The organism is Croceicoccus mobilis, from assembly GCF_001661965.1.
Classification (GTDB): domain Bacteria; phylum Pseudomonadota; class Alphaproteobacteria; order Sphingomonadales; family Sphingomonadaceae; genus Croceicoccus; species Croceicoccus mobilis.
This window is the reverse complement of sequence record NZ_LYWZ01000022.1, coordinates 56,250-286,376: the sequence shown is the minus strand read 5'-3', so window position 1 is coordinate 286,376 and position 230,127 is coordinate 56,250. Positions and strand designations below refer to the sequence as shown.

Genomic DNA, 230,127 nt, shown 5'->3' with positions numbered 1-230,127 from the left:
TCACGGCTGCCCGGGATGGCGTCGAGCAGACGATGCAGGTGCAGCGCATCGACGCGCAAACGGCTGGCAAGGCGGCGGAACACGCCGGTGCGGTCGTCCTTGGTCAAATAATCGGCCAGCGTCAGGCAGGCATCGGTCAGATGTTCTTCCGTCCCGCGATAGGGGCGGCTGGCCCAATAGGCGGAATTGAACAGCTCGCCATAGGCGGCGACCGTCTTGATGCTGGCCAGCGCATCGGCGCTGCGCAGCAGGCGCAAAAGCTGCCGCCCACGCTCGCTTTCCGACAGCATTTCCGCGATCTCCTCGCGGTTGGTATCCGCCGCGGTGCCGAACCCGGCGATCACGTTAACCGGATAACCGAGCTGCTGCAGGATCGCATTATGCGGGATCGCGCGGATCTGCCGCAAGCTCATGTTGCGGTCGGCCGACAGGTCCGACTGGCGGCGCGACCGGCGCGAGCCGGTGTCGTTCAACAGGCCAAGCCCGAATGCCGTGATCGCGCGGCTGTATGTCGCCGAAACAAGGTGCATGTTCTGCACCCGGCGGATCGCGCGATAAAAGTCGAGGCTGAGGTCGGTGCGGCGATAGAAAAGATCGGTCGGCACGTCGGGATCGCATTCGCCCGGCGGGTTTTCCGCGATGCGCGCAATGGTGGCGAGCGCCAGTTCGGGCGTGCCGAACCAGAGATAACCGTCACCGCCCTGAAAGCTCACCTCCGGTTCCAGCCGGATGCCGCGCCGCGCGAAACGGCGGCGTGCCCAGGGGGACAGCGGCCATTCCAGACGGTCCTTCATCGAAACCGGATGGGCGCCGCGGCCCATGCTTTCGCCATGGGTGTTGAAGATCAGCGCAGCGACATCGGCGCCATGCTCGGGCGTCAGCTCGTTGGCTTCCATCGCTTCTGCCAACCGGCCCTGCAAACGCTCGATGGCGAGCGAAGCGGGAATCTGGCCGACGAAGCGGCCAGCATCCGAAAACCCGGTCTGGATCGCGATGCGCCCGCGCATCTTCGCATATTTGCGGAATTCTTCTTCCGCCAGCAGCGCGTCGAGGAAGCGGCCGCCATGTTCCAGCGCGGTCTCCGTCTCGAACAGCGGAGAAACGTCGATCTTGTCCTCGATCCCGAAGAGCTTGCCGAAATAAAGTGCGGCCAGCACGGTCTGGGGCTGTTCGCACTCCGCGATCAGCATGCGGATCGGAGCGTCGGCATCCACGTGCCGCAGGATCTGCTGCATGGCGAGGAACTGCCGGATCGCGGTCGAGCTTTCGATGGCAAGCGCGGCGAAATTGGAATCGAGCGGCTGGATTTCCTCGATCGCGGTGCGGATCGCGTTCAGCGCGGCCTGGCTGGCGATGTCGAGCTTTGATTCCGGGTCGAGACGGCGGCGGATCGCGTTCTGCAGCTGAGAGCTGTTCACGCGGAAATGGATCCACCCCATGCCGAGGCCATCGGCGCGCATGGCAGCGGCCGCCGTCAGGAACTCGATGGCGGTGTCGTCGTCCGCGTCCCCGGCCAGCTTTTCAAGTTCTTCAATTACGGGGCCAAGGCTGATCATCTTGTCGGGATGATTCGCGGTCAGCGAATTGGCCGCGCGCGAAAGGGCGGCAGGATCGCCCATGTCCTTGCCGAACAGCGCGGCCATGTCGCCTGCATGCTTGGCCGCATTGACCAGCTTGGCCGAAAGATCGGGGGCGAGCGCGGCCAGCATCGCGGCATAGCTTGTAAGCCGCTCCGCCTTTTCCGACAGGCGATAGCGGATCGAGGTGTTCCAGCCGATATCGGTGCGCCCGTCCATGTCATAGCCGACCCAGGTGGCAAGCCGCGTCGGCGTGGGCTTCAGCGTCTTCCATTCACCCGGCCAGTTTTCCTTGGCGGTCTCATAGATGTGGCGCACGGCCCGATCGCGCGCGGCCTGCGCGCGGCTCATCGCCTCCATCGCGGCGTCGTGTTCGCTGTCGAGCGTGATCTGCGTGCGCTCATGCGGGGCGGTGCAGACATTGTCACCCTTGGCGTCGCCCTCGCTGGCGGCCTTGGCCACCGCCTTCGACTGAGCAGGGGTCAGCAGGAAAGTCGGGTGGGCGGTAAACACGATATGCAGCATCGGGTTGGACCAGCGCGCGCTGTAGGCTGCAAAATCCTCGCCGTCGCGCTTGCCGAACGCGGCAAGATTTTCGCCCGCATCCAGCGGTTCAAGCATCCGGTCGAGCTTCAGCGCCCGTGCCTGCAGCCCTTCGCATTCCAGCGCGGAGACGAGCCCGTCAATGTCCTTGAGGGACTTGCGCCCGCTCTCAAGGTCGCGCGACAGTTCCAGGCCGAGCTGGAACACGGGGTTGTAGATCGGCGTGTCCTGCGTGCGGCCATGCAGTTCCTGCAGACGCTGGTTCAGCTCTTCGATCTGTGGGGTCATGGAGGGGTCTCCCTTTAGGGGATTGGGTTGTTAGCGGGGAAGGGCGGCGGCTTCACGGGCAAGCGCCTCGATCTTAGCCTTGTCGACCGGGCCGCCCGCGGGCATCGCATCGCCGGGTGCAACCCAGCTGCCGCCGACGCACAGGATTGATGGGTGGGCTAGGTAATCGGGCGCGTTCTGGGGAGAAACGCCGCCGGTCGGGCAGAAGCGCGCTTCGTGGAACGGGGCGGCCAGCGCCTTCAGCGCAGGCAGGCCGCCATTGGCCTCTGCCGGGAAGAATTTGAAGTGCGAAAGTCCCAGATCCATGCCGCGCATGATGTCGGCGGCGGTCGCAATTCCGGGAAGGAAACCGATGTCATTTGCGATCGCGGCCTTGCCGAGATTTTCGGTCAATCCGGGCGACACGACGAATTTCGCGCCAGCCTCGATCACGGAATCCAGCTGTTCGGGATTGAGCACGGTGCCTGCGCCGACAATGGCGCCCGGCACCTTGGCCATTTCGCGGATCGCGTCGAGGGCGCAGGGGGTGCGCAGCGTGACTTCAAGGCAGGGAAGGCCGCCGGCAACCAGTGCCTCTGCCAAAGGCAGGGCCTGGTCGATGTCGTTCACCACCAGCACCGGGATGACCGGGGCTGCTTCCATGAATTCGCGGATGTTCGCCATTTCCTATGTTCTCCGTAAAATTCGTTAGAGGCCAGCGAGCGCCAGCATCGCCGAGCCGCCCTTTTCCGCTTCGTCCGCGCCCAGCCGCATCATCGCAAAAAGCTCGCGGCCCACGCCCAGCGCAGGGGCTGGCGGCGTTGCGGGCTGGCGGCCCGAAAGGTCTGCCGTGGTCGAGATAGTGCCGTTGACCGCATCGACGCGCACGATGTCGCCATCCTGCAGGTAAGCGATCGGACCGGGTTCGGCATCGCCATGGGTCAGTGCTTCGGGGGTGAGGTGGATGGCGGCGGGCACCTTGCCCGATGCGCCCGACATGCGGCCATCGGTGACCAGCGCGACCTTGAAGCCGCGGTCCTGCAACACGCCCAAAGGCGGGGTCAGCTTGTGCAATTCGGGCATGCCATTGGCGCGGGGCCCCTGAAAGCGGACGACGACCACGACATCCTTGTCGAGTTCGCCCGCCTTGAAGGCCTCGGCCACTTCGGGCTGGGTGTGGAAGACGCGGCAGGGCGCCTCCACGATCCAGCGTTCCTCGTCCACCGCGCTTGTCTTGATCGTCGCGCGGCCCAGATTGCCGTTCAACAGGCGCAGGCCGCCATCGGGCTTGAACGGCGTGCTGGGCGGGCGCAGCATGGTATCATCGCCGCTCTCTTCAGGCAGCGTGCGCCAGACGAGCTTGTCGTCTTCCAGCGCCGGTTCCTTCGCATAGTCGCGCAGCGACTGGCCGCCGACGGTGGTGATGTCTTCGTGGGCGAGGCCCGCGTCGAGCAATTCGCGAATGACATAGCCCATGCCGCCTGCCGCGTGAAACGCGTTCACGTCGCCCGATCCGTTGGGGTAGACTCGCGCGATCAGCGGTACGACTTGCGATAGTTCGTCGATGTCCTGCCAGTCGATGATGATGCCCGCCGAACGCGCGATGGCGGGCAGGTGGATCACGTGATTGGTCGAACCGCCGGTGGCGAGAAGCCCTGCTATGGCATTCACGATCGCCTTTTCATCGACGCATTTCGCCAGCGGGCGCGTATCTTCGCCGCGCAGGGAGATCTTGGCCAGCTGATGCGTCGCGGAACGGGTCAGCTGGGTGCGCAGCGGCGTGTTGGGCGGCACGAAAGCGGAGCCGGGCATGTGAAGGCCCATCATCTCCATCATCATCTGGTTCGAGTTGGCCGTGCCATAGAATGTGCAGGTGCCCGCCGAGTGATAGGCCGCGCTTTCGCTGGCCAGCAGTTCCTCGCGCCCGACCTTGCCTTCGGCATAGAGCTGGCGGACCTTCTGCTTTTCCTTGTTGGCGATGCCGGTGGGCATCGGGCCCGACGGGATCATGATGCAAGGCAAGTGCCCGAAACGCAGCGCGCCGATCAATAGACCCGGCACGATCTTGTCGCAGATGCCCAGCAGCGCCATGCCGTCATAAGTTTCGTGGGAAAGCGCCACGGCTGTCGCGAGAGCGATGGTGTCGCGGCTGAAGAGCGACAGTTCCATCCCGTCCTGCCCCTGCGTCACGCCATCGCACATGGCGGGCGTGCCGCCTGCGACCTGCGCCGTTGCGCCGACTTCGCGGGCATAGAGCTTCATTGCTTCGGGATAGCGGCCATAGGGCTGATGCGCCGAAAGCATGTCGTTATAGGCGGTGACGATGGCTAGGTTGGGGCTTTCCCCGCTGCCGATCGCGCCCTTGTCATTGCCGCTGGCCGCAAAGGCGTGGGCAAGGTTCGAGCAGGCAAGCTGCGTCCGGTTGGGCTGGCGCTGCGCCTCGCGCTCCATCAGTTCGAGATAGCGGCCGCGGCTGTCGCGGCTCTTTTCGATGATGCGCTGGGTAACGCGGTGGAATTGATCGTTGAGGGCGGCCATGGTTGGGTCCTTGGGTCTTATCTGTGAGCCGGTGAGGGAATCGGCCCGTTTATTTTGCAGTGCAGCGTATCAGGATCGGTTCCGGATGACAGGGCGAAGTGCCCCGTCTGGCGGTCGGTTGCCGATCCCGGTGCCATGCGCCGCTATCCCTCGTGCCAGGTGACGCCATCGCGTTCGGCAAGAGCGATCGATGCGCTCGGCCCCCAGCTTCCGGCGGTATAGGTCTTGGGTTTCAGTTCGTTTTCAGTCCAGTTGGCGCGGATCGCGTCGATCCATTCCCACTGTGCCTCGACCTCGTCGCGGCGCACGAACAGGGTCTGGTCGCCTTCGACCAGATCGAGCAGCAAACGCTCATAGGCGATGCGCCGTTCCGGTCCGGCAAAAGCATCCGGCATGGCAATGTCGAGAGGCGTCGCGCGCAGCCGGATACCTTCGCGGTCAAGCCCGGGGACCTTGCTCATCAGCGAAAGCCGGATGTTCTCGCGCGGCTGGATGCCGATGACGAGCTGGTTGGGCACCGTCTTCGCGCCGCGCCCCTCGAAGATCGAATAGGGGATGCAGCGGAACTGCACCACGATCTCGGTCATGCGCTGGGGCAGGCGTTTGCCGGTCCGCATATAGAAAGGCACGCCCTTCCAGCGCCAGTTGTCGACATGACCCTTGATGGCGACGAAGGTCTCGGTGTCGGAATCCTTGCCCAATTCCTCGTCATAGCCGGGGACCGCTTCGCCATTGATCGCGCCCGCCCGGTACTGGCCGGTCACGGTCTCGCCTGCTTCGGTTTGGCGCAGGGCGCGCAGCACCTTCACCTTTTCGTCGCGGATCGCGGTGGCATCGAAACTCGTCGGCGGCTCCATCGCGACAAGCGCGAGGAGCTGGAGCATATGGTTCTGCACCATGTCGCGCAGCGCGCCCGAACCGTCGTAATAGCCGACCCGCGATTCAAGGCCGACGGTTTCGGCGACCGTGATCTGCACATGGTCGATATGCGCCGCGTTCCACAGCGGCTCGAACATGATGTTCGCAAACCTGAGGGCGAGGAGGTTCTGGACCGTTTCCTTGCCGAGATAGTGGTCGATGCGGAAGATCCGCTCCTCCGGAAAGGCGGAGGCGACCGCGTCATTGATCTCGCAGCTCGATTCCAGATCGGTGCCCAGCGGTTTTTCAAGGCCAATGCGGACATTGCCCGTCGTCAGGCCGTTGGCGGCAAGGCCCTTGATAGTCGGTTCGAACAGGAAGGGCGCGGTCGACAGGAAGATCGAAAGTCCCTCGTTCTCCTCGGTTCCGATCGCGCCGACCTTTTGCGCCAGCGCATCGAAACCTTCCGGCGTCGATGCATCGAGATCCTGATAGGACAGGATTTGCAGGAACGGATCGACCTTGATGTCGCGGCCGGGCGGCAAAAAGCGGCCCAGCGCATCGCGGGCAAAGTTCCTGAATTCCTCGTCGCTATATTCGCTGCGCGCGGTGCAGATGATCTGCATGCCATCAGGCAGCAGCCCTTCGGAATGCAGTGCGCACAGCGATGGCAGCAGCATGCGCTGGGACAGATCGCCGGTCGCCCCGAACAGGAGAAGCTTGTTCGCGGTGAAATTCATGGCGGACAGGCTCCTGAGTCACTATGGTTATTGATAGGTTCTGCCATGCGGATAGGCGCTTGCTCCCTGCTGTCAACTTTCGTTAGCAAGTGCAACCCGGTGTTTAAAAGATGCACCTGGCACGCATTCGAATGCACTCATCCAAAATGCGCCTTAACCTCGCGAAACCGTGATCGACTTTTCCAGCAACTGGGCCATGCCGTAAGAGGTGAGAAAACTGACGTCCGCGGCATCGCGGCCCACCGCGATCTTCACGATCTCTGCCGGATCGGCCATGCCGGTCGCGTCGACCAGATGCCAGCTGCCGGTGCCGTCATCGTCCCCGCCGGGATCGGCCAGGAAAACCTCGGCCACGGCGTGAAAATCCTGCGGTTCGACATCGGGTGCATAACATGACACGAAACGCGCCGGGATCGCCGATGCGCGCGCGAGTGCGACCACGACATGCGCGAAATCGCGGCAAACGCCGCGCCGCTCGACAAAGCTGTCGACCGCGGTGGTGGTCGCATCGGACGTGCCGGGCGCATAGGTGAAATTGCCTGCCACCCAGTCGTGGATCGCTTGCACCCGCGCTCCGCCCGACGTGTTCGCGAACTCGGCCTCGACAAATGGCTGGAAGCGATCGGCAGGGCAGAACCGGCTGTCGAAGAGATAGGACACGGTCTCACCGGGAAGCTGGTGCGGGCGCAGGGCATTGAGCGACGAGATATCGGCAAGATGGCGGTCGATATGGGCGCTGACCTGGTAATCGGCGGTGAAATCGCCCTGGCAGCGCAGCCAGATCCGGTCTCCGATCATGTCCTCGCCCGGCACGCGCGCCATGTGCTCGCTCGCAGAGCAGATCACGCCTTTGCCATACAGCGTCTGTTCGGGGATCACCGCCCCTTCCATCTGCAGCAGGAAATCGGTCGGCTGGTCAAAACGGAAGGCGATATGGGCATTGATATTGATCGGCATGCAGGAACTCTCTTTCCCCTTGGGGTGTCACCTGCCAACGCATGCTGCGCGCCCACGTTTCCCGATTGTCGGAAAAAGATGTCTGTGCCCTATTCCCCCATCAGGTGGAGCACCACTTGCCGCCGGTGAGAGCGGGCGCGATGCTCGGCCAGATAGATGCCCTGCCACGTGCCCAGCACCGGCGTTCCGCCCGCCACCGGTACCGAAAGACTGGCCCCCGTCAGCAATGATTTAAGATGGGCGGGCATGTCGTCGGGCCCTTCGTCGTCATGGAGATAGCCCGCGTTTTCGGGCGCGATCCGGTCGAGCCAGTCGAGGATGTCGGGCTTCACCTCCGGCGCGGCGTTTTCCTGAATCAGCAATGAGGCCGAGGTGTGGCGGCAGAAGAGGGTAAGAAGTCCGGTGTCGATGCCGCTGGACCGGCACTCGCGCACGACCTCGCGCGTGAATTCGACCAGGCTGCGACCCGGCGTTACAATTTCGAGCGTGACTTGATGCTGCTTCATGGGGATCTGGCTTAAAGCGATTTGGTCCCCGTTCAGCAAGTATCCGCAATAAGGCCCCGAACAGCCCCTGATCAGAACATGCTGGCCACCGGCCTTACGGTCTGGCGGCGGGCGGGGCAGTGTTGCGCAAATGTACAAATTTACGACGGAATAGGGATAAAAGACGCTGAAAAGTCATTTTTCGGGTCCCCTCTCTCCGGCATCGCGGTTAAGGCAATTTCCATGGACGGAACGATCTACGACAGCAAAAGCCTGGCAAGGCTGGCGTTCGAGAGTGCTGAGGATCAGCACTCTTCGCCCGCGCCTGCCGGCCGGATGCCGCGTGAAGCGTCGAAGATCGCCGTCATCTGCAATCCGCGCAGCCACGGGGTAAAGACCCGCGGCCTGGAAGTGCCACCGGGCGTGGAGGTCGTGTCGCCCCGCACCCGCGGTGCGCTGGCGCAGGCGCTGGCCGATTTCTCGAAGCGCGGTGTCGAATTGCTGATCGTTGCGGGCGGTGATGGCACCGTGCGCGACGTGCTGACCTGCGGTGCGCGCCTGTGGCGCGGTAATGTGCCCGCGGTCGCCGTGCTGCCCAAGGGCAAGACCAATGCGCTCGCCGTCGATCTTGGCATCGACCGTGAATGGAGCGTGGCCGACGCAATCGCGGCATGGCGCGACAATCGCTTTTGCGCGCGGGAGACGATCGAGATCACGCGCCCGGACGAGGGCGGTGAACCGGTGCGCGGCTTCCTGTTCGGCGCGGGCATCTTTGTCAGCGCGACCGATCTGGCGCAGACCACGCATAAATGGGGCGCGTTCCACAATCTGGCGGTCGGACTTTCGATGCTGGGTTCCATCGCCAATGTCGCCTTCGGCTTCGGCGGTTCGGGCTGGCGCGATGGCAAGCGGATCGCAATTTCCGCGCCCGAAGCCGCGCCCGGAACTGCCGGGATCAAGGTTGAGGGTGAGCGCAACCGCGTCATCATGCTGGTGTCGACCATGCATCGCCTGCCGCTGGGCGTGAAGCCCTTCGGCAAGGAGCGGGGCGGCATGAAGCTGCTGGTCGCCGACGCACCGCCGCGCCGCTTCGTGCGCAATTTCTGGCGCGCCATTCGCGGCGGCAGCAGCGAAAAGCTGGCTCGCGACAATGTCTGGCGGCTCGATACGCCCAAGCTCGATATCAATGTCGAGGACGGCTTCGTTCTTGATGGCGAGACTTTTCCCGGCGGCGAGTATGAGCTGCGCCAGGGCGAACCGATCGCCTTTGTAATACCGTGATCGGCACAAAAGGCGGCCAGGAGCTGGCCGACCGGATCAGCGCCGGGCTTGCCGCCCCGGTTCGCGATGAGATCCGGGCTTTCGCGCAGCGTCTGGGTAGGAGCCACGATGCGCTTGCCGTGCTTTTTTACGGTTCGAATCTGCGCAGCGGGTCGCTTGAGGGCGTTCTCGACTTTTATGTGCTGACCGATGGCCCGCGCGAAAAGGGGCTATGGCCGCGCGTCGCCTATCACGAGATGGAGATCGGCGGCGAAACCCTGCGGGCAAAGGTCGCGGTGATGCGCCTGTCGACTTTTCGCCATGCAGCGCAGGGTCGTCATGCCGACACCACCATATGGGCACGTTTCGTGCAGCCATGCGCGCTTGCATGGGCTATTGATGGTGCGGGCGACAGAATGCGCGAAGCCATTGCCAGCGCCTGCCAGACGGCGGCCCGTTTCGCCGCGGCGCTGGGGCCCGGCAAGGGGACCGAACGTGATTTCTGGGGGGCGCTGTTTCGCGCCACCTATCGCGCCGAATTGCGGGTGGAGAAGCCGGGACGCGAACTGCAGATACTGGATTTCGGTGCCGAACATTTCGACGGGCTGCTGCCCGCCGCGTGGTCCGCTGCGGGGATCGGCTTCGATGCCGATGACGGCATGCTCAGCCCGCAACTCTTGGCAACAGAACGAGCCGCGCTCATCCGGCGCTGGGAAAACCGCCGCCGCATGGGCAAGCCCTTGAATGTCGTGCGTTTGCTGCGCGCCGGAACCACGTTCGAGGGCGGCGCGCGCTACCTTGCCTGGAAGGTTGAGCGGCACAGCGGCATCAAAGTGCCGCTGACCCCGTTCCGCGAGCGTCACCCGCTAATATGCGCGCCCGTGCTGGTCAGCGCCTATTGGCGTGAAAAACGCCGCAGGCAAAAGGGCGCTTAGCCCTCTTTCTTCGGCTTGTCGTATGGCACGAATTCGCCGAGGAAAATGACGCCGCGCATGAAGCCGGTGTTATCGCGCATCTGGACAGTATCGACGCTGCATAGCTGGTTCATGACGGTCTGCGTCACCATGATGTCGCTGCTGTTGAGCGAGCTGGCGCCGCTGTCCGGGCGATTGACGTAAAGCGTCCGTCCGATGCGATAAACGATCGCAGTGTCGTCATAAATGGTGGACGACTGAACTCGGCTCAACTGGATGCAACGGACCGGCTCGCCCGCCACGCGACCTTCCAGCGCCTTGGCCAGCTTTTTCTCGCCCTTGCTCATCTGGGCGGTTGCCTCTGGTGCATCCTCAGCCTTGTCCTGATCCTGCGCTGCCTGCGCGGCGACGGGAGCAAGAGCCATGACGCCGGTCGCAAGCGCGGTAAGCATGATATTGCGCTTCATCTTCGGTCTCCTTTCCTGAGATATAGGATCGGTGCGATGAATTGACACTGACTGAAACGGCAAGACGGGTTTTATCGCGGCGCGAAACGTCACCAGCTGTTGCCAGCGGCGACCGCGGCCTTTTCGTCCGGAGTGGATCGGCGGCCCAGAACGGCATTGCGGTGCGGATAGCGGCCAAAGCGTGCGATCATCCGGTAATGCGATCGGGCAAAGGCCAGAACGTCCGGATTGTCGCTATAATAGCGAAGGCTCCAAAGCTGGTCCGCGATCCCCTCGCTATGCATCAGCGGCATGGCGAGGAACTGGCGCTGCTCATCGCCGAGGCCCCGGTCCCATCCGTTTTTGAGCGCACCCTTGGCAATGGCGCGGGCCAGCGGGTCGCTGGCGAAGGCAAGCGGGCTATCGCGAAAGATATTGCGCGGAACCTGATCGAAAAGCAGCACGGCGGCGCGTGCGGTCAGCGGATCGTTCAGGAATTCGGATGCCGGGCGATGGCGCAGCATGTGCCATTCGCGGGCAAACCGCTGGCGAAGCATGGTGTCGACGGCCGCGCCGCCGCCGAATCGATCGCTGGGGCCGAGAATGTCGAACCAGACATGCAGGATTTCCGCTGCCCACGGGCGCTGCGCCATGGCCATGTCGGGGTTAGCCGGTGCCGCCGACCGTCAGTCCCTCGATCAAAAGGCTGGGCTGGCCTACGCCTGCGGGGACGCTCTGCCCCGCCTTGCCGCAGGTGCCGATGCCTTCGTCGAGTTCCATGTCATTGCCGATGCCGATCACCTGCGTCAGCGCGGTGGGGCCATCGCCGATCAGCGTCGCGCCCTTGATCGGGGCGATGACCTTGCCGCCCTCGACCTTGTAGGCTTCGGTGCAGCTGAAGACGAACTTGCCCGATACGATATCGACCTGTCCGCCGCCAAAACTGGTGGCGTAGATCCCGTCCTTCATGCGCGAGAGCAGTTCCTTCGGATCGTCTTTGCCCGAACGCATGAAGGTGTTGGTCATGCGCGGCATGGGTGCATGGGCGTAGGACTGGCGGCGGCCATTGCCGGTCGGTTCCACGCCCATCAGGCGGGCGTTGAGGCGGTCGTGGATATAGCCTTTCAGGATGCCATCCTCGATCAGCACGTTTTCACGTGTCGGCGTGCCTTCGTCATCGATGGTCAGCGATCCACGGCGCGAAGGCATGGAGCCATCGTCGATGACCGTTACGCCGGGTGCGGCGACGCGCTCGCCGATCTTGCCTGAAAAAGCGCTGGTGCCCTTGCGATTGAAATCGCCTTCGAGGCCGTGCCCCACCGCTTCGTGCAGCAGCACGCCGCACCAGCCGGGGCCGAGCAGGACCGGGCACACGCCAGCCGGGGCGGGAATCGATTCGAGATTGGTGAGCGCCTGCGCCAGCGCCTTGTCGATGGCGCGATTCCAACTCGCCTCGGCCATGAACTCACCATAAAGCGCGCGGCCGCCCATGCCAAAGCTGCCGGTTTCGCGCCGGCCATTCTGTTCGACGACGATCCCGACATTGAGCCGAACAAGCGGGCGCACATCGGTGGCGATAAAGCCGTCGGGGCGCACGATTTCCACCACCGACCAGCTGCCGACGAGCGAGGCGGAAACCTGCTTCACCCGCGGATCGCGAGCGCGGGCTGCGGCGTCGATCTTTTCAAGCAGCGCGACCTTCGCGGCGAAGGTCACGCCATCGAGCGGGCTTTCATCAGTGTAGAGATGGCGATTGGTCGCCTGCGGCGGCGCGGCCAGCGGACGGCTGGTGGCGTCGAGAAGCGACAGCGTCTCGCCAGCCCGGCGGATCGCGTCTGCTGAAATCTCGTTGGCATGGGCGAAGCCGGTGGTCTCACCCGATATGCCGCGCAGGCCAAAGCCCGCCTCGCGCGAATAATCCGCCGTCTTCAGCCGCCCATCGTCAAAGGCGAAGCTTTCCGACGCGGTGAATTGCAGGAACAACTCGCCATCGTCACACGCCGACAGCGTTTCGCGTGCCAAGGCCTGCGCCGTGTCGGGATCAAGCTGTCCGGGGCGATAGAGAAGCGAGCGGGGATCTGCCGGGATAGTCATTCCGGCAATATAGGAAGGCTCTGCCGGTTTGGACAGCGCCTGCGTGGCGATTAGCCCGCTGCGCCTTCCTCTTGCGCGGAGCCGACCGCCGGGTTTACGCCGGTCACGTCATGAGCGGGGCCGCCCTTGAGCACAAAGCGGCGATCACAATAGCCGCACTCGACATAGCCCTTCTCGTCAATCTCAAGCCAGACGCGCGGATGGCCGAGCGCGGAGGGCGCATAGCCGCTTCCGGCGCGGATGTCGGTGGCGCCATCGCATTTGACGCGGGTGGAATCGGTGTAGATCGTTTCAGGCGCAGTGCTCATGGGACAAGTCGGTTACCAGCGGCTGCGGGTGATTTCCAGATGGAAAAACGCGTGAATTCGCACTTGCCGCATGCCGGGTCTTTACGGACTGTCCCTTGTACCCCAAATGGCAGCCCATGAATCCCGCCCAGCAAGCTGCCATCTCGATCCGCAACCTGTCCAAGACCTATGCCCCCACGGGCAAGGGAACGGAGCCCAAGCGCGCGCTCACCGATGTGAGCTTCGACGTGCCGCGCGGCTCGATCTATGGGCTGCTGGGTCCCAATGGCGCGGGCAAGTCGACGCTGATCAATATTCTCGCCGGATTGGTCTCGAAGACCGAGGGCGAGGTTTCGATCTGGGGCTTCGACATCGACAAGGACCGCCGCAACGCGAAAGCGTCGATCGGCATCGTCCCGCAGGAGATCGTGTTCGATCCCTTCTTCTCGCCGATCGAGGTGCTGGACGTGATGGCAGGCTATTACGGCGTGCCCAAGGACAAGCGCCGTAGCGCCGAACTGCTGCAGGCTGTCAGGCTGGAGGACAAGGCGCACGCCTATGCCCGCTCTTTGTCGGGTGGCATGAAGCGCCGCCTGCTGGTCGCCAAGGCCATGGTCCATTCGCCGCCCATTCTCGTGCTCGATGAACCTACCGCAGGCGTCGACGTCGATCTTCGCCGCCAGCTGTGGGAGCTGGTCCTCGACCTCAACAAGAAGGGCGTGACGGTGGTTCTCACCACGCATTATCTCGAAGAGGCCGAGGAGCTGTGCGACCGCATCGCGATCATCAACCATGGCCGCCTGATTACCGACAAGCCGACGCGTGAACTGGTCGGCATGGCGCGCGAAAAGGTCGTCGAGGTCACGATCGACCAGGAAATGAAGGTCGCGCCCAGCCATCCCTCTTTCATCAAGTCGGAACTGACCGGGGATCATTCGGTCGCGATCACCTTTAACAAGGACGATCTGACCGCGGGCGAGGTTTTGGGACTGGTCCAGCAGCAAGGCTGCGCCATCGTCGACGTCACGACGCGCGAACCCGATCTGGAAGATGTATTCGTCCAATTGACCCGCGACGCCACAAACTGACGCGTTTCACCCAAAAGACACGAGCCAGTGCCGTGAAAACACGCTAGACCCATTGCCATGGACGAGGGGCAGCGCCGCGACGGCGAGCGGGACACGCACGAAACGAATGAGGATACGGCTCGCAGTGCGCGGCTGACCTGGGGCCTGCGCGCGCTGGGGGTGGTGCTGGCCGCCTCGGTCTGGCTTGCACTCGATGGCGCAGCCGGGCTGGAGCCGCAGGCGCGCAATGTGGCTGCCGTCGCGGTATTGATGGCGGTGTGGTGGATGACAGAGGCCGTGCCGCTGGCGGTGACCTCGCTCCTGCCGATTGTCCTGCTTCCCATGTTCACCGATCTGACCGTGAAGGAGGCAACCGCCCCTTACGCGCAGCCGATCGTGTTCCTGTTTCTTGGCGGTTTCCTGATCGCGATCGCGATGGAAAAATGGAACCTGCACAAACGCATAGCCCTGCTCACCCTGCTGCGTGTGGGGGTGGAGCCGCGCCGCATCGTGCTGGGCCTGATGCTCGCCACGGGTTTTCTTTCCATGTGGGTGTCGAATACGGCGACCACGCTGATGATGCTGCCGATCGGCCTGTCGGTCGTCGCCCTGCTGACCAGCCGGTCGCAGGACGAGAGTGCCGATACCGCCGAACATCGCCACGGCCATGTCGCGGCCATCGCTGACCCGCAGGTCAAGCGTTTCGCGGTCTGCCTGATGCTGGCGATTGCCTGGTCGTCGAGCATGGGCGGCCTCGGCACGCTGCTGGGCAGCCCGCCCAACGCGATTATCGCAGGCTATGCCGAAAGCGAATTCGGGGTGCGAATCGGGTTCGTGCAATGGATGATGCTGGGCATGCCGACGGCCTTTACCTTTATCTTCGTTGGCTGGTGGCTGATGACGCGCGTGCTCTATCGCGTCGATCTGCCCGGAATTCCCGGTGGCAGGCAGATGCTGCTGGGCGAGATTGAGAAGCTTGGCCCCTTCAGCCAGGGGGAAAAGACGGTCACGGCGGTTTTCCTTGGCGCGGCGTTCCTGTGGGTGATGCCGGGCCTCATGTCGACCATTCCGGGTATCGAGGAGGAACTGGGCTGGTTCTTCACCCTGAACGATGCAGCCATCGCCATCGCCGCAGGGGCAGTAATGTTCATGCTGCCCGGGCGCGGCAGCCGCGAGATGGTGCTGGAATGGAAAGATGCCGAAAGCGGCCTGCCATGGGGCGTGCTGCTGCTGTTTGGCGGCGGCTTGTCGCTGGCGGGCGCCGTCGCTGCCACGGGCCTCGATGGCTGGTTCGGCCAGCAGGTAAATGTATTGGGCGCCCTGCCGTCGCTGCTGCTTGTCGCGGCGGTCGTCGCCATCGTTCTGTTCCTGACAGAGGTGACCAGCAACACCGCGACGGCAGCGACCTTCATCCCGGTTCTGGGCGGGGTCGCGCTGGGCATCGGGGCCGATCCGATGTCGCTATTGGTGCCTGCCGCCTTTGCCGCGACCTGTGCGTTCATGCTGCCGGTCGGCACGCCGCCCAATGCGATTGCCTTTTCAACGGGCGCTGTCACGATCCGCGAAATGGCGCGTGGCGGGTTTGTGCTGAACCTCGTCGGCGTGATCCTGATCGCGCTGTTCTGCTATTTCCTCGGCGGACCGGCGCTGGGCCTCGAGTATTGAACCGTCGGTTCAGGCCGTGAGGTCGGTGTCGCTGGCCTCGATGAACCAGCGCTCTGTCCCCTGGAGCCCGATCGCGGTCAGCCGGCCGCTGCGAAAGGCGCCGGTGTCGATCCCGATGCGATTGGGGCGCTGCGGGCGGGGGCCGCCGATCTCGACATCGTTGCGGATCGTGTGGCCGTGAACCACGCAGACATCGAGCGGTGTCGCATGGCTGAGGAAGGGTTCGCGGATCCAGCGCAGGTCACGTGACACTTGCTGCTCCAGCGGAAGTTCGGGATTGATGCCGGCATGGGCGAACAGATAATCGCCGATCCGGATCATGTCCTCCATCGCCTCGATGAACTCGATATCCTCGATCGGCACGGCCGCGCGGGCAAGATCGGCCAGCTCAGACAGGGACGCGGTCCGATAGTCGTTGATCGCGATTGGATAGCTCAACAACGTCTCCCGGCCGCCTACGCGCAGGAAATGCCGCAGGTTCTGATCCGAATCGAGCGCGCGAAGCATCATCTCCTCGTGATTGCCCATCAGCATGCGCACCCGGCGTTCACCGGCCCAGCGGCGCGCACGTTCGATGACGCCTGCGCTTTGCGGGCCGCGATCGACCAGATCGCCCAGCAGGATGATGGTCGTGTCCGCATCCTCGCGGGTTTCGTCATCGCGTTCGATCAGCTCGATGATTTTCTCGAAAAGGTCGAGCCGGCCATGGATGTCGCCCACGGCATAGACGCGCTCTCCTTCAGGTATGGTGGGTCCCTGAATGGGTTCGCCACGCCGGCGATCGAGAATGTCACGTAGGAAGGTCATGGGTTATCGTTTTCCATCCACCACTCCTAGTTAATAAGCGGTGAATCCAGCGACAAGGCGTATGACCGTGCAATGCACCATTTCTCGCCGTTTTTGGTGTCGAAGAAAGAATTTTCCACTGTATTTGTCTCCGTTGCAAGAAATCCACACCGTGACCCTCTCTTGCCACAGAATCGCAAAAGCAACTTGTGCGCCGCAATATTCCTTTGCAGTGGGAGCCTGCTTGTCGCCGATAAGCACCCAAAGAAAACGAGGCGCAGCGGCGATGGTCAGGAGGGGCGAGGATCCTTGGAACAAATGAGGGAAAACAACATGAAGAACATGCTCCGCGGCCTGCTTGCCGCATCCATTCTCGCCGGTGCAGCCGTCGCGACCCCTGCCTTCGCTCAGGACGAAGGCGAGATCACCGTATCCGCGAACGTCGCGATGGTAACCGACTATCGTTTCCGCGGCGTCAGCTATTCGGGCGGCGATTTCGCGATCCAGGGCGGTGTCGACATCGGCCACTCCAGCGGTTTCTACATCGGCACCTGGGCATCCTCGCTCGAACCGACCTCGACCGGCTATGGCAACACCGAAGTCGACCTTTACGGCGGCTACAGCGGCGCGATCAGCGACACGCTCTCGTTCGACGTCGGCCTGCTCTACTATCTCTACCCGAGCGCTTCGGGCGACACTGACTATTTCGAGCCCTACGCCTCGCTGACCGCAGCGGTTGGCCCGGCTGAAGTCACCGCCGGTGTCGCTTACGCCTGGGAACAGGATTCGACCCTGAACCAGGACAATCTGTACCTGTATGCCGATGTCGGCTTCGGCATCCCCAACACGCCCGTTTCGGTCAGCGGCCACCTTGGCTACACCGATGGCGTTTGGTCGCCTGAAACCTATTCGATCTTCGGCACCAACGACCAGACCGCATTCGACTGGTCGATCGGCGCTTCGATGGCCGTGATGGGCCCGCTGGAAGTTGGTGTTTCCTATGTCGGCGTGGAAGCGCCCTCGAACGAGAACATCGCTTTCGGTCCGGTCATGAACGACACCGTCATCGCGACTCTTTCGGCCAGCTTCTGATCCTGAAGCAGCCTGAAGGCTACCGTTAGAAGGCGGCCCGCGTCCCAGTCCGGACGCGGGCCGTTTTCGTGTAAGTGGCTATCCTATTGGCCCAGCCTATTGGCATCCGCGCGCAGGCTTCCTAGCTTGGCGGCCATGACCAGATATCTCCACACCATGGTCCGGGTGACCGATCCGGACGCTACAATCGATTTCTTCAAGCTGATCGGCGTGGAGGAAACCCGCCGCATCGAAAGCGAGAAGGGGCGCTTCACCCTGATCTACCTCGCCCCCGAAGGGCAGGAGGAAGAAGTCGAGCTTACCTATAACTGGCCACCCGAAGACGGCTCCGCGCCCGAGACCTATGACGGCGGGCGCAATTTCGGCCATCTCGCATTCCGCGTTGATGACATCTACGAAACCTGCCAGCGTATCATGGATGCGGGCCACACCATGCACCGCCCGCCGCGCGATGGACACATGGCCTTTGTAAAGACCCCCGACGGCATCTCGATCGAATTGCTGCAGGACGGGCATCTCGAGCCCAAGGAGCCATGGGCCAGCATGGAAAACATCGGCAGCTGGTAAAGCCGATCCCGCCAAAACGAAAAGCCCCCGCCGGATCGGTTCCGGCGGGGGCTTTTGTTTGTGGCTATTGCCTGCGGTTCAGCTGGTCTGAGGCTGGACCGCCGGGCTTTCGTCCTCGTCGTCCTCCTCTTCCTCGGCACCGGGGCCGGGGGCAAAGCGCAGCAGCACGAAGCCGAGGATGGCCGAGAGGACCGAACCCGACAGCACGCCCAGCTTCGATTCCTCCACCAGCAGCGGATAGCGCGGGAAGGCGAGGGCGGCGATGAACAGGCTCATGGTAAAGCCGATGCCGCACAGGATCGAGACGCCCCACAGCTGCCACCAGCTGGCGCGCGCAGGACGCGGCGCGATGCCAAGCTTGTCGGCAATCGTGATGGCGGTGAAAATGCCGATCTGCTTGCCGAACAGCAGGCCTGCGCCAATGCCCAGCGGCAGCGGAGCGAGCGCGCCTTCAAGGCCGATACCCGCAAGTGCAACGCCGGCATTGGCAAATCCGAACAATGGCACGACCAGATAGGCGTTCCACGGCATCAGCGCATGTTCGAAACGCAGCAGCAGGCTGTCGCCCTTGTTGTCGAGGCGCATCGGGATGGTGAAGGCGGCCAGAACGCCCGCGATCGTGGCATGGACGCCCGAATTCAGCACGCAGAGCCAGAGAGCGAGCGACAGCAGCGCATAGATCCACCAGCTGTCGATACGGAACCGGTTGCACGCGATCATCATGCCAAACACGACGATCGCGGCGATCAGCCAGCCCATCGCAATGCCCGAAGTATAGAACAAGGCGATGATCGCGACCGCGCCGATATCATCGACGATGGCGACCGTCAGCAGGAACAGCCGCAGGCTTGACGGCACGCGATTGCCGAGGAGGCCCATCACGCCCATGGCGAAGGCGATGTCGGTGGCCGCAGGGATGGCCCAGCCAGCATGAAGCTGGTCAGGATTGTCGGCCCCGGAAATCGCCAGCAGGAACACGGCTGCAGGCGCCGCCATGCCCGCAAAGGCGGCGATCACCGGCAAGCGGCGCGCCTGCGGATCGGATAGCGCGCCATCGGCGACCTCGCGCTTGATCTCCAGCCCGACGACGAAGAAGAAGATCACCATCAAGGCGTCGTTGATCCACATGTGCAGATTATCGAGCTTGTAGAGATACAGCGGCTTGAGCACGTTCATCACGCTGTCAGGCAGCGTGTTGTGGAACACGTCGTGATAAGTATGCGCCAACGGTGAATTGGCGACGATCAGCGCCAGCACCGCGATGAAGATCAGCAGGATGCCCGACGCGGATTCGCTGTCGAAAAACGCCTTCAGCGTACGATTGATGACTTCGACCGGACGCTTCATGCGTGGCTGCTCCTGCGCGAGGAGGCCTGAGAAGCGACCATGGGGCCGGGCTGTGCTGCAATTGCGATAGAGGCGTGCATGGGGGTTCTTTTCCCCAATTCGCAATGCAGTTCAACCCGCCTTTCATCGAAGCGGCACTTGCAGCGGCCCTCGCGCAAGGTTAACCGCATTTTCGGAAAGATCCGCGCAACGAGATTGCGCAGACTGCCGATCGGAAAATCGCGCAGGCTTTCAAGGGGGCAGTATTGGTCGCAAGCGTGGGTCTGATCGGACCCGTTCTCAGCTTTCTGGAGGCAGCTCGGCTCGAGCTGCTGCTTTTCGCAGGGTTCTGGTTCGTCATTGGCGCACTGGACGAATTGGCGATCGACCTGTGCTGGCTGTGGCTCAAGCTGACCGGTCGGCTGCGTCGCCGCAAGCTGGCTGCAGCCGCTCCGCGCGAGTTATCGGCCCCCATCGCCCTGTTCGTGCCTGCGTGGAGGGAAGCGCGCGTCATCGCGCCCATGCTGCGCCATGCGCTGGCCGCATGGCCGCACCGGGATCTGCGGATATATGCCGGCTGCTATATAAATGATCCCGATACCCGCGCCGCGATGGAGGATGCGGGGGGCGGCGATCCGCGGCTTTCGATCGTCGTCAACGAAACGCCGGGGCCGACGACCAAGGGCGACTGCCTGAATCGCTGTTTCCGCGCGATGGCGCAGGACGAGGCACGCGAGGGGTTTCGCTTCCGCGCCGTGCTCCTCCATGACGCAGAGGATCTCGTCCACCCGGAAGCGCTGTCGCTGATCGATGCGGAGCTGGCGCATGCCGATTTCGTGCAAATCCCGGTGCGGCCGGAGACCAATGGCGATTCGCATTGGGTCGCAGGCCATTATTGTGACGAATTCACCGATGCCCACGCGCGTGAGATGGTGGTCCGCGCACGGCTTGGCGTCGGCATTCCCGCTGCAGGCGTGGGCTGCGCATTCGACCGCGAGGCAATGGACCGGATCGCCCGGAGACGCGGCGGATCAGGGCCCTTCGACCCGACCGCCCTGACCGAGGATTACGAGCTTGGCATGCTGATCGGGCGCGCAGGTCCCGATGGCAAAGGTGGCAGCTTTGCCCGCGTGCGCGCCGCTGACGGCTCCCTTATCGCGACGCGCGCCTATTTCCCGCATACGCTGGATACCGCTATCCGGCAAAAGGCGCGCTGGGTGCAGGGCATCGCATTCGACGGGTGGGAACAGCTGGGCTGGAGCCGAAGCCCGCTCGAATTCTGGATGCGCCTGCGCGACCGGCGCGGGCCGCTGGTCGCGCTGGTGCTGGCCGCGGCCTATGCGCTGATCGCACTGACATTGGTGCTGCGACTGGCCGAATGGGCAGGACTGCACGCGCCTGCGCGCCTGCCGCCGCTGGTCTATTGGGTGATGATCTTCACCACCGCCTGCTTCGTGTGGCGGGCAGTGGTGCGCTTTGTGCTGGTGGGCCGCGAATATGGCTGGAACGAGGGGCTGGCCGCGGTGCTGCGGATCCCGGTCGCCAATGTCATTGCGATCATTTCGGCCCGCCGCGCGCTGGGGCGCTATATCGGCACGCTGCTGGGCCGGGCGAAGGTGTGGGACAAGACCGAGCATGATCGCCACCCTGCCGACAAGATTGGCGGGAGGGGCAGGTGATCCCCGATTCGACACGGCGCAGGGGGCAGCCGCTGGTCGCATTGACGCTGCTGGTGGGGGGCTGGGTCGCGGCGCGGGCATTGGTTCCGACCGGAAGCTGGCTCGACGTGCCGCTGCCGCCCAATGTCGCCAAGCGGGCAGGTGAGCGTGAATCCGTAGCCGACATTGCCGTACGGGCCTTGCCGCCACCGCTTCGGCAGACGGGTATTTCCCCGACCCCGCCTACCGGCGCGCCAGCCGATCGGTCTGCCGCACCGGCAATGCCGTCCATGCCTCGGCTCGTGCCGACTGCTTTGACGCCGGACGCCCGAACCGTCTCGCCTCCGCCGGCACCGCCCGCGCACCGTGCCGCGACGGCACCTGTCCGGCCCACGGTCGCTACCCGTCCACCGGCTGCCACCGTCCCGTTCGCCGCAGCGCCAGCCGGCGCGGGAAGATGGACCTTCGACAGCTGGGTCCTGTGGCGCGATGACGGGAAAGCGGCCGCGCTCTCGACGCCAAGCTATGGCGCCAGCCAGGCGGGCGCAGTGGCGCGCTATCGTCTCGCGCCGGGCAGTGCGGTCGAGCCGCGCGCCCATCTTCGCGCAACCACCGCCCTGCGCGGGGAGCAGGCGGAAATCGCCGCCGGGATCGGGTTTCGCCCGGTCGCATCGCTGCCGGTTGAAGTGCTGGCCGAAGGCCGCGCCGGACGTTTCGATGGCGATACGCGCATACGCCCTGCCGTGATGGCGGTGCTTGGACCCCCGCCGCAACAGCTGCCCGGAGGCCTGACGGGAGAGGCCTATGCGCAGGCCGGCTATGTCGGCGGGGCCGGCGCCACCGCATTTGCCGACGGGCAGGTTCGCGTGACTCGCAGCTTCGATGTTGGCGACATCAAGGTCCAGGCGGGCGGCGGAAGCTGGGGCGGCGCGCAGGATGGCGCGGCGCGGCTTGATGCAGGGCCGACGATTTCAGCGACCGCGCCGGTGGGCGAGGGCATCTTCATGCGCTTCAGCCTCGACTGGCGGGAAAAGGTCGCGGGCGATGCCGAGCCTGGCTCCGGCCCCGTGGTCACATTGTCCGCGGGCTTTTGAGGCATTCGGGCAACGCCCGGTTCAGGATTGTTTGCGATTATTGCACCGGGCGGGCAGACATCTCGCTGCCCTTGCTGCATAAGCGTAATTTCTTGAACACGCGCTCCGCCGCAGGACCTTTCGAACCGCCGTCATGGACGTTTATCTTCCCATCGCGAACCTGTCGGTCAACGGGCTGATCATCGTGCTGCTTGGCGGTGCGACGGGGTTCCTGTCGGGCATGTTCGGCGTGGGCGGCGGGTTCCTGACGACGCCGCTGCTGATCTTCTACGGCATTCCGCCCACGGTCGCCGCCGCGTCGGCGGCGAGCCAGGTGACGGGCGCCAGCGTTTCGGGCGCGGTCTATCACGCCCGGCGCAAGGGCATCGATTACCAGATGGGCGCGATGATGATCGCGGGCGGCATCGTCGGCACCGGGATCGGCGCGTTCCTGTTCCGCCTGCTGCAGGCCTTGGGCCAGATCGATGTCGCGATTTCGATCCTTTACGTCGTCATCCTGGCGGGCGTGGGCATCAAGATGGCGATCGAGGCGGTGCCCGAACTGCTGGCCGACCGCTTTGAACGGTTGAAACGCGCGCCCAGCAAAAGGCGGCATCACCCGCTCTTCACCAGCCTGCCGGGGCGATATCGGTTCTATCGCTCTGGGCTTTATATATCTCCGCTCGCGCCGATGCTGGTGGGAATGGCGGTGGGCACGCTGACCATGCTGATGGGCATTGGCGGCGGCTTCCTGCTGGTGCCCCTGATGCTTTATGGTCTGGGGATGAGCGCGGCGGTGGTCGTTGGAACCTCGCTGTTCCAGATCCTCTTCACCACCATCGCTACGACCATGATGCATGCGCTGACGACCAATGCGGTGGATATCGTGCTGGCTGCGCTCTTGCTGCTGGGGTCTGTTTCGGGGGCGCAGATCGGAGCGAAATTCGCCTCTGCGGCAAAGCCCGAACTGCTTCGCGTGGTCCTCGCCGTGATCGTGCTGCTGGTCGCCTTGTTCATGGCGGCGGGGCTTACCTATCGCCCGCGGGAAATCTTCACGGTAGCGCCGCTATGATGCGGCTAGTGCGCCTGCTTATGGCCTGCGCGCTGATGGCGGGATTGGCGCCTGCTGCCCATGCCCAGCCGCGCGATCCGATCCTCGTGCCCGAAATCTCTCAGCATGAGGTGATCGTGAGGCAGGGTTTCACCGGTGCGGACCTGCTGCTTTACGGCGCGATCCTGCAGCCCGATGGCCGCGCGCGTCCGGGCACGTCGCCCTATGACATCGTCGTGGTGCTCAAGGGGCCGTCCGAAGCCATCAACCTGCGCGAAAAGCGGCGCATCTGGGGCATGTGGATCAATGCGGATTCGGCGCAGTTCCGATCGGCCCCGTCGTATTACGCGGTCGCCTCCTCGCGCCCGCTTTCCGATATCGTGGATCCGCGCACGGCGGCGATTTATGAGCTAGGCGTCAACTATCTCCAGCTCTCGCCGATCGGTGCGATCCGGCCCGAGGAAGTCTCCCGCTTCGCCGAAGGGCTGGTGGCAAAGCGGGAGGCATCGGGCCTTTATAGCCAGCAGGAGGATGCCGTATCCATCAGCGAGGGCGTGCTTTACCAGGCGCGCATCGCGCTTCCTTCCAGCGTGCTGACCGGAACCTATACGGCGGAAACCTTCGCCATCGCCAATGGCCGCGTGCTGGCATCGGCGACCAGCGAGGTGACGGTTTCGAAAAAGGGCTTCGAACGCGCGGTCGAAGTCGCCTCGCGGCAATGGAGCCTTGCCTATGGGCTGATGGCGGTGGCGCTTTCGGTATTCATGGGCTGGGCCGCCGGACGCCTCTTCGCGCTGGGCTGATCGGGCGCTTACGACAGGGCGGGCATTAGCTCGGCATTAACCCTGACGCTCTACCCTGCCTCACCAGATGCATCGGCCCCCGCTGCGGGCGGCCCAATGGTGAAAAGGCGCGGCCATGAACGATCACACATCCCGTTTTAATGGGAGGCCCCTCTCCGGCGCTCCGGGTTTTGAGAGGCGCTCCCCCTTTGGCCGGCCCGCCGCGGCCGAGGAAACGCCCGCCAGCGATGCTGGCGCGGATGGTTCGCCCGCGCGCCGCAGCGATGATGGCGCACCGCCTTCGCCGATGTCGCGCCTCAATCGCTATCGCAACATGACCCCCGAACCTGACCGGGAAGAGTTGAAGCCCGCCCGCCCGCTTGGCGGCGCACCGCAGGCCGATGCCGCAGGGCGCCCCGTGGCCCCGCCGATGCCGCCGGGCATGGCGCCCGCGCCTTCGCCCTCTGCCGGGATGAGTGCCGAGACCGGTGCGCCGTTCCCGCCGGGAGGTGCCAGTGAGAAGGACACCAAGTACCGCCCGATCGAGCCGCCGCGCCCGCCCATGGAAATGCCTTCCGAGCGCGAGCCTGCGCCGCGCTCCCCCATCGCCCGCGAACCCACGCGCCCGGCGCAAACCCGTGATCAATCGCCTGCGGACGAGGAAACCGCCGAGGCCGACAATGCGCCGAAGGAGCCGGCAGAGCGTAAGCCGAGTCAGGCCGTAACCCCCATTGGCGAGGTTCTCGACATCGCAGGCTCCATGTCGCGCGTCATGCTCAGCCGCGACCGGCTGATGGAATGCCGCACCGACAGCGATCCGACCGTTCAGCTGGCCGGCCTCGTCGGCTCGCAGATCAAGGTGCGGGTGGGTCAGATCTGGCTGCTCGCCAGCGTGCGCACTCAGTCGCTCGATCGCGGTACCGGCCAGATCATCGCCGAGATCGACTTCCTTGGCGAAGGGCAGGAAGAAAAGCTGACGGGCCGCGTCAGGAACTTCACCCGCGGTATCACCAACTACCCGATTCCGGGGGCGGAGGTATACGCCGCGACCAATCCGGACCTTGCGCAGATCTATGCCTCGGACGGGCGCGCCAATATCCAGATCGGCAAGGTGTTCCCAACCAAGGAGATCCGCGCTGGCCTTTATATCGACGCCATGCTGGGCAAGCATTTCGCGCTTCTGGGTTCGACCGGTACGGGTAAATCGACCAGCGCCGCGCTGATCCTGCACCGTATCTGCGAAGCAGCGCCCGAAGGTCACATCGTGATGATCGACCCGCACGGCGAATATAACGCGGCCTTCCGCGGCTATGGCGAATTGTTCGACGTCTCGAACCTTCGCATGCCCTATTGGCTGATGAATTTCGAGGAGCATTGCGAGGTCTTCATCACCTCGGAAGGTTCGGACCGCATGGCCGACATGGACATCCTGTCGCGATGCCTTTTGAAAGCGCGCGGCAAGAACAAGATGTCGGGCGGGATGAGCAAGCTCACCGTGGATTCGCCGATCCCGTATCTGCTGTCCGACCTGACCAATGCCATCCAGGAAGACATGGGCAAGCTCGACAAGGCGACCAATACCGCGCCTTACCTGCGCGTGAAGGGCAAGATCGAGGAGATCAAGGCCGACCCGCGCTACCAGTTCATGTTCTCCGGCATGCTGGTCGCCGACACCATGGCCGATGTGATCGGCCGCATCTTCCGCATGCCGACCAATGGCAAGCCGATCTCGATCATCGACGTGTCGGGCGTGCCTTCGGAAATCACCAGCACGGTGGTCGCCATGCTCAGCCGCATGGTCTTCGACTTCGCGATCTGGAGCCGCGATGAAGAAACGCGCCCGATCCTGCTGGTCTGCGAAGAAGCGCACCGTTACGTGCCGAACGAGCGCAATTCGGATGGCAACTCGGTCGGCAAGATCCTGTCGCGTATCGCCAAGGAAGGCCGTAAATACGGTATCTCCTTGGGCCTTATCACGCAGCGACCGTCCGACCTTGCCGAAGGCGTGCTGTCACAGTGCGGTACGATCCTGTCCATGCGTCTCAACAACGAACGAGATCAGGACTTCGTGAAGGCCGCCATGCCCGAAGGCGCGCGCGGCTTCCTTGCCTCGATCCCGGCGCTTCGCAATCGCGAATGCATCGTCTGCGGCGAGGGTACGGCGATCCCGATGCGCGTGACCTTCGACGATCTGGAAGAACGCAAGCGCCCGGCATCGGAAGATCCACTGTTCAGCGAGCTGTGGTCGAAGTCCGGCGGCGAGGAAGAAGCCGTCGACCGCACCGTCATGCGCTGGCGCGCCCAGAGCCGGTAACAGCCTTTTCGCACGGCATCAGGGTGACACAAGTGACACGTCCTACAGGGCGTGTCACTTGCCTGTATCCCGCGCAAACGCTGGGCCTGTGGGGGTGTGGGTGACACATTGCCCGCAAAGGGGAAATCTTACGGATGAAAGAGCCGCAGGCGAGGGTTGCGCCTTGTCGGCATTGCTGCGGGATAGCGGCGGTGTAGGACAGTTAAATCGGAATGGCTCAGCCAAAATCGTGCCGGAACGGCATCGCGCCGCTGTGGGAAGCCTATTCGATCCGTACCGGCTCCACTCGCACCGGAATCGAATGCGCATGGCGCCATCGGCGAAGGCAATTCAGCCCGATTGCTTCGCAATTGACGGTAATTCACGAATCCCGGCCCTGACAGCGCGATAAATCGCGGAATCCGCAAATAATTTCATGGTATTGTGCCCGCTCGCATGGATGCGGCGCCAAGACGCTTGGGGACTGAAAACGGGAAGATCATGCAGCTATCTGATTGGCTCGCTGTGTTTACCCGTCCGCTTAAAAAGGAAACTGATCGTGAAGCATTGCACAGTTCTTGTCGGGTTCGCCCTTTGCATGATCGCGCCGGCAACAGCGGCTTTTGCTGCGCCATCGAAGTCGAGCGGCGACTTCGAGGAGACCCATGCTTACTGGAGCAACGGCAAACTCCCCGCGACATTTCATCTTTCCATCACCATTAGCGTCGACGGCGACTTGATGACGTACCGCGGAGTCAACAGCACCGATCCTGAGCATCCCCATATTGCCGAATGGTCGGGCAAGCTGGACGGGCAGCTATACCCATTCGATGGTGGCTATTTCGATCACATGAAGCTGCTGGAAGTCAGCCCGAACGAATATCTGATCGAGAAATACCGCGATGGCGCGCTCGTTGTCGGAGAGTTCTGGAACTACCTGCCGGAAGCGGACAAGTGGGTGCGGCATGGCGTGGTCGCCCGCGCGGCGGCCGACGGCTCCTCGAAAGCCTATATCGAAGAATTCTCGCGTGTGAAATGAACGCAAAGCAGGGCGTGTGAGGGTAGCGAGATTACCCTTTTTGAGATTTGACCGCCGGGCGGTAATCATTTTCACCACCGGCCGCCGCCGCACTCCTTGCGAGCCCCGCAACCCGTCCCACTTTCGCGCGTTGCACCAATATGAAAACCGAAATCCGCTCCAACTGGTCGCACGCCATCCTCGTCTGCAAGAAATGCAGCCGGAAGCTCGCGAAGCGTGGGGATGGGTTTGGCGACAGCCAGAAACCGCTCGCGAAGGCATTGAAAAAAGAACTGGGCGCTAAGAAGGGGCGCAAGGCGAAGCTGGGCATCATCGAGGTGCCGTGCCTCGACATCTGCCCGAAAAAAGGCGTGGTGCTGGTCGACAGCCGCACGCCGGGGCAGTGGCGGATCGTCATGCCCGATGCCGATATCGGTGAACTGGCGCGGCAATTGCGCGAGGTCGACGAATAGAAAAGGGGCGGCACCCGCAGATGCCGCCCCTCTCTCGTTTCAGCGTTGAAGCGCGCGATCAGTAACGATCGGCGTTCATCACCTTCGTCCATGCGGCGACGAAGTCGTTCACGAACATCGCTTCCGCATCGGCAGAGGCATAGACCTCGGCCACGGCGCGCAGTTCGGAGTTCGAGCCGAAGATCAGGTCGACAGGCGTCGCCGTCCACTTCGCTGCGCCCGTGGCGCGATCCTTGCCGGCATAAAGCCCGCCGTCAGCCTTTTCCCAGACCGTGTCCATGGTGAGCAGGTTGGTGAAGAACGCATTGTCGAGCGCGCCCGGAGTCTGCGTGAACACGCCATGCTTCGCGCCGCCGGTATTGGCGTCCAGCACGCGCATGCCGCCGACCAGAACGGTCATTTCCGGAACGGTCAGACCCAGCATGTCGGCCTTGTCGACCATGGCCTCGGCCGGGGAAACCTCTGCCGCCGCGGTGTAATAGTTGCGGAAGGCATCGGCCTTGGGTTCGAGATAGGCGAAGGATTCGACATCGGTCTGGTCCTGCGTCGCATCCACGCGGCCCGGGGTGAAGGGCACGGAAATTTCGTGCCCTGCCTTGGCGGCGGCAGCCTCGATCCCGGCATTGCCGGCAAGCACGATCAGGTCGGCCATCGAGATGTCGATGCCCTTCTTCGCCGCGCTGGCCTGCACCTTGGTCAGGGCGCTCAGCACCTTGTCCAGTTCGGCCGGATTGTTGACGGCCCAATCGCTCTGCGGGTCAAGCCGCAGGCGCGCGCCGTTTGCGCCGCCGCGCATGTCGGTATCGCGGAAGGTCGAGGCCGATGCCCATGCCGTGCGCACCAGCGCCGAAGTCGAAAGGCCCGACGACAGGACCGCCTGCTTCAGCGCCGCCTGCTCTTCCGCGGTGACCGCGTCGATCGTGGCCTGCGGCAGCGGGTCCTGCCAGGTGAAGCTGACCTTGGGCGCGTCGGGGCCGAGATAACGGACTTCGGGGCCAAGATCGCGGTGCGTCAGCTTGAACCATGCGCGGGCGAAGGCCTGCGCAAACAGGGTCGGATCGTCCTGCCAGCGTTCGAGCACGGCGCGGAAGCCCGGATCGCGCTTAAGCGCGATGTCGGTGGTGAACATGATCGGCGCGTGGAACTTGCCCTCGATATGCGCGTCGGGGACCATGTTGGCCGCAGCCGGATCGGTCGGGATCCACTGCGTCGCGCCTGCCGGGCTCTTCGTCATCTTCCATTCAAAGCCGAGGAGGTTGTCGATATACTGGGTGGTAAAGCGGGTGGGTGCCGCCGACCATGCGCCTTCAAGGCCGGAAGTCAGCGTGTCCTCGCTATGGCCCTTGCCGCACTTGTTCGCCCAGCCAAGACCCTGCTGTTCAAGGCCCGCGGCGGTCGGTTCGGCGCCAAGGCACTCTTCCGGCTTCTTCGCGCCATGCGCCTTGCCGAAAGTGTGGCCGCCCGCGATGAGGGCCAGCGTTTCTTCGTCATCCATGGCCATGTTGCCAAACGCGGTGCGGATCGCCGCTGCCGAAGAGATAGGGTCATGGTTTCCGCCCGGACCTTCGGGATTCACATAGATCAGGCCCATGGTCGTGGCTGCCAGCGAACGCTTCAGCGAACCATCGGGGTTCGAACGGTTATGGCCCATCATCTCGGCCTCAGGCCCCCAATAGACGACATCGGGCTGCCATGCATCGACGCGGCCACCGGCAAAACCGATGGTCTTGAAGCCCATGTCCTCCAGCGCGACATTGCCGGTGAGGACCATGAGGTCGCCCCACGACAGCTTGCGCCCGTATTTCTGCTTGATCGGCCAGACGAGGCGGCGCGCCTTGTCGAGGCTGACATTGTCGGGCCAGCTGTTGAGCGGGTCGAAACGCTGTTCGCCGCCATCGCTGCCGCCGCGCCCGTCACCGACGCGATAGGTGCCCGCGCTGTGCCATGCCATGCGGATGAAGAAGGGGCCGTAATGGCCATAGTCGGCCGGCCACCACGGCTGCGAGGTGGTGAGCACCTTGCGGATGTCTTCCTTGACCGCGTCCATGTCGAGCGAGGCGAATTCCTCGGCATAGTCATAGTCAGGGCCATAGGGGTTGGCCTTGGTCGCCTCGTGCTGGCGCAGCGCGGTGAGGTCGAGGCGCATCGGCCACCAGTCCTCGTTGGTCATGCCGCCGGGCACGGTGGGAACGGGTGCGTCAGCCTCTTCGGCGATCACCTCGTTCTCGACCTGCGCGAGGGCAGGGGCGCTCACAGCGCTCAGCGCGCTGGCGAAGAGAATTGCGCGAAAGGCGCTTTTCGATATGGATTTCACAGTTTGACTCCCGGTTTTGTTGCGTGGCGTCGCAACTTGACCGGCTTAGTCATGGAATGTGTAATCGGGAAAGCGAGGGATCTTGCTTTCTGTGATCGGCTATATCGATGAAACCTGTGAAGGCGTCAAACGCCGCGCAGATCGCCATAGATATGGATATGCAGCCGGTCGGTAACGCGCAGCCCGTATTTCTGCGCGATCGGTGCCAGCCAGTGCATGCGATGCCGCAGCGTCTGCGAATCGGTCCCCTCGGGCATCAGCTGCACGCGCGCGGCGGGGATGCCATATTCGCGTTTCAGCACCAGTACGTCGTTCACGTCCTCGGGTTTGGCGATCACGAATTTGAAGAAGGCGCGCGGGTCGTTGGCGTAATATTGCAGCCGTTCGGGCACCAGCGCGAGGCTGGCCGGATTGCCGCTGTGCTGCAGTTTGGGCGACACGTTATATTGGTCAATCAGCGTGTCGAGGCTGCGCGGCGCCTCCACCGTGCCATTGGTTTCCACCTCGATATGCAGGCGCGGCTGGACACTGCGCACGAGATTGAGCGTTTTCACCAGCGCGGCGGCCTGCAGCAGCGGCTCGCCCCCTGTCACCACCAGCCGGTCGGGCACGAGCGCGAGGATCGCCTGCGCGGCCTCGCGCTCGTCCATCGCGATCTGGTTCGCCTTCCTCGCATAGCTCTCACCACCGCGATGCGGGCGCTCGTCACCGGTGAAGCGCCAAGTATAGGCGGTGTCGCACCAGTGGCAGGCGAGATTGCAGCGCGACAGGCGCACAAACACGCTGGGCCGCCCGGTCGACGGCCCTTCGCCCTGCAGCGAGGCAAAGATCTCCGGCTCCCCCGGTTCCGTGGTGGCAAGGACGATGGGCAAGCGTTTACCCCAGCCGCGCCAATGCGGCGGTCAGGCGCTCGACCTCTGCCGTGTGATGCGCGTGGTCGGCGCGGGCCTTCTCCACCGCTTCGGGCTTGGCGCGCTCGACGAAATTTGCGTTCGAAAGGCGGCCTTCCAACGATTTCGCTTCCTTCGCCGATGCGGCCAGCGCCTTTTCCAGACGGGCCTTCTCGGCGTCGATGTCGATCAGACCTTCCAGCGGCACCACGAACACGTCCTCGCCCGCCGTCACCTGCATGGCGGCACCCTTGGGCGCTTCGGCGAACTCTACCGAGGACAGGCGCGCCATGCGTTCGATCGCGGCGGGGTTGGCGGCGATGGCGTCCTTTGCCGTCGCGCTCGGCTGGGCGAGGAAGGCATCGAGCTTTGCACCTGGCGCAAGGCCCAGCTCGTTCTTCGCCCCGCGCAGCGCGGTGGTGAGCGCGATCAGCCAGTCGACCTCGGCCTTGGCGGCGGCATCGACCGATGCCTCCGGCGCGGGCCATTTCGCGGTGATCAGCGGATAGTCTGCCCGGTCGCCCAGCTTCGACCACAGCTCTTCGGTGACGAAGGGCATGAAGGGGTGCAGCATGACGAGGATCTGGTCGAGCACCCAGCCGGCGACCAGCTTCGTTTCCTCATCGATCTGACCCTTGATCAGCTCCAGATACCAGTCGCAGAAATTCGCCCAGACGAAGTGATAGACCGTGTTCGCCGCCGCATCGAAACGCAGCGCCGCCATCGCCTCGTCCAGCGCCTTCACCGTCGCGACGGTTTCGCCGATAATCCAGCGGTTTACCGCACTGGTAGCAGCAGGCGCGGCGATCTGCGTCGATGCGGCGATGCCGTTCGTTTCGCAGAAGCGGGCCGCGTTCCAAAGCTTGGTCGCGAAATTGCGGTAACCCTCGACGCGCTTTTCATCCATCTTCACGTCGCGGCCCTGGCTCTCCATGCTCGCCATGAAGAAGCGCAGCGCATCGGCGCCATACTGGTCGATGAGCCCGAGGGGATCGACGACATTGCCCTTGGACTTCGACATTTTCGCGCCATCGGCGGCGCGGACGAGGCCGTGGAGATACAGGCGCGGCCAAGGCACTTCCTTCATGAAATGCAGGCCCTGCATCATCATGCGCGCATCCCAGAAGAAGAGGATGTCGAACCCGCTGACCAGCAGCGAGTTCGGATAATGCTTCTTCAAAAGCTCCGTATCGTCGGGCCAGCCCAGCGTGGCGAAGGGCCACAATGCGGAGGAGAACCACGTGTCGAGAACGTCGCTATCGCGCGTCAGCGTCACGCCTTCGCCAGCGAGCGCCTGCGCCTCCTCCTCGGTCTCGGCCACATAGGGCTTGCCGTTCTCGTCATACCATGCCGGGATCTGGTGACCCCACCACAGCTGGCGCGACACGCACCATGGCTGGATGTTCTCCATCCAGTTGAAGAAGGTCTTTTCCCACGATTTCGGCACGATCTCGATGCGGCCATCCTTGACCGCGGCGATGGGTTCGGCGGCCAAAGTCGCGGCATCGACATACCACTGGTCGGTCAGCCACGGTTCGATCACCACGCCGCCGCGATCGCCATAGGGCGTCTGGATCGTGCGCGGCTCGGCATCGTGTTCGGTTTCGTTGCCTTCCTTGTCCGTGGTGACATGCGGGATCAGGCAGCCCGCCTCCTTCAGGCGCTCCACCACAAGCGCGCGCGCGTCGAAACGGTCGAGGCCGAGGAATTCGTCCGGCACCAGCCCATCGGCGGTCTGCACAACAGCGGCATTGCCGTCGAGCATGTTGAGCATGTCGGCGGCGGCGAAACCGGCGCGCTTGCCCACCTCGAAATCGTTGAAGTCATGGCCCGGAGTGATCTTCACCGCGCCCGAACCCAGTTCCGGATCGGCATGTTCGTCGGTGACGATCCGGATACGGCGGCCGGTGATGGGGAGCACGATTTCCTTCCCGACGACGCTGGCATAGCGCTCATCACTCGGGTGCACGGCGACGGCCATGTCGGCGAGCATCGTTTCGGGCCGCGTGGTCGCGACCTCGATGTAATCCTGCCCGTTCGACAGCGTCACGCCATCGGCCAGCGGGTATTTGAAATGCCAGAAACTGCCCTTGATCTCGCGGTTCTCGACCTCAAGGTCGGAGATCGCGGTCTTGAGCGCAGGGTCCCAGTTCACCAGCCGCTTGTCGCGATAGATCAGGCCCTGGTTGAACAGGTCGACAAAGACCTTGAGCACGGCCTTCGAAAAATGCTCGTCCATCGTGAACTGTTCGCGTGACCAGTCCATCGAGCAGCCAAGGCGGCGCAGCTGGCGAGTGATCGTGCCGCCCGACTCTTCCTTCCATTCCCAGACATTAGCGATGAATTCATCGCGCGTCATGTCGGTGCGCTTCACGCCCTGCGAATTCAGGTTCCGCTCCACCACCATCTGCGTCGCGATGCCGGCATGGTCGGTGCCGACGACCCACAGCGCATCCTTGCCGCGCAGCCGTTCGTAACGGATCACGATATCCTGCAGCGTATTGTCCAGCGCGTGGCCGATGTGGAGCGAACCCGTCACGTTCGGCGGCGGGTTCACGATGGTGAACGGCTCCGCGCCCGGACGCGCGGGGTGGAACAGGCCTTCGTTTTCCCAATGCGCGTACCAGCGCGCCTCCATTTCGGCGGGGTCGAAGGTCTTGGGCAGGGAATTGGTCATGGTGTCGGTGTCGCTCATGTCGGGCGCTTTGCCAGCGGTTACGGGCGCGGGCAAGCACCTGTGAACGCCCTTTGCGCCAGAGCATCGCGAGAAACCCTTACCCAAAGATGAGCGACACGCTTGTGACTGGCCGATTTTTCGACCATGAGGCCAATCATGCGCGAATGGGCGGATTTCGAGACACGCGAGGGCGATGGGGGCACGGTGCTTGCGGTCACGGGACCGCTGACCGTCTCGTCTATCGGTCCTCTGGACTATCGCCTGCGCGAACTCGATTCGCTGGAAGCCATCGATATCTCGGGGGTTTCGGCCATCGACACGGTCGGCGCATGGTCGATCTGGCGCGCCGCGACCGACCTTGATGCAAAGATCACGGGCGCGAGCGAAAAGGCCGAGAGGCTGATCGACGCGGTGAAGGCCGCCGAAAGCAGCGCCTCGATCCATCCCGAAAGGCTGGGCCTGTTCGAACGCGTCGCCGAATCGATGGGCGAAATCGTGGTCGAATGGGGCCGCGGCGTTCTGGGCATCATCTCGTTCCTGGGCGGCACGATCCTTGCCATGGGATCGGTCATCCGCCACCCCCGCCGTTTCCCGCTGGTGCCGATCGTGCGCCAGTTCGAACTGGTCGGCGTGTCGGCGCTGGGCATCATCGGGTTGATGAGCTTCCTGATCGGTATCGTCATCGCGCAGCAGGGCGCGGTGCAATTGGCGCAGTTCGGGGCGGAGATCTATACGATCAACCTGACGGGCCGCCTCGCTTTCCGCGAGCTGGGCGTGCTGATGACCGCGATCATGGTCGCGGGCCGTTCAGGCAGCGCCTTTGCCGCGCAGATCGGCACGATGAAACTGACCGAGGAAGTGGACGCGATGCGCACCATCGGCGTTTCCCCGATGGAACGGCTGGTATTGCCGCGCATTCTGTCGGCGGTCTTCATGATGATCCCGCTGTGCTTCTTCTCTTCGGTCGTCGCGATCATTGGCGGCGCCTTCATCGCCAATTTCGCATTGGACATTCCGTTCTGGACCTTCCTCCAGCGCATCCGCGAAGTCGTGCCCATCACCGATGTGTGGGTCGGCCTCGTCAAGGCGCCGGTCTTCGGCCTGATCGTGGCGTTGTCGGGCTGCTATCAAGGCATGCAGGTTTCCGGAAACGCAGAGGATGTAGGCAAGCGCACGACCATGGCGGTGGTGCAGGCGATCTTCATGGTGATCGTGCTGGATGCGTTTTTCGCGGTGTTCTTTACCGAGGTGGGCTGGGCGTAATGGGCAGCAAGCGCGCAAACAAGCTGATCGCCCGCGCCATAAACGAGGCGCAACCGGTTCCGCCCGAATTCGATGGCGAATATCCCATCGTGGTCGAAGGCATCACCAATGCCTTTGGCGAGCAGACCGTGCACGAGGATCTCTCGCTCAAGGTCAAGCGGGGCGAGATCCTTGGCGTGGTGGGCGGATCGGGCACGGGCAAATCGGTGCTGATGCGATCCATCATCGGGCTGCAGCATCCGCAGTCGGGCCGGATCGAGGTGATGGGACACGACATCACCGATCACGACAGTGACGATGATGCCGACATCCGCTCGCGTTGGGGCGTATTGTTCCAGGGGGGCGCGCTGTTCTCCACGCTCACCGTGGCGGAAAATGTCGAGGTTCCCCTCAAGCAGTTCTATCCTGAGATTTCGGACGAGCTGCGGCACGAGATTTCGCGCTACAAGGTGCGCCTGTCCGGCCTGCCGGAAGAAGCGACGAGCAAATATCCGTCCGAACTGTCGGGCGGCATGAAAAAGCGCGCAGGCCTTGCCCGCGCTCTGGCGCTCGATCCCGAACTGGTGTTTCTGGACGAGCCGACCGCGGGTCTCGACCCGATCGGCGCGGCAGCGTTCGACAATCTGACGCGCGAACTGGCAGACACGCTGGGGCTGACCGTGTTCCTGATCACCCATGATCTCGACACGCTTTACGCGATCTGCGACCGGGTGGCGGTGCTGGCCGATAAAAAGGTGATTGCGGTCGGGACGATCCCCGAACTGCTGGCGCTGGATCACCCGTGGATCCAGGAATATTTCAACGGCCCGCGCGGCCGCTCCGCCGAAGCGACGCATCAAAGCGGCGAACGCGGCAAGCGGCACGACAAGCCGGATGAAGAAATCGACGGCGACCTGACCGGCGGCGTTGGCGCGTATAGCGCCGATGCGGCGCGGGTCTGGGGCGCGGATGGCGATCAGGGCGTTGCCGATGCCAGAGACGGCGATAATGACGGCGAAGACGATGCCATGGACAATGAAGGGCCCCGCGGGGCATAGGGGACAGCTGTAAGCATGGAAACTCGGGCAAACCATATATGGGTCGGGGCTGTCACCCTGTTGCTCCTTGCGCTGGGCGCGGCCTTCGTCATCTGGCTCGCCCGGCTGAACGAGGGAAGCCAGGACCAGTACGACATCTTCTTCAAGCAGTCGGTCAGCGGTCTCGCCCGCGGGTCGGAGGTTGCCTATTCGGGCGTCCCCGTCGGGCAGGTGACGACGATCGAACTCTGGAAGAAGGACCCCGAGTTCGTGCGCGTGCGCATCAAGATCGATGAAGACGTGCCCGTGCTTCAGGGCACCACCGCCAGCATCCAGGGCAGCTTTACCGGCGTTTCGACGATCCAGATGGAGGGCGCCGTGCGCGGCGCTCCGCCGATTACGGAGAAGGGGCCCGAAGGCGTGCCCGTCATCCCGACGAAGAAGAGCGGGCTTGGCGAACTGCTCACCAACGCGCCGCTCTTGATGGAACGGCTGGCGACGCTGACCGAGCGCATGACCATGGTGCTGTCGGACAAGAACCAGGAATCGATCGAGGGCATCCTCGAGAATACCAATCGCATGACGCGCAACCTGGCCGAGGCCAGCCCGCGCATTGACCAGACCATGGCCGAATTGCAGGCGACCTTGCGGCAGGCGAACAACACGCTGGCCGAGTTCGAGAAGGTGGCGGCATCGACCAACAGCCTGATCGACGGCGAGGGGCGTCCGCTGGCCGACCAGCTGCGCGAAACGCTGCAGAGCGCGGAGAACGCGATGAACACGCTGGAGGCGACGATGAACGATGTCCGCCCGGCAGCGCAGCAGTTCTCCGAAACGACCCTGCCCGAGACCGAGGCCGCCATTCGTGACTTGCGTTCCACCACGCGGGCCCTGCGCGGCATTACCGAAAAGCTGAACGACCAGGGCGCAGGCGGATTGATCGGGGGCGAGAAGCTGCCCGATTACCAGCCGTGATCATGGCCATGCTGATGAGCGAGATGACGAGAATGAACCGTTCGTGGAAACTGGCCGCCATCGCGGCCCCGGCACTGGCCCTTACCGCGCTTTCGGGCTGCGTCAGCATCGGTGGCGGCGGGGAACAGCCCGACCAGCTGATCGACTTGACCCCGCGCGCCGTGGCACCGGCGGGCGCGAGCGAAAGCGGGCAGGTGGACGAGGCGGTCTTCGTCTTCGAGCCCGAGGTTCAGAACCGTTTGGACAACAAGCGCGTGCCGGTACAGATCGACGACAGCTCGGTCGCCTATCTACAAGGCGCGACCTATGTCGATCGCCCCGCGCGGCTGTTCCAGCACCTGCTGGCTGAAACGCTGCGGGCCAAGGGCGGCATGCTGGTGGTCGAAGGTGTCGATCCTGGCCTTCCCAATCGCACGCGGCTTTATGGGCAGCTGGTCGACATGGGCTATAACGCACGCTCCTCCAGCGTGATCGTCACCTATGACGCGGTGCAGATAGCGCCCGATGGCACGGTACGTTCGCAGCGTTTCTCCCACACGGTCGACGGGTTGACGCCCGATGTCATCTCCGTCGCACCTGCGCTGAACGAGGCGGCAAATGCCGTCGCGCTCGACGTCGCGAACTGGTTCGATCCGGGCAAATAATCAGCCCCTCGCGGGGCTGCTCGTTCAACCGCGTGCGGCCAGCGCGAAATCGCGCGCCAGCCTGAAGCCGGCCTCTCGCGAGCCACGGCGGGCCAGCGCATCGCCGTCCCAGCCCCATTGCTGCGCCTGCCAGTCCTCTTCCAGATTTGCGGCAGCGAACAATGCCTCCACATCCGCGTCCGGCGACAATGCCGCCAGCCCCGCGATCAGCGAGGCGGCAAGGCTGGCAAGGTTCTGGAGCGCGGCCAGCGTAAAGGCGTCCATCGCCTCAAGCTCGGCGTGCATCGCGGCCATGGTCTCTGGTGGATGGGCGGAAAACACGATGCCCGCCGCGCGTGAAAACCGGCAGCCAAGGCGCGCTTCGGCATCGCATACCAGCGGCTCCCACGCCTCATCCTGCCGTTCGCGCAGCGCATCGCCATCATCGGCGCGATAGCACAGCGTGTCGGTTTCGGCATAAGGCAGGATGCTGGCGATCACGGCTGCCGGGTCCTTGGCCACGCGGTCGATGGCGTAGTCGGTCATGTCGCGCATGGGGAAGGTCTGGGGATCGATCTTGTCCCCTTGCGCATCCCATTCCGCTGCCAGCATGTCCGCCAGCGCGCGGGACGGCACGATCTGCTGCGCGCCGCCTTGCGTCTTGAGCGGCCTGCCATCGAGCATGACCTGCCAGCCGTCCGCATCTTCGCGGACGGTCACTTCGCGGTAGAAACGCTTCACTTATCCTGGTCCTCGAAATTCCGGTGCCCATGCTCGCGGCGCTGGTCGATGCGGCGCGAACTCCACACCCGCGACAGCAGGGTCGGCACCAGCAGCGCATCGGTCAGCCCTGCGACCAGCATGACATAGGCTATCCATCTCGGCACGCCATCGGGCCAAGGAGCGGACCCCTGCAGCACCAGCAGCGCATAGACGACGACCGCAACGCCCGCCATGCGCAGCAGTTGGATGGTGAAGAACCGGCTGGCGGCGGGATCGTTCATGGCTGGTCGCCTTCGATCATCTTGCGCAGATCGTTCATCGTTTCGGCAACGCCGACAGCGCCTGTGGCCAGCAGTTCCTCACCGCCGTGATAGCCCCAGTCGACGCCCAATGCGCGCACGCCGGCAGCGCCTGCCATCATCATGTCGAAACTGGTGTCACCGATCATCACTGCGTCGCCCGCCTGCAAACCCGTATCCCACAGCACGGTATTGATCATCGCGGGATCGGGCTTCGACGGGTGATCGTCAGCGGTCTGCAGGCTGCAGAACAAATGCTTGATCCCATGCGTTTCAAGGCAGTGGCGCAGCCCGCGCTTCGACTTGCCGGTGGCGACAGCCAGTTGCCAGCCGCTTTCATGCAGGTCGATCAGCAATTCGCGCATACCGTCGAACAAGGGCTCATCAATCAGTCCGGCGCGGCGGTGTTCGCGAAAGGCTATACGATAGCGTTCGGCCAGCATTTCCTGTTCGGCAGCGGTGCTGCCGGGCAGCAACATGGCCATCGCCTGCGGCAGTGACAGCCCGACCGCACGGCGGATCAGCGAGCGGGACGGCGCCTCGAGGTCGGAGGCGGCAAATGCCTCTTCCATCGCGATGCACACATTGGCCTGGCCATCGACCAGCGTGCCGTCGCAATCGAAGATGGCAACCCGGCTCATTTCTTCGCGCCCTTTGGCGGACCCTTCCGGAACGAGCCCTTGCCCTTGGTCGGACCTTTCTTCACCGGCCTGGCCGACCGGTCGTTCTTGCCGGGCTTTCCGGGCTTCGTGGTCCCGAATTTCGCGGCCTTCCCGCCCGAGACAACCCGCGTTTTCCGCTCGCCGCGGCGTTCCTTGCGGATCTCCTTGGCATGGCGGCGCGCGGCAATCTTCTTGTCCTCACGCGTGGGCGGCGGGGGGCCTTCCTCGGGCGAGGCGTCGCTCATGGTCTCGTCGAAACCCAGCTGTTCCATGCTGGCGGCGAAATGTTCGGGCAGCGGAGCGGTCACGTCCAGCGGCACGCCATCGGGGTGATCGATGATCAGGCGGCGCGCATGCAGGTGCATCTTGCGGCTGATTGAGCCGGTCAGGAACGCAGCCTGCCCGCCATATTTGCCATCGCCCACGATCGGGTGCCCGATCGCGGCCATGTGGACGCGCAGCTGGTGGGTGCGCCCCGTCAGCGGCTCCAGCTCGACCCACGCGGCCTTGTTGCCGGCGCGGTCGACGACACGGTATTTCGTCTTGGCGGGCTGGCCATCTTCGAGCGGCATCATCTTTTCGCCGCCCGTGCCCGGCTGCTTCGCCAGCGCGAGGTCGATCGTGCCCGCCGAGATGTCGGGAACGCCCGTCACCAGCGCCCAATATATCTTCTTCGCGCTGCGGCCCGAAAACCGCTTGGAGAAGAACGCCGCGCTGCCCGGTGTCGCCGCCGTCAGCAATACGCCGCTCGTATCCTTGTCGAGCCGGTGGACGAGCTTGGGCTTGGGCGTGCGGGTGTCACCCTCGGGCACGAAAGCGTCGAGCAGCTTGTCGACATGGTGCTTCGTGCCGGTACCGCCCTGCGTCGCCAGCCCCGGCGGCTTGTTCAGCACGATGGCGGCGCGGTCGCGGTGGAGGACCATCGCATCGGCTTCGGCCAGCTCTTCCTCTGTCAAGGGCACGCGGCGGCGTTCGGGGCGTGCGGTCGACATTTCCGCTCCACCCGGCGGCACGCGGATTTCCTGCCCCTTGGTGATGCGGTCTTCGGGCTTGGCCCGCTTGCCGTCCAGCCTGATCTGCCCGGTCCGCGCCCAGCGCGAGATCGTGTTGAACCCGATCTGCGGCAGGTGCCGTTTGAACCAGCGGTCGAGCCGCGCGCCATCGTCATCCGCGCCCACGGTGAAGCGGCGGATATTATTGTCACCAGAATTGCTGCGGTCGTCCGCCATCAGATCATCCCCCGGGCAAGTGTAAGCCCGGCTACCAGCCCCGCAAGCCCCAGCGCGAGCGAGGTGAAAACATAAGTCGCGGCCAGAACCGGCTCGCCCCGTTGCCACAGAAGTACGGCTTCCATCGAAAAGGATGAGAAAGTGGTAAATCCGCCCAGCAGGCCAACCCCCAGGATCAGCCGCCAGTGCTCACCCCCGCCGCCATGATGCGTGTCATAAGACGCGAGCCATGCGATCAGGAGACCCATGGCTGCGCTGCCGATGACATTGGCGGCCATCGTCCCCCACGGAAATGCGCCCGATGCCGCAGGCATCAGCTTCGTGACGAGACGTCCGAGCTGATAGCGCAGGACAGCGCCGGTCCCGCCGCCAATGGCGACGAGTGCGGAAGCGAAAAGGGGGGAAGGGGTGGCCATCTGGCCTGTGCGTGTAGCGGCGGGAACGCAAAGGCGAAAGGGGTGTTTACGCGCTCAGGCGCGCTATCGGGCATTGCACTTGTGGATTTGCGGGTGCGCCCCCATCTGTGCTATGTAGGCAACAGATCGCAGGGGCATGAGGACCGCTTGTCGGGCTTTCATGCTTGCTTTCATATCGGCATGCTGTTAGCGGCACCGCCGGTTTTGGCCGGTCCTTCACACAGATTCGCCTTTGGGCGTCGATTCGCGTGTGGGATGCGGCCCTGTTTTGTTTGATCCGTTTCATCCGGCGGTTGGTGCAGGCAATGTCTGCCCGCACCCGTCATGCAAAGAATTTGAGGTAGCAGGCTTTTATGCAGATCATCGTCCGCGATAACAACGTCGACCAGGCTCTCCGCGCGCTCAAGAAGAAGCTGCAGCGTGAGGGCGTCTATCGCGAGATGAAGCTGCGTCGCCACTACGAAAAGCCCAGCGAAAAGCGCGCCCGTGAAAAGGCTGCTGCCGTGCGCCGCGCTCGCAAGCTTGAGCGTAAGCGCATGGAGCGTGACGGCGTCAAGTAAGACGCCTGGCGTTTGGGCTAGGGGCTATAGAGCCTTGAACCTTATCGCTGCATAAGCCAAAGGGGCGCGACGGTCATTCGACCTCGCGCCCTTTTTGCATTTGATCCGGAAAGCGCAATAATATGGCAGAAATCACCCGCGTCCCGCTCCAGCCGATCGGCAAGGGCATTCTTTCCAAGCTGTGGATCGGCGTCGTCATCGCCGTTCTGCTGGCCGCAGGCGCTGCCTATGCCTCGCGCTATCACGGGCTTGAGGTCACGACGCTTTCGGAAGGCACCGGCGGATCGCCTACGCTGGATGACGTGGTCAACGTCAATTACACCGGCAAGCTGCCCGATGGCACCGTGTTCGACCAGGGTGAAGGCGCTGTATTCCCGGTAAAGGGCGTGGTCCCCGGCTTCCGCGATGCGCTGCTCCAGATGAAGAAGGGCGGCCGATACGAGGTCTACATCCCTTCCGATCAGGCCTATGGCGCAGAGGGCGCCGGTAACGGCGCGATCCCGCCCAATGCCGACCTGACGTTCGAGGTCGAGTTGCTCGATTTCCGTTCCGAAGCCGAACTGCGCGCGATCCAGCAGCAGATGCAGGCGATGGGCCTTGGCGGCATGGGTGGCCCTGGCGGTCCCGGTGGCGCACCGCAGGGCGCGCAGTAACGCAAAATTTTTGGCGGGTGCACGCACGCACCCGCTTGGCATCGGGCGCAGGGGCGGCTAATCGCCCCTGCCATGTCTGTCGATAAAGCAACGGTCGAAAAGATCGCCTCACTCGCTCGCATCGCCCTGCGCGATGGAGAGGCCGAGGCGCTCGTTCCTGAACTGAACCAGATCCTTGGCTGGGTCGAGCAATTGGGCGAGGTCGATGTCACCGGCGTCGAGCCGATGACCGCTGTCATCCCCAATACGCTGCGCCTGCGCGACGATGTCGTCGATGCCGACCCGCTGACCGGCGGCGGCAAGCGCGACGAAGTGCTGGCCAATGCCCCCGCCGCCGAACATGGCTTCTTCGGCGTGCCCAAGGTGATCGAATAATGACCAATCTGACTGAACTGGGCGTCGCGGCGATCCGCGACGGTGTCGCCGCTGGCGACTTCACCGCTGTCGAGGTGGCAGAGGCGTTCAACGCCAATGTCGCGGCGGCCTCTGCCCTTAACGCCTTTATCGTGGCGACGCCGGAAGCGGCGGTCGACGCGGCCAAGGCGGTGGATGCGAAGCGCGCAGCCGGACAGCCTTTGGGCAAGATGGGCGGCGTGCCGATCGGCATGAAGGACCTGTTCGCCACCACTGGCGTGCAGACGACGGCTGCCAGCCACATGCTGGAAGGCTTCAAGCCGCAGTACGAATCGACCGTCTCCCAGAAATTGTGGGATGCGGGCGCGGGCATGTTGGGCAAGCTCAACCTCGACCAGTTCGCGATGGGTTCGTCGAACGAGACCAGCTTTTTCGGCAATGTCATCAGCCCGTGGCGGCGCAAGGATGGCGGCAATGCGGCTCTCGCCCCCGGCGGTTCGTCGGGCGGCTCGTCCGCCGCGATCTCCGCGCGCCTGTGCCCGGCGGCGACCGGCACTGACACTGGCGGCTCCATCCGCCAGCCTGCGGCCTTCACCGGCATCACCGGCATCAAGCCGACCTATGGCCGCTGCTCGCGCTGGGGCGTGGTGGCGTTTGCCTCGTCGCTGGATCAGGCGGGCCCGATGGCGCGCGATACGCGTGACTGCGCCATCATGCTTGAGGCGATGGCGGGTTTCGATCCGAAGGATTCGACTTCGCTGGACATGCCGGTCCCCGAATGGGAAGCGGGCCTCAATCCCGACATGAAGGGCAAGAAGATCGGCATCCCGCGCGAATATCGCATGGACGGGATGGACGAGGATGTCGCGAAAAGCTGGGACGACGGCATCGCGTGGATGAAGGCGGCGGGCGCCGAGATCGTCGATATCTCGCTGCCCCACACCAAATATGCGCTGCCCGCCTATTACATCATCGCCCCGGCAGAGGCATCGTCCAACCTCGCGCGCTATGACGGCGTGCGTTACGGCCTGCGCGACCTGCCTGAAGGCGCTGGCCTGCAGGACATGTACGCCGCCACCCGCGCCGAGGGTTTCGGGGCCGAGGTCAAGCGCCGCATCATGATCGGCACCTATGTGCTGTCGGCCGGATTCTATGACGCTTATTACAATCAGGCGCAGAAAATCCGCACGCTGATCGCGCAGGATTTCGCCAAGGCTTTCGAGCAGTGCGACGTGATCCTTGCGCCGACCTGCCCCACTGCGGCCTTCGCGCTGGGTGAGAAGATGAGCGATCCGCTGGCGATGTATCTGAACGATGTTTTCGCCGTGCCCGCTTCGCTGGCGGGCCTGCCCGCGATGAGCGTTCCGGCTGGCGTGAACCGTGAAGGCCTGCCGCTTGGCCTGCAGATCATCGGCAAGGCTTTCGACGAGCAGGGCGTGCTGAACGCCGGCCTCGCCATCGAAAATGCGGCGGGCTTTACCGCGACGCCGGAGAAATGGTGGTGAATGCCTTTGGCTGGGCGGCACTTGGACTGATTCTGTTCGGAATGGTGATTCCGTTCTGGATGATGAGCTACGTTACGACGAAAATTGCAGTTCGTTGGTCGGTTGACGGTGCGGATGAATCCCGGATCATGCGATACAACGAGGTCATGGACTACCTCCACTCGACATTGAATAGGCCAAAGACCGATAGTCAATGTGGCGCCTCACTTGTCGCCAGCATCCGGGAGCTGAAAAATTTTCCCGAGCATAGGGACCTCAGCGTCATGTATCTCGAAGAGATCAACATTACCGGCACGGGCAAATTTAATGACTTGGCCAAGCTGGAAATCAAGAAAGTCGAATCGCATCTGTTGGGTCAGAATGATGTCTGAGGATTGTCGCTGCCATATGGGGGAGCGTTGGAATTGACCGTCTCGGCCGAATACACGCTCGCCATGGCGGCGCTGAATGCCTCGTTGCAGTCGATCCGCATGATGGCCAGCACCGGCCTCGTCTCGCCATACGATGTCGATGTGTCGCTGGAAGGCGTGGCGCGGACGCTGGAGCATTTGCCCGAAGAGCTGACTGTGAAGATCATGCCGATTTTCGACAAGCAATTCGCCGCGATCAAGCGTGCCGCCGAACTGAATTGGGAAGAAGAATGAGCACCTATCGTATCCAGGGCGCCACGGGCGAATGGGAAGTCGTGATCGGCCTTGAAGTCCATGCGCAGGTCACGTCGAAGGCCAAGCTGTTTTCGGGCGCCGCCACCGCTTTCGGCGCGGAACCCAATACGCAGGTCAGCCTTGTCGATGCCGCGATGCCGGGCATGCTGCCCGTGCCCAATCGCGAGTGCATCCGTCAGGCGGTGCGCACCGGCATGGCGATCGACGCGCAGATCAACAAGTGGAGCCGGTTCGACCGCAAGAACTATTTCTACGCCGATCTGCCGCAGGGCTACCAGATCAGCCAGCTTTACCACCCGCTGGTGGGCGAGGGGCATCTGGATGTCTCGCCCGATGAAAAGAACCCCGAGGCGACCAAGCGCATCGGTGTGGAGCGCATCCATGTCGAGCAGGACGCGGGCAAGCTGATGCACGACCAGCATCCGACCATGTCCTATGTCGACCTCAACCGCAGCGGCGTCGCGCTGATGGAGATCGTGTCGAAGCCCGACATGCGCTCTCCTGCCGAAGCGGGTGCATACGTGCGCAAGCTGCGTTCGATCCTGCGCTATGTCGGTTCGTGCGACGGCAATATGGAAGAAGGCTCGATGCGGGCCGACGTGAACGTGTCCGTCCGCAAGCCGGGCGATGAATTCGGCACGCGGACCGAGACGAAGAACGTGAACTCGGTTCGCTTCGTCATGCAGGTCATCGAGTATGAGGCAAACCGTCAGGTCGACGTGATCGAATCGGGCGGCACCGTGGATCAGGAAACGCGCCTGTTCGATCCCGACACCGGCACCACGCGGACCATGCGGTCAAAGGAAGACGCGCATGATTATCGCTACTTCCCCGATCCCGACCTGCTGCCGCTGGAGCTGGACGATGCGTTCCTGCACGATTGCCGCGAAAGCCTGCCCGAACTGCCGGACGCGAAGCGCCACCGCTATGAGAACGAGCTGGGCCTGTCCGCCTATAACGCGGGCCAGCTGACCGCCGACGTCGATGTCTATCAGCGATACGAGGCGATCTTGGGCGCGACGGCCGATAAGACGGGTAAGCCCGAAAAAGATGTCGCGACGCAGGTGGCGAACTGGGTGCTGTCCGTGGCTCCGGGCGTGAAGAACGCGACCGAAGACGCGGATGAGGCCAATGACACCACTGTCGCCAATGCCGGCATTATCGCGCTGCAGGCGGCGGGCACTGTCGGCGGCGGTCAGGCCAAGGAGATCTACGAGATCGTCCTGAAAACCGGCCGCGAACCGGACGAGATCGCCGAGACCGAGGGCCTGAAGCAGACCAGCGACACCGGCGCGATCGAGGCCGTGATCGACGAAGTGCTGGCGAACAATGCCGACAAGGTCGAGGAATATCGCGGCGGCAAGGACAAGCTCTTCGGCTTCTTCGTCGGCCAGACGATGAAGGCGATGAAGGGCAAGGGCAATCCCGCCATCGTGAACGAGATCCTGAAGACCAAGCTGGGCTAAGGTCGCCGGAAAAACAGAGAAAAGGGGCGCCGGTCAGATCCGACCGGCGCCCCTTTCTTGTTATTGGGGCCGGAAACCCCGGGCGATCATTCGCCCGAGATGTCCTTTTCCTCGACCGGCAGGCCCAGCTGTTCCAGCTGCGGCTTCACCACATTGGCATCGCCCACGACGACCCAGACAAGGCCGTCGCCAAGATCCTGACCGCGTGCCGCATCGTCCAGCGCCTGTGCCGTCATCGCCTGATAGCGCGGGGCCAGCAGTTCGTAGTAATTGTCGGGACGATCCAGCTCCACGATATTGTAAAGCCCGGCCAGCACGTCGCCGCCGGTCTCGAACGTGCCGGGCAGCGAACGAACCTGCCCGTTGATGGTGCGCTCCAGCTCTTCGCCGGTCACGCCGTTCGGCCCCATGAAGTCGGCAATGTCGCTGCGCATGGCGGCGATGGAATCGCCGGTCCGGTCGCTTTGCACCGGGGCGTAGATCATGAAGGCGATCTGGTTTTCCGGACGCACCAGCAAGCTCTGCACGCCATAGGACCAGCCCTTCGTTTCACGCAGGTCCATGTTGAGGCGCGACAGGAAATTGCCGCCCATCACGTCATTGGCCGAAGCCAGATTGACGAGATCGTCGCGGCCCGTCTTGTCGAGCACCTTGCCGGCAATGATCATCGACTGCGGCGAACCGGGACGGTCGATAAGGATTACGCGCGGTTCGGGGCTGGGGATCGCAACGTCGAAATTCTTCTGCGGGGCGGGCATCGCCGGGCGCTTCCAATTGCCGAAGGTTTCGTTCGCCAGTTCGACCACCTGATCGAGCGTGGTGTCCCCTACGACATACAGGCGCGCCGTGTCGGGACGCAGCCAGGTATCGTGGAAGCCCTTGAGATCGGACGCGGTGAGCTGTGCGACGACATCGGCATTTCCGAGGCCGCTGGGGGCGCGGCCATAGGGATGCTTGTCGCCATAGATCGCGGGGTAGAAGAACCGCTGCGCCACGGCGGAGGGCTGCGTCTTTTCCGCCTGGATCGCGTTCAGCTGTTGCGCGCGCACGCGCTCCAGCTCGGTCGTGTCAAAGGCGGGGTTGCGCACGTAATCGGCAAGGAGTTCGAACGAAGCGCCCAGGTTCGGCTTCAGCGCCGAAAGCGTGAAATTCGTCGAATCCCGGCTCGACCCCGAAGAGATCGAGGCACCGAGCCGTTCCTGTGCGATGGCAAGTTCGGTCGCGTCGAGCGTGGTCGTGCCCGCATCCATCAAATCCAGCATCAGCGCCTGCGTGCCAAGCGCCCCTTCGGGGTCTGCCGCGCCGCCCGCGTCAAAGCTGAGGCGCGCGGTAACCGCTGGCACGCCTTCGCGGCGAACGACATAGATTTCCATGCCATTGTCGAGAACGGCACGCTCGATATCGGGGAAGTCCAGCGGCTGCAGCGTGTCGACCGCCGGGATCTGCGATCGATCGGGAACGACTGCCGCTGCAGCGGCCTGCACCGACGCGGTTATGCCGCTGCCAAGCGGGCCTGCCATATTGTCGGGGTTCCAATAGAACGCCGGCTGCGCGCCCGTCTGCTCGCGACCGGTCACGAAACCGCCGCGGTTTTCGCCGCCTTCGGTGCGTTCACCCGGTTCGACGACCAGTTTGAACACTGGGCGGGAGAGCCAGCGCTTGGCCGCCTGCTGCACTTCCCTGGGCGTGATCGTGGCGATCCGATTGAGGCGCTTTTTGTAAAATTCGGGATCGTCGGAATACAGGAGACCCTGCGCCAGCGTCGGCGCCTTGCCGCCAAAGCCGCCAAGGCTGTCGAGGCCCTTGATCTCGCTCGAGACATAATTGGTCGCGGCGCGCTTCAGTTCGTCGGCGGTGGGACCCTTGGCGATCAGCTTCGCAATCTCGGCGTCGAGCGCGGCTTCCAGTTCGCCCTGCTCCACGCCGGGCTTGAGATCGGCATAAACCTCGAACTGGCCCGCCTGCTGGAACAGCTGCGCGCTGGCCGAAACCTTCACAGCCAGCTGCTTGCCGCGCACCAGTTCGTTGTCGAGCCGCGAGGAGGCGAGGCCGCCCAGAACGCTGCCCGCCATTTCCAGCGCGACCGCATCCTTGTCGTTAAGGCCGGGGATCGCCCATGCGCGATAGATGCGCGTAGTGGCGACCTTGTCGGTGATGGTCTTGGAAATCGGCTTGTCGAGCGTGGGGACAGGCGCCGCGACCGGCTGGACGGCGGGACCTGCCGGGATCTCGCCGAACCAGTGCGCGACCTTTTCCTTGGCCGTGGCGACATCGATGTCGCCTGCCAGCACCAGCACGGCGTTGTTGGGGCCGTAGTGATCCTTGAACCAGCCCTGCACGTCAGCCATCGTCGCGCCCGACAAGTCGTCCATCGAGCCGATCGTATCGTGGTGATAGGGGTGGCCCGAGGGGTAGAGCGTTTCCAGCATCTCGTAATCGACGAGGCCGAAGGGCGCATTGTCACCCTGCCGCTTTTCGTTCTGGACGACACCGATCTGGTTATCGAGATTTTCCTGCGTCACCGCGCCAAGCAAATGGCCCATCCGGTCGCTTTCGAGGAAAAGCGCGACATCCAGCGCGCCCGAGGGGACGGTCTCGAAATAATTGGTGCGGTCGAACCAGGTCGTGCCGTTGAGATCGGTCGCGCCGATCTGCTGCAGCGGCTTGAAGAAATCGCCCTGCGCGTTTTCGGAACCGTTGAACATCAGGTGCTCGAACAGGTGGGCAAAGCCGGTCTTGCCCTCGGGCTCGTTCTTGGACCCGACCCTGTACCAGACCGAAACCGCGACCAGCGGGGCCGAGCGATCCTCGTTCACCAGCACGGTCAGACCATTGTCGAGCTTGAACATCGAATAGGGAATGTCGACGCCCTGCACGAGATCGGCAAGCGGCGCGGCCTTCATGTCGGCGGCGGCAGTCGCGGCGACGCTCGTCCCGGCGCTTTTGGCGATGGCCGCGTGGGGCAGGGCGGAAAGCGAGAGTGCGGAGGCTGCCAGCAGCAGCCGGGTGGAAAGATGCATGACAACTCCAGTCCGGATCGGCGCGATTGGGGGAACACGATTGGGGATCGCGCGCGAAATAATTACCGTTGATACCAAGCTGATAGACGAATGCCAGCCATTGCCCGACATTTGTCGAGCTTTGTCATACACTCGTCGATCAGCATGGGGGATGAACGGCTTGAAAAGCGCGCGGGCCGGACCGAAATTCATATTCGCAGCGGCGTGGCGGTAAAAATCGCCGCGTTGCGGGGGAGGAGGCCTTGTGTTGCATTTAAGCAACACTATCTAGGGTCGGAGCAACACAGGTTCAGGTCAGACAGGCGGGTAATTTCCCATGAATCTCGAAAAATTTACCGATCGCGCCAAGGGTTTCCTGCAGGCAGCGCAAACCGTGGCGATCCGCATGAACCATCAGCGGATCACGCCGACCCATATTCTGAAGGCCCTGCTGGAAGACGGCGAGGGCATGGCCGCAGGCCTCATCCAGCGCGCGGGCGGCAATCCCGGCTACGCGCAGGCGGAGGTCGATGTGGCGCTGGGCAAGATCGCGGCGGTTTCGGGCGGCGGGGCGCAAGCGACGCCGGGGCTCGACAATGATGCCGTGCGGGTTCTGGATCAGGCCGAGCAGCTCGCCACGAAATCGGGCGACAGCTATGTCACCGTCGAACGCCTGCTGCTCGCGCTGACGCTGGCCACCACTACCCCTGCGGGCGAGGCGCTGAAGGCGGGCAATGTCACGCCGCAGGCGCTGGAAGCGGCCATCACCGAGCTGCGCGGCGGCCGCAAGGCCGATACCGCGAGCGCGGAGGAAAGCTATGATGCGCTGGAGAAATATGCCCGCGACCTGACCGCCGCAGCGCGTGACGGCAAGCTGGACCCGGTGATCGGGCGCGACGAGGAAATCCGTCGCACCGTGCAGATCCTTGCCCGCCGGACCAAGAACAATCCCGCTCTCATCGGTGAGCCCGGCGTGGGCAAGACCGCCATCGCCGAAGGGCTGGCGCTGCGTATCGCCAATGGCGACGTTCCCGATTCGCTCAAGGATCGGCGCCTGATGGCGCTCGACATGGGCAGCCTGATCGCGGGCGCGAAATATCGCGGCGAGTTCGAGGAGCGGCTGAAGGCCGTGCTTGACGAGGTGAAGGGCGCCGAGGGCGAGATCATCCTGTTCATCGACGAGATGCACACGCTGATCGGCGCGGGCAAGAGCGAAGGCGCGATGGATGCGGGCAATCTCTTGAAGCCCGCGCTGGCACGCGGCGAATTGCATTGCATCGGCGCGACCACGCTTGATGAGTATCAGAAATACGTCGAGAAAGACCCCGCATTGCAGCGGCGTTTCCAGCCCGTCTTCGTGGGTGAGCCGACGGTCGAGGACACGATCTCGATCCTGCGCGGGCTCAAGGAAAAATACGAACTGCACCACGGGGTGCGCATCACCGATGGCGCGATCGTGTCGGCGGCAACGCTGTCGAACCGCTATATCTCTGACCGTTTCCTGCCCGACAAGGCCATCGACCTGATGGACGAGGCGGCCTCGCGCATTCGCATGGAGGTGGAATCGAAGCCCGAGGAGATCGAGAATCTCGACCGCCGGATCATCCAGCTGAAGATCGAGGAATCCGCCCTGTCGAAGGAAACCGACAGTGCGTCCGCCGACCGTCTGGCGACCTTGCGCGAAGAGCTGGCCAATCTTGAGCAGCAGTCGAGCGAGCTGACCACCCGTTGGCAGAACGAACGCGACAAGATCGCGGCCGAAGGCAAGATCAAGGAAGAGCTGGACGCTGCCCGCATCGAGCTGGAGCAGGCGCAGCGCGCAGGCGATCTCGCCAAGGCGGGCGAGCTTTCATACGGCAAGATTCCGGCGCTGGAAAAACAGCTGGCGGAAGCTTCGGCACAGTCTGAAAACGCGCTGCTGCGCGAGGAAGTGACCGAGGACGACATCGCCGGAGTGGTCAGCCGCTGGACCGGTGTGCCGGTCGACCGGATGATGGAGGGCGAGCGTGAAAAACTCCTCAAGATGGAGGAGGCCATCGGCACCCGCGTCATCGGGCAGGAGCAGGCCGTGGTCGCCGTGTCCAAGGCCGTGCGCCGCGCGCGTGCGGGCCTGCAGGACCCGAACCGTCCGCTGGGCAGCTTCCTCTTCCTTGGCCCCACGGGTGTCGGCAAGACCGAACTGACCAAGGCCTTGGCCGAATTCCTGTTTGATGACGACAGTGCGATGGTCCGCATCGACATGTCGGAATTCATGGAGAAGCACGCAGTCGCCCGCCTGATCGGCGCGCCTCCGGGCTATGTCGGTTATGAGGAAGGCGGCGTTCTGACCGAGGCGGTCCGCAGGCGGCCCTATCAGGTCGTGCTGTTCGATGAGGTGGAGAAGGCGCACAGCGACGTGTTCAACGTGCTGTTGCAGGTGCTCGACGATGGCCGCCTGACCGATGGGCAGGGCCGCGTGGTCGACTTCTCGAACACGCTGATCATCCTGACCTCGAACCTTGGCAGCCAGTATCTGGCGAACATGGAGGACGGGCAGAAGGTCGAGGATGTCGAGCCGCAGGTCATGGACGTGGTGCGCGGGCATTTCCGGCCCGAATTCCTCAACCGCCTCGACGAGATCATCCTGTTCCACCGTCTGGGCGCCGAACACATGGCCCCGATCGTCGAGATCCAGGTCAAGCGCGTGCAGAAGCTCTTGAAGGATCGCAAGATCACTCTGGACCTTACCGATGCGGCGAAACGCTGGCTGGGGCGGGTCGGTTACGACCCGGTCTATGGCGCGCGTCCGCTTAAACGCGCGGTGCAGCGTTACCTGCAGGACCCGCTGGCCGACATGCTGCTGGGCGGTGAAATTCCCGACGGTTCGACTGTGACCATCGAGGAAGGCGACGGCGCGCTGAAGATGAGCGTCAGTTAGGACTGCCGGAGTGAGCGTAATCGGGGGCTTGGGTTGCTGCGGATTTGGCCGCTTCTCTTGCGAGCAAGATAAGCGTAGGAGCGCGAAATGATCCCGGGAACCAAGCCCCTTATACTTCAGGCGATCGCAGCGCTTGAACGGCACGAACGCGAACTTGCCGTTTCACTGCTTGAAAAGGATCTGCAAGTCTCACCCGACAATGGTGAGCGTTTCAGGCATCACCACCAGCTTGCCAGTCGTATCGGCGAAATCGAAATCGCACTGGAAGCCGCGCGCCGCTTTGCAGCAACGCGCCCTGTGAATCTGGCTCGTAAACAATTCTATTGGGGTGAACTTGCCGCGCAAGGGCGTACCGAAGAGGCCCGCGCCGATATCGCTCGTTTGCCGGAAAATGCCCGCACAAGCCCCGGTGTGCTTCACTTCCTTGGAACCCTTGCAAGCCAGGAAGGGGATTTCGAGGAAGCTATCGCCTTGTTTCAGCGCGTGACACGGACGGGAATATCTCCTCCAAGTTGGTACGCGCTAGCCATGATCAAGAATTTTCAGCCGGGTGATCCCGACCTTGAGGCAATGAAGGCGGCCTTGCCGCATATCGCCGCCATGCCCGCGCGGTCACAGGCTGCTCTATATTATGCTTTGGCGAAAGCATTTGACGATCTTGGCGATACGGACCAAGCCTTTGCGTGTTATTCGTCAGGGGCCGCCCAGCGTCGGCAGATCGAACCTTACGACCCTGCAGGTGCCGAGCAGGCAACGAGGCAATTGATGAGCGATTTCAGCTCGTCCGGCCTTGAGCGACTTGTCCCTTCTCGCCATGAGGGTTCGCGCGCGATCTTTGTAAATGGTCTGCCCCGTTCGGGGACGACGATGGTCGAGCAGGTATTAATGGCCGGATCACAGGTTAGTGATGGCGGTGAGTTAAACCTGTTTCGCGCGGCTTTGGTCTCCGCGATCGGGGGGAGCGGCCTTGCTGACGGGCTGGCATTTCAGACGCGGAGCGTCGACCCGGCAGGTGCCTGGGCCTCGGTGGCTGCTACATACGAGAAGATGCTGAAAATGCGTTTCGGGCCAACCGGCCGCGTGGTCGACAAGACATTACTGCAATCGCGCATGATGGGCCTCTTGCTCAACGTCTTGCCCGATGCCCGCATTATTTGGATGCGGCGCGATCCTGCTGATTGTGCGCTTTCGTGTTTCCGCACCCTGTTCACGTCCTCAATGCCGTGGAGTTGGCATGCGGCCGATATCGCTCACTACATGAAGCTGGAGGATGAGCTTTACCGGCACTGGACCGCGTTGTTCCCCGATCGCATTCTGACCGTGCCTTATGAAGCGATGGTCGGCGAGCCGGGGAAATGGATCACGCGGATCGCAGACCACGTCGGCATAGCGGATGAGCCAGCCATGCATCACTCTTCGCACAAGGTGCGCAGGCTTGTGCGAACCGCAAGCGTTCAGCAGGTTCGAAGCCCCATTTCGGCTTCCGCAGTGGGGAAGGCTGCACGATACTCCGAATTCCAGCAGCAGTTTTTGCAAGCCTGGCAGGGGTAAGGCCGGGCCGTATATGGCGCTGCGACTTCCGCTCAGGCGGATCGGCAAATCAGAGACGGCACATAAAAAGAAAGGGCCCCTTGCGGGGCCCTTTCCAGTTTTTGCAGTTATGCGACGGTTTAGAAACCGACCTGCAGCTGAACGCGCACGTAACGCGGCGTCTGATAGCCGGTGGTAAGACCGTAGGTGTTACGCGGCTGGTAGTTGCTGAGCGTACCACGTTCTTCGAAGTCAAGCTCGGCCTTCGAGTTGAAGACGTTGAAGACATCGAGGCGCAGCTTGGCGTCGAAATCGGTCGGCAGGCTGACAACAGCCGAAACGTCGAGCTGGGTCAGCCAGTCGCTTTCGAAACGGCTGCCGCGCGGCGTCAGAGTGGTCGTGCCACTCGGGACCGAACCCGAGGTGATGATGTCACCATTGTCGTCGACGTTACAATACCATGCGTAACCGCCATACAGCGTTGCATAGGCATCGACGCTCGACGGGATACGACCGATACAGCCAAACTTACGCGGCGAGCTGACCTTTGCATTCGCACCCAGCAAGAGCCAATCGGTAGCCTGATAGGCGCCGAAGATCTTGAAGTTGTGGGCACGGTGGTTGGGCAGATAGCCGTATGCGCCGTAGGTGAAGCCGGGCTGGTCGAAGTCGGTGGTGATGCCCGAGTCATCCTGTCCGTTGTCGGACTTCACGCCGCCTTCGATGTTACCCTTGGTCTGCGAGTAGGTGTACGAACCGCTCAGCGACCAGACACCGTCGAACTCACGATCGAAGGTGGCGGTAATCGCCTTGTAGGTACGCTTCGCAGCAGGGTAGCCAAGGTCTTCAGCCGAGAACGAAACCGTACGAAGTTCGCTTTCGCCATTGACCGGATCCGAAAGGGTGATCGTCTGCGGATCGCCCGGATTGATCAGGACGTACTGGTGGAAACCGCTCCAGATGTCCGAACCGTTCGAGTTGGTGCAGTCCAGGCCTTCCGAATCGCAATAAGCGTTGACGGCAGCGTCGATTGCAGCGTCTTCGAGCGAACGGTTGAGCGAACGATACGTACCGAACAGACCGAACTTCCAGCGATCGCCGACACGAACTTCACCACCCAGGATGTACTCATCGACCGACTGCGGCTTGAGATCCTGCGATGCTGCTGCACGCGTATCGACAGCAGTGCCATCACTGATGTTTTCGCACTGATCGATACCGGTATCGTAACACGGAGCTGAACCATCGAAGCCAATCAGCGCATCACCCAGGATCGGGCTGCCGTCGGCATTGACGCCATCCAGCTCGTAGTAACGCTCAAGATCGAACTCTGCGCCAGCAAGGCGGATGTTGGTGTTCGACGGGATCGGCAGGTAATAACGACCGAACGAGCCGTACACCTTGGTGCGCTGATCGCCGAAGGCGTCGAGGGTGAAGCCCAGACGCGGACCCCACTGATCACCCGAAGCGTAGAACACGTCGCCGTCAGCGTTCTTGTTCACAAAGCGGTCGTTACGCAGGCCAAGCTGCAGCTGCAGACGGTTGTCGAGCAGCGACCAGTTGTCCTGAATGTAGAACGCCTCATTCTCGGTCTGGAAGATACCGCCGCTGATAAACGTGCGGCCCGAAGCATAGTCGGTTCCTTCAGGCGCATAGTTGTCGTCTGCGCCTGCAGTGAAGTAGTTCCAAACGACATTGCCGGTGTAAAGGACGCGATTGTCCGACGTCAGCTTCTCGTTGTCGTAACCCGCACGGAAGTGGTGCGAGCCGAGGAAATCGACATAGAAGTCGGCGTCGAAGCGGTAGAACTCGCGCTCGTCTTCGGCGATCTCGATGATGGCCGAGGGGTTGCCGATGACGAGCGGGGTGCCCGAACGGTTGTCGACGGAATAAGGCGTGGTCTGATCCTGAGGAACAGTGTTCTCACGCAGCTTGCTCTTACCATATGCGGCCGAGAAGACGAACCAGTCGGTGAAGTTGCCGGTGTAGCGACCGACATAGTTCTCCGAACCGTATTCGAGCAGCTCGGACGACAGGTAATCGCCGATTTCGTCGGTTTCGGGATCATAAGCAAACGACTTGGTCGTCTGCACACCCTCGGTGTTGAAGTAGGTGCCTTCGAAACGATGGCCGTCGAACGGCACGAAGTCGAGCTTGCCGCCGTAGAACGGATCATCGGTCGTCGTTTCGTCGTAACGGTTCGCCGTTGCAATACCGCCACCGGTCTTTACGTCACGGTGGTTGTAGATGCCGTAGAAGAACAGGCGATCCTTCCAGATCGGACCCGAAAGCTGAACGACGGTGTCGATACGCTCGCGGTTGTCGAGGCTGTTGTCGATGTACAGCGAGTCACCGGTCAGCGGGTTACGCGTGTCGGGGCTGTCGCTGCGCAGATCGTCCGGCTCGTAGTTGAACAGGACCGAGCCATGGAATTCGTTCGAGCCCGACTTGGTCGTCGCGTTCACGACACCGCCGGTGGCGCGACCGAATTCTGCCTGATAGCCGCCGTTCTTGACTTCGACAGTCTCATAGAAGTCGAAGGGAACGGTTGCGGAACCCAGACCCTTACGGAAGTCGGTGATGTTCAGGCCGTTCACGTAGTAGGCGTTTTCCGACACCGACGAACCGGAGATAGAAGCCAGGTTGCCGAACGCGCTGTCGCCAGCGGAAACGCCGGGCGAAAGTTCGATGATCGAGGTGAGGTCACGTGCGACCGGAACGCGCTGTGCGAGTTCTGCAACGTCGAGCACGAGGCCTGTGGTCGTGCGTTCGAAATCGATGATCTTCGAGCGACCGGCGGTCACGACGATCTCGCCAGCATAGTTGCTGGGGACCAGCGCGAACTGGTTGGCAGCGCTCGACTGGCTCAGGGCGATCGATTCGCTGTAGGTCTCGTAATCGTTTGCAACGATCGTGACAGTGTAGTCGCCCGGCGGCAGCTGAACGAGACGGAACGTGCCGCTACCATCCGTGGTGGCGGTACGACTAAAGCCCTGATCGTCGGAAACGACGGTGACGGTGGCGCCGGAGACCGGCGTACCATCGACGCTGACGACGCGACCCGAGGCGGTGATGTTCGTATAGTCCTGCGCGTGTGCAGGTGCTGCGGCGATTGCCGCAACGCCAGCGCCGGCGCCGACCAAAGCGAGCGCGTTCAGTGCCGATCCGGCACTCAGCGCACGCTTGCGGAGGTTGGAAAGTTTCATGTGGTGCAGTCCCTTGTGATGCCACCGGCTCGGTTCCCGTCCCGACCCGGTTCATTCCAGCTTCACCCCGCGCATTGGCGGGTCGAAGTGCGGAACGTCTCGACGATAAGCTTTGCGATTGCAAAAGAGACAGTATCAAAGGTAACGTTTTCCCGATGCAGCGTTGCAGTTAAGCAACATTGCTTTCAAGGGGCACTGTGGCCTACGCATCGACGGGAGCCGCGTTGGCGTCGTGACGCAGTCGCTTCGCCATCGGGATCGCGGAGGGCCTGCACCGATGCTCGGCTGGAGGGAGCTGGACATGATGCGGACGGGAATGAGTATGATGATGAATCAAATGGGTTTTCCATCGAGATCGCCTGCCAGCGCATGCGGTCGACCCTTGGCGTTCGCGGCTTTGGGGAGGGCAGCCCATGGCTGAAGTGCTGTCGCGCCTTGCCGATTTCCTGCCATACCGTCTTTCGATTACCTCAAATGCGGTCAGCCAGCGTATCGCCGTGGAGTATCGCGCGCGCTTTGGTCTGAAAGTGCCCGAATGGCGGGTGATGGCGATCCTGGGCGAATCGGGCGCGCTGACGCAGCGCCAGCTCGTTTCGGCCACTTTCATGGACAAGGTCGCCGTCAATCGCGCCTGCAAGGTGCTTGCCGACAAGGGATGGGTGCAGCGCACGCCGAATCTCCATGACGGTCGTTCCCACCTGATCGAGCTGAACGATGAGGGCCGCGATATCTACCGCCAGGTCATTCCTCTTGCGCTGAAGCTGGAGGAGCAGATCCTCGATTGCCTCACGGTTGCCGAGCAAAAGGCGCTGCGCCGCACGCTCGACAAGTTGTTCGCGCAGGTCATGGCGACCGATAGCGGCATGGATGCCGACGACGGCGATGACGAAGATTGAACCGATGCGTGCCGTTGATCGGTAGGTGACCGGCGGATGAAAGAAATGCGGGGGAGGCCGGTTCGGCTTCCCCCGCATCTTTTTGTGCGTCCTGGATAGGACGCTCCCCCCTGTCTTGCGCCCCCGGGGCATTGCCCCCGGGGATGGGCGCGCTGCCGTCAGAGCATCGCGTCCGAGATCGAGCAGGCCGCCGGGCCAAGGATCACGATGAACAGCACCGGCAGGATGAAAAGAATGAGCGGCACGGTCATGATGGCCGGAAGGCGCGCGGCCTTTTCCTCGGCGCGCATCATGCGTTCGTTACGGAATTCGGCCGACAGCACGCGCAGGGCCGAAGCCAGCGGCGTACCATAGCGTTCGGTCTGGACCATGGTCGTGGTCACGCCCTTCATCGCCTCAAGGTTGACGCGATAGGTCAGGTTTTCGAAGGCGAGGCGGCGTTCGGTCAGGAACGACAGCTCGATCGAGGTCAGCGCGAATTCGTCCGACAGTTCGGGATAGGCGCGGCCCAGTTCGCGGGCGACGCGATTGAAAGAGGCGTCGACGGTCAGGCCCGCCTCGGCGCAGATGACCAGCAGGTCGAGTGCGTCGGGCAGCGCCTTGCGGATGGCGTCGGTACGCTTGTTGACGAGGTTCGTCAGATAGACGTTGGGGCCGTAATAGCCGGCAAGCAGGCTGCCCGCGAACACGGCGAAACGCTTGACCGCGCCCCATTCGGGATACGCGTCGGTCCAATAGACCAGCGTCGCCGAAAACAGGCCGAAAACGATCGGCAGCACGAGCCGGGCGAGGACGACCACATAGGCCAGTTCCTTGCGGCGGATACCCGCCTGCATCAGCTTTTGCTCGATTTCCTTGATCTGGCTGTCCTGCAGCATCGAGAAACGCGAAAGCAGGTCGCGGACCTTGTCGGTAAGGTCGGTCTTGCGGCGCAGGGTGCGGCGCTTGACCTGCGCCTCGCTCATCAGGCCGAGCTTCAGCTCCTCGCGGCGGGCGGTGAGCGATTTGACGCGCTTTGCCATCGGGTCCTTGACCGTGAGCGCCGCATAGATGGCGAGCACCGTGGCAAGGGCGGCGATCCCGGCAAGGATCGAGCCGACAAGGATGACGTCAACGCCAAGGAGGGTGGGGCCGGTTGTCTGCATGATATCTCTCGCGTCCCCGTCAGATTTCGAAATTGACCATCTTGAACATTACGAACGCCCCGATGCTCATCCACACGGCGCCGAACAGGCCGGCCACGATCAGGCGGTCGTCAGTGAAGAAGCCGTTCAGATAGGCGGGGTTGAGCATGTAGACGATGGTGAAGACCAGGAAGGGCAGGGCGCCCACGATATAGGCCGACGCCTTGGCTTCCGAGCTCATCGCCTTGATCTTCAGCTTCATCTGCATGCGCTTCCTCAGCACCTCACCCAGGTTGGCGAGCGTTTCGGCGAGATTGCCGCCGGTCTCGCGCTGGATGGCGAGCGAGATGCAGAAGAACTTGAATTCCGGAATGTCGAGACGGTCCGCCGTTTCCTGCAGCGAATCGTCAAGCGTCTTGCCGACCTTCACGCGGTCGACGATCGCCTTGAATTCCTCGCCCACAGGGCCGGGGATCTCGCTCGACACCACGCCCAGCGTTTCGGTGACCGGCAGACCCGAACGCAGGCCGCGCACGAGCAGGTCGATGCCATCGGGGAAGCGGGCGTTGAAGGCCTTCAATCGCTTGGTGATCTGGCGGCTGACCACGAAATGCGGGCCGCCCAGGCCGACGATCGCGCCAGCGGGCAGGGCGAACATGATCGATCCGGTCTTGATCAGCACCGCGACCGCGACGAACAGGAACAGCCCGCCCGAAACATACATGTAGTTCTGCAAGGTCCAGTTGCGGCCTGTGCGATGCAGGCGCAGGGCAAGGGCGGCGATCTTGGAATCGGAGCCTGCGGCGGTGTGCTGGCGCGGTTTGCGCGCGGCGACCGCCTTTTTCAGCTGGGCTTCCACCTTGGATGCCGCGCTTTGCGAGTGGCGATAGCGGATCTGCTGGAGCCGTTTCGCCTGCTGGCGCGAACCGGGCGAGCCATAAAGGGCATAGAAGGCGACGCCGATCACCAGCAACATGCCGATGGCTATGAAAATGATCTGCGCGAACTGCATCGAGAGTTCCCTTCGGTACCCAATTCAAACATGCCCGGTGGCATCCCCCACGCCGGTGGGCGCGGGGGTGTGCAATCAGGCTTTCTGCTTGGCCTTGCCCTTCATCGAGCCGAGGCCGAACTTTTCCATCAGCGAGCCGCTGGCCGCCGCGCCGCCGCCCTGGGCGGCGTCTTCGCCGTTCGATGCCATCACCCGGCGGGCAAGATCGCGGATCGCGGCCGATGCCTTGCTGGAGCGGTTGGCGTCGACGAAGACCTGGCCGACCTTGGCGGCCTGCGTCGCGGTCTTGGCGTCATAAGGCATGATGAAATCGATCTTCCTCTCGATCGAGGCTTCGAAATCGGCCTTGCTGATTTCGCCCGAACCCGGCGTCACCTTGTTGGCGACCACGATCGGGGTCATGTGCGAGGCATTGGTCGCAACCCACGACAGGATGCGGATCGCATCGCGCGCGCTGGCCAGCGTCAGCTCCGTCGTCAGGATGAAGACATCGGCATCGGTCAGCACATGCGGGAAGTTGATCAGCATGTTCCGGGGCAGGTCGATGACCGTCATGTCGAAGGCCTGGCGGAACTCTTCTTCCAGCTGCACGAAGGCGCTGCCGTCGGTCATCAGCGGCGAATGGATTGGCGCTTCGGCCGACAGGACCGAGAGATTGTCGTTCGCCCGCACCATGGCGCGTTCGATGAACAGGCCGTCGATACGCGACGGGTTCTCGATCGCGTCCGAAAGGCCGCGGCCGGGCTCAAGGTCCATCGTCAGCGCGCCGGTGCCGAAGTGCACGTCGAGGTCGAGCAATGCGGTCGGCAGCTTGTTCTCGTTCGAGAAAAGCCATGCGAGCGAGGTCGCGATGGTCGATGCGCCCACACCGCCACGGGTGCCGACGACGGCGGTGATGATGTGGTTGCGCGTAACCGAAGCGTCGGCGTGCTGGCGCGGGGCGTTAAAGACGCTTTGCGCTTGGATCAGCGAATCGCGCAGCATTTCCTCCGAAAGAGGCTTCAGGAGATAGTCCTGGATGCCGCTTGCGGTCAGGTCGCGATAGAGGCGAACATCGTTGATCTGCCCGACCGCGATCACCACCGTGCCCGGTTCGCAGACCTCGGCAAGGGCGTTGATGTCGGACAGCGGATCGCCGCATTCCGAAAGATCGACCAGCAGGATCTGCGGGCTTGCCGAGACCGAGAGGGTCTGCACCGCGTTGCGAAGTCCGCCCATGTTGCACTTTTCGTGCGGCATGTTGAGGTTCGAAACCGCCGTGCGGACCACTTCCATGGTCGCTTCGTCGCTGACAAAGGCAGCGAAGGCGTCACGCTCGCCGGATGCACCGGATGAGAACGGGGAATTCATAATACCTGCTCCTTCGCCTTAGTTGCTGCTACCGCCGCCGCCGCTGCTGGAAGACACCGATTTGAGGTCGCCCTCGCCAGTGGGGGCCTTGTTCCGATAGGTCTCGATCGCCTTGGTCGAGCTCATCACCACCGTCTCGCCCGATCCGGTCTGTCCGGTCAGCAGGTCTTCGGGATTGGCGACCATCGCGGCGAGATTGCCGTTGATGGCGCAGCCATAGCCCTTGCTGGTGGCGTTGTTCGGGTTGAAGTCGGTCTTGTCGCCCCAGTCGGGGCAGCCCGGGACCGACGCGGTCGAGCGGGTCACGACGACGCGGGCGACGCCCGGTCCTGCCTCACCCTCGGTGACGGGGGCGGCATCGGCCAGCAGGATGCCCTGCTTGTCGGCCAGCGAGACGAGATCGTCGCGCGCTGCCGGGCCGATCTTCGAGAAATCGACCGACACCTTGTCGCCATAGGAAAGCTCCATGGCTTCCCACCAGCCCGACAGGCGGCGCTGTTCGGAAATCGGGATGCCGGCAGAGCTGGTCATCACGTCGAACACGTAATTGGTGCGCGACACGACCGGCTGATGCTCGGAATACAGCGTGCGATTGGTCGGAATGCTGCCGCAGCCCGCGAGCGTCGCGGTCGCGCCGAGCAGAAGCGCGGCGGCGGTCTTACGGCCGATGATGGATTTGTTCATCTTGGTCACCTTGGCTCTCCTGTGCGCGGATCAGAACGAGAAGCCGGGCTTGGCTTCGCTGGCGTCCGCGCTGCGGACCGGGGCGGCGGGCGCACTGGGCGCACCGGGTTCGAGCATGCCGACGGTCGGACCCGCGGGCACGGTTTCTGCTGCGGTCGGCATCGGGCGCGAACCGCCCGACACACCATCGCTGAGCTGGTTGCCGAAGAACTGGCCCATCATCGTGGGCGAACGGAAACCGTCGGTCGGAAGCGCGATGTCCTTCGCGTCGACCGGCTTGACGAGATAGGGGGTGACCACGATCACCAGCTCGGTCTCGCCCTTCCTGAAGCTGTTCGAGCGGAAGAGATTGCCCAGGATCGGCAGGTCGCCCACGCCCGGGGTCTTGTCGATCGAGCTGTTCGAATAGTTCGACAGCAGGCCCGCGATCATGAAGCTCTGGCCCGAACCCAGCTCGACCGTCGTTTCGGCGCGGCGGGTGGACAGGGCCGGGATCTCGAAGCCGTTGACCGTAACCGAACCGGCGCTCGAAAGCTCCGAGACCTCGGGGCGGACGCGGATCGAGATGCGGCCATTGGCGAGCACCGTCGGGGTATAGGCGAGGCTGACGCCGTATTTCTTGTATTCGACGGACGTCGTGCCAAGCCCGCCCGCCATCGGGATCGGGAATTCGCCGCCTGCGAGGAATTCCGCCGTTTCGCCCGAAAGCGCGGTCAGGTTAGGCTGCGAAAGCGTGCTGACAAGGCCTTCGGTTTCGCCAAGGTCCAGCGCGCCTGCGAGGTCGAGGCCGAGGAACTTGCCAAAGGCGGCGATGGTGCTGCCCGAACCTGTGGTGGTGACGAGGCTGGAGCCTTCGGCGGCCTCGGTGCCGCCGGTGAAGACACCGCCGCCGACCTGCCACTGCGAAACCGCGTCGGCGCGGCCCTGGCCGATGCCGAACTTGAAGCCGCTCGTGCTGTCATAGGTGTTGAGGTTGACGCCCAGCGCACGGACCAGCGTGCGGCTCACCTCGGCAAAGCGGACCTGAAGGTTCACCTGCAGCGGGGTGGCGAGCTTCAGGCGGCTGATGACCTGCGTTTCATCACCGACGAAAGCCTGGACGAGACGCTCGGCCTCCGCAGCGTCTTCGGGTGCGGCCACGGTGCCGGTCAACAGCACGGTGTTGTTCATCGTCGCCGTCGAAATCTTCGCTTCGGGCATGGCGAGGCCGAGCATCTGGTCGATGCTGTCGATATTGGTGCCCACGCGCACATTGGCCGACCAGATGATCGCACCGGCGGCGTCGCTGGCATAGACGGTGGTCTCACCACCCGACTTGCCGAAGATATAGACCTGGTTGGTCGACTTCACCTGCACGTCGGCGATCGATTCGTCGGCGATGAAGATGTCGGTCATCCGGCCGCCAACGTTCACCAGCTGGCCGCGACCGATCGAGAGCACGACATCGCGGCTCGGGGTCGGGAGGGGCTGGGCGACGGCGGTGGTCGCGGTGCCGATCGCCGGGATCGGCGCAAGGGCGGTAGCGGCAAGGGCGATCCCTGCGAGCATGCGGCGTTTCATCGAATGTCCCCCCATTGAAGCCGTGTCGGCCTTGGACATGAAATTGATCTTGGTCACTTGGCTGTGCTCCCGGCTTTGCTGTTACTTGCCGGCGGGCACGATGACGGTGTTGGAGCCGCGGCTGACACGGACGACCGGGCCGGTCGGGCGCGCTGCTGCCGGGGCGCCGCTGCCGCCACCCGAGCCAGCGCTCTGGGTGCTCTGCATGTAGCGCGACTGGAAGCGCGAGACGTCGCCGCCGGTCTGGAATGTCGTGCGACCTTCCTGCGGGCGGTTCATGGCAAGGCGCATGATTTCCTCTTCCTCTTCGGGCGAAGCGCCGTCGGGAATGGTGATCTCGCCGGTGGCGATGGCGCGGTCGAGCTCGGCGCGGTTGTCCGCGATCGAGCGCAGGGCCAGCGAAAGCGTGCCGATTTCCTGCGCGACCGAGATCTTCTCGGCGATGCGCGGGGTGGCTTCCAGCGTGACGGTGCGGAACTTCTTCACGACGGTCTTGCCATCGTCGCCCTTCTGCGTCTCGGTCGACTGGTCGGTGGCAAGCACGCGCAGGTTGCGCAGCACGGTCTCGGTCGCCTTGAAGCCCTGGTCCGCGCCGCGGCCGCCGCCGATCGACTGCGTGACCATCAGGTCGATGCGGTCACCGGGGAAGACGAAGCCTGCGACACCGGTCTTTTCCGAAACGGTGATAGTGACGGCGCGCATGCCGGGGCCAAGCGCCGCGGCAAGGAAACCGCGGTCGCCGGGCATGACCAGCGCGCCCCGGGTAAGGGGCTGGCCTGCGGTTACAGGGAAGCGTGCGACAGTGCCGAGCAGCTTCTGCATGTCGGCCTCGCCTTCAATGTAATAGGCGTCCTGCACCATTTCGTCGGGCCACTGCTTGAACTGCAGCGCGTCGACGGTGATGATGGTGCCGACAGGCAGGGCGCGCTGGGCGACCAGTACACGCTTGCCCTGGGGCTCGGCCACTGCGGCCTCTGCCTGCGGAGCGGACGAGCCCCCGGCAAACATCGAGCGCGCCATCAGGGCGGTCCCGACTGCGACGACCAGCGCAACCGCCAGCAGGATCAGCTTCTTCTTGTCCATGGCTCCAAAGCCCCTTCGTCAAATCCCTGTCGGGTGAATCGTCACCCTCGTGTTGTGCTGCCAGACTCGCTGGCAATGGTTAAAATCAGGTCAAAATTGCTGGAGCCTCAGGCAAAAATCGGGCCCGAGGCAGAAAATGCGGCATGTGCGGCGTCGCCATAGCGAATGGCGAACATGACAAGCAGGACCAGCGCTGCGGACACGCCATAGGGCGTGGAGCGCGCATCCATCTTGATTCCCTCGCGCCGGGCGCGGCGGACCTTGCGCCATACGATCAGTGTCGCAGCGCCGTTGACGATCATGGTCAGCAGCGTGACCATCATGAAAAGCTGCGGGTCGAGCCAGAGCGCGAGCGCGGTGAAGAGCTTGATGTCGCCGCCGCCCATCTGGCGGACCTTGAACAGGAAAACACCGAAAACGAACCAGCCCATGGCCAGCGCGACCTGGATGGCGACGCCGGGCCACAGGGAGAGACCGCTGACCCACCAGAAAACGGGTGCGCCCAGCGCGATCGCGCCGGTCAGCCGATTCGTGATCTTCCGGTGCCGGAAGTCGGTGATCCCGGCATAAAGCACCGCGATTGCCAAGGCGGCGAGCAGTCCGTAAGTGATCATTTCATAATTCATGTCGGATCGGTCCCTCAAGGTCAGGGGCCGGTCTAGAGATCATGACTTACCAAACAGTAACCACGCCGACGAAGATGGCGTTAGGCAAGTGAAGGCCCGCATTTCCGACACCCGCCGATCCATCCCGACAGGGGCGACCGAATCGGTCTGGCATGCCGCCGATGGCCATCCGATCCGCCGGATCGACTGGCCGGGCATTAACGCGGCTGAAACCGGCGCGCGTGATCGCGGCGCCATCCTGTTCCTGGGTGGGCGGGGCGACCATTACGAGAAATATCTGGAGACGCTCGACCACTGGCACCGGCAAGGCTGGGCAGTGACGTCCATAGACTGGCGCGGGCAGGCCGGGTCGGGGCGGCTGGGTAGCGATTCCATGACAGGCCATGTCGCTGATTTTTCGCATTGGATCAGTGATTTGCGCGATTTCTGGGCCGATTGGAGTGCGCGGCACGATAGCGGTCCGCGTGTGCTGGTCGGGCATTCCATGGGCGGGCACCTGTCGCTTCGCGCCGTGGGCGAAGGAGCGGTCTCGCCCGACGCGCTGGTGCTTGTCGCGCCGATGCTGGGCTTTGCCGGTCCGCCGCTGCCGCCCGCCATGTGGCATGCCGCCACCATCGCCATGACCGCGCTGGGCCCGCGCCATCGTCCGGCATGGAAAGCGGGCGAGAAACCCGCCAGCGGCATCGACGCGCGCCAGTCGCTCCTGACCCATGACAAGAGCCGCTATGACGATGAACATTTCTGGCGTCAGGCCCGTCCGGAACTGCAAATGGGCGCGCCCAGCTGGGGCTGGCTGGAACGTGCTGCCGAATCAATGCGCCGCACCGCGCGCGCCGACTTCCTGAAACAGGTGAACCTTCCCGTGCTTGTCCTATCCACCAGCGCCGACCGGCTGGTCAGTGCCCGCGCCATACGCCGCGCCGTCAACCTCTTGCCCGATGCCGAGCATATCGAATTCGGCCCCGAATCGGCGCACGAGATCCTGCGCGAATCGGATGATGTGCGCGATCGCGCGCTGCAGGGCATCGCCGATTTCCTCGACCGGCATGTCCCGGCAGGGGCGGCGGCATGACCGAGCGTTTCGATGTCGCGATCATAGGTGCAGGAATCGCCGGGGCCAGCATGGCCGCTTTTCTTGGCCCCCACGCATCGGTCATCATGCTGGAGGGTGAGGATCGCCCCGGCTATCACGCCACCGGGCGCTCGGCCGCATTCTGGGAAGAAACCTATGGCGGCCCGCAGATCCTGCCCTTGACGGTCGGCTCGGGACCTTACCTGCGCGAACATGGCTTTCTGACCGCGCGCGGGGCGCTCAATATCGGGCGAGAGGAAGATCGCGCCGCGGTGGAGAGATATTACCGTGAATTCCGCGAACTGGGCGCGAATATCGAAATGGTCGGGCGGGACAGGATCGTAGAGATGGTGCCCGGCATCCGCTCCGATTGGGTCTGCGGCACATGGGGCGGGACCTGCGCCGATATCGATGTGGCCGCAGTGCACGCCCATTTCCTGTCGCTTTCTAAGCAGCGCGGGGTAAAGCTGCGCAGCCGTGCCCGGCTTGTCGCGGCCACGCGTGAGGCTGGCGGCTGGCGGCTTGGCCTTGCCGATGGCAGCGAGATAAAGGCAGGCATCATCGCCAATGCCGCAGGTGCATGGGCCAGCGAAGTCGCCGCGATGGCAGGCGCTGCGCCGATCGCGATCTCTCCCATGCGGCGCACCGTCGCGCAATTGCGCACCGCGCCCGCCGCGCCTGACGACCTGCCGCTGGTCCTCGACATCAACGACAGCTTCTACTTCAAGCCGGAAAGCGGTCGCGTGTGGCTAAGTCCGCATGACGAGACGCCCTCGCCCCCCTGCGACGCCGCGCCCGAGGAGATTGACGTCGCCATCGCCATCGACCGGATGGAGAAAGTCGTCGACTGGCGGATCGAGACCGTCGAGCGCAAATGGGCAGGGCTCAGGAGCTTTTCGCCCGATCGCACGCCGGTCTATGGCTTCGACACCCGGGTCGAGGGCTTTTTCTGGTGCGCCGGGCAGGGCGGATCGGGCATTCAGACATCACCTGCGGGCGGCGATATGGCGGCCAGCCTGCTTTTGGACCGCGAGGCGCAAGGGCCTGCGCGCGGAATCGATCCGGCGCTCTATTCCCCGGCGCGGTTCGGTTAGGCCTGCGCCCGAAAACATGACGAGAATTGTTACCCGGCTTGCCAGCGCGAATCGGGTCGTTATGCATGGGTACTGACATTCTTGACCACAACGACGGGAGCATTTTGATGGCGCATCGGTTCGAGATCCGGAAGAACAAGAAGGGCGAGTTCGTCGCCTATTTCTGCTACAACTCCGAAACAATGTTCTGGACCGAAGGCTACAGCTCGAAGGCGAGCGCGAAGAACGCCATCGAATCCATCATCAAGAACGGCCCCGGCGCCGAGATGGTCGACACGACCGTCGAATAAGACGGGTAGATTACCCAAGGGACCGGGGGGTCTCTCAGGAAGGGTCGGGAAGCGCGCAGGCTTTCCGGCCTTTTCTTTATGCCCTCGGGACCGTGTCGTCCGGCCCAAAAGTTGAAATGAAAGCGCCTTGAAAGCTGGCAATTTGGGGAAAACCCAACACTAACCGCACTTTAAGTTCTTCGTGCCATTTTTCCAATTTATGAGGCACCCTGAACCTGAACCTATTACCCGGCCCTTGGTCTTCCCGTCAATTAAAGGGAAGGCAGTCGAAATATGACCCATCAAGCATGGCCTGCAGGCTGCAATCCGTCCCGAACACCGCTGCGCAACACCATTACACGCAGTTCAAATCGGTCAAAGAAGAGTTTCCTCAGCCTCAAAGCCGGACGGATGGTTGACTGCGAATCCTCACATGAGCGCAATTTCCTACTACTCTGCGACCTCGATCCGAATGTAACCGAAGTCTATTCCCAGCCGTTTGAGTGGCGAGGCTGGCTGCTGAATGCGAACCGAGTGCACTATCCCGATTTCGCGATTGTCGTTGAAGGCAGAGGCGAGGTCCACGAGGTCAAGACGATCGAGGAGTTGCGAAAGAAAGAAAAGCACGAAGTCCGCCTCGGTTGGACCGAGTGGGCTGAAGAGCAAGGAATCCCCTATTCGGTCGTTACCGAGGGGTCGATCACCGCCGATCTCATAAAGCGCGCCGAGACCCTTCTCCGCTATGCAAAGCCCATCTTCGAGGACATCGCAGCGCTTCATGTCGCAACGGCGCTCGAGGCTGGCCCCCTGACGATAGATTCCCTTCTGGGAAAAATGGCGAGCCATGACCTGCAATTTCATCAGGTGCTTTCCATGGCATACAACGAACGGGTCTTCATCGACCTATCGACCGACGTCTCCCGCCATTCGGTCATTCGATACCCCGATCGCGGGAACCTGCCCCCCAGGATCGTTCCGTTCACTCGCCTAACCACCTTGGAGGACATGTGAAGCATACGAATTTCCGCCTCGATGTCGGGGTTGGCTATCGCCTCATTTCCAATGGCGAGAGCTTTGAGTTCCGGGAGCGCCGCCACAGCAAGTTGGACTGGGTTGGCGAGCGGAGCCGTGAACTGTTCACCGTGACCGACATGGAACTCTATCAGATGCTGAGCGCCGGTAGTTGCACTTTGCAGCTTCCAGGCCTCGACTATGATCCCGAAACCGATCTCGAAATCACTGGCGATGCTGCACGCAGCGACGGCAGCCATGCCAATCCAATGTTCGGAAGAAAGAAGCGCGTCGATAGCGCGAACCGGCTCAAAGGTGCCGACCGCCTTCACTATCTCCAGCGCGTGAGAGACGCCGGGCTGCACCTCTCCCCAACTTCGAAAGCAGCCGCTGACCTGCTCGAGCAAATTCGCCAAGAGCGCGGCGATGTCGTAGCGCCCTCATGTTCGACCCTACGTCGTTGGCTGCTGCGCGGCAACAAGCATGCTACGGCTCCCCGTCTCAGTTCCCGTCAGCATCTCAAGGGCAACAGGAACCCTCGCCTCCATCCGGAAGTGCAGAAAATCATCGAGAATGAGATTACGGAGAAATTCCTGTGCCCGGCACCATTGCCCAAGTTGCAGCTGCTCCGGCACATTCAGCATAGGGTCAACGAAACGAACAAATCTAGGAAACCTGACGAGCAATTGGATCAGCCGGGCGAGAAGGCGCTCCGAAATGCGATCATGCGCATCTCGCGCTTCGACATCCTTGAAGCGCAACTCGGCCCCACGATCGCTTTCGCCAAAGAGGGATTGACTATGGAACTGCCCGATCCGGAAGCACCTCTGGATCGGGTGGAAATAGATCACACCGTATTCGACCTCATCGTGGTCGACGAGGAGAACGGCCTCCCGCTCGGGCGGCCGACAATCGCAGTCGGCATCGATCGCTGCACGCGAATGCCCTATGCTGTGCATGTTTCGTTTGAGCCACCGAGCCTTTTAACCGTCATGGAGTTGTTGAAGAACGGGCTGCTCTACAAGGACTACGTTGAGCTGATGCGAGGCGACCCCCAATCTCCTTGGAACATCAAAAACGACTGGCCTGTCGGAGGCATCCCAAAGTGCCTAGTCGTCGATCTTGCTCGCGAAAACATGTCCCAAGATGTACGCGATCTTGCATTCAAGCTGCACATCAGCGAGATTCATTTCATGCCTGGCCGCAAGGCTTGGTATAAAGGTGGGGTTGAGCGCTTCATTGGCACCGCAAATCGCCAAATTGCCCACAGTGCACCAGGCACGACGTTCAGCAACATTCTGCAGCGGGGCGACTACGATTCTGCCAATCGCGCGGTCGTAACCCTCAAGGATCTGTTGCACGCAGTCCACAAGTGGCTGATCGACGTTTACCAGATGACGCCGCACAAGGGCCTCAACAAAGAAACACCGAGATCGAAGTGGAACCGCTTAATCGAGGTCTATCCGGTCACCATTTTGACTGATCGCCGAGAGCTCGATCAAATTGGCCGGCGTGAGCGCTCCGCCTTGAGGCGCAGCGGCATCAGCCTGCACAATATCAAGTACAACTCTAAAGAGCTCGATATCTATCGACTAAGCCCCGAGTGCGCCAAAATCCGCGGTGACGATAACCGCGTAGAATTCCTCTACGATCCAAAGGATCTCTCGGAGGTTCGCATCGTCAAACATGACGGGACCATCATGCGAATTCCTGCTGTACCCAAATGGGCGGCCTATGTACCGGGGCTTTCGATATGGCAGCATCTCACCATTCAGGTTTTTGTTAATAAGAATGGAAGGCAAGCTGAGCTCGCTGATCAATTGCTAAAGGCCAAGGTCGAGCTGTATGAGATCATGCGCAGCCGCCTTAGCCAGCCTAAAAAGGGCAAAAAGACCGGTTCCATCGCCGGCACCAAGAAGGCGGCCAGGTTCGTCGGCAAGGGTCGCTCCTCATACTCTGGCAGCGACACCGCCGTCGATGCGAAGGATTGGGACGCGCCCCAGCAGGCCGCCAATGACGCTGGCGATTCAAGTGCCGTCTTTCCCTTCCAGAATGTCGAACCCGAAGAGGATGAAGGCATAGATCCCTATCTCGATTGCCAAACCGAGTCAGAAATCATTAGCGATATCAATAAGGTATTTGGAAGAAGAATCGAATTTAGTGACGAGTGCGATTTCGATCCATACAATGATGGCGAGGCTGACGGTGACACTTAATACGAACAAAGAAATAGATTGGACAAAGCACTCCGCTGCCGTGCGGCTTGCAGTGATCCCCACTGTGTTTGTAAACAGGGATTCAACCACCGAGATCGAAGCGATTCTAGACGAGATCAGAGAGGATCGTCGCCTCTTCGCCGAACCGACGTGTATGATTATTACCGGTGAAACCGGCGTCGGCAAGACCACATTTCTGAAGCGATATCGGGATGTGTATGGCCAGTCATTCCGCGACGAAAACCAAAACCAGATCACACCTGTTCTATATATCACCCTTCCCGCCCGTGCGACGCCGCTCACAACAGCTCAGGAGATGGTGAGCCAGCTGGTCGGGAAGGAATTCGCAAAGGGCGGCCTCAAAGGACTTACCGATCTGGCCAAGAAGCATCTCATAGCCCAGAAGGTCGAACTCGTCATCTGCGATGAGTTCCAGCATATCGTACGAACGGCAGGTAGCGTTCAGACCTACCAAGCGGCCGAATGGATCAAGGAAATTACTAAGGACACTCGCGTCCCCTTTGTCATGGCCGGGATGAAGGAAGTGACAGCCATCGTCGAGACGAACGATCAACTCAAGAGCATCACACCCTATCGCGTCACGCTAGGTTCCTTTTACTACAAGCAGCGGGACGAAAAGACCGAGTTTCGAAATTTCCTATTTAATTTCGACAGTGCGCTTCCATTCAACGAGAAATCTAGGATAGGCTCCCCAAAAATCGCCGATGCGATCCACTCAGTGACGGGCGGACTGCTGCGACCGCTGAACTTCCTGCTTCGAAAGGCTGCTGAACTCGCCCTCCATGGCGAACATGAAAAGATCGAGGTGATCGACCTGTACGCCGCCACCGAGCAAATCATGCGAAGGGGCACAATTACCGGCAAGTCGAATCCTTTCACCAAGCTTCTTGACGGTGGCCGAGAAACGAAGAACGCAGCATAGGCGGTAGCAGCCTCAAGCACCAATCCATGCTCCCTTTCATCGTCTCACCCATCCCTGGTGAAAACCTGCATGGCTACGTGCGCCGGCTGTGCGATGCGAATTTCCTTACCAATCTAAGGCAGGGTCGCGCCGCAGCCGGCATCACCGGGCTGACGCCGACCAGCAGCGACGACAGGCTTTGGGAACGCCTGTCCGAGGTGTCCGGGCAAACGATCGAGGTCCTTCATTCGATGCGCTGGCGGCCCGCAGCTTCGGACATGCTGCAGGGGCTGGTCACTTTCTGTGGCCAAATGATCCAGAAGAAGTTTCTCCGGACGGGACAGCTTCGGATCTGCCCGGAGTGCGTCAGGGAAACCGGCGTCATTCACGACGCCTGGTTCCTCTTCTATGCCGTAGCTTGCCCGCGTCATGGAAAGCTGCTGGTCGACCACTGCGACGCCTGCGTTGGCGCAGACGGCGAACCCCGCCCATTCCAGCTCATTTCCGCGGCTCATCCTTGGGAATGCAGATGCGGCCGGCATTTCGGCGAGATTGTCGCGCCGGCGGCATCGCCTGGCCTTATCGACGCGATGTCCGCATTGTTTGAACCTTTGGCGGGGATTAATCAAACTCGAGCACAGAGCCGACTGAACGAGCGGTTTCGCGCGCTGCCTGCCAATGATCTTATGACGACCATCGACATCATCGGGGTCGCAGCCACAACGCCTGCAGAAGAAGACGATCCTGTTCACACCGAAAGCATTCGCTACCGGCACGGTCTGATCGACCAGTCCTTGAGCTTTGAACAATGCCTCTGCCGCGTCGAAGTCGCGGCCGCGACCATGTCCGATTGGCCAAATTCCTATTATGATCTGGTCGACACAATTACCTACCGCAACGAGGCTGTCCGCCATCATCTTCCCGAGCGGGAAGCCTTTGCGACGGCGATAGGCCAGATGATTCTTTTCCCTCGCAAGGGACTCAGCGGTGTGCCGCTTCCGGCCCTGCAGGAAGCGATCGACTCCTATTGCGCAGACCGCCTTAATGTCCGCCGCCGGAGACGAAATCTAGCAACCTCTATACCGGTCGCTAGAACGCTACCGCCGAATGCTTCGATAAGCGCCTTCTTGAAAACCATAGAAGGAAGAGCCTCTCGCGATCGCGTTCGCAAAGCATATGAACTGAAGCTCCGGGAGCTGACGGAGCACTGCTCCTTTGACAACCCTCAGCTTCTGGCTGACAGGCTGTGGGCTGAAATTAATGCCTGTCTCGAAGCCTGCGCTAATAGCGTCAGCTCCGTCTCAGCGGCGCGGATTCTTGAAGGCACTCCATATGATCGACGACTGCTGGGGTGGAATCATCCCGACTTATTAATGCCGGACACATCACTTGACAGCTTTTTCGGCAAGAGAAGCGAAAGCTACAGGCTCTCAGACGTCTTGGCGGTCAAGGCTGCCATATTTGGCCGGGTGCAAATTATCGATGGCGCTACAGGCATGATGCGCCTCAGAGATGCGCTACGCCATCTCCTGGTGCTTCGCTACAAGAAGCAGCAGATGCTTCTGGACATCAAACGTGGGGCAATTCCCCTGTATGCGACGAAGCAGGATTTGACGTTCCTCGATCTTTTGATCGATCCCGTTCAGGCAAATTTCGAGATCGTGAATTGGCTCACCCGATCATGTTTGTTGGAACCCCTATTTGTTGCGATCGGACAAGTGCGCCATTTGTTGGATCGAGCAGGTTTCGATAGGAAAAAAATAACCTCTGAATATCTCGCGGATGCTCGCAAGAATGGCGAAATTGCATTCGAAATGCATTCTGTGTTCGATGGCACGCGACATCATCCTTCCTACCGATACAGACTGTCGGATCTTATACCAACATGCACTGAGGGGGACTCAGTCAGGGAATCGTAACCTCAGGACTCACTGATTACAGCCAGAAGAGCAAAGTGCCGCCGAGAGCGAGGGCCGAGAAGAAGACGGTTGGGCAGCCGTCGTAGCGGGTTGCGACGCGGCGCCAATCCTTGAGGCGACCGAACATGATCTCGATGCGGTTGCGATGCTTGTATCGGCGCTTGTCGTATTTGACCGGCATGGAGCGGGATTTCCGACCCGGCATTCACGGCTTGATGCCCTTTCGCTCAAGCGCGTCTCTGAACTTTTCGGCGTCATAACCCCGATCGGCCAGCATCCATTTCGCCTTTGGCAGGTCGTCAAGGAGGGCCGCCGCGTCCGTTTAGTCGCTGCCAACGCGACCTGAATGACCATCAGATATTGGGCGAGTTGACCGCGGTCGCCGACAAGCACGAACCCGCTTCGCGGGACGGGTGCCTATTTGCGAGGTAGCGTGGTATTAATTGGCTTTGGCCGGGGAGCGGCCGCCGCCTGACGATGCAAGTCCCTTCAAAGAGAGGAACTTGCAATGACTACCACCACTCCATCCACTTCCGTCAGCCCGCTGCGTCAGCGGATGCAGCACGACATGATGATGCGCGGGCTCTCGCCCCGCACCCAGCGTCAGTATGTCCGCAACGTACAGCGCTTTGCAGCCTATCTCGGGCGCCCTCCCGATACCGCCACGTCGGAAGACCTGCGCAATTTCCAGATCCACCAGCACGAGTGCGGCGCGAACGCCGGAACCATCAACAGCACCGTTTCGGCCTTGCGCTTCTTTTACACGGTCACCTTGCGGCGACGCGATCTTGCCCGCGGCCTTGTCGCCACACGCCGCCCGCACACGGTGCGTGAGGTGCTGAGCGTCGAAGAAGCCGCTCGACTGCTCGAGGCAGCGCCGGGGATTAAATATAAGGCCGCGCTGGGCGTCGCCTATGGCGCAGGCCTGCGGGTCTCGGAGGTCGCACACCCCAAGGTCGACGATATCGACAGCCAGCGGATGTTAATCCGCGTCGAGAACGGCAAGGGCGGGCGCGATCGCAATGCCATGCTTTCGCCGCCGCTGCTCGAACTGGTCCCGCCTTCTTGGACAGTTTAGCGGCTGAGTTAAGCTAATCGCGGTTGTCGTTCACGCCGCCTGTTTGATCATCAGATCATGGGGGGCATGCCCCCCATGATCTGTTTGTCCGATCCGCCGATAGGCTTCGACCGGGGTTCTCCCGGCAAGGCCCGAGTGCGGACGCTGGGTGTTGTAATAGGTGATCCACCGGCCAAGACCAGACTTCAGCTCTGACCCGGTCTCGAAGGCATGGAGATAGACGCACTCGTACTTCAGGGAGCGCCAGAGGCGTTCGATGAAGACGTTGTCCATCCAACGCCCCCGACCATCCATGCTGATCCGCACCTCGGCGTCGCGCAGCACGCTGGTAAAGGCGAAGCTGGTGAACTGGCTGCCCTGATCCGTGTTGAAGATGTCCGGCCTGCCGAACCGGGCCAGCGCCTCCTCCAGAGCCGCGACGCAGAACCCCGCATCCATGGTGTTCGACAACCGCCAGGCCAGGACCTTGCGGGTCGCCCAGTCCATGACCGCCACCAGGTAGAGGAAGCCACGGCGCATGGGGATGTATGTCACGTCGGCGCACCAGACGTGGTTGGGTCGCTCGATCGTCAGCTTGCGCAGCAAGTATGGATAGACCCGGTGCTGCGGATGTGGATCACTGGTCCGCGGTCGTTGATAGATCGGCGTCAGCCCCATCTTCGCCATCAACCGCCGCACACGCCGTCGACCGACCTCGTGACCCGCACGCCGCAAGTGTCGCGCCATCTGGCGGCTGCCATACCACGGGCATTCCATGAATGCCTCGTCGATCACCGTCATAAGTGCCAGCGTCTCGTCCGTTTCCGGCACCGGTGCGTAGTAATAGGACGAACGGCTTATCTGGAGCAGGCGACACTGCGCCGAGATCGACAGGCGGTGGTGAGCAGGTTCGATCATCGAACGCCTCCGCGCCACGCTCATCGACCGGAGGCTTTCGCTAAAAAATCGCGTTCCACGACCAGTTGACCGATCTTGGCGTGAAGCTTTTCTAGCTCCGCGTCGCTCACGGCTCTGGCCGCATCACCAGACCCGGAAAACGTGGATGCCATCCCCTCGACGGCCTGCCGCTTCCATGAGGCAATCATCGTGTGGTGGACACCGTGTTTCGCGGCCAACTCTGCCAGCGTCAGGTCACCACGGATCGCTTCCAGCGCAACCCGTGCCTTGAAATCCGCACTGTACCGCTTCCTAGTCGTTTTCATTCCCGTACCATTCCTTCAGGTCGGGAGTAGCTTAACACCCTGTCCAGAAAACCGGCACCACCTCAGACTTATGGCATGGCCCAGACCGTCGGTGAAATCCCGAACAAGGGGCGCCCGCGTTTGATGCGGCCGTCCCGTTTCTCTCCCAGTTGCCCAAGTCCAAAGTCGCCGGAACGCGAGGTCCGTTCCAACGCCTACCAGATCAAAGCGGCCAAATCCCGGCCTACAAGGACCTGGCCGGCTTCGATCTCCTGTCCAGCGAGATGAACGAGGCCATGGTTCACCTGCTTCATCGCGGCGAGTTCACAGCGGAAAATGATATCAACCCGGGTCAATTTTCGGCTCTGACTCACTTTTGCTGCTGGTAATGGTATCCTTCCGAGGCTTCTTTGGGAGGATCAGCCATGCACGGACGATTTCAACGAGCGCGTCTTGTTCCTGAAGGCTTTGAGATTGTGTCGCTGCAGAGCGTCGGAGATGATTTCCAAATTCAACTGCGTTCTCGCTGTGGTTCAGGCGTTTGCCCGGATTGCGGCCGCCCAAGTCAGCGGGTTCAGAGCCGGTATCTGCGTAAACCGTCAGATCTCCCCCTCGCGGGGCGCCGCGTCGTTTTAACGATCCAGGCGCGCCGCTTTTGGTGTGATACAGTGGTGTGCGGTCGGCGCATTTTCTGCGAGCGGTTCGATGTAGGTGTCTTGGCTCGATATAGCCGGCGTACTCAGCGACTTGAAACAATCGTCCACCATCTGGGTCTCGCACTCGGCGGCAGACCCGGTGCCGCGTTTGCCAACCGTCTGATGGTGCCAGTAAGCAAGGACACTTTGCTGCGGGTTGTACGGCGCCACGCCATTGATCGGCATGACGAACTCCATGTCATCGGCATTGATGATTTTGCTTTCCGACGAGGCCAGACATACGGAACGATTGTCTGCGATCTGGAGCGCCGTAAGCCTGTCACACTCTTACCAGATCGGGCGCTGGAGACGTCACGCGCCTGGCTAACCAAGCACCCGTCCATATCAATCGTCGCTCGAGATCGCGGCGGCGGATATGGTGAGGCGATCGCACGCGGACTGCCTCATGCTCAGCAGGTTGCCGATCGCTGGCACCTCATGGAGAACTCGAGCCGAGCATTTCTGGACGCCGTCAGCAAAACCATGCGGCAGATCAGGCAAGCGGTCGGCAACAATGTGGTCGACCCCAAGCTTCTCACCTATGCCGAGAAGCTGCAGTACGAGGGGTACCTTCGCCGTCAGGAAACCAATGAGGCGATTCAGAAACTGGCCAAAAGTGGCACTTCCATCCGACAGATCGTCCGACAGACTGGTCACAGCCGCAAACTCGTTCGGGACGTGCTCCGCGGACAGCGGCTAGACTTCTTTCGTACCCGGCCAAGTATTCTGGATAGTTGGTTGCCATGGCTGAACGAGCGATGGGAAGCTGGGTCCCGCAACGCATTGGCGCTCTGGCGTGAGATGCGCGCGGAAGGCTTCGTCGGACAGCGAGGTATCGTCGCTCAGTGGGCCCAACGCCGCCGCCTCGCCGAACAAGCCGGACAAAGCGGCCTCATGCGCACGCCGTCGGCACGGGTTCTGGCTCGCTTAATGACCTCAGCGCAGGATGGACTGGGAACATCCGAAGCCATCCTCGTCGCCGTGATCGAGAACAATGTTCCTGAGTTGGTGGCAGCACGCAAGGCGATTGGAGAATTCCAATCAATGATCAGATCAAAATCAGCCGCCAAACTTGATGAATGGATCGAACTGACCAGAGGCAGCCTCGTTGCGTCGTTCGTCAACGGTGTGGAAAAAGACCTGATTGCAGTTCGCAACGCGATTATCTCGCCATGGTCGAACGGGCAGACCGAGGGGCAGATCACTCGCCTCAAGCTGATAAAACGACAGATGTATGGGCGAGCGAAACTGGACCTGCTGCGCGCTCGCGTAGTCGGTGCGTAACCAATCGCCAGCAGCAAAAGTGAGTCAGAGCCAATTTTCAATGGAAGTCACGAATCAGCTCTCAGTGGAAATTTTCAAGGGATGGCATCGGCCATCTGAGAACGAATATCATTCGTCGGTTGTTACCAAGATGACAAATCGCGAATGATCCCGTGAATTTCTGTTATGCATATCTAGATGCAAGATTTGCTTAACTAGTGCGGCCATATGCACCGTCGCATGGAAGGGTCGCTCTTTTCTCGTATACGCAGTCTGGCAGCGCGATTGCGCGAAGACAGTCGTGCGTCAGTCACGACGCTGGTCGCGTTGAGCCTGCCGGTTGTAATTGGCGGGGTTGGCCTAGCCTTCGACCTCAACCGGGGATACGGGCAAAGGGTCATGAACCAGCGCGTGGCCGATATGGCTGCGCTGGCGGCCGCCATGGAATATCAGCGTGATGATACGGTCGATATTGACGCTGTCGCCAATGTAATCGCCTTGGCCAACGGACTCGAAGGCGCAGTGGTCGATGCGTCGCTCCTCGCGGATTTCCCTGGAGAGGGCGAGACCTCGATCTCGGTTGCTGTCTCGCGCGACGTGCCTTTCATGCTGGCATCGGTGCTGGGCTTTACGGGCAATTTCACGGTTACCGCCGACAGTGCAGCCATCGTTTCGGCCGAAGATCAATATGCATCGCCATGCTTTCTGGCGCTCGATTCCGGTGGCGGATCGCTGGTTGTAAATGGCGGTGCATCGATCATCGCACCCAATTGCTCGGTCGCCGCTATTGGCGATCTCGACCAGAAGGGGACGTCGATCGAGGCTAGCGACATCATCTCGGGAAGCGGGGACATCACGCTAAATTCCGGGTCGCTGGTCGCAAACTCGCTGCGCTATGCGGGAAGCCTCAAGGTGCCGCAGTGGAACAACGCAATTCCAGATGCTGAGGACAGGCATAACACGCCCACGACACTAGTAGATCCGTGGGAAACGAATGCAGAATTGCTTTCGGCGGTAGCACAGATCAGCGATGCCGACCCGCTGCCCACCTTGTCCGATCCTGTCACACCAAGCGGGTCCGACTATGATTTTTCATGGAGCCCGAAAGGCGCCGCTGCCTACTATAGGCTGGGGACAAGCGGCAACTATGTGCTACCCGCAGGCACCTATAACATCAGGAAATTCACTGTAGCAGGCGGCATCAATGTCACCTTCGAAGCCGGCTCGGTTATCACCGTATCCAAGGGCGTCGCTGTGGGCGGTGGCTCAACGGTCAATTTCGGGGACAGCGATGTCTATATAAACGGTGGCTTCGATTCCGGTTCGAACGGTGTGACCTTTGGCGATGGTGAATTGTGGATCGGCTCGGGCACGGTGTCGTTCAAGGGCACGAACAAGAAGGGCGACGGCAATGTCATCATCAACGGGGATGTCGCCCTTGGCGGCGGACATTATTTCGAAGCGGGCGACGGTGATCATAGCTTCAAGTCGCTGAAGCTTTCAGGCGGCGGCAATACGCTGCTGGGCGATGGCGACCTGACCGTGCTGGAAGGCATCGACATCGCCGGCAACAGCGAGTTGAAAGCAGGCGAAGGCGATTACAATATCGGCGCGACCAAGCAGGGCTATGCAATCAAGCTAGGCGGCAGCGCGCGCATGTTCATGGGCGATGGCATGTTCTCGGCTCATGGCGACATCGATACCCAAGGGGGCAGCGCCATCGCATTCGGCGAGACCAACAACCATTACATCACCGGCGATCTTACGATTGCGGGTTCGGCCTACTTTGGGTCGGGGCGCTATACGATCGATGGCGATTTCGTAAACGGCACCGGCGGAACGACCTGGCCCCAATATTCCAGCCTCGACGGCACGGAATATGGCAGCTGGGGATCGGGCTATGACATGGTCGGCTATGACGTCAGTTTTGTTGCATCGGGAACGCTGAAACTGGCGGGCGGTGCTAAAAGCAAGCTGCTTGCGGCCGAAAATTCGATGACAGGCGGTGAGATTGGCATGCTGCTGTTCCATTCGGATACGACGAGCAAGGCGAGCTGGACCGGCGGATCGGGCAATATCTTCGGCGGCGTCGTTCACATGCCCAAGACCGAAGTTTCCATGACCGGCGGCAATTCGACATCGGGTGGCGGCGGGTGCTTCATGCTTATCGCCGGCAAGATCAAGGCCGCTGGCGGCGCGGTGGCGGGATCGGCCTGCGTTTCTGCCGATGAAGACGATTCCGGCAGTGGCGATGCTGACATCAAGCTGGTGAGGTAGAGATGAAACGCTTGCGGAGATTCCGCCAGGATGAAGACGGTGCAGTTGCGGTTGAGTTCGCCTTATGGACCGTTACGCTGTTCTTCGTGATCGCGGCAGGGCTGGATTTTGGTCTCTATTTCATCCAGCGCAGCCACATGGACGAATCCCTTTCGGCCACCGCGATCAGCGCGTTCGACGCGCGCCAAAATGTTGCCTTCACCAGTCTGCCGCAATATGCTCGGGCGCTTGCCGATGACGATGCCATGACTGTGGCGGTGAGTTGCAACGGCAGCGCGGGAAGCTGCACCAATCTTTCGCGCACATGCTCGTGCCTGAACGGTGACGGAAGCTTTACCGGTCAAGCCTGCGGCACAGTCTGCACAGCTAACGGCACCAGCGCCGGCTATTACCTGACGCTCGATGCGTCGTCGGATTTTACTTCAGTCATCGTGCCAAGCTCGATGGTGGGGAATGGCCGCATCAGCCGCAGCACGACGGTGAGGCTGGAGTGACGGCGATGAACCGAATTCGTAGTTTGGCATCCGATCAGCGCGGTGCGGCCGCCATCGAATTTGCCTTGCTCGGTCCGTTGTTAGTGATGATGCTGTTTGGCCTCATCGAAACCGGCCGCCTGTTCTGGACTCAGCACTCGCTGGACGAGGTTGCCTTTGCCACCGTGCGCTGCATGAGCATATCCGATCAATGTTCCGATGCCGATGCGCAGCAGGCCTTTGCCATCGACCGCGCCGCGTCTTATGGCATCACCGTCGTCGCGGCCAATGTTTCACCGCAGACTGACACGACCTGCAAGACCTTCGGCAGTTCCAACCGTGTCTTGATCGATGCAAAGTTCAATTCGGTCATGCAATCGCTGGTCCCGCAATTCCCTGCCACGGTCGAGGCCGAGGCATGCTTTCCGAACCTAGGTTGAGGCTGGCTTGGGCGAGCCTAGACCCACAGAAACGCGTCCCATTTTAATTAGTGCCGCAACCGCGCCCAGGACTTGCTGGGACGTTCAATGGAATGGAACTGCTTCGCAATCCGGTGCGACGAGTGCGCACCAACTTTTTCGCGCTCGCCTAAGGCGCCAATTTCATCATCAGTTTACAGAAAAGTTCTTCAAGAGCTCAGCAAATCTGCGGCCTTTAAAGGTTAATTAAGCAATTTCAGTCATTTTAAAACCTCGATGAATTTGGAGGTTGCCGTGCGTCAAGATGCCAAAGCCTTGCTCGAAAAGCTAAGCAGGCAGGATTTCCAGTATCGCCAGTTCGAAGATCAATATGCGGATATGGAGCTGTGGCCCATATTCGAGGCGTTATTGAAAGATCCGCGGATCGTTCCGCCGCTTAAGACGCCGCTCGGACAACGGGAAGCCATCCGCGCGGATATCGCTGATCGGCCAAGCGCTCCTCCTAATAGGATCAACCCTGCCAATTCGAATATTTTTGCTGGGTACGGCGATGCGGAAGCACCGCAAGCTCAAGCGCGTGTGCAACAGAAAGTTGGTGGTGCTGACGACTTGCGCTTGTTCCTGTCGGGACTTTCCAATTGACCGTTCTAGCGTTTCACTCACCCAAAGGCGGCGCGGGAAATACGTTGGTAACGGCGGCAATCGCTCGCCGGGCTGCCATACGGGGGCGAGCAGTTTCTGCGTATGACTTGACGCGACAGGACTCGCTTAAGCTGCTTTTCGGGCTTTTGCCGCATCAGAACCTGGTCGGCGCAAATGGCCAAGCAATGGTCGTGCGCGGAGTGCGCCTCAACGGCAATTATGTCACTAAAGGTGAACGCGATGCTGCGATCGAACGTATTAAAGCTACACCTCCCGACGAACTCGCGCTGGTCGATATTGCGTCCGCAGACTGGGACGGATGGGAGCAGATCCGCCGCTTCGCGGACTTGAGCATTTGCGTAATCGAACCCAATCCGATCGGACTTGCCAGCCTGACCCGGCTGGGCGAGCAGCTGCCGGTCACGGAACGCGAAGACATTGCTATCGTGCTGAACAAGCTGGACGATAGGCGCAAACTATCACGCCATTGTCACCGCTTCATGAAGCAATTGTTCGTCAACCAGTTTGTCGGTTCGATCCGTCGCGACGAGTCTGCAAACGAAGCGATTGCCCGGTTCGAATCCTTGGTCGATTACGCCCCCAACAGCGTCATAATTACCGATGTTGATATACTGATCGATTCAATCGAGCAGCGGCTGGCGATAACCGGTTTGGTACGCGATCCGCAGAAACTGCGCGCTGTCAATTCTGCCGAACACCAAACCGTCTGATCCACTGGATATCTTCATGAGCAAGAGCTTGCTTGTACGCCTGCCGAAATGGCTGGCCGCAATCGCCTGCATGGCGCTGATTGTTACGGTTCCGCTGGACGAGACGCAGCAATGGGTTTTCGCCGTCGGCATGATCGTGGTGGCAGCTATCGTCCACCGCAAAGCCGGTCGGCGGACTACGTTGATCATCGGCGTTTTCGCCCTGTTGGCGTCGACCCGCTATATGATCTGGCGCACGACGCAGACGCTGTCGTTCGAAACTCCCTTGGAATACGGTTTGGGCATGGGCCTCTATCTGGCCGAGGCCTATGCGTGGCTGATCCTTGTGCTGGGTCTGATCCAGACCAGCTGGCCACTGCATCGCCCCATCGTCGAAATTGAGGGCGAACCCGAGACCTGGCCCACGATCGACGTCTACATCCCCACATATAACGAAAGCCTGGAAATCGTGCGCAACACGGTTTTCGCTGCGATGGACATGGATTACCCCAGCGACCGGTTTAATGTATATATTCTCGACGACGGCAAGCGAGAGGAATTCCGCGAATTCGCCCGCCAGGCCAAATGTGGCTATCTGACACGCAGCGACAGTCTGCACGCCAAGGCTGGCAATCTGAATGCCGCCATGAAGAAGACCAATGGCGAACTGATCGCGATCTTTGACTGTGATCACGTGCCGACGCGCGCATTTCTGCAAGTGACGGTGGGCTGGTTCCAGAAAGATCCCAAGCTGGCGCTGATGCAGACGCCGCACCATTTCTATTCGCCCGATCCGGTCCAGCGCAACCTGCGTACCGTCAAGGACCTGCCCGGTGAAGGCGATTTGTTTTATGGCGCGGTACAATCGGGTAACGATTTGTGGAACGCGACCTTCTTTTGCGGTTCCTGCGCTATTATCCGGCGCGAAGCCTTGATGCAGACCAACGGTTTCGCTGGTGAAACCGTAACTGAAGACGCGCATACCGCGCTGAAACTGCAACGCATGGGCTGGAATACGGCCTATATCGGTGCACGTCTGTCGGCTGGCTTGGCGACCGAACGCCTCGTCCTTCATATCGGCCAGCGCATCCGCTGGGCACGCGGGATGACGCAGATCTTCCGGGTCGACAATCCGCTCTTGGGTCGGGGCCTCAGCTGGCAACAGCGGCTTTGCTATCTGAATGCGATGATGCACTTTCAGTTTCCGCTGCCGCGCATCGTGTTCCTGACCGCGCCGCTGGCGTTCCTGATTGCGGGTCAGAACATCATCTTCGCATCGGCCTCGCTGATTTTTGCCAATGCGCTGCCGCATCTGTTCATCTCTACCCTGTCCAGCGAGCGAACGCAGGGCGGCGACCGCCAGCCATTTTGGGGCGAGATCTATGAAACCCTGTTGGCATTCCATCTGGTGCGCCCCACGGTGATCACGCTGTTCCAGCCTCGTAAAGGCAAGTTCAACGTAACCGACAAGGGTAGCGTGCTCGACCGCACCCATTTCGATCTGAAAACCGTACAGCCGCATCTTTTCACCATCGGCGTGCTGATTTTCGGCATCGTGCTGGGCATAGCCAAATATGTATTGTGGAAGGATTTTTTCGACATGCAGCTGGGCACGCTGCTGCTCAATCTGGGATGGGCGCTGTTCAGCATGCTGATCCTGCTCGCTGCCGTGTCGGTCGCGCGTGAGACCCGCCAGATCCGCGGCCAGATCCGTATCGATACCAAGCTGCCCGTTACCGTCTATTTCGAGGATGGTGTGGTCGTTGATTGCATTACTTCCGATTTTTCGATGGGCGGGCTGGCCGCGCAACTGCCCAAGGGTTTTGAGATCAACAACCGTGACGTCACCCATGTCTCCATGCCGATGGGCGACGATATGCTGACCCTGCCGGTCGACACGGTTCGCACCGATGCGGGTACGGTACGCCTGCGTTTCGAGGAGCTTTCGATGTTTCAATCGCGTCAGCTGGTGCGCGCCGTGATGGGCCGCGCCGACGCATGGCAACAGGCGGAGGGGCACGCGCCCGTATCGGGTCTGCGTTCGCTGCGAGATATCATCGTCGTCGCGCTTACCACATTGCGCCGGATCGTTCGGCCTTCGTTGCGCAAGGTTCCGGCCAATATACCTGCATCGGCAACAAGCGCGTTTTTGGCAGCATTGCTGGCGAGCGGCATCGCGCTTGCCGGTGCCGGCACAGCCATCGCGCAAACGTCGGCGCAAGCTCTGGTGACAGAGAAAACCATCCCGGTAGTAACGGGGGACGGCGTGCGCAAGCATCGCATCACGCTGAAGGATCTGTCCATCGGTTCGCCGATCAGGCTTCAGGGCACGCGCGGCGAGATCGGTATCCCATTCGGCCTGCGATCGGATGAAGTCGTCACTGGCGCCAGCCTCACGCTCGATCTTGCGTACTCGCCCGATCTTCTGGGTGACATCAGCCAGCTTGTGGTGCTGTTAAACGGAGAAGTGCTGCGCACGGTAGCGCTGACGGCAGATACCTCAGATCGGTTGCGCCTGACACTGGATGTCGAACCCGCGCTGTTCCTGCCGGGCGACAACCAGCTTAATATACGATTCCTGGGCCATTATGCGCGCGATTGCGAAGACCCGTTCCATTCCTCGCTCTGGCTGAACCTGTCCAACCGGCGGTCGTTTATCGACCTTACCACCCAGCGACTGGCGTTACCCGCCGACCTTGCCGATTTGCCTGCGCCGTTCTTCGACAGCCGCGATCCGCTGCCGCTGCGACTGCCCTTTGTATTTGCAGACCAGCCCGGCAACAGCGAGCTGGAAGCCGCAGGCGTTATTGCATCGTGGATGGGTTCGAAGGCCAGCTATCGCGGCTTTGCCTTCCCGCCTTCGATCGGCACCCTGCCGAAGGGCAATGCCATCGTGTTCCTTACGGGAAACAATCGAATTGCAGGCATCGAACGTCGCCCCAATGGCCCTTCTGTAGCGGTGATCCGCAATCCGGCCGACCGGTTCGGCAAGCTGCTGCTGATCATGGGACGCACCGGTGCCGAACTGAAACTGGCCGCTAACGGGCTGGCATTTACCAAGGGGCTGGCAGGTGGGCCATCGGCATCCATGTCCAGCGTTCGCATACCTGTTTTCAAGCCTTATGGCGCGCCGCGCTGGTTGCGAAATGACCGGCCGGTGGAACTGTCGGAGTTCACCGAACCTTTCGCGCTCGAAGGACGTGGCCTGCCGCCCGGTCCGCTGACCGCGCAATTCCGCGTGGCCCCCGATCTGTTCTTCTGGCCGCGCAGCGGTGCCCGGCTCGATATGGCCTATCGCTATCCAACGGCCAGCTGGCTGGACCTGCGCGCATCGCGGCTCGACGTCTCGATGAATGGGCAATATCTGCGCACGCTCGGCATGGGCAGCGGCAACTGGTGGAGCAAATGGATTTCGGACGGGCCGGATGCTTCCTCGCGTGAGCGTGAAGCGCATGTGATCCTGTCCGACTATATCCTGTTCGGCCAGAACGAGCTGGTGTTCGACTATAGCCTTATCATGGCCGACAAGCGGCAATGTGAAGGCACGCTTCCCGACAATGTACGCGTGAACATCATGCCGCACAGCACCATCGACCTGACTGGCACCTTTCATTCGGCGCAATTGCCCAACCTGTCGATGTTTGCATCGGCGGGCTATCCCTTTACCGTGAGGCCCGATCTGGCGGCGACGGCAGTGCTGCTCCCTGCCAATGCCGATATAGCGACCATTGAAACATTCTTGATGATCATGGGGCGCATGGGCGATGCAACCGGCATCGCGACCGCACGCGTTGTCGTAACGAACACGCTGAACAGCGAATTGCTGGGCGACAAGGACATTTTGGTGATCGGCCCCGACAGCATGGCTGCCAGTGGTGGATTATTCGACGATGCCCCGATCCGTTTCGAAAGCGATCGTCTGCGCGTTGCTGAACGCAGCTTTATGCAGAAATCGATGAACCTTACCGGAATTGAGGATCAATCGGTCGAAGCGAACGAAGCGTTGTACGCTTCGGACAGCTTTACCGGCATCGCATCGTTCCAGTCGCCATTCAACTCGGATCGCACGGTGGTGGCCGTTCTGGCATCGGATACGGCGGCGCTGCCACGGATGCTGCACGATCTCGACGATGCGGAATTGAACGCACAGGTTCAGGGCGGTCTGTCCATCGTTAGCGCAGATGGCATGTCCAGCTATCACATCGGGAAAACCTATACAGTGGGCGATCTGCCATGGTGGCTTGCCGTGGCCCACTGGTTGTCGCGCTATCCTTTGCTGATGGCGCTTGGCGCGTTGCTGTCCGCGCTCTTCATTGCAGGTGTGGCCTATCGCGCCTTGCAGGCTCAACAGGCTCGGCGACTTAAAGCACTGGACGACGGCAAATGATCCGCAGAATCGCCAGTTCGCTGATTTGTGGCACGGCTTTGGCCTTGTGCGCGACAAGTCCTGCATGGGCGCAGTCGAACGCAGTTAACGCCCTGCTGGAACAGGCCCGCTATTGGCAGGAACGGGGCCAGCAATCGCGCGCGAATGAAGCCTATCGCCGCGTACTGGACGTCGATCCCGACAATGCCGAGGCCAGGCGCGCCTTGAACCACCGTCACGCAACGCCGACGCCGACACCCGCTCCGGCCGCCAAGCCGGTGCCGTCGGCATCACCTTCTCGACGCGCTCCGTCGGCCGCGCCGTCGCCGGCCCCTTACCGCCCGTCCGCCAGCGAGCGGGCCGGACAGGAGCGAGCCGCCGGTTTCGACGCGCTGGCCAAATCCGACCTGCCGGGCGCCAAGCGCCGCTTCGATGCCGCGTTGGCCCTTGCACCCAATGATGCCGATACGCTGGGCGGACTTGGCATCGTGGCCCTGCGGCGGGGCGAATTCGCGGATTCCCGTGATTTGCTGACACGCGCATCGCGCGGCGGTAATGCCGCCCGCTGGAGCGACGCGCTGGCATCGGCCAGCTTTTACGCCGAGAGCGAAGAAGCGCGTCGATTATTGGCGAACGGGCAGGCAGGCCAGGCTGCGTCCATCGCCGAAAGGCTAGTCGCATCGGGACAAGGTGACGAGGCCGTAGCCTATGGCCTGCTTGCCGATATCTACGAAACACAGGGCCGTTATGCCGAGGCCGCGCGCGCATCGCGGCAGGCGCTTGCCGTGCCGGGTACCGCGGCGGAACTTTCGGGGCAGCTGGAAACGAATGCAGCGCGGCAGGAAGCATTGGCGGCGTGGAGCGCAGGCGACAGCGCCATGGCCGAACACCTGTTCCAACGCGCGATGTTAACCTATACGCAGGACCCGTGGATTCGCTATGAATTCGGACGCTTCCTCCTGTCGCAAAACCGGCGGAGCGAAGCGAATGCGCTGATGCAAAGCCTGACGGGGTTCAACGACCCCGATCATCTGTTCGCTGCCGCCCTGCTGGCCGAACGGCTGGACCGACCCGATATGGCGCGCCAGCTAGTCGAACGTATTCCCGAAGCGCAGCGCAGTGCCGAAATGCAAAGCTTTGCGATGGGCGTTGCCGCTCAACGCGCCATTGACCGCGCGGTCGGTCTGGCCGATGGCGGTCAGGCATTGCAGGCAAGTGCGGGGCTTCGCCAGATCGGCGCGAATACCGGCCTGCCGCCAGAACGCCGCGCCCAGATCGCGGGAGCACTTTACGATATAGGTGATCTTCAAGGCGCATCCTCGCTGGCAAACGAGCTGATGGCACGCCCGCTGGGTGCGCCCGAAGCCTATGAGCCGCTGGTGCGCGTTCTGGCCGGGACCGGCCAGTCGGGTGCCGCACAGGCAGCAATCCGGCAGGCGTCGTCGCTCGCCACCGGATCGCCTGCCGATGTAGCGACCATGGACCGAATGAACGGTTTCCTCGTCACCGCACAGGCCGATCGGCTGCGCGAGGAAGGCCGTTATGCCGAAGCATTCGATGTGTTGCAGGCGGGATGGGCGTCCGCCCCCGGCAATGACGCGATCCTCGTTTCGCTTGGCCAGTTGTACCAGGCGGGGGCGATGGACCAGCAGGCCGCACAAACCTATCGGCTGGTGCTGCAATCCGACGGCGAAAACATGGCCGCGCTGATGGGACTGATCGACGCTGCCAGCACCAGCGGCGATTTTGACAGCGCCCGCGCGGCCCTGCGACAGGCCGAACGTCTCGCTCCCGATGACTACAACGTCTACCTGGCTGGTGCGCGCTTTCACGCGGCGCGCGGCGATAGCGGAGACCAGCGTCGCTATCTGGAGCACGCGCGCGAACTTTACATGGCGCAGCACGGAATCAGCGGCGGCGCTTTCGGACATGGCAATCCATTTGCGACGATGGAAAACGCCAATCCGTTTGCGACGCAGCGTGCGGTCAATCCGTTCGATCCCTCATCGCTGGCTGCCGCAGGAAAGGCGACCGCGCCGGTACAGTTCGGATCGCCCCTAACCTCGAGAGTGCAACAGCCGTCACCCGAAGCTTTTTCGAACTATGCGGGCACGCCATTCAACACGATCCGTCCTGCGGCGCCAGCTATGTCGCCCCCAATGTCAGCGCTCCCACCGGCTTCGAACGCCTTTGAAGGGAGCGGACCAACCATGTCCGGCCAATCCGTCGGTTCCGACCCGGTGCTGGCGTCGATCGCGGCTGAAATCGATACGCTTCGGCGTGAAACCGGCACCATGGTCGAAGTGGATACGCACTACCGCGAACGTTCGGGAGAAAAGGGGCTGTCGCAACTGGCCGAATTGGGGCTTGATGCAGCCATTTCGACCGGATTCGCCGGGGGGCGGATTGCTGCCCGAGCCAAGGCAATTTCAATCGATGCCGGAACGCCCGAATACAACAGCCTGCTCGGCTTTGGGCGAAACGGTCTGCTGCAGGCGCGCGGCATCATCGCGGAGGAAGAGGCTGAATTGATCGATGCCGGTCCGCAGCACGCATCCGGTGTCGCGGTCTCGGCCGAGTACAAGAGCGATATCGTGGAAGCGGATGTCGGCAGCACCCCGCTGGGGTTCGATCATGTCGAAGTGCAAGGTGGGGTTGCGGTCACACCTCGCCTCTCGCCGTACAGCAGCGGCCGGCTGTGGTTCGAGCGCCGTGCGGTGACCGACAGCGTGCTATCCTATGCCGGCGCATATGATCCGGTCACAGGCGAAGAATGGGGATCGGTTATGCGCACCGGTGGCGGCGCATCCTTTGCGCAAGAACGCAACGGAAGCGGGTTCTACGCCGATGTCAGTTACTTCAAAATGGATGGCCGCAATGTGCGGGGCAACGATCGCCTGCAGGCCAATGCGGGCGGATATCTTCAGGCGATGGCTGACGCCAATTCGGTGCTGACCGTGGGGATCAACGGCAATTACCAGGCCTATGACAACAATCAGAATAATTTCACCTTCGGTCACGGCGGATATTTCAGCCCGCAACATTTCCTCAGCGTCAGCCTGCCGGTGCGTTATCGCTATTCGAAGAATGCCATGGAGGTGGCCGGCTATCTCTCGCCCGGCTATCAAAGCTATGAACAGGATGTCGAACCCTTCTATCCCACGGATCCCGCCGCGCAGGGCGAGCTAGATGCGCTCGCAATGCTGGATTCCGATGTAACCGCTTATCACGATGCCAGCAGCGAAACCGGTTTTGGCGTCAATCTGGGCGGTTCGTTCTGGTATGATCTGAACGGGCAGACGCGGATCGGCGGCGAATTGGATCTTAACACTTTCGGTGAATATAATGAGGTGAAGACCGTCTTTGGCCTTAAACAATCGCTTGGAGCGAAATGATGAATTCGGCGTATAACACGGTTGAGACACAGGAATCCGGCTTTAACGCCAGTGCGGGGGACTTCATCCCAGAAACCGTTCAATTTGTGCTTGAGATGGTCATCGAGCAAATCCGCGCATCGGCATCGGCCGATCAGACCCACGGCTTTTTCGTGGCAACGGGACGACGCATGGCCGCGCTCGCGAGGCTGGGCGATCTCAACAATGTCGAGGATATCGAACTGACGCTCAATACGGTCTGGAACCGCATGGGCCTCGGATCCGTTAATTTCGAACTCGACGATCACGGGCTGGATATCGTCCACACAAATCTGCCGTCACTGGAAAGTGGCGCCAGTGAAACGATCGTCAATGCCATGCCCGCTATGCTCGAGGGCGCCTACGCCGCATGGCTTGAATCACTCTCACAAAACGGTGCTACACTGCGTACATGGGTCGTATCGCATTCCGGCTCGCGTCTGGAACTGCGCCATGCGCCTTGAACGGCGGCATTTCCTTGCCGCACTGGCCGCGATGAGCAGTTCCAACTGCAGCTATGCATCACCATCGCCGAAGGCACGGTCGGAATATTTGGCTAAGGCTGGCGAGACGACATCGTACCTGATCGCATGGACCGATTTCAAAAGCCGCTACATCCAGAAAGACGGCCGGGTCGTTGACAACGGGAATGGCGGCATCAGCCACAGTGAGGGGCAGGGTTACGCTCTCGTTCTTGCCGAATTGGCCGGTGACCGCGAGATTTTCGATCGCGTCTGGAACTGGACGGACAAGAATTTGGCGCAGCAGAATAAAGCATTGTTTATATGGCGCTTTGATCCGAATGCATCTGATCCGCTTGCCGATCCTAATAATGCAACCGACGGTGATATTCTGATTGCATGGGCGCTGGGACGCGCCGCAGCACGATGGCAAAATTCCGCGTTCGAATCTCATGCAGCCGCCACTCGCGCCGCTATCGCGGGCGATCTCGTCCTGGCGCGCGAAAGACTGCTGTTATTGCCTGCCGCGCACGGTTTCGTGCACGAAGACCGGATCGTGTTGAACCTGTCCTATTACATTTGGCCCGCTTTGAGCGAATTCGCCGAAAGGGAACCCAAAGGTCCGTGGACGAAAATCATGGAAGATGGCCTCTGGCTGCTGGGGCAAAGCCGGTTCGGTGGCCACCAGCTTCCTTCTGACTGGATCTCATACTTGGACGGGAAGGTAACCGGCCCAGCTCCAGGTTGGGAGCCAAGATTTGGTTTCGATGCGGTTCGCATACCCCTCTATCTGGGCCTGAGCGGACTGCAGGGGCGAGCCCAGCATATAATCGATTTTTGGCGAAGCTATTTTGTTAAGGGCAACATTCCGCCTGCATGGGTTGATGTCAAATCAGGTGCAATGGCCGAATACGCGCTCTCCTATGGGGCGTCGACATATGCAAGTTTGCTGGCAGGTGTGGGAACGGACGTCACAGCAGAAGTACAGCACAACTATTATTCCGCCGTGCTAAATTGCTTTAGTCGTTTGCTATCTCGTATGGCATAAATTGTCGAAATTGTTTGTTCAGTCTATTTCGAAAATTTCCTTAATATCTACTTAATGAAATTTTCCCATTGATCAAAACTGCTTGCGTAAAGCGCACAATATTTACAGCGAGCAGTGTTGCTTGCCGCATCAGCCTCTTGGAAGCTGTCGTTCTGGTCTGTTGAACATTGCGGCCAGATCGAGCCTACTGATTCGATGTCCGCTTTCAGGCGATCGTCGTTGAACCTTCGATCGCTGGATGTAGGGCGCATACCTGACAGATGCCGGGCAATTTGAGGGAGCCCATCGCAAAGCGATGGGTCCATGGTGTACACCAATACGGTTGCGCTTGGCAGGACCAGCGCTGCGCAAGCTTGAAAAGCTCCACGCTGGTCCTGCCTTCTCTACTGCTTGGTCAAATTATTGCCAGATCACGTCAGATCATTTTGCCAGGAAGAGAAACTTTTCGACTCTTAACGGGTGCAGCGTACCCCTCCGGCGAGGGCCGCCTTGCGTGGATAGGTATCGAGCGCTCTTAAGCGTGCTCTTGTGAGCGCGCTTAGGAGTGGTCGATGGGTCAGGTGACGGTGTTTTCGGGGCCGGAGCGGCGGCGGCGGTGGAGCGATGAGGAGCGGCTGCAGATCCTGTCCGAGGCTTTCGCGCCGGGCGCGTGCGTCGCCCAGGTGTGCCGACGGCACGATATTTCTTCGGCGCTGATCTACACCTGGCGGCGCAAGTTGCTCGATGCAGGCGTGGAGCGGGAAGCAGAGCTGCCCGAAGCACTTCCGACGCCGGTGTTCGCCGAAGCGGTGATCGACGAAGATGTGATGGGGGCCAGCGCTGCCGAGCACCCCGCGATGATCATCGACCTGCCGCGCGGCAAGCGGCTGAGCATTTTCGCGGCGGCACCGCCGACCCTGGTCGCTGCGGCGCTGAAGGGGCTGCGATGATCCCTCCCGGCGCGCGGGTGTGGATCGCGCTCGGCCACACGGATATGCGGAAGGGGATGCAGGGCCTGGCGCTGCTGGTGCAGCAGGGTCTCAAGCGTAATCCGCACGGCGGCGATCTGTTCGTGTTCCGTGGCCGCGCAGGCTCGCTGATCAAGATCATCTGGCACGACGGGATCGGCATGTCGCTCTACGCCAAGAGGCTCGAGAAGGGCCGGTTCGTATGGCCCTCAGCGACTGAGGGAACGGTGTCGCTGACCCCCTCGCAGCTGGCCTGCCTGCTGGAGGGGATCGACTGGCGCAACCCGCAGTATACATGGCGGCCGCAGAGCGCCGGATAATCGCCTGAAGGTGGTGTTTTGCCCTTGCGGCAGAGCGTGGAACATGATTCCATCCCTTCCATGGAGGCCGCCATTTCGCCCCTTCCGGACGACGTTGAAGCGCTCAAGGCGCTGGTGGCGGCGATGGCCCGCAAGGCCGATGAGGCAGAGGCCAAGCTTGCCAACGCCATGGCCCACCAGAGCGCCATCGAGGCGCTGATCGCTCACCTCAAGCTGCAGATCGCCAAGCTCAAGCGCGAGCAGTATGGCCCCAGCGCCGAACGCAGCCGCCGTCTACTCGACCAGATGGAGCTGCAGCTCGAAGAGCTCGAGGCTGATGCCGCCGAAGACGACCTGATCGCCGAGGGAGCGGCGGCCAAGACCGCCACGGTCACCGCCCTCGAGCGCAAGCGCCCGACAAGGAAGCCGTTCCCCGGGCATCTGCCGCGCGAGCGCGTCGTGGTGCCTGCGCCCTGTTCCTGCCCGGCCTGCGGTGGGGATCGGCTCTCGAAGCTCGGCGAGGACGTCACCGAGACGCTCGAGGTCATCTCGCGCTCGTGGAAGGTGATCCAGACGGTGCGCGAGAAGTTCTCGTGCCGCGACTGCGAGAAGATCGCGCAGGCCCCCGCGCCCTTCCATGTAGTGCCCCGCGGATGGGCCGGACCCAGCTTCCTCGCGATGCTCCTGTTCGAGAAGTATGGAGAGCACCAGCCCCTCAACCGCCAGGCCGAGCGGTTTGCCCGCGAAGGCGTGCCGCTCAGCCTCTCGACTCTTGCCGATCAGGTCGGGGCCGCTGCCCATGCGCTGATGCCGATCTACAAGCTCATCGAGACGCATGTTCTGGCTGCAAACCGGATCCACGGTGACGATACCACCGTGCCGGTCATGGCGAAGGGCAAGACCGATACGGCGCGATTATGGGTTTACGTACGCGATGATCGTCCCTTTGCAGGCACCGATCCTCCAGCTGCCCTGTTCCACTATTCGCGCGATCGGCGCGGCGAGCACCCGCAAGCCCATCTCGCGGCATGGTCCGGCATCCTGCAGGCCGATGCCTATAGCGGCGGCTACAACGATCTCTATCGCGGCGACCGCGCTCCCGGTCCCGTGATGGAAGCGGGCTGCTTTGCCCATGCCAGGCGCAAGTTCTTCGAGCTCGCCGATGTCCTGAGCTCAGCCCGCAAGAAGAGCCGCGGCCAGCGCAGCAGCATGATCTATCCGATCGCGCTCGAAGCCGTGCAGCGTCTCGACGCCCTGTTCGACATCGAGCGCGGCATCAACGGCAAGAGTCCTGCCGAGCGGCTCGCAGTCCGTCAGGAACTCAGCGCGCCGCTGATGGCCGAGCTCCACACCTGGCTTACCGCGCAGGTCGCCAAGCTATCGCGCGGTCATGACCTCACCAAGGCCTGCTTCTACATGCTGAAGCGCTGGGATGCGTTCACCCGCTTCCTCGACGATGGCCGCATCTGCCTCACCAACAACGCCGCCGAGCGCGCGCTGCGCTGCATTCCGCTTGGCCGCAAGGCATGGCTGTTCTGCGGATCCGATCGTGGCGGCCAGCGCGCCGCCATCATCTACACCCTGATCCAGACCGCGAAGCTGGGCGACGTCGATCCGCAGGCATGGCTTGCTGATGTCCTCGCGCGCATCGCCGATCATCCTGCCACACGGCTCGACGAGCTCCTGCCCTGGAACTGGACGCCCCACCGGAACGCGATCGCCGCGTAACCCGACCTACACTCCGGTCGGCATCACGCTGCGGCCTTCACCGGACGGATACGGTGCAACTGCAATGCCATTTTCAGTGGCGCAATTCGGCATAAGGCGCAAATTGCCTGATTGACCTTACTAGCCGATAAAAGAGTGGCGCCTTTCAGTAGGCAACTGGCGGGAAGCGAACGTCCGACACCCGGCTCAATAGTTAGCTGCCTGCGACAACGATCCCAATCCTAGCTTGGGTAGGCTCGTCGAGGGCTACCGTACATTCATGACCCAAACGGCGTAAATTGGCCGATAGCGGACCGGCAGCTTTCTGGAGAAGAAGCAAGGAAAGCGGAAGCTGAAATGTGCTGCACGGACCGGTTATCTCAGCGATCACGCTTGATGCTATTGACCTGTGTGAAATGCAGTCTTGTTGAAGCAACGGGGCTGACGACTTCGAGAATGATGGGTTTGAACGCTGGTTGATATCCACTGGAGTTCGTTGATGAACGCTGCCCTCGCCATCAATCGAAGGGATTGGTGTTCGTGTAACGCTCCTTGATGAAGCGCGTGTTGTCGGCAAAGGCATCGAGATCGTGCTGCGCGAGATTGCGCATGATGTCGTCGATCTTCGACTGCATCTGTTCGAGGCTGTCTTCGAGCACGTAGCTTGCCGATTTGCCCGTCTTGCGGAAGATCTCCGAGCGGTGCGCCGGCGGGATGTCGATATAGCTCTTCACCAACTTGGGAAGGTGCTGCTCGCGCATTTGCTGGACATCGACGCGGGTGAAGCCTTCGACGCTCTCGCGCGCCATGAGCTCCTCGACCTCTTTGAGGCAGGCCAGGATACGCCTGACTTTTTCCTTTGCCCCTTCGGGAATACGATCATCCTCGTAATCCACGATGACAGGCGCCACGGCCGGTGCCGGCGGCACCGGCGGCTGCGGCGGCGCGGCATCCCCGGCGATCGCGCGTGCGATCCGGCTGAACAGACCATCTTTGCTCATGGACGCTCCTCCTGGATTGGCGGTGCCGGTGTCATGGCGGGTTGGTATAAGGCGGTCATCGGGTGAAATCGAATTGGCGGGTGGTGGAATGCGTGGTTTAAGACTTCTAAGCCAGTGCTTAAAGTCGGTCTCCTTATGCATCAGCTGGTGCACGGTAAAAACTATGAAGACCGAGATTGCTGCATAAAGCAGCGTTGAAAACAGAGAGCCCATCGATCAGGCAATCCCGAGAAGCGAGCTGCCTGTCTGCGCCTGCGCCGATCCTTGAGCGCGAGCGATATAGCCCTTCGACTTCTCGGTTTCCGCCGATAGCGTGTCGATGGTCTGCTTCATGTTGCCAAGCGCCTTGACCTTGAAATCGTCGACCATGTCCATCGTATCGTAGATGTTTTGGAAGGCGCGCTGCAGGACCTCGACCTGCATGGTCGCGGAGGCGGCCTGCTCGTGAATGTCCGCGGACTGGCTGCGCAGCAGGTTGCTGGTGCTGTCGATGATGTTCGATGTCGTCGTGTTGAGAGCGGTGATCTGCTGGAGGACCAGACGCTGGTTGGCCATCGCCTGCGCGACGGTCACCGCAGTACGAAGCGCGGATACGGTCGTGGTCGAGGCGCGGTCGACGCCCTTGATCAGCTCGACATTGTTCTTCTTGATGAGATCGAGCGCGAGATAGCCCTGCACCGTGACCGCCATCTGGGTCAGCAGATCGGTCGTGCGCTGGCGGACGTAGAACAGGGCGCTTTCGCGCAGGGCCTTCGCTTTGTTCGGATCGGTCGCATCGAGATCGTTCGCTGCGTCTTCGATCTTGGTGTCGAGGCTCTTGGCGATGACGATCATCTGCTCGAGCTTGCCCATCTGCTCCCACATCTTCCGGCGCTCGGTATCGATCGCGATATTGTCCTGCAGCAGCTCGTCCTTACCGCGGGCGAGATGGGTGATGACCGACTGGATGTGGGTCTGGGAAGAGGCGTATTTGTCGAAATAGGCCTTCAGCTTATTGCCGAACGGAATGATGCCGAAGAGCTTACGCGGCTGCAGCAGCTTGCTGTTGCGGCCGGGATCGAGGTCTTCGACGACATGGCGCAGCTCGATAAGGCTCTGGCCAACGCTGCCCTCGCCTTCCATCGACTTGGTCGGACGGTCGAGAAAGCGGTTCGACTGGCTTGCGAGCGCAGTGATTTCTTTCTGGCCGATGTTCGTGAGTTGGCCCACCTTTACCGAGAACTCGGGGCTCTGCGCATCAACCGAAATGAGGTCACGCACGTAGCTGTCGACCTTGACCTGCAGCTCGCTGCGCGTCTTCTCATCCACGGGAACGAGCCCGGCGGCCTTATTGACAGGCACAGCCTTCACGGGTTCTGGTGCTGTAAGGGTCAGTTCGGACACAGGCGGCTCCTTTGATGACATTCTATGCAGAAGTATTGCATGTCGGTTGAATATTGTAGGATTCGCCGGACATTATCCCACTTCGGCAGAGAAACGGCCTTGTGGGGGATAAGTCGGCATATCAGGCGACGCGGATCGGTGTGACGTTCTCGTGGGTCTCGATCCCGAAAGCCTGCGCCCTCGACATGATGGTAGCGGCCCACGAACGATGCGTGGCCGGTTCGCACATGCTGCCGTTCGACCCAAATACGGCTAGAGCATCAGATGCCAGGATTGCCCGGGCTTCGGCTACTTCATCTGCGCGGGGACGGTAGAGGGCATGGATCTGCCGTACCTGGTCTGGATGGATAGCGGTCTTGGTCATGACGCCATGCTCTAGGTCTCGTTCGATTTCCTCTTCGAGAATGTCGAAGCGGGCAAAATGCTCGAACACCGGCGAGGAGACACTGAAGCCTGCCGGGATGAAAGTGGCCGCGAAGTCGCGGATGACCTGCCCGAGCGGGCCGTCATAGGCTGTGCGATTCTTTGAGCGGCGTGCTCCGAGGATGTTGAGGATGTCGTTGCCGCCGATCCGGATTGCATCGACGCGTCGGACAAACGGCAGCAGCTGCGCGCGCATTGTCTGGAGTGCCGAAAGGTCGAAGGCTTCTTCGCCCTCGATCGTCGGCATGATGGCATGTTCGCTGTTCAGCAGAAGCTCGAGCCATTGGCCGATATTGGTTGTCGTGATCTTGGGAAGGACGAAACCCGCGATCTTCTCGATGCCCGGCTGCCTGAGCATCCAGGCCAGCATGGCAATGTCGCGCGGGCGCGCATAGACGCGGCATTCCCCAGCGGGCTGGTGGCCGCGCAGGAATTGCTCGAACGCCGCTTGGGCGCGTTCGATGTCGGTCTCACCGACCGAATCTTCCAGACAGATGACGGCCGACCGCAGGCCCAGTTCCTCGTCGTGAAGCGTTGTTTCGATGTTGGGCCGCGTTGCGGGGATATAAAGGGTCGCCCCCAGGATGTGTCTGCTCACTCCTGTTCGCCTCCGAGTTTCTTAATGATGGTCAGCGCGCGGTAATTTCCGATGTCGCGCTGTTCGACGGGCACGCCCGATTGCTCGGCGAGATAGATCATGTGCTGGACTTCAGGATCGTCGAGGTCGCGCAAAATGACCTTGTCCGGCACGCGCCGCAGGATCGCGCGGGTTGCTTCGGCAATGCCGGGCTTGATCCGGTTCACATCGCTTACGCCTTCGCTTTCCATGATGGTGGCGAGGAGGTCCTGGCAGGCCCGCTGGGAAGCGGCTGCGATCTCCTCGCTCCACGGCGACTGGCTGCTATGGGAGACAACGACGGCATCGATTGCGTCGATGAATGCCCGGCTGAGGTCAGCGCTGCGATGCTCTTCCATGAAGAGACAGGCGTGGAAGTCGTCCTCTCCGACGATATCTTCGTTGAGAACCGAGCGGCTGATGAGACCGGAAACGATGCCATTGAGCAGCCCGCTCGGGATGACATAGTCTTCGCTTGTCGCTGCAAGGTGCGCTGTGCCGGCAGGATCGGCTACCACGGCGAGAAACGGCGCGATGCCGAGACGCTGCTTGGCGAGCGAGGTCTCCAGTTCCCGGGTGATTGCGCCCTTCCCCGTCCATCCGTCGACGAACACGATATGCCTTGCGTCATGGCGATCGAGGATATGGCGCATCGCGTTCTCATCGATGCCCCTTCCGCGTATGATGCTCACGGAATAGTGGTGAACCTCGACGCCGAGGCGCTTCAGTGATCGGCTCAGCAAGACCCCGATCGGCGTGCCTGCGCGAGCGAGCGAGACCAGCACGCATTTGAAATGCGTCTGCGTCCGCGCGCGGATCATGCGGGCGAGCAAATCGATGTCATAGCGCAGGCGGGTCTTGTTGCGGCTCAGTGCCTCGCGAAACAGGGTCATGTATCGCTCGTCCGGCACCTTTTCGGCTGAAAGCATCTCGGAATAATGCCGCTTACCCGACTGGATAAGGGCTTCCTTTTCTTCGACCGGAGTTGCCTCGATCTGGGCGGGCTTCAAGAGGATACGGACGTCTTCGGGAGGATAGCTGCCGGAAAAATGCATGGTTTTCCCTTCTTTATGAGCGGTCAGCTGCACCAGCCATTCTCCTTTGTAAGCAGGGTCCAGACCTGCGAGTTCGTCGGTGTCATCGCGAAATCACACAGGTCCATGAAACCAACATCGGAATGGCTGTCGCCGATGCCGATGACCGGTAGATGAGGGTCGCTCTCGCGCCGGATCTCAATCAGGTGCCGGGCCGCGTGGCGCTTGTTGAGCCAGGGCGGCAGCACGGCGAGATTGTTGCCATTGCGGTGGATACGCCATCCCTGCGGCGCATGGATGGCTGCGCGGCGCTCAGCCTCATCGAGAATGCTGAGATCGTCTCCGTTGGCCTTGACCACGAAATAGAGATTGAGGTCGCCTTCCTGCACGATCCAATGCCGATATGCGGATGAGACAAGCCCGTCGGTTGCGAGCAGATGGATCTCGCGAACAGGATCGATCTCGAGCGATTCAGCCTTCAGATGCGCATGCCAGTCCTGATCGACGTTGCCGGCGCCATCGATGATGCAGCCGCCGTTGGCGCAGATGGCCGGAGCCTGCCGGATCGCGACCCGCTCAAGCACTTCGCGGCTGCGCGCGGTGACAGGAACGATCTGGCCGTGGTCGAGCCATTCGATGAAGCGGACTTGCCGGTCGCTCGCGTAGCCACTCGGACTGCCATCGGCCAGCGTCGACATAAGCTTGCCGTCGCCCATGGCGGGCGGGCACTTGCGCAGGGTCTGGAAGAGCGTGTCGTCGAGATCGGTGAGAACGAGCGGGCCCATCAATTGCCGCCCTCGTAGCGGCATTCATAGAGTTCCACCGGGATCTCCGCGCCCAGCTCTTGCAGCGCCTCCAGCGCCTTCATGCGCTGGTTGCCGAGTTTTTCGGCTGCGATGATGATGCGATCGGGCTGGTGCGAGAGGATGTTGTAGAGATAGCAGGGCGCTCCCGAGCCATAGGCATCATCGAAATGCGAGACGCTTTGCATGGCATGGCCGAGCAGCGCCGGGCTGCGGGTAATGCATTGGACCGCGGCGATACCTCCCTGGCGTTCGATGTCTTCGGCAATGCGCAAAGCTTCGTAGGAATGCTCGCCGTCGCCCAGCACCAGAACGCGCTCGCCTTTGCGGGCAGAGGTGAACGGCCGGGTCGCGATATCGGTCATGGTAATGCCGCCCCGGCTTTTCATGGCCGAAGCTGGCGCTGCGCCTGCTTCGTTCGAGCCCGACGGAAGGGGCGCTGCCTTGTGCTCTGCGCCCTTGGTCCATTTCATGCGGCCAGCCAGCAGCGAGACGGCTCGCGCGGGTTTGGGCATGGAAGCGAGATAGGCGCCGTCGCTCCAGTCGGTGATGCAGACTGTTTCGATGGTCTCGAGCGCGGGCATGACGGCGGCCATGGCCTCGGCGGCGGCAAGATACGTGTTCCCGGTGCTGCTTTCGTCATCGACGATGACGAGCGATCGTGCCTTGGCGATGGTGGTCTCAAGGTTGGGGCGTGCGATCTGCACCATGTGAGAGGTCGCATGGCTGTGACCTTCCTCGAAGCTGGTCAGAACCGATGCGCCTGGCATCCTTTGGCGGGATGTCTGGAGATAGACGAGTCTCTGTCCGGTCATCTGCTGGTAGGCGCTGAAGACGCCCTGGCCGAGCGCAGTCGCGGTCTCGGCCATTCCGAGGAATACGATGGGCTCGGGTAGCTGCTGGCTGATGCCTTCTGCGAGCTGCCGCATGGTCGCGCGCATCTGCTTCGGGCGCGCGGGCATGTGGCGGCCCAGCACCTTGGAGACGATCAGGAAGCCGCGCTTCGGGTTCGCCCGCGCTGCGAAATCGCACATCTCGTCGATGGGCGGTCCCTTGGCGACTTCGAGGTCCAGCGTCCCCGTGACGAGTTCGACGGTCTTCGTCTCGCCCATGATTGCAGTGTCCAAGGTCTTTTCCTTTCATCCGGCTTCAGGCCGGTGATCTCAGCTAAGAGGGGTCTGAACGAGAAGCTTGCCGCGCGCGTTCGTTTCGATCTTCGCGCCAAAGCGCCGCAGCAGTTGGTGGGGGTCGATCCGGCCCAGGCCGGAAAGGTCGACTTCGGCCCACTGCGCACGGGTGATTTCGGCGGTGGCGACATATTCGTCGTCAACGCGGCCAGTCGATGCAGCGCGCTGGGTATAGGCAGACAGGGCGACGGTCTTGATGTCGGCGCTGGTGGCAAAGCTATGCCCTGCGAGCCGCATCAGGATCGAACAGACGTGATCGAGATAAAACCCGCCATGGTCCTTCTTCGTCATCGGCTTTTGCACGAGCTCGAGCCGCGTATAGACGGGCTTCCAGGTTGCATCGGGCATATCCTCGATCTCTGGAAGATCGACATCGAGAAGCACGCGGCCGCCGGTGACAGCGAGCGCAATATTGATCTCTGCAGGCCAATCGAGCGCACCGAGGCTGACCAGCAAGGCATCAGCGAGCGCATCGGCGTCGGGACCGCTGTTGGCCTGTTCGGCACGCCAGCGCATCAGCGCATCCATATAGGACTGCTGATCGAAGAATTGTTCGCGTGACGGCTTGCCTGCATTGCCGGCCGTAACGCTCCCTGTCGTGCGCGGAATATCGTGATGCAAAAAGCGCAGCTTCTGCAATTCGGTGTTTCGGTCAGCGGCGTGGTCGTCGAGGAAGACCTTGAGATCATCTTTCATCAGGCGCTTGGCAGCCGGAACCAGTTCGGGATCAAGCGGCCTGTCCTGCGGGTCGAGAAGTACGACCTCGTCGCCGGTCATGCGCGCGACGACACGATCGGGAAGGCTGGCTGCTGCGGACGGACGGGCGGGCGCGGATGCGCGGCCTGCAGGCTTGTCGAGGCGCTCCCGGTAGCTGAGACCGGTCCCGGGGATGCCGACGTTTCCGAAAATGCCGCGCTTTCCGATATTGACCGAGGCGCCGCGCGGACCGACCGACCAGCTGGCGCCGCTCTTGGAGAGATTGAGGCGAACGCCGGGAAGAATGGAAATGCGTTTCTGGAACCGGAAACCCATGGGTACTCCTATGCCGAGACGAGAATGGAGACGACCGAGTTGCGCAATCGGTTGGTGACATCGCGCCGATTGCCGCCTGCCTGGGCAGCGGTCGTGGGCAGCGGCATGCCAGCAGCAGCGATCATCTCGAAGACAATGGCTGCGCGGATGCCGAAATTGACGTTTTCGGAGATTGCGCCGCGGTCGCGGAAATTCTGGTGCGCGAGCGATGCAGAGGTGATCCCGATGAGATTGCCTTCCTCATCGATGATCGCTCCGCCCGACGAGCCGGATCCGATCGGGGCTGAGAACTGGAAGCGCGATACATCGCCCTGTCCGCCGGTGAGGCCTGAGACATTGCCGGTCGTGACCTTGAGGTCGGCGCCGAGCACCTCCATCAGCGGATAGCCGGCGGCCATGACTGCTTCGCCCAGCCAGACGGGCGAATTGATCCGGATCGGCAAGGGCTCACCCTGTATCTGTCCTTGCAGGAGCGCCAGGTCGTGCATCGGGTCAACGGCAACCGGGACCAGTCGCTGCTGGGTGCGACCGAGCGCGAACTCGTTGCCGCCATCGATCACATGGGCATTCGTCACGATCAGGTTCGGGCCTATGAGAACGCCGCTACCGCTTGCAAAGGCGCCTCCGCGAGGTGGCGGTGACGGGTCGCCCCACGGCGAGCTGCGATCGGGAGAGGGATTGTCGCCCCACGGCGACGGCCGGGGAGCATTGTCGCGCGGCCTGCTGCGGTTCGGAATGGGAAGGTCGCCGAGATTACGGGCCCGCGCGTAGGCATCGATGCCGAAGGTAAAGCCTTCGTTCGATACTTTCATGCGAACGGTACCGCTCTTGGTGTAGATTTCACCGATGATGACGGCCGCGAGCTGCTCCACAGGTTCGGGGAAGCTGTAGCTCGTTCCATCGATGGTGACAGTGCACGGATAGGCGGAATTGACGAAGCCGCCCTGCTTGTCGTCCGTGATGTAGGCGACGATCTCGAGCTTGTCGTGATTGCAGCCCGACAGCCGCCAATCGGTCGTGCCCATCTGGTCGAGAGGGTGAAGCGCGCCGCTGCCGGTAAAGGCTGCCACGGAAAGGCGCGAAGCATCGCGGCCGGCAAAGCGGATCAGGATTTCGCTGGTGCCTGTCAGCGTGATGCGCTGACCGGAAATCGCCTGTGTCATGCAGCCTCCTTCTGCTCGATGAGCCTGCGAATGCTCGTGGTCTCGAATTCGATATCGATCTTCACCGGCTTGATGTCGTTAGCTGTGAGCCTGCCGCTCAGGAGGCCGCCCCAGTCGGCGATGAGGCCAGCACCGTAATCTTCGGCATAGATGCTGCCGCCTGCAGGGCGGGCATTGATCTCGAGGATTTTCCAACTGCCATCTATGGCCTTGCGGAACTGCAGGTTCACAAGGCCATAGAGCATAAAGCGAGCGGCCAGTACGGCTGCTTCGCTTTCGAGGAAATGTGGACTTTGAATGGACTGCCGCCGGTCAAATTTGGTGCGCGCGACATATTTCAGAATCTGGCCTTCATGCGCGAGCACGTCGAAGGAGATTTCGGGACCGGGCAGATAATCCATGAGCACCAGAGGAGCGATCGGTTCTTCCCGCTCCTGAATGCGCAGCGCGGCGATGAAAACGTCGGATCGCATAGTGTGAAATTCGGGATGGAGGAGATGCGCGCTCGGCGCTGTATCCTTGGGTAGTTTCCAGAAGCCGTGACCGTTTACGCCCTTGCGCGGCTTGACGCAGGGGAGGCTCTCATCGTGCCAGGCACGGAACAGCGCCAGCCTCTCCTCCAGCTCGTCGGCCGATGAGGCGGGCCATGTTGGCAGATGGAAGGGCTCGTTGGCGGTGGCGTCCGAAAAGGCCTGTTTGTCCTCGATCACCAGATAATTAGATTTCGAGCAGGGGAAATGGACCCGGCACGGAAGATCCGCATCGTAGAAATGCTCGCGCAGCCGGGTCGGCACGAAGACGTCGATCTGGCGCCGGGCAATCTGGTCTCGGACCCAATCCACATATTCCGACGGCTCGAGATCGGGTTCTTCGAATGTCTCGGTCGGGCCGGAATATACCGGCCTGCCCTCACCTACGCTGACGAGCACTTCAAGCGAGCTGTCGGCGGCCAGCATGGCCTGGGCGATGGGAGCGAGCGAGAAACCGCGATTGAACCAGATACGCATCGAGCGGGAATTTCCTTGGGAAAAGGGATAGGAAGGTGGCGGCGGCGCGCAGGGACAAGATGCGTCGCCGCCGCCTGGCCTAGCCGATGTTGACGCCCATCGAGGACGCGAGGCCAGCCAAACCGGATTCCCAGCCTTCGCCGATCGCCTTCACCTTGATGTCGCCATCGCGGCGGTAGAGTTCGACGAACACCATGGCGGCATTCATGCTGGAGTCTTCACTAAGGTCGAACCGAGCAAGTTCCATTTTGTCCGCGTCGTTGACGACGCGGGCAAAGGCGTTGGAGACCGAGCCGAAGTTCTGTCCGCGCTGCTGGCCTTCATGGATGGTGACCGCGATCACGACCTTCTTCACGTCAGCGGGAAGTTTCCCGAAATCAATCGAGATCGTTTCGTCATCGCCCTCGCCTTCACCGGTGCGATTGTCGCCGCCGTAGATGACAGCGCCGTCAGGCGATTTGGTGTTGTTGTAGAAGACGAAATGCGCGTCGGAGAGCACCTTGTCGTCCTGGCCAACGGCAAAGGCCGATGCGTCGAGGTCGAAGGCGGCGCCATCGGTCTTGCGAACGTCCCAGCCGAGACCGACGGTGACGGACGAAAGCCCGGGAGCTTCCTTGGAGAGAGAGACGTTGCCGCCTTTCTGGAGCGATACTGCCATGTGTGAGCGTTCCTGGTCGTAGAATTGAGTTGGCTGGTCGCCGGAGCGTCTGCCCCGGCGACCTATTGCATCCTGGCTGCCCGTCATGAGCAGCCAGAGATCAGCCGATATTCACGCCGTAGTTCTTGGCGAGCGGGCCGAGGCCGCCAGCGAAGCCCTGGCCGACGGCGCGGAACTTCCAGTCGGTGCCGTGACGATAGACTTCGCCGAGGATCATCGCGGTTTCGGTCGAAGCGTCTTCCGACAGATCATACCGGACGACTTCCTTGCCGGTCTTCTCATCGACGAGGCGGATGAAGGCGTTCGAGACCTGGCCGAAGGACTGGCCGTTGGCTTCGCCTTCGTGGATCGTCACGACGATCGCGACCTTGTCGACATCGGCCGGCATCTTGCTGAGCGTGATCTGCACCTGCTCATCGTCGCCTTCGCCTTCACCGGTGCGGTTGTCACCCTGGTGGATGACCGCGCCGCCAGCGGCGTTCATGTTGTTGTAGAAGCAGAAGTCGGCATCCGAGCGCACCTGACCGCTCGAGGCGAGCAGGAAGGCCGAGGCGTCAAGGTCGAAGTCCTTGCCATCGGTTGCGCGAACGTCCCAGCCCAGGCCGATCATGATCTGGTCGAGACCGGGAGCCTCCTTCGAGAGCGAGACATTGCCACCCTTGGAGAGCGAAATTGCCATGGTATCGTAGTCCTTTCTTGAGGTTCTTGGCGGAATGAAACCGGATGCGCGCCGCACTTTCCGCCATGGGTGCAACGTGCTTTGAAAACCGGCTATTTCTTGAATTCGATCTCGCCTTTGCTGACATCCCAGCTTCCGTCGGGATGCAGGCGCGGCGCGCGCTCGGCGGCGATCATGTGCGGGAAGCCATTTTTCCCATATGTCTCGATATGCTCAATATCGACGGTCTCACCCAGGGAGAGATGTGAAATGGCCACCCAGTATGAGGTGTCGTTCGGGTTCAGCAGCGGGATCGTGACCTCGTTGCCGGCCTGATCTGTCAGGGTCATCTTCGGGCGGTAGCTGGCAAAGGAGCCCGCGCCGTTCTTGACTGCCGAATAGGCCGCGAACAGCGCGTAGCGCAGCGTCTCGGGCCGTTCGATGACGATGGCCTCTTCACCTGCCCGCAACGCATCGCCCGAATGCGCAATGAAGGGGAAGGAAGCGCTCGAGCCAAGGTCCTTCCAGTAAACCTTGCCGCTCTTGCCATCCTTGGTGACGTAGAAGCAGTAGAAATCGAGATCGCCTTCACCCGCGCCGCGGCCTTCCCACGAAAGCAGCGCGCGAATGGCGCCGCCGGCCTTGGCGAGGCTGACTTTCTCGGCCTTTGCGAGCGTGACTTTCTTTAACGAGATAGTCGAAGCGGCGGGTGCCGCAGCCGGTGACGGTTCGGGTGCTCGTGTCGGCGCCGGTGCAGGAGCAGGTGCCGCCGGTGGCGGAGCAGAGCTGCTCGGATCAGCTTGCACGTTGACGCCAAAATGGGTTGCGATTGCCATGAGGCCGCCATCGAAGCCCTGTCCGACGGCGCGCAGCTTATAAGCTCCGTTGCGCTTGTAGACCTCACCGATGATGAGCGCTTTTTCGCTCTTCCCGGCTAGATCGATCGTGAAGGACAGCTGGCCCATCGCCATGGTGAGCTGCTTGGCCTGCGCGAGGTCGGCAGCGGAGGCCTTGCCCGTATCGAGCACGGCGCAAAGCGCAATGCGCTCGATCCGATCCGGAATGGCGGCATAGTCGAGCTGAAAGGTCGCGCTCTTTCCTATTACCGCCATTCCCACGCCGGGCACTTGCGTCTGGCCGTAAAACACCATGCCCTCATCGCCCAGCACCTTGCCGGAGGCATCGAGAAGATAGGCGCAGATATCGAGATCGGCACCGATGGGATTTTCGAGCCAGGAAATGCTGACGGCATCTCCTTGAACTGGCGCATTGGCGCCCATCATCATGTTCACGATTGTGTCTCTCGCGGTTCTGGGGTGGCTCTGGCGGTGGCGGCGGGAGGTTCGCTCCCGCCGCTTGCCATTCAGGCGGTGTGGACGTCGGGCTGGACGTCGCCGGTCGGCAGGATTGCATCGGCATCGCCATCTTCCTCGTATTCCTCGGGGAAGAGCTTCTGGTGGCGGACCGAAGCCCAGAAGGCCGCGCCGATCAGAACGGCGCCGATGAGGCCGGTCACAATCTCGGGCGTGTGGATGCGGATGCTCATCAGCATGATGACGGCCAGAGCGATGATCGCATAGAATGCACCCGGCTCGAGATAGCGGTATTCCGACAGATGGCCGCCGCGAACGAGCGCGATGGTCATCGATCGCACGAACATCGCGCCAATGCCGAGGCCAAGAGCGATGATCAGGATGTCGTTGGTAATGGCGAAGGCGCCGATGACACCATCGAAGGAAAAGGATGCGTCGAGAAATTCCAGATAGATGAAACCGCCGGCGCCCGAACGGACGACCTTGCCGGTTGCATCTTCTTCGCCGCCAAGCAGATCGCCTAGTTTTTCGACCGCGAAAAAGGTGGCGACGCCCGACAGGCCTGCGATGAGGAAAGTCTGGCGTTCGCTACCTTCTACAAGCAGCGAGAGGGCGGCCACGATGACGGCGGTCGCGATATAGGGCGAGAACGGGATCTTCGCGAAAGCAGAGAGCGGCTTTTCGATGAATCCCAGCCAGTGGTGCTCGCGGTCATCGTCGAAAAAGAAGGTCAGGCCGACCAGCATCAGGAATGCGCCGCCGAACCCGGAGATGCCGACATGGGCCCCCGTGACGATTTCTTCATAGCGCGTCTTGTCGGAGATCGCGATGGAGAGTGCTTCCCATGGCGACACCCACGCCGCGATCGCGACGATAGCGAGCGGGAAGACGATACGCATGCCGAACACGGCAATGGCGATGCCCCATGTAAGGAAGCGGTTCTGCCACTTCTCGTCCATGTCCTTGAGCACCGAGGCATTGACGACCGCGTTGTCGAGGCTGAGCGAGGTTTCCATGACACCGAGGATGGCAGCGATGAAGACCATGGTCGCAGCAACGCCAAGCGCGCCGCCGCTTTCGGTATAGCCGACAACGCCGGCGAGCGTGAGGCAGATAATCGTGAAGATTATCGAGCCGTAGAAGTTCTTGAGCATTTGGGTTCCCCCTATTGAAAAGGCCGCCGGGCGCTATGACCGGCGGCCTGGAGTGGCGATCAGTCCTTCGAACCTGCGGTCCAGCGCAGGAAAATGCCGATGTCGTCGGCGAAGGGCTTCTGGTTCTGGTAATATTGCATGTGGCGGGTGACCTTCATCTGCCCGCCGACATTGTCGATGAGCGCGATGCCGCACAGGCGGCGGTCATTGCGGCCTTCGTTCATCTGCACTTCGATCTCGGGCTGGCCCGGGATGTTCATGCGCACGATGCCATCGGTCTGCTGCCAGTTCGGCACGCCGTCGTAGATCAGCGCGAAGACTGCGATCCGCTTGATGCGGTCGAAGTATTTGCCGTTGATGCGGATGGTTTCGCCCGCAGCGACTGCGCCGGTGCGATCATCGCCCGATAGCTCGATCCACGGTTCGGAATGGAATCCGCCGAACTGGTTGCCCAGCGCCTGGATGACGCCGCGGTACCCGTCCTGAAGTTCGAAAAGCACACCGAGGTCGAGATCGACAGCCTTTGACCCGCCGAAGAAACCGCGTTTGGCGCTTCCCGCATTCCAGTTAAGGTTGAGCACGATCTCGCCAAAGCTGTCGCCCTTCTTCGTCAGGCTCACGCTCGGATTGGATTTCTCGAGCGTGATCTTGCGCAGGTTAACCGGCGCCGAAGGCGGCGGCGGCGGTGGCGGCGGCGGCGGAGGAGGAGGTGGCGGTGGTGCGGGCGCGTCCGCGACCTCGCCGCCGAAATGGGTGATAAGAGCGGCAAGCCCGCCTGCGAAGCCTGCGGCGATGGCCCCGATTTTCCAACCGCTCGAATGGCGGTAGATCTCGATCATCATCACAGCCTTCTCATTGCTGAGGCTCGATGCAACGTCGAAGCTAGCCTTGTTGCCGTCGACGGTGACAATGAGCGGGCGCGCGCGCGAAATCGGCTGATTGTCATGTGTCGCGGTGAAGACGATGCGATCGATCGAGCTCGGCAGCCTGTCGAGATCGAGATTGAACACGGCATTATCCGAGGTGGACATCATCTCGATCGCGCCTTCCGGCGTTTTCGGGTTCGAAAAGAGAACGACATAGCGGTCGTCGCCGATCTTCTTGGCGCCATTGAGGCCGAAGGCTGCGATATCGACCCCATCGAGGCCGAAATCGACTTTGACAGTGCAGCGCGAGCCGATGCCGAGATCGGCCAATCCGCGCTTTTCACCCTTTTGCATTTGCATCGGGAACTCCAGTTCTGAGCAAGAAACAGAATGGGGCAGCCCTGATGAGAGCCGCCCCTTTCAGGTCAGATGAGGGCGGCCGACGGGCTCACCAGATCATGGACGGTGCGGCCGCCGGCGCGTTCGCCCAGCGCCTTGAAGGTCCAGTCGCCACCGGCGCGGGTCAGGCTGGCAAGGATGATGCCGGTGTGCGGGCCGCTGTCGGAGATGTCGAAGCGCGCAAGCTCGCGGCCCGTACGATTGTCGACGACGCGCCCGAATGCATTTTCGACCTTGTCGAACGTCTGGCCACGAAACGAATTCACGGTCAGCACGATGGTCTCGATGTTCGGCGGTAGGCGCATCAGGTCGATGGCGATGGATTCGTCGTCACCGTCGCCATCACCCGTCAGGTTGTCGCCGCTGTGGCGAACTGAGCCGTCCTTGCTAGTCAGGGCACCGAACCAGACGCTGTCGACAACCTGGCGACCGGACGTGAACATCAGTGCCGATGCGTCGAGATCGATATCGCCGCCGCCGCCAAAGACTGCGCCGAGGAAACCCTTGGGCTTGGCAGCGTCCCAGCCCACGCCCAGCGTGATGCTGGTCAGGCCGTTCGGCGCGCTCTTCGAAAGGCTGACAGCCTCGTTCTTTTTTAATGAAATCGTCATGGAAGTCCCCTTGGATTAGACGCAAATGGCGCGAAAGCGCCGTTTGGCGACGAGAAGAAACAAATAATGTGGGAAGTAATGTGCGACCCTGCCCCCCAGCTGGCGCGTTTGCCGATGAAGGCTATTAAACGACTGCGCCGACTGTCAAATTCAAACCGGCAGCAATATACGGGTTTGTCGTTAAAAGGTCGTTTAGCGTGCGGTCGCGGAATTCGGGCATGCAAAAGGCATAAACAAACATAAGTTTATGTGACAGTAATTCCCGAATTTGGCCTAGCCACACGGCCCGGCGCAGAGGTCTAGTAATAGACTCGAAAGTATCCAGTGTAGCCTGTTGTTAAAATAGCGATCCGGTCAGCCTAGTCAGCTAATTCAGAACCCGATTATCGCCTTGGCATAGGCCACACCGTCTTTGACTGGAGGTCGTAAGGCACCGCAGGCGTTACCCATCATAAGCTGCAAAGGCGCCGCACCTATTTCGGGGCTTGCTGCGGCCATCAAGTGAGCCCCACGGCGGGCACGATCCTTAAGAGCACGCGGAGCCCGCTCGGTAGCTGCTTCCATGAAATCAATCTGTTCTGAACGACGCGCCACGGAACCGCACGCTATCTCGGCATGACCTTCAAGAAACTTAGTGGATCAGCGTTATACATGCCGAGGTATGCAGACGACACGCGAATCAAGTGCCTTCCAATTGTCGAACTTGATTTAGCGGCATTCTGTTGCGGCTCGAAAAAATGTCCGATAACGGGCAACCGAAGGGCCGCGTCTCATGACCGAACCCGGGCGCTTAGCTGACACATTAGCTCGTAAGACGAAACGTCCGCTATCCCGGTTTTCGCGCCATAAATCTTACAGTTTCGGTTCGACCAACTTAGCGCACAGGCTGCCCGCTACCCTCACAGGCCTAACACTCGCGCGCCACATAGAGACGCTCGGGAGCCAACCCCGCCTGTTCGGCCAATAAGTTAATCGGCTGATTCTGAAGCGTTTTTATCCGCTAGTTATAACCTTAGGTGCTGAACAGCCAAAATCCTTCAACTTATTAGGCGTGATCAGGCTGCTTCTTGCAACTTATGGGGCGAATCTGCGGAACTTTTTGGGCCGGTTTCCAAACACACAAAACCCGTGATTCCAGCGCTTTCAAAAATGATTGCATTCAACTTTTGGGCCGGACGACAGACCGCGCTCTAGGCCCGCGCGCTCAGGGCCGCATTGCTCGCCAACTCGTCGGCGCGCTCGTTTTCGGGGTGACCGGCGTGGCCCTTCACCCAATTCCAGTCGATCTTGTGCGGGCGGCTGGCGTCCAGCAGCTCGCGCCACAGGTCCTCGTTCAGAACCGGCTTTTTCGCGGCCGTTTTCCAGCCCTTCTTCTGCCAGCCGAAGACCCATTTGGTGATGCCGTCGATGACATATTTGCTGTCGGTATAAAGCTCGACATGGCACGGGCGCTTCAGGGCCTGCAGGGCGCGGATCACCGCGGTCAGCTCCATGCGGTTGTTCGTCGTCTCGACCTCGCAGCCGTGCATTTCCTTTTCGGTCTCGCCCTTGCGCAGGATCGCGCCCCAGCCGCCGGGGCCGGGGTTTCCCTTGCAGGCCCCGTCGGTAAAGATCTGCACTTCGCTCATGCAGACAGCCCAAAGGCGGCAGCGCCATTTTCGCGATAGAATTCGTGGCGACGGAAAAAGGCCATGGGGTCCTTCTTCGTCACCAGCGCATCTGCAGGGGTGTAAAGCCAGTCATAGGCGCGGGTGAGGAGGAAACGCAGGCTTCCTGCCCCGGCCAGCGCGGGCAGGGCCGCGATTTCGATGGGCTCAAGCTCGCGCACGCTGCGATAGCCTGCGATCAGCGCATCGCCGATGGCGTGGCTCTGCACGCGGCCATCGGCGGAAAAGCTCCATGCCGCATGGGTTACGGCAAGGTCGTAGGCCATGGCCCCGGTGCAGGCGAAATAGAAGTCGATGAGGCCCGAAACCTCGTCCCCTACCAGCAGCACATTATCGGGGAAGAGATCGGCGTGGATCGTCGATTGCGGCAGGTCTGCGGGCCAGGCGGCGATGACGGAATCGACATAAGCCGGCACGGCCTCCAGCGCGGGGTCGATCTCGCTCCAGCGTCCGGCGCAATCGCGCACGAAGCCGCGCCATGCCTCGAAGCCCATGCCGTCTTTGCGGGTCATGGAGAAATCGCGGCCTGCCAGATGCACGCTGGCCAGCGCGCGGCCTATCGCATGCGCCTGCTCGGGCGTGGGATCGTCGGCGGATACGCCGGGCAGGAATTCGATCAGCGCCAGCTTGCGTTCGCCATTGGCGGTGTCGATGGTGCGGAACGGCGCGCCGGTTTCGTCATGGATGGTGCGCGGAACCGGGCAGCCCGCTGCGGCCAGATGGTCGAGCAGGTTGAGGAAGAACGGCAGGTCGCGCACATCGGTACGCTCTTCATATACGGTCAGGATGAAGCGCCCCGAAGTGCCGGTGCCGCGCGTCTCGATCAGCCAGTTGCTGTTCGAAACGCCCTCGGCGATGCCCTTGGCGGAAACCAGCTCGCCCACGCCGAAATGCGCGATGATGTCGGCCATCTCCTCGGCCGGGATGCGGGTGTAGACAGCCATGTCAGGCCTTCATTCCGTCAGCTGGCGCGGCAGCTTGAATATAATTTTTTCATCTGCGGTCTTGACGATCTCTTCCTCGAGATCGCGGAAGCTGGCGAGCCGGTCGATGACTTCGCGCACCAGCACTTCGGGCGCGCTGGCACCCGCCGTGATGCCGATGGCGCCCACGCCTTTCAGCCAGCTTTCCTCGATATCCTCGCCGCGCTGGATCAGCCTTGCGTCGGTGCCCATGCGGTCCGCCACCTCGACAAGGCGCAGAGAATTTGATGAATTGGTCCCGCCGATCACCAAGACCAGATCGACCTGCGGGGCGAGTACCTTCACCGCCGCCTGACGGTTGGAGGTGGCATAACAGATGTCCTCTGCCTTCGGCCCGACGATCTGGGGGAAGCGTTCTTCCAGCCGGTCGATGATCTCACGCGTGTCGTCGACCGACAGCGTGGTCTGAGTCAGATGGGCGAGCTCGGTGCCTTCGGGAAAGTCGAGCTTTTCGACATCCTCTACCGTTTCCACCAGTGTCATGTGACCTTCGGGCACCTGCCCGAAAGTGCCGATCACCTCGGGGTGTCCTGCGTGGCCGACGAAGATGATGTGGCGGCCATGTTCGACCTGGCGTTCGGCCTGGCGGTGGACTTTCGAGACCAGCGGACAGGTCGCGTCCAGATAATCGAGGCCACGCGCCTCGGCGTTGGCGGGCACGGATTTGGGCACGCCATGGGCGGAGAACACGACCGGCACGCCGTCGGGGACCTCGGTCAACTCTTCGACGAAGACGGCGCCCTTCGCCTTGAGACTGTCGACGACGAAACGGTTATGCACGATTTCATGGCGCACATAGACGGGCGCGCCATAACGTTCGATCGCCTTCTCCACGATCTCGATCGCGCGGTCGACACCGGCGCAGAAACCGCGCGGCGCTGCCAGCAGCACCTTCAGCGGCAAAAGGGTCGCGGTATCCGAGGCGGCAGCATCTGTGGGGATCGTCATGGCATCAGCCCTTAGCGCCTGCATGCGGGCGAGGTAAAGCGCCAGCCGTGGCAATTCGGGACGGGCCGTTATGGCCATCGCGCCCAATCATCGCATCCGGCGCGGTAAAGCGAAGCGAAAGCTTAGCGCTGGCAGGAAGCGGGGCAGGGCAGGCGTATCATCCGCGATGGTGGGCGATACATTGCCGGTGATTGCCCTTGGTGCCCATGCGGGCTAGGGCAGGGCCGAACTTTGCACCGGCCAGCCATTTTGGGCTGCCCGAACATGACAATTGCTGATGGCAAGGATAGAGCTTCGCCGATGACTTCGACCTTCCGCCCGCTGGCCAAACGTGCCGCTTCCGCCATGCTGATGCTCGGCGCGGCCGCTACCCTGTCCGCCTGTTCGAGCGAGGGCGATCTCGTCCTGCAGGAAGGTGTGGGCGTCTCCGCCATCCGGTCCAAGTGTCCGGCGGTCGGCATTCCGGCCTATACCGGCGACATCACCCTGTTCCGCGACGCCGCGAACAAGACGCTGGGCTCGATGGACGTGACGGCCTCGATCACCGATCTTCGCACCAGCTGCGATGAAACGGGTGAGCGGATCTATAGCGAATCGACCTTTCAGGTTTACGGTCGCCGCACCGACACTTCGGCAGCGCGCACGGTCGAGCTTCCCTATTTCGTTACCGTTCTGCAGGGTGGATCTTCGGTGCAGACCAAGCGCGTGGGCACCGTCACGCTGAACTTCGCCGCGGGCGAAGAGCGGGCGCAGGCAAGCGCGAAGGCTGGCGCCTTCGTCAACGCATCGGCCGCGACCCTGCCCGACGATATCCGCGAACGCGTGACGCGTAAGCGCCGCGCCGGCGATGCCGATGCCGCGATGGATCCGCTGGCCGCTCCGGACGTAAAGGCCGCCATCGCGCGCGCCACGTTCGAGGTGCTGATCGGCTTCCAGCTCGATCAGGACCAGCTGGCCTATAACGCGACGCGCTGATCGCGATGATGGCGGCTGGCGGGACGGACTCGCCGCCGCCTCTTCCCCCGCGCGCGATTACCCGCTAACCGCGCGCCCATGACGAATAGCACCACCACCATTCACGCCGCCATCACCGGTGCGGTGAACACGGCCCTCGATGCATTGCAGGGCGCAGGCACGCTGCCTGCCGATATTTCCCGCGCCAATGTCACGGTAGAGCCGCCGCGCGATCCTTCGCACGGCGACCTTGCCACCAATGCCGCGATGGTGCTGGCCAAGCCTGCAAAAACGAACCCGCGCGCGCTGGCAGAGGCGATCGTCGCCCAGCTGGTCAAGGATGACGCGATCGACAGCGCCGAGATCGCGGGGCCGGGCTTTATCAACCTGCGGCTGGCTGCGGGCGTATGGCAGGCCGAGCTGGACGCGATTACTGCTTTGGGCGGCGATTATGGCCGCTCCGACATGGGGGCGGGCAAGACCGTCAATGTCGAATATGTCTCCGCCAATCCGACCGGCCCGATGCACATGGGCCATTGCCGCGGCGCGGTGGTGGGCGATGCGCTGGCGGGGCTCCTCGAATATGCGGGCCATAAGGTCATCCGCGAATATTACGTCAATGACGCAGGCGCGCAGGTGCAGACCCTCGCCCGCTCGGTCCACCTGCGCTACCGCGAGGCGCTGGGCGATGACATTGGCGAGATCCCGGAAGGTTTCTATCCCGGCGATTATCTGAAGCCCATCGGCGCAAAGCTGGCCGAGGAATTCGGCGACACCTACAAGAGCGCGCCCGAGAGCGAATGGCTCGACCTGTTCCGCATGCGCGCCGTCGCCGCGATGATGGACATGATCCGCGCCGACCTCGCGCAGCTGGGCATTCATCACGACCTGTTCTCGTCCGAAGCCAAGCTGCAGGCCGAGGGCAAACCCGAGGTTGCCGAGACTTTCCTGCGCCAGCGCGGCCTTGTCTATGACGGCATATTGGAAGCGCCCAAGGGCAAGACGCCCGAAGACTGGGAGCCGGTCGAGCTGCCGCTGTTCCGTTCGACCCAGTTCGGCGACGACCAGGACCGCCCGATCAAGAAGTCGGACGGCAGCTGGACCTATTTCGGGGCCGATCTCGCCTATCACTTCCAGAAATCCGAAAACGCCGATGCGCTGATCGACATCTGGGGCGCGGACCATGCCGGCACGGTCAAGCGGATCAAGGCCGCCGTCGCCGCGCTGACCGGGGCAGAAGGCGAGGCCATCCCCTTTGACGTGAAGCTGGTCCAGATGGTCCAGCTGCTGCGCGATGGCGAGCCGGTGAAGATGTCCAAGCGTTCGGGCAATTTCATCACCATCGCCGACATGGTCGAGGAAGTGGGCAAGGACGTGGTGCGCTTCACCATGCTGACCCGTAAGCCCGAGGCGCAGATGGATTTCGACTTCGCCAAGGTGGTGGAGGCGTCGAAGGACAACCCGGTGTTTTACGTCCAGTACGCCCATGCCCGTATCGCATCGGTGCTGAGGAAGGCTGCGGAAGAGGGCATTGCCGACAAGGCCGAGGATGCGCGGCTGGCCGCATGGGGCGATGCTTCGCTGCTGAAGCCCGAAGAAAAGGCGCTGGTCGCAGAGGCCGCGCAGTTCCCGCGTCTGGTGGAACAGGCCGCGCGTGCGCGCGAGCCGCACCGCATCGCGTTCTTCCTCACCGATCTGGCCGCGGCTTTCCACGCGCTGTGGAACATCGGCAATGACGATCCTGCCCGCCGCTTTATCGTCGAAGAAGATTTGCCCGCTACCGGCACGCGTCTGTATCTCGCGCGTGAGATCGGGCAGGTTATCCGTAACGGCCTCGCGATTCTCGGGGTCGAGGCAGCGGAGCGACTGTAAATGACGGCAGGGGGCAGGCACGGGGAGAGTGAGGCGCAGCTTGCGCTTGACGAAACCGACATGCGCCTGCCCTGGCTCGAAGTCGCCGACGAGGATGGCGAGGAAGGCCTCGACTGGAGCAGGATCGGCAAATTTGCCGGGATCGTCGCCGCCGTGCTTTTCGTGGCTGCGATCGGCGTATGGGTCCTTACCCAGTGGGGCCCCGGCGCGCCCGAAGGTGACGGATCGCTGATCGCTGCCCCGACAGAGCCGTATAAGGTGAAGCCCGAAAACCCCGGCGGCAAGGAATTCGCCGGGACTGGCGACACCAGCTATCAAGTGGGCGAGGGGATCGAGAAGGAAGCGCGTCTTGCCCAGCAGGCGCCCAAACCCGAACCTGCCGCCGAAACCGAAACCCCTGCGCCCGAACCGGAGCCCGCTCCTACCGGTGTCGGCGTGCAGGTCGGCGCCTATAGCACCGAGGCTGCGGCGCGCACCGGCTGGGTCACGCTGCGCCAGCGTTACGAGGGGCTGAAGAATTACGACCGGCGAATCGTCGAAGGGCGCGCCGATATTGGCACCGTCTTCCGTCTGCAGGCCGTCGCCCCGACGCTAAGCGGTGCCAATTCGCTGTGCACTGACCTGAAAGCCAATGGGATCGAGTGTCAGGTGAAGCGGTAATTCGCCCGCGCGGGGGATAAGCGGGGCGACGGGCTGCGCCCAAACTTGCGCAATTCCGCGATTTCCGCGATTCTGCACCCCTTATGACGCCCGCCATTTTCGGTATAGCCGGCCCCACCCTGACCGCCGACGAACGCGCCTTTTTCCGCGATGCGGACCCGGCTGGATATATCCTGTTCGGCCGCAATTGCGAAAACCCGCAGCAGATGCGCGCCCTGACCGACGAATTGCGTGCGATTGCGGGGCGTGACAATCTCCTTATCACCATCGATCAGGAAGGCGGGCGGGTTGCCCGCATGAAGCCGCCGGTCTGGGCCAAATATCCGCCGCAGGGCGTGTTCGACCGGCTTTATGACATCGCCCCGATCTCCGCGATAGAGGCGGCGCGCGTGAATGCCGAGGCGATCGGCCTCGATCTCGCGCAGGCGGGGCTGAACTGCGATGCGCTGCCGCTGCTGGATGTGCGCTGCGAAGGCGCGCATGACGTGATCGGCGACCGCGCGCTGGGGCACGATCCCATGCGCGTCGCCGCGCTGGGCAAGGCGGTGCTTGACGGGCTGGAGGCGGCGGGCGTCGCCGGGATCATCAAGCATATTCCCGGCCATGGCCGCGCCGCCTGCGACAGCCACAAGGAAATGCCCGTCGTCAGCGCGAGCGAGGCCGAACTGGAGCAGGACATCGCCCCGTTTCGCGCTTTGCACGATGCGCCCATCGGCATGAGCGCGCATGTCAAATATACCGCGTGGGACGCGGACAATCCCGCTACCCAATCCGCCAAAGTCATCGCCGAAATCATCCGCGGCCGCATCGGTTTCGGCGGATTGCTGATGAGCGACGATGTCGACATGGAAGCGCTGTCGGGCTCCATTGCCGAGCGTTCGGTCAAAGCGCTCGCGGCAGGCTGCGATCTCGTCCTCAATTGCTGGGCGAAGATGGACGACATGATCGCCACGGTCGAAACCTGCGGCGAGATCACCGCTGAAGCGCGCCGCCGTCTCGACGCGGCCATGGCGGGCAAGGAAGTCAGCGCGTTTTCCGGCGCCGCGCGCCGCGACGAATGCATCGCCAAGCGGGATGCGCTTTTGGCCGCAGCGGGCGTTGAAGCATGATCGTCGACGGCTCCGAACCCGGCATGCTGTGGGGCGGAGACGGCGAATCCGCATGGCCCGATCAGCGGCCCGATCAGGATGTGGCGAGTGAGGAGCGCGAGCGGCTCTATGTCGAACTTGCCGGATGGGAAGGTCCGCTCGACCTGCTCCTCGACCTTGCGCGCAAGCAGAAGGTCGATCTTCGCCGCATTTCGATCCTTGAGCTGACCGATCAATATCTCGCCTTCATCGACCAGGCAGGCGCGATGAAGCTGGAACTGGCAGCCGATTACCTCGTGATGGCGGCATGGCTCGCTTATTTGAAATCCGCGCTGCTGCTGCCAAAGGACGAGCAGGAAGATCCAAGCCCCGAGGAACTGGCGCTGCGCCTGCAACTGCGGCTCGAACGGCTGGCGGCGATGCGCGATGTCGGCGCGCGGCTGATGGCACGCGACCGGCTGGGGCGTGACGTTTTCGCTCGCGGCAATCCCGAAGGTCTTCGCGTTCTGAAAAAGCGCGCGTGGCAATGCGAATGGTTCGATCTCGTGCAGGCCTACGGGCAGGTGAAGGCGCGCACCGCCCCTGTCGTGCACATGGTGCGCGATCGCATGGTGATGACGCTGGACAGCGCCCTGTCGCGTGTGTCCTCCATGCTGGGCGTGTCGCTGGACTGGATGGAACTGCGCCAGTTTCTGCCGCCCCATGCCGATCCGCGCCTCAGAAAATCGGCGCTTGCCAGCAGTTTCGTCGCTGCGCTGGAGCTGGCCAAGCAGGGCAAGGCCGAGATCGCGCAGGACGAAACCTTCGGTCCGCTGCGCCTGCGCGCCATGAAGCGGGGCAAGGAATGAGCGAAGCGCAGCGCCCCGACGAGCTGACCCGCGCCGTCGAGGCCGTGCTTTTCGCTGCCGAACAGCCAATGTCCGCTGTCGAGATCGGCGAACATCTCGGCGGGGCCGACGTGCGCGATGCCTTGGCCGAACTCGCCAGCCATTACGATGGGCGCGGCGTAGAATTGGTGAAGCGCGGGCCGCGCTGGCACATGCAGACCGCGCCTGATCTCGCCCATCTGCTGCGACGGGAGCGGGAGGAGCCCAAGCGCCTGACCCGCGCCGCGACCGAGTGCCTTGCCATCATCGCCTATCACGAACCCGTCAGCCGCGCCGAGATCGAATCGATTCGCGGCGTGCAGACCGCCAAGGGTACGCTCGACACGCTGATGGAGGCGGGCTGGGTGCGCGCCGCCGGTCGCCGCGAAGTACCGGGACGCCCGGTGATCTATGCGACCACGCCCGATTTCCTCACCCATTTCGGCCTTGCCAGCCGGCGCGACCTGCCCGGTCTTGCCGAATTGCGCGCCGCAGGCCTGCTGGAACCGGTGGAAGAGGCGCTGGAACGCGAAATGATATCGCCCACCGGCAGCGATGAAGCGCCCGATGCGGATATAAAAGACGAAGATGCCGAACGAGATAGCCCGCCATCACTGGATATGGGCGACGAAAGCGCCTAGATGGGTTTGGTAACCCCCGGAAAGTGAGAATTTCAAATGAATGTGGGACCCTGGCAACTGCTGATCGTCGCGATCGTGATCCTCGTGCTCTTCGGGCGCGGCAAGATCTCGGAAATGATGGGCGATTTCGGCAAGGGCATCAAAAGCTTCAAGCAGGGCATGAACGAGGAAGCGCGAAACGCCGACCGGATCGAACAGCAGACGCCCGCACCGACTGCTGCACCGACCACCGCGCCGACCCCGCCGGCAAGCGAGGCCAAGGCGGCGACGCCTGCGCCGACCGCAACTGGCGACGCCGACAAGACCAATTGATCCGCAGTTGCGGATCGACGCCCGGGAAGCCTGACTGATGTTCGACATCGGCGCGATGGAGCTGCTGATCATCGTGATCGTGGCCGTGGTCGTGATCGGCCCCAAGGACATGCCCATGGCCATGCGCACGGCGGGCCGCTGGATCGGGAAGATCAGGCGCGTGTCTTCGCATTTCCGGTCCGGCATCGATGCCATGGTGCGCGAAGCCGAGCTGGAGGACATGCAGGCCGAGTGGAACAAGCGCAACGCCGAGATCATGGCCAAGCATCCCGAAGCGGTGAAGGCCGCGCATGACGCGGAAATGACCCCGCTGCCCGAACCCTCCGCGACAGCGGAGGGCGGGGTGAAGAAGGATGGCGAAGCCGTGACCGAAGCTGCACCAGAGCCAGCACCCACGGCAACGGCGACGGAGCCTGCACCCAAGACGGAACAGGGCTGAGCCGGATGTTTCGCGTTTCCGATCTCGACGATACCGAATCCCCGCTGCTCGACCATCTGATCGAGCTGCGCACGCGGCTCATGCGCTGTCTTGCCGCGCTGGTGATCTGCTTCGGTGTCTGCCTGCCTTTTGCCGATGACATCTTCGGCATCCTCGCGCGCCCGCTGATGCAGGCGTTTCCCGACGGCAATGGCAAGCTGATCTATACGAAGCTTTACGAGGCGTTCTTCGTCGAGCTGAAAGTGGCGGTGTTCGCCGCTTTCTTCCTGTCGTTCCCGATCATCGCGAACCAGCTCTGGGCCTTTGTCGCGCCGGGGCTGTATGCCAAGGAGAAGAAGGCGTTCCTGCCCTTCCTCTTTGCGACGCCGATCCTGTTCGTGTGCGGGGCGAGCCTTGCCTATTTCGTGGTGATGCCCAACGCATTCCGCTGGTTCATCGGTTTTTCGGGCGAAACCGGCGGCATGCAGATCGAGGCGCTGCCGGGCACGGGCGATTACCTCGACCTCGTGATGCAGTTCATCCTCGCCTTCGGCATCAGCTTCCTGCTGCCGGTGCTGCTGATGCTGCTCAACCGTGCGGATATTGTCAGCCGCGCGCAGCTGAAAAAGGCGCGTCGCTATGTCATCGTGGGCATCGTCGCGCTTTCGGCCATCATCACGCCGCCCGATCCGGGCTCGCAGCTGGTGCTGGCGCTACCGCTCTACATCCTGTTCGAAGGATCGCTGGCGCTGATGTGGATGACTGAACGCCGCCAGGCGAAGGAAAAAGCCGAGGCGGCGAACCTGCCGGTGGAAGCCGAAGCCACCGAAGACTGATCAGGCGCTGGCCGGAGGGCCGGGGCCAGTCATCCAGATCTCTTCAGATTACGCCTGCGCCTCCGCCTAGCGCTGGGCGCAAAGAAAAAGGGCGGAGCCATCGGCTCCGCCCTTTTCTGTTCGTATGATCGGAAAGATCAGACGCTGGCAGGCTCATCATCGTCGCCATCGACGGCGATGTAGATGCCGACGCCAACCAGAACGGCGGCGATCACGGCCAGCATGCCCGAACCGACTGCTTCGTTCGCTTCCTTGGCGGGAGCGGCGGTACGCTCTGCTTCAGCAGCAGTGGCAGCGACCGGGGCCGAAGCCAGGGCGAGGGCGGAAGCAGCAAAGGCCATCTTGCGCAGGATCATTCTTTATCTCCTCATTCGCTCAATCAAAAGATTCGAGCGGGCTTAATCCCTGCCCCGAACCGATATTTCGTCATGGGAAAGCAGCTATATCCCCCAGGCTGCGATATCATGACACTGGACTCACAAGCAGGCCTGCGGTTCCAGATTTCGATGCAAAAATACGTGACTGCGTTTCGCTGTCAACGCCGTTAATGTCCGTATCGGCTGTTTAGGGACAAAAAACTAATGAAATCCCAACGCATTGCCGCATTTGCGCAACAGTGTGCAGATGCCGGCCTATCCTTCATTGTCATAGACCTTGTGGCCGCCCATCCATGTTTCGAGCACGCGAATGTCACGGATCTCGGGCGCAGGGACCATCATGGGGTCGTCGCTCAGGAACACGAAGTCGGCCCATTCGCCGACTGCCAGCGATCCGAAGCGTCCTTCCGCCATGCCCGCATAGGCCGCGCCTGCCGTGAATGCGCCCAGCGATTGTTCGCGTGAAATCGCTTCATCGGGCAGCCATCCGCCAAAAGGTTCGCCCGCGGAGTCCTGCCGGGTGACCGCCGCGGCGATACCGGACATGACATCGACCGGCTCGACCGGGGCATCGCTGCCGAATGCCAGCGGCACGGAGTTTTCCAGCATTGAACGCCACGCATAAGCGCCGCCCAGCCGATCGGGGCCAAGCCGCGCCTCGGCCATGCGCCAGTCCGATGTTTCGTGAGTCGGCTGCATCGAGGCGATGGCGCCCAGCTTCGCGAACCGGGGCAAATCTTCTGGATCGATGATTTGCGCATGCTCGATTCGCCAGCGGCGGTCGCCGTCATAGGTGTCGTTCATCTCGGCAATCGAATCGAGTACCTCGCGATTGGCGGCATCGCCGATGGCGTGCACCGCGACCTGAAAATCCGACATGGAGGCGCGGCTCATCATGTTGCGAAGCTGCGTGCCATTGATCTGCGGCAGTCCGCGTTCGCCGGGCGCGTCGCTGTAATCGGCCAGCAGCCACGCCCCGCGCGACCCCAGCGCGCCATCGAGGAACAGCTTCACCCCGCCCATGCGCAGCCGGTCCTGATACAGCCATGGCGTCGGACCCGGACCTGCAATGGCGACCATGTTGTCGATGCCCCACGCATAGCTCATGACCCTTATCTGCAGCCGCCCCAGATCGCCTGCGCGGCGCATCGCCTGCCAGTCCTCCATGGTCGTGCCCATGTCGGCGGCGGCGGTGATGCCATGCTCCAGCAGGATGCGCTGCGCCTTGTCAAAGGCGAGATCGCGTTCCTCCGGGCGCGGTTCGGGGAGGGCGGCGCTGAAAGGGCTCATCGCCTCGTCGATGAAGGTCCCGGCGGGCGCGCCCTTGGCATCGCGCACGATGCGGCCCCCTTCCGGGTCCTTGGTCTTGGCCGTGACGCCCGCTTCGCGAATCGCGGCGCTATTGGCCCAGCCTGCATGCACGTCGGCGCGGGTCAGCCAGACCGGGCGGTCCGGCACGATGGCATCAAGCTCGGCCGCCGTGGGAAAGCGTCCAAGGCCCCATTTTTCCTGGTTCCAGCCCGTGCCGATGATCCACGCCTTGTTCGGATAGCGCGCGGCGTATTCGGCAATCTTCGCTTTTGCCTCCTCCAGCGAGGAAGTGTCCGACAGGTCCAGCGTCATCGCCGCAAAGCCGAGCATGGAGAGGTGCAGATGCGCATCGATGAAGCTCGGCGTCAGCACGCGGCCATCGCCATCCACTTCATAATCCACCTTTTTGGGCAGCTTGTCCTTGCGCTCGTAAAGCTCGGCCACGCGGCCCTCGTCGTCGATCAGCATCGCGGCAAAGCGGTGGAGCTTGCCGTCCTGGTCGACCCGCATGCCATTGACGTTCTTGACCAGCGTGTCGGCAAAGGCTGCGGGAGAAAGGGCGGTGGTGGCAAGCGCGGCTGCTGCGGCGGCAATACGAAAGGCTTTCATGGCCCGGGGTCTAAACCGCATTTGCTTTGCGCGCCATATCCGATAGGGGCGCAGTTCCATGGAACAGACAGAACTCTCCACGCCCAACAGCGCTGAAGCGCTGCCCTTCAACGCCGATGACGTTCGCGCCGCAGCGCAGCGCATTGCCGGGCAGGTGGTCCGCACCCCGATGCACCACTCGATCACGCTGTCGCAGATTTCGGGCGCGGAGATTTACCTCAAGTTCGAGAACCAGCAGTTCACTGCCGCTTATAAAGAGCGCGGCGCGCTGAACGCGCTGCTGCAGCTGACCGAGGAGCAGAGGAAGCGCGGCGTGATCGCGGCGTCGGCGGGCAATCATTCGCAGGGCCTGTCCTATCACGGCACCCGCCTTGGCGTGCCCGTCACCATCGTGATGCCGCGCACCACCCCCACGGTAAAGGTCATGCAGACCGAGAGCGTGGGCGGCAAGGTCGTGCAGGAAGGCGAGACCTTCGACGAGGCCTATGCCCATGCCCGCAAGCTGGAGGGCGAGCTTGGCCTGACCTTCGTTCACCCCTTCGACGATCCGAAGGTCGCGGCGGGGCAGGGCACGGTCGGCCTTGAGATGCTGGAGGATTTCCCCGATCTCGACACCCTGGTCATTCCGATCGGCGGCGGCGGCCTCATCTCCGGCATCGCGACCATCGCGCGCGACATGAAGCCCGAGATCGAAGTGATCGGCGTGCAGGCATCGCTCTATCCGTCCATGTTTTCGCGCATCAAGGGTGACGAACTGCCCTGCGGCGGCGACACGCTGGCCGAAGGCATCGCGGTCAAGGCGCCGGGCGAGATGACCAGCAAGGTCATCGCCAAGCTGATCGACGACATCGTGCTGGTCGAGGAATCGGAACTGGAGAACGCAGTCTCGCTGCTCCTTCAGATCGAGAAGACCGTGGTCGAGGGCGCGGGTGCGGCAGGTCTTGCCGCCGTGCTTGCCAATCGCGAACGCTTTGCGGGCAAGAAGGTCGGTCTCGTCCTGTGCGGCGGCAATATCGACACGCGCCTGCTGGCAAACGTGCTGCTGCGCGACCTTGCACGTTCGGGCCGCCTCGCTCGCCTGCGCGTTACGCTGCAGGATCGTCCCGGCGCATTGTTCAAGGTGATGCATGCGTTCGATTCGCATAACGTCAACATCATCGAGATCTACCACCAGCGCATCTTCACCAGCCTGCCGGCCAAGGGGCTGATCACCGATATCGAGTGCGAAGCACGCGACCGCGGCCAGATCGACGGGCTGATCGCGGCGCTGCGTTCGCAGGGTTATTCGGTCAGCGAAGTCGAATTGAACTGACCGGATCACCTCCTCCAAAGGGGTGTGCTGCAGCGCAAAAACGGGCGAGTTGCCGCGTTTCTGAAAGATTCGTGGTTAATAGTCTTTAACAATTGGCCCTCGGCAGGCATAACAACTCTCAAGCGAGGGATGGCTGGCTCTTACCTGGTCGCCGCCTCCCTCGCCTGCCCGCCGATGCATTTTGGCATGGAACGCAAGTATGCCCCTTGCGTTCACCTAGTCCGCAGCAGCCAAGGGTTCAGGTCCGAGATTCGTGTCAGCCCCCGTGAAATTCCCCCGCTTCTATGTAACGGCCCCGGCTCCGTGCCCATACCTGCCGGGTCGCCAGGAGCGTAAGGTTTTCACGGAACTGTCCGGCCCGGATTCAGAAGCTCTCAATGATGCTCTCGGGCGAATCGGCTTTCGACGCAGCCAGACGGTCGCCTATCGGCCCAGCTGCGCGGGATGCAACGCATGTGTCTCGGTGCGCGTGGTGGCAAGCGAATTTGCCCCCTCGCGCACCCAGAGTCGGACCATGTCCAAGAATTCCGACCTGATCGCGACGGCCTGCCGCCCGTGGTCGACGGTCGAGCAATATGAACTGCTCCAGAAATATCTGAAGGCGCGCCATCCCGGCGGCGGCATGTCCGCCATGGATTCGATGGATTACGCCGACATGATCGAGCAGACGCCCGTCACCTCCTATGTCGTGGAATACCGCGAGCCGGGAGAGAACGGAGAGCCCGGCCGCCTGATCGGCGCCTGCCTGACCGATCGCCAGAACGACGGTCTTTCAATGATCTATTCATTTTATGATCCGGATCATTCAGGCCGTTCGGGGCTTGGCAATTACATTATCCTCGACCACATTGACCGCGCTGCGAAGGCCGGTCTGCCCTATGTCTATCTAGGTTACTGGATCGAGGGGTCTTCGCGTATGCAGTACAAGGTACGTTACCGGCCTCTGGAAAGGCTGGGTCGCGAAGGCTGGGAACGTTTCGATGCAGGCAGGCAGGATTCTCTCATTGCCGGTATGGCGTCGGACAATCGTCCGGACGGGAAGGGCGATTCCTCACTGGGGGCCAACAAGGACGGCGTGCCCGGCGGACAGGACCAGTATCGCATCCTCGAAAACTGATCGCAGGGCATCTGCCCATTACCTGACTTCTCCTGCCTCCCTTGGGGGTGCGCTTGTGCTTGCGCTCGCGTGCCTGCCCGGCATGGCCATGGCGCAGAGCATGGATGCCGACGCAGAGCTTGAGGAACTGATCCCCGATTCGGCGATCTCCGATCCCGAAAGCTGGGCGATGGACACCGAGGCTGCGAACACGCCCACCACCGACGACATCGATCCGGCAAGCGAGCTGGACGATGACGGATTCACGCTAGACTGGCCGGAGGATTCTGATTTCGAGGTCACGATCGAGGACCTTGAGATCGATCCAGAGCTTGAGGGCCTGTTGAACTGGCGTGACGATCCGCCTGCGCGCGATCTTGCCTTGCCCGGCATGACCGAGCGGCAGGACGAGAACGAGAGCGCGCAACTGGTCGAAAACAAGATCTCGGGTCGCATCACGTTCAACTATCCCGAAAGCTTCTCCGAATTCTCCGAACTTGATGGTTTCATCGCGCGGTTTGAGGGGCTGTCAGACATCAAGAACCTGCGCGATGGTGACGACAATCTCGCGCAGGTCGCCAATCGCGCGCAGGCCGACAGCGAATTGCTGACCGAAATGCTCTCGGTCTACGGTTTCTATGATGCGGAGGTGCGTCAGCGCGTGCGGACCCCGCCGGAAAGTCAGGGTTCGGGCCCCGATGGCGGGGTCATGGCCAAGGACGCGACATTCGTGTTCACCCTCGATCCGGGCGAACGCTACAAATATGGCGCGGTCGAGCTTCCGGGGCTTGAAAAGACTGGCGACGATTATGACGCGCTGCGTGCCGATTTCGAGATCCAGCCCGGCGATTACATACAGGAAGACCGGATCGTTACCGAACGCATCGATTTGCAGATTGCGCTGGGCGAAACCGGATATCCGTTCGTCGATCTGGGCGCTCCCGAGCTTTTGATCGATCATGAGCGGGACGAGGGCGATTTGACGCTGGAAGTGACGTCGGGCGGCAAATATGATTTCGGCAATATTGTCAGCGGCAGCCCCGATTTCCTGTCGGGCAAGCATCTCTCTGAAATTGCGCGCTTTGATGAAGGCGATTCCTATAAAGCCAGCGATGTCGACGATTTGCGAGAGGCGATCCTTGCCACCGGTCTCGTTTCCAGCCTTTCGATCGAACCGGTCGAAACGACCGCGCCCACCGATGGCGAGCCGGGGACGGTGGACGTCGCTGTCGAGATGACGCCCGCACCCTTGCGTACGATTTCGGGGTCGCTGGGCTATGGCACGGGCCAGGGTTTCACCGCGACCGCTGCGTGGGAGCACCGCAATTTCTTCCCGCCCGAAGGCATGCTGCGCCTTCGGGCCATTGCGGGCACGCAGGAGCAACTGGCAGGCGCGACCTTCCGCCGCAACAACTGGCACGGGCGCGACCGCGTACTGACGCTGGATGTGTTCGCCAACACCATCGACCGCGATGCCTATGAGGCGCGCACGGTTTCGGCGATCGGCAAGTTCGAAAAGCTTTCCACGCTGCTGTTCCAGAAAAAGCTGGCATGGTCGATCGGGCTCGAACTTGTCGCAACGCAGGAACGCGAAGGGACCCTGGATGGCGAGGTCGGCCCGCGCGAGACCTATTTCGTCGCCGCGCTGCCGGGGCAGGTCACGCTCGATTATTCCGACAGCCTGCTCGACCCGACAAAGGGCTGGCGCATCACCGGCTTCATCTCGCCCGAAACCTCGCACACGAATGGCAATCAGTCGCAATATGCGAGGAGCTGGATCGAGGGTCGCTATTACCAGCCGGTCAGCGACAGCCTTGTCATCGCGGGTCGCGCGAAATTCGGCACGATACAGGGCACCGCCATCGACAATGTCGCCCCTTCGCGCAGGCTCTATGCCGGTGGCGGCGGGTCGGTACGCGGCTATGATTATCAGGGCATCGGCCCGCAGAACGATGTCGGCGATCCGACAGGCGGGCGTTCGCTGTCTGAATTCTCGCTGGAGGCGCGCTATCGCACCGGGCTGCTGGATGGCGCGGTATCCATCGTGCCTTTCATCGATGCGGGCACGGTCGATACCGGCACCACGCCTGGCGTGTCGAACCTGCAATATGGCGCTGGCATCGGCATGCGCTATCACACCAATTTCGGGCCACTGCGCGTCGATCTGGCAACGCCTTTGAATCCGCGTCCGGGTGATAGCAGGATCGGTGTCTATATCGCGCTGGGGCAGTCGTTCTGATGGCCGAGCACGAAACCGACATGCCCGAAGCGACGCATCATGACGCCGCACCGGCGAAAAAGAAGCGCGACTGGGGCCATTACTGGCGCACGCGTATCATCGGCGGGATCGTCGGGCTGCTGCTGCTGCTGGGTCTGGGCGTCGTGCTGCTCGACAGTCCGATCGGCCATCGCTTCATCGCCAATTCGCTGGCTGATTACGCGCCGGCTTCGGGCCTGAGGATCGAGGTTGGCCGCATTGACGGTTCGATTCTTGGCGATGCGCAATTGACCGATGTCGCCTTTTCCGATCCCAAGGGCGAATTCCTTCGCGTGCCTGAAATGGAGCTCGACTGGCGACCGTTGAAATGGTTCACCAGCGGGCTTTACGTGAAAAAGCTGGTCGCACGGCGCGGCCATCTGATGCGCATGCCCGAGCTGAATTCCAGCGATGAGGACGCGCCGCTTCTTCCCAATTTCGACATTCGCGTCGACCGGCTGGAAATAACCGACCTGCAGGTGGACGAGGCCGTCGCCGGGTTTGAGCGCAAGATCGACCTCTTCGCCAGCGCCGATATCACCGATGGCCGCGCGAAGATTGATCTCAACAGCGAGCTGGGCGGAGAGGATCGCCTGTTCGCGAAGCTTGATGCCGACCAGAACGGCGATGTGCTCGACCTGATGGTCGATTACAATGCGCCCGCGGGCGGCCTGCTGGCGGGCATGACCGGGGCCGAGGAAGACCTGCAGATCAACATTGGCGGCAAGGGCAGCTGGACCGAATGGAAGGGCGGGGCGCTGGTGCGCCAGGGCGATAACGAGCTTGTCACCATGCAGCTCACCAAGAAGGAAGAGATCTACGGCCTGTTGGGCCAGGTCCGTCCGCGCGCTTATGTTTCGGGCACGGCGGCCGATGCATTGGGCGAGGTGGTCAGCCTGCGTTTTGATGGCACGTTCAAGGACAGCGTGATCAATGGGCGCACGGTCTTGGCCGGCGATGCGGTCAAGGCCCTTGCCAATGGCGCGGTCGATCTTGACGGCAACAGGTTCGATGGCTTCTCGGTCAGGGCGATCCTGTCCGATCCCGGCCTGCTTGGCCCCGACATCCGGGCAGAGGGGCTGGCCGCACGATTGGGGCTGGACGGTGAGTTCCGCAAGGACCTCGCCATCGCCTATCGCGTGACGACAGACCGTTTCGCGTCGGGCACGACGTCGATGACCGGGCTCAGGGCCGAAGGGACCGGCAACTGGAACGGCGAGCGGCTGCTGCTGCCGTTGGACGCCACGGCCAGCACCATCCGAACGGGCAGCGAGATGGTCGACCCACGCCTGCGCAATGCGCGTCTGACGGCGACCGTGACCTATTCGGGCGACAAGCTGATCGCACCCGATATAGCTTTCGACTCCTCTGGAGCGGGTGCACGGCTGGCACTGGATGGCAATGTCGCCACGGGTGATTACCGCATCACCGGGCCGGTCATCGCCAATGGCGTCGCTTTCGACGGGCTGGGCAGCGCCAATGCGCGCGCCAATATCGATGCGCGGCTGACCGCATCGGGCTATTCGCTTTCCGCCAAGGTCGACGGTCGCATGACCCGCGTCACCAATGACACACTTGCCAATTACGTCGGCTCACCCATTCCATTTACCGCCGATGTCACCTTGTCGAGCGATGGACCGGTCCTGATCCGCAGCGCCGAGGTCAATGCCGAGAAGCTGACGCTGGCCATCAGCGGCGAGCAGGCCGTGGATGGCACGGTAAAGCTGTCTGGCAAGGGCGAGCAGGAAACCTATGGCCCCTTCACCGTCGATGCGACCATTGATGGCAAAGGCCCGCGCGCCGAACTTGTATTTGCCGATCCGCTACCCGCCGCAGGGCTGCAGGATGTACGCGTCGCGATCGCGCCGAGCGAGGACGGTTTCCTCATCGATACCGACGGGCAGTCGATGCTGGGCGAATTCACCGGCAATGCCGAGCTGATCTCGCCCGCGGACGGACCGACGCGGATCGCGATCAGCGCGCTGACCGTTAGCGACACGACGTTGAGCGGTGATCTGACGGTCGAGGAGAACGGCGTCGCGGGCGAGCTTGGCCTCACCGGCGGCGGCGTGTCGGGCGACATCCTGTTGACGCCAAAGGCCGAAGGGCAGGGCCTCGATACCGATATCATCCTGCGCGATGCGCAATTCACCGGAGACCCGGTCATCGGAGTGCGGCTGGCGCATATCAGGGCCAATGGGGTGATCGGCGATGCGGCCACTCTGGATGTCGCGATCAATGCGCAGGGCATTTCGCGCGGCGACATGTTCATCGGGCGTTTCGCTGCCGAAGGGCACCTGGAAGATGGCACCGGAACCTTCCGCGCCAATCTTGCGGGCCGCCGCGGCAGCCGTTTCCGCATGCGCCTTGCCGGCGAGGTTTCGGGCGAGCGTATCCAGGTTGCGGCGCGCGGTCGATATGCGGGCAGGGCGATTTCCATGCCGCGCGCGGTGGTGCTGCTGCGCGACGACAATGGCTGGACCTTGCAAAAGAGCCAGATCAATTTCGCCGGCGGCAAGCTGCAGGCAGAAGGGCGTTTCGGCACCCAGACCGACGCGACCGTGCGCGTTCTCGACATGCCACTCGACGTGGCGAATCTGTTCGTCGAGGATCTGGGGCTGGGCGGCGCCGTGTCGGGCGTGGTCGAATATCATTCGAGTCCCGGCGCTGCGCCAACGGGCCGGGCACGGCTGCTGCTGAACGATCTGACGCGTTCGGGCCTTGTTTTGACATCGCGCCCGGTCGATCTGGCTCTGGTCGCCGAACTCAGCGGCGGTGACATGCAATTGCGCAGTGTCATCCGTGACGATGCCAGCCGCACAGGGCGGCTTCAGGCGCGTATCTCGGACATGCCGGCCGCTGGTACGCTGGTGGAGAGATTGAGTGCCGGGTCTCTGTTTGCGCAGCTTCGATACAAGGGGCCGGCAGAAGCTTTGTGGCGGCTTGCCGCGATCGAGACGTTCGACCTGACCGGCGAGGTTTCCGTCGGCGGAGACGTTCGCGGCACGATCGTCGATCCGCAGATCCGCGGCACCGTGACAGGCGACGACCTGCGCCTGCAGAGTACGCTGACCGGCACCGACGTGACCGGGATCACGGCCAATGGCACGTTCGATGGATCGATGTTCCGCCTTCAGGGCTTCTCCGGCACGTCAGGTAACGGTACGGTGCGCGGCAGCGGTTCTGTCGATTTGTCCAATCTTGCCGAAGGGATAGGGATGGACATCCGCATCGCGGCCAATAATGCGCGCCTGCTTGATCGAGACGACATGGGTGCGACCGTGACCGGGCCGATCCGCATCGTCGCCGAAAAGGGCGTCGGAACCATCGCCGCGCGGCTCGACATGATCGAGGGCAACTGGAAACTTGCCAATACGGACGCGGTCGCGAACCTGCCCAGCATCAAGCGCACCGAGGTCAATATCCCGGCCGACCGCCAGATCGCGATCGCGGCGAGCGAGCCTTGGAATTACGTGATGGACGTCAGGGCGAAGAACCGCTTCGTCGTCACGGGCATGGGCCTCGACAGCGAATGGGGCGCGAATGTGCGGCTGCGTGGCAATACGGATGCTCCGATCATGTATGGCCAGGCCGATCTGGTGCGTGGCGACTACACCTTTGCGGGCAAGCGTTTCGACCTGACGAGGGGACGGATCAGCTTCACCGGTTCCAACCCGCCGGACCCGCGCCTCGATATCGAGGCGGAAGCCGACATCAACGACATCACCGCGACCATCAATATCACCGGCACGGCTTATGAGCCGGAGATCAGCTTCAGTTCGGTTCCGGCTCTGCCCGAAGAAGAGGTGCTCTCGCGCCTGCTGTTCGGCGATTCCATCTCCAACATCTCTGCTCCAGAGGCATTGCAACTGGGCGCGGCGCTGGCTTCGCTTCAGGGCGGGGGCGGCGGGCTGGACCCGATCAACAAGATCAGGAGTGCCATCGGCCTCGATCGCCTGCGCGTTGTGGGCGCGGACGAGGCGCTTGGCCGCGGGACCAGCGTGGCAGTGGGTCAGTATATCGGGCGCAACCTCTATGTGGAGCTGGTGACCGACGGTAAGGGCTACAGCGCGACCGAACTGGAATACCGGATCACGAACTGGCTTTCGCTGCTCGGCACGATCTCTTCGATCAACTATTACAATTCGATCGAGGCGAAGGCGTCGAAGGACTACTGACGAGGCGCGGCCGATCGTCTGCGACGATCACCGATACGAAAAGGCCCGGCGCTCCTTAGGGGAGGGCCGGGCCTTTGCGCTTTATCCGGAGTAGCGATCAGGGCTGTTTCAGCACCGTGTCGATCGGGATCACTACGCCATTGCTGGCAAGGATCGGATCGCCGACCATGCTGGCGCTTTCGCCCTCTTCGTCGGTGATGGTCAGTGTTTCGCCGTCCATGGCGAATTTGATCGTGCCTTCGCCCATGGTGCGGATCGTCACCGGGCCGCCCTGCGCGGTGATGGCATTTTCGATATCGGTCGGCGACAATGCGCCGGGCAGGACATGTTCGCGCAGCACGGCAGCCACGATGGCGCGGCGCGCTTCCTCGTCGGTGTCCTCGCCTTCCTGCGGCTCCAGCACGGCGAAAGCCTCATCCGTGGGGGCCAACACCGTATAGGCGGCAGTGCCGTCGAACACCTGCGCAAGGCCGGTATCCTTCAGCGCATCGCTGACCATGTCGATATCGCTGCCATCGGCCAGCGCGGATGCCAGCGTCTCATTGCCGACTTCCTGCGAAGCAGCGTCGTCTTCTGAGCCCGAGCACGCAGCAAGCGGAACAGCCAGTGCCAAAGCGCCGGCGAGAGCGAGCGAGGAGCGAAATGGGAACTTGTTGGTCATGGGTTTCCTCGTTCGATCAGAGCAGCAGCTGGATGGCGGTCTGGATCAGCTGCGTGGTCGGATCGACCTCGTACACATAGCCGTCGCTGTAACGGTAATAGGCATCCGGCCCGTCGACATACTGGTCACGGTAGCCATAGGGAACGTTATAGACGTCATAGCCCGAGGGCATCGGCTGGCCGACCGAAAAGCTGTCGCCCGTCAGCAGCGCCGCGATCGAGGTGATTGCCGAGCTGGATGGATCGGTGCGATAGATCACATTGTCGGCATAGCGATAGTCGGAGCCGAGCCCGTAATAGCTTTCGTAATAGGGGTCGATCGGCTGCGCGTCATACCAGTTGGGCCAGACATTCCCGACCGAAAGCGCGCCGCCCAAAAGCGGGTAGTAGCCAAGGATCGATCCGCCGCCATAACGCACGAGATTGCCGGCGTAATAGCGATAATCGCCCGATGCGAGACCCGGCAGGCCCCACCAGTCGGCATTGTCATAACGGTAGCTTCGGCGGCTATCGAGGCCGGGCGGGGTGCAGCCATTGTTCTTTTTTGCAAGACCCGGAGGGCAGCCGTCGATAACACCCGCCGAGCGGATCAGCCGGTCATTGTCGCGGAAAATATAGCCGGCGCGCTCAACGGTTCGTGCGGGGTCTATCGCGACGCGGGTGCTTTTCCCCCCGTTGCCGTTGCGATCCCCGTTTTGGCCTGTGACGAAACGGTCGTTGCCATTTCCATTGTCACCGCGATTCGCATTTCCATTGGCTTGGGCGCCATTGCCGCCATTGCCGCCATTGCCGCCATTGCCATTGCCATTGCCATTGCCATTGCCATTGCCATTGCCATTGCCCGGATTACGATTGGCACTACCGCCAGCATTGCCGTTCCCATTACCGGGATTGCCACGAGTGGCATTCTGGCCGGAATTGCCCTTGTCGGCGGAATTGCCCTTGTTGGCGGCATTGCCGTTACCGTTACCGTTTCCCCCACCATTGCCGCCGCCGGGGTTGCCCTGCGCCTGGGCGTTGCCGCCGCCGTTGCCTCCACCATTGCCATTGCCATTACCCTTGCCTTGCCCCTGCGCCTGTGCAGCGGTGGCGGCGAGGGCCAGCGAGGCGACACTGGCGATGAGGGTCTTGGCTATGGTGCTGTTTTGCATGATCTTCCGGCGTTGCTGAATGGGCTCGTGGGGTGGGAACGCCTCGCAACGGTCCCTGTTCCGATCAGCGCCGACCCGGAAGTGTTACGACCGGCTGGCCGGTAACGCATAAGGAAAGGCGCGGGAAGGTTTCCCCTCCCGCGCCTTCTTGCCTGTACCGGCGGTACGGCCCGCGTTGAACGGGGCCGGAGCCTGTGCGCTTACGCGCTGTAGTACATGTCGTATTCGACCGCGCTGGGCGTGGTTTCGAAGCGCATGACTTCTTCCCACTTCAGCTCGGCATAGGCGTCGATCTGGTCCTTGGTGAACACGCCGCCTTCGAGAAGGAACTCATGGTCGGCTTCAAGGGCCAGGAGCGCTTCACGCAAGCTGCCGCAGACGGTCGGAACCTCGGCCAGCTCTGCCGGCGGCAGGTCATAGAGGTTCTTGTCCATGGCGTCGCCCGGGTGGATCTTGTTCTTTATCCCGTCGATGCCGGCCATCAGCAGGGCCGCGCTCGACAGATAGGGGTTGGCCAGCGGATCGGGGAAGCGGAACTCGACGCGCTTCGCCTTTTCGCCTGCACCGTAAGGGATACGGCACGAAGCCGAACGGTTGCGAGCCGAATAGGCCAGCAGCACGGGTGCTTCGAAGCCCGGCACCAGGCGCTTGTAGCTGTTGGTGGTCGGGTTGGTGAAGGCGTTCAGAGCCTTGGCGTGCTTGATGACACCGCCGATATAATAGAGGCAGGTGTCCGACAGGCCGGCATAGCCATTGCCCGCAAATGTGTTCTTGCCATCGTTCCAGATCGACATGTGGGTGTGCATGCCGCTGCCGTTGTCGGCCTTGATCGGCTTCGGCATGAAGGTCGCGGTCTTGCCATAGGCCTGAGCGACCATCATCACGACATACTTGTAGATCTGCACGCGGTCGGCCGTGGTGGTCAGCGTGCCGAAAGTGATGCCAAGCTCGTGCTGGGCCGAGGCCACTTCGTGGTGATGCTTGTCCATCGGCAGGCCCATCTCGACGAGGGTCGAGACCATCTCGCCGCGGATGTCCATGCAGCTGTCGACCGGCGGCACGGGGAAATAGCCGCCCTTGGCGCGCGGACGGTGGCCGAGGTTGCCGGCTTCATATTCCTTGTTGGTGTTGCCGGGCAGCTCGATGTCGTCGATCTTGAAGCCCGAGCCATCGTAGCCGTCATAGAACTTCACGTCGTCGAACATGAAGAATTCCGGCTCCGGGCCGACATAGACGGTGTCGCCAAGACCGGTGGTCTTGAGGAAAGCTTCGGCGCGCTTGGCGGTCGCGCGCGGGTCGCGGGCGTACAGCTCACCGGTCGAAGGCTCGACGATGTCGCAGAACAGGATGAGCATCGGGGTAGCCGAGAACGGCTCGACATAGCATGCTTCGAGGTCGGGCTTGAGGATCATGTCCGACTCGTTGATGGCCTTCCAGCCCTCGATCGACGAACCGTCGAACATCAGGCCCTGCTCCAGCTCGTCCTCGCCCAGCGGGGCGGCGAGCATCTGCAGGTGCTGCCACTTGCCCTTGGGGTCGGTGAAGCGAAGATCGACCCATTCGATCTCCTCGTCCTTGATCTTCTTCAGAATGTCCTTTGCAGAGGCCATTTTTGATCCCTTTCGTGGATGAACCCGGCGGTGACTGACCATGCCGGGGGATTGCAGATTTGTTGGGGCCAGAGGACCTCGACGGCCCGCTGGCCGGAACCTCAGATCGCGTCGGCGTTCTGTTCGCCGGTGCGGATGCGGATCGCCGTCTCGATGGGCGAGACGAAGATCTTGCCATCGCCGATGCGGCCCGTCTGGGCGGCATTGGTGATCGCCTCGATCACGCGGTCGACGGTTTCCGAAGGAACGACGACTTCCAGCTTAACCTTCGGCAGGAAGTCGACGACATATTCGGCGCCGCGGTAAAGCTCGGTATGGCCTTTTTGCCTGCCGAAACCTTTCGCCTCGGTCACGGTGATGCCCGATACGCCCACTTCGTGGAGAGCTTCCTTCACTTCGTCCAGCTTGAACGGCTTGATGATCGCTTCGACCTTTTTCACGGCTTCTCGCTACGCCCCCACACTCTCTTCGTATGCATGGCAGCGCCAGAATGGCCGACTGCCGCGGCAGGGTGCCAGCGATGCCGCATGCGCCATGGAGTTCATGGTGCAGTGCAAGAATCGTGACCCCCGTTACACGTGAGAGCCTAGGCGCTTGGAATGGGCGCGAAAAGGGGCGGATTAACGAAACGGCCGGGATTTTGCTGCTATTTGCGCAAGATAGTTGCGTGATGCGCAACCCCGTGTTCATCAATTACGCACGCACTGCCCAAATATTGGGCAGTGCCGCATGATTAGGCGAACGATGCCAGCCGCAGGCCCTCGGTCTCCGGCAGGCCGGCCATGAGGTTCAGGTTCTGCACCGCCGCACCCGATGCCCCCTTGCCCAGATTGTCGAGCCGGGCGGCAAGGCGCACCTGGCTGCCATCCTCGGCGCCGAACACGAATAGTTCGAGGCAGTCACTGGCAGGCAGCGATGCGCGCAGCAGAAGTTCCGACATGGCTTCGCTCGATACCGAGACCAGCGCGCTGCCGGCATAGAAGCTGGAAAGGGCATCGCGCATCGCGGCCGCATCGGCGACGCGCATGCGCATCGACTGCATGGCGGCGACGGGGATCGGCACCTCGACGATCATGCCGCGATAGGCATCGACCACGGCGGGCGCGAACAGCGGATCGTGGGCCAGCCCTGCAAGCGCCTTCATCTCGGGGATGTGCTTGTGCCCCATGGCAAGGCCGTAGTCGCGAAAAGCGATACCGTCGCCTGCGGCATCGGCGCTTTCAAACCGCTCGATCAGCGCCTTGCCGCCGCCCGAATAGCCCGAGACGGCGTTTAGCGTGTAAGGCCAGTCGGCAGGCAGCAGTCCATCGGCCACCAGCGGCGCGACAAGCGCGAGAAAGCCGGTGGGATAGCAGCCCGGATTGGCGGTGAAGCGCGAGGCGGCGACCTTGTCGCTGCCGACCAGCTCGGGAAAGCCATAGATCCAGCCGGGCGCGGTGCGGTGCGCGGTCGATGCGTCGATCACGCGCGTCGTATCGTTGCGGATCATGGCGATCGCAGCGCGGGCCGCATCGTCGGGCAGGCACAGCACCGCGATATCGCAATCGTTGATCGCCTCGGCCCGGGCAGCATCGTCCTTGCGCTTGTCGTCAGAGAGAATGATCAGCGAGATATCGGGGCGATCGCCCAGCCGCTGCGCGATTTCGAGCCCGGTGGTGCCTGCGGCGCCGTCGATGAAAACGCTGGTGGTCATGCCTTGGCGTCCTGCGCTTCCAATGCGTCCAGCGGCACATAGCCGACCGGGCCGAACTCGCCCTCTGCATCGCCCATGATCATGCCCCATGCGTGGCTGCCCGCCATGTCGAGCACCGCGAAGATCCCGCCCTCGGACAGGGCGCCGACCGGGCGCGCATCGCCCGCGATGCTTTCCATCACCGGCACCGCCATGGTCGCGCGATGCGGCATCGGCACGGCGTAATGCGGCACGAACACCTTGCCCGCCAGAGCCACATGCGCAAGGTCGCCGCGCACCGGGGTCATGGCCGGATCGGGACGCTGGCTCGGGCCCGAAAGGGCAAAGGATTTACCGGAAAGCGGAAAGGCGACAGTTTCGGTCAAGGGTCTGGTCTGTTCTGATCTTGGATCTATTGGGTCAAATTCGGCTCCGCGCGCTTAGACTGCCCATCACGTTTGGGCAAGTTTTCCGCCGCGCGGCCATGGCAGGAAGGTCATCATGGCAGACAAAGGTTTCGCCGTGCTTTACCGCTGGACGATCGAGCCGGGGCATGAAACGCAGTTCGTCGAACGCTGGAAAGAAACGACTGGGGAATTGCGCGACCTTCACGGCGGCCTCGGGTCATGCCTGACGCGCGAAGCCGGGGGCGATTATGTCGCATTCGCACGATGGCCCAGCCGCGAAGTCCGCGACCGGGCCATGGAGCAGCGAGTGACGTCAGAGCGTCCCGCCTATGTACTCTCCTTCACCCAGACGGAGCTAGCGGTCGAGACCGACATGCTCGTGCCTGTCAAAGGCAAGGATTAAAGCGCCAGCTGCGCTTCCACCTCGCGCAGCTTGATGCGGGCCAGCGCCAGATTGGCGCGGCGGCGATCCAGCGCGACATAGACGAACATGCCCTTGCCCGACGCATCGGTCAGCGGGCGCAGCAGTTCATACCATTCGCCCAGCGTGATCAATATGTCCTCCACATCGTCGCCAAGTCCGACATGCTTGAGCATCTTCAGCTCGGCGCGCATCACCTCGGTATTGCCCGCGGCGGCGAGGTCGATGTCGGCCCCGCCATTGAGCTTGCCCACGGTGGCGAGCGCCATGCCGCTCATCTCATCAATGACGGCGGCAGCCATCGCGCCATCGATATCCATGCATTCGGCCAGCTTTTCTTCCAGCGAGGCGGGTTGTTCGATCGTTGCCATTGTTCGGTTTCCTTGCGTTCGGTTCCGGCCGTTTGCGTCCCTGGCCGGTGAATGTCGTTGATTGCGGATCAGACCAGCGCGGCGCTGCAGCCCAGTGCCTGGTTCATGCGGTCGGACAGGCGCTGCGCGTCAAAGCCCACGGTGCTGGAGGAGAATTTCTCCGCCGTTTCATGCAGCGCGGCGAGATTGTCGCCCAGCCGGTCCAGCGTGCTGGTGAGCGTGGGGAGGATGTCGCCCATTTCATGATCGAGGCGGAACTTCTTCACCATCTCGACCCAGCGGCCCAGCAGCAGCCCGGTCTTGCGAAGATTGCTCTCGGCAAGCGCTACTTCGCCGACCATCTCGGCCACTTTTTCGCGATCCTCGCCAAGGCTGGTCTGGAGCGAGGCGACACCGCCCGACAGCACCGAGATCAGCGATTCGGTGGCATGGGCCGAGGTTTCGGGGTCCTCCTTGCCGTCGATCGTGGCGATGGCGAAGCGGCACACGGTTTCCGCCTGCATCTGGCCCAGCCCGACATGAAAGCGCAATTGGTGGCGCAGCGCGCACATGGCGTCGGCATGGGTCAGCACGGTGCGCATGGTCTCCGCGACCTGATGGCACTGCTGTTCCAGCGCCGGGGTGGCGCTGGCGAGCACCGGGGCATCGTCCTCGTTGGCGCGGGCGATCTCGCCGGCCTTGGCCAGCGTTTCTTCCAGCGCGCCCAGGCTGTCGAGCGTCTGGCTAACCTGCATGTCGAGATCCGATGCCAGCGCATCGGCGTTGGAAAGGTCCCCGGCCAGGGCCGCGATCAGCCCCTCCATGTCCGCAACCGAATCCAGAAGGACACGATTGTTTCCGCTCGCACCGGGCCGGGACGGTACGGCTGCGCCTGCTGCCGCTCGGGCAGAGATTTCGGCAGGCAGGCAATCGGCCATGAACTCGTCATAGCTTTCATAGCCAAGTGTCTTCAGTTCCTCGATCAGCGCGCTTTCGCCGATGCGCGCTGCCCGCGCCGGGCTTTCGCCCTTGTCCATCACGCCTATTTCGATGGCGCGCACGCGCTGATAGATTTCGGCGACCAGCGTCCGGACATGATCGTTGCACGGGCGCGAACGCACCGAGATATAGCCGCCCGCCATCGGGGTGACCGTGGCAAAGGCCCAATAGCTCGACCCATCGCCGGCAAGGTTCAGCACATAGGCGCAGATCGGTTTGCCGCGTCCGATCATCTCCCACATCAGGCGGAATACGCCGCCGGGCATGTCGGGATGGCGGATGATATTGTGCGGCGCGCCGATCAGCTGTTCGCGCGCTGACCGCGCATAGTCGCAAAACACGCGGTTCGCCTGCGCGATCACGCCCTTCTTGTCGGTGGTGGAGAAGAAAAGGTCGTCTATGCCGACCTCGTGAAAATTGCCGTTTGGAGATGTCATGGTTTCTGCCCTTTCGTTTCCGCGGTGGGAACGAGGGGCTGATTAGGCTCGCAGGTGCAGCACGGGCTTTGACCGATCACAATGAATTGGCCGTTAAGCCTATGAGTTCAGGCCCGGTTTACCCGATGTCTTAGTGCTTCGCAGTGGTAAAGTTGCTGCTAACCAGGCAAGTGCCTGCCCCCGCAGCATCCCGGCTGCGGGGCGACATTAGCAATTTTTCCGGCGCTCAGCCGTAGCGCTTCTTCAACATGTGCCACGCCGCGCGCAGGCCAAGGGCCGCACCGCCCTTGGGCCGGCCCGGCTTGGCCGCAGGGCGCCACGCGAAAGTGTCGAAATGCGCCCACTCGATATCCTCGCCGACGAATCGGTCGAGGAAAAGCGCTGCCGTCGTCGCCCCGGCGAAACCGCCGCTGGCGGCATTGGCCATGTCGGCGATGTCGCTTTTCAGCATGTCGCGATAACCGTCTTCCAGCGGCAGGCGCCATACGGCGTCGTCATTCGCCTTGCCCGCGGTCAGCAGTTCTTCGGCGGTTTCGTCGCGGCGGGTGAACAGGCCGGGAAGATCGGGGCCCAGCGCCACGCGCGCAGCGCCCGTCAGCGTGGCGAAATCGATGATGAGTTCGGGCGCATCCTCGCTCGCCTTCGCCAGTGCATCACCCAGGATCAGACGACCTTCGGCATCGGTGTTGGTAACCTCGACCGTCAGGCCCTTGCGGGTCTTCAGCACGTCGCCGGGGCGAAAACTGTTGCTGGAAATCGCGTTCTCAACCGTGGGGATGAGGAGGTGCAGCCGCACCTTCAGCCCGCGTTCCATGATCAGGCGCGACAGTGCGAGGGCGTGGGCGGATCCGCCCATGTCCTTCTTCATCAACAGCATGCCCGATGACGGCTTCACGTCGAGACCGCCGGAATCGAAGCTGACCCCCTTGCCGACAATGGCGATACGCGGCGCGTCCCTGGGGCCCCACTCCATCTCGACAAGGCGGGGCGAATGTTCGCGCGCGGCGGCGCGGCCGACGGCGTGGATCATCGGATAATCGCTTGCCAGCGCATCGCCGCGCACGACACGGAAATCGGCGCCATGCTTCTCGGCCAGTTTCTTCGCCTCGGCCTCGATGTTTTCCGGCCCCATGTCCTCGGCGGGCGTGTTGACCATGTCGCGCACGAGAGCGGCAGCACCGGCCTCGGCGACGGTCTCCTCGATTCGGGCGACCTCGCCAGTCAGCAGGACGCGAGGACCCTTGGCGTCCTTGTCCTCGCGGTAGCGGGTGAAGCTGTATTGCGCCGTCTGCCAGCCAAACAGGGCAGGGCCGGGCTCACTGTCGGCCAGACGATAGGTGCCTGCGGGCAGCACCTCTGCCAGCTTGGCCATGCACCAGCTCGACAGATTATCCACATCGGCAACGCCGCCCACGGCGAACCAGCCGGGCCCGTCCTTTCCAGTGTCGGGGACGATGGCGGTCTGGTACCCCTTGCCCGTAAAGCCCTGAGCTTCCAGTGAAGCGCGTTGCGGGCCGGAAAGCTGGCGGGACCACTCCTCGAAACCGTCCTTCGAGACGAGGTGGATGGGAATCGCGTCCTGTCCGCGATCGGGCTGGATCAGCACTGTGTTTTCGGTCATGCTCATGGCTCTAACGTGCGGTCGTGCCGCATGGCGAGTGAAATTTCGCCGAGAGGAAGGGATGATGTCTGCACTACGCCTCGCGATGGTCTGCGTTCCCCTGCTGCTGACCGCCGCTTGCGGTTCTGCCGATGAGGCGGTGGAGGCGGATCCGGCGGGCGCGGTAGGCGAGACCGCTGTGCGCGGCCCTGTCCACCAGCGCGCGCAGGAGCGGATACAGGCCGGAACCGAAACCCGCGCCAGCGACCTCTCGATCGAGAACGACGATTACAAGTTCCGCTATGCCTGGCCGCAAGAGGCCGACGACATACCCGCCCTGAAGGATGGTCTGGGCGCGGAACGCGACACTCAGAAAGCAAGGCTGGAGGCCGAAGCGGCAACTGGGCGCAAGGAAGCTGAAGGGAATGATTTTCCCTACCATCCGCTGGTATTCCTCAAGCAGTGGGACGTGGTCACGGACTTGCCGCGTTTCCTCTCGCTCTCGGCGGAAATCTACACCTATTCGGGCGGCGCGCATGGGATGAGCGTGTTCGACGCGCTGATATGGGACCGCGAGGGCGCGAACGGGGGTAAGGCCCTGAAGCCTCTTGCCATGTTCCGCTCGGCAGCGGCCCTGAACGATGCGGTGCGCGCGCGCTTTTGTGCCCAGCTCGACAAGGCCCGCGCGCGAAAACGCGGTGGCCCGGTCACGCGCAGCGAGGATTCCTTCAACGATTGCATCGAGCCGGTGGCCAACAGCACCGTCATCCTGGGGTCGTCGACCGGCGATAAGTTCGACCGCATCGGCTTTCTGATCCCGCCCTATAACGCAGGCCCCTATTCGGAAGGCGCCTATGAGGTGACGGTCCCGGCCAACGATACCGTGATGGACGCGGTAAAGTCGCAGTATCGGCCCTATTTCGAGCCCTCGTCCTGAGCCGGCGGGAGGCGTTCATGGCGAATGTCATGCTGCGCCAAGTGCCCCCTCGCAAAAAGCGGGGCGCATCGCTACATTGGGCGGCATGACAGAATATCTGACCGTTGACGAAACCGACATGCTGCCGCGCGATGGCAGCATCAAGCTGCACGGCCCCGCCGCCTTTGAAGGCATGCGCAAGGCAGGCCGTCTTGCTGCCGAGATCCTCGATGCGCTGGTCGATGTGGTGAAGCCGGGCGTGACCACGGGCGAGATTGATCGCATCGTGCGCGAGATGACGCTGGACGCCGGCGCGGTTCCGGCAACGCTGGGCTATCGCGGCTATACTCATTCGTGCTGCATCTCGATCAATCACGTGGTCTGCCACGGTATTCCGGGCGACCGCACGATCAAGGATGGCGACATCCTCAATGTCGATGTGACCCCGCTGCTGGATGGCTGGCATGGCGATACCAGCCGCATGTATCTGGCAGGCGATGTGCCGCTAAAGGCGCAGAAGCTGGTGCAGGTGACCTATGAATGCCTGATGATCGGCATCGACCTTGCCAAGCCCGGTGCGCGGCTGGGCGATATCGGCTCGGCGATACAGAAACATGCCGAACGCCAGCGGTACGGCGTGGTGCGCGATTTCTGCGGCCACGGCCTTGGCCGCCTGTTCCATGACGCGCCTGAGGTTGTGCATGCGGGCCGCCCCGGCACTGGCCCCGAACTGAAGCCGGGCATGTTCTTCACGATCGAACCGATGATCAATCTGGGCAAACCGGCGGTAAAGCTGCTGGACGATGGCTGGACCGCGGTGACCCGCGACCGCTCGCTTTCGGCGCAGTTCGAACATTCGATTGGCATTACCGAAGATGGCGCGGAGATCTTCACCCTAAGCCCCGAAGGGCTGGACTGTCCGCCTTATCAGGCCCGTGCCTGACCGAGCTGCAGCATGAAAAACGAAAGGCGGGTTTCGGCCCGCCTTTTTCGTATCTGCGCCGCCCGAATGCGCTGAACCAAAAATCATGCCCCGGCAGGTCTGGCGCCTGCCGGGGCATTCCTCTCCAACGCGTGGGCGGGCGGCCGCCGGATCGTTTCCGGGCGCCCTGCCGATTTCGTGCGCTCAGTCCTCCGGAGCGATGGTGACCTTCATGCCAGCCATATCGTCAGTGATCGGGATCTGGCACGACAGGCGCGAATTGCCCTCGCGGTGATCGGAGCTGTCGAGGAGGTCGTCCTCGTCTTCGCTCATCGCGGGCAGCTTGGCGGAAAAGCTTTCGTCGACATACACATGGCAGGTCGCGCACGAGCAGCAGCCGCCGCATAGTGCAAGGAGTTCATCGAAACCGTTATCGCGGATCGCTTCCATCACGGAAAGGCCGGTCTCGACCTCCACGGTGCGTTCCTCACCTTCGCGGTTAACAACGACAAGGCTGGGCATATTCGGTTTCGTCCTGTGTTCGTGTTGGCCATTTCCGGTACCGGTCAATCTTTACCGGATCCGCCGGTTGGGCGTAACGATTGCTCGCGGCTGCTAGTCGACGAGTCACAAAAACGCAAGAGCCTGTGCAAAATGTGCTGCACTACGAGACGAAAATGAAGAGGCAGAGGGAAGAGTGGGTCTGACGAGTGAACAGATACGCAACGGTCTGGATGCGATCGCCGCGCGCGATCGCTCGGTCGCACGCGCGCTGGCCGAACACGGCTATCCCGCAGAGCGTATCCGGCCCACCGGCTATCGAACCTTGCTGCGCACCATCGTCGGCCAGCAGGTCTCGGTCGCGTCGGCCGATGCGGTCTGGAACAAGCTTACCGCGCATCTGGGCGATGACATACCGCCCGCCGATCTGCTTGCCGCCAGCTTTGACGATCTGCGCGCCTGCGGCCTGTCGCGCCAGAAACAGGGCTATGCCCGTTCGCTTTGCGAACTGGTGCATGGCGGGACGCTCGACCTCACCGCATTGCCCGAAGATGACGAGGAAGCGATTGCCGAACTGGTGCGGATCAAGGGTATCGGCCGCTGGTCGGCGGAGATCTACTTGCTGTTCGCAGAAGGGCGGCCCGACATCTGGCCAGCGGGCGACCTCGCCGTGCAGATCGCGGTCGGGCGGCTGGCGGGCCTGCCCCAAAGGCCGAGCGAGAAGGAAACCCGCGCCCTTGCCGAAAACTGGCGACCGCATCGCGGCGCGGCTGCCATTTTCACCTGGCATATTTATCAAAGCGCGACGCTTTGATGGCGCATATTTATCAAAGCGCAACGCTTTGATGGGGCATATTTATCAGAGCGCAACGCTCTGACGGATCATGCCGCCGCGTCGATCTGTTTTGCCAGCGCCACGTCGCGTTCCGACAGCCCGCTTGCATCATGGGTGGTCAGCGTGATCTCGACCTTGTTGTAGACGTTGAACCATTCGGGATGGTGATCCGCCTTTTCGGCGAGGATCGCCACCCGGGTCATGAAGCCGAATGCCTCGGCAAAGTCGGAAAATTGCAATGAGCGCGTGATGGCAAGGCCGTCTTCGCGCAGTTTCCAGCCTTTCAGCGCCATCAGCGCGCTGCTGATCTCGCTCTCGCTCAATCTCTCGACCATGGCGTCTGTCTCCTTACCGGCTTGGCGAAAGCCGCGCTGTCGCATAGGTGCACTGGCAATGGAACCCGCCGCCGCCTTTCCCGTCAGCAATATCAGCGCCACAGGCATCGCCTGCCGCCGGGGTGACCGTTTGCTGTTCGCCGGATTGTCGCTGCGGGTCGAAAGCGGCGGCGCACTGCATCTGACCGGCCCCAACGGCACTGGCAAATCGAGCCTGATGCGTATTCTTGCAGGCCTTTTGCGCCCCTATGCCGGAGAGGTCGAGCGCAATGGCGCCATGGCCTTGCTGGATGAGCGGCCCGCCCTCGATGCCCATCTTCCCCTTGGCAAGGCGCTCGGTTTCTGGGCGCGCTGCGATGGCGTGGCGCCTGCGCGGCTGGAGGAAGTCGCCGGGGCCTGTGCGGTCGACGAACTGCTCGACGTGCCGGTGCGTTATCTCTCTACCGGGCAGAGGAAGCGCGCCGCACTGGCCCGCACCATCGCGGCAGGCGCGCCGATCTGGCTGCTGGACGAGCCATTGAATGGCCTCGATACCAGCTCTGTCGCCATGGTCGAGGATCTGGCCATGCGCCACTGCGAACAGGGCGGCATCTGCATCGTTGCCTCGCACCAGCCGATCGCGCTGCCCGGCGCGGCTCGGCTCGATGTCGCGGATTACACGGCATGACCCGCATGTGGCTCGCCATATTGCTGCGCGATTTCGCCCTCTTGATGACGGGTGGCGGCAGGCGCGGCGGCGCGCTGCTGCCGGTGCTGTTCTTCATCTCGGTCGCGATCCTGCTGCCTTTTGCCATCGGTCCCGATGCGAAGATGTTGCAGCGGACCGGCGGCGGTATCGTGTGGGTGGCAGCGCTGCTGGCCGCGATCCTGCCGCTGGACCGTCTGGTAGAGCCGGATCTCGAGCACGGGTTCTTTGACCAATGGGCCCTGCGCGGGCTGGCCGAGGAATGGATCATGGCCGCGCGCATCATCGCGCATTGGCTGACTTTCGCGCCGCTTCTGATGCTGGCGGTGCTGCCGGCCTCGGCATTGTTCAACCTGTCGGCGCAGCAATTGGGGCTGGTCGAACTGGGCCTCTTGGCAGGCACGCCGGGTCTGGCTGCGCTGGGCGTGATGATCGCGGCGATCACCGCGGGGCTTCGCGGCGGGGCCGCTTTGTCGGGGCTCATGCTCCTTCCGTTGGCTGTGCCGCTGCTGATCTTCGGTGCAGGCGCATTGCAGCAGCAGGGGGCAGGGGGGATCGCGCTGGCCGGAGCCGTCAGCCTTGTGCTGGTCGCGGTCGCGCCATTTGCCGCAGGTGCCGCCATACGGGCTGCGCGCGAATAGGGAAGGCGGGTTCGCCGAAGGGCGAATAGCGCGCGCTTCAGCGCCCCATTAGCAAATCTTGTTTGCCCTTGCGCCAAAGCGACCTTACCTCAGCCTCATGACGACTGTACAAGACACTATCTCGCTGATCGGCAACACGCCGCTCGTCCGTCTTGCCGGGCCGAGCGAAGCGGCCGGATGCGACATTTTCGGCAAATGCGAATTCGCCAATCCCGGCGCATCGGTAAAGGATCGCGCCGCGCTGGGCATCATCCGCGATGCCGAAGCGCGCGGCGAGCTGAAGCCGGGCGGCACCGTGGTCGAGGGCACGGCGGGCAACACCGGCATCGGCATCGCGCTGGTCGCCAATGCGCGCGGCTACAACACGATCATCGTGATGCCCGACAACCAGTCGAAGGAGAAGATGGACACGCTGCGTGCGCTGGGCGCGCAGCTGGTTACGGTGCCGCCGACGAAATTCGCCGATCCCAACCATTTCGTCCACACCTCGCGCCGCATGGCGGAGGAGACGGAGGGTGCGGTCTGGGCCAACCAGTTCGACAATGTCGCCAATCGCCGCGCCCATATCGAAACCACCGCGCCCGAAATCTGGGAGCAGATGGAGCACGAGGTCGATGGGTTCACCTGTGCCGTCGGCACCGGCGGAACGCTGGCTGGCGTGGGGCTGGGGCTGAAGGCGTTCAGCGAGGACATCACCATCGCGCTCACCGATCCGCATGGTGCGGCACTTTATGAATACTACGCTCATGGCGAGCTCAAGTCCGAAGGGTCTTCGGTTGCCGAAGGGATCGGGCAGGGCCGCATCACCGCGAACCTCGAGGATGCGCCGGTCGATACCCAGTTCCGCATCTCGGACGAGGAGGGCCTCGAATGGGTGCGCCGCCTGCTGAAGGAAGAGGGGCTGTGCCTTGGCCTGTCGTCCGGCATCAACGTGGCAGGGGCGGTTAGGCTGGGGCAGGAACTGACGGCGAAGCTGGGCCGTCCGGCGCGGGTCGCGACGATCCTGTGCGATACCGGCTTTCGCTATCTCTCCACGCTCTACAATGGCGAATGGCTGCGGTCCAAGGGGCTGCCCGTTCCGCCCTGGCTGGAGGATTGAGAGTGGCGCCCGTCCAGCAGCCCCGCGAACTGGCAACCGCTGCCGAATCCAGCGGCCTGCAGGGCACGCGCGCGCAGGCGTTGCAGCGGCTGCAGGTAGGTGTCGGCGGGCTGGCCGCGATGGTGCTGGTGGTCGGGCTTGCCAGCACGATCATGCAGCAGGCGCGCCAGTCGAGCGATCCGGCCGCTCCGACCGCAGCGGCGGAGCAGGAGAAAAAAGCCGGCGATCCGCTGGTCGATATCGGCGTTCAGCCCGAACTCCCGAACGAGGAAGTGACCGTGCCCGATTTGCCGGTCGAACAGATCGTGCCCGAAGAGCAGGCGCTGCCGCGCAGGCAGGGTGAAGACGGGATGTCCCAGTCGCAGCAGCAACGGTGATGGCGCGGCTCTTTCGCGGCTTTACCTTGCCGCTATGCGGTGCGCTGGCGCTGGCGGCATGCAGCGCGCAGCCCGGTGCCGCCACGGGCGAAACGGTCGAAGCTCCGGCAGAGCAGGAGCTGCGGCCGCTCGCCATCATGACCAGCCTGCCGATCCTGTGGGGTGAGGGCGATATCGGCGACATGCTGGCAAGCGATGCCGCTCCCAATCCGGTGAGGGCGGCGCTGGAGACGAGGTTCACGCTTTCGCCCATCGACCGCCTGACCGAACTCGACGATCAGCCCTTTCTCCTCCTTGCCCAGCCGCGCGCATTGGCGGGGGATGAAAACGTGGCGCTCGACGATTGGGTGCGGGCAGGGGGGCAGGTGTTGATCCTGGCCGATCCGATGCTGACGGCGGAAAGCGCATATGGGCTGGGCGACAAACGCGCCCCGCTGATGATGACGATGCTGTCTCCTATTCTGGCGCGTTGGGGACTGTCGCTTACGTTCGATCCCGCCTCATCCCCGAAACAGGCGATGGTCGCCGGCGTCCCGCCCATTCCCGTGCAGCGCCCCGGATCGCTCTCCCTGACCGGAGAGGGGCACGATTCTTCCTGTGAAATCAAACGCGAAGGGCTGATTGCCGAGTGCCGAATCGGCGCGGGCCGCGCGCTGATCGTGGCCGATGCGGCCATGGTCGAGAACGGGGATGACGCGGGAGAAGTGGCGATTTCCGCCCTTTCGGCCCTGATGGCAGAGGCGTTCACGGACGAAACCGGGGATTGATCCGGTCCATTTCGGGGATGGCGCGGGACAGCCGGTTTTTCATTACGGGAATTGACGGGAGCGGCATGGAATCCTAGGGATTCTGTGCCTTTTTTAACGTTCCGGCAGGAATTAGCCGATGCCGTGAATGTGCCGCAAAGGCCCGGAAATACGGCAGTTCGTCGCAACTGGACGCAATTTCCCGCAATTTCCCCTTTCATCCCCGATCAGACCGGGGTATTACCCGATTCATTCAATCGAACGCTTCGTTTGTCGCACCCGCCGGGGGTGCGCCGGGCCCCCTAACCGCGCGCCTCGGTGCAAGGGTAGTTGCGCGCAAAACGCAGGGTTCGGGGGCTCGTAATTTTATCGGACGGGGTGTCTTGGTGGCTTCTGCGCCATTCAGCTACAGGGGACAGGGCTTTTCGCTTCGCGGCGAAAAGGGTCGCTTCGTGCTGCCCCCCTCCTTCCGCAAGGTCATCCGCGAATCGAGCGACGACCAGCGCACATTGTGCCTTTCCAAGCATGAGCGTTTCGACTGCCTGACCGGCTTTGGTCTGTCGCGCCTGCCGCAGCTTGATGCCCAGCTCGACCGCGAGGAAGACCGCGCCTATCAGGCCGGCCGCGATTTCGACCGCGACACCCGTTCTGCCCAGCTGTTCGGCTTTGCCGAAGTGCCCTTCGACGATTCGGGCCGCTTCATCATGCCCGACTACATCGTCGAGCTGGGCCATGTGGGCGAGCAGCTCTATTTCCATGGCGGCGGCCAGTTCTTCACCGTCTGGAACCCCGAAAAACTGTTTGAAATGGGGCCTGAATGGGAAGCCGCAAAGGCTGCCTGCAAGGCGATGATGGCCGACAGCGCCAAGGGGCCCGCCAAGGGCCGGGGGCGCAAGTGAGCGGCATTACGCCAGATACAGGGTCGCAGCCCCATGTCCCCGTGCTCCTCGAAGAAGTTCTCACCGCGCTGTCCCCCCGGCCCGGTGACGTGATCGTCGATGCCACTTTCGGTGCCGGCGGTTATACCCGCGCCCTGCTCGATGCAGGCGCGGTCGTGCATGGTTTCGATCGCGACCCCACTGCGATCGAAGCCGTGCACGCCAACAGGCAAGCATGGCCCGAGCTGGATGGAGAGGAACCCCGCCTCGTCCTCCACCCGCGCCGCTTTTCCGAGATGGTCGAATCCATGACTGAGGCCGGTGTCACCCGCGTTGATGGCGTGGTGATGGATATCGGCGTGTCCTCGATGCAGCTGGACCAGGCCGAGCGCGGCTTTGCGTTTTCGCTCGATGGTCCGCTCGACATGCGGATGAGCCGTGAGGGCGAGAGCGCCGCCGATTTCGTCAACACCGCCGATGAAGGCGTGATCGCCGACGTGCTCTACCAATATGGCGAAGAGCGCCAGTCGCGCCGCGTCGCCCGCGCGATCGTTGCCGCCCGCCCGCTGGAAACGACCGGCGAGCTGGCAAACGTGGTCCGCAAGGCGCTGGGCTATAAACCGCACATGCCCAAGGATCCTGCGACCCGCAGTTTCCAGGCGATCCGCATCCACGTGAACGGCGAGCTGGACGAACTGGCCGCAGGCCTTGGCGCGGCAGAGGAATTGCTGGGTGAGGGCGGCAAGCTTGCCGTCGTCAGCTTCCACAGCCTTGAGGACCGCATGGTCAAGCGCTTCCTGCGCGATGCCTCGAACAGCGGCGCGGCGCCTTCGCGCCACATGCCTGACGTTCGTGATGCCTCGCGCCCCGTTTTCGAAAAGCCCGCCCGCGCCGTTCGCGCAGGCGAGGCCGAAATCTCACGCAACCCGCGCGCCCGCTCTGCCGTGCTGCGCAGCGCGGTTCGCACGTCCGCTCCCGCCCGCCCCGCTTCCGAAAGGATCTTCGCATGAACAGCCGCAGCCGCATCCACTCCGTTGCATGGGCCGGGGCGCTGGCGATTTCGGGCGCCATCTGTTTCACGCTGATGCTGCAGGTGACGGGCGTGAAGAGCGATATTGCGGAGACCGAGAAGGACATCCTCTCGGTCAAGAACCAGATCGCCACGCTGGAGACCGAGTTCCAGACCCGCGCGCGTCAGCAGCAGCTGGCCCGGTGGAACGATGTCGACTTCGGCTATGTCGCGCCCAAGGGGAACCAGTTCGTGACCGAAGGGGCGCAGCTGGCGGCGCTGGGCCGCGAAGCCGTGCGCGAGGAAAACCGGGTTCTGATGGCGGACGCTTCGGAGGCCGCGCCCGCCATCGGACGCGACGAGGCGCGCGAGATCCGCATCGCCTCGGCCGAGACGCAGGGCGGCAATGTCCGCCAGCTTGTCGCGCGTGACGCGGCGATCCCGGCGCGCAAGGAAACCGCCGCCAAAGCGCAGCCGGTCCGCGTCGCGCTGGCGGTGGATCCCGCCGCGCCCAAGGCGCTGTCGGGCAGCGAGCGCGCTGCCATCGCCCGCCGGCTTGCCCCGGCGCCTGCCGATCCGGCCAGCCAGTTTGCCAAGAACTTCGATTTCGACAGCGTCGTCGCCGAAGCGGGAGCCAAGCACGACTGATGGCCAGCGTCCCGCTCTTCCCCGGTCTCTCCCTGCCCGAGGTCCCCGGCCTAGGCGGCAAGGGTGCGAAGGCTGCAAGCCCCGCAGGCAGACAGGCCGAGCGGGGCTTTGGCGCGCCTCCGCCGCCTGCGCGCCGGGCGAATTTGCGGGCGGAGACTTTGCGCATGGCGCGCATGCGGGTGATCCTGATCGCGTTCGTGTTCGCGCTGGCCACCGCCGTGCTGGTGCTGCGCGTCGGCATGCTGGGCCTGTTCGAAAGTGACGGCGCGCAGGCCAGCACCGGCAGCCTGCTGGTGCCCGACCGCGGCGAGATCACCGACCGCAAAGGCATTCCGCTTGCCCGCGATTTCAAGAGCTACGCACTCTGGTTCAATCCCAAGGCCATGGAAGGCGGAGAACCGCTGACCCGTCCGGCATCCGAAATCGCGCATGATCTCGTGCAGATCTTCCCCGACATGGATGAAGCGGACCTGACGCAGCGCCTTGCCAGCGGCAAGGGCCAGTATCTTCGCCGCCGCATCCTGCCCGAACAGGCAAACCGCGTGCACGCCATCGGCGAACCGGCACTGAACCCTCCTGCCGAACCCAGCCGCTATTACCCCGAAGGCACGCTGGCAGCCCATGTGCTCGGCTATGTCGGGGCCGACGGCAACGGCCATGTCGGCATGGAGCAGGTGTTCAACAACCAGCTGTCCGACCCGGCCACCCGCGGCGCGCCGGTCACGCTGTCGATCGACGCGCGCGTGCAGGCCGCGATGGAGGACGAGCTTTACCGCGTGATGGGTCTTTCTCAGGCCAAGGGCGCGGGCGGCATCGTCATGGACGTGCGCACGGGCGAAGTGCTCGCGCTGGCTTCGCTTCCCAGCTTCGACCCCAATCACATCGATGAAAAGGGCATGGAGCTGATGTTCAACCGGGTGACGAACCAGGTCTATGAACTCGGCTCCACCTTCAAGCCGCTGGCCGTGGCGACGGCGCTCGATGCGGGCACGATCACCAATCTCGCGCGGACCTGGCCCACGGGCAAGCCGCTGAAGGTCGGGCGCTTCCTCATCCGCGACAGCCACAAGATGGACGACCGCATGAATGTCGCGGAAATCCTGATGCATTCGTCGAACATCGGCACCGCGCAGATCGCGGACGAGATCGGCTCGAAGCGCATGAAGGAGAAGATGGAGCTGCTGGGCTTCAACGAGCGGCCCTATATCGAGCTGCCCGCGCGCGGGTTTCCGATCTGGCGTTCGGGCGAATGGCCGCGGCTGACCACCATGACCGTGTCCTATGGCCACGGCATCGCGGTAACTCCGCTCCACCTTGCCAGCGCCTATGCGGCGATGGTCAATGGCGGCATCTGGCGTCCGGCCACTCTCAAGAAGCTCGCCCCGGGCGAAGCGCCGCAGGGCCGCCGGGTGTTCAAGGAGGCGACCAGCGCGCGCATGCGCCAGCTGCTGCGCCTTGTCGTGCGCGATGGTACGGGGCGCAAAGCCGATGCACCGGGCTTCCGCCTTGGCGGCAAGACCGGCAGCGCCGAAAAGCCGGGCGCGGGCGGTTATCGCCGCACCGCGCTCATCACGACCTTTGCCAGCGCCTTCCCGATGGATGACCCGCGCTATGTCGTGATCACCATGATGGACGAGCCGCAGGGCACGCCCGCCACCAGCTATCAGCGTACCGCCGCGTGGAACTCTGCCGTTGCGGTGGGCCGCATCGTGCCGCGCATCGGTCCGATGCTGGGCGTCTATCCCGACGACAACAAGGAAATCGACCTTTCCGACATCAAGCCGCTGATCAAAGAGGAGGGCTCGCACTGATGAAGCTTTCCGCTCTGGCCAGCCGTGCAGGGATTGCGCTGCCCGATGGGGCTGACGCGCAGGTCACCGGCTTTGCCATCGACAATCGCAAGGTCGCGCCCGGCACCGTGTTCGGCGCGTTTCAGGGCGCGAGCGTCAATGGCGAGGATTTCATTGCGGCAGCCATCGCGGCAGGCGCCATCGCCGTCGTCGCCCGGCCCGAAGCGACAGTGGAAGGCGCGATCCATATCGCCGACACCGCGCCGCGCCGGGCCTTCGCGCTGCTGGCGGCGAAGTTCTTCACGCCCGTGCCCGGCACCATCGTCGCGGTCACCGGCACCAACGGCAAGACCTCGACAGTGGAGATGACGCGCCAGATCTGGCGCATGTGCGGCTTTTCCGCCGCCTCCATCGGTACCTTGGGCGTGACCACGCCGGATGAAAGCGTTTCGACCGGCCTCACCACGCCCGACATCGTCACCTTCCTGTCGAACATGACCGGCCTGGCCCGCGAAGGCGTGACCCATGTCGCCTATGAAGCGTCGAGCCACGGGTTGTCGCAGTTCCGCAATGAGGGGCTGCCGGTTGCGGCAGGGGCGTTCACCAATCTGTCGCGGGATCACCTCGATTATCACGCCGACATGGACGATTATTTCGCCGCCAAGATGCGCCTTTTCGACGAGGTCGTGATGGATGGCGGCAAGGCCGTGATCTGGGCCGACGATGCGCGCAGCGAAGCAGCTGTCGCCCATGCGAAATCGCGCGGCCTCACTGTGCTAACCGTGGGTGAGAATGCGGATGCGGACGGGATCGTCCTGACGGGCCGCAACCCGACCGAACTGGGGCAGGAACTTAACCTCCGTTTCGGCGGCGAGGACCGCAAGGTGAAGCTGCCGCTGATCGGGGCCTATCAGGTCGCCAATGCGCTGACCGCTGCAGGTCTCGCGCTGGCGACGGCAGGTGACGCAGGCCCGACCGCGGCGCAGGTGTTCGACGCCTTGTCCCGCCTGCAGCCCGTGCGCGGACGACTGGAACGCGCGGCACTGAACCGCGCAGGCGCGCCCGCCTATGTCGATTACGCCCACACGCCAGAGGCGCTGGAGGCGGCCATTGCCGCGCTGCGCCCGCATGTGGCCGATAATGGCCGCCTGATCGTCGTCTTCGGCGCTGGCGGCGACCGCGATACTGGCAAGCGCGGCCCCATGGGCGAGGTTGCGGCGGCAGAGGCCGATATCGCCATCGTGACAGACGATAATCCGCGCGGCGAAGACCCCGCGGCCATTCGCGCCGCCGTGCTGGCGGGCGCGCAGGGCGCGGCCAATCTCCGCGAAATCGCAGGCCGGCGCGAAGCCATCGCCGCCGCCATGCAGGAGGCCGGGAAGGGCGACATCGTCCTCATCGCCGGCAAGGGCCACGAACAGGGCCAGATTTATGGACGCGGCGAAGCCACACGCGTCCACCCATTCGACGATGTCACCGTAACGAGAGAGTGCGCAGCATGACTGGAACCCAGATGAAATCCGCTCCCCTCAAGACCGCATCCCTGCAGCCTGTAAGGCCGGTGCCCGATGCGACGCGAAGCGCCATCGTCGAGCAGACCGAGAACGGCGGCGACAAATATCTGTGGCGCGCCCACACGCTGGCCATGGCGGCAGACGGCACGGTCAAGGGCGATTTCGCCGCGAACCATCTCGCCTTCGTGCCTGCAGAGGTGAAGCCCGGATCGCTTTATGTCGCGCGCGGCGAGGTCGATGCCATGGCGGCGCTGGGCAATGGCGCGGCGGGCTGCATTTCGGAACATCCCTTGCGCGGACCGCATGTGCTGGTCGCCGATATCGAGGATGCGCTTGCCCGCATCGCCCGCGCATCGCGCAATCGCGCCCGCGCCACCATGACCGGGATTACCGGCTTCGGCGACAATGCGCCGGTTGCCGAAGTGCTCAACGACGCGCTTTTCCGCGCCAGCCGGGGCATGAGCTGGCGCGCTAAGGATGGGCTTGGCATGGCGGCGGCGCTCTGCACGCTGCAGGCTGATCGCACGCACGCACTCTTCACGCTGGAGGAAGGCCGCGAAGCGCGCATGCTGCGTCCGCATCTGCTGGTCTGCGGGCATGATCTCGATCACGAGGAAGGCCGCGCCATTGCCGCGACGCTGCAGGCTGGCGGCGCGGCCGTGCTGCCTGCCGATAGCTGCGATTTCGGCGCATGGCGCGCTGCCGCGCTGGATGCTGGCGCGCAGGTCTATGGCTATGGGCGCAAAGCCAGCGCCGACATTCGGCTGATCGACACCGTCCGCCTTGAAAATGGCGAAACGCTGGTCACGGCAGAGATGATGGGCCGCGCCATGTGCTGGTCGCTTGCCTCGGGCGTTCTGGAAGAGGGCTGCGATGAGCTGTCCTCGCTCGCCATCATGGGCGCGATGCGGGCGGCAGGGGCTTCGCTCGGCGCTGCCGCTCTTGCATTGGCCGCGCTGCCGCATGAGGAAGAGCCTGCACAGCTTGCCATTGCGGTCTGATCTGCGGGATTTGAGACGGGCCGAATAAAAGGGGACTCGCAGGATTGGGGAAAGGCGGATAGCGGCGCTTCCTTCTCATCGTGCCATGGCCCATGGCTTGAATGTGTACCGTGGCGCCAAGTCATGCCCGGTAACGAGGACAAAGCATGCTTTACCTGATCGCCCAGTGGCTGGAATTCGAAGGCCTTGCCAATCTGGTCCGCTACCAGAGCTTTCGCGCAGGCGCCTGCCTGTTGACGGCGCTGGCGCTTGGCCTCTTGATCGGACCGCGCTTCATCGACCTTTTGCGCGTTCGGCAGGGCAAGGGCCAGCCGATCCGGCTTGACGGCCCGCAGACCCATCTGGCGAAACGCGGCACGCCGACCATGGGCGGCTTACTCATCATGGCATCGGTCACTGTGTCGATGTTCCTGTGGATGGACCTCACCAACTGGGCGGTCTGGGCCTGCATCGCGGTGACATTGGGCTTCGGGCTGATCGGTTTTCTCGACGATTATGACAAGGTGCGTAAGGCCAGCCACAAGGGCGTGTCGGGCAAGGTACGCCTGTTGGGCGAGTTCGCGATTGCCGGCGTTGCGGCCTATCTCGTCGTGAAGGAGACCAATCTCTACCTGCCTTTCGTCAATTTCGGCATTCCGCTGGGGCCGTTCTATTATGTCTTTGCCGCCTTCGTGATCGTGGGTGCGGGCAATGCGGTGAACCTGACCGATGGATTGGACGGGCTGGCCATCATGCCGGTCATCATCGCTTCGGGCACCTTTGCCATCATCGCCTATCTGGTGGGGCGCGCGGATTATTCGGAATATCTCGGCATTCCCTTTGTCGATGGCGCGGGTGAGCTGGCGATATTGTGCGCCGCCATCATCGGGGCGGGGCTTGCGTTTCTCTGGTTCAACGCGCCGCCTGCGGCCGTGTTCATGGGCGACACCGGCAGCCTCGCCCTTGGCGGCGCGCTGGGCACCATCGCGGTCGCTTCGCATCACGAAGTCGTGCTGGCCATCGTCGGCGGGCTCTTCGTGCTGGAGGCGGTGTCGGTCATCGTGCAGGTGTTCTGGTACAAGCGTACCGGCAAGCGCGTGTTCCGCATGGCGCCGATCCACCACCACTACGAACAAAAGGGCTGGGCCGAGAGCACGGTCGTCATCCGTTTCTGGATCGTTGCCATCGTCCTGGCCGTGATCGGCCTTGCCACTCTCAAGGTGCGATGAGCGGGGCTGCCGCCCCCATCCTGCCGCCCGCGATCTTCGCAGGCCGAAGCTATGCGGTGCTGGGGCTGGCGCGTACGGGGCTGGCTGCCATCCACGCGCTATGCGGGGGCGGGGCCAAGGTGCTGGCATGGGACCGCGACAGCGATGCGCGCGCCCATGCGCAGGATCTGTCGAAAGAGTGCCGTGGCCGGCTGACCATCGCCGAGATAACGGCGGACGCGGTGCGCGGCTTTTCGGGCATCGTCGTGTCGCCGGGCGTTCCTATCAACCATCACCCGATCGCCGACATCGCGCGCGAAGCCAATGTCCCGCTGATCGGCGATATCGAGCTTTTCGCAGAGGCGCGCGCCGCGTTGCCCGCGCACAAGGTCGCCGCGATTACCGGGACCAATGGCAAGTCGACGACCTGCGCTCTCTTGCATCACCTGCTGGCCGAAGCGGGCTATGCGACACGTCTTGGCGGGAATATCGGCATACCCGTGCTTTCGACCGAACCGCTGGAGCCCAACGCAAGGGGGGCGGGCATCTATGTGTTCGAATTGTCGAGCTACCAGATCGACATCACCCGCTCGCTTTCGTGCGAAGCGGCGGCGCTGCTCAATGTCACTCCCGATCACCTCGACCGCTATGACGGCAGTTTCGAAGCCTATACCGAATCCAAGGTTCGCCTGTTCGGCATGCAGCAGGGCCGGTCGCTCGCGCTGGTCGATCGTGCCAGCCTGCAACTGCCTGCCGTGTCGCGCGCATTGGCGCACCGCTCACCCATCGTGATCGAGGATGTGAGCCTGCCCGGCAATCCGGACGAATGGCTGTCGCTGCAGGGTCCGCATAATCGCGGCAATGCCGCTGCCGCTGTCGCCATCGCCCGCCGCTTCGGGGTTGAGGAAGCGGCGATCGAAGCGGGCCTCAAAAGCTTTCGCGGCCTTCCCCACCGGATGGAGCGTGTGGGCGAGATCGGCGGTGCCATCTTTGTCAACGACTCCAAGGCGACCAATCCCGCCTCTACCGCGCCCGCGCTGGCGGCCTTTCCGCCGAAAGATGGCAAGCCGCGCATCCACTGGATCGTCGGCGGCCTGCCCAAGGGCGAAGGGCTGGCCGAGTGCGAAGAATGGCTGGACCATGTCGCATGCGCCTATACGATCGGCGAAGCGGGTCCGATGTTTTCCAGTCTGCTGGAAGGGCGCGTTCCGGTCGTGAAATCCGAAATGATGGGCGAGGCCGTGCGCGCGGCGGCCGAGGCGGCGACGCCCGGTGATGTCGTGCTGTTGTCACCAGCCTGCGCCAGCTTTGACCAGTTCCGCGATTACGAAAAGCGGGGCGAGGCTTTCCGCAGCCTTGTCGCGATGCTGCAGCCGGGAGAAAGCGCATGAACATGAATATCGCGCCCAGCTTCGAACGCGGCGCCGATGGCGTGCATATCGCGCGCCGGTCCCCGCGTGGACGTGGCGGCAAGCGCCACGACATTCTCGTCTGGTGGCGGGAAATCGACAAGGTCATCCTGACCGTCGTGCTTCTGCTGATGGGCATCGGCATCATCGGCGTGGCAGCCGGTTCGGCCGCCAGCGCGCATCGCCTTTCGACCGCTGCGAAGACGTTGGACGAGCTGCTTTTCTTCAAGCAGCATCTCGCCTTTCTTTCCATCGGGGTCGCCGTGATGATCGGCACCTCCATGCTAAAGCGGGAGGCCGCGCGCAGGCTCTCGATCCTGCTTGCGGTGGCGATGTTCGTGCTGCTGATCGCGGTACCTTTCGTCGGGGCGGAAGTGAACGGCGCGCGGCGCTGGATCAGGCTTGGCGCATCGTTTCAGCCTTCAGAATTCTATAAGCCTGCCTTTACCGTGTTCCTCGCATGGGTGCTTTCATGGCGTGTGCGCGATCCGCAGCTTCCGGTGATCGGCATTTCCTTCATCGTGCTGGGGGCTTCGGTGGCGCTCCTGATGCTTCAACCCGATTTCGGCACGGCCATGCTGCTGGCGGGCACGTGGATGGCGCTTGTCATCACGGCGGGCATGCCAATGCAGAAGATCGGCGCGGCGGTGGCGGCGATCGTCAGCCTCGTGATCGGGGCCTATTTCTTCTACGACAATGCGCGCCACCGCATCGACGCGTTTCTTGGCGGCAGCGAGGCCTATAGCCAGGTCGATCTTGCCCGCCGCACCATGCTTTCGGGCGGCTGGTTTGGGCAGGGCCTGTGGATGGGCGAGCGCAAGAATTCGCTGCCCGAGGCGCATACCGATTACATCCTTTCCGTCATTGGCGAGGAGTTCGGCCTTGTCGCAGTCGTCGCCATCGCGCTTCTTTTCTGCACTTTGGTCGTGCGGGTGCTGTGGCGCCTGGCGGATGAGGAAGATCTTTTCACCATTTTGGCCGGAACGGGGCTGGCGGCGCTGCTTGGTGGGCAGGCGTTCATCAACATGGCGGTAAACCTCCAGCTGTTCCCGTCGAAGGGCATGACCCTGCCGCTGATCAGCTATGGCGGCTCGTCGATGATCGCGCTTTGCCTTACGGTGGGACTGTTGCTCGCGATCACGCGGCGCAATCCGTTTCTTACCCGTGACGGCCTGCCTGTCGGGCCCGGAGGTTTCAAAAGATGAGTGAGCAGGCGACCCCTCGCGCCAGCCGGCATTACATACTCGCAGCAGGCGGCACTGGCGGTCACATGATCCCGGCCTTTGCATTGGCGGCTGAACTGATCGCACGCGGACATACGGTGGCGCTGGTCACCGACACGCGCGGCGAAGCCATTCCCGGCATGCCAAAGGACATGACCGCCCATGTGCTGCCTGCGGGCCGCATGGATGGCGGCATCCTGGGTAAGCTCAAGGGGCTCAACGCCATCCGCAAGGGCCGCGCCATGGCGCTGCGCCTGATCCGTGAGATGGAGCCTGCCGCCATTGTGGGTTTCGGCGGCTATCCCGCGATGCCGACGCTGTTGGCCGCGCGCTCGGCAGGCGTGCCCTATGTCATCCACGAACAGAACGCGGTGCTGGGCCGGGTGAATCGTTCGCTGGTCGGCGGCGCGGCGGCGATGGCCACGGCCTATGAACGCATCGACCGCATGCCTGACAAGGCACGGGGCAAGATCCACCTCGTCGGCAATCCGGTGCGCGAAGAAGTGCTTGCGCTGCGCGACCAGCCGTTCCCGCCCTATTTGAAAGAGAGCATCCTGCGCGTGCTCGTCACCGGCGGCAGCCAGGGGGCGCGTATCCTCAGCCGCGTGGTGCCCGAAGGTTTCGCGCTCTTGCCCGAGGAACTGCGCCACCGCCTGCAAGTGATCCAGCAATGCCGCCCCGAAGACATTGACGCGGTGCGCGAGATCTATGCCGACAATGGCATCCCGGCAGAGCTTGGTACCTATTTCGAGGACATGGCCCAAAGGCTGGCCGATGCGCATCTGTTCGTCGGGCGCGCGGGCGCATCCACCATTGCCGAGCTGACCGCCGTGGGCCGCCCCGCGATCCTTGTGCCGCTGGCCATTGCGATGGACGATCACCAGACCGCCAATGCCCGCGAAATGGCAGAGGCGGGCGGCGCGACGTCGCTGCCCGAACCGGTGTTCACGCCGCAGGCTTTGGCCGATGCGGTCATGGCGATGGTGGAGGAGCCCGACGTGCTGGCCGCCGCTGCCCATCATTCTTGGAACTGCGGCCGTCCCGATGCGGCGCGCGATCTGGCTGATCTGGTCGAAGGGCTGGGCGGCACGCCGCTGATGGATATCATCCGGCTTGATAAAAAGGCGCCTGCCAAGGCCGCCTCGAAACCCGCCGCAGCCGCCGCCACCAGCGCCAAGCGGGAGTTGGAGAAAGAGGCATGACCCGCCTGACCGCAGATCCGCTGGTCGATATCGGCACGATTCATTTCGCCGGGATCGGCGGCATCGGCATGTCCGGCATTGCCGAGGTGATGCACAATCTCGGCTATAAGGTGCAAGGCAGCGACATGCGGGAAAGCCCCGTGGTCGAGGGGCTGCGCGCCAAGGGCATTCCCGTCGTGATCGGGCAAAAGGCCGAGAACGTCGAAGGCATCGCCGTCCTCGTCATCTCGACCGCGGTGAAGCGCAGCAATCCCGAAGTCGTTGCCGCATTGGAAGCGCGCATCCCCGTGGTGCGCCGCGCCGAGATGCTGGCCGAACTGATGCGCCTGAAACGCACGGTCGCGGTCGCGGGCACGCATGGCAAGACGACAACGACCTCCATGGTCGCCGCGCTGCTGGATGCGGGCGGGGTGGACCCGACGGTCATCAATGGCGGCATCATCGAAAGCTATGGCTCCAACGCGCGTGTCGGGGAAAGCGACTGGATGGTGGTGGAGGCCGACGAGAGCGACGGCAGCTTCCTGCGCCTCGATGGCACGATTGCGGTCGTGACCAATATCGATCCCGAACATCTCGACCATTATGGCAGCTTTGACGCGGTGAAGGATGCTTTCGTCGAGTTCGTCGAGAACGTGCCCTTTTACGGCGCCGCCGTGCTGTGTCTCGATCACCCCGAAGTGCAGGCGATCCTGCCCAAGATTCGCGATCGCCGCACCGTGACCTATGGCTTTTCCGCGCAGGCCGATGTGCGCGCCGAAAACGTAACCCCGATCCCGACCGGCAATCGGTTCGACGTGGTGCTGCGCCAGCGCGATGGCAGCGTAGATCGCATCACCGACATCGAATTGCCGATGCCCGGCCGCCACAATGTGCTTAACGCGCTGGCCGCCGTCGCTGTCGCGGTCGAAATGTCCTGCCCGCATGAAACCGTGCGCGATGGCTTTGCCCGTTTCGGCGGGGTGCGCCGCCGTTTTACCAAGGTGGGCGAGGTGCCCTTTGGCGGCGCGGACCCGGCGATCATCATCGACGACTATGGCCACCACCCGGTCGAGATCCGCGCGGTGCTTTCCGCCGCGCGCGAAGGTGCCCGGAACCGCGTGATCGCGGTTGCGCAGCCGCATCGCTATACGCGCCTGCGTGATCATCTGTCCGAATTTCAGGCTGCCTTCAACGATGCCGATGTCGTCTATGTCACCCCGGTCTATGCCGCGGGCGAACAGCCGATCGAGGGCGTCGACGAACATGCGCTGGTCGCAGGGCTGAAGGAACGCGGCCACCGCCACACCGGCATCGTCGAGGATGCCGATGCGCTTGCTGAAACGCTGGCCCGCATGATCGAGCCGGGCGACACGGTCGTATGCCTTGGCGCAGGCGATATCACGCGCTGGGCCGCCGATCTGGCGGAGGCAGTAAAATCGCGGCTGGGGGTCCACGGCTGATGGCGACCACCATCCCGGGCGACGGCTATGGCGCGCTGACCGTCGAGCTGCGCGGCGGGTATTTCAAGCTACCGCGTCCGCGCGGCAAGCTGACCGCCGATGCGCCCATCGCCAAGCTGACATGGTTCAAGACCGGCGGGCCTGCCGAACTTTTGTTTGAGCCTGAAGACGTGGAGGACCTGTCCTCTTTCCTGCGCGGCCTGCCCGCATGGGTGCCGGTCATGGGGCTGGGGCTTGGATCGAACCTTATCATCCGCGATGGCGGGGTGGATGGCGTCGTGATCCGGCTGGGCAAGGCGTTCGCGGGCGTGGAAACGCTGGACGAGACCACGCTGAAATTCGGTGGCGGCACGTCCGGCGTGCTTGCCAGTTCCAGTGCGCGCGATGCGGGGATTTCGGGCCTCGAATTCCTGAAGTCGATCCCCGGCACGGTCGGCGGCTTCGTGCGCATGAATGGCGGCGCCTATGGGCGTGAGGTCAAGGACGTGCTGACGACATGCGAAGTCGTGCTGCGCTCGGGCGAGGTCAAGACGCTCTCCGTCTCTGACCTCGGCTATAGCTATCGCCATTCCGAATTGCCCGATGGCGCGATCGTGACCAGCGCCACCATGCATGGCGAGCCGGGCGATCCCGCCGCGATCCAGGCGGAGATGGACCGTATCACCGAAGCGCGCGAAGCTTCGCAGCCCTTGCGGACAAAGACCGGCGGCTCGACTTATAAAAACCCCGATGGTCACAAGGCTTGGCAACTGGTGGATGCGGCAGGGTGCCGCGGCCTGATCGTCGGCGACGCGCAGGTGAGCGAGAAGCACACCAATTTCCTGATCAATCGCGGCAATGCCACCAGCGCCGACATCGAGGCGCTGGGCGAGGAAGTGCGCCGCCGGGTCAAGGCCGACAGCGGCATTGAACTGGAATGGGAAATCGCCCGCGTCGGGCTGACGGCTGAGGAAGCTGCCGCTGCCACCAAGGGTGACGAGGCATGAGCGCGACCACCATCAAGCGCGGCGGCAAGGGCGTGCGCCGCGCCACCGCGGCCAAGGGCAAGGCCCGCGCCGTGCGCGGCGCGAAGGCGAAGACCGGCGGTATCCTCGGCTGGATGCTGGGATCGCTGGGTGTGTCGGAAAGCGGGTTGCAGCGTTTTTTCATGGGCGCGATCGTCGTGGTCGGCGGTGCATTGCTGCTGGCGCTTGCCATCTGGATGGAACTGCCCGCCGCGATCCAGCAGCGTTTCGGCAATCTGGCCGATGACGCGGGTTTCACCGTGCGCAAGGTCGAGGTTCGCGGCGTGGACCGCATGGACCGTGAGGAAATTTACCAGCGCGCCATTGCTGCTCAGCAGGTGCCGATGCCGCTGATGGATGTGTCGTCGCTGCGCGAAGATCTGGTCCAGCTGCCATGGGTTGCCGATGCGCGCGTGTCGCGCCAGCTGCCCGACACGCTGGTCATCGACATCGTCGAGCGCCGCCCGCATGCGGTGCTGAAAGAGGGCGAGGATTACACGCTGATCGACAGTTCCGGCCACAGGCTGGAGCCTGTGAAAAAGGGAGAGGCGGGCAAGATGCTGGTGCTCTCGGGCGATGGCGCGGCGGATCAGGCGGCGCAGTTGGGTGAATTGCTGGACGAGGCGCCTTCGCTCAAAGGCAGTGTGCGCGCCGCCGAGTGGATCGGCCATCGCCGCTGGAACCTCACCTTCAGCACCGATCAGGTCGTGGCGCTGCCCGAAGGCTTCGAGGAAGCGAGCGATGCGCTGATCGCCTTTGGCCGCATGGACGTCCAGAACGAGCTTTTGGGCGGCAAGGTCGCGGTGTTCGACATGCGGGCCGACGACAGGATCTATATGCGCGTGCCGGGCCGGGCGAAGGAAATCGCCGAGGCGGAGGCAGAGCGCAAGCGGCTGGAGCGCGAAGCCGAACGCGCCGCCGCGGCACGGGACAGCAATAGTCGGGAAACGGAAGGCTGACGGCGATGGGGGCCATGCGGATCGAAAAGACATTCGGGGCGATCGATATCGGATCGTTCCGCATCGCGGCGATGATCGCCGGGCTGACCGCCGATGGCGAGATGGTCGTGCTGGGCAGCGGCCACCGCGCCGCCGACGGCATTCGCCGCGGCTACGTCACCGACATGGATGCCGCCACCCACGCGATCCGCGACGCGATCGAGCGCGCCGAACGCGCCGCCGACACGCAGGTGGATTCCGTCTGGATCAGCTGCGGCAATGCCGGATTGATGAGCGAGATCCGCGAGATCGACCTTGAGATCGGTGGCCGCCGCATCGATCAGGACGACATCGAATGGCTGATGGGCGAAGCGCGCGACCAGATCGTGCCCGCGCCCACTGCGCCCCGCGTGGTGCTGCATGCGCAGCCTGCGCATTACATCCTCGATGGCGCGCATGGCGTGACCAATCCGCGGGGCCTTCATGCCGAGCGTCTTGCCGTTGCCGTCCATGTGATGGAGGCCGAGACCGGCCCGCTCCGCAACCTGATGGAAGCGGTGCAGAGCGCGCATCTGGCGGTTGAGGGCGTTGTCGGCGCAGGGATCGCGACCGGCCACGCATGCCTTTCCGAAGAAGAACGCGAACTGGGTGTCGCCATGGTCGATTTCGGGGCGGAGGTGACGCATGTCTCGGTCCATGTCGGCGGCATTCTCGTCGGCATGGCGGTCATGCCCTATGGCTCCAGCGACATCACCGACGCCATTGCCAGCGCCTTTTCGATCCGCCGCACACAGGCGGAGCGGCTCAAATGCGTCTATGGGTCGGCCATCGCCAGCCCGACCGATCACCGCGAACGCATTCCGCTGGGCAATGGGGCCGAAACATCGGAAACGATCCTGCGCGCCGATCTGATCGCGGTCATCACCGGGCAGCTTGCCCGCTGGACGCAGGATGTCGCCACGACCTTGAAATCGCTTGGCTTTGTCACCGGGCGCGGCGGTAATGGGCGCCAGATCGTGCTGACCGGCGGCGGCGGAGAGCTGGCTGGGCTTGCCGATTACATGCAGCAATCCTTGGCCAAGCCCGTGCGTTCAGGCGCGGCCCCGCGGATGAGCGGCCTGCCCGAAGCGCATGCAACACCCGGCTTTGCCAGTCTGGCAGGGCTGATCCTCTATGCCGCGGCAGACCCGCTCGACATCCGCACCAGCAGCGGCGGATGGCAAAGCGCCAGCCGTTTCGCGCGCATGAACCTGCCAGCCCGTCTGGCACGCGCGATCCGGGAGTATTTCTGAGAAGCCGGAAAATTACCGCGCGCGGTTCAACCGGCTGAAATCTACCCGCGCGATTTCGTCGAGCACGTTTTCGCGAATGATCTGCGCCGTGCTGCGGGCGAGCCCCTCAATCGCGAGATTGCCCCCTGCGAGGCCGAAGCGAAGCGCAGCATAGCCGCGCAGGCGGCCCAGCAATGACTGAGCGATCTCGACGCTTTGCAGCAGGCGCGCTGGCGCGGCGATGATGGTCGGGGCCAGCAGGCCTTTCTTGACATAGACATGCCCGCCCTCCATCGCCCAGCCATGGCGATACCAGCCCAGATACTGGCCGAACGCGACGACCGGCAGCAGCAGGAGCGGGAGCCAGAACAGCGCAGGCTCATAAAGCGAGATGACGATGGCCGCGATTCCCAGCGCGAGCGCGCCGACGACGAACTTGTCGATCCAGGGTTTGGCGCTTAGCCGCTGCCATTCGACATCGGGCCCCGGCAGGTGGATATGCGCTTCGCTCGCGACGGGGTCGATCTCGGCGCGCCGGGCGAAGGGGGCGACATCATGGCTTGCCGATTTCGCATCATTGGCAAGGCTGACAAAGGTGAGCCCGTGCCAGCCGAACATGCGCCGCACCAGCCCGGTGCCAAGCACGGCCGCCTGGACGCGGTGCACCGGCATGACCACATCGGTGCGGTTCAGCAGGCCGCGCTGCCTGCGAAACCCGCGCGATGTGCGTTCCAGCACAAAGCCGTAATCGCGCAGCACCGTACGCACCAGCCCGCTGACCACGCCCAGCAGCAGCAGGCTGACGACCGCAAGAACGATGGCGATGATCTGCGCGGCAAAGCCCAGCGATTCTAGCGCGCCGCCGCCCAGTTCAAGTTGCCGGTCCCAGAAATCGACATCCCAGATGTCGAACGGCAGCAGGAAATCGAGCTGTTGCAGCGCCGCGCCGATCACGGCGAGCAGAACGAGCGAGAATTCGAACATGCCAAAGGTGAGCAGCCGCCTTAGGTCCATGGCAAACAGGACCCGCGGCGGCTCCTCGACCGGCATGTCGACCAGCGTGCCGCCTTCGGGAAGGGGCGCCCCGTGCTCTGCCGGTTGCGCCGATGGCGTGGCATTCTGCCTCCTCACCACATTGCGCAGCCGCTCGCCTTCGGCTTTGGTGACATAGGCGAGGGTCATTTCGTCCTTGCCCCCAGCGCCGGTTTCAAAGGTCACGGTGGCAAGGCCGAGGAGCCGGGCCAGCAGCGGTTCCGAAATGCTGACGTCCTGAATGCGTTCGTATGGAACCGATCGTGCCTCGCGCGACAACAGCCCCGTTTCCAACCTGATGTCATCGGCTCCGACACGATAGATCGTGCGCCACCAGCGCACGAAGCTGGCCGCCAGCGTGATCGATACCGCGACTACACCGACAATGATGACAAGCCACGCCTTCCCGCCGACCTGCCCCGCACCGAATGCGACCGCGACAAGGCCGATGATGGCCTGGCGCAGCGTCTTCGCGATATGCGGCACCAGCCCGAGCAGCTCGGTCCGGCGTGGCGCTTCTTTGAAAGGGGCAGTGCCCATGCTGTCAGGCACCGGGCAGATCTTCCGGGGTGAAATCGTCCAGCACGCCGGTCGTCTCACGCGTGATGAAGGCGCGAATGGTTTCCCGCATCGCCTGCGCATCGTCATATAGCAGCCCCGGCAACTGAACCGAGCTGTTATGCGTGCCCGCCGTGTGGAGGACCAGCGTGGCCAGATCGAACGGCCGCTGGAGCGGAGAGCGCAGCACGTCGATATGCTGGACCCTGCCGAATGGCACGACGGTATCCGAATGGAACAGCCAGCCTTTCACCACGCGCAACCGGTCCTGCGCCAGGCGATACCCCTTGTGCCGATAGCGGCGCAGCGGGGCAAAGCCCATCAGCCATAATGCGACAATCGCGGCAGGAACGATGGCAAGGCCGGTCGGAAGCTTCCCGGTAATCTCGAGAACGATGCCGCCGATCAGCAGAGGCAGGCCGACAATCGCGCCCTGAACGATCATCAGAATGCGGTGATTGGGGTGAAGGGGCGTGAGTTCGTCGATCATTCGGCGGCCAGTAATTCCTCTGCGCCGCCCAGATCCACGCTGACAAGGCGCGATACGCCCTGTTCGACCATGGTCACGCCGAACAGGCGGTGCATCCGGCTCATGGTGACGGCATTATGGGTCACGATCAGGTAACGGGTCTGCGTTTGCTTGGTCATCGCCTCAAGGAGGTCGCAGAAACGTTCGATATTGGCATCGTCCAGCGGCGCGTCGACTTCGTCCAGCACGCAGATCGGCGCCGGATTGGTCAGGAACAGCGCAAAGATCAGCGCCACCGCGGTCAGCGCCTGTTCGCCGCCCGAAAGCAAGGTCAGCGATTGCAGCTTCTTCCCCGGCGGCTGAGCGTAGATCTCAAGCCCCGCTTCCAGCGGATCGTCGGAATCGACCAGCGCCAGATGCGCCTGCCCGCCGCCGAACAGGGTGGAGAAGAGCGAGCGGAAATGTTCGTCGACCGCATCGAATGCGGCGCGCAGCCTCTCGCGCCCTTCGCGGTTGAGGCTGCCGATAGAGCCGCGCAGGCGGTTGACCGCTTCGGCGAGTTCCGCCTGTTCCGCCGCGCTCGATCCATGTTCGGCCTCCGCCTCTGCCAGTTCGTCCGCAGCCACCAGATTGACGGGGCCAAGCCGTTCGCGCTGTGCGTTCAGCGTGTCGAGCTGCTGCGCGTGGGCCTGCGCCGAAATGCGCGCGGCTTCCTCGCTGTCGAAACCGATGCGTGTCGCCAGCAGCGGGGGCGGGCAATGAAAACGTTCGCCGCTTTCACGCGCGAGTTCGCTGCGGCGGGCTTCCTCGTTCTCGGCCCTCGCGCTGGCTCCGGCACGGGCCTCGCGGGCGGCGGCAAGGGCTTCGTTGGCCTGCGCGAAGGCGGCGTCGGCCCTGCGCGAGGCCGTTTCGGCAGCGGTATGCGCGGCCTGCGCCTTGTCCAGTTCCGCGGTCAGCCGGTCACGCGCGGCGCTCGCCTGCTCGATCTCGTTTTGCAGGGATTCCGGTTTGGCCGCCGTGATGGCGCGTTCCTCGGCGATTTCCTCGCGCCTGCGCGAAACCTCGGCCAGGCGGCGCGCGGCATCGCCCGATCGCGCTTCCCATCCGCGCATGTCGGTGCGCATGGCATTGATCCGCTCGGTCCCGACGGCGATGGCCTGCTCCAGCGAAGCGTGTTCGGCCATCGCCTGCTGCAACCGGCCACGCGCAGCCTCATGCCGCGCCTGCGCCGTAGCCCGCGCTTCGCGCTGGGCAGTGGGGTCGGGCAGGGTGGCGCGCTGCTCCTCCGCTTCCGACAGATCGGTTCGGGCGGCGGCTACGCGCTGGGTCAACTCCTCGATCTGTTCGGCAAGGCCTGCGCGAGCGCGTTGCAGGCGTTCCAGCGCGGCCCCGGCCTGATCGCGTGCCAGCAGGGCGGATCGCTCGGCATCGGCGGCGGCGGCCAGCGCGCGTTCGGCGGCGGCATTGGCCTCGCGGGCCTGTTCGAACCCGGCATGCGCCTCGGCCTGCTCGTTTTCGGCCTTGGCGACTGCCTCCTGCAATTCGGGCAATTGCGCGGCCAGCGCGTCGAGCCGGTTCGCCGCTTCCAGCATGGCCGCTTGCGCCGCGCCTTCGCCGCGCGCGACGAAACCGTCCCAGCGGCGCAGCGATCCCGCCATGGTCACCAGCCATTCGCCGGGGCCGAGCAACTGGCCATTATCCTCATCCGCCACCCGCACCAGCGCCAGCCGGGCAGCGAGTTCGGGCGCTGTATCGCGGACATGGGCGGCAAGGCTGTCGGCCAGCGGAGCAGGCGCGTCGGCTCCAGTCCAGAACCGGCCTTCTTCGCCACCGGCGGGGGTGGTCAACAGCCCCGCGCCATCGCGGCCCAGCACGGCGGCGAGAGCGCGCTCATAGCCGGGAGCGGCCTTGACCGCGTCGATGGCGCGGCGATGGCCCTTCGCGCTCTTGTCCGCCTTTTCGCGGGCGCGCTTGTCGCGCATCAGGGCGTCATGCTCGCGCTCCACACCGGCCAGTTCGGCGCGGGCGGATGACAATGCGCTGGCGGCGGCATCGCGGCGTGTAGAGGCGGCCTCGCGTGCGGCGCGCGCGTCCTCGATCTCTGATCGGGCCTTCTCTCGTGCGGCGGCAGCCTCGGTCACGCGGGCATCGGCGGCGGTCACGGCACCGCGTGCCTCGTCCTCACTGCCCAGCGCAGCCTGTTCGGCTTCGCGGCGCGAGAGGTCTGTTTGTGCCCTGTCCAATGCGGATTGCGCCTGCCGCACGGCGGCATCGGCGACGCGCCATTCAGCCTCCACCCGCGCCTGTTCCGCCGTCGCCTGCGCCAGCGCCAGTTCGGCGGCGCGGCCGGCGCGTTCGGCATCTTCCTGCGCGGCGGCAAGCTTCGGGCTGCGCTCCTGATCCTCGGTCAAGGTGCGCTGGGCGGCGGCGATTTCGCGCGTCAGGCGGGTCATCGCCTCGGCGGCATTGCGGGTGTTTTCCTCCGCATCGCCTTCGTCCCTGTCCAGCCGCGCGAACTGACGATCAAGGTCGGCGAGCTTTTCCTCCGCCGCCTCCAGCCTGCCGGTCAGCATGGTGAGGAGGTTCGCCTGCGCGGAAACATCGTCGCGCCGGTCGGCCATGTCCTCACGCGCGCTGGCCAGCGCCACGGCGGCATCGCGCTGCGCTTTTTGCGCCTCGCCCGTCTGTTCCTGCGCGGCGGCGACGGCGGCATCGCATTCTTTCGCCGTGCGCCGCGCCGCATCGGCAGCGGCGGCGGCTTCACGCCAGCGCATATAGAGAAGCTGCGCCTCGCCCAGCCGGATCTGGTCGGACAGCTCGCGATATTTCTCCGCCGCGCGGGCCTGCCGCCGCAATGTCGCCATGCGGCTGTCGAGCTGTGAGAGCAAATCTTCCAGCCGCGCCAGATTGGTCTCGGTCGCGCGCAGCTTTTGTTCCGCATCCTTGCGCCGGACATGGAGGCCCGAAATGCCCGCGGCCTCTTCCAGCATCTGGCGGCGTTCGGCGGGCTTTGCCGCGATGACAGCGGCGATACGGCCCTGCGAAACCAGCGCCGGGCTATGCGCGCCGGTCGCGGCATCGGCGAAATATAGCGCAATGTCCTTGGCGCGCACGTCGCTGCCGTTGAGGCGATAGGCGCTGCCCGCGCCCCGCTCGATCCGGCGGGTAATGTCGCGCTCTTCGCCGTCCGCCGTTTCGGTCAGCAGCGATACTTCGGCAAAGGCGCGGGGCGGACGGCTGGCGGTGCCGGCGAAGATCACGTCTTCCATCCCCGATCCGCGCATGGATTTCGCGCTGGATTCGCCCATGACCCAGCGGATCGCTTCGAGAAGGTTCGATTTGCCGCAACCGTTGGGGCCGACGACGCCCGTCAGCCCCGGTTCGATGCGCAGCTCTGCCGGTTCGACAAAGCTCTTGAAGCCGGAAAGGCGGAGCCGGCGGAACTGCATTAGCCAGTCATGCCGGTTCCGCCGGCGCGCATCAGCGTGCGCCGGCGCGCTGAAGCTCGGGCTCCAGCGCTTCCCATGTCGGCGCCGTCGTCAGGCGCGTGCCGTTGATTTCCAGCGTCGGGGTCGAGGTGACTTCGTAGGAATTCGATTGCTCGACGAAAGCCTGCGCATTGTCGACATCGGCAAGGCAGGCATTGGCCTGATCGCGCGAAATGCCGCGCTGCGCGAAGAAATCGGTCATGCCGAAAATCTGCGCCATGGCGACAAGGCGCTGTTCGGGCGGCAGCTGGCTCGCCTGCTGAAACGCGCTTTCGGGCGCGGATTGCGCGGCCTGGAAAAACTGGCCCTGGTTCGCCCAGAACTGTTCGGACAATGCAATCGTCGCTTCCGGCGCGGAACACTGGGCAAGGAGCGCGGCGGGAACGTCCATGCCGTTCAGCACGACAAAGCGCAGTTCATAGCTGACGCGGCCGCTGTCGACATAATCGCTGACCAGGTCGGGCATCGCGGTTTCGGCGAAATCGGCGCAGTGCGAGCAGGAGAGCGCGCCATATTCGACCAGCTTGATCGGTGCGTCCGGGTTGCCCATCAGGTAACCGCCCTGCTCGGTCTTGGTGACGACATCCTGCCACTGCTGTCCCTCGGGGGCGGCGACCTCTGCCACCGGTTCACCGGAAACATCGCCGCCGGTCGCGGCATCATCGCCCGACCCGCACCCGGCCAGCGCCGCCAGCGGTGCAAGCGCAAGAGCAAGTACAGGCTTTAAGAATCGAATGGCCATGTGGATGAGTCTTTCCGTCTATTGTTGAAAGCTAGCGCAGGAAAAGCGCGAAGCGAAAGGTTAGTGAGGGGGAATTAGAGGCGGTTTTGCACAAGCTGCCCCCGGTTTTAACCGTTCTGGGCAGATTTCGTGGGCCTCACTTCTTCTCCAGGCGAATGTCGATCTGGGGTTTCAGCGTGCTCCAGTCATGCGTGCCGGCCAGCATCGTGCCGTTGATGGCGAAACTGGGGGTGCCGTTGACGCCATTGGCGAAATAGCCCTGCGCCTTTTCCGATAGCGTGCGCGCCAGCATTTCGTCACCGGTGCAGCGGTCGAGATCGGTGGTGGAGTAGCCACGCTTTTCCATCAGGTCGTAAAGCCCGCTGTCGCGACCCATCGCCTGCAGGCGCGAGGCGACGGTGCCGGTGGAATAGCGTGCCCGCTGTGCCGAGGTGGCGGCGCGGAACTTGCCCATCCATTCGCTTTGCGCGCGCATGATCGCGGCATGGTTGCCGGGAAAACGCCCGATCTTGCCGCAATTGGACAAGAGCGCGGCGGTCAGGTCCAGCGGATCGCGGATGGCGTGGCGATATTCGACCCTCACCTTGCCCGCGCCTGCATAGGCGAGCGCCAGCGTGTCGCCCGCCTCGGTCTCGAAATGGGCGCAATGCGGGCAGGTATAGCTGACATATTCGGTCAGCGTCAGCGGGGCATCGGCGCGTCCGATGCTGTGCACGCCCGGTTCCACCAGCGTGACGCCGCGCGCCCCTTGCGGGCCGGACTGATCGGCACTGGCGGTAACGGGCGCGATGGCGAGGGCAAGGGCCGCGGCGGCGGGGATGGCCGTGGCCATGGCAAGCGCGCGCCAGCGAGTTTCGACAGTTACGGACCTTATCATCGACACGGGTATTATTTCCCCTCTTTGCCGCCCATCGAACGGGCAAGCGATTCAAGCACGGTGCGCAGTTCCGGATCGCCGATGTCGCGCAGCGAATCCCCCAGCTCCATCGGGATCGGCTTCAGCGATGGCGGCGAGGCAGCGCCCGATGCGGATTTCCCGCCACGCTTGCTGTCTCCTGCATGAACATGGCCTTGCCGGATGCGGATCTTCGCGATCGCGCTATAGCCGAAAAAGCGGTTCACGCGCTCGATGATTTCCGGAATCACATGCTGGAGTAGCGGCGCATGGGCGGGCATCACCACGAGGTGGAGCGTGCCCTGCGACTTCTCACCGGGCGGAAAGCGGATCGATTCGGGGGCGGAGACGCGGGCATGCTGCGGGCCCACGATCTCGTGCCAGCGCGACACCACGCTCGACTGCACGAAACCGAAACGGCGAAACGCGGTGCGCCCGATCTGCGGCATGAGATCGCCGATCGCCTTGGGCGAGCCGCCGCGCGGGCGTTCATAGGGCTTGCCCTTGGGAGAAGCGCCCTTGCGCTTTTTCCCGCCCGTCTTTGGCTTTTCGTCGCTGTCACGTTCCATTGCGGTAAGCGCCATGCCATAGGCCCGTGCGTGAAGGCCAGTTCCGAGATGACCCTTAGCGATAAAGATGGTGGAGGAGCAGGAGCGATCGCGCGCCTGCTGCTGCGCTGGTATGATGACCATGCGCGCTCCCTCCCGTGGCGCATCGCGCCGGGGAGCGGGGAAAGCCCTGATCCCTATCGCGTGTGGCTGTCGGAGATCATGCTCCAGCAGACGACGGTGGCGGCGGTCGCGCCTTACTTCGCCGAATTCACGCGCCGCTGGCCGACAGTCGCCGATCTGGCCGCCGCGCCCGATGAGGACGTGCTCGCCGCATGGGCGGGACTGGGCTATTATGCGCGGGCGCGGAACCTGATCGCCTGCGCCCGCGAAGTCGTGGCAGCGGGCGGGGTGTTTCCCGATACCGAAGAGGGCCTGCGCGCCCTGCCGGGTGTGGGGGCATATACCGCCGCCGCCATTGCCGCCATCGCCTTTGGCCGCCGCGCCGTGGTGGTCGACGCCAATGTCGAACGCGTCGTGTCCCGCCTCTTCGCCATTCGCACCCCGCTGCCCGCGTCCAAACCGGAAATCCGCACCGCGACGGATGCGATCACGCCCGAAGACCGCGCCGGAGATTTCGCGCAGGCGATGATGGATCTGGGCGCGCGGGTCTGCACGGTGCGCGAACCGGCCTGCCTGATCTGCCCCATCGCCAATCATTGCGACGCGCGCGAACAGGGCATCGCCGCGATCCTTCCCGCCAAGACGCCCAAGAAGCCGAGGCCGGAACGCACCGGCACCGCTTTCTGGATCGAGCGTGGGGAGGGTGATGCGCGCGAAGTGCTGCTGGTATCGCGGCCAGCCAAAGGCATGCTGGCCGGCATGCGCGCGCTGCCCAGCGATGGATGGTCGGCACGCGGCGACGGTGATGGCGTGCCGCCGGTGAACGCGCATTGGCAGGTGCTGGAGGCAAGCGTCACCCATGGCTTCACCCATTTCACCCTTACCATGCAGCTTATGGCAGCGCGTCATGATGGCGGCGATGTGCCAGAGGGAGAGTGGTGGCCGGTCGCACGGATCGGGGATGCAGGATTGCCAACCTTGTTCGCTCGCGCCGCTGCGGGTGCGCTGGCGTGCTGGCCGGATGGCGATGATTGATTATCTCGCCGATAATTCAGGGGCGCATAACGCGATGTTAGCGGCTGCCGTGCCAAGACACGCGAAACGAAAGGGCCATGCGTGGCGACAAGCGAATTGAACAGCGAAACGACAGACAAGCGCCGCAGCCGCAGGATCGACCGCGCCGACCATGTGCGCGCCGATCCCGACGCGATTGCCGCATTGATGGGTGACCGCGCCGTGCTGCTGCGCATGGATGGCATTGACCCGGTGATCACCGATGACGGACGATTGGTCTGGGGCACGCTGGGCGATGTCGATTCGGGGAGCGAACTGGTGTTCCTTGGCCTCGACGGTGACCGCGGCTGTTTTGCCGCCGTGCCGCGCGCCCATGAACCGGGCGATGCACGCGGCAAGGCATGGCTGGCGGCAGGGCAACTGGGGCGCGAGGATTTCGCGACCTTTGCCACCGCGCGCAGCCTTGCGCATTGGCATGCGAACCATCGTTACTGTGCCCGCTGCGGCGCGATGACGGTGCAGGGCAAGGGCGGCTGGCAGCGCGATTGCACCGACATGCAATGCCGCACTCCCGTATTCCCGCGCACCGATCCGGTCGTCATCATGACGGTCGAGCATGTCACCGACGACGGCGAACGCCGCGTGCTGCTGGGCCGAGGTCTCAATTTCCCCGAGGGCCGCTATTCGGCGCTGGCCGGTTTCATCGAGCCGGGGGAGACCATCGAACAGGCGGTCGCGCGCGAAGTGCTGGAAGAGGCGGGGCTGAAGGTGCATTCGGTGCGCTATTCCTCCAGCCAGGCATGGCCGTTTCCATCGCAGCTGATGCTGGCCTGCCATGCCAAGACCGACCACCCCTCGCTCGCCATCGACAGGACGGAGCTTGCCGATGCGTTCTGGGTGTCGCGCGGGGATCTGTTCGCGGCGATGGAGAACCTGCCGGGCAAAAGCTTCGATCCGCCGCCGCCGCATGCCATCGCGCACCGCCTGCTGCGCGAATGGCTGGACCGCCCGACCGAAGAGAAGTTCTAGAGCCCGTTTATTATACGAGGCCCAGCTTGGTCAGCTTGCCCAGCAGCTTTCCGGGCAGCACGTCGCCAGCGTCCGCGCCCTCTGCCAGATCGGCGGGGGCGTCGTCGTCCTTCAGATAGCGCCAGCCCTGGTGCGCGCGGCGCGGGCGCGGGTCGACGCGGATCAACTGCGGCGCGAGGTGGATCCACCAGCGGCCCGATTCCATCTGCTCGAACCCGGTTATCGGGCTACGCGCGACAATTGCGTGTTCATGGATCCAGTAGAGCGAGCCGCCTTCCAACTCCTCGACCCGCTTGGGGCAATATCGGGTGGAAAGGGAAACACGCGGGCGATTGGCGAACCAGCCCTCGATATCGCCGAAATCCTTGGCGCCGAACGCGATCTTGGTGAGGTGGAGGGGCATCCCCCAAGAGATAGGGCGTTCCCGCCCCTGCTCAAGAGGTGTGGCTCAAGACCTCAGCCAACGAGACCCGATGCCACGGCAAGGCCGAGGAAGGCGAAGAAGCCCATCGAATCGGTGATCATGGTGACAAAGACCGAGGATGCGACCGCAGGGTCCTGATCCAGCCGGTCGAAGATCACGGGCACGAGCACGCCTGCCATGCCAGCGGTGATGATGTTGATCACGACGGCGCTCGCGATCACCACGCCCAGCATAGGGGTGAAGATCATCGCGGTCGCCCCGCCGATCAGCGCCGCAACCGTCACTCCGTTAAGCAGCGCGACGCGCATTTCACGCCAGATCACGCGGCGCGTGTTCGACCGTGTAAGCTGGTTCATTGCCAGCGCGCGGACGGAGACCGCCATGGTCTGCGTCCCCGCATTGCCACCGATGCTGGCGACGACAGGCATGAGCACGGCCAATGCCACCAGCTTCTCGATCGCGGCGCCGAACGCCGCGATGATCAGCGATGCGACCAGCGCCGTGCCAAGGTTCGCGACCAGCCAGCGCACGCGCTGCGAGTATGACGTGCGGATCGGTTCGTTGATGTCGCCTTCGCCCGCGCCCGACAGAAGCAGCGTGTCCTCGTTCGCCTCTTCCTGGATGATGTGCACGATATCGTCGGCGGTGACCTGCCCGATCAGCCGCCCGGCCTTGTCCACCACGGCGGCGGAAATCAGCGCGTATTTCTGGAAACGCAGCGCGACCTCTTCCTGGTCCATGTCGGCAGGCAGCAGCGTCTGTTCGCGCTTCATGATGTCGCTGATCGGGATCGCGCGCGGGCAGCGCAGGATCCACGAAAGCTGGCAGGTGCCGACCGGGCGATGCGCAGGGTCGACGACGAAGACTTCCCAGAACTCTGTCGTCAGATCGCCATTGTCGCGCATATAGTCGATGAGATCGCCAACCGTGATATGTTCGGGCACCGCGACAAGGTCGCGCTGCATCAGGCGGCCTGCGGATTCCTCCGGGAAGGACAGCGCGCTCTCGATCGCGGCGCGGTCCTCCAGCTCCATCTCGGCAAGGACGGCGGCCTGTTCGCGCGCGCCCATGTCCTCGATCAGCGCGACGGCGTCGTCGGTCTCCAGCTGCTCGGCGATTTCCGCGATGGCATCGGGCGGCAGCGATTCGAGCAGGTCGTCGCGAACGTAATCGTTGAGCTCGGAGATGACCTCGCCGCTCATCAGATCCGAAATGCCGCGGGCAAGGGCCGGGCGGTCCTCACGCGGGAGGATCTCGAACAGGTCGGCGATGTCGGCGGGGTGCAGCGGTTCGACAAGGTCGCGCACGTCGCCGTGTTCGTCGACCAGCGCCTCGCGCACCGCCTCGACGAATTCGGGCTTCAGCCGGTCATCCTCGTCCAGACGTTCGGCGCGGGCTTCCTCGGCCTCGCTCATGCGCGGCTCTTCATGGGACCCATCACCATCCATGCCGGGAATCGCCGCCGCATCGGGCTGCTGCATCTCGGCAAGGTCGGTGTCGTCTGGCTTCATCGGCAACCCGTCTAGGTTCGTGTCAGGCGAAATCAACCGCGAATGCACGCCGGTCACATCTCAGTTGTCGCTTGATGATTGTAACCTCCTTGCCGCCTGTGCACAGCCATGGGGACAAATCGGGCAATATCTGTCGACAAGCTGCCCGATCAGCGGGCGTGACATGATGGGGTATTTGCCTCTATGGCCCACTCCGAACGGGCCGGAATATGGCCCCCAAACCGGCAGCCGCGATCCCCAAGGCGGTCCAAAGGAGACACAATGTCCGAGGATAAACTCACCCTGACGCTCGACACTGGCAACGGTGAAGGCGGCGATGTCGTCATCAAGCTGCGCCCCGATCTGGCCCCCGGCCACGTCGCCCGCATCAAGGAGCTGGTCGGCGAAGGTTTCTATGACGGCGTCAAGTTTCACCGCGTGATCCCCGGCTTCATGGCGCAGGGCGGCTGCCCGCAGGGCACCGGCATGGGCGGTTCGGACAAGCCCGACCTGCAGGCCGAGTTCAACGACCACCCGCACACCCGCGGCGTTTGCTCGATGGCGCGCACCAGCTATCCGCACAGCGCGAACTCGCAGTTCTTCATCTGCTTCGACGACGCGCGTTTCCTTGACCGCCAGTACACCGTCTGGGGCGAGGTCGAGGAAGGCATGGACATCGTCGACGCGCTGCCCAAGGGCGAGCCGCCGGCAAATCCGGGCAAGATCGTGAAGGCTGTCGTTTCCTGATCACGATCACAGGGGCGCTTCGGCGCTCCGCTCTACGATATGCAAAGCTGGCCGCCGCGGCAGGGTTCGCCCTGCTGTCGGCGGCCTGCGCACATCAGGTGACCGAGCTTTCGCGGGGCTGCGGCGGCGCGCCGGGCGGCTGGTGCCCACCGACCGAGCAGGTGGCGAAGGCGAGCTGGGAATATGCGCAGCTGGCGCAGAACGCCTATTGGCAAACCGCGCTGGAAAGCGACAAGCCGCGCGACGAGCAATATGTCCTGCCCAGCGAATTGAAGGAACGCTACGCCAGCGCCGATGACGAGCGCGGCTATGCCTATTCGGTGTTCGACCGGTTCGAGCCGGATCCGGCGGGGCAGGAACGCCTTGCCGAAACCGTGCTGGTCTTTCGCGGGACCGAGGGGCCGAAGGACTGGTGGTACGGCAATATCCTCGGCAAACAGGGCAGGCGCGGCTTCACCACCTATCGCCAATTGCGAGCCGGGATGGACGCTGTCGGTTACAGGGACGTGCCGATTACTTTGGCGGGCCATTCATTGGGCGGACGCATTGCGGACGAGGTGCTGGAGCGTCTTTCAAAGGAACCCGAGGGCATTCCGCCGCATCTGGGGGCCTATCTGTTCAACGCGACGGCGATCAGCCCCGAACTTCGCGAAGGTGTCGGCGATGCCGCCACGGTCCCGCCGCGCATCGCCATATCCGAAGCGGGCGAGATCGCCGGTATCCTGCGCCTTGCCGATAATGGCGCGGACTGGGACGGCTATGCCATCGATTGCCGGCCCGGTTTCAGCCTGATCGAGAGCCACTACATGCGCGGGCTGGCCGATTGCCTGACATGGATCGCCGCGCGCGAAGACCCGGCGGCGGCGCAGTCGGTGGAGCGCAACGAGATCGGCGCGCCGAGGGCTGAAGAGCGGGCGGTGGAGTAGGGCAGGTTTTGCGGATTTTGGTTCGGAAGGGGACTGGCTGCTAACGACCGATTGCGGACATGGGGCTAGGCGCTAGTAATGGCAGGATGAGAAGATTTTTTCGTCCCAGCATTATGCTCGCGACCGCATTGCTGGTTACAGCATGCGCAATACCAGAGACGTCAGCCGGAGAGCGGGACTTGGACACCATCTACATGTTTGCGGGAACGGGTGGCGCGATGGCTTACACCATCGACGAAGATGGAGCGAACCTGCCAAAGGAACATAGTCCGTGGCGATTTCGCAGGGCGGTGTCGACAGATGGGCTAACTTTCAAGCAAGGAACCGACAAGGCCGCGCTCGAAGAGGTTAAAGCGAAGGGCTTCGTCGTTGCCATCTTTAATATGACTATTGAATCGATGCCGATGAAGCAGGGAAAACCGGAAGACTAACGTCAGCTACCCACCCCGTTCCGGTCATTAGCTCATAAATGCCAAACGCCCGAAACCTGCCGCAGCCACGGCAAAGCCGCGGCTGTCACGTTGAACGGATCGCTGCGGGCTTAGCGCCCTTGCGTCCGCCGGCCGGGTTGCCGCCTCTGGCGAATTAGGGCTGCGCTTGCTTGCGCAATGCTCGCCCTAATTCGCGGGCGGCTGCCTTAAAGCTTCGCGCTCATCAGCCAGTCGTGGAAGATGCGCACGGGGCGCGTTTCCAGCGCCTTGGGGCGGCATACGAACCAGTAGCTGTAGGGGCTCTCGACCTCGAGGTCGTAGAGCTTGGCGAGGCGCTCGTCCTTGGCGCGGGCGAGGTGGTCGCCGTGCATGATAGCGATGCCGAGGCCCTGCGCTGCCGCTTCCAAAATCAGCGCGCCCGAATCGAAATGATCGACCGTGGGCTCCTTGGACAGGTCCATGCCCGTTGCCTCGCGCCATGCGTCGAAGGACAGGTCCATGTCCGAATGGACGAGGAAGTTCAGTTTCTCCAACCGCTCCGGATCGGGGATATTGCCCAGCTTGTTCACCAGATCGCGCGAAGCGATGGCGTGGACCATGTTGTGGTCCAGCCGGACTGCGTGCAGCTTGATGTCAGGCTCGTCTGTGATGACGATGGCCGCATCCAGCGTTTCGCCCAGACGCGCCATCGGGTTGGGCGATGAATCGATGTCGATATGCAGCGCCGGGTAAAGCTGCCGCAATTCGGGCAGGCGCGGCACCAGCCTTTGTTCGCCGAACAGCGGGAGGACGTTGAGGCGCAGGCGCATGACCTTGTTGTCGGCCATCTGCCGCCCGACCTGTTCGGCCAGCTCGTCCAATGCAGGTGCGACCGCGTCGAACAGAGCCTGTCCGTCCTCGGTCAGCTTCATGGTCTGGTGCCCGCGGTTGAACAATTTGCGGCCCGTATAATCCTCCAGTGCGGAAACACGGCGCGACAGGGCGGATGGCGACAGCGCCAGTTCGGCAGCGGCAGCTTTCGCAGATCCGAGGCGCACGATGCGCACGAAGGCTTCCAGCGAGCGGAGCGGGGGCAGGCGGCGTGTCGCCATCAGGCGGCGTCCTCGTCTTTGATATCATTGTCGGCGGTCGGCGGATGCAGGCGGATGCGTTCGACATGGCGTTCATCGCCCGCGATCACTTCCAGTTTCCAGCCGCTCTTCTCATGGGTGAGAACCTCACCCGGTTCGGGCACGCGTTCGGCCAGCACAAAGGCGAGGCCGCCCAAAGTATCGACCTGTTCCTCCACCTCGGCCAGTAGCGGATCGACGCGGCGGGCCACGTCCTCCAGCTCGGCGCGGGCATCGGCGTCCCACATGCCCTCGTCGATGGGGACGAGATATTCGACCGGCGCATCGTCGTGCTCATCCTCAATCTCGCCGACGATTTCCTCGACCAGATCCTCGATCGTGATCACGCCATCGGTGCCCGAATATTCATCGACCACGATGGCCAGGTGAACCCGGCGTGCGCGCATGTCGGCCAGCACGTCCAGCGCCCCGCGCGCCTGCGGCACGTAAAGCGGCTGGCGCATCAAAGTCGTCCAGTCCTTGGGCGGCGGCTTGCCGGTGGCCAGAAAGGGGAACACGTCCTTGATCAGCATCATGCCGATCACGTGGTCCAGCGTTTCGGAATAGACCGGCAGGCGCGAATGGCCGTGTTCGGCAAAGGTCGCGATCAGAGTCACCCAATCCGAATTGCGGTCGATGGCCACGATCTCCCCACGCGGCACCGAAACGTCGTCGGCATCCTTTTCGGAGAAGTGCAGGAGATTCCTGAGCATCTGCCGCTCGATCAGCGACAGGTCGCCGGTGTCGAGTGAAGGGCCGTCGCGCTCCTCGTCTTCCTCGTGTTCGTCGATCGCTTCCTCGATCTGAGCGCGCAGGGATTGTTCACCCTCGCTGCCGTCGAAAAAGGCGCGGATGCGGTTCCATAACAGGCGCCTGTCTTGCTCGGCGCCCGTGTCGGTACTGTGACTGCTATCGGCCATGATCGGCCTTTCGATTCCTTTCACCACCCGCATTCCCCTCCCGCCGACCTGTCCGGTCTGCCGCAGATGGGGGTGCGGCCATCAATTCATATAGGGGGCGGCGATCCCGAGCCGGGCCAGTGCCCTCGTCTCGATCGCTTCCATCGCCTCGGCCTCGGCATCGCCCAGCTCGTGGTCGTGCCCGGCAAGGTGAAGCAACCCGTGAATCACCAGATGCGTTGCATGAACTGCAAGTGCAACTGATTTTTCTTCAGCCTCGCGTGCGCAGACGCCCAGCGCGAGGACAATATCGCCCAGCATGATCGGGGCGGCCTCGCTCTCATCAGCGGTGTTGTTGGCGTGCGCGCGCAGCACCTCTTCGCGCGAAAGCATGGGGAAACTCAACACATTGGTCGGCTTGTCCTTGGCCCGCCATTGCTTGTTGAGAGCGTGGATCTCCTCGTCATCGGCAAAGACGAGGCTGACGAGCATGGCCGGATCGGCTAGCTCCTGCGCCTCGGCCGCGCAGGCCTCTGCCGCGCGATGGGCCAGCATGTCCCAGTCGATATCGTCGCCCCATTCGGGCGAAACGTCGATTTCCAGTGTCGGTGCAGTCATTCGATTCGCGCGACTAGGCCATCGGGCAGGCCGATAAAAGCCCCCGATCAGCCCGGAACGCCGCTTCCTTCGTAGGCGTCGACGATGCGGCCCACGATCGGGTGGCGCACGACATCGGCGGCGGTAAAGCGGCTGACCGCGATGCCATCCACGCCTTCCAGCCGTTCGACCGCATCGGCAAGGCCGGAATAGCGGTCGCCGCCCGGGATATCGACCTGACGCGGGTCACCGCACACCACCATCCGGCTGTTCTGGCCGAAACGGGTGAGGAACATTTTCATCTGCTCCTTCGTGGTGTTCTGCGCCTCGTCGAGGATGATGAAGCTGTCGGCCAGCGTGCGTCCGCGCATGAAGGCGATGGGCGCGATCTCGATCTCTCCGCTGGCCAGACGGCGTTCCACCTGTTCGGGCGGCATGCAGTCGTACAGCGCGTCATAGAGCGGGCGAAGATAGGGATCGACCTTGTCCTTCATGTCGCCGGGCAGGAAGCCCAGCTTTTCGCCCGCCTCCACCGCCGGGCGTGAAAGGATGAGCCGCTGCACGCTGCCGGTGATCAGCTGCGCCACCGCCTGCGCCACGGCGAGATAGGTCTTGCCCGTGCCTGCCGGGCCGAGCGCGAAGATCACATCGTTGGAAACAAGCTCCTGCATATAGGAAGCCTGCGCTTCCGAACGCGGAGCGATCGTCTTTTTCCGCGTGCGGATCATGATCTGCGGGCGGCCATCGCGGCCCAGCGCCTTTTTCTCACGCTGGACGATGCCATCAAGGGTCGGTTCACTGGTCATGGAAATCAAAGCGTCCACCGCCCCCTGGTCAAGCTCGAAGCCCGAAAGCAGCTGCTGCTGCATGCCTGCCAGCACGTCGCGGGCGCGGGCGACGGCTTCCTCGCTGCCTTCGATCTGCACGCGGTTGCCGCGCGCGGCGATATAGACGCCAAGCCGGTCCTCTATTTGTACGAGATTGCGGTCGAACTGGCCGAACAATGCGCCGAGCATGGCGGCATCGGAGAATTCCATCTCTGTGCGTGCCGCCCGCTGCAGGGCGGCTTGCGCCGCAGCCGGATTATAGGGAGCTTTATCAGCACTGGCTGATTGCGGGCTCAACCGATCACTATCGGGCAGATCGCCCGAAGGGGCCATGGGTGCGGCAGTGCGCGGGTTCTTTCGGCTCACTCGTGCTCCTTAGCAATGCGGGGGCGAGAAGATGCCAATTCTGTCAGCAGTTCGACTCGCTTGTCCCGACACGAAAATCCGATGTTTCAGTGACCAAGATAGGCACGATCCGCCCGCTGGCAAGCAAGGCTGCGATCGGGCGATAGTGATATCCACCGTTCGCTTATCGGGCAGGGGCGGGCTCTGTCTCTTCCCCGCCGTCCGATTCGGCGGAATGGATCGCGGCTTTGCTGCGCTTGCAGGCAGTGGCGTCGGGGTGGCACTGGCGGGCGGCGATCACCGTCGCTCCATCGCTTAAAAGCAATTGCCCATCGCCCCCGCGCGCGATCCATGGCGAGCTGCGGAAGAAGCCGGCAAGGCTTTCGCGCGCGGTCGGGCGGAAGCTGTCGCACTCGCTGACCTTCACCGCTGCGGTACGCAGCCGCCCGTCCACCAGCCGCAACCGGCCCGTGATCGCATCGGGGCAATCCATCCAGATGGTGAAGCCGTCCTCCTGCAGCGAAAGCACGGGCCTTGCATCGGGCGCGCCGGGCGCGAGCATCACGAATGGCCCGCGGTTGAGCGGCGGGGCGGCGGGGTCTTTGGGGCCGCTGTCGATCGCGCTCAACACCAGCGAATGATCGGGCACGGCCAGCATGATCTTGCCTTCGCGGTTGCGCCCGATCAGCGGCTTGCCTGCCAGCACTTGCGCCATGGCGGCATCGACCTCGCTGGCGGAACAGCCCGCGTCCACCGTTTCCGGCTCGCCCAGCGCGAAGCTGCCTTTGAGCGGGATATAGAGCGCCTGCGCCATGTTGCACCCGCGCCAGCGCAGGAAGCCCTGCCCGAAATGCACGGTGGCGATATCATCCTGCAGATCGGCGGTGGGAACGCCATCGATCGCGGTGATCAGCCAGCCCGTCCCGGAAAGGTCGAAGGCCAGCGGCGCGAAGCCGGGGGCAAGCGGGGAATCCGGCATAGCCTGGGTGGTGTCCGGCGCCAGCTCCTCGATATCGGGGATGGTTTCGGCGATCGGCAAGGGGTCGCCATCGGCGGCGACCGGATCGGCGGTCGCATCGCAGCCTGCCAGCGCCAGCGCGCAGGAAAGCACCCCGATCAGCGCGGGCAGGCGAATGCGCGTCTTGGCAAATCCACATGTGCAGTCCATCGTGGCGGAGCTATGCACTTACGCTGCCCACTGGCAAGCGCATTAAGGAGACATGACGATCGCCCGCTTCCTCCCCGTGACCGCCTGTGTCGCGCTGCTGGCCGCCTGCAGCCCGGCCGAGGATACGCCGATGGAAGAGGCTATCGAGACCGGCCTGTCCGAACCGGGCGAAGAAGGCGAGCAGGCGCTGATCGACACCAGCGGTGATATGATGGAACCCATCGCGCAGGCACCCGATGCCGCCGATGATTTCCTGCGCCAGCGTTTCGCCGATACAGGCGGGAAGGTCATGGTGGCGAGCCGCGTCATCGACCTTGACGGAGACCGGGTGGGTGAGATCGTGGCCTATGTCTATGGCCCGATGATGTGCGGCACGGGCGGGTGCAACCTGCTGGTGCTGCAAAAGCAGGGCGAGACCTATGCGGTGCGCATGGATGCCAGCGTGGCAAAGCTACCGGTCGGATTCCTGCAGCCCCGGCACAATGGCTGGCGCGACATTGCCGTGCGCGTTGGCGGCGGCGGGGCCGAGGGCGGTTTTGCGGTGATGCAGTACGATGGAGTCCGCTATCCATCGAACCCCACGACAGTCGCCACCGAACCTGCCGAAGATGCTGGCACGGTGCTGCTGGGCGAAGACGCCTATGACAACGGGCGCGTGCTGATCGAGGGTTAGAGGACGCGCGCTTCCAGCGAGTTGGGCCCGGCCTCGACCAGCTCGACAGTGATCAGATCGCCCAGCTGCGCGTCGCCGGTAAACCAGGCCGATTGCAGCCACGGGGTCTTGCCGATCCACTGGCCGGGCTTGCGACCCTTGCGCTCCACCAGCACTTCGCAGATCTTGCCGACCGATGCCGTGTTGAAGGCGTAGCTGTCGCGCGTAATCGCGGCCTGCAGGCGCTGGAGCCGCTCGTCCATGACCTCCTTGGCGATCTGATCTTCCATCGTCGCGGCAGGGGTGCCGGGGCGGGGGGAATATTTGAAGGAGAAGGCAGCGGCATAGCGGATCGTTTCCACCATGCGCAAAGTGTCCTCGAAATCGGTGTCCGTTTCGCCGGGGAAGCCGACGATGAAATCGCCGCTGATGGCGATATCGGGGCGCGCTTCGCGGAAGCGTTCGATCACGCGGATATAGCTTTCGGCGGTGTGGCTGCGGTTCATGGCTGACAGAATCGAACTGCTCCCCGATTGCACGGGCAGGTGCAGGTAAGGCATCAGCTTCTCCACCTCGCCATGCGCGGCGATGAGGCCATCGGTCACGTCATTGGGGTGGCTGGTGGTATAGCGGATGCGCTTCAGATCGGGCAGCGCCGCCAGCTCGCGGATCAGCCCGTCGAGGCCGATGGCGCGGCCTTTGGCGTCCTCGCCTGTCCACGCATTCACGTTCTGGCCCAGCAGCGTGATTTCGCGTGCGCCGCCATCGACCAGCCTCTGCGCTTCGTCGATCAGGTCCGCATAGGGGCGGCTGATTTCCGCGCCGCGCGTATAGGGCACGACGCAATAGGTGCAGAACTTGTCGCAGCCTTCCTGCACGGTGAGGAACGCCGACGGTGCGGTCTTGCGCCGGGCGGGGAGGGCGCCGAACTTCGCCTCGGTCGGCATGTCGGTGTCGGTAACGCGCTCGCCCCTGGTGGCTTTTTCGATCATGCCGGGGAGGCGGTGGTATGCCTGCGGGCCGACGACCATGGACACGCCGGGACTGCGGCTCATGATCTCCTCGCCCTCGGCCTGCGCGACGCAGCCTGCGACCGCGATCAGCGGGCTGGTGCCATCTTCGCGGCGCAAACGTCCGATGTCGGAATAGACCTTCTCTGCGGCCTTTTCGCGGATGTGGCAGGTGTTAAGCACGACGAGATCGGCATCTTCGCCCTCTGCCGCAGGCGCCATGCCCTGCGCGCCCAGCATTTCGCCCATGCGTTCGCCGTCATAGACGTTCATCTGGCAGCCGAAGCTCTTGATGCGATAGCTGCGCGGGAATCCTTGGGGAGAGGTGATGTCGTTCATGGCGCGCGCCACTACGCCAATGCGGGCGTTTTGGAAAGTCCGGCGGCGTTCAGTCCGTCGCTCAGGTGCGCGGTAATCGCGGCGGCCATGGCCTTCCTTCCGGCCAGTTCTTCACCCGCCAGCGGGGGCAGGAAATGCACGGTCACGCGCACCGGTTCGCGGCGCGAGAGTATGGCGATGAAGTTCTCCGGCCCCGGCTGGTCCCCCCACGCTACATCAGGCGCGTCTTCATAGGCGAGAAGCACCGGCACGATTGGCACGGGTCCATCGTGGTCTTCGGGCGGCGGGTCGATGGCGGAAAGCAGCGAGCTCTTGACCGGAAGCAGGCAGTCGCCCGTGCCGGTGGTCCCTTCGGGAAAGAGCGTGAGGACGTGATTGACCTCCAGCGCCTCGCGCAATTGCGCGACCTGGTCGGCGACGGTGTGACGGCGAGAGCGGGCGATGAAAACGGTGCGGTTCATCTCGCACAGGCGTTTCAGGATCGGATGCCCCTGCAGCCCGTCATGCGCGACAAAGGCGGAGCGAGCTGTCGCGGCGAGCACCGGGATGTCCATCCAGCTGACATGATTGGCAAGCAGCATGGCGCGGCGCGGCGGTGTTCCGCGCACCTCGATCTCCACCCCCGCAATAAAGGCGATGCCGGCAAGGAAGACCGGCGGCACCGGATTGCGGCCCGGCAAAATCGCGACGAGGTAATAGGCGGTGACGCAGCCGACCAGCCAAATGGCCATGGCGACAAGGCGGAGGCCTGCGCGCCAGCTCACCACGGATCAGTCCCGGTCGAGACGGACGCCGTAAAGCTCCATCCGGTGGTCGACGAGGCGGAAGCCGAGCCGCTCGGCGATTTCGCGCTGAAGGGCCTCAAGCTCGGGATCGACGAATTCGACGACCTTGCCGGTCTCGACATCGATCAGATGATCGTGATGCGCCTCGGGCGATGCTTCATATCGGGCGCGGCCATCGCCGAAATCGTGACGGTCCAGGATGCCCGCCTCCTCGAACAGGCGCACGGTGCGATAGACCGTGGCGATCGAGATGCCCGGATCCACCGCGACCGCGCGTTCATGCAGCTTTTCGACGTCGGGATGGTCGGTGCTTTCGGACAGCACCTTGGCAATGACGCGCCGCTGTTCGGTAATGCGCAGTCCGCGTTCGGCGCAGACGGCTTCGATGTCGATGGGGTTGGGCACTATGGAACCTGCATAAAGAGAAAGGGGCGGTTGCCGCCGAGTTGGCCGCGATCATAAACCGCGTGCACACAAGCGCAACCGCCCCTGTCCTTTGGTCGGCATGAAATGGGGGAATGCCGACCCGGGGTTGAAAGGCTGAGCGGGGTCAGCCCTTCTTCTTGCGGGCGCCGGGCTTGCGGCCCAGGCCGATCTTCTTGGCCAGCTCGCGACGCTTTTCCGCATAGTTGGGGGCAACCATCGGATAGTCGGCGGGCAGGTTCCAACGCTGGCGATATTCTTCCGGCGTCATGTTGTAATGCGTCATCAGGTGACGCTTGAGCATCTTCAGCTTCTTGCCGTCTTCAAGGCAGACGATGTAGTCCGGCTTGACCGACGAGCGGATCGAAACTGCAGGCTCAGGCGGCGTTTCTTCTTCGACCGCAGTCTCGCCCAGGCCCGAAAGCGCGGAATAGACATTGGTGATGAGCGTGGGGACGTCGGCGACGTCCACGCTGTTGTTGCTGACATGTGCAGCGACGATATCTGACGTGAGCGTGATGAGGGTCTCGCTCATGTCAATGGCGGGATTATCCATGACATTTCCTTTCGGTCCGTGACGCATCGCCGCCCGGCCACCCCGAAAAAGCGGACTGCGATACACGGCCCTTTGTAAGCAACATCTATTAATTTACAACTATACCAACGGCTCTAATCCGTTTATTTCTTGATTGTTCAAATTTGTAATTTTTGAAATTCCGCATATTCACCGCAGATCGTTAAACCCCGGTTTGTACGTGGAATTTGTCAGCTTGCGGTGATTAGGCGAGTATTTGCATGAAAGTAATGGCGTTGCGCCTTTGCCCATCAGCGCCCGTATAATAATCGCGCCTCAGCCCAATCGGTTTGAAACCGTGCCCCAGATAAAGCCATCTCGCCGGATTATCGTCGCGCATTTCCAGAAATATTCTGGCGCAACCTGCTGCTCGCGAACTTGCGACGCAGTGATCGATCAGTTTTCCGCCTAGCCCCTTGCCCCGCGCTTCGGGCGAGACGGCGAAGAGGAGTAGTTCCTCTTCGTCGATTATCCGGCGTAGCAGGGCAAATCCCTGAACCTGGGACAGATCTTCGGGATCGATGGCTCCGTCCTCGCCGATCAGCACGGCGCGCGTTTCGGGAAGGACGAGGGCCGCCACGACCTGCGGCTGGTTCCATGCTTCGCCATAGGCAGGGTCGAAGGCGGTGTTCATGATCCGCATGATCGCCTCGACGACAGCGCGCTGCGGCATCAGGCGCCTCTCTTCTGGCCGGGGAGCGCGGCATCGGGCTTGCGGCCATAGGCGGGATGCGGGTCCGCGATCAGCTCTTGCGCGGGCAGCAGGGAGAAAGCGCGCGCGTCGGGCCATGCCGGAACCGCCTCGCCAAAGCCGCGCCTTTCGACCAGCGACTCGGCCTGACTGCCGGTCACCGCGTGGGTGGCCAATGCGGCAATCGCGTCGCCCGGCGGCAGCGATCGCGCGGGAAGCACGCATTGCCCATCGGCAGCATAGGAAGCGACGAACCATTCGCCATGGCCCGCATTATTGGCAACGCCCAGCGGCACCGCGCCCAGCTCATCGCGGATCTGCGCCGCGATCAGCGCAAGGGTGGGAAAGCCAAGCAGATCCGCATTCCACGCCAGCGCCAGCGCCTTGGCTGCGGCCAGCCCGACGCGGATGCCGGTAAAGCTGCCGGGCCCGATCGACACCGCGATCCGGTCGGCGCGGCCACCATCGGGCAATTCGCCGATCATCGGCACCAGCCGCTCGGCATGGCCGCGGCCCAGCCTTTCGCAATATCCGCCAAGCAGGCGCAGCGACATGCCGTCACCCTCAAACAGGGCGGCGGAACAATTCTCGGTCGCGCATTCGATGGCCAGAGTGCGCATCACTCTCCCGACATCCTTCTACCGGCCCCGAAGCAAGGCCGTCAGACCTTTTGTCAGGCCGCGCGCACCTCTGTCACTTCCGGGACGTAATGTTTCAACAGTCCTTCGATGCCCTGCTTCAACGTCGCTGTCGAGGAGGGACAGCCCGCACAGGCGCCCTGCATTTGCAGATAGACCACGCCCTCGGAAAAGCCGCGATAGACGATATCGCCGCCATCGCCCGCAACGGCCGGGCGTACGCGCGTTTCGATCAGTTCGCAGATCTGGGCGATGACGTCGGCGTCCTCCTCGCGGTCCTCGACGACTGCATCAGCCTCTGCCGGGACCGCGATGCCATCGGCGCCGCCGCCCATGAACAGCGGGGCTTCGGACACGAAATGGTCGAGCAGGATCGCCACGACCTGCGGCTTCAGCGCGGCCCAGTCGGTCCCTTGCGCCGCCGTGACCGACACGAAATCGCTGCCGAAGAACACGCCGGTGACATCGCCCATGGAAAACAGGGCGGATGCAAGCGGCGATGCTTCCGCGCTTTCGGGATCGGGAAAATCGCGCGTGCCGCTGGGCATGACCTGCCGGCCGGGCAGGAATTTCAGCGTGGCGGGATTGGGCGTTGTCTGGGTCTCGATGAACATGACTGCCATGTATAGCACGCCTCGCTGCTTTCAAGCGGCTATTATTGCGGGGCTTGAAAGCCTGTCTTTCATCACGCGCCGCGCCATTAATCCGGCCATTCACTGGCGCTTCATCGCCCCCATACCTATAAAGCCGGGTATGAAATTCGCATCACGCCACGCGGCGCTTGCCGCGCTGTCCGCAGCCCTCCTGTCCTCGGTTGGCTTCTCGATCACTCCCGCTGCTGCCCAGCCTGCCCCATCGGCAGAGGCAAAGCGGGACTGGCCGCAGGTCGAACCGGACCGGCCATGGCTCTATCGCGGCAGCGACATTCCGCCCGATCCGGCATGGGTGTTCGGTGAGCTTCCCAATGGCCTGCGCTATGCGGTGCGGCACAATGACGTGCCATCGGGTCAGGTTTCGATCCGCGTCGCGGTCGATGCGGGGTCGATCAACGAAAGCGATTCCGAGCGGGGCTATGCGCATCTTCTCGAACATCTCGTGTTTCGCGAATCCAAATATCTCGGCAATGGCGAGGCGATCGCCAAATGGCGCGAATTGGGCACGACCATCGGCGCGGATACGGGCGCGTTCACCTCGCCCACCCAGACCGTTTTCAATATCGATCTCCCCAATGTCGGGCCTGACAAGCTGAGCGAGGCGATGAAGCTCTTGTCGGGCATGGTAACCGCACCGGTGCTGACCGACGGCAATGTAAAGACCGAACGCCCCATCGTGCTCGCCGAAAGGCGTGAGCGCGGGGCCGCTGGGCGCCGCGTTTCCGAGGCGACGCAGCAGACCTATTTCGCGGGCCAGCGCCTTGCGACGCGCCTGCCCATCGGCACCGTGAAAACGCTTGAGGCGGCCAATGCGAAAAAGGTGCAGGCGTTTTATGACCGCTGGTACCGCCCCGACAACACGATCATCGTGCTGGCCGGTGATTTCGACACCGCCACGCTGGAACAGGCGGTAAAGACCGCGTTCGGCGGCTGGACCGCAAAGGGCGAGGCGACCCCCTCGCCCGCTTTCGGCGATCCCGTGCCCGGCCCCGATGCGAAAAGTGCAGCCGACGCGCTCGCCCCGGTCGGAAATGTCGACGTGCTGGTCGAACCCGATTTGCCGCGCAACATCGGCTATGCCGTGATGCGCCCGTGGCGCAAGGTCGTCGACACCATCGAATATAACGAAGGGCTGCTGACCGATCAGCTCTCGCTTGCCATCATCAATCGCCGGCTTGAAACCCGCGCGCGCCGCGGCGGCAGCTTTCTTGCAGCGCAAGTCGGGCAGGAAGATCTCAACCGCTCCACCGACGCGACCTTCGTGTCGATCACTCCGCTGGGCGCGGACTGGAAAGCGGCGCTGGCCGATACCCGCAGCGTCATCGCCGATGCACTTGCCAACCCGCCCACGCAGGCAGAGATCGACCGCGAGGCTGCCGAGTTCGAAAACGCCTTCCGCGTCGGCGTCGAAACCGCCAGCGTGCAGCAGGGCAGCGACCTTGCCGAGAACATGGTGGAAGCGATCAATATCCGCGAAACCGTGGCCTCGCCCGAAGTCGTCATGAAGGTGTTCGACGGCATCAAGAACGAGCTGACGCCTGAACTCATCCTCGATCACACGAAAAAGCTGTTCAGCGGCGATGTGGTTCGCGGCCTGATGGTCGTGCCCGATGCCAGCGAGGCGAGCGACGAGGCGTTCAGGAACGCGCTGCTCGCCCCGGTGGAGGCCGACGACAGCGCCCGCAGCACGGGCGAGGTGATATCATTTGCCGATCTGCCTTCGCTGGGCACGCCGGGCACGGTGACCGCGACTGCGCCCACCGGCCTGTTCGATATCGAACTGCTGCGCCTGTCAAATGGTGTCACCGCGATGATCTGGCCATCGACTGCAGAACCGGGCCGCGTGAGCGTGCGCGTGCGGTTCGGCGCGGGATATGGCGCGTTCGGCAAGGATGACGCCGCCGAAATCGCGCTGGGCGAAGCCGCGCTGATGGGCACCGGCATGGGCGACCTCGACCAGGACAAGCTCGACCGCATTTCCACCGGGCGCAAGATGGGCCTCGGTTTCAATATCGACGATGCCGATTTCATCTTCTCGGCAGAAACGCGCGCCGCCGATCTCGAAGATCAGCTCTATCTGTTCGCCTCGAAGCTCTCGATGCCGCGCTGGGATGCCGCGCCGCTGGAGCGGGCCAAGGCCGGACTGTCGCTGGGTTACGATTCATACGCGGCCAGCCCGTCCGGTATCGTGCAGCGCGACCTTGAATATCTGCTGCGCGGAGAGGATCCGCGTTTCAAGACGCCGACGCCTGCCGAACTGGACGCGGTCTCCATGGCCGATTTCAAGAGCGTTTGGGCCCCGGTCCTGGCGAGCGGCCCGATCCAGGTGGAAATCTTTGGCGATTTCGACCGGGCTAAGGCGATTGCCGCGATGGAAAAGACATTCGGCGCACTGGCCCCGCGTGATCCTGCCGCGGCAAAGCCCGATCTGGAAGGCCCGCTGGTCGAAGGCGCTGAACCCGTCGTCATTCGCCATCGCGGCGACGCGGACGAGGCGGCTGCCATGATCGCATGGGAAACCGGCGGCGGGCGCGATGCCATCACCGAATCCCGGCAGGCCGAGATCCTGACCCAGATCTTCTCCAACCGCCTGTTCGACGCCATGCGTGAACAGCTGGGTGCAAGCTATTCGCCCAATGTCGCCTCGCGCTGGCCGCTGGACCGGGCCGATGGCGGCACGATCGTCGCGATGGCGCAGATCGAGCCCGATGAGATGGGCGAGTTCTTTAACGTGGCGCAATCCATCGCCACCGATCTTGCCACCAATCCGCCCAGCGCGGATGAGATCCAGCGCGTGACCGAGCCGCTGAAGCAGTATCTGGAACGCGTATCCAGCGGCAATGGCTTCTGGCTTGGCGAGTTGGGCGGCGCATCGCGCGATCCGCGCAGGATCGACCAGATCCGTTCGATCCTGCGCGATTACTCGCAGACCACGCCCGAAAAGATGCAGGCGCTGGCGCAGAAATACCTGACCGGCGAGGCGTTGAAGGTGGAAATCCTGCCCGAGGGTGCGCCGGTCGACTGACGATACTTGCATGCCCTGCTTCGCAGGCGCACGGTGGTATCAAGTGAAACCTTTGCAATGCCCCACCCGTCGCTTTAAGGGCTGCGATCCTTCCGAAATCGAAGGATTTGACCGCTCGCGACGGGCGCGGCGGACGTTGGAGTAGTGACAGTGGGTAAGCAGGCGACGGGCTGGAGCCCGGATAGCTGGAAGAATTTCGAGGCAAAGCATCTGCCAAGCTATGCCGATGCGGCATCGCTGGCGGACGTGGAAAAGCGCCTTGGGAACTTTCCCCCGCTGGTCTTTGCGGGCGAGGCGCGCGCGCTCAAGAAAGAGCTGGGTGAAGTGGCCGAGGGCCGCGGCTTCCTGCTGCAGGGCGGTGACTGCGCCGAAAGCTTTGCCGAATTCCACCCCGACAATATCCGCGACACTTTCCGCGTGATCCTGCAGATGGCGGTCGTCATGACCTTTGCCAGCAAGCAGAAGGTCGTGAAGGTGGGCCGCATGGCCGGCCAGTTCGCCAAGCCGCGGTCGAGCAATTTTGAAACGCAGGACGGTGTCGAATTGCCGAGCTATTTCGGCGACAACATCAATGACATCGCCTTTGACGCCACCGGTCGCCAGCCCAATGCCGAACGCATGGTGCAAGCCTATAGCCAGGCGGCGGCGACGCTCAATCTGCTGCGCGCTTTCGCGGGCGGCGGCTATGCCAATCTGCGTCAGGTCCACCAGTGGACGCTGGATTTCATGGACCGGTCCCCGTGGGGCACGCGCTTTGCCGAAATGGCGGACCGCATCAGCGAGGCGCTGGACTTCATGCAGGCATGCGGCGTCGATCCCGCGACCGTGCCGCAGCTGAAGGGCACCAATTTCTACACCAGCCACGAAGCGCTGCTGCTTCCCTATGAGCAGGCGCTGACCCGGCAGGATTCGCTTTCGGGCGACTGGTTCGACACCTCGGCCCACATGCTGTGGATCGGCGACCGCACCCGTTTCGAAGGTTCGGCGCATGTCGAATATCTCCGCGGTGTCGGCAATCCGATCGGCATGAAGTGCGGCCCCTCGCTGGAGCCGGATGCGCTCCTGAAGATGCTCGACACGCTGAACCCCGAACGGGAAGCGGGCAGGATCACGCTGATCAGCCGCTTCGGTCATGAGAAGGTGGAAGCGGGCCTTGCCCCGCTGGTGCGCGCAGTGAAGGCCGAGGGGCATCCCGTCGTCTGGTCGTGCGACCCGATGCACGGCAATGTCATCAAGGCGGCAAGCGGTCTCAAGACCCGCCCGTTCAACCGCATCCTGGCCGAGGTGAAGGGCTTCTTCGCCGTCCACCGCGCCGAGGGCACCCATGCAGGCGGCATCCATATCGAGATGACCGGACAGGACGTGACCGAATGCACCGGCGGCGCGGTCGCGATCACCGACGAAACACTGTCGGACCGCTATCGCACTCATTGCGATCCGCGCCTCAATGCAGCGCAGTCGATCGAACTGGCATTCCTGCTGGCCGAAGAGCTGAACAGCGAACTGCAAGGCCGGCGCGACGCTGCCTGAAATTTGGGGCCTGAAATTTGGGGCCTGAAATTTGGGGCCTGAAACTTCGGGCTTGAGATTCGGGGCCTGAAACGGCGCCGACCCGAGCCATGTAACGGTTAATTTGCGCGAGGTGGGCACAAGCGCCCGCCTCGCGCATTTCATTTGCATGGAGATCGCAGAAAGCCGCGCAAGGCCTGCGCCCGTGAGGCAGGGGCAACGCGACACCGGGTCGCTGGCGGAGCGATTCCGCAAGACCCGCGCGCTGAGCCTGGCGCTTGCGCAGCCGCTGTCGGATGCCGACGCAACCATCCAGTCGATGGAGGATGCAAGCCCTGCCAAATGGCATCTGGCCCACACCAGCTGGTTTTTCGAAACATTCCTGCTGCGCGATCGGCTTTCCGGCTATCGCCTGCATGACAAGCGTTTCCCCTTTCTCTTCAATTCCTATTACGAAGCCGAGGGGCAGCGCATCGCGCGCTTTTCGCGCGGCCTGCTGTCGCGCCCGACGCTTGAGGAAGTGATCGCATTCCGCCACGCCGTGGACGAGGCGATGGAAGCCCTGTTGGGCCGCGAGGACTGTGCCGAACTGATCGCGCTGGGCATCGCGCACGAACAGCAGCACCAGGAGCTGCTGCTGACCGACATCAAGCACGCATTGTTCCAGAACCCGCTCGGCCCCGCCATGTTCGCATCGCTGCCTGCCACCGCGCACAAGCCGGGCGAGGGGTGGAGCGAGCATGAGGGCGGCATCTGCCGCATCGGCACCGATTTTGACGACCCCGGTTTCAGCTTCGATTGCGAAGGGCCCCGCCACAAGGTGCTGGTTGAACCTTTCCGCATTGCCAATGCCCTTGTCACCAATGGCGAATGGGACGCGTTTATCGCCGATGGCGGTTATGAAACGCCCTCGCTCTGGCTGTCCGACGGATGGGCATGGGTGCAGCGTGAGGGCATCCGCGCGCCGCTCTATTGGAACGAGGACGAGCATTTTACTCTGGCCGGATGGCAGGGCCGCGATCCGGACGCACCCGTCACCCATATCTCCTGCTATGAGGCCGATGCCTATGCCGCATGGGCGGGCCAGCGACTGCCGACCGAAGCGGAATGGGAAGTCTCCGCCCGCAGCCACGATCCCGCTGGCGGCCAGCAGCTCGACCGTGCCGAGGCCGTGCAGCCCGCCGCGACCGACGCGATGTTCGGCAGCGGCTGGCAATGGACCGGATCGGCCTATCTCCCTTATCCCGGCTTCAAGGCGCCCGAAGGCGCAGTCGGCGAATATAACGGCAAGTTCATGAGCGGGCAGCGCGTGCTAAAAGGCGCGAGCTGCGCCACGGTGCGCGCCCATTCGCGCGCGAGTTACCGGAATTTCTTCTACCCCCACCAACGCTGGCAATTCACCGGGCTGCGGCTTGCCGCCGACGCCTGAGACCATAAGAAGGAGAGGCCGCATGGCGGTGACCGAAGCTTTGCGCATCGTCGACGAGGACGAAACCGGCATCAACAATGCCTTCCGCGACGATGTGCTGCGCGGCCTGTCCGAAGCGCAAAAGGCTGTACCGGCGCGATGGTTCTATGACGAGCGCGGCAGCGAGCTTTTCGAACAGATCACGCAGGTTGAGGAGTACTATCCCACCCGCGCCGAGACCGAGATCCTGAAAAAGCGCGGCGAGGAATTCCGCACCGCCATCGGCAAGGGCCGCGCGGTGGTGGAATTCGGGTCGGGCAGCTCGGTGAAAACGCCGCTGCTGCTCTCGGCCATCGATCCGGCCGCCTATGTGCCGATCGATATTTCGGGCGATTTCCTGTGCGCGGCGGCCGACCAGCTATCGGCCAAATTCCCGCATCTTCCGGTCCACCCGGTGGAGGCGGATTTCACCCGGCCCGTCACCATGCCGACTGCGATCGCCTCCATGGCGCGGCTGGGGTTTTTCCCCGGCTCCACCATCGGCAATATGGTCCCGCGCACGGCAGTCGACATGCTGCGCGACATGCGCGCCACGCTGGAAGATGGCAGCCCGGAGGATACGCCCCCCATGCTGCTGATCGGCATGGACCGGATCAAGGATGCCGCCATTCTTGAGGCCGCCTATGACGATGCGGCAGGCGTGACGGCGGCGTTCAATCTGAACCTTGTCACCCGCATCAATCGTGAGCTGGATGGCACCATCCCCGAAAATGCGCTGAAGCACCGCGCGATCTGGAACGATGAGGTCGCCCGTGTCGAGATGCATCTGGAAGCCACGCGCGACATCGCCTTCACCGTGTGCGAGCGCCGCTTCACCATGGCCAAGGGCGAGACCATCCATACCGAGAACAGCCACAAATACTCCCGCCGCTCCGCCACCGCGCTGCTGCTGGCCAGCGGCTGGTCGCCGATCACCTGCTGGACCGACAGCGACAAGCGTTTCATGGTGATGCTGGCAGAGGCGAGCGCACTCAGGTCAGCGCCTTGATGGCGGATGCGAGAGCGGTCGCTTATCAGCTGAGCGGAGGAATAAGCGAATGTGGGGATGGTAGAACTTGTTCACCTATTCTGTGCGCTTTTGAGCTCTTAAAAGTGAGATACCAATTGCGACGCACAAAACTGGAAATATTAGAAAAACAAAAAGCCCAAGAGCATTTCCTAATGTGACACTCGTGATATCGGCAGGATACAGGATTAGCCGATTAAGGTAATTTGGAATTAACGACACAGAAAATATTATAAGTGAAAAAATCTTTCTAATCTTTGAATCAAAAATGCTTGCCATCAATATCAGGCTTGCCAACCCACCCGGCAAGACTATCCAAAGGTTATAGATATCGAAGTTTCCGCTTAGATACGTTCCAAACATCTGTAATAATAAAGATATCGCCAGCAAGACGCAGAGTACGTAACAAGTGTAGAACATCCTGATCATCGCAACATTTAAGCGAAGTTAGGCGATACCCGCAATAGATGGTCCGGCAACAGTTCGCTCCCATCCCCAGGGCCGCAAAAGCCGCCGCCGCTAAAACCTCCGCTCTCACCCCCAAAACCCGCATTTGCTTGCGGAATTGCCGCATAGCCTCTACCGGGCGCACACCGTTGGTAGACCCAACGGATATTCGCGCAATTATCTATCATAGCCAAGAAAGCAAGTATCATGGGTTATCGGGTGGCAGTCGTTGGAGCCACGGGCAATGTCGGACGCGAGATGCTGGCCATTCTCGCCGAGCGTGCCTTTCCTTATGACGAGATCGCAGCAGTCGCTTCGCCGCGCTCGACCGGGACCGAGATCGAGATTGGCGACACCGGCCAGATGATTAAATGCAAGAATATCGAGCACTTCGATTTTGCAGCCTACGATATCGCGCTGTTCGCGGCAGGCTCCGGCCCTACGGCCGAATACGCGCCCAAGGCTGCCGCCGCGGGCTGCGTGGTGATCGACAATTCGTCGCTCTATCGCATGGACCCGGACGTGCCGCTGATCGTGCCCGAGGTGAATCCCGAAGCCATCGACGGCTATACCAAGAAGAACATCATCGCGAATCCCAACTGCTCGACCGCGCAGATGGTCGTCGCGCTGAAGCCGCTGCACGATGCGGCGAAGATCAAGCGCGTCGTCGTCGCCACCTATCAGTCGGTTTCCGGCGCGGGCAAGCAGGGCATGGACGAGCTGTTTGAACAGAGCCGCGCGATCTTCGTGGGCGATCAGGCCGAGCCGACCAAGTTCACCAAGCAGATCGCCTTCAACGTCATTCCCCACATCGACGTCTTCATGGATGACGGCTCGACCAAGGAAGAGTGGAAGATGGTGGTCGAGACCAAGAAGATCCTCGACCCCAAGATCAAGGTGCAGGCGACCTGCGTGCGCGTGCCGGTCTTTGTCGGCCATTCGGAATCGCTCAACATCGAGTTCGAGAACGAGCTGTCGGCGGAAGCCGCGCAGGACATCCTGCGCGAGGCCCCGGGCATCATGCTCGTCGATAAGCGCGAGGACGGCGGCTATGTCACGCCGGTCGAATGCGTGGGCGATTACGCCACCTATGTCAGCCGCGTGCGCGACGACAGCACGGTCGACAATGGCCTTGCGCTGTGGTGCGTTTCTGACAACCTGCGCAAGGGCGCGGCGCTTAACGCGGTGCAGATCGCCGAACTGCTGGGCCGCCGTCACCTGAAAAAGGGCTGACGCGCTAAAAAGCTTGTAATTACAGGCGCGCATGGGATGCTTGCCCCGATGGCTAGTTGGCCAGAGGGGGAAGTCATTTCATGCGCGTCTTTCGTTTTCTGCGGCGGTTCAACACGGTTGCCGCTGCGATCTTGCTCGTCATCGGGATCATCGCGGCGCTGCTGGTGATGGGCTTGGCTGGCGGCGCAATGGCCGGGACCGGGCTCGGCGCGGTCGGGTCGGGCAGTTATAGCGCTTCGGGCGAGAGCGAAGGTGACGATGTCGTCGCCGCTGAACTGGTAAATGTGGACGGCAAGGCGGGGCCGTTTCTGCTCTACCACCGGGGGTCGGCCTATTCAGAGAGATTGCGCGATCTCATGCTTCTCGACGCGGCAACCGGTCGGCATCGCCGGCTGTTCGATGACCCTGAAACAACGGTCGCCCGATTTGAAAACATTCGCGACACGGGTCTGATCCTCTACGTTCGGGCCGAAGAAACCGACGCCGACCCGCTGCTCGACGGAGTATTCGTGCGCTTTTCCGATTTTCGCAGTTTCACCATTGCAAAGCGTATCCGCACGCTGGATGTTGGTCGCGTGCTCGATGATGGCCGCGTTTCATTCATTATCAGCGATGCCGCAGGTGATACGAAATTCGAGATCTTCGATGTGCAAAAGGGCGAGGCGATCTCCAGCAAGCCCATCGATTATCATATCGCATCGGATGCGGATGGGCGCAGCAAGGCACCAGCCAATCAGTTCTACATAACGGAATGACGGCACGACATGACCAAGCACATGACAGGGGGCTGCCAATGCGGCGCGGTGCGCTACAGCGTAGATGTCGCCGATAACGAGGCCTATCTGTGCCACTGCCGCATGTGTCAGCGCGCAACCGGCGGCGTCTCCATCGCGTTCAAGAATGTCGATACGGCAGGGCTCGAATGGCAGGGCGAGCCGCAGTGGTACGATTCCAGCCCCATCGCCCATCGCCCGTTCTGCGCGAAATGCGGCACGCCTTTGGGCTTTGGCTTCAACGACAGCAAATATCTCGATCTCACCATCGGCAGTTTTGACGATCCGGGCTATTTCATCCCCACCTCGAACTGCGGGATCGAAAGCAAGCATGCCGCATGGGAAGACACCAGCCATCTGCCCGGTGTTAAGGTCACCGAACTGGACAGCGCGATCGGGGCATGGGCAAAGGCGGGGCTGAAAGTCCCCGAGTAATCCGGGATCAGTGCCCCATATCGGCAGGTGCCGCATCGCCGCCTTGCTTGGGCGGCTTTAAAAGAAGCACCAGCGGCAGCGTCGCGAAACAGGCCACGCCCATCAGCCAGAAATCATTGATATAGGCGATCATGGCCGCCTGCCGGTTCACTTCGGCATCGGCGATCTGCATGGCGGCCGAGCCTAGGGGCTTCATCTGCGCCAGCTTGTTGAGGTCGAACGCGCCGAGGGACTGCGAAGTGAGGTTCGCGCCCAGTTCGACATGGTTGATCTGGATATTGCGCGCCAGGAGCGTCACCACGATCGAGATGCCGATCGACGATCCGATGGAGCGCGACAGGTTGAGCATGGAGGAGGCCGTCGCGCGGGCCTTGGCCGGCAGGGTGGCAAAGGCGACCGTGTTCAATGGCAGGAAGCACATGCCGATCCCCACGCCCTGAAGCAGGCCGGTCCACACGATATGGCTTGTATCCACCGCCAGCGACCAGCGCGACATTTCGAACATGGAGAGGCCCACGATCGCAAACCCGCCCCCGACGACCCAGCGCGTATCCAGCCCCTTTTTGATGAGCGCAGTCGATATCGGCATGCACAGCAGCACGCCAATGCCGCGCGGCGAAAGGGCAAAGCCGGTGTCGATCACCGAATAGCCGAGCAGGCCCTGCAGCATCGGCGGCAGCAGGGCGAGCGTGGCGAAAAGGCAAAGTCCGACCATCAGGATGATGATCAGAGCGATGGAGAAATTGCGGTCGAGGAAGAGATCGCGGTCGAACAGCGGATTCTTGGCAAAGACCATGTGCGCCACCGCCGCCCAGCTGCAGGACAGGAGAAGGGCGAGATAGATCCATGTCTCTACCGAATCGAACCATTCCACCTGTTCGCCGCGGTCGAGAAGCATCTGCAGCGAGGCGATCGCGATGGCGACAAGCGCAAAGCCGACACGGTCGAACTTGACGCTGATCTTTTCCCATTCGGGCAGGTTCACGACCAAAAGGAATAGCGAAAGCAGCCCGATCGGCACATTGACGAAGAACACCCATCGCCAGTCGAAATTCTCGGTCAGATAGCCGCCCAGGATCGGGCCGGCGATGGGCCCGGCCATGATCCCCATGGCCCAGATCATCAGCGCCGCACTGTGCTTTGACGGTTTCGTGGTGTCGAGCATGACCGTCTGGCTGAGCGGCATGATATAAGCGCCGGCAAGACCCTGACCGATCCGGAAGAGCACGATTTCGGTCAGGCTTGTGGCAAGTCCGCACAGCGCGGAAAAGGTGATGAAGCCCGTCACCGCGATCAGCAGCAGCTTACGCGTGCCGATGCGGCCCGACAGCCAGCCGGTGGTGGGAAGTGCGATGGCCGATGCGACGATATAGCTCGTCAGCACCCATGTGATCGTGTCGGATGTCGCGCCAAGGCTGCTTTGCATATGGGGCAGCGCGACATTGGCGATGGTAGTGTCGAGCACTTGCAACAGCGCCGCGGCCATGATCGCGAAAAACAGGACCGGGCGGTTCTTCGCCTCGATATGCGGGACATCGGCAGACGCGGCGGCAGGGCGCGCCGCCGCGTTCTTCCGTCCGGCCTTGGCGCCGGGGCCGTCTGCTGCCGCACTCGCCATCGGATCAGTCCTCGGTGTTCACCGTGACCGATGCCGAGAGGCCGGAGATCAGCTTGCGCTGGCTGTTATCGTCCACCGCAATGCGTACGGGAACGCGCTGCGTCACCTTGACCCAGTTGCCCGTGGCGTTCTGCGCGGGGAGAACGGAAAACTCGCTACCGGTTCCCGCGCCAATGCTTTCGACATGGCCTTTGAGCGCAACGCCCGGATAAGCGTCTATCTCGACCTCCACGGGCTGGCCGGGCTGCATCGTATCAAGGTCGGTTTCCTTGAAATTGGCTTCGACATAGGTGCTGTCGAGCGCGACGATATCGAGCATCGGCACGGCGGCCACGACCTGCGCGCCCAGTTGCAGCCTGTCGGTCTGCGAGACCTGGCCGTTCATCGGCGCGCGCACCGTGGTGCGGCGAAGGTTCAGCTCCGCCTGTGCCAGCTGTGCCTTCGCCGCGGCGACGCCGGGGTTCTCGCCCGGAACGGCGGAACCCTGCGCCAGCTGGGCCTGTGCCGCGGTCTGGCGGGCCTGCGCCGCGCGCAATTCCTCGCGCGCCTGCTGCACGGCATGCTGGGCCGCGTCGTAATCGGCCCGGGTGGTAAAGCCCTTGTCCATCAGCGCCTGCTGACGATTAAAGCGCGACTGGGCAAAGGCGATGTCTTCACGCGCTGCGGCAATATCGGCGCCCGAAAGATCGGCCGAGTTCGAGAGGGTGGAGACATTGGCCTGCGCCCGCGCCAGCGCCGCCCTGGCATCGGCAATGGCGAGTTCGTAGGGCTCCTTGTCGATCTGGAACAGCGGATCGCCTGCCTTCACCTGCTGGCCGTCCTTGGCATAGATCTCGGTCACGCGGCCGCCGACTTCGGCGCTTACGCTCACCATGTCCTGCTTGATAAAGGCGTTATCCGTGCTGATGGTGCCCTGGCCCATGAACCACCACGCGCCGATCCCGGCGGCAATCAGCACGGGGATGACGATGGTCAGCACACGGCGCAGTATCTTGCGGCGCGGCGCTTCGGCCTGGGCTTCGTTCTCGCTCATGGTGCTGTTCTCGGCGGGGAACTGGGGGTCGGCTTCAGCCATGGGCGGCCTCCCGTTCCTCTGTCATCGTGTTGATCCTGTCGCTCATCAGCTTCAGCCCACGCTCGATCGTGTCGCGCTCTTCAGGGGTGAATGCGCTCATCATCTCGATGTTGAACTGGTCGACGATGGATCTCATCTCGTTCACCTTCTTCTGCCCTTGCGGCGAACAGCCGACGAGGCGGGCGCGGCGATCTGCCGGATCGGCGTGGCGTTCCAGCAAGCCGCCATCCTCCATCCTGTCCACCATGCGGCACAGCGTGATCGGTTCGACCTCCAGCTCTGCGGCATAGAAGCTCTGCGTCTGTTCGGGTTCGCGCGCGACAAGCATCAGCAGGCGGGCCTGGGGGGCGGTCATGCCGACTTCGCGCACGTGGCGGTCGAAGAGCTTGCGCAGCCGCTTGGCCGCATCGACGATTCTGTAGGTCGTGGTTTCCATTTCGAGCGTCGATATAATAAGCATGCTTATTATGGCAAGGCTTTGTATGCTGCATCTGCGCAGCTATCGCTGCATAGGTCCCGGCATCGGGCTTGGCGTGCCGTGGCAGAGGGGCTAGGGCAGGGGCATGACCGAAGAGAGCAAGACCGCCGCCGCCATCGTTTACCGCGATACCGTGATAGCCCGCGACGGGGTCGAGCTGGCGGTCCACCGGATGGAAGGCGCACCCGGCGGGGCGGATCGTACTGTCGTGCTGCTACACGGCCTTTTTTCCAGCGCGCAGATGAACTGGATAAAATACGGCCACGCCGGCCGGTTGGCCGAGGCTGGCTTCAGCGTCATCATGCCCGATCTCCGCGCCCATGGCGAAAGCGGCGCGCCGCACGATCCGGCGAATTACCCGCCCGCCGTGCTGGTCGACGACCTTGACGATGTCATCGGTCATTACAGCCTCACCGATTACGATCTCGGCGGTTTCTCGCTGGGGTCGCGCACCGTGCTGGGGGGTGTGGTGAACGGGCTCAATCCGCGCCGGCTGATGCTGGTGGGCATGGGGCTGGAGGGGCTGCTTTCGTTCAACCGCCGCGCCGACTGGTTCATCGACGCCATCGACAATTTCGACGATGTAAAGCGCGGCGACGAGGCCTATTTCGCGGTTTCCTTCATGAAGACGATGAAGGTCGACCGCGTCGCGGCGCGCCTGCTGCTTTCCAGCCGGATCAACCTGACCGAAGCGGATCTGAAGATCCCCGAAATGCCTGTGCTGGTGCTGTGCGGCACAGAGGATCGCGACAATGGTTCGCCCACCGCTCTGGTCGAGGCGCTGCCCGATGGCCATTACGCCACCATGCCCGGCACCCATATGTCGAGCGTCGTCGAAAAGGCGCTTGGCCTCGAAATGATCAAGTTTCTGAAATAACCTTTCCGCAACAGATCGCTGCCATGCAGGCGGCTGGTCTGGCACGCGGCCTGCGCCGCGCGCTCTGGAAGGGGAATTCCAATGATGTTTCGCAATGGGTTCGTGCCGCTGGCGATGGCGGCGATGATGGCGGCTGCGCCTGTTTCGGCGCAGGAGCAGCAAGCGACGCCGACCGTCACCGCCGGCGAACCGTCCAGCATCGTAAAGGCGCTTGGCGCGGCTGGCTATTCCGCCACGCTGGAGACCGACGATTATGGCGATCCGCGGATCACCACCGATTTGTCGGGCCGCGAAGTGTCGATCTGGTTCTACGGTTGCGACGAGGAAACGCGAAAAAATTGCGATTCGCTACAGTTTGTCATCGGCTTCGACGCTGACAAGCCGATGACGGCGCAGCAGATGCTCGACTTCATGGACAAGCGCCGCTTTGCCAGCATGACGCTGGATGACGAAGGCGATCCGTGGATGAGCTGGGACATCGTCACCGGCACGGAAGGGATCCCGCAATCGGTGTTCCTCACCGCGATCCGTTCTTTTGACGATACGATCGCCGCGGCAGAAAACATGATCTGGCCGGAGTGAACGCGCCCGGCCAGCGAACCGCCGTTACCGGAACGGCGGTTCGTTGAACGCGCGCAGCTTGCGGCTGTGCAGACGCTCGCCCTCGGCCTTTAACAATTCGCAGCTGCGGATGCCGATCTGGAGATGGCTGGCGATCGCCTCTTCGTAAAAGCGATTGGCCTGACCGGGCAGCTTCAACTCGCCATGGATCGGCTTGTCCGACACGCATAGCAAGGTGCCATAGGGGACGCGGAAGCGATAACCCTGCGCCGCGATGGTGGCGCTTTCCATGTCGATGCCCACCGCGCGCGACAGGGAGAAGCGCTGCGCGGTTTTCGACACCTGCAATTCCCAGTTACGATCGTCGGTGGTGACGACGGTGCCGGTGCGCATCCGGCGCTTGAGGTCTGCGCCGCCGGTGCCGCTGATCTCTTCGGCAGCGCCCGCCATGGCTTGCTGCACCTCGGCAATCGCGGGCAGCGGGATTTCGGGCGGCAGCACGCTGTCCAATACGTGATCGTCGCGCAGATAGGCGTGGGCGAGGACGTAATCGCCGATCTTCTGGCTGGGGCGCAGGCCGCCGCAATGGCCGATCATCAGCCATGCTTCTGGCCGCATCACCGCCATGTGGTCGGTGATCGTCTTCGCGTTGGACGGGCCAACACCGATATTGACCAGCGTGATGCCGCCGCCATCGGGCGCGATCAAATGATAGGCGGGCATCTGGTGGCGCCGCCATGCCGTGTCCGAAAGGATCGCGCGGGCATTGGCGCGCTTTTCGTCGATATACAGACCGCCCGCACCGGCCAGCGCGGTGTAATAGCCATTGCCCAGCTGCTCCGCCGCCCAATCCACGAATTCGTCGACATAGCGGTGATAGTTGGTGAACAAGACAAAACGCTGCACATGCTCGGGATCGGTGCCGGTATAGTGCTGCAGGCGCGCGAGGCTGAAGTCGGTGCGCAGGCCATCGAACAGGGATAGCGGCATAGGCGCGGTCTGGGCCGCGTCAATCGCCACGCCATCGGCAATTTCGTCCCCGATCAGCGCCAGTTCGGTCGCCGGGAAATGCTGAGCCAGCTCCATCGGCGACACGCGGGCAAGTTCCGCCGCGGCCTCGCCGTCGAGCACATAGGGGAAGGGGATTTCCTGCCGCGAGCGGCCGACATCGACCGTGACCTCATGATCTTCAAGGATCAGCTTGAGCTGTTCCTCGAGATAGTTGGCGAACAGCTTGGGACGGGTGATGGTCGTCGCATAGCGCCCGGGCCGCGTCAGCCGCGCAAAGGAGCGCGGGACTTCGGATGCGCGTTCTGCCGCGGTCTTGCCATTGCCGGAATATTTCAGGCGCAGTTCCGGATAGGCATAGGTGCCATCGGTGCGCTTCATCCTGTCGGGCACGGTGCCGTGCTTCGCATAGTCGATCATGTCGGCGCGAAGGGCGCTGCGGGCCTCGTCATAGAGGCGGGTGATTTCTTCGATTATTTCCTGGGGTGTCTTCATCGCCATTAGCTAGCTTGCAATGTCCAACATTTCAAAGCCCCGACTGCCGCAAGCGCACAAAAAGAAAGGGCGCGGACAGCAATTGCCGTCCGCGCCCCTCTTTTGCTTTGGTGCAAGCGCTTGAAAAATCAGGCCTGCTCTTCGTCCGAAGCTTCTTCTTCGCCTTCGCTCAACTCGGCAATGTCGCCGGGCTCTGCGTTGGGGTCACGCTCTTCGGTGAAGCCGGTCTGTTCGGCCGACTCTTCCTCGAACATCGCGGCAAGGACGTCGACGCCTTCGGACTGAAGCTCTGCTTCGTCGTCGCTGCGGGCCACGTTCGCCTTGATCGTGACATGCACTTCGGGGTGCAGCGCGATGGTCACGTCGAACATGCCGATCGTCTTGATCGGGTGGCTGAGGACGACCTGCTTCTTGTCGATGTCGTGGCCCTTTTCGTTAAGGGCAACGGTGATGTCGCGGACGCTGACCGAACCGTAAAGCTGACCGGCGTTGGACGAGGCACGGATCAGGACGATCTCGGTGCCGGCGACCTTTTCGCCCTGCTTTTCGGCTTCGGTGCGCTTCTCGGCGTTTTCAGCCTCGAGGCGTTCGCGGTTGGCTTCGAAGACCTTCTTGTTCGCCGCATTGGCGCGAAGGGCCTTCTTGTTGGGCAGCAGGAAGTTGCGGGCGTAGCCGTCCTTGACGGTCACGACGTCACCAATGGTGCCGAGCTTCTCGATGCGCTCCAGGAGGATGATGTCCATGGGTTATCCCTCCTTACTTAACGATGTAGGGCAGCAGGCCGATGTGGCGTGCGCGCTTGATCGCCTTCGACAGCTCGCGCTGCTTCTTGGCGGAGACGGCGGTGATGCGCGAAGGCACGATCTTGCCACGCTCGGACATGAAGCCCTGCAGCAGGCGCACGTCCTTGTAGTCGATCGCGGGCGCGTTCTTGGCAGAGAACGGGCAGCTCTTGCGGCGGCGGAAAAACGGACGGGCCATCTTAGCGATCTCCCTTGCGGCCGCGGCGATCGCGGTCGTTCTTGCGCATCATCACCGACGGGCCGCCTTCCAGCTCTTCGACCTTGATGGTCATGTAGCGGATGACGTCTTCGTTGATGCGGGTCTGGCGCTCCAGCTCCTCGACGGTGCCGGCGGGCGCGTCGATGTTAAGCATCACGTAGTGAGCCTTGCGGTTGCGCTGAATCTTGTATGCGAGGTTCTTGAGGCCCCAGGTCTCGGTCTTGACGACCTTGCCCTCATTGGCTTCGACGATCTCGGTCGCGGTGTTCGCAAGCGCGTCGACCTGAGCCTGGCTCAGGTCCTGACGGGCGAGGAACACATGCTCGTAAAGCGGCATGCGCTCGTTCCTTCATCTGTATGCCGATCGGCTGGCACACCGCCACCATGGCGGGGCCCCTCCGGCCTTCTTCGTTTTCCCGGCCGTGCGTCTGGCGAACCGCAGGGAAGGGCGCCCCATACCGATTCCCGGCCAAATTGCAAGGGCGAAGCACATACGACGATGGCCCAATTGCACTGATTGCAACCTTCGGGCCTTGCTTCGCAAGCCGCATCGCTCGCTTTCTTGCTCTCGGTCAAATAGCGGGGCGGCCGGATATTCTAGGAGAGGGCCTGTTGAACGCGGTGGACGTTTCCATGCGCGACAAGGTTTGAGACCGGAGCATGAAAATGGTGACGACGATGGACGAAATGATGGTGACGACCCGCGATGCGGTGCAGCTGACCGTGCGCCCTGTCGAACCGGGCGATGCGGTGCTTCTGGAAGACCTCTTCGACAATGTCAGTGCCGAAGATCGCCGCTTCCGCTTCCTCAATGCGAAGGAGCACGTGGGCCAGTACCAGATCGCCCCGATGGTCGCGGTCGATCACTGGAAGACCGAAAACTTCCTCGCCTTCGACACCGCGAATGGCGCGCTGGTCGCATCGGCGCTGCTGGCGGGCGATACCAAGATGGAAGTGGGCGAGATCGCGGTCTCGGTCCGCTCCGACTACAAGGGGCGCGGCGTGGGCTGGGCGATGCTCGACGTGCTGGGCAAGGCGGCGCGCGAACGCGGCATGAAGGAAGTCATCGCGATCGAGGACAAGGAAAACCACGCCGCGATCGAACTGGAACGCGAAAAGGGTTTCGAGGCCCGCGCGTTCGAGGGCGATCCCTCGCTGGTGATCCTGGCGAAATCGCTGGGCTGACATTCACCTGAGGCAAGGCGATGATCCGGGGCTGCCTGTCGCGCGGCCCGGGATTATCGCCTTTTTCCAAAGCCTGTTACTGTCCCGCGCCGCATCGAGTCGCGTTTGCGGCAATCCTGTGGGGGGATCAGGCAATGGGCACTGCAATACCGATCGACGCCGAACAGGCGTCGACCAGGACCGACGATCAGGGCGAGATTGCGGCGCGCACGCCCGATCAGGCGGAGGCGCGGCTGACCAGCCTCGATCTCGTGCGAGGCTTTGCGGTGCTGGGCATATTGCTGCCCAATCTCGTCAGCTTCGCGCGGCCCGGCCCCTATTATTTCACCGGCATCCTGATCGACTACAACCCGCTGGAGGAGGCGGGCTGGATCTTCCAGTACATGCTGATCGACGGCAAGCTGCGCGGGCTTTTCGCGCTCTTGTTCGGCACCGGCATGGCGATATTCGTCGGCAGGGCGCTAAGGGACCGCAATTGGTCATCGGCCTATGGGCTGCAGCTGCGGCGTTTGTTGTGGCTCGCCCTGTTCGGGGTGGTGCATTTCTACCTGCTTTTCATCGGCGACATTCTTCTCGATTACGCGCTGGCGGGGCTGATCGCGCTGCCCTTCATCCGCATCAAGCCCAAGATATTGATGCCGCTCGGCCTTTTCATCACCGCCTTCATTTCGGTCGGCGGCAGCTTCGCCCTGTGGCCGGGCGAAACGCTTGAGGCGCTTTCCGCCCCTGCGGGGTCGGAAGCGCGCGCCGAATATGATGCGGAAATGGCGAAGGAGAGAGAGCGGCTTCTGACCGCAAGCGAGCAGCGCGCCGAAGCCGGGTTCCTCGGCATGGTCGCATGGCGTCACGAAATCCGCCCGGTGTGGACGCGCTTGCTGAATCCGCCTGCGACGATGGGCTATGTCGGCATGATGTTCATCGGCGCGGCGCTGCTGCGCATGGGCTTCTTTGCCGGCACATGGGAAAAGCGGCGCATACTCGCCTGGGGGTGGAGCGGCATCGCATTGGGAGCCGTGCTGACCGCGCCGCTCGCATGGATGGCGGTGGAATATGCCCATGCGCCGGGCGTGATGTTCTTTGTCCAGTTCGCACCCACGCCGCTTTTGCGCCTGCCCATGATCATCGGCATGGCGGCGCTGTTCGTCGCATGGACCCCTGCGCTGATGCGGTCGGGTTTCGGGCAGCGGCTGGCCGCGGCTGGGCGAATGGCTTTCACCAATTACATCATGAGCAGCGTCATGATGGGCATCGTCTTTCTAAGCTGGGGGCTGGGCCTTTACGGCATGTGGAACCGGGTGCCCCTGTTTCTTTTCGCGTTTGGCGGCATTGCGATCATGCTGGCATGGTCGCGCCCCTGGCTGGCCCGATTCCGCTTCGGCCCGCTCGAATGGCTGTGGCGCTGCCTTACCTATATGCGAATATTTCCGATCCGCCGCGAAACGCCATTGGTTGCCAGCGAAACCAATCCTGCTACATCGAGGGCATGATTGGAGGGGCATGCCTGCCCGCATGAGGATATTTTAGAAACGATGCGCAAACTGCTTGTCGCCGCAGCCCTTGCCGGCTGTGCACTTTCGCCGCTTACCGCTTACGCCGACGCTCCGGGCCAGTCGCCTGCTGAAAAGGCCGACCCAGCCGCGCGCGAAATCAGCGCCGACCAGATCGAGGCGACCGTCCAGTTCCTGGCCGACGACCTGCTGCAGGGTCGTGACACGGGCAGCGAATATTACGATATCGCCGCCGCCTATGTCGCATCGCGCTATCGCGCCATGGGGCTGACGCCGGGCGTGGATGGCAAGTGGATGCAAGACATCACCTTTCGCAAGGCATCGCCTGCCGAATCGACGCTTGCCATCGTGCAGGACGGCAAGGCGAAGGAACTGGAGCTGAAAACCGACTTCATCACCGGCGCCAGCTTCACCGATCAGCTGATCGACATGAGCGCGCCGATGGTCTTTGTCGGGCAGGGCATTCACAGCCCCGAAAACGGCATTGACGATTACGCTGGCCTCGACGTGAAGGGCAAGGTCGTGGTCGTCGTCTCGGGCGCGCCCAAGGGCGTTCCCGGCGATGTCGCCGCCACGCTGTCGCGCGGCAAGACCAAGGTCGCCAGCGACATGGGCGCGGTCGGCATGATCTCGATCCGTTCGAAAAGCGCGATGGAAAGTCTGCCGTTCGAAAAGCTGGTCGGCTATATCGAGGGGCATGCCGAGAAGTGGGTCGCGCCCGATGGCACGGTTGTCGTCGATGCGCCGAACCTCAAGTTCTCGACCTATCTATCGCCCGAAGCGGCAGCAGATCTGGTCGATAGCTCCGGCCATGATCTTTCCGCCCTTCTCGACGCTTATGAAAGCGAAGAGGAAGATGCCGTGCGCCCGACCGGCTTCGTCATTCCGGGCGAGGTGAAGGTCAAGGCCGTCAGCGAGTGGGAAGAGGTGACGAGCGCCAATGTCGTCGCCGTGCTCCCCGGTTCCGATCCGCAGCTTGCCGACCAGTATGTCGTGATGAGCGCCCACCTCGACCATGTCGGCAACCACCTGTGGGAAGCGGGCGAGGACGAAGACGGCGAGCCGAAGGACACGATCTACAATGGCGCTCTCGACAATGCCGCGGGCGTTGCGACCATGCTGGAAGTCGCGCGCGTGATCGCCGAAAATCCCACCGCCCCGCGCCGCCCGATCCTGTTCGTCGCCCTGACCGGTGAGGAAAAGGGCCTGCTGGGTTCGGAATATATGGCGAAATACTGGGTGCGCGAAGATGGCGAGCCGGTTGGCGTCGTCAATTTCGACATGCCGGTGCTGCTTTACGACATGGACGATGTCGTTGGCTTTGGCGCGGAAAATTCGACCATGGGTGAAACGCTGGCCGCAGCGGGCGCTGCCACCGGCATTGGTGTGACGCCCGACTTCCTGCCGGATGAAAACCTGTTCGTGCGTTCCGATCACTACAGCTTCGTCAAGGAAGGCGTGCCCGCGCTGTTCCTGATGAGCGGGGTGGAGAACGGCGGCAAGGAAGCCTTCACCAACTTCCTCAAGACCGATTACCATGGTCCCGGCGACGATCTGTCGCAGCCGCTCAACTGGGAATCGGCACGCAAGTTCGCGCTGCTCAATTATGAGATCGTGAAGCTGACCGCGAACGCGGATGCCCGCCCGATGTGGTACGAAGGCAATTACTTCGGCGACAAGTTCGACCCCGAAGGCCCCCGCGCTCCTGCTCCGGCCGAAGCGGCGGAATAAGCGTCAGCCCAACTGCTGCAAAATGGTGCGCGCGAAGGCGGAAAGGCTGTCGTCGCGCGCACCCATGACCACGATGCGGTCGCCCGCCTTCGCGATTTCCACGATATGGGCGCCGCATTCGTCGCGGCTGGGAATGTGGTCCGCCTCTTTCCCGGCATCGCGGATCCATTGGGCCAGATCGCTGCTGCCGACGCTGCGATCCACCGTGCCGCCGAAATAGACCGGGTCGCACAGGACAACGCGGTCCTCGTCGGTCAATTCCTCGGCAAAGACCTCAGCCAGTTCGCGGCCCATCTGTTTCAAGGGGCCGAAACCGTGCGGCTGGAAAAAGGCGATGACGCGACCTTCATGTGCGCGCAGCGTGCGCAAGGTGGCGCGCACCTTGTCGGGGTTGTGACCGAAATCGTCGATCACGGTCACGCCAGCCGTGCTGGTGCCGATGATGTCGAAACGGCGGGCGAGGCCTTCGAACGATCCCACGGCTTCGACCGCTGCCGCGAATTCGACGCCTGCCGCAACCGCCGCGCCGATGGCCGCCAGCGCGTTGGAGAGGTTATGCATGCCGGGCACTTTCAGCGCGATTTCGGCGCTGGTCCCTGCCTCCCGGTCCAGCGCGGTCGCGGCGATGCCAGTCGCGCTTTCGACGATGCTGCCCGGTTCGATGCCGATGCGCGCATCGGCTGCTTCGATCCCGTAAGTGACCAGAGATTTCGCGTTGACGGACAGGGCGGCGGCTTCTGCGTCATCGGCATTGACCACGGCCACATCCGATGCGGCAAGGTAATCGCCGAACAGGGCGCGCAGGTCATCCATGCTCTTATGGTCGAGCGTGACGTTCAACAGCACCGCGACACTGGGCCGATATAGCGCGATGGAGCCGTCGCTCTCATCGACCTCCGACACGAATGCGCCGCCCCGGCTGCCGACCCTCGCGCTGGCGAAGGGCATTTCCGCGCCGGTGAAATTCTTCATCACCGCGCCGTTCATGATCGTCGGGTCGCGACCCGCCTGCGTCATGATCCAGCCGGTCATGCCGGTCACGGTGGATTTGCCGCTGGTCCCGCCGATGGCGATGCGCGTGCCCGCATCGTTGAACAGGGTGGATAGCAGCTCTGCCCGGCTCATGCGCGCACAGCCCAGCGCCTTCGCCTGCGCCACCTCGGGCACGGTGTCTTCGATCGCGGCGCTGGCGACCAGCACCTGATCGGCGCTGGCGATGCCGCTGCCGTCCTGCGGGAAGAGGGTGATGCCCTGCGCTTCCAGCCATGCGAATTTCTCGGCAAAGCGGCCCTGGTCGCGGCTGCGGTCCGATCCGGCGACCTCCGCCCCGCGTCCGCGCAGGATGCAGGCGAGGGGAAGCATCCCCGAACCGCCAATGCCACAGAAAAAGAAGGGGCGCCCAAGCAGCGCGGAAAGATCGGTCTCGCTCATTGCGTCTGTGGCTATAAGGGCGGCTCGCGCTTGGCAATCCACGCCGGGCGGCCTAGCACCGCTTTTCATGATCCGCGTCGCCATCTGTGCACCGTCTGCCTCATTCCCGCGCGAACTGGTCGCGCCGGTGGAAGCTGTCGCGGCGCGCTTTCCGGGCGTGGAACTTCATTTCCATCCGCAATGCTTCGCCGCCGAAGGTCATTTTGCCGGGCCTGACGACATGCGGCTGGAAGCCTTGCTCGACTGCGCCAACGATCCCGCCTTCGATGCGGTCTGGTTCGCGCGCGGCGGCTATGGCTCGAACCGGATTGCAGGCGAGGCTATGGCGCGCATGGGCGACGCGGCGCGGCATAAGCTTTATCTCGGCAGTTCGGATGGCGGCTATCTGCTGGGCGCGCTCTATCGTCATGGCATCGGGCAGCCGGTGCATGCACCCATGCCGCTGGACGTAAAGCGCGGCCGCGGCGAAGAGGCGATCGCCCGCGTGCTGGGCTGGCTATCGGGCGATAACGCCGGGATTGAGGCGGGGCTGGACGCGACGCCGACAGTTGCTTTCAACCTGATGACCCTGGCGATGCTGACGGGCACTACGCTGATGCCCGACCTGTCGCACCATGTCGTGCTGGTCGAAGAGGTGAGCGAGCATCTCTATGCTATCGACCGGCTGTTCTTCCATCTGTCCGAAACGCTTCCTCGCGATCTGGCGGGCCTGCGGCTGGGGCGGGTGAGCGACGTTCCCGAAAACGACCGCCCTTTCGGGACGGAGGCGGAGGAGATCGCGCGGCAATGGTGCCACAAGGCGGGAATTCCGTTCCTTGGCCGCGCTGATATCGGGCACGATCATGCCAATGCCATCGTGCCTTTCGGACCCATAGACCGGGCATCACCTCTGGGTATTCCCGGTTTCACCCTTGGCAAGCGCGACGCGGGAGCATAACCCGCGCGCCCAAAGAGGAGATTTGAGATCATGCGAGCATTCGTCTTTCCGGGGCAGGGCAGCCAGAAGGTCGGCATGGGCACGGACCTAGCCGCGGCCAGCAGCGCCGCGCGCGAAGTGTTCGAGGAAGTGGACGAGGCGCTGGGCGCCAAGCTTTCGGCCATCATGGCGGAAGGCCCTGAGGATACGCTGACCCTCACCGAAAACGCGCAGCCCGCGATCATGGCCAATGCCATCGCGACCTTGCGCGTGCTTGAAAAGGATTTCGGCGTGTCGCTTACGGAAAAGGGCGATTATGTCGCGGGCCACAGCCTTGGCGAATATTCGGCCCTGTGCGCGGTCGGCGCTTTCAGCCTTGCCGATACGGCGCGCCTTTTGAAGCTGCGCGGCCAGTCGATGCAGGCGGCGGTGCCGGTGGGCATGGGCGCGATGTGTGCCCTGCTGGGCGGCAGCGTCGACGATGCCGAAAAGCTGGCCAGCGAAGCCTCGCTCGATCCCGAAACCGGCGTGAAGGAAGTCTGCACGCTGGCCAATGACAACGACCCGACACAGGTCGTGCTGTCGGGCCATGCGGGCGCGATCGAACGCGCGATCAAGCTGGCCAAGGAACTGGGCTTCCGCCGCGCCGTGCCGCTGCCGGTGTCCGCGCCCTTCCACTGCCCGCTGATGGAACCCGCTGCCGCTGCCATGGATGCGGCCTTTGCCGAAACCATGCCGGCCGCACCCCGCCTGCCGGTTTTCGCCAATGTCACGGCCAAGCCCGTCGCCGACCCCGAAGAGATCCGCAAGCTGCTGGTCGCACAGGTCATGGGCCGCGTGCGCTGGCGCGAAAGCATGGGTGCGATGGCCGATGTCGGCGTGACCCATTTCGTCGAGCTGGGCGGCAAGGTGCTTGCCCCCATGATCAAGCGGTCGACCACCGATACGGCGGTCGATTCCATCGTCACCATGGAAGATTGCGAGGCGCTGGCAAAGGCCCTGTAAGGCCCGCCGCGCCCCTTTTACGAGAGGAATTCAAGAGATGTTCGACCTTACCGGCATGACCGCGCTTGTCACCGGCGCCAGCGGCGGCATCGGCTCCAGCATTGCCCGCAGCCTTGCTTCGCAGGGCGCGCGCCTTGCGCTGTCGGGCAGCAATGGCGACAAGCTTCGCGCCTTCCGCGACCAGCTCAACGAAGAGGTGGGCGGCGACCATGTCGAGATCACCTGCGACCTGTCGAACCCCGACAGCGTCGAGCAGCTCGTGCCCGCCGCGATCGATACGCTGGGCAAGCTCGACATCCTCGTCAACAATGCCGGCATCACCCGTGACGGGCTGATGATGCGCATGAAGGACGAGGACTGGGATGCGGTCATGCAGGTGAACCTCAACTCCGCCTTCCGCCTGATGCGTGCCGCCACGCGCCCGATGATGAAGGCGAAGTTCGGCCGCATGATCTCGATCACCAGCGTCGTCGGCACCACCGGCAATCCGGGGCAGATGAACTATGCCGCGGCGAAGGCGGGCCTGACCGGCATGACCAAGAGCCTCGCGCAGGAACTGGCGAGCCGGAACATCACCGTGAACTGCGTTGCGCCCGGTTTCATTCGCACGGCGATGACCGACGTGCTGCCCGACGAGCAGAAGGCGGCTTTGAACGGCAAGATCCCGATGGGCCGCATGGGCGAGGGCGAGGATATCGGCGCTGCCGTCGCCTATCTCGCGTCGAAGGAAGCGGGCTACATCACCGGCCAGACGCTGCATGTGAACGGCGGCATGGTCATGGTCTGATCCGCACGCCGGACCAGTTACCCAAACGAAAAGGGCGCGGCTGCACCGATGTGCGCCGCGCCCTTTTTCTATACGGCTGGATGACGAACCGGCCGGTCAGGAAGGCCGGTCCGCCAACGGTCCGGATCAGCCGCCCAGGCCACGCTCCAGCTTGGCGACCAGCACCGGGGCCGCGGGATAGAGCTTGGTCGAGTCGAGTTCGTTCGCTTCCGAAGCGACCTGCGCTGCCGCCTTGCAGAAATCTTCGGGCGACTGCTGCTGCGAGAAGCCGTTGTAGACGCGGGTCTGCTGGCGGTCGAAAGCCGAGGCGCCATATTTCTTCACTTCGGAATTATAGGCGGTCTTGAGCAGGGTCCGGTGGCGGGCGAGCATCTCGCGATAGGCTGCCGTCACGTCGACGCGGCCCTTGCCCTTGCAGGTGAGCGCCGCGACATTGAGGCCCGAGCGCAGGCGCCACACGGTCGCGTCTTCCGCCTTGTAGCGCACGACCAGCGGCTTGGGCTGGGGTGCGGGCTTTGCCACGACGGGTGCGGGCAGCGGTTTCGAAACGGCGGCGACGGGCGCGGAATTCTGGGCGCATGCACCAAGGGTCATCGCCAGCGCGACGGAACCGGCGGCAAGGACAGTTTTACGAGCGGTGATCTTCATGGGTAAGCTTCCCTCTGTTGCTTGAGGGTAAGTCTGGACGCATCACCTTGCAGGTTTCTTGTCAGGCACGCTTAGCGCCAAATTTACCATGATTACTTTGTCCGATCTCTACCAAAGCTCGGTCGAGAGGCCGTGTTCCGTTTCGAGATGCCGGACATCTTTATAAAGACCGCCCTCCTATCACCGGTTTTATCCCCAGAATCGAGACGTTCGCGCTTCGTTCGCCTTGTTCGCAAGCACTCATCCGCTAGGAAAGTTCGACCGAAATTCTCGCCCGGTCGGATTCCATGCGTTCTCCGCCGGGCTCTCTTGGTCCGCGCTTCAGGACCGCTGGGGGATCTGATTGAAATGAAGGCGACGATCGAACGGGCAACCCTGCTGCACAGTCTTTCGCATGTGCAGTCGGTGGTGGAACGCCGCAACACGATCCCGATCCTGTCGAACGTGCTGATCGAGGCGCTGGCCGATGGCCGCGTGCGCCTGATGGCGACCGACCTCGACCTGCAGGTGGTAGAAACCATGCCCGCCGCTTCGGTGGAAGGTGCGGGCGCGATCACCGTTTCGGCCCATCTCCTGTTCGACATTGCGAGGAAGCTGCCCGACGGTTCGCAGGTGAGCCTGGAGACGAGCGAGAACCGCATGATCGTCAAGGCAGGCCGCAGCCGTTTCCAGCTGCCGACGTTGCCGCGTGACGATTTCCCCGTGATCGTTGAGGGCGACCTGCCGACCACGTTCGAGGTTCCGGCCGCAACGCTGGCGCAGATGATCGACCGCACGCGTTTCGCGATCAGCACCGAAGAGACGCGCTATTACCTCAACGGCATCTTCCTGCACGTGGCAGAGGATGGCCCCAACGGTTCGCCCGTGCTCAAGGCCGCTGCGACCGACGGTCACCGCCTTGCGCGCTTTACCCTGCCGCGTCCCGACGGGGCAGAGGGCATGCCCGACGTGATCGTGCCGCGCAAATGTGTGGCAGAGCTTCGCAAGCTGCTTGAAGAGGCGCTCGACACCAATGTCTCGATCGACCTGTCGGCATCGAAGATCCGTTTCACGCTGGGCGGCGAATCGGGCATCGTGCTTACCAGCAAGCTGATCGATGGCACCTTCCCCGATTACAGCCGCGTCATCCCGACCGGGAACGACAAGCTGCTGAAGGTCGATCCCAAGAGCTTTTTCGCCGGCGTCGACCGCGTGGCGACGATCGCCACGGAAAAGACCCGCGCTGTTAAGATGGCGCTCGATACCGACCGCGTGACGCTGTCGGTCACCAGCCCCGACAATGGCACCGCGGCCGAGGAAATTGCCGCCGATTACGGCGCGGAAGGTCTGGAGATCGGCTTCAACGCCAATTATCTCAAGGACATCCTCGCCCAGATCGAGGGCGACAATGTCGAACTGCATCTCGCCGATGCGGGCGCTCCGACGCTGATCCGGCAGAACGCGCAGAGCCCCGCGCTCTATGTGCTGATGCCCATGCGGGTCTAGAACGCGGGAAAGGCGCGCGGAAAACAGACACGCGCTGTCCGTTTTCCAAGGCTTCCTGTCGACTGCTTCATCCCAGTGAAAGCCCGACTCGTCCAAGGGGCGGTTCGACTGCGCTTGATCGCGCGGCGGGCCTGTCCCATGGGCGCGCCCACATTGAATTCGGAGAACATGATGAAGAAGACCGCCCTTTCCATCGCCGCTTTCGCCACGCTGGCCGGTGGCTTTGCCGCCCCCGCCATGGCGCAGGGCGCCGTCGATCCCGATCTGCGCTGCACCGCGTGGGCGATGGTCGCCAGCGCGCAGGAGCAGGACGAAGGCAAGAAGAACGCGCTCGGCTTCATGATGGCCTATTTCGCGGGCCGCTATGAAAAATCGACCGGCGGCAAGATCGAGACCAAGATCAACCCGCAGACCCTTCAGTCGCTGCTGGGCGATGTCGATGAGGCGAACAAGCTGTGTGGACCGCAGGCGAACAGCTTTGGCCAGCGCGTGGAAACCACGCTGAGCGGTATGCGCGCACAGGCAGCGCCGGGTACCGAAGCGAGCCGCTGACAGCCGATAATTCCGAGGCCTTGATCTGCACCGGGCTTAACGCCCGGCGCGGATCATTTCCTCGACAATGGTGAATTTCTCGCGCGGGGCGCCCGATCGCGCCGCGGCAATCTCGGCTTCCTCGATCTTTTGCCAGTCGCGGAAAGTGACGATGTCGATCCCGCGCTTTTCGGCAAGCGCATCGAAACCGGGGCGGCCCGGCTTGTCCTCACCGCCCAGAACGCCTGCCGCCATGTCGGCGGCGACCTTTTCGATAATGCCAAAGCCGTCGGGCTTGTTGGTGCCGATGGTGCCCGTGGGGCCGCGCCGCGCCCAGCCGACACAATACAGGCCCGGCAGTATTCGCCCATCCTCGCTCGCGAAGCGGCCCGATTTCTCGTCGAAGGGAACGCCCGGGATGGGCGCGCTGCGATAGCCGATGGCGGCGACCACCAGCGAACAGGGCAGGGTATAGGTCTCGCCCGTTCCACCGACCTTGCCATCGATCACCTCGGTCCGCTCGACCTCCACGGCCTGAACCGTTCCGTCGCCGCTGATCTGTTTCGGGCGGGCGAAGAAATCGAAATGGATGGTCAGCGGCTTGTCCGGTTTCGCCGCTGCGAAATCGCGCAGCAGCTGAACCGATTTCCTCTGCCCCGGCTCCAGCGCCTCGTCCTCGCTTTCCGGCGGCAGGTCGGAATTTTCCACCAGCGGGGCCGCACGCTCAAGCTGCGCCAGCTCGCCCAGTTCCTTGGGCGTCATCGCGATCTGGTGCGGGCCGCGGCGGCCCAGGATCACGATCTCCTCCAGCTTCGAGGTTTTCAATATGTCGAGCGCGTGGGCGACGATGTCCGAGCCTGCGAACTCCTCCGCCGTTTTCGACAATATGCGCGCGATGTCCAATGCGACATTGCCATTGCCGATCACCACGGCCCGCTTGCCCAGCACATCGGGATCGAGATCGGCGTGATTGGGGTGGCCATTATACCAGCCGACGAATTCGGCGCTGCCATAGACGCCGGGCAGGTCCGCACCCTCTATCCCCAGCGGCCGGTCATGCGGCGCGCCGGTCGCCAGCACGACCGCATCGTAAAGAACGCGCAATTCGTCGAGGGTTACATCCTCGCCGATGCAGACATTGCCGACGAAGCGGACATTGTCTGACAGCGCCGTCTTTTCATAGCGGCGCGACACCGCCTTGATCGACTGGTGATCGGGCGCGACCCCGGTGCGGATCAGGCCATAGGGGACGGGCAGCATGTCGAACACGTCGACGCGCACATCCTCGCCCCATTGCTTGGCGGCGGCCTCCGCCGTGTAATAGCCGGCAGGTCCCGAACCCACGATGGCGAGGTGACGCATATGCTCTTCTCTCCTGTGCCTTTACGGACAGGCTAGTGCGCTGCGCCCAAATGAAAAGGGGAAACCTTGGCCCTTTCAGGCCCGCCCGCGCGCCACGCTTTCGCCGGCAAGGAAACGGCGCATATCGGGCGCGATCTTTTCCGGGCTGGCAAGCGAGGTCAAATGCCCGCCCGACCCGACATTCAATACGCTGGCATGCGGCATCAGGCAGGTAAGCATGTGATGGTGGGCAAAGGGCACGACCGCATCGTCAACCACGCCGACCAGCAGCGTCGGCACCCGCACGAAGGGCAGCATGGGGGCGACGGACCAGCCCGTCAGCGCCAGCAGCTGATTGCCCACGCCCGCCGGGGTGGGCGAGCGGAAACGCTTCATCAACCCCGCGCCCGCGCCGCTTTCTTCGAGCAGCGCGATGAAATTCGATGTGAGGCGGCGCGGATCGACATATTCTTCCGGGTCGAACAGGCGTTTCACCACGTCCGGGTTCGCCGGCGCCACCGGCAGGCCGCAGGTGGTGGAGATCAGCATCAGCCGCTCCACCCGGCGCGAAGCCTGCACCGCGATCTGCTGCGCCAGCGCGCCGCCCCATGAAAAGCCGAGGCAGTCGAAGCTGCGCCCCGGATGAAGCTGCGCCATCATTTCGCTGATCGCGCCTGAGAGGCGATACATCAGCCAGTTGCCCGCAGGATCGGGTGACCCGCCGCAGCCGGGCATGTCGGGGATAACGATGGCGCGGCCATTGGATTCGCCATGTTCGTCCGTCGCCAGCGCGCGGGCCAGCGGTTCCATCAGCTCGGCGTTGAATCCGATGCCGTTCAAAAGCAGCAGTGGCGGCAGGGCGGAAGCCTTGTTGCCATTATTGCCGGCCTGCGCCACGCGCAGGGTCAGTGCGCCGACCTTGATCTTGCGATAGGTGAACTTCATTGCCCCGGCGCGCTAGCACGCAGGGGCGGGGCTGCCCAGCGTTCTTAGGGACAATAGGGACTTACCGACGAGGATAAGCGACAAACTGGGCGCGCCATGCGCGTGATCCCTGCTGACAGGGGCGAAAGGCGCTGCTAACGGCGCTGACATGAGCACCGACCTTTCCACCATCCGTAATTTCTCGATCATCGCGCACATCGACCATGGCAAGTCGACACTGGCCGACCGGCTGATCCAGTTCACCGGCGGGCTGACCGACCGCGAGATGAGCGAGCAGGTGCTCGACAACATGGACATCGAGCGCGAGCGCGGCATCACGATCAAGGCGCAGACCGTGCGCCTGAATTACACGGCGAAGGACGGCAAGACCTATCAGCTCAACCTGATGGACACGCCCGGCCACGTCGACTTCGCCTATGAAGTCAGCCGCTCCCTTGCCGCCTGCGAAGGCGCGCTGCTGGTGGTCGACGCGGCGCAGGGCGTGGAAGCACAGACGCTTGCGAACGTCTATCAGTCGATCGAGCATGATCACGAGATCGTGCCCGTCATCAACAAGATCGACCTGCCCGCCGCCGAACCCGACAAGGTCAAGGCCGAGATCGAGGACATCATCGGCATCGAGGCGCATGACGCCGTGCTGGCGAGCGCGAAATCAGGTATCGGCATCGAGGAGACGCTGGAAGCCATCGTCACCCGCATTCCGCCGCCGGGCGGCGACCGCACCAAGCCGCTGAAGGCGCTGCTGGTCGACAGCTGGTACGATCCGTATCTGGGCGTCGTCATTCTTGTGCGCGTCATCGATGGCGTCATGAAAAAAGGCGACAACATCAAGTTCATGCAGGGCGGCACGACCCATCTGGTCGACCGTGTCGGCTGCATGCGGCCCAAGATCGAGCAGCTCCCTGAACTCGGCCCCGGCGAGATCGGTTTCATCACCGCGCAGATCAAGGAAGTCGAGCAGGCCAAGGTCGGCGACACCATCACCACGGTAAAAGGCGGCGCTGTCGAGGCATTGCCCGGCTATAAGGAAGTGCAGCCGGTGGTGTTCTGCGGTCTCTTCCCGGTCGATGCCGCCGATTTCGAGAAACTGCGCGATTCGATCGGCAAGCTGCGCCTGAACGACGCCAGCTTCAGCTATGAGATGGAGACGAGCGCGGCGCTGGGCTTCGGTTTCCGCTGCGGGTTCCTTGGCCTCTTGCATCTTGAGATCATTCAGGAGCGGCTGAGCCGCGAATATGACCTCGACCTCATCACCACGGCGCCGTCGGTGGTCTATCGCCTGCAGCTTTCCGCCTCGCGCACGGATGAGGCGCGCGAGCTTTATCTGCACAACCCGGCCGATTACCCCGACGTCAACCGCATCGAATCGATCGAGGAGCCGTGGATCAAGGCGGTGATCTACACGCCCGACGAATATCTCGGCGCGATCTTGAAGCTGTGTCAGGACCGGCGCGGCATCCAGGTCGACCTCACCTATGTCGGCGGGCGTGCGCAGGTGACATATGAACTGCCGCTCAATGAAGTGGTGTTCGATTTCTACGACCGTTTGAAGTCGATCAGCCGGGGCTATGCCAGCTTCGACTATGAACAGATCGGCCTGCGCGAGGGCGATCTCGTCAAGATGAACGTCCTCGTCAATAACGAGCCGGTCGATGCGCTGTCGCTGATCGTCCACCGCTCCGTCGCCGAAGCACGCGGGCGCGGCATGTGCGAGCGGCTGAAGGACCTGATCCCGCGTCACCTCTTCAAGATCCCGATCCAGGCGGCCATCGGCGGCAAGGTCATCGCGCGCGAGACCATCGCCGCGCTTCGCAAGGACGTGACCGCCAAGTGCTATGGCGGCGATATCTCGCGTAAGAAGAAGCTGCTCGACAAGCAGAAGAAGGGCAAGGCGCGGATGCGCGAATACGGCAATGTATCGATCCCGCAGGAGGCGTTCATCGCCGCGCTGCGGATGGGTGAGGAGTGACGGCCCGCGCCTAGCGCGAAAGCGCTGGAAGCGAGCGCCGGTTACTCCGGCCGGCGGCCGCAAGGGCCAAAGGCCCAAAGCGAGCCGTTCGACGTCAGGGCCGCGGCTTTGCCGAAGCCCCAGCGCCCAACATCAAGCCGCCGCCGACGATCAAACCGCAGCCCGCGCCCGCGTCACCAGCGCCGTGATTTCGTCAAGCAGCGCCAGCCGCTTCTTCTTCGCCGCCTCGGTCCGCTCGTCGCTGGCGGCTTCGGTCTCGGCCTCGATCCGGTGCACTTCGCGGTTCACCTCGTGATATTCCTCGGCCAGCCGCGCGAAATGGGCGTCTTCCTGCTTTAGCCGCGTGACCAGTTCGCGGTCGCGGGCGAAGATTTTCGTCAGTTCATTGGGTGTATGCTGCGACATGGATGGCGCCTCCCGTTCAGGTTGATGCGATCAGGATAGCGCCGCGCGCCGCGCGCACCTTGATCTGGCGCAAACCGAGCCGAGATGACGTCACCCTGCCCGCAACCATCGCGCGTCAGCCTCACACAAGTGAGGGTCGATGCCATGCGAATCGGGTCCTAGCCTCTGCCCGGAGAGGGTTGCGATAAAGGCGGGGTGGGAACGTGGCGGAGAGTGATTTCGATTTTTTGGTCGTCGGCTCGGGCGCGGCCGGCATGCTGGGGGCCATCACGGCCAGCCTCAACGGGCTGCGCCCGCTGATCATCGAAAAGGCCGATTGCTGGGGCGGCACCACCGCGACATCGGGCGGGGTGCTTTGGGTTCCGTGCAACGACCTGATGCAGCAGCAGGGCGCGGGGGATACGCCCGAAGCGGCGGCGGAATATGTCCGCACGCTGATCGGGCCAGATGCGGATAAGCGCGAGATCGCCAAGGCAGAGGCATTTCTCGAACATTCCGTGCAGATGGCGCGGATGCTGGCGGATGAGGGGTTTCGCTGGTTCCGGATCACCGATCATCCCGATTACTACCCCGGCGTGCCGGGCAGCGGGGCGGGGCGGACCATCGAATCCGCGCCGTTCGACGGACGAGCCTTGGGCGAACGCTTTGAAACGATGCGGCTGGCCGATCTCGACATACCGGCGATCCACAGCGGGCAATTCGGTTCGCTGACCCGCGCATATACCACGCCGCGCCTGCTGCTGGAGGCGGCGGGGACGGCGGCGGGTTATCGCCTGCGCCGCTGGATGGGGAAGCGACCTCTGGGCAATGGGCGCGCGCTGGCTGCGGCATTGATGCGCATCGTCGATGCGCGGCAGATCCCGGTGCGGCTCTCGACACGGCTGGTCGACCTGACCCTTGAACATGGCAAAGTGACCGGCGCCGTGATCGAGAGCGATGGCGGGCGTGAAGAGCTTCATGCGCCAGCCGGCGTCCTCCTTGCCGCTGGCGGGTTCGCGCGCAATGCCGGGCTGCGCAAGCAATTGCAGGGGCGCGAGCGGACATGGACCAATGCGATCGCGGAAGACGAAGGCGATGCCTATCAGCTCGCAACCGCGGCAGGGGCGGCCAGCGAGCTGACCGACGATTGCTGGTGGATGCCCTCGATCCAGGTGAGCGAGCAGCAGAACGGTCTTGCCCTTGGCCTGCGCGCGCTTCCGGGCAGCATCATCGTCGATGCAAAGGGGCAGCGTTATATGAACGAGGCCCGCTCCTACATGACCACGGGCAAGACCATGCACGAGCATGGCGCCAGCGATGAGCGCCACTGGCTGATCATGGATGGCAGATTCCTCAAACGCTATATTTTCGCCGAGCTTTCGGACAAGGCGATCCGCCGCGAGATGATGGCCAATGGCTTCCTGAAACAGGCGGCGACAATTGCCGATCTCGCGCGTGAATGCGGGCTCGATCCCGCGGTGCTCGAAGCGACGGTAAGCCGTTTCAACAGCTTCGCGCGCAGCGGCAAGGATGCTGATTTCGGGCGCGGCGACACCGATTACGACCGCTATTGGGCCGATCCGGCGCATGGCCCGAACCCCAGCCTGGGTGAGATTGTCCATGCGCCGTTCTGGGCCGCGGTGATCAGGCCGGGCGATCTTGGCACTAATGGCGGGATCAAGACCGATCGTAACGCGCGCGTGCTGGACGCACAGGACCAGCCGATCGAGGGGCTTTACGCCGCCGGCAACGGGAGCGGATCGCCCTTTGGCCACACCTATCCCGGCGCGGGCGCAACGATCGCGGCGGCCGCGACCTTTGGCTATCTTGCCGGGCTGACGGCGGCAAGTCGGCAGAACAATCGTCCGGCCTCAACGGGCCAGATGGAAATGACAGGCGTTTGACCCACATCAATTACCCGCCATGGCAACTGCCCTAGATTATCAACCGGTCGCTTCTGATGGAGAGCTTTCAGATGCCCTGCAATGAAGGAAAAGGGGACCGGGCGCTGCGCATCGTCGTGGGGCTTATCCTGATCGCGCTGGTGTTCGTGGGTCCGAAGACTGCCTGGGGTTGGCTTGGTCTCGTCCCGCTCGTCACCGGTGTCGTGGGCTTCTGTCCCGCCTACAGGCTGATCGGGATCGACACCTGCAAGCGGAGCTGACGGCAGCGGTCATGCGGTACGGCGGATGAGGGTCTGCCGGGCGGAGGATGTCGCAAGGGTCCCGCTGCCATGTCGGTCAGAAGCCGTCGGCGGTGCGGCGCGTGGGTGAGCGGGGGCTCCGGACGCGCCGCGCCGCCGGTTTCGGTTTCGGGCGCTAGGCGCCGAAGACACTGGCCAGCATCGCCAGATCGTCGAGCAGGCTTTCCTCGCTGAAGGCAAGCGATGCGAACAGCGTGACCTGCAGCAAGGCGATGGCCAGCGCATACCAGACCAGATTGTCCCGCCAGCTGGGCGGGGCCTGCCAGATGCGCTCGACCTCGGGCCGATGCCACCAGTCATGCAGCAATTGCGCGGGCGACGGGCGCCCGGTCCGGTCGCCAAGGATCGAGGCGAGATCGGCGTCCAGAACCTCTTCGCCGAACGCATCGCAGCGGCGCAGTTTCAGCGGGCTCATGTCCATGTGTCGATCCCCCTTGTCGATACGCTTACGGCCTGCCGGGCACCCCCATGCCCTCCTGCTCGGCCTCCATAAGATCGGAAACGGCGTCATATTCGATATCCGCCGTGCCCTGCAGACTGGCATCAACGGCTGAAAAAATCCAGCCCTCCGACCGCTCCAGCCCCACGGCGCTGAGCTGGCCGGTGTAATAGGCGCCCGTGTCGATGCCGATGCGATGTTCGCCGATATGCGGGCGCCCTTCGCTGACGGTATGGCCATGGACGACGATCAGATCGCCGAACCCGTCATCGCAGCCCAGAAACGGTTCGCGAATCCACAACAGGTCATCTTCTTCCTGCCGGTCGATCGGTATTCCGGGGCGAATGCCTGCGTGGACGAAGAAATAATTCATGCAGCGCAGCGACACCGGCAATCCATCCAGCCAGTCGAGGATTTCGCTCCCCACCTTTTCCCGCGCGATGGCCGCGACGTCAAAGGGTTCGGGCTCGTCGATCTCGTCATCGCTCATGCCAAAGCTGTGCAATGTCTCGCGCCCGCCATAGCGCAGCCACGGGCCCAGCACGCGCAGGTCGCGGCGCAGCGCATCGGCCATCATCGCCTCGTGATTGCCCTTCAGCACGATGAAGCGGTCGGACGATGCGCACAGCTTCATGCAGGATCGCAGCATCTGCGCCGAATGCGGACCCCGGTCGATGAGATCGCCCAGCAGCACGATGCCGGTAACCGCGGGATCGCGCAGGCGGTTGTCGATCGCGATGTCGGATATAAGCTTGCGGAACAGGTCCAGCCGCCCGTGCACATCGCCAATGGCATAGACCCGCTCGAACTGCGGGCTGCCAGGGCGCATGCCGGAAAACAGGGGCCTTCGGGTGGACATGGGATGTATCCTTGCACGGTATCGCGCGGGTGGGAACCGCCTGAAAGGGGCTAGTGACCGGACCATTCGTCGATGCCGATCATCGCTGCATGGTGCATATGCCTGTGCCTGACGTGCCAACTTCACTTGGCGTTCACATCGCCCCCCGCTATAGGCTCAGCCCATGACTGCCCAGACCAGCCGCTTTTCCGCGTCGTCCATGCGCCTTTTGCCGCGCACCGCTTTCATTGTCCTTTCGGCCGCGCTCGTCGCGGGCTGCGCCGGCGGCAAGAGTGACGGACCCGACACCGCCTATGTCGCGCGCGATGTGGAAACGCTCTATTTCGCGGCGAAAGACCGGCTCGACCGCGGGCAGGTGAAGCAGGCCGCCGCCCTCTTCGACGAGGTGGAGCGCCAGCACCCCTATTCCGAATGGGCCCGCCGCGCGCAGCTGATGAGCGCGTTTTCCTATTATGTCGCGCGTAACTACACGCAGGCGATCCAGTCGGCGCAGCGTTTCCTGTCGATCCATCCGGGTAATAAGGACGCGCCCTATGCCAGCTATCTGATCGCGCTTTCCTATTACGAGCAGATCAGCGACGTTACCCGCGACCAGGCCACCACGCTGCAGGCGAAGACCGCGCTGACCGAGGTGATCCGCCGCTATCCCGGCAGCGAATATGCCGCCGATGCGCAGCTGAAGCTCGACCTTGTGAACGACCATCTCGCGGGCAAGGAAATGACCGTGGGCCGTTTCTACCAGTCGAGCGGCAAGTGGCTCGCTTCCACCCTGCGTTTCCGCGAAGTGGTGGACGATTACCAGACAACCAGCCACGCGCCCGAGGCGCTGTATCGCCTGACCGAAAGCTATCTGGCGCTGGGCCTGCCTGAAGAGGCGCAGAAATCCGCCGCCGTGCTGGGTGCGAACTATCCGGGCAACGAATGGTATGACCGCGCCTATGAGCTGATGGAAAAGAAGGCGCCCGGCTTCATGGGATGATGCGGGCGGGATTGACCGTGCTGGCGGCTTTGTCGCTGGTTGGATGCGGCAATCCCCAATCCGGCCGATCCGAACGTCAGTCCGCAGTATCCGAATCGGTTTCAGCGGGCAGCGGCGTCGCGCAGCGCAAGGCCGCTCAAGCTCCGGTTGATATCGCGCTTTCCGCTTCCGAGGCAGATGTAATTGCAGCCGCAATGGCAGCAACCGAGAGCCCGGCCAAACCTTCGAACGCGCCGGTCTGCATCAATCGCATCGTGACGAGCGAGAAGGCGGTGCGATCCCACGAGGATCTTTCGGATTTCGCCAATCGGGGCGGGCTTTGGCCTGCCGTGGACACTTCGGCATCTGGCAAGCAGGCGACCCTGTCTCCAGAGGATCAACGAATTCTCCAAGCAGCCAGCGATCAGGTTCTTGAACGCAATCGGGCAGATCCGCCGCGGCGGTCGATTATTCCGGAGGCTCTGGCACCGGATTTCGCGCAACTGCTCGATCCAGATGAAATGACGCTTTCTGAATGCGATGTGGCGATCGGTTTCAGCATTCCGGAAATCGTCGGCGATCTCGCCTTTGTCGATTCCCATTCTTGCGGGCAGATGACAAGCGTATACCGGCGCACCGATGGCGAATGGCGGCTGTATTCCCGTCTGCCGCGATCGATCTGCTAAACCGCTGGCCTAACCCAGCAGCGCGCGGCCACCCATCCATAGCCCCATTGCCATCATCGCCAGATTCTCGGTGAGCGAAACAAAGCCCAAAGGCACGTTGGATCCGCCACCGACACAGGCGCATTTCAGTTCGCGCTTGTCGATATAGACTGCCTTGAACACGCTGACCGCGCCAATGGTGCCGATGAACAAAGCGACCGGCGCGGCAATCCAAGTCAGCACGCCTGCAATCATCAGCACGCCCGCTGCTCCTTCGGCGAAGGGATAGATCTTGCCATAGGGCACCCATTTGCGGGCGAGCAGGTCGTAATTCAGGAACATGGTCGAGAAACTCTCGACATCCTGCAGTTTCTGCAGCGCCAGCAGGCACATGGTGAAGGCGACGAACCATTCGACCACGCGAAAGGTAATCACCGTCCCGAATGCGACGAAAGCGGCCGCCAGCGCCATCGCCAGACCCATGCCGAAGATCATGAGGACGGGCGTGTAGCTCGTCTCCCCCTTTTCGGCGACATGCTTGCCAAAGAACTTCCTGAGCTCGGTATATCCGCCCACCCGGTCGCCGCCGATAAAGGTCTGCGGCGTGGTCTTCACATCGTGTTTTTCCTTGAACGCGTCGGTTTCCTCACGCGTGGTCAGCCAGTGGTCCTCGACCTCATAGCCATTGCTCTCAAGGATGTGCTTCGATTTTAGGCCAAAGGGGCAGACATGCTTTTCCATGACCATGCGGTAGAGCACGGCCTTCTTCGCATCCGGCGGCGATACGCGGGTGGCGGAGGAGGTGGGAGCATGCATGAGTTTGGGCTTTCGGGTTCGCGATTGCAGGGCTGTATATGGATGCAACGCGGAAATGGGGGCTGTTTGTTCCCGGGAAGGGGTTCGGGAATGCCGTTCCCGATTCCCAGCCTGGCCGGCGTGACGGGGGCGATTAAGATAGTGCCGCTTCAGCCGTCATGTCGATCCGCGCGTTCCAGCCGCCAGAACGATGATGTAAATACGCCTCCGCGCATGGGTACATCGACATCGGCTACCCCGGTCTGACGAAACCCAAGCTTGCGGATGACGGCTTCGGACGCAGGGTTGCGCGTCATGGCACGGGCCAGAATCACGTCATGCAAGCTATTGGCAAAGACATGTCGAACGATGGCGTGTGCTGCCTCTGTCGCATAGCCGTGCCCCCAATGCGCATGGCCGATCATATAGGCCAGCTCGACATGCCCCTCATGCGGGCGGAAACCGGCCATCCCGATTACATCGCTGCCTTTTATCTGAATGACGAGGTTGAGCTGGTCGCGATCGGTATTGTCGCGGATCGCGGCGATGAATTCCTGCGCGCCATCGTCCGGATAGGGATGCGGGATCGATGCCGTCGTGCTGGCGACCCGCTCGTCACTGGCGATATGGTGCAGGGCGGGTGCATCAGCCATTTCCGGTCGGCGCAGGATGAGGCGCTCGGTTTGGATCGGCAGGGACGCTGGCATAGAGGCGGGCATGGGGCAGGCTTATGGCCGCGCCTGCAAAACTGCAATCGGTGGCGGGCTCACGCCGCCTGCGCGCCGTCTACGTGTTCTGCCCCCACCACATAGCCCAAGGCGGCGATGAACTGATCGGTCGCCGCGTCCCAGCTATAACTTGCGCCATATTCGGCGCAGTCGGTGCGGTCCGCCAGCAATGCGCGGGCGATGGCGGCGTCGAGATCGTCGTCGACCGCGCCGATGGGGCGGGCAAGCTCGCCCGATCCGCCGCGTCCGTCGGGGCCGACGATGTCGATCGGGCCCTGCACCGGATAGCCCGCGACCGGAACGCCGCAGGCCAATGCCTCCACCATGACAAGGCCGAAAGTGTCCGACCGGCTGGGAAACACGAAGCAATCCGCTGCCCGATAGGCACTGGCAAGGGCTGAACCGGTTAGCTTTCCGGTGAATACGGCCCGCTGATAGCGCTGCTTCAACGTGGGCAATGCCGGGCCATCGCCCACGACCACGCGGGTGCCGGGATGGCCACAGCCCAGGAAATCGTTGAGCCCCTTTTCTGGGGCGACACGTCCGACATAGATCAAGACGGGGCCGGGCAGGGCGGCCAATTCGGCATCGGGCGTAACCTGCGCATTGAACAGCTCGGCATCGATCCCGCGCGACCATGGCGCCAGCGGACCGATGCCGCGCCCCGCCAGTTCCTCGCGCAGCGATGGCGTGGCGGCCAGCACGGTGCGCGACGGCGCGTGGAAACGCCGCATGACCGGCCAGAAACGCTCCGCCGACAGCCCTGTGCGCACGGCGGCGTAATCGGGGAAACGCGTGTGGAACGCGGTGGTGAACGGCATGGCGTTTTTCA

At 63.0% G+C, this 230,127-nt stretch carries 210 protein-coding genes and 2 pseudogenes (2 of these 212 running past the window's edge); 113 read left to right on the top strand and 99 right to left on the bottom strand.

The window, feature by feature from the left end; translation table 11 throughout:
- The 6 genes from A9D13_RS08865 to A9D13_RS08840 form a co-directional block, all read right to left on the bottom strand.
- On the bottom strand, positions 1-2,408 hold the 5' portion of the coding sequence (locus A9D13_RS08865; RefSeq protein ID WP_066772613.1) for a phosphoenolpyruvate carboxylase. 394 nt of this gene lie to the left of the window's left edge; the window shows 2,408 of its 2,802 coding nt (coding positions 1-2,408); the start codon lies at positions 2,406-2,408; its stop codon lies off the left edge, out of view.
- 30 nt (positions 2,409-2,438) lie between these two features.
- Entirely contained in the window at positions 2,439-3,071 is a 633-nt protein-coding gene (locus A9D13_RS08860) for a bifunctional 4-hydroxy-2-oxoglutarate aldolase/2-dehydro-3-deoxy-phosphogluconate aldolase (protein WP_066772612.1), read from the bottom strand.
- Positions 3,072-3,095: 24 nt separating this feature from the next.
- Entirely contained in the window at positions 3,096-4,925 is a 1,830-nt protein-coding gene (edd, locus tag A9D13_RS08855; RefSeq protein ID WP_066772611.1) for a phosphogluconate dehydratase, read from the bottom strand.
- A 143-nt stretch (positions 4,926-5,068) separates the two neighbouring features.
- Positions 5,069-6,523, bottom strand: coding sequence for a glucose-6-phosphate dehydrogenase (gene zwf / locus A9D13_RS08850; protein WP_066772610.1), 1,455 nt, complete (start codon positions 6,521-6,523; stop codon positions 5,069-5,071).
- Between the two features lie 153 nt (positions 6,524-6,676).
- Positions 6,677-7,480: a transglutaminase-like domain-containing protein gene (locus A9D13_RS08845; RefSeq protein WP_066772608.1), complete on the bottom strand. Its 804-nt coding sequence runs from the start codon at positions 7,478-7,480 to the stop codon at positions 6,677-6,679.
- A gap of 89 nt (positions 7,481-7,569) precedes the next feature.
- The gene (locus A9D13_RS08840; RefSeq protein ID WP_066772606.1) at positions 7,570-7,986 is read right to left on the bottom strand and encodes a secondary thiamine-phosphate synthase enzyme YjbQ; all 417 of its coding nucleotides are present in this window, start codon (positions 7,984-7,986) and stop codon (positions 7,570-7,572) included.
- A gap of 222 nt (positions 7,987-8,208) precedes the next feature.
- On the opposite strand from A9D13_RS08840, the gene A9D13_RS08835 reads away from it, so the two are divergent.
- Entirely contained in the window at positions 8,209-9,246 is a 1,038-nt protein-coding gene (locus tag A9D13_RS08835; RefSeq protein WP_172808133.1) for a diacylglycerol/lipid kinase family protein, read from the top strand.
- A complete protein-coding gene (locus tag A9D13_RS08830; RefSeq protein ID WP_229665199.1) occupies positions 9,243-10,160 on the top strand; it encodes a hypothetical protein in 918 nt (305 codons plus the stop codon). Before A9D13_RS08835 ends, A9D13_RS08830 begins: the two co-directional genes overlap by 4 nt.
- Here A9D13_RS08830 and A9D13_RS08825 read toward each other — a convergent pair.
- From A9D13_RS08825 to A9D13_RS08810, 4 genes are all read right to left on the bottom strand, one after another.
- Positions 10,157-10,606 carry a hypothetical protein gene (locus A9D13_RS08825; RefSeq protein ID WP_066772604.1) on the bottom strand — a complete coding sequence of 150 codons (450 nt, stop codon included), beginning with the start codon at positions 10,604-10,606 and terminating at the stop codon, positions 10,157-10,159. The genes A9D13_RS08830 and A9D13_RS08825 overlap by 4 nt on opposite strands.
- A gap of 89 nt (positions 10,607-10,695) precedes the next feature.
- Complete coding sequence (locus A9D13_RS08820) at positions 10,696-11,244, bottom strand: DUF924 family protein (RefSeq protein WP_066772602.1); 549 nt, start codon at positions 11,242-11,244, stop codon at positions 10,696-10,698.
- Between the two features lie 7 nt (positions 11,245-11,251).
- Complete coding sequence (gene tldD, locus A9D13_RS08815) at positions 11,252-12,679, bottom strand: metalloprotease TldD (protein WP_066772600.1); 1,428 nt, start codon at positions 12,677-12,679, stop codon at positions 11,252-11,254.
- A gap of 50 nt (positions 12,680-12,729) precedes the next feature.
- Positions 12,730-12,987, bottom strand: coding sequence for a zinc-finger domain-containing protein (locus tag A9D13_RS08810; RefSeq protein WP_066772595.1), 258 nt, complete (start codon positions 12,985-12,987; stop codon positions 12,730-12,732).
- Positions 12,988-13,103: 116 nt separating this feature from the next.
- Between A9D13_RS08810 and A9D13_RS08805 the strand changes: the two genes are divergently transcribed.
- Together A9D13_RS08805 and A9D13_RS08800 are read left to right on the top strand one after the other, a co-directional pair.
- On the top strand, positions 13,104-14,054 hold the full coding sequence (locus A9D13_RS08805) for an ABC transporter ATP-binding protein (RefSeq protein ID WP_066772593.1): 951 nt from the start codon (positions 13,104-13,106) through the stop codon (positions 14,052-14,054).
- Positions 14,055-14,111: 57 nt separating this feature from the next.
- Positions 14,112-15,698 (top strand): SLC13 family permease, encoded by a 1,587-nt coding sequence (locus tag A9D13_RS08800; protein WP_066772591.1) that lies wholly within the window; start codon positions 14,112-14,114, stop codon positions 15,696-15,698.
- Positions 15,699-15,707: 9 nt separating this feature from the next.
- Here A9D13_RS08800 and A9D13_RS08795 read toward each other — a convergent pair whose 3' ends face one another.
- On the bottom strand, positions 15,708-16,505 hold the full coding sequence (locus tag A9D13_RS08795; RefSeq protein WP_066772589.1) for a metallophosphoesterase family protein: 798 nt from the start codon (positions 16,503-16,505) through the stop codon (positions 15,708-15,710).
- 312 nt (positions 16,506-16,817) lie between these two features.
- On the opposite strand from A9D13_RS08795, the gene A9D13_RS08790 reads away from it, so the two are divergent.
- Both A9D13_RS08790 and A9D13_RS08785 read left to right on the top strand, forming a co-directional pair.
- Entirely contained in the window at positions 16,818-17,576 is a 759-nt protein-coding gene (locus A9D13_RS08790; protein WP_066772587.1) for a TorF family putative porin, read from the top strand.
- A gap of 135 nt (positions 17,577-17,711) precedes the next feature.
- Complete coding sequence (locus tag A9D13_RS08785) at positions 17,712-18,143, top strand: VOC family protein (protein WP_066772579.1); 432 nt, start codon at positions 17,712-17,714, stop codon at positions 18,141-18,143.
- A 78-nt stretch (positions 18,144-18,221) separates the two neighbouring features.
- Here A9D13_RS08785 and nhaA read toward each other — a convergent pair whose 3' ends face one another.
- Positions 18,222-19,490, bottom strand: a complete 1,269-nt coding sequence (nhaA, locus tag A9D13_RS08780) for a Na+/H+ antiporter NhaA (protein WP_066772575.1) — start codon at positions 19,488-19,490, stop codon at positions 18,222-18,224.
- Between the two features lie 245 nt (positions 19,491-19,735).
- Between nhaA and A9D13_RS08775 the strand changes: the two genes are divergently transcribed.
- From A9D13_RS08775 to A9D13_RS08745, 7 genes are all read left to right on the top strand, one after another.
- Positions 19,736-21,148 (top strand): glycosyl transferase family protein, encoded by a 1,413-nt coding sequence (locus tag A9D13_RS08775; protein ID WP_229665196.1) that lies wholly within the window; start codon positions 19,736-19,738, stop codon positions 21,146-21,148.
- Entirely contained in the window at positions 21,145-22,221 is a 1,077-nt protein-coding gene (locus A9D13_RS08770) for a hypothetical protein (protein ID WP_156521976.1), read from the top strand. Before A9D13_RS08775 ends, A9D13_RS08770 begins: the two co-directional genes overlap by 4 nt.
- A gap of 133 nt (positions 22,222-22,354) precedes the next feature.
- Positions 22,355-23,272 (top strand): sulfite exporter TauE/SafE family protein, encoded by a 918-nt coding sequence (locus A9D13_RS08765; protein WP_066772572.1) that lies wholly within the window; start codon positions 22,355-22,357, stop codon positions 23,270-23,272.
- A complete protein-coding gene (locus A9D13_RS08760; RefSeq protein ID WP_066773901.1) occupies positions 23,272-24,054 on the top strand; it encodes a TIGR02186 family protein in 783 nt (260 codons plus the stop codon). The genes A9D13_RS08765 and A9D13_RS08760 overlap by 1 nt, the downstream gene beginning before the upstream one ends.
- Positions 24,055-24,601: 547 nt before the next feature.
- The gene (locus A9D13_RS08755) at positions 24,602-26,347 is read left to right on the top strand and encodes an ATP-binding protein (protein WP_082922335.1); all 1,746 of its coding nucleotides are present in this window, start codon (positions 24,602-24,604) and stop codon (positions 26,345-26,347) included.
- 577 nt (positions 26,348-26,924) lie between these two features.
- Entirely contained in the window at positions 26,925-27,365 is a 441-nt protein-coding gene (locus A9D13_RS08750; RefSeq protein ID WP_066772570.1) for a hypothetical protein, read from the top strand.
- A gap of 140 nt (positions 27,366-27,505) precedes the next feature.
- Positions 27,506-27,817 carry a hypothetical protein gene (locus A9D13_RS08745; RefSeq protein ID WP_066772569.1) on the top strand — a complete coding sequence of 104 codons (312 nt, stop codon included), beginning with the start codon at positions 27,506-27,508 and terminating at the stop codon, positions 27,815-27,817.
- A gap of 58 nt (positions 27,818-27,875) precedes the next feature.
- Here A9D13_RS08745 and katG read toward each other — a convergent pair whose 3' ends face one another.
- The 3 genes from katG to A9D13_RS08730 form a co-directional block, all read right to left on the bottom strand.
- Positions 27,876-30,122 (bottom strand): catalase/peroxidase HPI, encoded by a 2,247-nt coding sequence (gene katG, locus A9D13_RS08740; RefSeq protein WP_373288736.1) that lies wholly within the window; start codon positions 30,120-30,122, stop codon positions 27,876-27,878.
- 134 nt (positions 30,123-30,256) lie between these two features.
- A complete protein-coding gene (locus A9D13_RS08735; protein WP_066772568.1) occupies positions 30,257-31,003 on the bottom strand; it encodes a 7-carboxy-7-deazaguanine synthase QueE in 747 nt (248 codons plus the stop codon).
- 4 nt (positions 31,004-31,007) lie between these two features.
- The gene (locus A9D13_RS08730; protein ID WP_066772566.1) at positions 31,008-33,716 is read right to left on the bottom strand and encodes a valine--tRNA ligase; all 2,709 of its coding nucleotides are present in this window, start codon (positions 33,714-33,716) and stop codon (positions 31,008-31,010) included.
- A 138-nt stretch (positions 33,717-33,854) separates the two neighbouring features.
- On the opposite strand from A9D13_RS08730, the gene A9D13_RS08725 reads away from it, so the two are divergent.
- From A9D13_RS08725 to A9D13_RS08710, 4 genes are read left to right on the top strand one after another with little or no spacing between them, the layout of a single operon-like run.
- On the top strand, positions 33,855-34,961 hold the full coding sequence (locus A9D13_RS08725) for an ABC transporter permease (protein ID WP_066772562.1): 1,107 nt from the start codon (positions 33,855-33,857) through the stop codon (positions 34,959-34,961).
- Positions 34,961-35,998 carry an ABC transporter ATP-binding protein gene (locus A9D13_RS08720; RefSeq protein WP_229665194.1) on the top strand — a complete coding sequence of 346 codons (1,038 nt, stop codon included), beginning with the start codon at positions 34,961-34,963 and terminating at the stop codon, positions 35,996-35,998. Before A9D13_RS08725 ends, A9D13_RS08720 begins: the two co-directional genes overlap by 1 nt.
- Positions 35,999-36,013: 15 nt before the next feature.
- Positions 36,014-36,952, top strand: coding sequence for an MlaD family protein (locus A9D13_RS08715; protein WP_066772561.1), 939 nt, complete (start codon positions 36,014-36,016; stop codon positions 36,950-36,952).
- A gap of 14 nt (positions 36,953-36,966) precedes the next feature.
- Positions 36,967-37,596: an ABC-type transport auxiliary lipoprotein family protein gene (locus A9D13_RS08710; protein WP_229665193.1), complete on the top strand. Its 630-nt coding sequence runs from the start codon at positions 36,967-36,969 to the stop codon at positions 37,594-37,596.
- A gap of 24 nt (positions 37,597-37,620) precedes the next feature.
- Here the strand turns inward: A9D13_RS08710 and A9D13_RS08705 are convergent, their stop codons facing one another.
- From A9D13_RS08705 to crcB, 5 genes are read right to left on the bottom strand one after another with little or no spacing between them, the layout of a single operon-like run.
- The gene (locus tag A9D13_RS08705; RefSeq protein ID WP_066772556.1) at positions 37,621-38,316 is read right to left on the bottom strand and encodes an ATP12 family chaperone protein; all 696 of its coding nucleotides are present in this window, start codon (positions 38,314-38,316) and stop codon (positions 37,621-37,623) included.
- Positions 38,313-38,579: a hypothetical protein gene (locus A9D13_RS08700; RefSeq protein WP_066772555.1), complete on the bottom strand. Its 267-nt coding sequence runs from the start codon at positions 38,577-38,579 to the stop codon at positions 38,313-38,315. Before A9D13_RS08700 ends, A9D13_RS08705 begins: the two co-directional genes overlap by 4 nt.
- A complete protein-coding gene (locus tag A9D13_RS08695; protein ID WP_066772554.1) occupies positions 38,576-39,238 on the bottom strand; it encodes an HAD-IA family hydrolase in 663 nt (220 codons plus the stop codon). Before A9D13_RS08695 ends, A9D13_RS08700 begins: the two co-directional genes overlap by 4 nt.
- Positions 39,235-40,488 carry an RluA family pseudouridine synthase gene (locus A9D13_RS08690; RefSeq protein WP_066772553.1) on the bottom strand — a complete coding sequence of 418 codons (1,254 nt, stop codon included), beginning with the start codon at positions 40,486-40,488 and terminating at the stop codon, positions 39,235-39,237. The genes A9D13_RS08695 and A9D13_RS08690 overlap by 4 nt, the downstream gene beginning before the upstream one ends.
- Entirely contained in the window at positions 40,488-40,904 is a 417-nt protein-coding gene (gene crcB, locus A9D13_RS08685) for a fluoride efflux transporter CrcB (RefSeq protein WP_066772551.1), read from the bottom strand. Before crcB ends, A9D13_RS08690 begins: the two co-directional genes overlap by 1 nt.
- A 353-nt stretch (positions 40,905-41,257) precedes the next feature.
- Between crcB and rpsU the strand changes: the two genes are divergently transcribed.
- The 7 genes from rpsU (at position 41,258) to gatB (ending at position 46,107) form a co-directional block, all read left to right on the top strand.
- Entirely contained in the window at positions 41,258-41,464 is a 207-nt protein-coding gene (gene rpsU, locus A9D13_RS08680; protein ID WP_066772550.1) for a 30S ribosomal protein S21, read from the top strand.
- 122 nt (positions 41,465-41,586) lie between these two features.
- A complete protein-coding gene (locus A9D13_RS08675; RefSeq protein WP_066772546.1) occupies positions 41,587-42,117 on the top strand; it encodes an FKBP-type peptidyl-prolyl cis-trans isomerase in 531 nt (176 codons plus the stop codon).
- Between the two features lie 72 nt (positions 42,118-42,189).
- The gene (gene gatC, locus A9D13_RS08670) at positions 42,190-42,492 is read left to right on the top strand and encodes an Asp-tRNA(Asn)/Glu-tRNA(Gln) amidotransferase subunit GatC (protein WP_066772545.1); all 303 of its coding nucleotides are present in this window, start codon (positions 42,190-42,192) and stop codon (positions 42,490-42,492) included.
- Positions 42,492-43,976, top strand: coding sequence for an Asp-tRNA(Asn)/Glu-tRNA(Gln) amidotransferase subunit GatA (gatA, locus tag A9D13_RS08665; protein WP_066772544.1), 1,485 nt, complete (start codon positions 42,492-42,494; stop codon positions 43,974-43,976). The genes gatC and gatA overlap by 1 nt, the downstream gene beginning before the upstream one ends.
- Positions 43,967-44,347 carry a hypothetical protein gene (locus A9D13_RS08660; RefSeq protein ID WP_066772543.1) on the top strand — a complete coding sequence of 127 codons (381 nt, stop codon included), beginning with the start codon at positions 43,967-43,969 and terminating at the stop codon, positions 44,345-44,347. Before gatA ends, A9D13_RS08660 begins: the two co-directional genes overlap by 10 nt.
- 33 nt (positions 44,348-44,380) lie before the next feature.
- Complete coding sequence (locus tag A9D13_RS08655) at positions 44,381-44,620, top strand: hypothetical protein (RefSeq protein ID WP_172808132.1); 240 nt, start codon at positions 44,381-44,383, stop codon at positions 44,618-44,620.
- On the top strand, positions 44,617-46,107 hold the full coding sequence (gene gatB / locus A9D13_RS08650; RefSeq protein WP_066772537.1) for an Asp-tRNA(Asn)/Glu-tRNA(Gln) amidotransferase subunit GatB: 1,491 nt from the start codon (positions 44,617-44,619) through the stop codon (positions 46,105-46,107). The genes A9D13_RS08655 and gatB overlap by 4 nt, the downstream gene beginning before the upstream one ends.
- Before the next feature lie 86 nt (positions 46,108-46,193).
- On the opposite strand, the gene A9D13_RS08645 is transcribed toward gatB, so the two are convergent.
- On the bottom strand, positions 46,194-49,127 hold the full coding sequence (locus A9D13_RS08645; protein WP_082922231.1) for a M16 family metallopeptidase: 2,934 nt from the start codon (positions 49,125-49,127) through the stop codon (positions 46,194-46,196).
- A gap of 316 nt (positions 49,128-49,443) precedes the next feature.
- Between A9D13_RS08645 and clpB the strand changes: the two genes are divergently transcribed.
- Both clpB and A9D13_RS08630 read left to right on the top strand, forming a co-directional pair.
- The gene (gene clpB, locus A9D13_RS08640) at positions 49,444-52,023 is read left to right on the top strand and encodes an ATP-dependent chaperone ClpB (RefSeq protein WP_066772535.1); all 2,580 of its coding nucleotides are present in this window, start codon (positions 49,444-49,446) and stop codon (positions 52,021-52,023) included.
- 87 nt (positions 52,024-52,110) lie between these two features.
- On the top strand, positions 52,111-53,574 hold the full coding sequence (locus tag A9D13_RS08630) for a tetratricopeptide repeat-containing sulfotransferase family protein (RefSeq protein WP_082922230.1): 1,464 nt from the start codon (positions 52,111-52,113) through the stop codon (positions 53,572-53,574).
- Between the two features lie 119 nt (positions 53,575-53,693).
- Here A9D13_RS08630 and A9D13_RS08625 read toward each other — a convergent pair whose 3' ends face one another.
- Entirely contained in the window at positions 53,694-56,759 is a 3,066-nt protein-coding gene (locus tag A9D13_RS08625) for a TonB-dependent receptor (protein ID WP_066772529.1), read from the bottom strand.
- Positions 56,760-57,172: 413 nt separating this feature from the next.
- Between A9D13_RS08625 and A9D13_RS08620 the strand changes: the two genes are divergently transcribed.
- Positions 57,173-57,655, top strand: coding sequence for a MarR family winged helix-turn-helix transcriptional regulator (locus A9D13_RS08620; protein WP_066772526.1), 483 nt, complete (start codon positions 57,173-57,175; stop codon positions 57,653-57,655).
- Positions 57,656-57,813: 158 nt separating this feature from the next.
- Here the strand turns inward: A9D13_RS08620 and A9D13_RS08615 are convergent, their stop codons facing one another.
- The 7 genes from A9D13_RS08615 to A9D13_RS08585 all read right to left on the bottom strand — a co-directional run bounded on the left by A9D13_RS08615 (position 57,814) and on the right by A9D13_RS08585 (position 65,094).
- Positions 57,814-58,800 carry a type II secretion system F family protein gene (locus tag A9D13_RS08615; RefSeq protein WP_066772524.1) on the bottom strand — a complete coding sequence of 329 codons (987 nt, stop codon included), beginning with the start codon at positions 58,798-58,800 and terminating at the stop codon, positions 57,814-57,816.
- A 19-nt stretch (positions 58,801-58,819) separates the two neighbouring features.
- Positions 58,820-59,791, bottom strand: a complete 972-nt coding sequence (locus tag A9D13_RS08610) for a type II secretion system F family protein (RefSeq protein WP_066772518.1) — start codon at positions 59,789-59,791, stop codon at positions 58,820-58,822.
- A gap of 75 nt (positions 59,792-59,866) precedes the next feature.
- Positions 59,867-61,141, bottom strand: a complete 1,275-nt coding sequence (locus tag A9D13_RS08605; RefSeq protein ID WP_066772517.1) for a CpaE/TadZ family protein — start codon at positions 61,139-61,141, stop codon at positions 59,867-59,869.
- An 18-nt stretch (positions 61,142-61,159) separates the two neighbouring features.
- The gene (locus tag A9D13_RS08600; RefSeq protein WP_066772516.1) at positions 61,160-61,825 is read right to left on the bottom strand and encodes a CpaD family pilus assembly protein; all 666 of its coding nucleotides are present in this window, start codon (positions 61,823-61,825) and stop codon (positions 61,160-61,162) included.
- A gap of 30 nt (positions 61,826-61,855) precedes the next feature.
- Entirely contained in the window at positions 61,856-63,385 is a 1,530-nt protein-coding gene (locus A9D13_RS08595; protein WP_082922333.1) for a type II and III secretion system protein family protein, read from the bottom strand.
- 81 nt (positions 63,386-63,466) lie between these two features.
- Positions 63,467-64,468, bottom strand: coding sequence for a Flp pilus assembly protein CpaB (gene cpaB / locus A9D13_RS08590; protein ID WP_066772514.1), 1,002 nt, complete (start codon positions 64,466-64,468; stop codon positions 63,467-63,469).
- Between the two features lie 107 nt (positions 64,469-64,575).
- Positions 64,576-65,094 carry an A24 family peptidase gene (locus tag A9D13_RS08585; protein ID WP_066772512.1) on the bottom strand — a complete coding sequence of 173 codons (519 nt, stop codon included), beginning with the start codon at positions 65,092-65,094 and terminating at the stop codon, positions 64,576-64,578.
- Positions 65,095-65,182: 88 nt separating this feature from the next.
- Here A9D13_RS08585 and A9D13_RS08580 point away from each other — a divergent pair, with 88 nt between their 5' ends.
- The 7 genes from A9D13_RS08580 to A9D13_RS08540 all read left to right on the top strand — a co-directional run bounded on the left by A9D13_RS08580 (position 65,183) and on the right by A9D13_RS08540 (position 73,597).
- Positions 65,183-66,166: an alpha/beta fold hydrolase gene (locus A9D13_RS08580; RefSeq protein WP_066772510.1), complete on the top strand. Its 984-nt coding sequence runs from the start codon at positions 65,183-65,185 to the stop codon at positions 66,164-66,166.
- Positions 66,163-67,260, top strand: a complete 1,098-nt coding sequence (locus A9D13_RS08575; protein WP_066772508.1) for an NAD(P)/FAD-dependent oxidoreductase — start codon at positions 66,163-66,165, stop codon at positions 67,258-67,260. The genes A9D13_RS08580 and A9D13_RS08575 overlap by 4 nt, the downstream gene beginning before the upstream one ends.
- Positions 67,261-67,367: 107 nt before the next feature.
- Positions 67,368-67,550 carry a YegP family protein gene (locus A9D13_RS08570; protein ID WP_066772506.1) on the top strand — a complete coding sequence of 61 codons (183 nt, stop codon included), beginning with the start codon at positions 67,368-67,370 and terminating at the stop codon, positions 67,548-67,550.
- Positions 67,551-67,823: 273 nt separating this feature from the next.
- On the top strand, positions 67,824-68,540 hold the full coding sequence (locus tag A9D13_RS20080) for a TnsA endonuclease N-terminal domain-containing protein (protein WP_156521974.1): 717 nt from the start codon (positions 67,824-67,826) through the stop codon (positions 68,538-68,540).
- Complete coding sequence (locus A9D13_RS08550) at positions 68,537-70,756, top strand: Mu transposase C-terminal domain-containing protein (protein WP_082922227.1); 2,220 nt, start codon at positions 68,537-68,539, stop codon at positions 70,754-70,756. The genes A9D13_RS20080 and A9D13_RS08550 overlap by 4 nt, the downstream gene beginning before the upstream one ends.
- Entirely contained in the window at positions 70,746-71,699 is a 954-nt protein-coding gene (locus A9D13_RS08545) for a TniB family NTP-binding protein (protein ID WP_172808131.1), read from the top strand. Before A9D13_RS08550 ends, A9D13_RS08545 begins: the two co-directional genes overlap by 11 nt.
- A gap of 26 nt (positions 71,700-71,725) precedes the next feature.
- A complete protein-coding gene (locus tag A9D13_RS08540; protein ID WP_066772496.1) occupies positions 71,726-73,597 on the top strand; it encodes a TniQ family protein in 1,872 nt (623 codons plus the stop codon).
- Between the two features lie 16 nt (positions 73,598-73,613).
- Here the strand turns inward: A9D13_RS08540 and A9D13_RS08535 are convergent.
- Positions 73,614-73,919: pseudogene (locus tag A9D13_RS08535) on the bottom strand (transposase); the annotation flags it as partial.
- Between the two features lie 186 nt (positions 73,920-74,105).
- Between A9D13_RS08535 and A9D13_RS08530 the strand changes: the two are divergent.
- Positions 74,106-74,675, top strand: coding sequence for a tyrosine-type recombinase/integrase (locus A9D13_RS08530; RefSeq protein ID WP_216635495.1), 570 nt, complete (start codon positions 74,106-74,108; stop codon positions 74,673-74,675).
- 30 nt (positions 74,676-74,705) lie between these two features.
- On the opposite strand, the gene A9D13_RS08525 is transcribed toward A9D13_RS08530, so the two are convergent.
- Positions 74,706-75,877, bottom strand: a protein-coding gene (locus A9D13_RS08525) for an IS3 family transposase (RefSeq protein WP_156521972.1) whose coding sequence is annotated in 2 segments (ribosomal slippage) — positions 74,706-75,613 and positions 75,613-75,877 — 1,173 coding nt in all. Because the reading frame shifts where the segments join, the coding sequence is not laid out codon by codon here.
- Between the two features lie 39 nt (positions 75,878-75,916).
- Here A9D13_RS08525 and A9D13_RS21345 point away from each other — a divergent pair.
- From A9D13_RS21345 to tnpC, 14 genes and pseudogenes are all read left to right on the top strand, one after another.
- Positions 75,917-76,182, top strand: a pseudogene (locus tag A9D13_RS21345) (hypothetical protein); the annotation flags it as partial.
- A 99-nt stretch (positions 76,183-76,281) separates the two neighbouring features.
- Complete coding sequence (locus A9D13_RS20070; protein WP_082922225.1) at positions 76,282-77,835, top strand: ISL3 family transposase; 1,554 nt, start codon at positions 76,282-76,284, stop codon at positions 77,833-77,835.
- A gap of 264 nt (positions 77,836-78,099) precedes the next feature.
- Positions 78,100-80,091: a pilus assembly protein TadG-related protein gene (locus A9D13_RS08505; protein ID WP_229665191.1), complete on the top strand. Its 1,992-nt coding sequence runs from the start codon at positions 78,100-78,102 to the stop codon at positions 80,089-80,091.
- Positions 80,092-80,093: 2 nt separating this feature from the next.
- Complete coding sequence (locus tag A9D13_RS08500; protein WP_066772489.1) at positions 80,094-80,585, top strand: TadE/TadG family type IV pilus assembly protein; 492 nt, start codon at positions 80,094-80,096, stop codon at positions 80,583-80,585.
- Between the two features lie 5 nt (positions 80,586-80,590).
- Positions 80,591-81,004: a TadE/TadG family type IV pilus assembly protein gene (locus A9D13_RS08495; RefSeq protein ID WP_066773886.1), complete on the top strand. Its 414-nt coding sequence runs from the start codon at positions 80,591-80,593 to the stop codon at positions 81,002-81,004.
- 273 nt (positions 81,005-81,277) lie between these two features.
- Entirely contained in the window at positions 81,278-81,625 is a 348-nt protein-coding gene (locus A9D13_RS08490) for a hypothetical protein (protein WP_066773884.1), read from the top strand.
- Positions 81,622-82,356 carry a nucleotide-binding protein gene (locus A9D13_RS08485; protein WP_082922221.1) on the top strand — a complete coding sequence of 245 codons (735 nt, stop codon included), beginning with the start codon at positions 81,622-81,624 and terminating at the stop codon, positions 82,354-82,356. The genes A9D13_RS08490 and A9D13_RS08485 overlap by 4 nt, the downstream gene beginning before the upstream one ends.
- A gap of 16 nt (positions 82,357-82,372) precedes the next feature.
- The gene (gene bcsA, locus A9D13_RS08480; protein WP_066772482.1) at positions 82,373-86,722 is read left to right on the top strand and encodes a UDP-forming cellulose synthase catalytic subunit; all 4,350 of its coding nucleotides are present in this window, start codon (positions 82,373-82,375) and stop codon (positions 86,720-86,722) included.
- The gene (locus A9D13_RS08475; RefSeq protein WP_066772480.1) at positions 86,719-90,096 is read left to right on the top strand and encodes a cellulose biosynthesis protein BcsC; all 3,378 of its coding nucleotides are present in this window, start codon (positions 86,719-86,721) and stop codon (positions 90,094-90,096) included. Before bcsA ends, A9D13_RS08475 begins: the two co-directional genes overlap by 4 nt.
- A complete protein-coding gene (bcsD, locus tag A9D13_RS08470; RefSeq protein ID WP_066772478.1) occupies positions 90,096-90,578 on the top strand; it encodes a cellulose biosynthesis protein BcsD in 483 nt (160 codons plus the stop codon). The genes A9D13_RS08475 and bcsD overlap by 1 nt, the downstream gene beginning before the upstream one ends.
- Positions 90,568-91,623 carry a family 8 glycosyl hydrolase gene (locus A9D13_RS08465; RefSeq protein ID WP_066772476.1) on the top strand — a complete coding sequence of 352 codons (1,056 nt, stop codon included), beginning with the start codon at positions 90,568-90,570 and terminating at the stop codon, positions 91,621-91,623. The genes bcsD and A9D13_RS08465 overlap by 11 nt, the downstream gene beginning before the upstream one ends.
- A 551-nt stretch (positions 91,624-92,174) precedes the next feature.
- On the top strand, positions 92,175-92,552 hold the full coding sequence (gene tnpA / locus A9D13_RS08460; protein ID WP_066772475.1) for an IS66-like element accessory protein TnpA: 378 nt from the start codon (positions 92,175-92,177) through the stop codon (positions 92,550-92,552).
- Positions 92,549-92,890, top strand: a complete 342-nt coding sequence (gene tnpB, locus A9D13_RS08455; RefSeq protein WP_066772473.1) for an IS66 family insertion sequence element accessory protein TnpB — start codon at positions 92,549-92,551, stop codon at positions 92,888-92,890. Before tnpA ends, tnpB begins: the two co-directional genes overlap by 4 nt.
- 60 nt (positions 92,891-92,950) lie before the next feature.
- Positions 92,951-94,597 carry an IS66 family transposase gene (tnpC, locus tag A9D13_RS08450; protein ID WP_066772471.1) on the top strand — a complete coding sequence of 549 codons (1,647 nt, stop codon included), beginning with the start codon at positions 92,951-92,953 and terminating at the stop codon, positions 94,595-94,597.
- Positions 94,598-95,094: 497 nt separating this feature from the next.
- Here tnpC and A9D13_RS08445 read toward each other — a convergent pair whose 3' ends face one another.
- The 18 genes from A9D13_RS08445 to ispH form a co-directional block, all read right to left on the bottom strand.
- Positions 95,095-95,577 carry a hypothetical protein gene (locus A9D13_RS08445; protein ID WP_066772469.1) on the bottom strand — a complete coding sequence of 161 codons (483 nt, stop codon included), beginning with the start codon at positions 95,575-95,577 and terminating at the stop codon, positions 95,095-95,097.
- Between the two features lie 216 nt (positions 95,578-95,793).
- Positions 95,794-96,981 carry a toxic anion resistance protein gene (locus A9D13_RS08440; protein WP_066772463.1) on the bottom strand — a complete coding sequence of 396 codons (1,188 nt, stop codon included), beginning with the start codon at positions 96,979-96,981 and terminating at the stop codon, positions 95,794-95,796.
- A gap of 100 nt (positions 96,982-97,081) precedes the next feature.
- Positions 97,082-97,981 (bottom strand): HpcH/HpaI aldolase/citrate lyase family protein, encoded by a 900-nt coding sequence (locus A9D13_RS08435; protein ID WP_066772461.1) that lies wholly within the window; start codon positions 97,979-97,981, stop codon positions 97,082-97,084.
- Positions 97,978-99,054 carry a cysteine protease StiP family protein gene (locus tag A9D13_RS08430; RefSeq protein ID WP_066773882.1) on the bottom strand — a complete coding sequence of 359 codons (1,077 nt, stop codon included), beginning with the start codon at positions 99,052-99,054 and terminating at the stop codon, positions 97,978-97,980. Before A9D13_RS08430 ends, A9D13_RS08435 begins: the two co-directional genes overlap by 4 nt.
- Positions 99,055-99,077: 23 nt before the next feature.
- Positions 99,078-99,749 carry a sucrose-6-phosphate hydrolase gene (locus A9D13_RS08425; RefSeq protein ID WP_229665188.1) on the bottom strand — a complete coding sequence of 224 codons (672 nt, stop codon included), beginning with the start codon at positions 99,747-99,749 and terminating at the stop codon, positions 99,078-99,080.
- A gap of 68 nt (positions 99,750-99,817) precedes the next feature.
- Positions 99,818-100,963: a phosphoribosyltransferase domain-containing protein gene (locus A9D13_RS08420; protein ID WP_229665186.1), complete on the bottom strand. Its 1,146-nt coding sequence runs from the start codon at positions 100,961-100,963 to the stop codon at positions 99,818-99,820.
- Between the two features lie 36 nt (positions 100,964-100,999).
- Positions 101,000-102,055 carry a DUF4236 domain-containing protein gene (locus A9D13_RS08415; RefSeq protein ID WP_066772453.1) on the bottom strand — a complete coding sequence of 352 codons (1,056 nt, stop codon included), beginning with the start codon at positions 102,053-102,055 and terminating at the stop codon, positions 101,000-101,002.
- Between the two features lie 8 nt (positions 102,056-102,063).
- The gene (locus A9D13_RS08410; RefSeq protein ID WP_066772452.1) at positions 102,064-103,218 is read right to left on the bottom strand and encodes a S1C family serine protease; all 1,155 of its coding nucleotides are present in this window, start codon (positions 103,216-103,218) and stop codon (positions 102,064-102,066) included.
- Positions 103,215-104,225, bottom strand: a complete 1,011-nt coding sequence (locus A9D13_RS08405) for an ATP-grasp domain-containing protein (RefSeq protein WP_066772450.1) — start codon at positions 104,223-104,225, stop codon at positions 103,215-103,217. Before A9D13_RS08405 ends, A9D13_RS08410 begins: the two co-directional genes overlap by 4 nt.
- Before the next feature lie 79 nt (positions 104,226-104,304).
- Complete coding sequence (locus A9D13_RS08400; RefSeq protein ID WP_066772446.1) at positions 104,305-104,883, bottom strand: TerD family protein; 579 nt, start codon at positions 104,881-104,883, stop codon at positions 104,305-104,307.
- Positions 104,884-104,983: 100 nt separating this feature from the next.
- Positions 104,984-105,562: a TerD family protein gene (locus tag A9D13_RS08395; protein ID WP_066772444.1), complete on the bottom strand. Its 579-nt coding sequence runs from the start codon at positions 105,560-105,562 to the stop codon at positions 104,984-104,986.
- A 92-nt stretch (positions 105,563-105,654) separates the two neighbouring features.
- Entirely contained in the window at positions 105,655-106,821 is a 1,167-nt protein-coding gene (locus tag A9D13_RS08390; RefSeq protein WP_172808130.1) for a TerD family protein, read from the bottom strand.
- An 83-nt stretch (positions 106,822-106,904) separates the two neighbouring features.
- The gene (locus A9D13_RS08385) at positions 106,905-108,008 is read right to left on the bottom strand and encodes a DUF475 domain-containing protein (protein ID WP_066772442.1); all 1,104 of its coding nucleotides are present in this window, start codon (positions 108,006-108,008) and stop codon (positions 106,905-106,907) included.
- A 59-nt stretch (positions 108,009-108,067) separates the two neighbouring features.
- Positions 108,068-109,234, bottom strand: a complete 1,167-nt coding sequence (locus A9D13_RS08380) for a TerD family protein (protein ID WP_066772440.1) — start codon at positions 109,232-109,234, stop codon at positions 108,068-108,070.
- A 65-nt stretch (positions 109,235-109,299) separates the two neighbouring features.
- Positions 109,300-109,884, bottom strand: a complete 585-nt coding sequence (locus A9D13_RS08375) for a TerD family protein (RefSeq protein ID WP_066772438.1) — start codon at positions 109,882-109,884, stop codon at positions 109,300-109,302.
- Between the two features lie 1,190 nt (positions 109,885-111,074).
- Complete coding sequence (gene rnhA, locus A9D13_RS08370; RefSeq protein ID WP_066772436.1) at positions 111,075-111,512, bottom strand: ribonuclease HI; 438 nt, start codon at positions 111,510-111,512, stop codon at positions 111,075-111,077.
- A complete protein-coding gene (gene thrB / locus A9D13_RS08365) occupies positions 111,509-112,495 on the bottom strand; it encodes a homoserine kinase (RefSeq protein WP_066772434.1) in 987 nt (328 codons plus the stop codon). The genes rnhA and thrB overlap by 4 nt, the downstream gene beginning before the upstream one ends.
- A gap of 9 nt (positions 112,496-112,504) precedes the next feature.
- Positions 112,505-113,482 carry a 4-hydroxy-3-methylbut-2-enyl diphosphate reductase gene (ispH, locus tag A9D13_RS08360; protein ID WP_066773878.1) on the bottom strand — a complete coding sequence of 326 codons (978 nt, stop codon included), beginning with the start codon at positions 113,480-113,482 and terminating at the stop codon, positions 112,505-112,507.
- Positions 113,483-113,782: 300 nt separating this feature from the next.
- Here ispH and A9D13_RS08355 point away from each other — a divergent pair, with 300 nt between their 5' ends.
- The 9 genes from A9D13_RS08355 to tatC all read left to right on the top strand — a co-directional run bounded on the left by A9D13_RS08355 (position 113,783) and on the right by tatC (position 121,129).
- Positions 113,783-114,457, top strand: a complete 675-nt coding sequence (locus A9D13_RS08355; protein WP_066772427.1) for a hypothetical protein — start codon at positions 113,783-113,785, stop codon at positions 114,455-114,457.
- A gap of 78 nt (positions 114,458-114,535) precedes the next feature.
- Positions 114,536-116,308, top strand: a complete 1,773-nt coding sequence (gene argS, locus A9D13_RS08350; protein ID WP_066772425.1) for an arginine--tRNA ligase — start codon at positions 114,536-114,538, stop codon at positions 116,306-116,308.
- Positions 116,309-116,968 (top strand): SPOR domain-containing protein, encoded by a 660-nt coding sequence (locus tag A9D13_RS08345; RefSeq protein ID WP_066772423.1) that lies wholly within the window; start codon positions 116,309-116,311, stop codon positions 116,966-116,968. It begins immediately after the preceding gene.
- 83 nt (positions 116,969-117,051) lie between these two features.
- Positions 117,052-118,077, top strand: a complete 1,026-nt coding sequence (nagZ, locus tag A9D13_RS08340) for a beta-N-acetylhexosaminidase (RefSeq protein WP_066772421.1) — start codon at positions 117,052-117,054, stop codon at positions 118,075-118,077.
- A complete protein-coding gene (locus tag A9D13_RS08335) occupies positions 118,074-118,904 on the top strand; it encodes a segregation and condensation protein A (RefSeq protein WP_373288729.1) in 831 nt (276 codons plus the stop codon). The genes nagZ and A9D13_RS08335 overlap by 4 nt, the downstream gene beginning before the upstream one ends.
- A complete protein-coding gene (scpB, locus tag A9D13_RS08330; RefSeq protein ID WP_066772419.1) occupies positions 118,901-119,563 on the top strand; it encodes an SMC-Scp complex subunit ScpB in 663 nt (220 codons plus the stop codon). Before A9D13_RS08335 ends, scpB begins: the two co-directional genes overlap by 4 nt.
- Positions 119,564-119,599: 36 nt before the next feature.
- Positions 119,600-119,875, top strand: a complete 276-nt coding sequence (tatA, locus tag A9D13_RS20955; protein ID WP_066772417.1) for a twin-arginine translocase TatA/TatE family subunit — start codon at positions 119,600-119,602, stop codon at positions 119,873-119,875.
- Positions 119,876-119,912: 37 nt separating this feature from the next.
- Positions 119,913-120,314 (top strand): Sec-independent protein translocase protein TatB, encoded by a 402-nt coding sequence (gene tatB / locus A9D13_RS08320; protein ID WP_066772415.1) that lies wholly within the window; start codon positions 119,913-119,915, stop codon positions 120,312-120,314.
- Positions 120,315-120,319: 5 nt separating this feature from the next.
- On the top strand, positions 120,320-121,129 hold the full coding sequence (gene tatC, locus A9D13_RS08315) for a twin-arginine translocase subunit TatC (RefSeq protein ID WP_066772411.1): 810 nt from the start codon (positions 120,320-120,322) through the stop codon (positions 121,127-121,129).
- Between the two features lie 137 nt (positions 121,130-121,266).
- Here the strand turns inward: tatC and A9D13_RS08310 are convergent, their stop codons facing one another.
- Together A9D13_RS08310 and A9D13_RS08305 are read right to left on the bottom strand one after the other, a co-directional pair.
- Entirely contained in the window at positions 121,267-121,485 is a 219-nt protein-coding gene (locus tag A9D13_RS08310) for a hypothetical protein (RefSeq protein WP_066772409.1), read from the bottom strand.
- 276 nt (positions 121,486-121,761) lie between these two features.
- A complete protein-coding gene (locus A9D13_RS08305) occupies positions 121,762-123,426 on the bottom strand; it encodes an amidohydrolase (RefSeq protein WP_066772407.1) in 1,665 nt (554 codons plus the stop codon).
- Positions 123,427-123,484: 58 nt separating this feature from the next.
- Here A9D13_RS08305 and A9D13_RS08300 point away from each other — a divergent pair, with 58 nt between their 5' ends.
- The 4 genes from A9D13_RS08300 to A9D13_RS08285 all read left to right on the top strand — a co-directional run bounded on the left by A9D13_RS08300 (position 123,485) and on the right by A9D13_RS08285 (position 132,269).
- Positions 123,485-124,738: a threonine ammonia-lyase gene (locus A9D13_RS08300; RefSeq protein WP_066772405.1), complete on the top strand. Its 1,254-nt coding sequence runs from the start codon at positions 123,485-123,487 to the stop codon at positions 124,736-124,738.
- A gap of 253 nt (positions 124,739-124,991) precedes the next feature.
- Positions 124,992-125,855, top strand: a complete 864-nt coding sequence (locus A9D13_RS08295) for an arginyltransferase (protein WP_066772403.1) — start codon at positions 124,992-124,994, stop codon at positions 125,853-125,855.
- A gap of 55 nt (positions 125,856-125,910) precedes the next feature.
- Positions 125,911-128,073, top strand: coding sequence for an autotransporter assembly complex protein TamA (locus tag A9D13_RS08290; RefSeq protein ID WP_229665183.1), 2,163 nt, complete (start codon positions 125,911-125,913; stop codon positions 128,071-128,073).
- Complete coding sequence (locus tag A9D13_RS08285; protein ID WP_066772401.1) at positions 128,073-132,269, top strand: translocation/assembly module TamB domain-containing protein; 4,197 nt, start codon at positions 128,073-128,075, stop codon at positions 132,267-132,269. The genes A9D13_RS08290 and A9D13_RS08285 overlap by 1 nt, the downstream gene beginning before the upstream one ends.
- A gap of 97 nt (positions 132,270-132,366) precedes the next feature.
- On the opposite strand, the gene A9D13_RS08280 is transcribed toward A9D13_RS08285, so the two are convergent.
- The 6 genes from A9D13_RS08280 to A9D13_RS08255 all read right to left on the bottom strand — a co-directional run bounded on the left by A9D13_RS08280 (position 132,367) and on the right by A9D13_RS08255 (position 137,748).
- Positions 132,367-132,930, bottom strand: coding sequence for a fasciclin domain-containing protein (locus A9D13_RS08280; RefSeq protein ID WP_066772399.1), 564 nt, complete (start codon positions 132,928-132,930; stop codon positions 132,367-132,369).
- Positions 132,931-132,946: 16 nt separating this feature from the next.
- Entirely contained in the window at positions 132,947-134,080 is a 1,134-nt protein-coding gene (locus A9D13_RS08275; RefSeq protein ID WP_082922217.1) for a hypothetical protein, read from the bottom strand.
- A 200-nt stretch (positions 134,081-134,280) separates the two neighbouring features.
- A complete protein-coding gene (gene glnA, locus A9D13_RS08270) occupies positions 134,281-135,690 on the bottom strand; it encodes a type I glutamate--ammonia ligase (protein ID WP_066772397.1) in 1,410 nt (469 codons plus the stop codon).
- A 101-nt stretch (positions 135,691-135,791) separates the two neighbouring features.
- Positions 135,792-136,130, bottom strand: coding sequence for a P-II family nitrogen regulator (locus tag A9D13_RS08265; RefSeq protein ID WP_066772395.1), 339 nt, complete (start codon positions 136,128-136,130; stop codon positions 135,792-135,794).
- A 293-nt stretch (positions 136,131-136,423) separates the two neighbouring features.
- Positions 136,424-137,383 (bottom strand): N-acetyl-gamma-glutamyl-phosphate reductase, encoded by a 960-nt coding sequence (gene argC / locus A9D13_RS08260; RefSeq protein WP_066772394.1) that lies wholly within the window; start codon positions 137,381-137,383, stop codon positions 136,424-136,426.
- Positions 137,380-137,748, bottom strand: a complete 369-nt coding sequence (locus A9D13_RS08255; RefSeq protein ID WP_066772393.1) for a hypothetical protein — start codon at positions 137,746-137,748, stop codon at positions 137,380-137,382. The genes argC and A9D13_RS08255 overlap by 4 nt, the downstream gene beginning before the upstream one ends.
- A 115-nt stretch (positions 137,749-137,863) precedes the next feature.
- Here A9D13_RS08255 and A9D13_RS08250 point away from each other — a divergent pair, with 115 nt between their 5' ends.
- On the top strand, positions 137,864-138,172 hold the full coding sequence (locus A9D13_RS08250; RefSeq protein WP_066772387.1) for an antibiotic biosynthesis monooxygenase family protein: 309 nt from the start codon (positions 137,864-137,866) through the stop codon (positions 138,170-138,172).
- Here A9D13_RS08250 and A9D13_RS08245 read toward each other — a convergent pair.
- The 3 genes from A9D13_RS08245 to A9D13_RS08235 form a co-directional block, all read right to left on the bottom strand.
- Positions 138,169-138,561 (bottom strand): hypothetical protein, encoded by a 393-nt coding sequence (locus tag A9D13_RS08245; RefSeq protein ID WP_066772385.1) that lies wholly within the window; start codon positions 138,559-138,561, stop codon positions 138,169-138,171. The genes A9D13_RS08250 and A9D13_RS08245 overlap by 4 nt on opposite strands.
- 68 nt (positions 138,562-138,629) lie before the next feature.
- Entirely contained in the window at positions 138,630-139,976 is a 1,347-nt protein-coding gene (locus tag A9D13_RS08240) for a hypothetical protein (RefSeq protein WP_066772380.1), read from the bottom strand.
- A 226-nt stretch (positions 139,977-140,202) separates the two neighbouring features.
- Positions 140,203-141,597, bottom strand: coding sequence for a leucyl aminopeptidase family protein (locus A9D13_RS08235; RefSeq protein WP_066773870.1), 1,395 nt, complete (start codon positions 141,595-141,597; stop codon positions 140,203-140,205).
- 64 nt (positions 141,598-141,661) lie between these two features.
- Between A9D13_RS08235 and A9D13_RS08230 the strand changes: the two genes are divergently transcribed.
- A complete protein-coding gene (locus A9D13_RS08230) occupies positions 141,662-142,513 on the top strand; it encodes a DUF4163 domain-containing protein (RefSeq protein ID WP_229665181.1) in 852 nt (283 codons plus the stop codon).
- A gap of 85 nt (positions 142,514-142,598) precedes the next feature.
- Positions 142,599-143,435 (top strand): type I methionyl aminopeptidase, encoded by an 837-nt coding sequence (gene map / locus A9D13_RS08225; protein ID WP_066773866.1) that lies wholly within the window; start codon positions 142,599-142,601, stop codon positions 143,433-143,435.
- Between the two features lie 183 nt (positions 143,436-143,618).
- Here the strand turns inward: map and A9D13_RS08220 are convergent, their stop codons facing one another.
- Positions 143,619-143,936, bottom strand: a complete 318-nt coding sequence (locus tag A9D13_RS08220; protein ID WP_066772379.1) for a 2Fe-2S iron-sulfur cluster-binding protein — start codon at positions 143,934-143,936, stop codon at positions 143,619-143,621.
- 175 nt (positions 143,937-144,111) lie between these two features.
- On the opposite strand from A9D13_RS08220, the gene A9D13_RS08215 reads away from it, so the two are divergent.
- Positions 144,112-144,729, top strand: a complete 618-nt coding sequence (locus A9D13_RS08215) for a DNA-3-methyladenine glycosylase family protein (protein ID WP_066772373.1) — start codon at positions 144,112-144,114, stop codon at positions 144,727-144,729.
- 68 nt (positions 144,730-144,797) lie between these two features.
- Here the strand turns inward: A9D13_RS08215 and A9D13_RS08210 are convergent, their stop codons facing one another.
- Positions 144,798-145,085, bottom strand: coding sequence for a 4a-hydroxytetrahydrobiopterin dehydratase (locus A9D13_RS08210; protein WP_066772372.1), 288 nt, complete (start codon positions 145,083-145,085; stop codon positions 144,798-144,800).
- 58 nt (positions 145,086-145,143) lie between these two features.
- Between A9D13_RS08210 and ccmA the strand changes: the two genes are divergently transcribed.
- The 19 genes from ccmA to ftsA all read left to right on the top strand — a co-directional run bounded on the left by ccmA (position 145,144) and on the right by ftsA (position 165,167).
- Positions 145,144-145,752: a heme ABC exporter ATP-binding protein CcmA gene (gene ccmA / locus A9D13_RS08205; protein WP_066772371.1), complete on the top strand. Its 609-nt coding sequence runs from the start codon at positions 145,144-145,146 to the stop codon at positions 145,750-145,752.
- Positions 145,749-146,411 (top strand): heme exporter protein CcmB, encoded by a 663-nt coding sequence (locus tag A9D13_RS08200; protein WP_066772370.1) that lies wholly within the window; start codon positions 145,749-145,751, stop codon positions 146,409-146,411. The genes ccmA and A9D13_RS08200 overlap by 4 nt, the downstream gene beginning before the upstream one ends.
- A gap of 97 nt (positions 146,412-146,508) precedes the next feature.
- Complete coding sequence (locus A9D13_RS08195) at positions 146,509-147,510, top strand: cysteine synthase A (protein WP_066772369.1); 1,002 nt, start codon at positions 146,509-146,511, stop codon at positions 147,508-147,510.
- Between the two features lie 2 nt (positions 147,511-147,512).
- Positions 147,513-147,887 (top strand): hypothetical protein, encoded by a 375-nt coding sequence (locus tag A9D13_RS08190; RefSeq protein WP_066772368.1) that lies wholly within the window; start codon positions 147,513-147,515, stop codon positions 147,885-147,887.
- Positions 147,887-148,654: a motility-associated ABC transporter substrate-binding family protein gene (locus A9D13_RS08185; RefSeq protein ID WP_082922216.1), complete on the top strand. Its 768-nt coding sequence runs from the start codon at positions 147,887-147,889 to the stop codon at positions 148,652-148,654. Before A9D13_RS08190 ends, A9D13_RS08185 begins: the two co-directional genes overlap by 1 nt.
- A 365-nt stretch (positions 148,655-149,019) precedes the next feature.
- Complete coding sequence (locus A9D13_RS08180; protein WP_066773862.1) at positions 149,020-149,532, top strand: division/cell wall cluster transcriptional repressor MraZ; 513 nt, start codon at positions 149,020-149,022, stop codon at positions 149,530-149,532.
- Between the two features lie 5 nt (positions 149,533-149,537).
- Positions 149,538-150,521, top strand: a complete 984-nt coding sequence (gene rsmH, locus A9D13_RS08175) for a 16S rRNA (cytosine(1402)-N(4))-methyltransferase RsmH (protein ID WP_066773861.1) — start codon at positions 149,538-149,540, stop codon at positions 150,519-150,521.
- Complete coding sequence (locus A9D13_RS08170) at positions 150,518-151,168, top strand: hypothetical protein (RefSeq protein WP_066772363.1); 651 nt, start codon at positions 150,518-150,520, stop codon at positions 151,166-151,168. Before rsmH ends, A9D13_RS08170 begins: the two co-directional genes overlap by 4 nt.
- A 164-nt stretch (positions 151,169-151,332) precedes the next feature.
- Entirely contained in the window at positions 151,333-152,979 is a 1,647-nt protein-coding gene (locus tag A9D13_RS08165) for a peptidoglycan D,D-transpeptidase FtsI family protein (RefSeq protein WP_483294805.1), read from the top strand.
- Positions 152,979-154,460, top strand: coding sequence for a UDP-N-acetylmuramoyl-L-alanyl-D-glutamate--2,6-diaminopimelate ligase (locus tag A9D13_RS08160; RefSeq protein ID WP_066772362.1), 1,482 nt, complete (start codon positions 152,979-152,981; stop codon positions 154,458-154,460). The genes A9D13_RS08165 and A9D13_RS08160 overlap by 1 nt, the downstream gene beginning before the upstream one ends.
- A complete protein-coding gene (locus A9D13_RS08155) occupies positions 154,457-155,473 on the top strand; it encodes a UDP-N-acetylmuramoyl-tripeptide--D-alanyl-D-alanine ligase (RefSeq protein ID WP_066772361.1) in 1,017 nt (338 codons plus the stop codon). Before A9D13_RS08160 ends, A9D13_RS08155 begins: the two co-directional genes overlap by 4 nt.
- 146 nt (positions 155,474-155,619) lie before the next feature.
- The gene (gene mraY, locus A9D13_RS08150) at positions 155,620-156,681 is read left to right on the top strand and encodes a phospho-N-acetylmuramoyl-pentapeptide-transferase (protein ID WP_066772358.1); all 1,062 of its coding nucleotides are present in this window, start codon (positions 155,620-155,622) and stop codon (positions 156,679-156,681) included.
- Complete coding sequence (gene murD, locus A9D13_RS08145; RefSeq protein WP_066772356.1) at positions 156,678-158,051, top strand: UDP-N-acetylmuramoyl-L-alanine--D-glutamate ligase; 1,374 nt, start codon at positions 156,678-156,680, stop codon at positions 158,049-158,051. The genes mraY and murD overlap by 4 nt, the downstream gene beginning before the upstream one ends.
- Positions 158,052-158,053: 2 nt before the next feature.
- Positions 158,054-159,274: an FtsW/RodA/SpoVE family cell cycle protein gene (locus A9D13_RS08140; protein ID WP_066773857.1), complete on the top strand. Its 1,221-nt coding sequence runs from the start codon at positions 158,054-158,056 to the stop codon at positions 159,272-159,274.
- The gene (gene murG / locus A9D13_RS08135; protein ID WP_066772354.1) at positions 159,271-160,494 is read left to right on the top strand and encodes an undecaprenyldiphospho-muramoylpentapeptide beta-N-acetylglucosaminyltransferase; all 1,224 of its coding nucleotides are present in this window, start codon (positions 159,271-159,273) and stop codon (positions 160,492-160,494) included. The genes A9D13_RS08140 and murG overlap by 4 nt, the downstream gene beginning before the upstream one ends.
- A complete protein-coding gene (murC, locus tag A9D13_RS08130; RefSeq protein ID WP_066772349.1) occupies positions 160,491-161,933 on the top strand; it encodes a UDP-N-acetylmuramate--L-alanine ligase in 1,443 nt (480 codons plus the stop codon). The genes murG and murC overlap by 4 nt, the downstream gene beginning before the upstream one ends.
- A complete protein-coding gene (murB, locus tag A9D13_RS08125) occupies positions 161,933-162,919 on the top strand; it encodes a UDP-N-acetylmuramate dehydrogenase (protein ID WP_082922214.1) in 987 nt (328 codons plus the stop codon). Before murC ends, murB begins: the two co-directional genes overlap by 1 nt.
- A complete protein-coding gene (locus tag A9D13_RS08120) occupies positions 162,916-163,896 on the top strand; it encodes a cell division protein FtsQ/DivIB (RefSeq protein WP_066772347.1) in 981 nt (326 codons plus the stop codon). Before murB ends, A9D13_RS08120 begins: the two co-directional genes overlap by 4 nt.
- A 5-nt stretch (positions 163,897-163,901) precedes the next feature.
- A complete protein-coding gene (gene ftsA, locus A9D13_RS08115; RefSeq protein WP_066772345.1) occupies positions 163,902-165,167 on the top strand; it encodes a cell division protein FtsA in 1,266 nt (421 codons plus the stop codon).
- A gap of 12 nt (positions 165,168-165,179) precedes the next feature.
- Here the strand turns inward: ftsA and A9D13_RS08110 are convergent, their stop codons facing one another.
- The 6 genes from A9D13_RS08110 to A9D13_RS08085 form a co-directional block, all read right to left on the bottom strand.
- Positions 165,180-166,730, bottom strand: a complete 1,551-nt coding sequence (locus tag A9D13_RS08110; protein WP_172808129.1) for a PH domain-containing protein — start codon at positions 166,728-166,730, stop codon at positions 165,180-165,182.
- Complete coding sequence (locus A9D13_RS08105) at positions 166,723-167,226, bottom strand: PH domain-containing protein (protein WP_066772341.1); 504 nt, start codon at positions 167,224-167,226, stop codon at positions 166,723-166,725. Before A9D13_RS08105 ends, A9D13_RS08110 begins: the two co-directional genes overlap by 8 nt.
- Positions 167,223-170,654 carry an AAA family ATPase gene (locus A9D13_RS08100; RefSeq protein WP_066772339.1) on the bottom strand — a complete coding sequence of 1,144 codons (3,432 nt, stop codon included), beginning with the start codon at positions 170,652-170,654 and terminating at the stop codon, positions 167,223-167,225. The genes A9D13_RS08105 and A9D13_RS08100 overlap by 4 nt, the downstream gene beginning before the upstream one ends.
- Positions 170,655-170,685: 31 nt before the next feature.
- Positions 170,686-171,435, bottom strand: a complete 750-nt coding sequence (locus tag A9D13_RS08095) for a thioredoxin domain-containing protein (RefSeq protein WP_066772337.1) — start codon at positions 171,433-171,435, stop codon at positions 170,686-170,688.
- A gap of 136 nt (positions 171,436-171,571) precedes the next feature.
- Positions 171,572-172,267: a DsbA family protein gene (locus A9D13_RS08090; protein WP_172808128.1), complete on the bottom strand. Its 696-nt coding sequence runs from the start codon at positions 172,265-172,267 to the stop codon at positions 171,572-171,574.
- Positions 172,268-172,323: 56 nt separating this feature from the next.
- Complete coding sequence (locus A9D13_RS08085) at positions 172,324-172,899, bottom strand: DUF721 domain-containing protein (protein WP_066773848.1); 576 nt, start codon at positions 172,897-172,899, stop codon at positions 172,324-172,326.
- A gap of 48 nt (positions 172,900-172,947) precedes the next feature.
- Here A9D13_RS08085 and A9D13_RS08080 point away from each other — a divergent pair, with 48 nt between their 5' ends.
- Together A9D13_RS08080 and nudC are read left to right on the top strand one after the other, a co-directional pair.
- The gene (locus A9D13_RS08080) at positions 172,948-174,036 is read left to right on the top strand and encodes an A/G-specific adenine glycosylase (protein ID WP_066773847.1); all 1,089 of its coding nucleotides are present in this window, start codon (positions 172,948-172,950) and stop codon (positions 174,034-174,036) included.
- A gap of 81 nt (positions 174,037-174,117) precedes the next feature.
- The gene (gene nudC, locus A9D13_RS08075; RefSeq protein WP_229665174.1) at positions 174,118-175,044 is read left to right on the top strand and encodes an NAD(+) diphosphatase; all 927 of its coding nucleotides are present in this window, start codon (positions 174,118-174,120) and stop codon (positions 175,042-175,044) included.
- A 10-nt stretch (positions 175,045-175,054) separates the two neighbouring features.
- Here the strand turns inward: nudC and A9D13_RS08070 are convergent, their stop codons facing one another.
- A complete protein-coding gene (locus A9D13_RS08070; protein ID WP_066772333.1) occupies positions 175,055-175,447 on the bottom strand; it encodes a DUF1489 family protein in 393 nt (130 codons plus the stop codon).
- A gap of 53 nt (positions 175,448-175,500) precedes the next feature.
- The gene (gene mgtE / locus A9D13_RS08065; protein ID WP_082922327.1) at positions 175,501-176,949 is read right to left on the bottom strand and encodes a magnesium transporter; all 1,449 of its coding nucleotides are present in this window, start codon (positions 176,947-176,949) and stop codon (positions 175,501-175,503) included.
- A 291-nt stretch (positions 176,950-177,240) separates the two neighbouring features.
- Here mgtE and A9D13_RS08060 point away from each other — a divergent pair, with 291 nt between their 5' ends.
- From A9D13_RS08060 to A9D13_RS08050, 3 genes are all read left to right on the top strand, one after another.
- Positions 177,241-177,705 carry a peptidylprolyl isomerase gene (locus A9D13_RS08060; protein ID WP_066772331.1) on the top strand — a complete coding sequence of 155 codons (465 nt, stop codon included), beginning with the start codon at positions 177,241-177,243 and terminating at the stop codon, positions 177,703-177,705.
- A gap of 98 nt (positions 177,706-177,803) precedes the next feature.
- Entirely contained in the window at positions 177,804-178,631 is an 828-nt protein-coding gene (locus tag A9D13_RS08055; RefSeq protein WP_066772329.1) for an alpha/beta hydrolase family protein, read from the top strand.
- Positions 178,632-178,810: 179 nt separating this feature from the next.
- Entirely contained in the window at positions 178,811-179,062 is a 252-nt protein-coding gene (locus tag A9D13_RS08050) for a hypothetical protein (protein ID WP_156521965.1), read from the top strand.
- Positions 179,063-179,268: 206 nt separating this feature from the next.
- Here the strand turns inward: A9D13_RS08050 and A9D13_RS08045 are convergent, their stop codons facing one another.
- The 5 genes from A9D13_RS08045 to A9D13_RS08025 all read right to left on the bottom strand — a co-directional run bounded on the left by A9D13_RS08045 (position 179,269) and on the right by A9D13_RS08025 (position 184,025).
- Positions 179,269-180,153, bottom strand: coding sequence for a LysR substrate-binding domain-containing protein (locus A9D13_RS08045; RefSeq protein WP_082922212.1), 885 nt, complete (start codon positions 180,151-180,153; stop codon positions 179,269-179,271).
- Positions 180,153-181,091: a hemolysin family protein gene (locus A9D13_RS08040; protein ID WP_066773838.1), complete on the bottom strand. Its 939-nt coding sequence runs from the start codon at positions 181,089-181,091 to the stop codon at positions 180,153-180,155. Before A9D13_RS08040 ends, A9D13_RS08045 begins: the two co-directional genes overlap by 1 nt.
- Positions 181,092-181,172: 81 nt before the next feature.
- A complete protein-coding gene (ybeY, locus tag A9D13_RS08035) occupies positions 181,173-181,688 on the bottom strand; it encodes an rRNA maturation RNase YbeY (RefSeq protein ID WP_066772325.1) in 516 nt (171 codons plus the stop codon).
- 47 nt (positions 181,689-181,735) lie between these two features.
- Positions 181,736-182,704, bottom strand: coding sequence for a PhoH family protein (locus tag A9D13_RS08030; RefSeq protein ID WP_229665256.1), 969 nt, complete (start codon positions 182,702-182,704; stop codon positions 181,736-181,738).
- Between the two features lie 319 nt (positions 182,705-183,023).
- Positions 183,024-184,025 (bottom strand): hypothetical protein, encoded by a 1,002-nt coding sequence (locus A9D13_RS08025; protein ID WP_156521964.1) that lies wholly within the window; start codon positions 184,023-184,025, stop codon positions 183,024-183,026.
- 34 nt (positions 184,026-184,059) lie between these two features.
- Between A9D13_RS08025 and A9D13_RS08020 the strand changes: the two genes are divergently transcribed.
- Positions 184,060-184,680, top strand: coding sequence for a hypothetical protein (locus A9D13_RS08020; RefSeq protein WP_066772321.1), 621 nt, complete (start codon positions 184,060-184,062; stop codon positions 184,678-184,680).
- Here A9D13_RS08020 and miaB read toward each other — a convergent pair.
- The 7 genes from miaB to A9D13_RS07985 form a co-directional block, all read right to left on the bottom strand.
- Positions 184,677-186,008 carry a tRNA (N6-isopentenyl adenosine(37)-C2)-methylthiotransferase MiaB gene (gene miaB / locus A9D13_RS08015; RefSeq protein ID WP_066773834.1) on the bottom strand — a complete coding sequence of 444 codons (1,332 nt, stop codon included), beginning with the start codon at positions 186,006-186,008 and terminating at the stop codon, positions 184,677-184,679. The genes A9D13_RS08020 and miaB overlap by 4 nt on opposite strands.
- An 11-nt stretch (positions 186,009-186,019) precedes the next feature.
- Positions 186,020-186,772, bottom strand: coding sequence for a lysophospholipid acyltransferase family protein (locus tag A9D13_RS08010; protein WP_066772319.1), 753 nt, complete (start codon positions 186,770-186,772; stop codon positions 186,020-186,022).
- 6 nt (positions 186,773-186,778) lie between these two features.
- Entirely contained in the window at positions 186,779-187,198 is a 420-nt protein-coding gene (locus A9D13_RS08005) for a Fur family transcriptional regulator (protein ID WP_066772317.1), read from the bottom strand.
- Between the two features lie 145 nt (positions 187,199-187,343).
- Positions 187,344-187,772 (bottom strand): Ros/MucR family transcriptional regulator, encoded by a 429-nt coding sequence (locus tag A9D13_RS08000; RefSeq protein WP_066772310.1) that lies wholly within the window; start codon positions 187,770-187,772, stop codon positions 187,344-187,346.
- A gap of 223 nt (positions 187,773-187,995) precedes the next feature.
- Positions 187,996-188,463: a GNAT family N-acetyltransferase gene (locus A9D13_RS07995; RefSeq protein WP_229665172.1), complete on the bottom strand. Its 468-nt coding sequence runs from the start codon at positions 188,461-188,463 to the stop codon at positions 187,996-187,998.
- The gene (gene tsaB / locus A9D13_RS07990; RefSeq protein WP_066772309.1) at positions 188,463-189,101 is read right to left on the bottom strand and encodes a tRNA (adenosine(37)-N6)-threonylcarbamoyltransferase complex dimerization subunit type 1 TsaB; all 639 of its coding nucleotides are present in this window, start codon (positions 189,099-189,101) and stop codon (positions 188,463-188,465) included. The genes A9D13_RS07995 and tsaB overlap by 1 nt, the downstream gene beginning before the upstream one ends.
- Positions 189,102-189,154: 53 nt before the next feature.
- Entirely contained in the window at positions 189,155-189,733 is a 579-nt protein-coding gene (locus tag A9D13_RS07985) for a NifU family protein (protein ID WP_066773830.1), read from the bottom strand.
- A 139-nt stretch (positions 189,734-189,872) separates the two neighbouring features.
- Between A9D13_RS07985 and A9D13_RS07980 the strand changes: the two genes are divergently transcribed.
- The 7 genes from A9D13_RS07980 to A9D13_RS07950 all read left to right on the top strand — a co-directional run bounded on the left by A9D13_RS07980 (position 189,873) and on the right by A9D13_RS07950 (position 199,668).
- Entirely contained in the window at positions 189,873-192,797 is a 2,925-nt protein-coding gene (locus tag A9D13_RS07980; protein ID WP_066772307.1) for a M16 family metallopeptidase, read from the top strand.
- A 150-nt stretch (positions 192,798-192,947) separates the two neighbouring features.
- On the top strand, positions 192,948-194,327 hold the full coding sequence (locus A9D13_RS07975) for a class II 3-deoxy-7-phosphoheptulonate synthase (protein ID WP_066773828.1): 1,380 nt from the start codon (positions 192,948-192,950) through the stop codon (positions 194,325-194,327).
- A 148-nt stretch (positions 194,328-194,475) separates the two neighbouring features.
- On the top strand, positions 194,476-195,735 hold the full coding sequence (gene egtB, locus A9D13_RS07970; RefSeq protein WP_066772305.1) for an ergothioneine biosynthesis protein EgtB: 1,260 nt from the start codon (positions 194,476-194,478) through the stop codon (positions 195,733-195,735).
- A 22-nt stretch (positions 195,736-195,757) separates the two neighbouring features.
- The gene (gene egtD, locus A9D13_RS07965; RefSeq protein ID WP_066772303.1) at positions 195,758-196,762 is read left to right on the top strand and encodes an L-histidine N(alpha)-methyltransferase; all 1,005 of its coding nucleotides are present in this window, start codon (positions 195,758-195,760) and stop codon (positions 196,760-196,762) included.
- A 672-nt stretch (positions 196,763-197,434) separates the two neighbouring features.
- Positions 197,435-198,460, top strand: coding sequence for an aspartate-semialdehyde dehydrogenase (locus A9D13_RS07960; RefSeq protein ID WP_066772302.1), 1,026 nt, complete (start codon positions 197,435-197,437; stop codon positions 198,458-198,460).
- A gap of 80 nt (positions 198,461-198,540) precedes the next feature.
- Complete coding sequence (locus A9D13_RS07955; RefSeq protein ID WP_066772300.1) at positions 198,541-199,215, top strand: hypothetical protein; 675 nt, start codon at positions 198,541-198,543, stop codon at positions 199,213-199,215.
- A 9-nt stretch (positions 199,216-199,224) separates the two neighbouring features.
- Positions 199,225-199,668, top strand: coding sequence for a GFA family protein (locus A9D13_RS07950; RefSeq protein WP_066772298.1), 444 nt, complete (start codon positions 199,225-199,227; stop codon positions 199,666-199,668).
- A gap of 7 nt (positions 199,669-199,675) precedes the next feature.
- On the opposite strand, the gene A9D13_RS07945 is transcribed toward A9D13_RS07950, so the two are convergent.
- The 3 genes from A9D13_RS07945 to A9D13_RS07935 are packed head-to-tail and all read right to left on the bottom strand — an operon-like array spanning position 199,676 to position 202,797.
- The gene (locus tag A9D13_RS07945) at positions 199,676-201,286 is read right to left on the bottom strand and encodes an MDR family MFS transporter (protein ID WP_066772297.1); all 1,611 of its coding nucleotides are present in this window, start codon (positions 201,284-201,286) and stop codon (positions 199,676-199,678) included.
- A 4-nt stretch (positions 201,287-201,290) separates the two neighbouring features.
- Positions 201,291-202,361, bottom strand: coding sequence for an HlyD family secretion protein (locus tag A9D13_RS07940; RefSeq protein ID WP_066772295.1), 1,071 nt, complete (start codon positions 202,359-202,361; stop codon positions 201,291-201,293).
- The gene (locus tag A9D13_RS07935; RefSeq protein ID WP_066772293.1) at positions 202,354-202,797 is read right to left on the bottom strand and encodes a MarR family winged helix-turn-helix transcriptional regulator; all 444 of its coding nucleotides are present in this window, start codon (positions 202,795-202,797) and stop codon (positions 202,354-202,356) included. Before A9D13_RS07935 ends, A9D13_RS07940 begins: the two co-directional genes overlap by 8 nt.
- A gap of 127 nt (positions 202,798-202,924) precedes the next feature.
- On the opposite strand from A9D13_RS07935, the gene A9D13_RS07930 reads away from it, so the two are divergent.
- Together A9D13_RS07930 and A9D13_RS07925 are read left to right on the top strand one after the other, a co-directional pair.
- Complete coding sequence (locus A9D13_RS07930; RefSeq protein WP_066772291.1) at positions 202,925-203,716, top strand: alpha/beta fold hydrolase; 792 nt, start codon at positions 202,925-202,927, stop codon at positions 203,714-203,716.
- 81 nt (positions 203,717-203,797) lie between these two features.
- The gene (locus tag A9D13_RS07925) at positions 203,798-204,298 is read left to right on the top strand and encodes a YbjN domain-containing protein (protein ID WP_066772288.1); all 501 of its coding nucleotides are present in this window, start codon (positions 203,798-203,800) and stop codon (positions 204,296-204,298) included.
- Positions 204,299-204,322: 24 nt separating this feature from the next.
- Here the strand turns inward: A9D13_RS07925 and A9D13_RS07920 are convergent, their stop codons facing one another.
- From A9D13_RS07920 to rpsF, 4 genes are all read right to left on the bottom strand, one after another.
- Positions 204,323-205,780, bottom strand: coding sequence for an AMP nucleosidase (locus A9D13_RS07920; RefSeq protein WP_066773826.1), 1,458 nt, complete (start codon positions 205,778-205,780; stop codon positions 204,323-204,325).
- Between the two features lie 128 nt (positions 205,781-205,908).
- A complete protein-coding gene (gene rplI / locus A9D13_RS07915) occupies positions 205,909-206,523 on the bottom strand; it encodes a 50S ribosomal protein L9 (protein WP_066772286.1) in 615 nt (204 codons plus the stop codon).
- 13 nt (positions 206,524-206,536) lie between these two features.
- Positions 206,537-206,761, bottom strand: a complete 225-nt coding sequence (gene rpsR / locus A9D13_RS07910) for a 30S ribosomal protein S18 (protein ID WP_047821188.1) — start codon at positions 206,759-206,761, stop codon at positions 206,537-206,539.
- A 1-nt stretch (position 206,762) separates the two neighbouring features.
- Complete coding sequence (rpsF, locus tag A9D13_RS07905) at positions 206,763-207,119, bottom strand: 30S ribosomal protein S6 (RefSeq protein WP_066772282.1); 357 nt, start codon at positions 207,117-207,119, stop codon at positions 206,763-206,765.
- Between the two features lie 323 nt (positions 207,120-207,442).
- Here rpsF and A9D13_RS07900 point away from each other — a divergent pair, with 323 nt between their 5' ends.
- The 3 genes from A9D13_RS07900 (at position 207,443) to A9D13_RS07890 (ending at position 211,206) form a co-directional block, all read left to right on the top strand.
- Complete coding sequence (locus tag A9D13_RS07900; RefSeq protein WP_066772280.1) at positions 207,443-207,967, top strand: GNAT family N-acetyltransferase; 525 nt, start codon at positions 207,443-207,445, stop codon at positions 207,965-207,967.
- Between the two features lie 134 nt (positions 207,968-208,101).
- A complete protein-coding gene (locus tag A9D13_RS07895) occupies positions 208,102-209,454 on the top strand; it encodes a DUF418 domain-containing protein (RefSeq protein WP_172808127.1) in 1,353 nt (450 codons plus the stop codon).
- Between the two features lie 42 nt (positions 209,455-209,496).
- Positions 209,497-211,206, top strand: a complete 1,710-nt coding sequence (locus A9D13_RS07890; RefSeq protein ID WP_066772279.1) for a M20/M25/M40 family metallo-hydrolase — start codon at positions 209,497-209,499, stop codon at positions 211,204-211,206.
- A 3-nt stretch (positions 211,207-211,209) separates the two neighbouring features.
- Here A9D13_RS07890 and A9D13_RS07885 read toward each other — a convergent pair whose 3' ends face one another.
- Entirely contained in the window at positions 211,210-212,637 is a 1,428-nt protein-coding gene (locus A9D13_RS07885; RefSeq protein WP_066772277.1) for a glutamate ligase domain-containing protein, read from the bottom strand.
- Positions 212,638-212,704: 67 nt separating this feature from the next.
- Here A9D13_RS07885 and A9D13_RS07880 point away from each other — a divergent pair, with 67 nt between their 5' ends.
- The 3 genes from A9D13_RS07880 to fabG are packed head-to-tail and all read left to right on the top strand — an operon-like array spanning position 212,705 to position 215,345.
- Positions 212,705-213,574, top strand: coding sequence for an LD-carboxypeptidase (locus A9D13_RS07880; RefSeq protein WP_066772275.1), 870 nt, complete (start codon positions 212,705-212,707; stop codon positions 213,572-213,574).
- 30 nt (positions 213,575-213,604) lie between these two features.
- Complete coding sequence (fabD, locus tag A9D13_RS07875; protein ID WP_066772274.1) at positions 213,605-214,558, top strand: ACP S-malonyltransferase; 954 nt, start codon at positions 213,605-213,607, stop codon at positions 214,556-214,558.
- A gap of 37 nt (positions 214,559-214,595) precedes the next feature.
- Positions 214,596-215,345 (top strand): 3-oxoacyl-[acyl-carrier-protein] reductase, encoded by a 750-nt coding sequence (fabG, locus tag A9D13_RS07870; RefSeq protein WP_066772268.1) that lies wholly within the window; start codon positions 214,596-214,598, stop codon positions 215,343-215,345.
- Between the two features lie 126 nt (positions 215,346-215,471).
- Here fabG and A9D13_RS07865 read toward each other — a convergent pair whose 3' ends face one another.
- Positions 215,472-215,993, bottom strand: coding sequence for a hypothetical protein (locus A9D13_RS07865; RefSeq protein WP_066772266.1), 522 nt, complete (start codon positions 215,991-215,993; stop codon positions 215,472-215,474).
- Positions 215,994-216,341: 348 nt separating this feature from the next.
- Here A9D13_RS07865 and dnaN point away from each other — a divergent pair, with 348 nt between their 5' ends.
- Positions 216,342-217,478, top strand: a complete 1,137-nt coding sequence (gene dnaN / locus A9D13_RS07860) for a DNA polymerase III subunit beta (RefSeq protein WP_066772264.1) — start codon at positions 216,342-216,344, stop codon at positions 217,476-217,478.
- A gap of 171 nt (positions 217,479-217,649) precedes the next feature.
- Complete coding sequence (locus A9D13_RS07855; protein WP_156521963.1) at positions 217,650-218,030, top strand: hypothetical protein; 381 nt, start codon at positions 217,650-217,652, stop codon at positions 218,028-218,030.
- 36 nt (positions 218,031-218,066) lie between these two features.
- On the opposite strand, the gene A9D13_RS07850 is transcribed toward A9D13_RS07855, so the two are convergent.
- A complete protein-coding gene (locus A9D13_RS07850; protein ID WP_066772261.1) occupies positions 218,067-219,371 on the bottom strand; it encodes an FAD-dependent oxidoreductase in 1,305 nt (434 codons plus the stop codon).
- 75 nt (positions 219,372-219,446) lie between these two features.
- Positions 219,447-220,295 (bottom strand): alpha/beta fold hydrolase, encoded by an 849-nt coding sequence (locus tag A9D13_RS07845; RefSeq protein WP_066772260.1) that lies wholly within the window; start codon positions 220,293-220,295, stop codon positions 219,447-219,449.
- Positions 220,296-220,443: 148 nt separating this feature from the next.
- On the opposite strand from A9D13_RS07845, the gene lepA reads away from it, so the two are divergent.
- Positions 220,444-222,264 (top strand): translation elongation factor 4, encoded by a 1,821-nt coding sequence (gene lepA / locus A9D13_RS07840; protein ID WP_066772258.1) that lies wholly within the window; start codon positions 220,444-220,446, stop codon positions 222,262-222,264.
- Between the two features lie 150 nt (positions 222,265-222,414).
- Here lepA and A9D13_RS07835 read toward each other — a convergent pair whose 3' ends face one another.
- Entirely contained in the window at positions 222,415-222,669 is a 255-nt protein-coding gene (locus tag A9D13_RS07835) for an HP1242/YdcH family protein (protein ID WP_066772255.1), read from the bottom strand.
- 203 nt (positions 222,670-222,872) lie between these two features.
- On the opposite strand from A9D13_RS07835, the gene A9D13_RS07830 reads away from it, so the two are divergent.
- Positions 222,873-224,552, top strand: coding sequence for an FAD-binding protein (locus A9D13_RS07830; protein WP_066772253.1), 1,680 nt, complete (start codon positions 222,873-222,875; stop codon positions 224,550-224,552).
- Between the two features lie 71 nt (positions 224,553-224,623).
- Complete coding sequence (locus A9D13_RS07825) at positions 224,624-224,812, top strand: YgaP family membrane protein (RefSeq protein ID WP_066772251.1); 189 nt, start codon at positions 224,624-224,626, stop codon at positions 224,810-224,812.
- A gap of 154 nt (positions 224,813-224,966) precedes the next feature.
- Here the strand turns inward: A9D13_RS07825 and A9D13_RS07820 are convergent, their stop codons facing one another.
- Positions 224,967-225,272 (bottom strand): hypothetical protein, encoded by a 306-nt coding sequence (locus tag A9D13_RS07820; RefSeq protein WP_066772250.1) that lies wholly within the window; start codon positions 225,270-225,272, stop codon positions 224,967-224,969.
- A gap of 25 nt (positions 225,273-225,297) precedes the next feature.
- Complete coding sequence (locus tag A9D13_RS07815) at positions 225,298-226,149, bottom strand: metallophosphoesterase family protein (protein WP_172808126.1); 852 nt, start codon at positions 226,147-226,149, stop codon at positions 225,298-225,300.
- A gap of 199 nt (positions 226,150-226,348) precedes the next feature.
- On the opposite strand from A9D13_RS07815, the gene A9D13_RS07810 reads away from it, so the two are divergent.
- The gene (locus A9D13_RS07810; protein ID WP_066772246.1) at positions 226,349-227,128 is read left to right on the top strand and encodes an outer membrane protein assembly factor BamD; all 780 of its coding nucleotides are present in this window, start codon (positions 226,349-226,351) and stop codon (positions 227,126-227,128) included.
- A gap of 11 nt (positions 227,129-227,139) precedes the next feature.
- Positions 227,140-227,793 (top strand): hypothetical protein, encoded by a 654-nt coding sequence (locus A9D13_RS07805; protein ID WP_156521962.1) that lies wholly within the window; start codon positions 227,140-227,142, stop codon positions 227,791-227,793.
- 9 nt (positions 227,794-227,802) lie between these two features.
- Here the strand turns inward: A9D13_RS07805 and A9D13_RS07800 are convergent, their stop codons facing one another.
- From A9D13_RS07800 to A9D13_RS07790, 3 genes are all read right to left on the bottom strand, one after another.
- Positions 227,803-228,588, bottom strand: a complete 786-nt coding sequence (locus A9D13_RS07800) for a glutaredoxin family protein (RefSeq protein WP_066772242.1) — start codon at positions 228,586-228,588, stop codon at positions 227,803-227,805.
- Positions 228,589-228,737: 149 nt separating this feature from the next.
- Positions 228,738-229,274 carry a GNAT family N-acetyltransferase gene (locus tag A9D13_RS07795; protein WP_268235786.1) on the bottom strand — a complete coding sequence of 179 codons (537 nt, stop codon included), beginning with the start codon at positions 229,272-229,274 and terminating at the stop codon, positions 228,738-228,740.
- 59 nt (positions 229,275-229,333) lie between these two features.
- Positions 229,334-230,127: the 3' portion of a glycosyltransferase family 4 protein gene (locus A9D13_RS07790; RefSeq protein ID WP_066772238.1), read on the bottom strand. 277 nt of this gene lie beyond the right edge of the window; the window shows 794 of its 1,071 coding nt (coding positions 278-1,071); its start codon lies beyond the right edge, outside the window; it ends in the stop codon at positions 229,334-229,336.

Excerpts from the sequence above, each read along its gene's own strand:
- A9D13_RS08860 (WP_066772612.1), bottom strand. The coding sequence starts at position 3,071 with ATGGCGAACATCCGCGAATTCATGGAAGCAGCCCCGGTCATCCCGGTG.
- edd (WP_066772611.1), bottom strand. The coding sequence starts at position 4,925 with ATGGCCGCCCTCAACGATCAATTCCACCGCGTTACCCAGCGCATCATC.
- zwf (WP_066772610.1), bottom strand. The coding sequence starts at position 6,523 with ATGAATTTCACCGCGAACAAGCTTCTCCTGTTCGGGGCGACCGGCGAT.
- A9D13_RS08845 (WP_066772608.1), bottom strand. The coding sequence starts at position 7,480 with ATGCCGATCAATATCAATGCCCATATCGCCTTCCGTTTTGACCAGCCG.
- A9D13_RS08840 (WP_066772606.1), bottom strand. The coding sequence starts at position 7,986 with ATGAAGCAGCATCAAGTCACGCTCGAAATTGTAACGCCGGGTCGCAGC.
- A9D13_RS08835 (WP_172808133.1), top strand. The coding sequence starts at position 8,209 with ATGGACGGAACGATCTACGACAGCAAAAGCCTGGCAAGGCTGGCGTTC.
- A9D13_RS08825 (WP_066772604.1), bottom strand. The coding sequence starts at position 10,606 with ATGAAGCGCAATATCATGCTTACCGCGCTTGCGACCGGCGTCATGGCT.
- A9D13_RS08820 (WP_066772602.1), bottom strand. The coding sequence starts at position 11,244 with ATGGCCATGGCGCAGCGCCCGTGGGCAGCGGAAATCCTGCATGTCTGG.
- tldD (WP_066772600.1), bottom strand. The coding sequence starts at position 12,679 with ATGACTATCCCGGCAGATCCCCGCTCGCTTCTCTATCGCCCCGGACAG.
- A9D13_RS08810 (WP_066772595.1), bottom strand. The coding sequence starts at position 12,987 with ATGAGCACTGCGCCTGAAACGATCTACACCGATTCCACCCGCGTCAAA.
- A9D13_RS08805 (WP_066772593.1), top strand. The coding sequence starts at position 13,104 with ATGAATCCCGCCCAGCAAGCTGCCATCTCGATCCGCAACCTGTCCAAG.
- A9D13_RS08800 (WP_066772591.1), top strand. The coding sequence starts at position 14,112 with ATGGACGAGGGGCAGCGCCGCGACGGCGAGCGGGACACGCACGAAACG.
- A9D13_RS08795 (WP_066772589.1), bottom strand. The coding sequence starts at position 16,505 with ATGACCTTCCTACGTGACATTCTCGATCGCCGGCGTGGCGAACCCATT.
- A9D13_RS08790 (WP_066772587.1), top strand. The coding sequence starts at position 16,818 with ATGAAGAACATGCTCCGCGGCCTGCTTGCCGCATCCATTCTCGCCGGT.
- A9D13_RS08785 (WP_066772579.1), top strand. The coding sequence starts at position 17,712 with ATGACCAGATATCTCCACACCATGGTCCGGGTGACCGATCCGGACGCT.
- nhaA (WP_066772575.1), bottom strand. The coding sequence starts at position 19,490 with ATGAAGCGTCCGGTCGAAGTCATCAATCGTACGCTGAAGGCGTTTTTC.
- A9D13_RS08765 (WP_066772572.1), top strand. The coding sequence starts at position 22,355 with ATGGACGTTTATCTTCCCATCGCGAACCTGTCGGTCAACGGGCTGATC.
- A9D13_RS08760 (WP_066773901.1), top strand. The coding sequence starts at position 23,272 with ATGCGGCTAGTGCGCCTGCTTATGGCCTGCGCGCTGATGGCGGGATTG.
- A9D13_RS08755 (WP_082922335.1), top strand. The coding sequence starts at position 24,602 with ATGCCTTCCGAGCGCGAGCCTGCGCCGCGCTCCCCCATCGCCCGCGAA.
- A9D13_RS08750 (WP_066772570.1), top strand. The coding sequence starts at position 26,925 with ATGATCGCGCCGGCAACAGCGGCTTTTGCTGCGCCATCGAAGTCGAGC.
- A9D13_RS08745 (WP_066772569.1), top strand. The coding sequence starts at position 27,506 with ATGAAAACCGAAATCCGCTCCAACTGGTCGCACGCCATCCTCGTCTGC.
- A9D13_RS08730 (WP_066772566.1), bottom strand. The coding sequence starts at position 33,716 with ATGAGCGACACCGACACCATGACCAATTCCCTGCCCAAGACCTTCGAC.
- A9D13_RS08725 (WP_066772562.1), top strand. The coding sequence starts at position 33,855 with ATGCGCGAATGGGCGGATTTCGAGACACGCGAGGGCGATGGGGGCACG.
- A9D13_RS08720 (WP_229665194.1), top strand. The coding sequence starts at position 34,961 with ATGGGCAGCAAGCGCGCAAACAAGCTGATCGCCCGCGCCATAAACGAG.
- A9D13_RS08715 (WP_066772561.1), top strand. The coding sequence starts at position 36,014 with ATGGAAACTCGGGCAAACCATATATGGGTCGGGGCTGTCACCCTGTTG.
- A9D13_RS08710 (WP_229665193.1), top strand. The coding sequence starts at position 36,967 with ATGAGCGAGATGACGAGAATGAACCGTTCGTGGAAACTGGCCGCCATC.
- A9D13_RS08700 (WP_066772555.1), bottom strand. The coding sequence starts at position 38,579 with ATGAACGATCCCGCCGCCAGCCGGTTCTTCACCATCCAACTGCTGCGC.
- A9D13_RS08695 (WP_066772554.1), bottom strand. The coding sequence starts at position 39,238 with ATGAGCCGGGTTGCCATCTTCGATTGCGACGGCACGCTGGTCGATGGC.
- A9D13_RS08690 (WP_066772553.1), bottom strand. The coding sequence starts at position 40,488 with ATGGCGGACGACCGCAGCAATTCTGGTGACAATAATATCCGCCGCTTC.
- crcB (WP_066772551.1), bottom strand. The coding sequence starts at position 40,904 with ATGGCCACCCCTTCCCCCCTTTTCGCTTCCGCACTCGTCGCCATTGGC.
- rpsU (WP_066772550.1), top strand. The coding sequence starts at position 41,258 with ATGCAGATCATCGTCCGCGATAACAACGTCGACCAGGCTCTCCGCGCG.
- A9D13_RS08675 (WP_066772546.1), top strand. The coding sequence starts at position 41,587 with ATGGCAGAAATCACCCGCGTCCCGCTCCAGCCGATCGGCAAGGGCATT.
- gatC (WP_066772545.1), top strand. The coding sequence starts at position 42,190 with ATGTCTGTCGATAAAGCAACGGTCGAAAAGATCGCCTCACTCGCTCGC.
- gatA (WP_066772544.1), top strand. The coding sequence starts at position 42,492 with ATGACCAATCTGACTGAACTGGGCGTCGCGGCGATCCGCGACGGTGTC.
- A9D13_RS08660 (WP_066772543.1), top strand. The coding sequence starts at position 43,967 with ATGGTGGTGAATGCCTTTGGCTGGGCGGCACTTGGACTGATTCTGTTC.
- gatB (WP_066772537.1), top strand. The coding sequence starts at position 44,617 with ATGAGCACCTATCGTATCCAGGGCGCCACGGGCGAATGGGAAGTCGTG.
- A9D13_RS08645 (WP_082922231.1), bottom strand. The coding sequence starts at position 49,127 with ATGCATCTTTCCACCCGGCTGCTGCTGGCAGCCTCCGCACTCTCGCTT.
- clpB (WP_066772535.1), top strand. The coding sequence starts at position 49,444 with ATGAATCTCGAAAAATTTACCGATCGCGCCAAGGGTTTCCTGCAGGCA.
- A9D13_RS08630 (WP_082922230.1), top strand. The coding sequence starts at position 52,111 with ATGATCCCGGGAACCAAGCCCCTTATACTTCAGGCGATCGCAGCGCTT.
- A9D13_RS08625 (WP_066772529.1), bottom strand. The coding sequence starts at position 56,759 with ATGAAACTTTCCAACCTCCGCAAGCGTGCGCTGAGTGCCGGATCGGCA.
- A9D13_RS08620 (WP_066772526.1), top strand. The coding sequence starts at position 57,173 with ATGGCTGAAGTGCTGTCGCGCCTTGCCGATTTCCTGCCATACCGTCTT.
- A9D13_RS08615 (WP_066772524.1), bottom strand. The coding sequence starts at position 58,800 with ATGCAGACAACCGGCCCCACCCTCCTTGGCGTTGACGTCATCCTTGTC.
- A9D13_RS08610 (WP_066772518.1), bottom strand. The coding sequence starts at position 59,791 with ATGCAGTTCGCGCAGATCATTTTCATAGCCATCGGCATGTTGCTGGTG.
- A9D13_RS08605 (WP_066772517.1), bottom strand. The coding sequence starts at position 61,141 with ATGAATTCCCCGTTCTCATCCGGTGCATCCGGCGAGCGTGACGCCTTC.
- A9D13_RS08600 (WP_066772516.1), bottom strand. The coding sequence starts at position 61,825 with ATGAACAAATCCATCATCGGCCGTAAGACCGCCGCCGCGCTTCTGCTC.
- A9D13_RS08595 (WP_082922333.1), bottom strand. The coding sequence starts at position 63,385 with ATGAAACGCCGCATGCTCGCAGGGATCGCCCTTGCCGCTACCGCCCTT.
- cpaB (WP_066772514.1), bottom strand. The coding sequence starts at position 64,468 with ATGGACAAGAAGAAGCTGATCCTGCTGGCGGTTGCGCTGGTCGTCGCA.
- A9D13_RS08585 (WP_066772512.1), bottom strand. The coding sequence starts at position 65,094 with ATGAATTATGAAATGATCACTTACGGACTGCTCGCCGCCTTGGCAATC.
- A9D13_RS08575 (WP_066772508.1), top strand. The coding sequence starts at position 66,163 with ATGACCGAGCGTTTCGATGTCGCGATCATAGGTGCAGGAATCGCCGGG.
- A9D13_RS08570 (WP_066772506.1), top strand. The coding sequence starts at position 67,368 with ATGGCGCATCGGTTCGAGATCCGGAAGAACAAGAAGGGCGAGTTCGTC.
- A9D13_RS20080 (WP_156521974.1), top strand. The coding sequence starts at position 67,824 with ATGACCCATCAAGCATGGCCTGCAGGCTGCAATCCGTCCCGAACACCG.
- A9D13_RS08540 (WP_066772496.1), top strand. The coding sequence starts at position 71,726 with ATGCTCCCTTTCATCGTCTCACCCATCCCTGGTGAAAACCTGCATGGC.
- A9D13_RS08530 (WP_216635495.1), top strand. The coding sequence starts at position 74,106 with ATGACTACCACCACTCCATCCACTTCCGTCAGCCCGCTGCGTCAGCGG.
- A9D13_RS20070 (WP_082922225.1), top strand. The coding sequence starts at position 76,282 with ATGCACGGACGATTTCAACGAGCGCGTCTTGTTCCTGAAGGCTTTGAG.
- A9D13_RS08500 (WP_066772489.1), top strand. The coding sequence starts at position 80,094 with ATGAAACGCTTGCGGAGATTCCGCCAGGATGAAGACGGTGCAGTTGCG.
- A9D13_RS08495 (WP_066773886.1), top strand. The coding sequence starts at position 80,591 with ATGAACCGAATTCGTAGTTTGGCATCCGATCAGCGCGGTGCGGCCGCC.
- bcsA (WP_066772482.1), top strand. The coding sequence starts at position 82,373 with ATGAGCAAGAGCTTGCTTGTACGCCTGCCGAAATGGCTGGCCGCAATC.
- A9D13_RS08475 (WP_066772480.1), top strand. The coding sequence starts at position 86,719 with ATGATCCGCAGAATCGCCAGTTCGCTGATTTGTGGCACGGCTTTGGCC.
- bcsD (WP_066772478.1), top strand. The coding sequence starts at position 90,096 with ATGAATTCGGCGTATAACACGGTTGAGACACAGGAATCCGGCTTTAAC.
- A9D13_RS08465 (WP_066772476.1), top strand. The coding sequence starts at position 90,568 with ATGCGCCTTGAACGGCGGCATTTCCTTGCCGCACTGGCCGCGATGAGC.
- tnpA (WP_066772475.1), top strand. The coding sequence starts at position 92,175 with ATGGGTCAGGTGACGGTGTTTTCGGGGCCGGAGCGGCGGCGGCGGTGG.
- tnpB (WP_066772473.1), top strand. The coding sequence starts at position 92,549 with ATGATCCCTCCCGGCGCGCGGGTGTGGATCGCGCTCGGCCACACGGAT.
- tnpC (WP_066772471.1), top strand. The coding sequence starts at position 92,951 with ATGGAGGCCGCCATTTCGCCCCTTCCGGACGACGTTGAAGCGCTCAAG.
- A9D13_RS08445 (WP_066772469.1), bottom strand. The coding sequence starts at position 95,577 with ATGAGCAAAGATGGTCTGTTCAGCCGGATCGCACGCGCGATCGCCGGG.
- A9D13_RS08440 (WP_066772463.1), bottom strand. The coding sequence starts at position 96,981 with ATGTCATCAAAGGAGCCGCCTGTGTCCGAACTGACCCTTACAGCACCA.
- A9D13_RS08430 (WP_066773882.1), bottom strand. The coding sequence starts at position 99,054 with ATGCATTTTTCCGGCAGCTATCCTCCCGAAGACGTCCGTATCCTCTTG.
- A9D13_RS08425 (WP_229665188.1), bottom strand. The coding sequence starts at position 99,749 with ATGGGCGACGGCAAGCTTATGTCGACGCTGGCCGATGGCAGTCCGAGT.
- A9D13_RS08415 (WP_066772453.1), bottom strand. The coding sequence starts at position 102,055 with ATGGGTTTCCGGTTCCAGAAACGCATTTCCATTCTTCCCGGCGTTCGC.
- A9D13_RS08410 (WP_066772452.1), bottom strand. The coding sequence starts at position 103,218 with ATGACACAGGCGATTTCCGGTCAGCGCATCACGCTGACAGGCACCAGC.
- A9D13_RS08405 (WP_066772450.1), bottom strand. The coding sequence starts at position 104,225 with ATGCGTATCTGGTTCAATCGCGGTTTCTCGCTCGCTCCCATCGCCCAG.
- A9D13_RS08400 (WP_066772446.1), bottom strand. The coding sequence starts at position 104,883 with ATGGCAGTATCGCTCCAGAAAGGCGGCAACGTCTCTCTCTCCAAGGAA.
- A9D13_RS08395 (WP_066772444.1), bottom strand. The coding sequence starts at position 105,562 with ATGGCAATTTCGCTCTCCAAGGGTGGCAATGTCTCGCTCTCGAAGGAG.
- A9D13_RS08390 (WP_172808130.1), bottom strand. The coding sequence starts at position 106,821 with ATGGGCGCCAATGCGCCAGTTCAAGGAGATGCCGTCAGCATTTCCTGG.
- A9D13_RS08385 (WP_066772442.1), bottom strand. The coding sequence starts at position 108,008 with ATGCTCAAGAACTTCTACGGCTCGATAATCTTCACGATTATCTGCCTC.
- A9D13_RS08380 (WP_066772440.1), bottom strand. The coding sequence starts at position 109,234 with ATGCAAATGCAAAAGGGTGAAAAGCGCGGATTGGCCGATCTCGGCATC.
- A9D13_RS08375 (WP_066772438.1), bottom strand. The coding sequence starts at position 109,884 with ATGACGATTTCATTAAAAAAGAACGAGGCTGTCAGCCTTTCGAAGAGC.
- rnhA (WP_066772436.1), bottom strand. The coding sequence starts at position 111,512 with ATGAGCGAAGTGCAGATCTTTACCGACGGGGCCTGCAAGGGAAACCCC.
- thrB (WP_066772434.1), bottom strand. The coding sequence starts at position 112,495 with ATGGCTGTCTACACCCGCATCCCGGCCGAGGAGATGGCCGACATCATC.
- ispH (WP_066773878.1), bottom strand. The coding sequence starts at position 113,482 with ATGACGATCCCCACAGATGCTGCCGCCTCGGATACCGCGACCCTTTTG.
- A9D13_RS08355 (WP_066772427.1), top strand. The coding sequence starts at position 113,783 with ATGACTTCGACCTTCCGCCCGCTGGCCAAACGTGCCGCTTCCGCCATG.
- argS (WP_066772425.1), top strand. The coding sequence starts at position 114,536 with ATGACGAATAGCACCACCACCATTCACGCCGCCATCACCGGTGCGGTG.
- A9D13_RS08345 (WP_066772423.1), top strand. The coding sequence starts at position 116,309 with ATGACGGCAGGGGGCAGGCACGGGGAGAGTGAGGCGCAGCTTGCGCTT.
- nagZ (WP_066772421.1), top strand. The coding sequence starts at position 117,052 with ATGACGCCCGCCATTTTCGGTATAGCCGGCCCCACCCTGACCGCCGAC.
- A9D13_RS08335 (WP_373288729.1), top strand. The coding sequence starts at position 118,074 with ATGATCGTCGACGGCTCCGAACCCGGCATGCTGTGGGGCGGAGACGGC.
- scpB (WP_066772419.1), top strand. The coding sequence starts at position 118,901 with ATGAGCGAAGCGCAGCGCCCCGACGAGCTGACCCGCGCCGTCGAGGCC.
- tatA (WP_066772417.1), top strand. The coding sequence starts at position 119,600 with ATGAATGTGGGACCCTGGCAACTGCTGATCGTCGCGATCGTGATCCTC.
- tatB (WP_066772415.1), top strand. The coding sequence starts at position 119,913 with ATGTTCGACATCGGCGCGATGGAGCTGCTGATCATCGTGATCGTGGCC.
- tatC (WP_066772411.1), top strand. The coding sequence starts at position 120,320 with ATGTTTCGCGTTTCCGATCTCGACGATACCGAATCCCCGCTGCTCGAC.
- A9D13_RS08310 (WP_066772409.1), bottom strand. The coding sequence starts at position 121,485 with ATGATCCTGCGCAAGATGGCCTTTGCTGCTTCCGCCCTCGCCCTGGCT.
- A9D13_RS08305 (WP_066772407.1), bottom strand. The coding sequence starts at position 123,426 with ATGAAAGCCTTTCGTATTGCCGCCGCAGCAGCCGCGCTTGCCACCACC.
- A9D13_RS08300 (WP_066772405.1), top strand. The coding sequence starts at position 123,485 with ATGGAACAGACAGAACTCTCCACGCCCAACAGCGCTGAAGCGCTGCCC.
- A9D13_RS08285 (WP_066772401.1), top strand. The coding sequence starts at position 128,073 with ATGGCCGAGCACGAAACCGACATGCCCGAAGCGACGCATCATGACGCC.
- A9D13_RS08280 (WP_066772399.1), bottom strand. The coding sequence starts at position 132,930 with ATGACCAACAAGTTCCCATTTCGCTCCTCGCTCGCTCTCGCCGGCGCT.
- A9D13_RS08275 (WP_082922217.1), bottom strand. The coding sequence starts at position 134,080 with ATGCAAAACAGCACCATAGCCAAGACCCTCATCGCCAGTGTCGCCTCG.
- glnA (WP_066772397.1), bottom strand. The coding sequence starts at position 135,690 with ATGGCCTCTGCAAAGGACATTCTGAAGAAGATCAAGGACGAGGAGATC.
- argC (WP_066772394.1), bottom strand. The coding sequence starts at position 137,383 with ATGACCACCAGCGTTTTCATCGACGGCGCCGCAGGCACCACCGGGCTC.
- A9D13_RS08250 (WP_066772387.1), top strand. The coding sequence starts at position 137,864 with ATGGCAGACAAAGGTTTCGCCGTGCTTTACCGCTGGACGATCGAGCCG.
- A9D13_RS08245 (WP_066772385.1), bottom strand. The coding sequence starts at position 138,561 with ATGGCAACGATCGAACAACCCGCCTCGCTGGAAGAAAAGCTGGCCGAA.
- A9D13_RS08240 (WP_066772380.1), bottom strand. The coding sequence starts at position 139,976 with ATGACATCTCCAAACGGCAATTTTCACGAGGTCGGCATAGACGACCTT.
- A9D13_RS08235 (WP_066773870.1), bottom strand. The coding sequence starts at position 141,597 with ATGACCGAAAACACAGTGCTGATCCAGCCCGATCGCGGACAGGACGCG.
- A9D13_RS08230 (WP_229665181.1), top strand. The coding sequence starts at position 141,662 with ATGTCTGCACTACGCCTCGCGATGGTCTGCGTTCCCCTGCTGCTGACC.
- map (WP_066773866.1), top strand. The coding sequence starts at position 142,599 with ATGACAGAATATCTGACCGTTGACGAAACCGACATGCTGCCGCGCGAT.
- A9D13_RS08220 (WP_066772379.1), bottom strand. The coding sequence starts at position 143,936 with ATGCCCAGCCTTGTCGTTGTTAACCGCGAAGGTGAGGAACGCACCGTG.
- A9D13_RS08210 (WP_066772372.1), bottom strand. The coding sequence starts at position 145,085 with ATGGTCGAGAGATTGAGCGAGAGCGAGATCAGCAGCGCGCTGATGGCG.
- ccmA (WP_066772371.1), top strand. The coding sequence starts at position 145,144 with ATGGAACCCGCCGCCGCCTTTCCCGTCAGCAATATCAGCGCCACAGGC.
- A9D13_RS08200 (WP_066772370.1), top strand. The coding sequence starts at position 145,749 with ATGACCCGCATGTGGCTCGCCATATTGCTGCGCGATTTCGCCCTCTTG.
- A9D13_RS08195 (WP_066772369.1), top strand. The coding sequence starts at position 146,509 with ATGACGACTGTACAAGACACTATCTCGCTGATCGGCAACACGCCGCTC.
- A9D13_RS08185 (WP_082922216.1), top strand. The coding sequence starts at position 147,887 with ATGGCGCGGCTCTTTCGCGGCTTTACCTTGCCGCTATGCGGTGCGCTG.
- A9D13_RS08170 (WP_066772363.1), top strand. The coding sequence starts at position 150,518 with ATGAACAGCCGCAGCCGCATCCACTCCGTTGCATGGGCCGGGGCGCTG.
- A9D13_RS08165 (WP_483294805.1), top strand. The coding sequence starts at position 151,333 with ATGGCGCGCATGCGGGTGATCCTGATCGCGTTCGTGTTCGCGCTGGCC.
- A9D13_RS08160 (WP_066772362.1), top strand. The coding sequence starts at position 152,979 with ATGAAGCTTTCCGCTCTGGCCAGCCGTGCAGGGATTGCGCTGCCCGAT.
- A9D13_RS08155 (WP_066772361.1), top strand. The coding sequence starts at position 154,457 with ATGACTGGAACCCAGATGAAATCCGCTCCCCTCAAGACCGCATCCCTG.
- mraY (WP_066772358.1), top strand. The coding sequence starts at position 155,620 with ATGCTTTACCTGATCGCCCAGTGGCTGGAATTCGAAGGCCTTGCCAAT.
- murD (WP_066772356.1), top strand. The coding sequence starts at position 156,678 with ATGAGCGGGGCTGCCGCCCCCATCCTGCCGCCCGCGATCTTCGCAGGC.
- A9D13_RS08140 (WP_066773857.1), top strand. The coding sequence starts at position 158,054 with ATGAATATCGCGCCCAGCTTCGAACGCGGCGCCGATGGCGTGCATATC.
- murG (WP_066772354.1), top strand. The coding sequence starts at position 159,271 with ATGAGTGAGCAGGCGACCCCTCGCGCCAGCCGGCATTACATACTCGCA.
- murC (WP_066772349.1), top strand. The coding sequence starts at position 160,491 with ATGACCCGCCTGACCGCAGATCCGCTGGTCGATATCGGCACGATTCAT.
- murB (WP_082922214.1), top strand. The coding sequence starts at position 161,933 with ATGGCGACCACCATCCCGGGCGACGGCTATGGCGCGCTGACCGTCGAG.
- A9D13_RS08120 (WP_066772347.1), top strand. The coding sequence starts at position 162,916 with ATGAGCGCGACCACCATCAAGCGCGGCGGCAAGGGCGTGCGCCGCGCC.
- ftsA (WP_066772345.1), top strand. The coding sequence starts at position 163,902 with ATGGGGGCCATGCGGATCGAAAAGACATTCGGGGCGATCGATATCGGA.
- A9D13_RS08105 (WP_066772341.1), bottom strand. The coding sequence starts at position 167,226 with ATGATCGACGAACTCACGCCCCTTCACCCCAATCACCGCATTCTGATG.
- A9D13_RS08100 (WP_066772339.1), bottom strand. The coding sequence starts at position 170,654 with ATGCAGTTCCGCCGGCTCCGCCTTTCCGGCTTCAAGAGCTTTGTCGAA.
- A9D13_RS08095 (WP_066772337.1), bottom strand. The coding sequence starts at position 171,435 with ATGGCCATTCGATTCTTAAAGCCTGTACTTGCTCTTGCGCTTGCACCG.
- A9D13_RS08090 (WP_172808128.1), bottom strand. The coding sequence starts at position 172,267 with ATGGCCACGGCCATCCCCGCCGCCGCGGCCCTTGCCCTCGCCATCGCG.
- A9D13_RS08085 (WP_066773848.1), bottom strand. The coding sequence starts at position 172,899 with ATGGAACGTGACAGCGACGAAAAGCCAAAGACGGGCGGGAAAAAGCGC.
- A9D13_RS08080 (WP_066773847.1), top strand. The coding sequence starts at position 172,948 with ATGACCCTTAGCGATAAAGATGGTGGAGGAGCAGGAGCGATCGCGCGC.
- A9D13_RS08070 (WP_066772333.1), bottom strand. The coding sequence starts at position 175,447 with ATGCCCCTCCACCTCACCAAGATCGCGTTCGGCGCCAAGGATTTCGGC.
- mgtE (WP_082922327.1), bottom strand. The coding sequence starts at position 176,949 with ATGCAGCAGCCCGATGCGGCGGCGATTCCCGGCATGGATGGTGATGGG.
- A9D13_RS08060 (WP_066772331.1), top strand. The coding sequence starts at position 177,241 with ATGTCCGAGGATAAACTCACCCTGACGCTCGACACTGGCAACGGTGAA.
- A9D13_RS08045 (WP_082922212.1), bottom strand. The coding sequence starts at position 180,153 with ATGGCGACACGCCGCCTGCCCCCGCTCCGCTCGCTGGAAGCCTTCGTG.
- A9D13_RS08040 (WP_066773838.1), bottom strand. The coding sequence starts at position 181,091 with ATGGCCGATAGCAGTCACAGTACCGACACGGGCGCCGAGCAAGACAGG.
- ybeY (WP_066772325.1), bottom strand. The coding sequence starts at position 181,688 with ATGACTGCACCGACACTGGAAATCGACGTTTCGCCCGAATGGGGCGAC.
- A9D13_RS08030 (WP_229665256.1), bottom strand. The coding sequence starts at position 182,704 with ATGGAATTCTCCGATGCCGCCATGCTCGGCGCATTGTTCGGCCAGTTC.
- A9D13_RS08020 (WP_066772321.1), top strand. The coding sequence starts at position 184,060 with ATGACGATCGCCCGCTTCCTCCCCGTGACCGCCTGTGTCGCGCTGCTG.
- miaB (WP_066773834.1), bottom strand. The coding sequence starts at position 186,008 with ATGAACGACATCACCTCTCCCCAAGGATTCCCGCGCAGCTATCGCATC.
- A9D13_RS08000 (WP_066772310.1), bottom strand. The coding sequence starts at position 187,772 with ATGGATAATCCCGCCATTGACATGAGCGAGACCCTCATCACGCTCACG.
- A9D13_RS07995 (WP_229665172.1), bottom strand. The coding sequence starts at position 188,463 with ATGCCGCAGCGCGCTGTCGTCGAGGCGATCATGCGGATCATGAACACC.
- tsaB (WP_066772309.1), bottom strand. The coding sequence starts at position 189,101 with ATGCGCACTCTGGCCATCGAATGCGCGACCGAGAATTGTTCCGCCGCC.
- A9D13_RS07985 (WP_066773830.1), bottom strand. The coding sequence starts at position 189,733 with ATGTTCATCGAGACCCAGACAACGCCCAATCCCGCCACGCTGAAATTC.
- A9D13_RS07980 (WP_066772307.1), top strand. The coding sequence starts at position 189,873 with ATGAAATTCGCATCACGCCACGCGGCGCTTGCCGCGCTGTCCGCAGCC.
- egtB (WP_066772305.1), top strand. The coding sequence starts at position 194,476 with ATGGAGATCGCAGAAAGCCGCGCAAGGCCTGCGCCCGTGAGGCAGGGG.
- egtD (WP_066772303.1), top strand. The coding sequence starts at position 195,758 with ATGGCGGTGACCGAAGCTTTGCGCATCGTCGACGAGGACGAAACCGGC.
- A9D13_RS07960 (WP_066772302.1), top strand. The coding sequence starts at position 197,435 with ATGGGTTATCGGGTGGCAGTCGTTGGAGCCACGGGCAATGTCGGACGC.
- A9D13_RS07955 (WP_066772300.1), top strand. The coding sequence starts at position 198,541 with ATGCGCGTCTTTCGTTTTCTGCGGCGGTTCAACACGGTTGCCGCTGCG.
- A9D13_RS07950 (WP_066772298.1), top strand. The coding sequence starts at position 199,225 with ATGACCAAGCACATGACAGGGGGCTGCCAATGCGGCGCGGTGCGCTAC.
- A9D13_RS07945 (WP_066772297.1), bottom strand. The coding sequence starts at position 201,286 with ATGGCGAGTGCGGCAGCAGACGGCCCCGGCGCCAAGGCCGGACGGAAG.
- A9D13_RS07940 (WP_066772295.1), bottom strand. The coding sequence starts at position 202,361 with ATGGCTGAAGCCGACCCCCAGTTCCCCGCCGAGAACAGCACCATGAGC.
- A9D13_RS07935 (WP_066772293.1), bottom strand. The coding sequence starts at position 202,797 with ATGGAAACCACGACCTACAGAATCGTCGATGCGGCCAAGCGGCTGCGC.
- A9D13_RS07930 (WP_066772291.1), top strand. The coding sequence starts at position 202,925 with ATGACCGAAGAGAGCAAGACCGCCGCCGCCATCGTTTACCGCGATACC.
- A9D13_RS07925 (WP_066772288.1), top strand. The coding sequence starts at position 203,798 with ATGATGTTTCGCAATGGGTTCGTGCCGCTGGCGATGGCGGCGATGATG.
- A9D13_RS07920 (WP_066773826.1), bottom strand. The coding sequence starts at position 205,780 with ATGAAGACACCCCAGGAAATAATCGAAGAAATCACCCGCCTCTATGAC.
- rplI (WP_066772286.1), bottom strand. The coding sequence starts at position 206,523 with ATGGACATCATCCTCCTGGAGCGCATCGAGAAGCTCGGCACCATTGGT.
- rpsR (WP_047821188.1), bottom strand. The coding sequence starts at position 206,761 with ATGGCCCGTCCGTTTTTCCGCCGCCGCAAGAGCTGCCCGTTCTCTGCC.
- rpsF (WP_066772282.1), bottom strand. The coding sequence starts at position 207,119 with ATGCCGCTTTACGAGCATGTGTTCCTCGCCCGTCAGGACCTGAGCCAG.
- A9D13_RS07900 (WP_066772280.1), top strand. The coding sequence starts at position 207,443 with ATGAAAATGGTGACGACGATGGACGAAATGATGGTGACGACCCGCGAT.
- A9D13_RS07895 (WP_172808127.1), top strand. The coding sequence starts at position 208,102 with ATGGGCACTGCAATACCGATCGACGCCGAACAGGCGTCGACCAGGACC.
- A9D13_RS07890 (WP_066772279.1), top strand. The coding sequence starts at position 209,497 with ATGCGCAAACTGCTTGTCGCCGCAGCCCTTGCCGGCTGTGCACTTTCG.
- A9D13_RS07885 (WP_066772277.1), bottom strand. The coding sequence starts at position 212,637 with ATGAGCGAGACCGATCTTTCCGCGCTGCTTGGGCGCCCCTTCTTTTTC.
- A9D13_RS07880 (WP_066772275.1), top strand. The coding sequence starts at position 212,705 with ATGATCCGCGTCGCCATCTGTGCACCGTCTGCCTCATTCCCGCGCGAA.
- fabD (WP_066772274.1), top strand. The coding sequence starts at position 213,605 with ATGCGAGCATTCGTCTTTCCGGGGCAGGGCAGCCAGAAGGTCGGCATG.
- fabG (WP_066772268.1), top strand. The coding sequence starts at position 214,596 with ATGTTCGACCTTACCGGCATGACCGCGCTTGTCACCGGCGCCAGCGGC.
- A9D13_RS07865 (WP_066772266.1), bottom strand. The coding sequence starts at position 215,993 with ATGAAGATCACCGCTCGTAAAACTGTCCTTGCCGCCGGTTCCGTCGCG.
- dnaN (WP_066772264.1), top strand. The coding sequence starts at position 216,342 with ATGAAGGCGACGATCGAACGGGCAACCCTGCTGCACAGTCTTTCGCAT.
- A9D13_RS07855 (WP_156521963.1), top strand. The coding sequence starts at position 217,650 with ATGAAGAAGACCGCCCTTTCCATCGCCGCTTTCGCCACGCTGGCCGGT.
- A9D13_RS07850 (WP_066772261.1), bottom strand. The coding sequence starts at position 219,371 with ATGCGTCACCTCGCCATCGTGGGTTCGGGACCTGCCGGCTATTACACG.
- A9D13_RS07845 (WP_066772260.1), bottom strand. The coding sequence starts at position 220,295 with ATGAAGTTCACCTATCGCAAGATCAAGGTCGGCGCACTGACCCTGCGC.
- lepA (WP_066772258.1), top strand. The coding sequence starts at position 220,444 with ATGAGCACCGACCTTTCCACCATCCGTAATTTCTCGATCATCGCGCAC.
- A9D13_RS07835 (WP_066772255.1), bottom strand. The coding sequence starts at position 222,669 with ATGTCGCAGCATACACCCAATGAACTGACGAAAATCTTCGCCCGCGAC.
- A9D13_RS07825 (WP_066772251.1), top strand. The coding sequence starts at position 224,624 with ATGCCCTGCAATGAAGGAAAAGGGGACCGGGCGCTGCGCATCGTCGTG.
- A9D13_RS07820 (WP_066772250.1), bottom strand. The coding sequence starts at position 225,272 with ATGGACATGAGCCCGCTGAAACTGCGCCGCTGCGATGCGTTCGGCGAA.
- A9D13_RS07815 (WP_172808126.1), bottom strand. The coding sequence starts at position 226,149 with ATGTCCACCCGAAGGCCCCTGTTTTCCGGCATGCGCCCTGGCAGCCCG.
- A9D13_RS07810 (WP_066772246.1), top strand. The coding sequence starts at position 226,349 with ATGCGCCTTTTGCCGCGCACCGCTTTCATTGTCCTTTCGGCCGCGCTC.
- A9D13_RS07800 (WP_066772242.1), bottom strand. The coding sequence starts at position 228,588 with ATGCATGCTCCCACCTCCTCCGCCACCCGCGTATCGCCGCCGGATGCG.
- A9D13_RS07795 (WP_268235786.1), bottom strand. The coding sequence starts at position 229,274 with ATGCCAGCGTCCCTGCCGATCCAAACCGAGCGCCTCATCCTGCGCCGA.